The organism is Sphingobacterium sp. UBA5670 (genome assembly GCF_002420705.1).
GTDB lineage: Bacteria > Bacteroidota > Bacteroidia > Sphingobacteriales > Sphingobacteriaceae > Sphingobacterium.
The window spans coordinates 97,982-328,667 of the sequence record NZ_DIIM01000018.1; the positions used below are offsets into that span (position 1 = coordinate 97,982).

The following is a 230,686-nucleotide window of genomic DNA, read 5'->3' on the forward strand; positions in this document are numbered from 1 at the left end:
GCTTTTAATTTATTCTTTAGAATTTAACATCCCGCTCTGTATTCACCTTGGTCTGCCAAACAATCTTGTCTTGCAATGTCGTATACAAAATTTCGTAATCCCCTTTACAGGTTACAAAGGATCCATAAAAATCACCGGGCTTCATCACGCGATAAACAACTAGTTTCCGTTCTCCGCCTACCTCGCCGTAGGCTTTCATTAACATATAGCCAGTTTTATTGACCTTTTCTTCAGGAATTTTATAATCCAAGTGCGAACGGCTACTACCATCATCGGGACATAAAATCTCAGTCCTACTCGGTGTGAATTTATAGCGATCTCGATACATCGCGACATTAGACATCACAACATCCTTCGCCCATGCGATGTCGGTAAAATCCTCAGGCAAAAGAAAGATCAGCGATACCATTTTCTCCTGCCAGAGACGACCATTAAATGGAATTACAAAATGAAGTAGCTTTTGTCCTTTAAAGGTTGTCGCCGTATAGAAATATCGTCCTTCTTTATTTTGCTCACGTTGAAAAGAACTTAAATCAAGTAGATGGTTTTTCTTTCCTTTTACATTTGGCGAGTTGTTGACTACTGCAAGCATGTCATAACGATATTTCCCTTCTAAATGTCCAGAAAATAGCACCTGATAAGCGGTGTCCGAATACTGCAAGTGATGCAGGACTTTCCGGAACTTACGGTTAACCTGATGTGCATTAATAGGGCCCTCGCTACCTTGCCAATTTTTGCTATCCATAATATCATCTCCCAGGAATACGGTCAGCTCTTTGTTGATATTAACAAAATACTCATCTCCTTGTACAGCAAAACCGTTGGGAACCACTTTATAGGACTTACAGGAAGAAAGCATGGCCAAAACCACAATAAAATAGAAAATTTGAATGAATCTGCTCTGCATATTTGTGATCTAATCTTTACTTCTTTAAATTTAAACGAATCGGCAATGTGTAAGCCACGCGCACCGGTTTACCGCTGACTAATCCCGGTTTCCATTTTTTCGCACCTTTTAGGAGCTCCAATGCCGCCTCTTTGGTTCCATAACCAAGATCTTTTTTTACATCAACATGGGATAAACTACCATCCTTTTCGACAATAAAAGCCACTTCAACAATGCCATTAACCTCCCGTTTAATTGCTGCTTCAGGAAAAACGAAATTATCGCCTACCCAGATCATAAAAGATCGCATTCCCCCAATAGGTGTTGGTTGCACCTCAACTTTATCAAAAGTTACTAAATCGGACTGAAAATCCAACGAAAGATTCCAGCGGTCACTCTCATCCTCCGTCCTTATCGATTTTACTTCCTTGAGTTGTTTTTCCGTCTCTTCACTGGATTCAGCGCCCGGGAATGAATGAGATGACATCCGAACCTTTCTGCCCAATGTGTCGGTTTCCTCCCAATAATAAGTTGTTTTTCCGCCAACGGTAACGGGCAAGGAAAGCAGCGATCGAACGACTTTCCCATTGACGATTGCAGGTTTCCATTTCCCACTTGCTTTTATAGCATTTTCCACAGCTGATGCCAGACCATAACCCAAATCATTTTTAGCCTTTATATGGCTCAATTCACCATTTTTCTCCACGATGGCTGTGATGACAATTACGCCGATCACATTATTCTTGATTGCTTCATCACTCACTTGAATTCTACTGCCCAATTCCACGACATACTTTTTCATTCCTCCAACAGGAATAGCCAATACCTCCGGATCTTTGTAGATCTTTCTGTCTTCATTTACCTGTTCGTTTTTTAACTCCGCAGGTTGGTTCGATAATGCCTGGTCATCAATCACAGTTAACCTATTGACGCTTTCTTCAACATCCGCTACCATATCCTTGGCCCTACTCGTATTAAAGACCAACGTAGACCCCGCTACCACCAATAGCATGGGCAACACAATCACATATAACAAGCGTTGTCTTTGTACAGATTTAACTTTAAATAACATCGTGATGCGTTGCTTTAAAAAAGAATGATTGGAAAACTCATGTGAGAAAGCCAATTGATCTGTACGTAATGCATGAGCAACCAGCATTTCTGCATAAGCCACTTTATCTGTCGAGCAAATTTCATCTACAATATACTCGTGTTGAAACCTTATTTCCTTTTGAAAGAAATATACAACAGGATTGAACCAATTGAAAATTTTAAGCAACTCAATCAACACTAAATCGTAGGAATGCCCCTGCGCAGTATGGACCTGCTCATGCCATGCAATATTCTCCTTGTTTTTAATCGATTTTCCAATCACAATCCTATTAAAAAAAGAAAAACTCAGGTATTCGGGAGAAGAGCGCAATACCCGAACAAGTTGCCTGATGCGTACCGCCAGAAAAAAAAAGGCGACTCCCACTCCCATCCAATAGAGCTTGGTAAGAATATCCAATAGAAAAAGAGGTTTTTCTTCGATCGGGCTCCCGATTTCGACCTCCATATATGTTCCTAAATCGACCTGTGGAATATGATTGGAAATCATCTCCGTCTTGGGCAATTCAATAAAAATACCCACGGGAGCTAATAAAGAGAATGCAACCATTCCAATCAGATAGATCCGATTCCATTGAAAAAAAGTAAGTTTTCTAAAAATCAGTTTATAGAGCACAAAACTGATAATCAATGAAATATTGACAATCAATAAGTAAATCATAATCAAAAGTTTATAAAAGAGTATTGGTTGTTATTTATTACGTTCGATGATGGACAAGATGTCATCAAGTTCTTTGATGTCCAACCTGTTCTCTTCCAAAAAATAAGAGAGCATACTTTTGGGTGAATTATCAAAATAATTGGTTAATAACTTACCTGTAATACCTTTCTTATATTCCTCTTTTGAAATCTTCGGTAAATATCGATGGCTTTTACCAAAAGATTCATGCTGCACAAAGCCCTTCGTTTCAAGAATACGAACGATGGTCGAAACCGTATTGTAGGCAGGTTTCGGTTCCGGCAGTCGATCAATGATCTCTTTGACAAAGCCTCGGCCCATTTCCCAGAGCTCTTGCATAATCTGCTCCTCGGCTTTCGTCAACTCTTTAAAGTCTTCCATAACTCGTTAGAAATAAAATAAATAAATAAATACCATTTTGATAAAACATTAAACAAGTTATAACTAAAAAAATAGTTTTACAACTATTTTTTTAGTTATACTATCAATCTACTGATATTCAAAACCTTATTTTTATTTCAACAGATAATCATGTCATATTTATTCATCGAAATTCTTTTTCCGTGAAGCTTTCAACTGAGACTGCTGTTTCTTTCGGTCCAACCTTTTTAGGATGCTGGAATACGGGACTTTTGTTTTTTTCCGTGGTTTTGCAGGCACAAGTGCAGCTTCCAATATCCGCTTAAAGCGATCGATAGCAATTTCCTTATTACGAAGCTGCGAACGGTCGATATCACATTCCAATTGCAGTATTCCTTCTTTATTTATACGGCTTGTCAGCACGGTGAAAATGATCGCTTTTTCTTCTACGGAAACAGCTGTTGAAAGATTAACATCCCACTGCAACAATACTTTGGATGATACCTTGTTCACATGCTGACCGCCTGCCCCGCCCGATCTGGAGAACTTAAATGTAAGTTCACCCACTACTCCTTCTAAATTCATTTATTTTTAAATACTTCTTCTATTTTTTCCATCTTTTTTAATAGAAAGCTCAATTTCTCCACTTGATCCCGCTGTACGTCAACAAGCTCCTGCTCTTTGCGGATAATCAGGTGATCTATTTTTTCGTGCAATTCCCTAATTTCGAGTTCAGCCTTTAAATTGACCATATAATCATTTTTTGCACGTTCACGATCCTTATATTCCTGTCTGTTTTGGCTCATCATAATAACCGGAGCTTGTAAGGCCGCCACACAGGACAAAATCAGGTTAAGTAAAATAAAAGGGTAAGGATCAAAACCTTTGTTATTTAACCAGTAGATATTAGCAGCAATCCAAACGACTAAGAACAAGATAAAAGATATAATAAAGGTCCAGCTTCCACCAAACTCAGCCACTTTATCGGCCACTCGATCTCCTACGCTGATCGGATCATTGTTATCCCCATCTAAACTTGCACTGATTACTTTGTTTTCCTTAAAGCTATCGATTACCTGCAGGTCCAATTGACTCAATTGTCCTGATTCATCTTTCAAAAATTCGGCAATATAAGCTTCTTTAAATTGTGTCAGCTCGGATGCAGCCACGTACTTGTCTTTAGAAAAACTCGGATATTCCTTTTTTATGAGCCTAAAAATGGGCTGGCGAATTGAGGCACCCAAAATACGCTGCTCTAAAGGAAATTGATGTCCTGAAATATCACTTGTAAAGTTATCCATATACCGATTAAATGTCTATTTAAAGATAGTGCTTTTTAACCAATCAAAAAATTCACAAAACTATGGCAATTGGTTTTTGTTATTTTACGCATAAATAGTCGAAATTTGCAACACAAAATTCAGGAATAAATACGTTTAATATTACATTTCAACGTGAAATAACTGAAGAAGGACAATGGTTGGGCTAAACGATCTCCTATATTGGCCATACACATATATAATTGTATTTGATATGTATCTCATGCCTTTGCAAGAATCGCAATACTAACATTTGGTCCCCTTTGGGAACTTTTAAACAGATAAAAAAATTAAATAGGAGTACAACGGTATACCGTTAAAAATATACACTCAGACATAAATACGCAAATGAAAATAGGAATTGTTTGTTATCCCACCTTTGGTGGAAGTGGCGTAGTTGCAACCGAACTAGGAAAGGCTTTGGCCGCTAATGGACATGAGATCCATTTTATCACCTATAGGCAACCCGCACGTCTGGATTTCTTTTCTGAAAATCTATACTACCATGAGGTCGCTGTTTCGCAATACCCTCTTTTTGACTTTCTGCCTTACGAATCCGCGCTAGCCAGCAAACTGGTTGATGTGGTTCGTTTCGAGAAGCTGGATTTAATCCATGTCCATTATGCTATTCCGCATGCATCAGCGGCATTTATGGCGAAACAGATCTTACTTACGACTTATGGTATCAATATACCCGTAGTGACAACCCTGCATGGTACAGACATTACACTGGTCGGTAAAGACAAGAGTTTTAGTCCGGTTGTTACATTTTCAATCAATCAATCTGATGGTGTAACTGCTGTATCACAGAATCTGAAAGATCAGACACTTCAATATTTTGATATCACAAGAGACATCAAAGTAATTCCAAACTTTATTGATTTGGATAGATTCAGTAATAAAGATCGCTCGCATTTCAAGAAAGCCATTGCTCCAGGCAATGAACGTATATTGGTCCATACATCTAACTTTAGAAAAGTCAAAAATACGGAGGATGTCATTCGTATCTTTAAGAAAGTACACGATGTAATCCCCTCCAAATTATTAATGGTTGGTGACGGACCCGAACGTAGAAATGCAGAAGAGCTCTCAAGAGAGCTTGATGTATGTAAAGACGTCCGTTTCTTAGGGAAACAAGATGCTGTTGAAGAAATATTATCAGTATCAGATCTTTTCCTTATGCCTTCGAGTTCGGAAAGCTTCGGTCTTGCGGCTTTAGAAGCTATGGCTTGCCAAGTTCCGGTCATCTCTTCCAATACGGGCGGTTTACCTGAATTGAATGAAAATGGTGTCACTGGATTTCTCAGTGCCGTGGGTGATGTTGATGATATGGCAAAGAATGCGATATATATCCTGGAAGATGGTGATCGTTTAGAGAAATTTAAAGAATCGGCATTAAATCATGCAAAGGAATTCCAATTGTCCAATATCATGCCGCTATATGAACAGTATTACCATGAAGTCATTAATCAAACAATAAAAGCACAATAAATATCACTTTAAGGCTTAAGGGATAAAAAAAATATTTTATCTTTGACCTTTGGAAAATTTCCAAAAAAACAATTATGAAATACAAACGTATCTTATTAAAACTTAGCGGTGAATCCTTAATGGGTGACCAAAGCTATGGTATCGATATTAACCGTGTATCACAATACGCTAATGATATCAAAGAAATTCACGATCAAGGTTTAGAAATTGCAATTGTTATCGGTGGCGGTAATATTTACCGTGGTCTAAGCGCTGAAAAATCAGGCATGGACCGTGTTCAAGCAGACTACATGGGAATGCTTGCCACTGTCATCAACAGCATGGCACTTCAAGACGCTCTTGAAAAAGTTGGGAAAAAGACACGTTTACTTACTGCGATCAAAATGGAGCAAATCTGCGAACCATTTATTCGTAGAAGAGCCGTACGCCACCTGGAAAAAGGCCGTATTGTTATTTTCGGAGCAGGTACAGGAAACCCATATTTCACAACAGATACTGCCGCATCATTACGTGCGATCGAAATCAATGCCGATGCTGTCTTGAAAGGGACACGCGTGGATGGTATCTACACAGCAGATCCTGAAAAAGATCCGAGTGCAACAAAATTTGAAGAAATCTCTTTTACTGAGGTATATGAAAAAGGGTTAAACGTCATGGATATGACAGCTTTTACCCTTTGTCAAGAAAACAAATTACCGATCATCGTATTTGACATGAACAAACCTGGCAATTTATTGAAACTTGCAAATGGTGAACATGTAGGAACAGTGGTTAAATAATTTAAATCTGTAAAAAACGTAATCTTATATGAACGAACTAATTTCAATTGAATTGGACGATTGTAAAGACAAAATGTCCAAAGCAGTTGCTCACACCGAATCAGAATTAACTAAAATTCGTGCCGGTAAAGCTTCTCCATCAATGTTAGATGGAATTTCAGTAGACTATTATGGTAGCGCCACCCCACTTTCGCAAGTGGCCAACATCAATACAACTGACGCACGGACTATTGTTATCCAGCCTTGGGAAAAATCGCTCATCAATGCAATTGAAAAAGCTATCACTGATGCTAACCTAGGAATCAATCCTCAGAATGACGGTATCGTTATTCGCTTGAATGTCCCTCCTTTGACAGAAGAAAGAAGACGTGATTTGGTAAAAAAAGTAAAAGAGGAAACTGAAAGAGGCCGTATTGGTATTCGTAATATTCGTAAAGATGTTAACGAATCGATCAAAAAATTAAAAAATGACGGCGCATCAGAAGATGAAATCAAAACTGCTGAAGGTGAAGTACAGAAATTAACAGATGCATTCATTGTAAAAGTTGATAAATTGGCTGAACTGAAAGAAAAAGATATCATGACTGTTTAAGTTTTACTACTTGAATAGAAAAAAGGTCTGAAAAATATTCAGACCTTTTTTATTGGTATGAAGAACTCCTCACTCTTCCCCAAAAGGTTAGATACTTTTTAGGGACATATTTATGAAAGTCGTTTCTCATTCCCCCCTCAATTAGGCGCTCCCCCACCTACAAGTCAATCTCTTTTCAACTATTTTATCATGGACACCTCACGATAGTCTTCAAAAATTTTCTTTGTTGCATCATTGATTTCTAAACAAATAATTGTACATTGTACACTAACAAGTAATCAATTATATGATAAACAATTCTCGCCGTCAATTTTTAAAGCAAGCTGGAATAGGTCTTTCGGCAGCTTATCTGGTGCCCAACTTTATATCTTGTCAAAATAAAACCGGTGCAATCAGCGACAATCCACTGCAGAATATAGGCGTACAGCTTTATTCCATTCGCGATTTAATGGATAAAGACCCGAAGGGATCTTTGGAACAGATTGCTAAAATTGGATACAAACATGTTGAGCTCTATGGGATAGATCCCACTGCCAAGCAATTCTGGAAATTACCCTACAAAGAGTTGAAGAAAATACTGGATGATAATGGTCTTAAAACACACTCAGGCCATTACGATATGTCCAAATACTTAAGTAAAGCCCATACCGACAAAGAAGATCTGGCGGTTTATTTTGATGCAGCGAAAGAGCTTGGTCAAGAATATGTAATTGCACCTGTAACGCCGATGTTTGATCTAAATGCCTTGAAAAAGGATGATTATCTCTATGCGGCAGAGCAATTAAATAAAGCTGGCGAACAGGCTAAAAAATTAGGACTAAAAATAGCTTACCATAACCATTTCTGGGAATTTAGAGATCTAGGTAACAATACTAGTGGTGAAGAAGTGATGCTTGCATTTACAGAGCCCGATCTAGTTGATTTTGAACTAGATCTATTCTGGGCAGAGAAAGCGGGTAAAAATCCGATAGCTTTATTTGAAAAATTCCCCAACCGTTTTAAACTTTGGCATGTCAAAGATATGGATAAAACAAAATCCAATCCTATTGAATGGCCTAAAGAGGGAAAATTGCCCATTGAGCAGATCTTCAATGATATCAAGTATACCGAAGTGGGGACCGGAAGCATCAACTTCCCTGAAATCGTCAAGGAGAAGAATAAAGCAGGACTCAAATATGCTTTTGTTGAGCAGGATAATATCTATATGCCCAATAAGATGGAAAGTCTTAAAAAGAGTTACGATTATGTCCAGGCAAATCTTACAAAATAAAAAAGGGAGCATTGCTCCCTTTTTTATTTTATAAGATTGTTGATCTAAAACTCAGTTTCCTCCACTTCTACCGCCGTCTCAATTACTTTTCTCGCAAGTTCTTCTTTAAAATCAATAATATTCTTGCTGATCTTTTCGTCGTTTGTCCCAAGGATCTGGGCAGCCAATATGCCGGCATTCTTAGCAGCATTTAACGCGACAGTTGCTACTGGGATACCATTGGGCATCTGAAGAATAGAAAGTACGGAGTCCCATCCATCAATGGAATTTGATGATTTTACAGGCACGCCTATTACAGGTAAATGTGTAATAGAAGCGACCATTCCGGGCAAATGCGCTGCACCACCGGCTCCAGCAATAATAACTTTCAAACCACGAAATGCTGCATTTTTGGCATAATCAAACATACGTTGTGGTGTACGATGTGCAGAGACGATCGTTACCTCAAATTCCACCCCAAGGGCTTTGAGCACATCTATCGCATCCTGCATAACAGGAAGGTCTGATTTGCTTCCCATGATAATGCCGACTTGGGCCTTATTATTGACTGACATAGTATTGTTTAAGCTTTAACTTTTAATATTTCTTGTACTTTTCTTGCATTGGAGATTGCTTTCTCCCGATCATCATTGATGATACAGACATGGCCCATTTTGCGGAATGGTTTTGTATATTTTTTTCCATATAAATGGATATATACGCCTTCCATCGCCAGTACCTCTTCTACTCCTTCGTATTTTGCCAATCCTTCATATCCATCTTCTCCCAAAAGGTTGATCATGACTGCATTCGACCTGCATCGGGTATCTCCCAAAGGCAGGTTAAATATCGCTCTCAAATGCTGTGCAAATTGTGATACATAGTTTCCCTCAATCGTTTGATGGCCGCTATTATGTGGCCGTGGAGCCAATTCATTGACTAAGATATCGCCACTTTTTGTCAGGAACATTTCTACGGCCAATATACCGACAATCTGCAGGTCATCAGCGATTTTTTTAGCAATTGCCTCTGCGCGCTGTTGAATCTCTACACCATACAAGGACGGCGCAATTAAAAATTCCACCAAGTTGACCTGAGGATTGAATTCCATCTCTACCATTGGAAATGTAGACACTTCACCTTTATCATTTCGAGCGACAATGACTGCAATTTCCTTTTCAAAATCTATCCATTCTTCAATTAAGCTAGGCTCTTCGAAAGCATCCTGGATATCCTGCTGCGTGACAATTTTCTTTACCCCTTTTCCATCATATCCATCCTTGCGCAATTTCTGGATATAGGGTAAGTTTAAAGAAGCGTTAATTAAATTATCTTTATTGGATATCAATTGAAATGCCGAAGTTGGTATATCATTTTGCTTAAAAAATTGCTTTTGTAGGCCTTTATCTTGAATCAGACGAATGATACGTGATTGTGGGTATACAATAACCCCCTCTCCTTCCAGTTTCTCCAAAGCATCTACATTCACTTTCTCAATTTCGATCGTGATCATGTCCAAGTCCTTACCGAAATTATAGACCGTTTCAAAATCACCCAATGAACCACATTCAAATCTATTGCACAATTTACGACAAGGAGCATTCTTATCTGGGTCCAATACATGAACATTTACATTGTAATTAATGGCTTCCTGGATTAGCATTCTTCCCAGTTGACCACCGCCAAGAATACCTAATTGTAGTTCACCATAAAAATCTTTTGCCATAATTGATTTAAAATCTTATAAAATTTATCTTTTAAGCTTTTTCCTTGAACAATTGTTCACCTAATAAGCTTTCTTTATCTATCTTTTTTTGCAATTCAATAAAAGCACCGATCAGTGCTTCGGGACGTGGTGGGCATCCCTGGACATAAACATCCACAGGGATAATGCGATCTACCCCTTTGACCACATGATAACCATGCTGCCAATATGGACCACCACAGTTGGAGCAAGAGCCCATCGAAATAACATATTTAGGGTCGGGCATCTGTTCGTATAGTTTCTTGATACGATCGGCCATCTTAAAGGTAACTGTTCCAGCAATAATGATCACATCGGATTGCCTTGGTGAAGGTCTTGGAAATACGCCCATTCGATCCAAATCATAGGTTGAAGCCATTGCTCCCATCATTTCGATGGCACAGCAAGCGATACCAAAGCTCATAGGCCACATCGAAGATAATCTCGCCCAGTTAAGCAAATCATCCAACTTAGCGACAACAACACCATTATTCTGCAATTGACTCTCTAAACTCATGCTTAATCAGGTTTTTTAAATCTTGGTTTAAAAGCTGGCTTTGGTGTAGCAACAGCTTCTTCCGCCATTTTCTCCACGATGGATGCTTCTACAGCATAGCCCTTATAATCGCGTACCTGATAAGTCCTGCTATTCAGGCTTGCATAGGCACTATCCGGGATAGCTACAGGAACTTTAGGCAATGACACATTTGGTTTTACCCATTCCAGATCCCCTTTTTTCCATACAAATATCAATCCCAGAATTAAAACACCAATAAACATGGCCATTTCAATCATGGTAAACCACCCCCATCTTCCATCTGCTGCAATGTATTCCGACTGCCCGAATACGGTAGCCCATGGAAAAATAAAAATAAGCTCGACATCAAAAAGTAAAAATACCAGAGCGATAACATAAAACCGTGGATTAAACTGAACCCAAGAAGAACCGATGGGATCCTCTCCACATTCGTAGGTACCAGATTTAATAGGATTATTCTTTTTTGGAGAGATTAAACGTGCTAAAAAAATGGTGGCACAGACTAACAGTGCCCCTATCAGAAGAATGATAAGGATTTTGCCGTATTCAGATAATTGCGCGGGGTCATCCATAATGATCACAAATTTAACAAATATTTCGTTCACTCGAGTGAGGAACTTGAAATTACGAATTATTTCTTTAAAAAAAGCTCGAATTTTACGGAATCACCGACAGCCCTGTTGCATATATATGTTGGATCAATCTAATGAAGGGCACAGCCGAACGCCGAAATTAATCAGAAGAGCAATACAATAAACAAAACCTTCATGATTGCGCAGACACCAACAGCAATGAAGGGGACGGAAGATTCTTTACTGCAGATAACATCAGACACTTTTAAAAAAAAATAGGGCATCGTATAAAACGATGCCCTTCCTATGATGTAACTATTCTCTAAAAATTACATTTTTCCTGGCATTTTGGGCATATTACGCATCAATTTAGCCGCCATCGCTGGATTGGACATCTGCTTCATGACTTTACGCATATCACCAAATTGTTTCAATAACTTATTCACCTCATTGATATCAGTACCTGATCCTTTGGCAATACGTAAACGACGTTTTTGATCAATAACATCTGGGTTTTCACGTTCGAAAGGAGTCATCGAGTCAATAATTGCTTCAATGGGTTTGAACGCATTATCATCCACTTCAATATCTTTCATCGCCTTACCTACACCGGGGATCATTCCCATGAGATCCTTCATATTCCCCATTTTCTTGATCTGTTGAATCTGGGATTTAAAATCGTTGAAATCGAATTTATTTTTACGAATTTTCTTTTGAAGCTCAGCAGCTTGCTTCTCGTCAAACTGTTGCTGTGCACGCTCCACCAAGGATACAACGTCACCCATACCCAAGATACGGGATGCCATACGATCAGGGTGGAATACATCCAGTGCATCCATCTTTTCGCCTGTACCGATAAACTTAATTGGCTTATTAACGACAGATTTGATGGATAAAGCAGCTCCACCGCGTGTATCACCATCCAATTTCGTTAAGACCACACCTGTAAAGTCTAGACGGTCATTGAACGTTTTAGCTGTATTGACAGCATCTTGACCAGTCATTGAATCCACAACAAATAGGATCTCGTCAGGTTTCGTAGCCTCTTTAACCGCAGTAATCTCCACCATTAAAGGCTCGTCAATTGCCAAACGACCCGCGGTATCGATAATTACGATATTGTTGCCATTACGTTTAGCTTCTTCCACACCGGCTTTAGCAATTGCAATAGGATCAGTAGACTCACGGTTCACATAAACTGGCACGCCAACTTGTTCTGCGAGCACTTCCAATTGATCGATCGCAGCAGGGCGGTATACGTCACCTGCTACCAATAATGGCTTTTTATTCTTCTTATCTTTCAGATACAAGGCCAGCTTACCTGAGAAAGTTGTTTTACCAGCCCCATTCAACCCCGCAATTAGGATGACTGTTGGATTTTTTCCAGTCTCAAGCTCCGTAACAGATCCGCCCATCAAAGCTGTCAACTCATCGTTCATGATCTTCGTCAACAATTGGCCGGGGGAAATACTTGTCAATACATTTTCACCCAAAGCTTTTTGCTTAACATCGTCGGTAAAAGTTTTGGCAGTTTTATAATTCACATCGGCATCCAACAACGCTTTGCGAATTTCTTTCATCGTTTCGGCAACGTTGATCTCGGTAATACTACCCTGTCCTTTTAATACTTTAAAGGCCCTATCTAACTTATCTTGAAGATTTGAAAACATAAAATCTGAATCTTATTCTATATAAACAGCAAAGTTAAAAAAATTGTCTATAGTAACCTCATTAACACGCCATAAAAAATGCGACTATAAAAAATAATCGCATTTTTGCAGGTGAAAGCTACAGTATCTGTAATTAATCCTTACAATATCTGTAATTAATCACTTCTACGGCCGCCAAATAAAATGGACGCATAATATAAAAGTGTCACCAGTGCACTTAGTGCCGCAACAACATAGGTCATTGCTGCCCATTTTAATGCATCTTTCGCTCCCTCATGCTCTTCGCCGTTATACGTCACACCAGCATGGTTCAACCATTCCAAAGCGCGATTTGAGGCGTCAAACTCGACCGGTAATGTGATAAAAGAAAACAACGTTGTGATAGCCAAAGCCCCGACCCCAACAGCCAGAAGCCAAGGATTACCTCCTTTGGAAAAAGCAAATAACATTACCCCAAGCATCAACACCCATGATGTCAACTTGGAAGCTGCATTGACCATCGGTACCATCGCCGAACGGAAACCCAGCCATTTATAAGCTTTAGCGTGCTGTACAGCGTGACCGCATTCGTGCGCTGCCACTGCTGCTGCTGCAACACTCCGGCCGCTGTAAACTTCGGGACTTAAATTAACTGTTTTATCCGAAGGATTATAGTGGTCTCCCAAACGATCTGGGATAGACAATACCTTTACATCATATATACCATTGTCATTTAACATTTTTTGTGCAATCTCAGCTCCAGACATACCGTTACCCAACGGCATCTCGGAGTATTTTTTAAATTTGTTTTTGAATCTTGTTTGGACAATTAGGCTCACCACCATTATTCCAATAAATAAAATCAAGTACATAGCTGTTCAATCGTTTTATAGTTACAATATGACTATCAAACCTTATTCCAATCCCGGAAAAAAGGCGTGTGCATGAATTTCTAAGATAAAAAAAGTCTTTGACCTGACAAAAGGAACAGGTTCTTCTGATCTCCACATGACATAATTGCCAGATCATTTGGACAAATAACTCCGCTTTCAACTTCAATCCAGCAAAACAATTGCGCTGTTTAACAAGATTTCAATACGTATACTCATCGGTCATTTCTGGAGACGTGCAGTTATTTTAAATTCAATCAGGGGATAGATTATTGAAGGAAATAACTTTTGAAGACATCGCCTTATGATAAAACAGAGGATGGGAAAATACAAAAGCGGCGCCCCCCAAGTGGCTCCAATTAAAATTGTAAATAAAGAGGGACGTTTAAAAACGTCCCTCTTTATTATCTATTATAAATAGCCCATTTGCAGGGTCAGATCGGTACCTTCGATCATTTTACGTAAGTTACTTAATGCATAACGCATTCGCCCTAAAGCGGTGTTGATACTTACTTCAGTTATTTCCGCAATATCTTTAAAACTCATATCGCAAAAGTGGCGCATGATGAGCACTTCTTTCTGATCATCCGGAAGTTTTTGAATCATTTTCTTGAGATCAACATCAACCTGTTGTTTGAGCATCTTGGATTCCGCACTTTCATCGCTAAATTCAAGTACCTCAAAAATATCAAAACCATCGGCATTTACAATATTTGGGGCACGTTTTGCCTTTCTAAAAAAGTCAACAATCATATTGTGTGCTATACGAATAGCCCAAGGCAAAAATTTACCTTCTTCATTATACTTACCTGATTTTAATGTGTTGATGATTTTAATGAAAGTCTCCTGGAAAATATCTTCAGCAAGATATTCATCTTTTACTTTCATATATATAGAGGTATAAATTTTCGATTTATATCGATTCAACAATGCCTCTAGGCCGGACTCTTGGCCACCGACATACATTTGGATCAACTCTTGATCGCTTTTACTTTTTAAAAGTCTCATACGTCACTTACTTTTTTAGCAGTTCGCAAATAAATTATCAGTTCTGTGTTAAAATGTAAATGTTTGCCGTATAAACTACCCTTTCTTATTGTAAAACAATTAATTAATCTCAAACCAAATTACCGCAAAATAAATGAGTAATCAAATTATTACAATTTATTTTAAGATTTTTTAACATTTAAAAATAAGTTTTCCTCTCCACATTTCCAAAACGAAGCTCTTACCCAATTACTCCAATACCATCAAACAAGCTACAAACAACAGCAGTACACGAGAAGGACAACACGGTAACAGGGCATTCTATAACCCGGACTTTATAGGGAGCTTACAGGGACCTCATCCGGACCTCATTCGGATGAATCCCTATAAGAACCGTTTAAAGTACGATTCAGATTCGTATAAAATTCCTATGATAAGTTAAGTTGGTAGAGACTTATACCGTAAATGTTACGTTGAAAAATAGCTGTAAGAAAAGAAATAAAAAAGCGGAATCACCTTGTCGGTCATTCCGCTTTATATTCCTACGGGGAATGTCTTATTTATACAACGGGAACTCAGCCATCATTGCTCTAACTTTACCATGGATCAAATCCAGTTGGGCATCATTAGACGCATTTTTCAATGCCTCATCGATCAATTCGCCGATTTGTACAATTTCATTTTCTTTAATACCACGTGTGGTAATAGCCGCTGTACCGAAACGCACACCTGAAGTGACAAAAGGAGAACGTGTATCAAAAGGAACCATGTTTTTATTTGTTGTGATACCTGCTTTGCCCAACACAGCTTCCGCTTCTTTACCAGAAATATCTTTGTTACGAAGATCCACCAACATCAAGTGATTGTCTGTACCGCCAGAGATGATCTTATAATCTCTTTCTACGAAGAATTGTGCCAATGCCGCTGCATTTTTCTTCACCTGAACGATATATTCCATATAATCATCAGATAAAGCCTCGCCATACGCGATCGCTTTCGCAGCAATGGTATGCTCTAAAGGACCACCTTGTGTACCTGGGAATACAGCCAGATCCAATAATTGCGTAATTGTACGGATTTCACCTTTAGGCGTTTTGATACCCCATGGATTTTCAAAATCTTTACCGACCATGATCATACCACCACGTGGACCACGAAGCGTTTTGTGCGTAGTTGTCGTAACGATATGGCAATGTGGAAGTGGATCATTCAATAAACCACGAGCGATTAAACCCGCAGGGTGAGAAATATCTGCCATCACGATAGCACCAATTTCGTCTGCAACTTTACGGATGCGTGCGTAATCCCAATCACGAGAATAAGCAGAAGCACCACAGATGATCATCTTCGGTTTTTCACGAAGCGCTGTTTCTTCCAGTTGCTCGTAGTCAATTAGACCAGTATCTTCTTTTACACCATAAAATAATGGTTGATAGATCTTACCAGATAAGTTAGCTGGTGATCCGTGTGTCAAGTGACCACCGTGAGATAAATCAAGACCTAAAATTTTGTCTCCAGGTTTGATTGTCGCCAAAAAAACAGCCGCATTTGCTTGTGCACCAGAGTGAGGTTGAACGTTTACCCATTCTGCGCCAAATAATTGTTTTGCACGATCAATTGCGATGGTTTCAATCTCATCCACAACTTCGCAACCTCCATAGTAACGTTTTCCTGGGAGGCCTTCTGCATATTTATTTGTCAACACTGAACCAGCAGCTTCCATCACTTGTTTTGAAACAAAGTTTTCTGAAGCAATTAATTCAATACCCTCTTCTTGGCGTTTAAGCTCATCAGCTATTAAATTAAAAATGGCTTGATCTCTTTCCATTGTTTTTAAATGTTGTAAAGTAAATTTTGTAGTTTATTTTAATGCCTCAAAGATAGCATATTCCATAAAGAATATCGACAAAAAGGCATATTTTATTAAATGTTCTTAGCGAAACAGCCTTATTTATGCAAATTACCTAATTAGGCAAGGAACATTTTATTGTACCACGAGCCGAATAAGCCTACGAAAAATTTAATGTTTCGAAAATGTCAAAAAATCCAGGTCAAGCTATTTGCCATTAAAAAAATGTATTTTTGTATTGGATTGGTTAAAACATTATTATAATGAGTACAGAACATACAGCAGTTGCTCCTGTTTCTTTAACAGACGGGGCAATCAAGGAACTAAATAAATTAAAGGATCAACAAGAAATCTCTGATGATTTTGGTTTACGTGTCGGTGTCGAAGGCGGTGGTTGTTCCGGCATGAGTTATATCTTGGGCTTCGACCAGAAAAAGGACGGGGATAACGAATACGAAATTCAAGGAATTCGCATCTTTATGAATAAAGCGCATGGCCTATATCTTGCTGGTATGGAAATCGACTTCAAATCAGGACTCGATGCAAGGGGGTTCACATTCAACAATCCCAATGCAACAAGCACCTGCGGGTGCGGCAGCAGTTTTTCAGCTTAGTTGAATTTCAACACAAATGAAATAACAAAGGGACTGCCAATAGGTAGTCCCTTTTTCGTAGTAGCCATACCGCTATTTCCAGTAATATACTCAAGGAAAGATTTCAAAGAATCTGATCTCTATTTAATGATAATAGGACAACAAAGCCCTCTTTCATTTTCCATCATAAATCACTAAATTAGCGACCTTTAGAAAAGAAGCATACAACAGTCTGATGTACAAAGAATATAAGCAGTTAAATTTACCCGAGATAGGTAAAGAGATTTTGACCCGTTGGGAACAGGAAAAAATATTCGAAAAAAGTATCAATAATCGTCCTGAAAGCAAGACCTATACATTTTTTGAAGGCCCGCCTTCTGCAAATGGAATGCCTGGCATCCATCACGTGATGGCCCGTACGATTAAGGATATTTTCTGTCGTTACAAGACTTTGAAAGGCTACCAAGTGAAACGAAAAGGTGGCTGGGATACCCATGGCCTACCCATTGAACTTGCTGTCGAAAAAGCTCTTGGAATTACAAAAGAGGATATCGGTAAAAAGATCACTGTAGAACAATATAATGACGCTTGCCGTAAGGAGGTGATGAAATATACCGATGTCTGGAATGACCTAACCACAAAAATGGGCTATTGGGTTGACCTCGAACATCCTTACATTACCTATAAGAATGAATACATCGAGACCCTATGGTATTTATTAAAAGAACTTTATAAAAAAGGTCTTTTGTATAAAGGTTATACGATACAGCCATACTCTCCGGCCGCAGGTACTGGATTGAGTTCACATGAACTTAACCAACCGGGCACATACAAAGATGTGAAAGATACGACCATCGTTGCCGAATTTAGATTGATCAAAAGCCAGCTTCATCCAGCAATCGAAAAACTAGTTGACGATGAGGCGGAAGATGTTGCTTTCATTGCCTGGACGACCACACCATGGACTTTACCGTCCAACACAGCATTGGTTGTAGGCAAGAAAATAAATTATGTTAAGATCAGGACTTTCAATAAATATACGGGATCTCCTGTATCCGTCGTATTGGCAAAAGATCTGATCAGCAAGCATTTTAAAGCCGAAGGGGAAAACGCATCTTTCCAAGACTATAAATTGGGCGATAAAGTAATCCCTTGGGAACTTGCAGCAGAATTTGTGGGTGAGGAACTTGTTGGCTTGCGCTATGAACAATTGTTGCCTTATATCACCAACGAGGACTTGCAGGAAAATGCTTTCCGCGTTATTCCAGGGGACTTTGTTACGACTGAAGACGGTACTGGTATCGTCCACGCTGCTCCTACTTATGGTGCAGATGACTTTCGTGTAGCAAAAGAGCATGGGGTACCGGGCATCTTAGTGAAAGATGAAAACGGAAAAGAGGTACCTACTGTTGACCGTACTGGCCGTTTTGTAAGTGAAATCACAGATTTTGCCGGAAGATTTGTCAAAGAGGAATATTACAGTGCTGAAGAACGTTCGAAAGAAGACTTCAAACCTACGGATGTATTGATCTCTATCAAATTAAAAGAGGACAATAAAGCCTTCGATGTTAAAAAATATGAGCACACCTATCCACACTGTTGGCGTACAGACAAACCTGTTCTATACTATCCATTAGATAGCTGGTTTATCCGCACAACCGCAGTGAAGGAAGATTTGGTTGCCTTAAATAAAACCATCAACTGGAAACCTGAAGCAACTGGTACAGGACGTTTTGGTAATTGGCTGGAAAACTTGGTAGACTGGAACCTTTCACGCTCTCGTTATTGGGGAACTCCACTTCCTATCTGGCGCTCAGAAGACGAAAATGAAGAGGTTTGTATCGGTTCGCTTCCTGAATTAAAGTCTTTATTGGAAGCATCTTTGACTTCAGACGTTTTGTCTGACGATGAAAAAGCGAAGAATAAAGCTTACTTAGATAAATTCGACACCGAGCAATTGGATCTTCACCGTCCTTATGTAGACGATATCGTTCTTGTTTCTGATGCCGGACAAAAGTTATTCCGCGAACCTGATCTGATCGACGTTTGGTTTGATTCGGGTGCAATGCCTTATGCACAATGGGGCTTGGATCACGAAAAATTAGCCAAAGGGGAACAGTTTCCTTTTAAAGCTGGATTCGATCATGCATACCCGGCAGACTTTATCGCTGAAGGAGTTGACCAAACACGTGGCTGGTTTTTCACCTTACATGCGATTTCTACGATGATGTACAAATCGATCTCCTTCAAAAATGTTGTTTCCAACGGTTTGGTATTGGATAAAAATGGCAACAAGATGTCCAAACGCTTAGGCAATGGTGTTGACCCATTCTCGACAATCGATCAATATAGTGCCGACGCGACCCGCTGGTACATGATCAGCAATGCTGCGCCTTGGGACAATCTTAAATTCAATATGGAAGGGCTGGATGAAGTCCGTCGTAAATTCTTCGGTACTTTATACAATACATACGCGTTCTTTGCCCTTTATGCCAATATCGATAAGTTCTCTTACGCAGAACCCGATATAGCTTTGGAAAAACGTCCTGAAATTGACCGTTGGATTATCTCTTTGTTAAATTCGTTGACCAAAGAAGTAGACGAATACTTGGCAGATTACGAGCCTACAAAAGCAGCACGTGCTATCCAAAACTTCGTTGATGAACATCTCAGCAACTGGTACGTTCGTCTGTGCCGCCGTCGCTTCTGGAAAGGAGATTACACAGATGATAAGATTTCAGCTTATCAAACACTCTATACATGTCTTGATACGATTGCGAAATTAATGTCTCCGATATCACCATTCTTCTCGGACAGACTATTCCTGGATCTGAATGCAGCCACCAACAAGGAACAAGTTGAATCTGTTCACCTGGCAAATTTCCCAGTGTATAATGAAAGTCTAGTCGATAAAGACCTAGAAGAACGTATGGCATTAGCGCAGGATATTTCGTCGCTGACACTTTCTTTACGGAAGAAAACTTCCATCAATGTACGTCAACCTTTGAACAAAATTTTGGTTCCTGTACTTGATAGTGCTTTCCAGGAGAAGGTAGAAAAAGTAAAAGATCTGATACTTTCCGAGACCAATATCAAAGATATCGAGTTCATCACGGATACCACTGGTATTATTAAGAAAAAAATAAAACCAAATTTTAAAGCTCTTGGCGCGAAAGTTGGTAAGGATATGAAGTTAGTTTCTTCGTCTATCCAATCGTTGACTATAGATCAAATTAGCACGTTGGAATCAACAGGCGAATTGGCCCTAGCAGGCACGCCATATACGATTTTACTGAGCGATGTGGAAATTATAGCAGAAGACGTTGAGGGATGGCAGGTAGCGAATTTAGGTAAATTGACCGTAGCATTAGATGTACATATCACTGAAGAATTGAAAAAAGAAGGTTTGTCAAGAGAATTGATCAACCGCCTACAAAATCTAAGGAAGGATAAAGGATTAGAAGTCACTGATAGAATTAACGTAAAGTTAACAGCTGCTTCAGAAGTGGTCAATGCTGCCAATGAAAATTTATCGTATATTTGCACCGAAATTCTGGCCGATTCATTGGTATTTGAAGATTCACTAACTGAAGGAGAGACCATCGAGATCGATGGCAAAGAACTTAAGGCATTAATCCAAAAAAATTAAATTATGGCAAACAACAACGAGAAAACACGCTATAGCGATTCAGAATTACAAGAATTTAAAGATATTATCTTGGACAAGCTTAGAATAGCAAAAGAAGAGCTTTCCTCGTTGACCGCAACGCTAAACAACAGCAATGCGAATGGTACAGACGATACTGCTGGAACATACAAGACATTGGAAGATGGTTCTGCTACTTTGGAAAAAGAGCAAACAAACCAATTGGCTGCACGTCAAAAGAAGTTTATCGACAACCTAGAAGCAGCGTTGGTGCGCATCGAGAACAAAACGTATGGTATCTGTAGAGAAACAGGAAAACTGATTCAAAAAGAACGTTTGAAAGCTGTTCCACACACGACTTTGAGCATCGAAGCGAAAAACAAACAATATTAATTTTAGGCATTAAATATATGGTCTTTGCTTAGGCAAAGACCATTTTTATAACACAATGAAGGGTTATACTAAACCAATTGCGCTTATTGTCGCAATACTTTTAATAGACCAGTTGTCAAAGATTTGGGTTAAACTCTCGATGACAATTGGACAAAGCCACCATATCTTGGGCAAATTTTTCCAGATTCATTTTATTGAAAATAATGGAATGGCTTACGGCATGGAGTTTGGCGGTGATTATGGAAAACTGTTTTTGACCGTATTTCGAATTCTAGCTGTGGCCGGTATTGGATATGGCCTGCACTACATGATCAAAAATAAGTATAACCGCGGTTTTATCTTAAACGTTGCCTTAATTCTTGCCGGTGCCTTAGGAAATATCATTGATTCCGCTTTTTATGGTGTCATCTTTAGTGATAGTACATGGTATGATAAGGCGACTTTATTCCCAGCTGGCGGAGGTTATTCTTCCTTCCTTCACGGAAAAGTAGTCGATATGCTGTATTTCCCATTAATTCAAGGAAATTTCCCTTCTTGGGTACCGTTCTGGGGCGGTGAAGAATTTCTATTCTTCCGGCCTGTATTCAACATTGCAGACTCTGCCATTTCCGTCGGTGTGGTTTTGATCCTATTATTTCAAAAGAGGTATTTTAAAACAGAAAAAGAAGAAAAATCCAGCATCCACAGTGAAATCGTTGAAGATTAACGAAATATTACCTAAAAGCCTTGTTAATCTCAAGGCTTTTATTTTTTAAGATATTTCAAAATAAAAAGTAAAAAAACTGTAGCGGTTACGAAGCAAAGAATAAAGATTAAAAGGTAAAAACCATATCTAAATACCAAATATCAACATGAAAAACATTAGCTTACTTCTGACATTTTGCTGCCTATTAGGAATACAGGTAGCACGTGCACAGCAGATCGAAGTTTCTAACTTAAAAAAACATATCTATTACCTTGCTGACGACAAAATGCAGGGGCGAGGAACAGGTAGCAAGGAAGTATTTAAAGCAGCAGATTACATTGAAAAGGAATTTAAAAAATATAAACTTGAACCTAAAGGTGACAAAGGGTACCGCCAATCCTTCAAAGCCAAAGTATGGAAAGTAAAAGTTGCAGACAGCATTCGCAATGCGGATAATATCATTGGATTTATTGATAATGGTGCGGACTTGACAGTTGTTATTGGCGCCCATTACGATCATTTGGGAACCGGTCGTCAAGGAAGCTCTAAAGATTCTTTAGGAGTGGGCAAAATCCATAACGGAGCTGACGACAACGCCTCGGGTACTGCGGGCTTATTGGAACTCGCACGCTACTTCAGCGGCAACAATGAAAAAGAACCCTACAACTTATTGTTTATCGCTTTTGGCGCAGAAGAACTGGGCTTAGTTGGTTCCAAATATTTTACAGAACACCCTACCCTCCCCTTAGAAAAGATCACAGCCATGCTCAATATGGATATGATCGGCCGCTACAATCCTAGCAACGGCCTTGCTGTCATCGGCTATGGAACAAGTAGCCAATGGCCTACTATATTCAAAGATGTTCAAGCACCTATAAAATTTAATCTTAGCAAGGATGGCAATGGTGGCTCTGACCAGACCTCATTCTACAAGAAAAATATACCGGTGTTATTTTTCCACACTGGCGGACATCCAGACTACCATATGCCAACGGATGATGCCGATAAAATTGATTACAACGCTTTGAAATCTATTCTAGATCTCGAAAAAACGGTTATTGAAAATATCATGAAACAATCCAGCAAGATGGACTTTATCTGGACCAACTAAAAAACACCCCTCTTCAATGCCATAGGGCTGATGGGAAAGCCAATAGGTAAAACCAAATAAATAAACAGAGCACCTGAATCCGGCTAAAGCAGCCTAGTAAACAGGTGCTCAGCTAATATTTTAATTATTGTTGATGAAAAAAGTTCTAGTGACAGGGTCCAATGGATTCCTCGGTCAAAAAGTCGTCGATTTACTCGCCAAAAATGAACATTATGATGTTATTGCCATTTCAAAGGGACCAAATCGAAACCCGAATCAAGTGAATTATACATTCTTTCAGGTAGACCTATCGGACCGGACAAAGCTGATAGATTTTTTAGCTACACACACTTTGGATGCAATCGTACATACAGCAGCTATGACGAGTGTAGAAGCTTGTGAAGCAGATAAAGTGGCTTGTCAATTACTGAATGTCGACCTTGTAGAATATTTGGCATCCTATTGTACAGCACATCAGACCCAACTGATCCACCTCTCCACGGATTTTGTATTTGACGGCAAAAAAAATGCACCTTATGCTGAAACAGATCTGCCTAATCCACAAAGTGAATATGGGAAGAGTAAGTACACGTCCGAACAAGTGCTTGTGCAATCCAACTGTCATTATGCGATCTTACGTACTATATTGGTCTACGGAATAAATGCTGATCCAAACCGTTCCAACCTTGTATTGTGGGCAAAAAGCAAACTGTCAAAAAATGAACCGATAAAAGTAGTCAATGACCAATGGAGAATGCCTACCTTTGTAGATGATTTGGCCTATGCCTGCCAACTAGCTATCGATCGGAAGGCGGAGGGAATATTTCATATTTCAGGTTCTGAACTGATGTCAATCAGCGAGGCTGTTGATAAAATTGCCGACTACTGGAAGCTAGATAAAGGATTGATCTCAGAGATCAGTGCAGCAAGCATTGGACAGGCGGAAAACCGACCACGTCAGACAGGTTTTGATTTGACAAAATCTAAGGCTGAACTGGGCTATGTTCCGACATCATTTATCGATTCGCTGGCAATCATAGATCAACAATTCAAAACCTTTGGACGATAATGACAAATAATGATATGATGGAGAAATTTGCTAGAGAGTCATACACAGAGATGAACGAATTGGTATTACCCAATGATACCAATACATTTGGGAATTTGATGGGTGGCCGTTTATTATATTGGATGGATATCTGTTCGGCCATTGCTGCACAAAAACACTGTAGCAATGTCGTTGTGACAGTATCTGTTGATAACGTATCTTTTAAACGTTCCATTAAACTGGGCGAGGTCGTTACCATTCAGGCGCAAGTGACTCGTGCTTTTAATAGCTCTTTAGAGGTGCGCATGGAAATTTTTGCGTCCAATCTGCCGGAAGGCACCCGCGTAAAAACCAACGAGGCTTATTATACCTTTGTTGCCGTGGACGCAGATAATAACCCCAAAGCTGTGCCAATTTTAATTCCGGAAACTGATTCAGAACACAAGGCATACGAGGATGCATTGCAACGAAGAGAACTGCGTCTTATTCTTGCCGGGAAGCTGAAGCCTGAAAATGCGAAAAAATTAAAAGCATTGGTCAGCCTTTTTAGCCAAAAGAACTGATACTATATTTTAATCGCCTACATACAGATCAAAAAAGGGAAAACAGCTTGTTTTCCCTTTTTGATTTCACGACCTATCTTATGTTAGGCTTATTCTATCCGAGGCAACTTAAACGTTCCCAAGTGCTAAAATTCGATCAAACTCTTCTGGTTTCAGCGGCATGACAGACAAACGCCCTTGCCTAACCAAAGCGATATCCTGTAACTGCTCGTCTGCTTTAATGGTTTCCAAGGTAACAGGTTTCTTCAGTGTCTCTACAGGCGCCAGATCAACAACGACCCAACGTTCATCATCCGTTGTCGGATCCTGATAAAATTCCTTGACTACTTTGGCTACACCTACGACTTCTTTCCCTTCATTGCTATGGTAGAACAGGACTAAATCTCCTTCTTTCATAGCTTTAATATTATTCCTAGCTTGATAATTGCGAACGCCATCCCAAAATGTACGTCCATCTTTGTTAAATTGTTCCCAACTATATTTAAATGGTTCAGACTTTACCAAGAAGTATTGCATAGTCAAATTTTGTTAAGCGTTATAAACTATTGTTGTGGCATTAAAACTTCCATCTTATCTGCAAAATGTGCACAGTAGTCGCGCAAGTCGCCAATAACTTTTTCCGCCATTGGATCACCGCCAGAAGAACGGATAAAAGAATCGCCCAACGTTTGGAGCGTTTCATAGAAAAAACGCTTCATCTCATCATACGGCATATCTTTGGTCCAAAGGTCAATACGCATTGAATTCTTATAATGTGAATCCCATAAAGCCAAAAACATCGCTTTCGCTGGTAATTCCTCTGCATTATTCCCATCTGTTGATGACCACATGATATTTTCAGGCACATTGTTTTCATCTAACTCTACCTGTAATTTTATTTCAGCTTTTTTCATTTTAATATTATTGAGCTATTTATAGTATTGAGCTATGTATTTTTTGAAACAGATTCTAACTGCCATCGATTCATGACATAGCTTATCTTTTATTTTTAATTTGACCTCTTACGCAAAAGCTACTTTGACAATTAAACTGGTAACACAAACGACTACCAAAAATGCTAATTGAAATAACCACATTTTTTTATTTTGCTTTACAAAGACCCTAAATGCAATATCAACAACTGTCAATATCAGCAACAATAGGATAAATGCCCCCCAAGTAAATAAAGCTTTTTCATCATTGGGGTTTTCCATAACAAACCAAGCCACAAGGCATGCACTAGCGATATTTAGTGGTGTAAAGCGCACAATAAATTAACGTTTTTTAAAATTGCGGTTTGTTCCTCCGGATTTCGCTCCACCAGATTTACTCTTGCTTTTTGCCTTCGGTTTAAATCCCGAAGCACGTTGCGCCTCACGTACCTCTTTCTGTTTGATCACATATTTTTTCTCATGAAAGGCGCCTTGGTAATCGGGATTGTCTTTTCGTTTTTGATTGTCAATCTCACGTGCAATATCCTGTTTTTCCTGAAAAGGCGTTTTCTCAACAAAAACATCTTCAGGAATGGTGTAAACAGGTATGCTCTGTTTAATCAGTTTCTCTATTTTACGCACGTAATACTTCTCGGCATCATTACAGAATGTGATCGCATCCCCTTCATTGAAAGCGCGTCCAGTACGTCCAATACGATGCACATAGTCCTCGATAACGATAGGTACCTCAAAGTTAATCACATGACTCACATTAGAAACATCAAGTCCCCGTGCCGCAACATCCGTTGCAACCAAAATACGGATATTACCCTCCTTGAATGCATTGATCGAGTTTATACGTGTATTCTGGCCTTTATTAGCATGAATGACGCGAACCTCATCTTTGCCATATTTACGTTCTAAAAAATGGAATACATTGTCGGCAACTTGTTTTGTTTTGCAGAAAACGATCAATCGGCTAAAAGCTTCATCATCTTTCAATAGATGCTGTAATAAATTCAACTTTGTCTTTTGATTCGGTACAAAATACAGTGCCTGACTAACCGTTTTTGCTGGTGTGGCCTGTTCTGATACCTCAATAACTGTCGGAAATGCTAAAAAATCACCTGCAATTTTGCGAACGAGTTCACTCATTGTTGCCGAGAACAATAGGTTTTGACGTTTTCTCGGAACAATTTCCAATACGCGATGAATCTTACTAATAAACCCCATGTCCATCATCTTATCAGCTTCATCCAAGACCAAAAATTTGAGTGATTTAACGACAATATGCCCTTCCAAGTACAAGTCCAAGAATCTACCTGGTGTTGCAACGATAATATCTACCCCCTTCTCGAGCGTCTCTATTTGAGTTTTTGGGCCAAGTCCACCGTAGAGTACCACTGAACGCAAATCAAGATAGGTAGAAAACAGTTGAATATTTTCTTCGATCTGCATGGCCAGTTCTCTTGTAGGTGTCAAAATCAAAGCACGCGCATCATTTCCCTGAGCATACTTTAGTTTCATCAGCATGGGCAACACAAATGCCGCCGTTTTTCCAGTTCCAGTCTGAGCGATTCCCATCACATCCTGCCCGGCCAATATTGGAGTAATTGCCTTTTCTTGGATCTCTGTCGGCTGTTCATACCCCGCCTCCGCTATCGCATTTAAGATCTGTTTATTGAATTTAAAATTTTCAAATGATTGCTGCATTTTGCAAAGATAAGGAAAAGAGTCCATTTGACTTTCCTTGACAACCAATACGGTACACATTTACTTTTAATTGACATAAAAATTGGCAAATAGCATATTATAAAGTCTAATATTTTGGTTTTTAAGAGAATTAAAGCATTTTTGTACTGTATAAACAAACTTTTTATCAGGTTGATATGAAAAAATTATGGATGTGTTTGTTGTTCATCACAACAAGCTTTGCTGCATTTGCCGACGAGGGAATGTGGTTTTTAATGTATCTAAAGCGTCTGAATGAGTCAGATATGCAGAAAAAAGGGCTTCGTTTAAGTGCCGAAGAAATCTACAGCATTAACCACTCTAGCTTAAAAGATGCGATCGTACAATTCAATGGTGGCTGTACTGCTGAGATCGTTTCTGATCAAGGCTTAGTATTCACCAACCACCACTGTGGATATGGTGCTATTGCAGAACTTTCCACACCAGAAAATGATCATTTAACAAATGGTTTCTGGGCCAAATCCAAAAATGAAGAACTGAAACCTAAATCGTTGTCGGTTCGCTTTTTTGTGCGTATGGATGATGTTTCAAAACGGATCTTAGGATTGGTTAACAACAAAATGGCAGAAGATGAACGCAAAAAAATCATTGCTGCTGAAATTGCTAAAATCCAACAGGAAAATAGCGAAAATGGCAAGTATGTGGTTGAAGTAAAATCGTTCTACCAAGGCAATGAGTATTATTATTTTGTATACCAAGATTACAACGACGTCCGCTTGGTAGGAACACCTCCAAATAGTATTGGAAAATTTGGTGGTGATACAGATAACTGGGAATGGCCACGTCATACGGGAGATTTCTCAATTTTCCGTGTTTACGCTGATAAAAATGGTAATCCAGCAGAATATGCACAAGACAATGTTCCTTTGAAACCTAAACATTTCTTACCTGTTAGCTTAAAAGGTGTTCAAGAAGGAGATTTCGCGATGATCTTGGGCTATCCCGGTCGTACCAATCGTTGGATGCCTTCTGGAGGAATCAATCAGAACGTTAAATTCGCTTATCCAGCTTGGGTAGAAGCTTCTAAAACAGGTATGGATGCCATGAAAAAATTCATGGATCAGGACCAAGCTGTAAAATTGAACTATGCTTCTAAATACTCTCAAGTAGCCAATTACTGGAAAAACCGTCAAGGAATGATTGATGCATTGACATTACATAAAACGGCAGAGTCGAAAGCAAAAGATGAAGCTAAATTTGACAAATGGGCAAATAAAGGCCCCAACAAAGCAGAATACGGTGATGTCATCAAAACAATCAATGAGTTTTACGCTGCTACAAACGAGAAAGCTCGACATGACAACTATTTAATGGGCATGTTGCGTTCCAGTGCAATTGCAGCCTTACCTTACACAATCGGATCGGGTTTAGAAGTATATGCAGCTGGAGATGAAGCAAGAAGAAGTGCGATCCTTCCACGCTTAAAATCTGCTATCGATGCGGGGTACGAGAAAATGTATATGCCGCTAGAAGAGCAAGTATTAATTGATGAATTGAATCTTTACGCTAAAAAAGCAGGCAATATTGCACCATATATTGCAGAATTGGCAGCTAAAAATAATGGTGACTTTACTGCTTATGTCAAAGAATCTGTGAAGAATAGTATTTTTGCATCTGCTGAACGTCTGAACAATTACTTGGAAACTCCTAACGCTGAAATTTTAGCAAATGATCCATTGTATAAGCTTTCTTCGGCTTTATTGAACAGATACCGTCAAGTAGATCCTAGTTGGAAAGCCCAAGACGATAAATTTGAAGGCGCGTACCGTAAATATGTTGCCGGAGTACTGGCTTCAAATCCAAAAGGTAAGTTCTATCCAGATGCGAACAGTACTTTACGTTTAACGTATGGTTCGATCAAAGGCTTACCACAAGACCCTCGTAACGACGCTGACAGAAACTTTTATACGACGTTAAAAGGTACCATAGCGAAGTACAAAAAAGGTGATGAAGAGTTCGATTTGCCACAGCGTTTGATGGATCTGTACAATAATAAGGACTATGGCCGTTATGCAGATAAAAAAGGACATTTACCAGTAAACTTCCTAAGTGACAACGATATAACAGGCGGAAACTCGGGATCACCAGTAATAAATGGCAACGGAGAATTAATTGGCCTAGCTTTTGATGGTAACATTGAAGCAATGGCTGGTGATGTGATCTTCGACCATAAGCTACAACGTACAATTTCAGTTGACATCCGTTATGTATTATTTATCATCGATAAATTTGCAGGTGCGACCAACATTATTGACGAACTAAAGATTGTTGAATAGTTTTTTTTAAGCTTTTTCGATAAAAAAAAACGAAATTTATTTTCTATTTGATTCGTTTTTGTATATTTAAGGAGTGTTTAGGAAAAACCATAAAAACTAAAATTATAATTATAAAAAAATGGAAAACTACGTAAAATTAAAAGAGTTAGTAGCTTCTATCGAAGCTGATGCAGACAAGTTCTTCAACAATGGTAATTCTGCAGCTGGTACACGTGTACGTAAAGGATTACAAGAGATCAAAACCTTAGCACAAGAAATTCGTAACGAAGTTACTGCTAAGAAAAACGACGGAAAATAGTCTTTTCGGAGTAAACATAAAAAGGGCCTTTCAAATGAAAGGCCTTTTTTTTGAAAGTTCCTGCTGTTATTGGCCAGAAAAACCTTCAGTTCGCTTACATCGTTATTGCCGTCTACGAAATCATGAAGTTTTTTTGATCTTTACAGAAATGTGCAAGCCATCACTAAGTTATAGATCTTTATCCCCAAATAATCCCCGAAAGAGGCTTTCAGTTTATCATAAACCTGCTGCCTGGTTAGGGGCTTATCTTTCTTCTTTAATAACGTTGCCGATGAAGGATTTACAGCGCCCAATTCCACCTTCGTTGCAAACATGTTGTAATGCAGCTCTGGAACGGCCAAACCAAGGATCATTCCCGGTAATCCATTAAAGGCTGAGGGGCCGCCTGAAACAGGGATCTGATCCGTATAAAAAGCGACGGCATAGATGGAATCCAGTACAAGTCCGTTGGCCCGACGGCATGGGTAACCTGCGATTTCACGGTATTCATTCGTAATTTTCCACTTGATCTTTAATGTTGAATCGGTTATGACAACACGCTCGCCACCTAATTCAAAAACAGAATTAAATGCTTTATTTTTCAGATTCTGATAGCCGCTTATCCCCGACTCAAAAATTCCAGAACGCATCAACCCGGTAACAACATCCGAATATTCTTCAGGAATATGCTCATAGAGGACCTCATCATTGGAAAAGGTCAGTTTCTTTTTCAGCACCTGATTTTCTGGAATCTGACCCATCATTTCTCTGATGGAGTTACGCGTATCCTCGTCTTTTGCATATGTTGCATAGCGTTTGAGCAGGTTTTTAAGAAATACAGTCTTGTCATAGGTAATTGTTCCTTGTGTAGGAAAATAAGCATATTGTCCAAAAGCTGTGGCTCCCCAGAATAAGGCCAGCAATAGGACGAGTAAATTTTTGATATCTTTCATTTTATTTCGATTTTACGAGCATTTTATTGATTTCCCAAGTGAGCTTAACCATATAATATCTGCTGATTGTATTGTATCGGCGTTCAGTAAGCAATGTCCCGTTTTGACTTCTGTCAAAACCCACATTCTGTTTGAGGAGGTCATTAACCATAAAGGTCAATTCCAGCTTTTCATCTTTTCGGAACTTTTTTGACAAAGCCGGACTCAATACGAATCGTTCAAACTTTTTACTGTACACCGCCGTAGGAGCCTGATAGCTGTAGCTAAAATCTGCTCGCACAATAAATTTAGCTGGCAGAAAGTACTTTAGATTTCCTTCAGATGAAAACGTAAATCCCTTGCTATCTTCCATCGCGCCTATGGAATTATCTTGGATAAGATAGCCTGGGGACAATTCAATACCAAAGTCTAAACCCTTGGTTGTTGATCGCTGTAGACCATAATTAAGCCCATAACGTTGTACCTTGGCGTTAGCCAATACGGTATTGACGTAGTTATAATTGTTGCTGAAAGATACGGATGGTCCGCCACCATGTCTCAATTGAAATTTTTTCCATAACTTGCCGTAGTACATTGGACTTATACTAATCTGATTGTTGCTACTGTGGTTCAAATTTCCCCAAACAAATGTAGTCTTACCCAATGAATCAATCGTTGTATTTTGCACCAGCGCATTGTTTGTACGTGAAGCGCTTAAAAAGATGCCTATAAACTTATCTTCCAATACGGAATAGGTTCTAAAGCTCAGGTTCAAATTATTGGTGTAAGATGGCTTTAGATTTTCGTTCCCTAAGTACTCATTCAAGGGATCCAAATTCGACCGTAATGGTTGGATCTGATTTAAGGTAGGTAAACCATTCGTACCCTGATACTTCAAACTGATTGATTTATTTTTTTGAATCTCATAATTGACATCAACCACTGGATTATATACAAAAAATGATCGTGAAAGTCTCGTATTCTCCATGCGGTTTAATTGCGACAGATTACTGTTTTCGAACTTATTTGAGACATTAACCACGAGCTTCTCCAGAGGCTTGTAATTAAGTGCGAGATTATAGGTGTTTTTTGTCGTTTTATATAAGAAATCATTGCTATACAGACTATCCAGTCTATCAAAAGTACCAGTATTCTGATTTTTATCGAAAGACTGAACAGCGTTGTTATTTCTGTTGAAATTCAATCCATATTCGAAAGAGAGGATAATCTTTTTTGAAATAGGTTCAGAGTATGCAAATTCTCCACCGGTGGAAAAAGAGCTATTTTTCACAAATTTCTTCTGATTGAGGGTCGAATCTCTTTCAGCAATCCCTTCTTTATAAAATGTAAGTTTAGAAAACAAATCTTGCTCACCGTCTTGTTTATTGCCCGATGTAAAATAGTTGAATGATAACGAGCGGCCTTTCTTTTTAAATCGCCTTACATAGAGCGCTGAGGCATTATACTGTTCTGATCTGGAATCGTTCTTAAAGTTTCGCATGTTATCGTTGATCTTCTGATCAAATTGATTGACAGTGGTTGATTGTGTCTCTGAAGAACTCTTATCATGTCTTTTGTTTGCACCTGCCCAAACCGTTAAATCGGACATGGAATCGACCTTAAATTCATATTTCAAGCCAATATTATGCTTTCTATTTTCGTTGGAGGCCAATGTGCTGCTATTGCTTGTTAATATCGTATCGCGTGCCGCATTGCGCGTGAATACACTTCGATCCAGATCAACATCGGATCGGATATGTTTATAATCGATTCGCCAAGCATGTTTTTTGTTGGCCGTTTTATCCGAATATAAAAATCCTGTATTCAGGGATTTAGGAACACCTTCTCCATTAAAATTATCACCTCCGTCGTAATCTCCCCCCATGCTATTCACTTCCTCATAGCTGAGTCCGCTCTTCCCAGTGTTACTTGCAATCAAATAAGCCGAAGCTTTAAACGATTGATTAAAGTAGTTCAAAAAGCCCTGTCCAGAGTAGAACTTATCACTACCTCCACCCACATCTACTTTTCCAAATATTCCGCGTCTAGCCTCCTCTTTGAGTTTCACGTTGATTGTCTGTGTACGTTCTCCATCATCAATACCTGTTTTCTCAGCCTTATCAGACTTCTTTTCGTAGACCTGAATTTTGTCAACCATGTCAGAACGAATATTCCGGCTTACTAAAATTGGATCGTCACCAAAGAACTCCTCTCCGTCAACCAGCATTTTCTTTACTGTTTTCCCTTGTGCAGTAATTTTACCGGAAGCATCGACTGTAATCCCAGGCAGGACTTTCAACAAATCTTCAACTTTGGCATTTTTTTCCACTTTAAAACTTCCAGCATCATATTCCGTTGTATCGCCCTTGATACTAATGGGTACTCGCCCCATAACGATTACTTCTTCCAATAAGGTTGTGCTGCTGGTCATTCCAATAGATAGGTTATTGTAGTGCTGCCCTGGCAAGATCTCCGTGTAATATTCACCATACTTTGGATAGGTGACAATGATAAAATATTGTCCAGTATCAGGGCGCTCAAGAGAGAACTTACCATTTTCATCCGAACGGGTAAAATTGGTCAAAATAGAATCTTTGGCTGTTAACAACATAATTGTTGCATTATGCAGCTTAAGCTGATCTTTTACATCACTGATTTTTCCTTCAATTCGGGATTGAGCATGAACTATTCCGCAGAAACAGAATAAAATAAGTAAAAGTAGTTGCCCCACTCTTTTCATAACATGGTATTGGATAGTATATAATTATATAAGTAATAAAATTCGTGCACAAAACTAATATTTAGTTTCAGTTAATTTTAGTTTATAGCAAAAAAAATACAAGAAATAAAAAGGTATTAAAAAATTAAAACAAATAACTGATTAACAATCAAATACAAATATAAAATCACAAAAAAAGCTCTTCAAAAGAAGAGCTTTTTTATCTAAACAGTTAGAAATAGACAACATATTGTGTGTAGCGTACACGATGTTTATAAATTTCCGAGTTCCATAATAAATTGAACAGTTTCTTTATTCATATGTTGAGACAGTACACTTGTAATCTGATCCGTCATGGCCTTTCTTGTCATTCGTTTGACCTTGGTATTCTCAAATTTCTTTTTGTCCATCACAACGGTGTTGCTGAGTTCGACTTTTGTTGCAAAATAGGAAACGTGCTGACTAGGTACGACCAATCCCAAAATCATACCGGGAAGACCATTGATGGACTCTGGGCCTCCACTGATCGGAATTTCATTGCAATAGTATCCAATAACATATATGGAATCGGGGGTAATCCCATTAGCTCTCCTGCAGTTATAACCCACGATCTCACGGTACTCGTCTGTGATCTTCCATTTGATACGTTTCATGGAATCCTGAACGATGATTTTTTCACCAACAATATCGTTATATCTTAAAAATGAACGGTTGGTCATATTTGAAAGTGTTGTTGCATCGAAATCTAGTGCCAGCATCATAATGTACTGCTTAATTTCTGCATCCAGACTCTCGTCTTTTACCGATTCAAACAAAGTCTCCGTCGCATTGAATTTCATTGACTTTTTTAACACGGCATTTTCCGGTAACCTCGGTATTATACGCTCAAAAAACTGTTTTGAATTATCATCGGCCTTAGCGATGAATTTTTTACTTACGATATTCTTCATATACATCGTCTTATCGTAAGAAATGGTTCCCGATCGCCCAAATAGCACATATTGTGCTTTAAGAGCTACGGCCGAACAACAGAAAAAGAGAAAAAAGATATATTTTAACATTTTATTTCGCTTAATATTTTATAAAAACATTTTTGTAAAATCCCATGATAGTTTAAGCATATAATATCTGCGTATCGTATCATATCGACGTTGTGTAAAGACAGAAGTCGATGCCGAACGACTAAAGCCCTTATTCTGATTAAGAACATCGTTGATCATAAAATCTAATACCAACGATTCATTTTTCAGGAATTTTTTACTCACACCCGGATGCAATAAAAACTGTTCAAACTTCTCGTCAAAAGCTTTGGTTGCAGCTTCATAGGAATAAGTGTAATTGGTATAAACCTTAAATGTTTTGTTGAAGAAATACTCCACACTTCCATTGGAAGCAAATACAAAACCATTGCTATTGGTATTGCGTTCCAAACTTGATTTCATCAAACGATACTGTGGACTAAAGTTTAGGTCAAAATTTAAACCTGTCTTGGTGTCTCTTTTGAAATTATACGTAAAATTAAAGTTCGTCGTATTGACTTTATTCAATTGGTGATTGAACATATTATAGTTATCACTCATATTCACATAAAACTGTGGCGAGTTGGACAGTCCTAGTTTTTTGCTCAATTTGAAGTAGACTCCGGACCATACATTTAGGGAGGTATTTGTCTTACCCTCCACATTATTCCACGTATATGTATTGATTCCTTTTAGTGTATCGATATTCTGTGTAATTGGGTTCTTTTCGGTAGAAATATTACCACCAACATAAACATAGTTTCCGGTCAACACGCGGAACGAATTATAATTCAGATTTAATGAGTTTCTAAATGACGGTTTTAAGTTTTCATTTCCCAAATAGCGATTAATCTGGTCTGAGTTATCCAAGATTGGTTGGATCTGGCTCAATGAAGGCAATTGATTTTTACCGGTATAATTCATCCATAAACCCTTCGTTTTGGTAAAGGAATAGCCTGCACTTACATTTGGATTGTACGTAAAGTAACTTCTTGTAATCCCCTCACTTGTATAGTTATTGAATTGTTTCAATTTGTCATTATTGAAATTATTAGCCACAGTGAACTTAAATTTTTCAGTTGTGTGAACTATAGCCAATTTGTATCTGCTGCTGCTTCTATCAAAATCATAGTTGTTACTAAAGCGACGGTCCAATTGATCATAATTCCCCTGTCCATCATTATTGAAAGATTCCACAATAGAACTACTGTTACTTTGTTCAATTCCTGTCCCCACAACAAGATTCCAAATTTTAGATAAGGGTTCAGTATAGGAAATCGAAGCGCTTAGCACATCACTTGTATTATTACGTACTTTACTTTGATCCGTAGTTGAATCTGTTTTTAAGCTATAATTTCTCAGGTCAGAATTTAAATGTCCAGTACCTTTCATCTCATTTCTTTTCCATTGACCATCAAATGTAAAAGAACGTCCTTTTTTCTTGAATTTATGGGTAAAATAGCTACTAAAGTTGAACTCGTTGATGTTATTTTGCACCAATTCCCGTGTATTCTCGGCAATGGTTGTATCTGCGTTTTGGCCAAACTGATAAGCTTCACGCTTGTTATCTGACCAAAGATTTTTTCTTGACGCACCACCTCGTATGGTCAAGAGATTTAGCGAATCTAATTTCAGGTCATATTTTAGATTGGCACGATGCTGGTCATTTTCGGAATCGACATTCTTAACCGATTTGTTATTGATCAAACCGGTCATAATCGTTTCATCATTTCCATCACTGCTTAATCTTCCATATTTATAGTTAATGTTGACTGTATGTTTATCCTTATCAAATTTGTCTGAGAAGTTAACCCCCGAATTTATGGCACGAGGTACACCAATAACACCTTGTCCTGAAAAGGGATCCGTAAAATTGGACCAGCTCATCGAACCATCATCACCATACGATACACCTGAATCACCGCCATATTTTTGCGCATCCTGCCAGTTCATGCTCGTAGTACCATTATTACCAAAAAGCCCATAAACTGATATTTTTTGCGAACCCTTAAATTTGTTCAACATCAATTGTCCCATATAATAGTCGTCGGTTCCTCCACCAAGAAGCGCTTTTCCGAACATACCATTTTTAGAGCCTTCTTTTAGCTTCACATTGATCGTTTGCTCACGCTGACCGTCATCCACTCCTGTTCGCTCTGCCTGCTCAGATTTTTTCTCGTAAACCTGAACCTTATCCACCATATCCGATCGGATATTTCGTGTTACCAACGTCGGATCGTCACCGAAAAATTCTTCTCCATCTACCAATACCTTCTTTACTGTTTTACCTTGTGCGGTTATCTTTCCGGATGCGTCGACCGTGATTCCGGGTAAGGCTTTCAACAGGTCTTCAACTTTGGCATTTTTCTCAACCTTAAAACTGCCGGCGTCATATTCTGTGGTATCACCTTTAATTGTGATGGGAATACGTCCCGTAACGATGACTTCTTGTAATAATGTAGCTGTGTTTGTTAGGCCAATAGCCAATTTAGAGTAGTCCACCCCAGGTTGGATCTCCGTATAAAAATCACCATACTTGGGGTAACTCACAATCAGTACGTAAGCTCCTGTATCGGGCTTGGCTAAGGAAAATAGGCCATTTTCATCCGATCGGGTAAAGCCCGTCAATATGGAATCTTTAGCGGTCAACAGCATCACTGTTGCATCTGATAACTTTAGTTGGTCCTTTACATCACTTATTTTCCCAGCAATCTTGGATTGACCTGAAACCAAACCAGGGATAGCAAAAATGAAAAATAAGAGAATTTGTAAAACTCTTTTCATAAAATTGTTGGATAGTAAATTAATATCAATATAACATTAGTAGATAAAACCAATGTTTTGTTACAGTAAATTTAATTTTATTTCTTAAAACACTGATTTTGGCCCATAGTTCCCCATTCGAGCAAAATAGAAGATCCATTTTACAAAAGCTCAGATCCTAAACATTCATCAAGAAACACCTTCGCTATACTTGATAATGCTTCTTCTGTTGCATATTGATGAGTCGCCACAACTGAAGACAGAAGAAGCATATCAAAACAGCAAAAGATAATTGGCAACCTATTGCGCTATAATTTTTAAGATCGGGGGCTATATCTGCAACCTGAATTTTGGCCATCAGATAATTGTTTAGCATCATACCGCAAACTGTTCCAAGAAGAAAAAATGTAATTGCATACTTCTTATTTGACAGCGCTTTCTCTTTATTTTTCTCAAGGGCCGCGATACCGTCTATGATACGTTGTTCAAAATCATCAAATGGCAGTTCTATTTTACTCATTTGCATAACTTTTTTGAATTTTTCCTGTTCCTTATCCATAATACTCCGCTTTTTTTATTAACTGATTCAAGATAATCTGCATATTTTTACGGGCTCGATGCAATATGACTTTTGTATTTGACAGTGTCCAGCCCATAATTTCCTGAATTTCATCCATCGACTGTTCTTCCAAATAGAATAAACGTAATGCAACAGACTCCCGAGCGGGCAATATCGTGAGTGCATCGTTGATCATTTCTTTTCTCTCATGTTCGATTATCTCATCCAATACCGAATCGTCATGTGATATGTCATGGTGGGACAGATCAAAATTGACCAGGTCCAGTTTCTTATGCCGAACGGCATTAAAAGCCACATGCACCACAATCCGGTAAAACCAGGTACTAAATTTAGATTTTCCTTTAAAGGAAGACAGCGATTGATAGCACTTTATAAATGCTTCCTGAACGGCATCTTCTGCCAAATGCTCTTCCTTTACAATAGAAAGAGCGACAGAAAATGCCATATCCTTATACGTTTTTATAAAATAGCGATAGGATTCCACATCACCTGATAGAACTTTTCGAATATAGATTTCATCCATTGGCGGGTTAAATATCGCGTTTTTTATCCAATCGGTTAGCAATTATCATCGCAAGCCCTGCAGAAATAATCAAAATTGCTACGGCAAGTGAATCCGGCAAATCAGTTTTGATGTAATTGTCCAATATACCGACAATGAACAAACCAATTCCGATACCAAGAACCAAGATTCCGGGCTTTTGCCAATCCAAAGACTCCTTTTTCCTACTTTCGCTAGGTAGGTGTACTGTGGCGCTTCGATAACGCATAATAAAATAAACACACAGGGTAATACACGTAAATAATCCGACGCCCAAAATGGCTGCTACTGATTGCTTTTCCATAATTATTTGAATTAGTTTTTACATTAGTCACCACCATTCCCGAAAAGGTTACAACAAATTGAGTTAAATGTGTCGATTTGTGTAAATTTGTTTCAAACACAAACAATATGCAAAACATTAAAGAATATGTAGAAGCAAACAAGCAACGTTTTTTAGATGAGTTGTTTGATTTATTGCGTTTACCTTCAGTAAGTGCTGATCCTAAATTTAAAGGAGATGTGGAGAAGACTGCTGAATTTGTTGCTCAGAAATTGCGTGAGGCAGGAGCCGACAATGTAGAAGTTTGCCCTACTGCTGGTAATCCAATCGTTTATGGAGAAAAAATTATCGATCCAGCGCTACCTACCGTATTAACTTATGGCCATTACGACGTACAGCCTGCTGATCCATATGAATTGTGGGATACCCCTCCTTTCGAACCGACAGTCCGTGATGGCAAAATCTATGCTCGTGGTTCTGCCGATGATAAAGGTCAGTTTTATATGCATGTAAAAGCCTTCGAATACATGATGAAAAATGATGCATTAGCATGTAACATCAAATTTATGATTGAGGGTGAAGAGGAAGTGGGCTCAGTCAATTTGGGTACATTTGTTAAAGAAAATACGGAAAGACTGAAAGCTGATGTTATTGTTATATCTGACACATCAATGATCAGCATGGCACAACCCTCATTAGAAACTGGCTTACGTGGACTATCTTATGTTGAAGTAGAAGTAACTGGTCCTAATAGAGACTTACACTCCGGTGTATATGGTGGAGCTGTAGCCAATCCTGCGACAATATTAGCAAAACTGATCGCCTCATTGCATGATGAAAACAATCATATCGCCATTCCGGGATTTTATGATGATGTTGTCGAATTGACTGCTGAAGAACGCAAAGCATTAAATGAAGCACCGTTCGATATTGAAGAATACAAAACAGATTTAGGTATCCAAAATATCTGGGGCGAAAAAGGGTATACCACCTTGGAACGTACAGGTATTCGACCAACCTTGGAAGTCAACGGTATCTGGGGTGGTTATATCGGCGAAGGAGCCAAGACTGTATTGCCTTCAAAAGCTAATGCAAAAATCTCGATGCGTCTTGTACCAAATCAAAACTCTCATCGTATTACAGAGCTTTTCAAAAAACATTTTGAATCTATTGCTCCTGATTATGTGAAAGTAGAAGTTAAACCTCATCATGGTGGTGAACCTGTAGTAACACCTACGGACAGCGTTGCTTACAAAGCGGCAGAGAAAGCCTTACATGAAACATTTGGTGTGAAACCTATCCCGACACGTGGTGGCGGTTCTATTCCAATTGTTGCTCTTTTCGAAGACGTATTGGGTTTAAAAACAGTACTTCTGGGATTTGGTTTGGATAGCGATAACCTACACTCGCCAAATGAAAAATATGGCATTGAGAATTACCTCATGGGAATTTCAACGATTCCTTTATTTCATAAATATTACGCGGAACTAAGCAAATAATTTAGTTTTTCATTAGATAAAGGGTTATTTTTAAATTTTAGAAATAACCCTTTATCGTTTTATGGATTTTGATTTTCGCTTAATCGTTTTTTACACTGCAGCTCAGCACCTTAATTTCACCAAAACGGCTTCGGCTCTTTTTATCTCGCAACCTGCAGTAAGCAAAAACATCCAGGAATTAGAAAAAAAACTTGGTGTACCACTGTTTGAAAGAAAGGGCAACAACCTCAATCTGACTGATCCAGGTCTCATCCTTTATAAGTATGCGCAACAGATTATCAATCTTTATAATCAGGCGGGCCAGGAAATACAGGAATTACAAAAAGGCCGAAAAGGAAATCTTGTTTTGGGAGCCAGCACAACCATCTCCCAATATATTTTACCTGCTTTGCTTGCCGATTTTCTGTCTCAATATCCCAACAACCGCATCCAGTCTTTTCAATCCAATAGCCGCAGTATTGAGGAACAGCTTGTCGATAAAACACTGGATCTAGGCATTACTGAAGGTTCCACGGATAACCGGGCGCTGAAATACATTCCTTTTATGAAGGATGAGCTGGTCCTCGTTACAAATAGCCAGAATCCACTATTAAATCAATTAAAAAATCCGATCCTATCAGATATTACACGCTTGCCTCTGGTACTTCGCGAGCAAGGATCGGGTACACGAACAATTATTGAGAATGCACTAAAAGATAATCGTATTAATTTATCGGAAGTACAGATAGAAATGATCCTACCTTCGACGGAAAGCATCAAAGGTTACCTGGCCCGTCGTAATAGCTTTGCCTTTTTATCCATTCATACGGTACAGAAAGAAGTACTTAACAATCAATTGGCTATTGTCGATATTCCACAATTGACAATAGAACGTTATTTCTATTTTACTCATTTATATGGAGGACTTGCCGGTACGCCCAACCAGTTTCTGCAATTCTGTCTGCGGCAAAACTTCAAGTTATAACCAAATGTTATGTCTCATAAACAAACTTCGTTTTAATTCCGCATTTAAGGGGGGTAGATTTGTGCAAATGAATTAGCGTAATGGAATATAAAAAACTAACAAATTATTTAAAGGCGCTTAGCTGGATCATTGTCGCATTGGTCATTACGTGTACGACCTTATGTGTATTTCCGCTAAAACATGAGGAAAACAAAAAACAAATAGATTCTCTAGAAATGCACAGCGATTCACTTATAACGCACGTCTCCCAATTTAAAGAAATCTCTTTCAAAGATAATCCAGAGGGTAAAATGGCAAGTTATGGTGAAAAGCTAATCAAAAATACCTACGACTATTTTTATGATGGTGAGGTCAAAATCGGAAATAAGCTTACCTGCAGCAGCTGTCATCTCAATGGAGGCACCAAGGCTTTCGCCGCTCCTTATGTTGGACTCACCAATGTATTTCCAACCTATATTGGCCGGGAAAACAAAGTTGAATCACTCGAAGAGCGTATCAATGGTTGTTTTGAGCGGAGTATGAACGGTCGAGCTATTCCCGAAAATAGTAAGGAAATGAGAGCCATTGTCACCTACATCAAGAACATCAGCATAAATACCGTTAATAAAGGCCGCTTGGCAGGTCAAGGATTTATTAAAATGGCCATTCCCAACCGTGCTGCAGACTTGAAACATGGTCAATTGGTTTTTGAGAACAAATGCACAAGTTGTCATGGAAAGGATGGACAAGGTCTACCACAAACGGCGGGAAAAGGATATCAATATCCGCCCTTATGGGGTAAAGATAGTTACAATGATGGCGCTGGAATGGCTCGGTTGCTTACCGCTACGCGTTTTATCAAAGCAAATATGCCTTTGGGCGCAACTTATGACGCGCCGCAATTAAAAGACGATGAGGCCTATGATGTCGCAGCATATATCAATTCTTTCGATAGACCTCAAAAATCAAATAAGCAACTGGACTATCCCAATCTAAACAAAAAGCCCAAAGACAGCCCATACCCCCCTTATGCCGATAACATTAGCATAGAACAACATAAACTCGGTCCTTATAATTTCTAACTATAGACACCCCATTAAATCAATAATAAATATGAAAAAACAATTTACAATCGCATGTATTCTCTTAGCGATAATGACTATTCAAGCGAAAGCACAAGACAATAAATTGTTGCTCAATAATCATCAATACAGCGGTGCTTTAGCAAAGAAAAAAGCCTATAAAGCGATCTATCAGTTGGACAGTAATGATCCAAAAACTATCGAAAAAGCAATCCGGAATATTAACAATGCCTTGAAAGACACGCGATTAAAGGGGCGCCTACAGATTGAATTAGTTGCATTTTCTGGTGGTACAGAAGCTTATTTAAAAAAGAATAGTCAGTATGAGAAACCATTGAAGGATCTGGTAGAGAAAGGTGTTATCGTAGCCCAATGCCTAAATACGTTGGAAGAGAAACATATTGCCAAAGAAGAACTATTTGATTTTATAGGCTACGTTCCCAGCGGAAATGGTGAATTAATCTTACGAGCAAATGAAGGTTGGGTTATCGTTAAACCATAAGTATTGTGAAAAATTTTCTACTGCTTGGCCTAACAATCGCATTATTGGGAGCCCAGGAAATTAAGGCACAAGAACATCGTTTTGACCCACCCTGGAATAATCCACCAGAATCGGCGCTGAATTTCACTGTACCCGGGATAGATAATATCCCGGATTTATATGGTGATATCGAGAATCCGCAGCTTACAGTATTTTTCGCTGGCAATCAATTTATGGTGGTCGATGATCTACTTGCATCATTCAAAAAAGAATATCCACAATACGAACGCATTTTTGTTGAAACGCTGCCACCGGGTATTTTAGCCAAACAGATTAAAGGTGGATCCATCACAGTAGGCAATCTACGAATTACACATAAACCAGATATTTATACAGCTAGCAAAAGGGCTATTAACGAGATGGCAGATTACTTTAGCCATACACAGGTTTATTGCTACAACAATATCTGCCTGATGATTCCAAAAGGAAATCCCGGTAATATTAGGACATTGAATGATTTAGGAAATGAGAAAGTTCGCATCAGCATGCCTAATCCGCAATGGGAAGGGATTGGTGAGCAGATCAAAGCATCTTATAGAAAAGCAGGTGGAGAGCAACTCGTTAAGAAAATCATGGAAGAAAAGGTGAAGGATGGCAGCACCTATCTAACGAAGATCCACCACCGAGAAAGCCCCATGCGTGTATTGTACGGACAGGCAGATGCGGCTCCGGTTTGGGCTTCTGAAGTCGTTTACCAAAAATTAATCGGTCATCCTGTCGAAGGAATCACCATTCCTGATGCACAGAACACTACCGCGACATACGTTGCTGCAAAGCTAAAAAGTGCGCCGCATACGCAGGCTGCAGATGACTTCTTAAAATTCATGGACTCCCCTTCCGCCAAAAGTATCTACAAAAAATATGGATTTACGGTAGACTAAAAAAGAAAATGGATAATTAATTATCCATTTTCTTTCTTTACTTTAGATCAAAATTAGTTTGACTTGTATGATTTTATTGCTCAAAAAGCTCCATCGGTATTGGTATTTTATCAGCGTTCTACTTGTTTTTCTTCTGTTTTTCCCTTATATCTATTTTTTAGCACGCCGTCCTGAAAAAAACTATGCTAGAATAGCCCGTATGCGTCGCTGGGTATCAGTTGGTGGTTCGGCCTTGGCGGGTGTTTTTTTTAAGGTGAGCTACGAATCAAAAATAGATTGGAACCGCTCCATGGTGCTATGTCCCAATCATACTTCCGTCTTGGATATAACAGCACTCACCTATTTATGTCCGGCTCCATTTTCATTTATCGGGAAAGCTTCATTGCTTAAAAATCCGGTTACACGTATTTTTTTCAAAACAATAGATATCCCGGTCACCAGGAGAAGTAAAGTATCTTCGTTCAAGGCCTTCCAACGTGCCAATGAACTTGTCCGAAGCGGCAGAAGTGTGGTTATCTTTCCAGAAGGAAAAATCGATGATGGTTTCCCGCCGCAGATTCACACATTTAAATCCGGTGCCTTTCGAATCGCTATTCAGAATGACGTTCCCACAGTGCCCATTATCATAGAAAATGCCTGGGATATCTTTTTCGATGACGGTTCGAAAAGAGGATCCCGGCCTGGAATTGTTAAAATACATGTATTCAACCCGATAGAGACGAAAGATTTTAACGACGATAATGCTTCAGAACTGGAGAAAGTTGTCTATGACAAAATGCATTCCTATTGGATTATGAAGAATAAATCGTATTTTCATAACCTAGAGAACCTCCAAAAAATATGTCAGGAAAGATCTTAATCGAAATCAAGGATATTGCTAGAGAATACCAAATTGGTGCAGAGACCATTCACGCCTTAAGCTCCGTTACACTCAATATCCATAAAGGAGAATTTGTTGCCTTAATGGGCCCTTCGGGATCGGGCAAATCTACCTTAATGAACATTCTCGGTTGTTTGGATACCCCAAGCCGAGGCGAATACATCCTCAATGGGATTAACGTAAGTGACATGACTGACGATGAACTCGCCGAAGTAAGAAACAAGGAAATTGGTTTTGTGTTTCAAACTTTTAACCTACTGCCAAAGAATACAGCACTGGAAAATGTTGCACTTCCTCTAATTTATGCCGGTTACAGTAAAGTAAAACGCGAAGAAAAGGCCACGGCAGCACTAGAAAGTGTCGGCTTGGGGCATCGTATGGACCACAGGCCCAATGAACTCTCAGGAGGACAACGGCAACGTGTTGCTGTTGCAAGAGCACTGATCAACGATCCTTCCATTATACTTGCCGATGAGCCAACAGGTAACCTTGACACAAAAACGTCTATTGAGATCATGGGCCTACTTGAAGAAATTCATTCCAAGGGTAATACTATCATTCTCGTGACACATGAAGAGGACATTGCATTACATGCACACCGTATTGTACGTATGCGTGATGGACTGATCGAAAATGATTATCCTAACCCTGACATCAAATCAGTGTCACCGAGATTGAGTGCTTTAAACGAAAAAGGAAGTGATTTTGAGAATATTTAAAAATATTATAACATTAAAAATCAAACACTTATATTATTGACATAAAAATAACACTCGATTTACTTGCTTAAGTTAAATTAAATCATAGTTTTGCGAAAATAGAGAACTTAAATTGTTTTTATATGTATTGGACATTAGAATTAGCTTCGCATCTAGAAGATGCACCATGGCCAGCAACAAAAGATGAATTAATCGATTACGCTATTCGTTCAGGTGCACCTGTTGAGGTGATTGAAAACTTACAATCTCTTGAGGATGATGGCGAGCCATATGAAAATATCGAAGAAATTTGGCCCGACTATCCAACAAAAGACGATTTCTTCTTCAATGAAGATGAATACTAAAAAATAAAAAACGCCTTTTGAATAAAGGCGTTTTTTATTAAAGGCATCTCATTCATTTTAAAGACGACCCATTACAACTTATTCCGATAAGCTCAAAAGGGTTTTTATCCCATAGTTTTAATCCATTTCAATGAAGCTCAGTCTTACAGATATGAAGATAAAATTAAAGCTATTGCTGTTCATTTTTATGAGCTGCATGATCAGCCAAAGCTTATTTGCTCAAGAGCAACAAATCTCCAATGATCATGTTGTCGTTTTAAAAAGGTTTGTCCAGCGCTTGAATGATCCTAATTTAGCGACTGATGTTATTTTAAGCCAAGACCTTATCACGTCTAAAAAACTTGACGAAGATCTTCAGGAATACCTATTGGCGAGCATCGATGAAATTAGGATAAATGTACAGAGCAAGAATATCAACCAACTGGAATACCTTAGCTTTGCACAAGCAGGAAGAAAAGAAACAAATGACATCGATCTTGAAGGTATTGATCCACAACAAGTCTACTTTGTCAAATACCTCAAGCGTTTTGTATTTGCGGCAGTCATCCGTGATAGCAAAATTGCTTCTTTTACATTAGTCTCCAAAGGCAACAATAAAGCTCATTTTGTATTCTATTAGTTTTCATCGCCCTTATTTTATCAGACGCTTGCTCTTAGAATCCTTAAATATCACGCTTAGTCTTACATAATTGCACGCTTATCAGGTTTTATTTTACAGTATATTTGTGAGCAATATTAAGCCAATGATGCTTTCTTAAAAATTTTTCAATAAAAACACTTGCATTTTATAATTCTATCAACCATATTTGTATTAATAAAAATAACAATGATAACAACTGTATCAAATAAAGCTTGGTGGTGGCACAACGAATAACGTTGTGGCAAACTCCTATTGCATTATTTGATTAATACGTCAAGATATGATGGGCTTGCCTAAATAAGGTAAGCCCTTTTTTTATTTAAATTACCATGAAAGAAATTTTAGCGCATTTATTTGAATACAAGACATTTTCTCGGCAAGAGGCCTACGAGATTCTAACCAACATTGCCATGGGCAAATATGACAGTCACCAAATTGCGGCATTTATGACGGCTTATGGTATGCGCAGTATTCGCGTTGAAGAGCTTGGAGGGTTTAGAGATGCGATGTATGATTTATGCCTCAAGCTGGATTTTAACGGTTATGATTTAATTGACCTTTGCGGTACAGGTGGGGATGGTAAAAATACCTTCAATATCTCGACAATAGCATCTTTTGTCACAGCTGGGGCTGGTTACCATGTCGCAAAACACGGTAATATCGGGGTATCTTCGAGCTGTGGTTCATCCAATGTCATGGAATATTTGGGCTATCAATTCAGCAATGACAAGTCTGAACTGCAACGCCAGCTTGATGAAGCCAATATTTGTTTTCTACATGCACCGTTATTTCATCCTGCAATGAAAACTGTTGCCCCGATACGTCGCGCACTGGGTGTTAAAACCTTCTTTAACATGCTCGGACCATTGACCAACCCCGCGAATCCTAGATTTCAGTCTGTTGGTGTATTCAGTTTAGAATTAGCAAGACTGTATGGTTATCTATACCAAAATACCAACAAACAATATTCCATTATTCATGCTTTGGACGGTTATGACGAGATATCCATGACCGGCGATTTTAAGGTAATCAACAATCGAGGAGAGAATTACTACAGTATGGAGGAGCTTGGTTTTACCCCAGTCTCAGCACAGGAGTTGACGGGAGGTGATACAATAGCAGATGCTGCCCATACTTTCTTATCTATACTAAATAATCAAGGTACAGATGTGCAAAACAATGTTGTTTTGACCAATGCCGCATTTGCAATTAAGACTTTTAATCCCGAAAAATCTTTCGGCGACTGTTTTTATGAAGCAGAAAGTTCACTGATGGAAGGCAAGGCATTGCGAAGTTTCCAAAAACTAATCAAAAAATAAGATGGCGATCAAAGTAAAAGTTTGTGGCATGAAATATCCCGATAATATAGCAGCAGCAGCTTCCTTAGGCATCGACTATATGGGGTTTATATTTTATGATCAATCCAGACGTTATGTTGACGAAAGTGCCTCGGTATTCATTAAACAACTTGAGCGTCCAAGCAAGGTCGGGGTTTTCGTCAATGCTAGCCTCTCTGAAATTCTTGTTAAAATAGCGGAATTCCAATTAAATGCGATTCAATTACATGGCAATGAATCGGTGGAATTTTGCGTTGAACTAAAAGAAAAATCAGGGATTACTGTCATTAAAGCCTTCGGAATCGATCAAGACTTTGACTGGGCACAACTAAATCCCTATACCGGAGTTATAGACTATTTTCTATTTGACACGAAAAGTAGTTCCCACGGTGGTACAGGGATACAATTTGACTGGTCCTTATTGGACCAATACAAACTTACTAACCCCTATTTTCTCAGTGGCGGTTTAGATCCCGAAAATATTAAAACAGCGCTAGAAAGGAATGATCCACGGCTATATGCATTGGATTTAAATTCAAAATTTGAAGTAGAACCCGGCTTAAAAGATATTGAGCTATTAAGCCACAGTATAAATAATATTAAAAAATGAGTATATATCAAGTCAATGAAAAAGGATATTATGGCCCATTTGGAGGAGCCTATATCCCTGAGATGCTCTATCCAAATGTGAAAGAGCTACGTGAAGAATATCTCAAAATTATTGAAGAGGAAAGCTTTCAGGCAGAGTTTAATCAATTGCTCAGCGATTATGTCGGACGCCCCTCTCCTTTATATCATGCCAAACGGCTCTCGGAAAAATATGGGACTACAATCTATTTAAAACGTGAAGATCTAAACCATACTGGTGCACATAAAATCAATAATACCATAGGCCAAATTTTGTTGGCGCAACGTTTGGGGAAGAAGCGTATCATTGCGGAGACAGGAGCAGGACAGCATGGCGTTGCTACAGCTACCGTTTGCGCGCTAAAAGGTATACAGTGTGCAGTGTATATGGGAGAAGTCGATATTCAACGTCAAGCTCCAAACGTAGCAAGGATGAAAATGATGGGGGCTGAAGTTATCCCGGCAACCTCAGGCTCCAAAACACTAAAAGATGCTACCAATGAGGCTTTAAGAGATTGGATAAACAATCCTGTCGACACGCATTATATCATTGGGTCTGTTGTGGGACCACACCCCTATCCTGATATGGTTGCACGCTTTCAGTCCATAATTTCAGAAGAAACGAAAAAGCAGCTATTGGCAAAAACAGGGAAAGAAAATCCGGATATGGTCTTGGCCTGTGTAGGAGGAGGCTCCAATGCGGCAGGCATGTTCTATCATTATCTGGATGAAGAATCGGTTCAGTTGTATGCGGTAGAGGCCGCTGGCCATGGTGTTGATTCCGGTGAATCGGCTGCCACTACAGCATTAGGAAAAGAGGGAGTTTTACATGGAAGCCGATCTATTCTCATGCAAACGGCGGATGGGCAGGTGATCGAACCCTACTCCATATCTGCGGGTCTCGATTATCCCGGTATTGGTCCTCAGCATGCCTGGTTATTCAAATCCGGTAGAGGGAACTATGTCAGTGTGACTGATGACGAGGCAATGCGCGCAGGCCTGGAACTGACGAGATTAGAAGGTATCATACCTGCTATTGAGAGCGCACATGCATTGGCTTATTTGGAAAAAATTCCTTTTAAAGGCGATGAGACTGTCGTTGTCTGTCTTTCCGGACGCGGTGATAAGGATCTAGATAATTATATGAAATACTTTGATTTTTAGGAATGAATACAATTGAAAAAAAAGAAGATACTCCTCTTTTATCGATATATTTTACAGCTGGATATCCAACATTGGACAGCACAATAAGTATTGCCAAGAAATTGGAAGAAGCTGGCGCGGACTTTTTGGAAATCGGTTTTCCTTATTCCGATCCTGTCGCAGATGGTCCTGTCATTCAGCACAGTTCGGAAGTTGCTTTGGCGAATGGTATGACTGTAGAAAAGTTGTTCGATCAGTTGGTCGACCTTCGTAAACATGTCAGCATCCCCGTATTTCTGATGGGCTACTTTAATCCTGTCCTTCAATTTGGTGTTGAGAGATTCTGTGAAGAATGTAAAAATGTGGGCGTGAACGGTGTCATTATACCCGACCTACCCATGGATGAATACGAAGAACTTTACAAAGACACGTTCGAGAAAAATGGCATAGCCAATATATTCATAGTAACTCCACAGACTTCGGAAGAACGAGTCAGAAAAATAGACAGCCTTTCTAGAAGCTTTATTTATTTACTTTCTTCCAATGCAACCACGGGTAAAACACTTGATGTTGGAGACAATACCGCAGCTTACTTCAAACGGATACATGATCTTCAATTAAAAAATCCATTGATCGTTGGCTTCGGTATTTCCGATAAATCTACCTTTCAAAAAGCGAGCAAACATACTGCAGGCGCTATTATAGGCACTGCATTTGTCAAAAGGTTAAAAGAACCGGATTATCTTGCACAGATTCCAGCATTTATCTCGTCCATCAAAGATTAACATGCAGGTTAAGAATTAGCAAAGCATTATTTCTTTAATAAGAGTTCGGTCTAAAGTTTTTTTTCTTGGATCGAACTCTTATTTTTAAGGCAGTTTTTGAAAAGGTGTTTTTTTCGAAGATAATAACTTTGCTGCCTTGATTAACCAAACAATAGGCAGTAGATCTATACTGATATAACCATGGATACTCGAAGAGATTTTTTAAAAAAAGCGGCTATGCTTGCTGGGGGAGCTTCTATCGCCCATGTTGTTCCATCCGCTATTGCGAAGGCGATGGCTATTAATCCAGCATTGGGTAGCACGTTTTACGATGCCGAGCATATCGTTTTATTAATGCAGGAAAACCGTTCATTTGACCATGCCTTTGGGACACTGCGTGGTGTAAGAGGTTTTAATGATCCTCGAGCTATCCGGCAACCCAACCGAAATAAAGTTTGGTTTCAGACGCAAAAATCCGGCGAAACATTTGCTCCCTTCCGATTGGATATCAAAGATTCAAAAGTTACCTGGATGGGTTGCCTGCCCCACAACTGGACTGACCAAACCGACGCAAGGAATAATGGTAAAATGGATAAATGGCTAGATGTAAAACATTCTGGATTTAAAGAATTTGCCAATTTACCCTTGACTATGGGACATTATACCCGTGAAGATATTCCTTTCTACTATTCTCTAGCAGACTCTTTCACAATTTGCGATCAGCACTTCTGTTCGAGTATCACCGGTACGAATCCAAATAGACTCTATTTTTGGACGGCCAATATTCGCGAAAATCTTACAGGAAAGGCCTTGGTTTGGAATGGTGATTCCGAGTTTAGTGGCAAGGCAACGTGGACAACCTTTCCCGAACGCCTTTCCGAATTAGGTGTAGACTGGAAGATCTATCAAAATGAAATTTCTTCAAGCAGTGCCGGATATAGTGGTGAAGCAAACAGCTGGTTAGCTAATTTTGGTTGCAACCCAATGGAGTACTTTCCCCAATATCAGGTCAAATATCATCCGCGCTATCGTCAACTCCTGACATTAAAAAAAGAAGATCTCGAGCGTAAAATGAAAGAAACGACAGCTGTCGACGCACTTGAAAAATTAAATATAGATCTTAAGCATATCCAAGAAGAACTACAGTTATATACCGCCGAAAACTTTGAGAAGCTCGACGAGCGGACAAAAGATATTCATCGCCGCGCTTTTGTTAACAACAGTGCTCAGCCTGATTATATGGAATTGGAGACAATGCACTATCAAGAAGGGGGACAACAGCGGGAGCTACAGATCCCAAAAGGAGATGTCCTGTATCAATTCCGAAAAGATGTTGAGGAAGGTAAACTACCAACAGTGTCATGGCTAGCACCGCCACAGCTCTTTTCTGACCATCCTGATTCTCCATGGTTTGGCGCATGGTATGTCAGCGAAATTATGGACATCCTAACACAAAATCCAGAAGTTTGGAAAAAAACGATCTTTATTCTTACATATGATGAAAATGATGGGTATTTTGACCATTTTGCCCCCTTTACTGCTCCAAATCCGAATGAAAGAGACAGTGGAAAAGTATCTGCGGGTATAAACCCTGATTTGGAATTTGTACGCCGCGATGAACAATATTATCCTGAAAGCGGAAGGGAAAGCAATATAGGTCTTGGCTATCGTGTACCGATGATCATTGCTTCTCCATGGACTAGAGGAGGCTGGGTCAATTCACAAGTATTTGACCATACTTCCAGTTTACAATTCCTGGAAAAGTTTATCAACAACAAAATCAAGAAAGATATCAAAGAAACCAACATCAGCAGTTGGCGACGTACGGTATGCGGAGACTTGACTTCAGCATTTCGACCTTATCAGGGTGAAATCATTAACAAACCTCTTGTGTTAGAACGGGAGCCTTTTATCCAAGAAATTCACCAAGCAAAATTCAAAGGGCTTCCTATGGGCTTCAAAGCACTCAGCCTAATGGAGATCAAACAAATCGAGCAAAATCCCGGTAGTTCACCTTATTTCCCCAAACAGGAAAAAGGACTCCGTGATTCGTGTATCCTCCCTTATGAACTCTATGTGCATGGAGAGTACCAATCCAAAGGGGATTATTTGGTCACATTTGAGGCATCAAATAAAATCTTTGGCAAACATTCGGCAGGCTCACCTTTTACGGTCTACCATGCTGCTTCTTATAAAGGAGAAGTTGGTACCTCCAGAAATTATGCAGTTTCACCGGGAGACAGCATAACGGACCGCTGGTCGCTAGACGCCTTCGACAACGGCATATACAACCTGGAAATTCATGGTCCAAATGGATTTTATCGAGAATTTAAAGGCGACAAAAATAACCCGCATTTAAAGATCCGCTGTACTTATGAAAAAAATAAAAATGATTCGGTATTTACCGGCCGTTTGTCTTTTTCTTGTACAAACGAGGGGAAAAGATCCCAACAACTTAACTTTGAGGATGTCAGCTATGGGCAAGAAAAAAAGAGTATCCAACTTAAAGGTGGACAATCCATTAGGATACATTTTGATTTGGCTAAACAAAACTTCTGGTATGACATTCGCATCACCTGTACTGGTTCTCCAAACTTCGAGGAAAAATATGCAGGTCGTCTAGAATTTGGAAATGCAGGAAAAAGCGATCCCTTATTAAGTCGATAAACAAAGAAAATGGGAGCATCAAAAAAAATGCTCCCATTTTTCTGAACTCCTTCCAGTATAATAAAGTTTATGGACGAGCCCATGCCGGCCATCCGAAGCAAAGTCAATACACATCGAACTTATTACAAAGTATCTCAAATGAGATAAAACGTACTATTTTATTCCTGTATACGACGAACGATATGGTAGAATCCCTTATACAATAAAATTGCCCCAACAATCAAAAAGATAGCTAATAAATATGAGCTGACCGAATTGATAAATAATAGATACATAACTCTGGTAATTTTTGGTTTTTCATTTGTTACTACAAGTTATAACATTTATCCAAAATTTTACAAAAAAAAATTATATATTTTCTCTATTTTTGCTTCGATGAAGAAAATTGCACTATTTATCGGCTTGTTTTTCTATTTGCTCGCAGCAAGTGGTGCATCGTTGCATCTTCATTTTTGTCAGGGAGAAACGAAAAGTGTATCATTAACGGAAAGTCATAATGCCGACTGTCCCCTCTGTGCCAAGTCTGCAAAAAAGCAACAAAAACACTGCCATGAAACAGGAAGTTGCAAAGATGTTAAGATCGAAGCACAAAAGGTCGATCACTTCAGCCGAGTGACACAAAATCTTGATTTTAATAATCTGTCTCCTGCGATAATTACGCTTCATTGGATACTTAATTATTATCATTTCTCTGGCGAAGAAGACGGTTTTCTCAAACTAAAGGATACCAATTTTGCGAGCAACAATAGACAGAACCCTCCTGTTTTCATTCTCAATCAAAATTTTAGAATTTAATACCATCGCTTTTCTCTGATTACAGTTCATTTTTTTGAATTGATATAAGACCTGCATAGTTAAAAGAACTAGCTGTCGTTCTATTCATTAATGGCAGACTTTATTCCCAACAAGGATCATTTTACACTTTGTTCCGGAACAAAAACAGCAGACCTTTATATCATTTTGCACAAAATTTAATAAAACTGGAAAAATAGCTCCGTAAACTATCAATGTAGTTACGCGACATTAGAAAGTAAAAATAAATGCTAGTTGAAGCGAAAACTCCTAATTAAACGATGAATCAAATTTTAAAAAAAATATATACAACCACCATTTTATCCTTATTTTTTCTGGCATTTGTACAGGCACAAACCGATAGTACCCGAACACTTACCGTAGCCGGAAACTGTGCGATGTGTAAGAAACGGATTGAAACGGCTGCAAAAATGCCAGGAGTAGAAACGGCTGTTTGGAATGCAGGCGACAACCAATTACAGATCAAATACAATCCGCAGAAAGTTCAATTGGAGTCCATCAAAAAAAGTATTGCCCTTGTAGGCCATGATGTAGATAACCTGGTTGCGAGCGAAGAATCCTATGCTAAACTCCATGAATGTTGTATGTATCCGCGATTGGAAAATGGAAAGATCCCCGAAAAGAAAATTTTGACAACGGATAACCATGATCATCCACATACAGTTACCGGCGTTGTTGTTGAAGAAAACGAAAAGGGAGATCTTAAACCTATTATTGGAGCTAATTTACATTGGGCCAACCTTCCCACTAAAAATACAAGGACAAATGAAAATGGTGTTTTTAAATTGGACCATAAGGAAGGATTTAACAAACTGGTCGTGAGTTATGTCGGCATGAAATCCGATACGATCACCATCAAAGATCTTCATGAAGTCATTATGATTACAGCAAAAGGGAATATTTTGATGGAAGTGGAGGTTAAAGGAACACGACGCTCAAATTACATCGATCGGATGACGCCTGCCCGACTGGAAGTGCTAACCGGAAAAGAGCTTTTCAAAGCGGCATGTTGTGATTTGAGTGAAAGTTTTGAAACAAATGCCTCTGTTGATGTCGTCAGTGCAGATGCAGTAACAGGAAGTAAACAAATTCAAATGTTAGGTCTTAGCGGTATCTATACGCAGTTAACTGTTGAAAATTTACCAGGACCACGCGGATTAGCTTCTCCTTTAGGCTTAAATTCTATTGCAGGAACATGGATAGAATCAATTCAAATCGCAAAAGGAATTGGCTCTGTAGCCAACGGATTCGAAAACATGGCCGGACAGATCAACGTAGAATTGAAAAAACCTCAAAATTCGGAAAGATTGTTTTTTAACGCCTATGCCAATAACATGGGGCGTACTGACGTCAACTTAAACCTTTCCCAAAAAATTGGTCAGCATTGGTCGACAGCGGTTTTGCTGCATGATAATTTTATGTACAATAAATCCATGAATTTTAGCCACAACGGGTTTAGAGATGTGCCTGTTGGTAATCTATTCTCTGGAGTCAACCGCTGGTTTTATGAAAACGGTAAAGGACTTATGGTACAGTTTGGCGTAAAATATCTCAATGACGACCGTACAGGTGGGCAGATTGATTTTAATAAAAAGACCGATAAAGGTACGACCAACCGTTATGGCCTAGGCTTTGATATTGAACGTGTAGAAGGTTTTGCTAAAATTGGCTATGTATTTCCTGAAAACAAGCACCGTAGTATCGGTCTTCAGCTCGCCGGATCAAACTACAATCAAAAAAGCTATTTTGGACTCAACAACTACGATTCGGAGCAACAAAATGGTTATGCTAACCTCCTATTTCAAGATATTATAGGTACTGTTGCTCATAAATATCGCGTCGGAGCCTCGATAAATTACGACAACTACAACGAATGGTATTTAAAAGATCAAAATTTCAAACGCAAAGAAATTGTGTCTGGGGCATTTGCAGAATATACTTATAGTCCTTCGGAAAAATTCGATGCCATCGTTGGTCTCCGTCAAGACTACAACTCGTTGTACGGCTGGTTTACAACACCACGTATACATCTACGTTATGCGCCTATTTCAGGGACCACAATCCGGGCAAGTTCGGGAAGAGGGCAGCGCACAGCAAATATATTTGCTGAAAATACGGCCGTGTTGGCTAGCAGTAGAAAACTGATTATTCAATCACCTGATATATATGATAAAGCTTATGGCCTACAACCAGAAGTATCATGGAATACCGGCCTTGCTGTAGACCAAAGTATGCGGATCTTTGGACGCGATGCTTCGGCATCTGTTGAATTTTTCCATAACAGCTTTTCCAATCAGGTCGTGGTAGATTATGAAAATCCGAGAGAAATTAATTTCTATAACTTGACCGGAAAATCTTTCTCCAATAGTCTACAGACAGAATTTCGTTTTATGCCAGCACCACATTTTGAGACAAGGTTGGCTTATCGTTTACTTGATGTACAGACAGACTTTGAAAACGGGAGAAAGACCAAACCTTTATTGGCCAAACACCGGGGTTTTGTTAATATGGCCTACAATCATCATTCCGGCTGGAGTCTGGATTATACATTGAATGTTGTTGGACAAAAACGTATTCCTTCAACAGCAGAGAATCCTGTCGAATATCAAATGCCGACAACATCGAAAGCTTATGCGACGATGAACGCTCAAATCAGCAAGACATTTGGAAAAGATAAAAACTTCACAGTCTACGTTGGCGGAGAAAACTTATCGAATTATTTTCAGAAAGTGCCCATCCTTGCAGCGGATCAACCCTTTGGAAATTATTTCGACACATCGATGCTTTGGGGACCTTTAACAGGACGCATGTTCTATACGGGTATTCGTTATTTCATCAAGTAATAACCAAGCAAAATAATCAAGTGCAATAAAAAGGTGGCAAAAGCCACCTTTTTATTTTAATTTTTTCAATTCCTGATAAAGCTTTGCCGTTGGCAATCCCACCACGTTATTGTATTCACCCTCTATTCTTTCTATTGCGATCAAGCCGATCCATTCCTGTATTCCATACGAACCTGCTTTATCTAAAGGAGAAAATGTAGCGACATAATGCTCAATTTCTTTTGAATCCAATTCGTAAAAGTAGACTGTTGTCGTTTCGACAAAAGTGGATATCTCACCTTTCCAGGAAATCGCTACTGCTGTCAGAACCGAATGCTTTTTCCCGGACAGATGAGCTAAAGTAAGCTTAGCTTCTCCTTCATCTTTGGGTTTACCCAAAATTTCGCCCTCATCTGATACAACAATCGTGTCAGCACAGATAACCAAACTATCGCTCTTATCCTCAAATGCCTCTGCCTTACAAATAGCAATTTGACGCACAACCTCAGCAGCGGATAAATTTGGATCTACATACTCTGCAGTTTCCCTTACCTCGACTTCGAACGTCAATCCAAGCCCTGCCAATAGCTGTTTTCTTCTTGGGGATTGAGACCCCAATATAATTGTTCTATTTTTTAGATTTTCCAACATCTTTATATACTTTTTACAGTTTCATCCTCATACCAATTATCCTGTACTTTCATGACCTTTTCGATCAATTCACGGACAACACCCTTTCCCCCACCAAAACCAGACACATAATGTGAAATTTTCTTGATTTCTTCCACTGCATCCGCAGGAGAAACAGCCAAGCCGACAGATTTCATGCAACTAAAATCAGGAATATCGTCGCCTATGTACATTAACTGGCTTAGCTCTAGCTTATAATTACGCGCAAGTTCTTTCATTTTCGAAAGTTTATCGGCAACCTTTGAATGTACTTCATTGATGCCCAACCCTTTCATACGCAGCTCTACACCAGTCGATCCTCCACCTGTTATAATAAAAATAGGATAACCTTTCTTTATCGCTAATTGCATGGCATATCCATCTTTTATATTAAATGTACGTAACTGATGCCCCTCTTCATTCACCTGAACGGTACCATCGGTCAATACTCCATCGACATCCAGCACAAATGCCTTTATTGATTTAAATTCGGTCAATACCATAAAAATATATTTTTGTAAAAGTAAGGCATTTCGGGTAATTATCCGACTTACGATATAGATCTATCCGAACTAGATCGTCAGAAAATTATTCAGATTAGCCAAAATATCATTTGCATGTCACAACATAGTTGTATTGGCAACTTATTCTTAAAAATATTTGGATGCTACAGTATATTTACCGTATCTTTGTAGAAGATAATTAAAGGTTATCTAGCTATGAAACACTAACAGCAAGCAATCAAACAATTTATTTGCTTGGAGCTTGCATAAGATTTAAAAAACAATCATTTTAGTTTTCACGGCAAAACACGGCAACTAATTTAGTTTAGAAGCCCTTAAAGAGTCTTTTCATAATTTAGGTTTATAATTGGTTAGTAACGAACCCTGGTGCCCATCATCAGGGTTTTGTTTTTATAAGTATTTTTTCTTCTTCTATTTTATAGATTTGACTTCTTGACAATTATCCTAATTATCTGATTATAAATCATCAAGTCTATCATTGTAACTGATAATTATCTGATTATAAATAATCAAAACTATCATTAGAACTGATACATCTTCATACCAACTTATACCTAATAACAGTTTTTAACCAATGTTTAAACAGTATTTAGTCACTGGTTATTCAGTTTACACTGAGCAAGCACTGAATAATCACCGAACAAGCACTGTGTAAAAGCAGAATTTGATCACTACGTGATCCTAATTTGCTGTAACTAAAAATTAAAAGAGAAAATAGAATATAAGCTACGCGTACGTAACAAAAAATTGCTATGGTGAGGTAATAGGTTGTTTTGCGATGCTTCTGATTGTTATATAGGTTTGTTTCTATGCTGACTTTTGATTATTTTAGGAATAGCAAGTTTTTTTGTTATTTTACATATCTTTTCCCCGTGGTACCATCGAGAAACAATACCTACAGAAAAGTAAACGATAAACTCATTCTCACATGTATCGAAAAAATTATAGAAAGCAAATTACCATAGGAGTGATCATTTCTTTTTCGCTTATCTTTCTTTCAGCCCTATATTTTTTCATATCGCTGCATCATAACTTAAATAACGAGCGAGCTATTGTTCGAATTGCCGAAAATAGATTCAATATTATTAATGAAATTAAATCAAGTGTAGACGAAGTAAACGACACCAAACTTGATTACCTGAATAAGAAAGACGCTTCGCTGTTTATTCCCTATAAATTGGAATTAAGAAAAACGGATGAACTGCTACGGTCTTTAAGTCTAAAGGATGATTTTTATCATGTGCCGCCTAACAGCATTGAAAGTATTCGCAAAGATGTTGCTGCATTTTATGATTTTGACAAAGATATCTCAGATACGCAAGAAATTCAATCCAAATCCCATCATATTCACAAACAAAAGGCTTCCATATTAGGTGAGATTGATCTGATGTCAAGAGACTTATTGGATCAACGTGCAAGGCTCTTAGAAAAGTCTAGAAATGAGCTGCAACTAGCCCAATATATTACCTACCTGTTCATTGCCATTGGACTGAGTGGTTTCTTCTATATCCTCGTTAAAATTTCATCTATCTCTAGATTTTTGAGATCTACTGTAAAAAGCCAGCAAGAATCTAATGATCGGCTCCAACTATTGCAGGACCAGACCAATAATGACAACTGGATTTTGAATGCTATTAATCATATCGATGAGCAGTTACGCGGTGATTATACAGACAAGAAAATTGCGGAGATAAGCCTACATGCTATTGCTTCCTCCACAAAAGCTTTAGGCGGGACTGTATACATTTTCGATGAGAACTATCAGGAATACCAGCTCTGTCATAAAGTTGGCATTTCCTCGACACAACATATCAAACGAACATTTAAGGAAAACGATGGTATTTTAGGAGAAGTTGCAAACAATCATGAAGTTGTTAAAATCAAAGATATCGACCAGGAGCACCTTATTTTAGAAACCTCATTGTCAAACCGGTTAGAAACTGAGATTTATATAGTACCCTTCTCTTATGAAAATCATTGTGTCGGTATCATGGAAATCTGTTGCCCTATTATCAACGAAAAGGACGAGCAATTACGATTTAACTTCTTAGATAAGGCAAAAGATAACATCGCAGTTATCATCAAGGTTGCCCAAACTCACGGAAAACTTGCAGACCTTTATGAGGAACTCCAACAGCAGACCGAAGAATTAGAAGCTCAACAGGAAGAATTGAGAACGACAAATGAGGAGTTGATTCATAAAACACATTTGTTGGAAGCTTCCGAAGAAGAACTTCGTGTACAACAGGAAGAACTTATCCAAACAAATAATGAGCTCGATGAGAAAGCGAAATTGCTCTTTGCACAAAATGAAGATTTAGAAAAAGCCCGTCAAGCCATTGCTCAAAAAATAGATGAAGTAGAGTTATCTAGCAAATACAAATCCGAATTTATGGCAAATATGAGTCATGAATTACGGACACCTCTTAATAGTATTCTTATTCTTGCCAAATTACTTCAGGATAACAAAAAGAAGAACCTCAACGAGGATCAAATAAAATATGCGTCTGTTATTCATAGCGCAGGCTCGGATCTCCTACATTTAATTAACGAATTGTTGGATCTGGCGAAAATTGAATCCGGCAAGGTTGACGTCCAGAAGGAACGTATCCACACGAACTACCTTGTCAATTATATTAAAGATTTTTTCAGTGATACCGCAGCTTCGAAAAGTATCCACTTCCTACTCGATGTCAATGCCAATACACCGCAGGAATTTATTGGTGACGAACATCGCTTACAGCAAGTCCTCAAAAATTTACTATCGAATGCTTTTAAATTCACCGCCGAACATGGTGAAGTTTCATTGAAAATAAAAGCTGAAGCAGAAAATCTTCTTTTTACGGTTAAAGATAACGGCATCGGAATCGCTCCTGAAAAACAAGAGCTTATCTTTGATGCTTTTAAACAGGAAGATGGATCAACTAGCCGTAAATATGGTGGCACTGGATTAGGCTTATCGATATGCCGTGAAATTGCCAGCTTATTAAAAGGAAAAATAACCCTATCCAGTAAGGTTGGCGAAGGAAGCGTCTTTACCTTTAGTATACCGCTAGAACAGGAACTTCAGATTTCACCCCAGAAAGTGACATTTAGCGAAGAAGAAAGCCCCTCTCCAATTCAATTCCCGAAGGAGAATCCGATAATAGAAAAGACGAATTCGATCTACAGCGATGAAAAAAACAATAAACTTCTGATTATTGAGGACGATTTTATTTTTGCAGATATTCTAAAAGACTACGCTGAACAAAATGGCTACGATGTTTACATCAGCTATGATGGGCAAGATGGGTTACAAAAAGCACAAAATCTACTACCTGCTGCAATTATATTAGATATTATGTTACCTAAAATGGATGGTTGGGAAGTGCTACGTAACCTCAAAAAAGGGGACAATACCAAGGAAATTCCTGTGCACATGATGTCTGCAGGAACATTTTTACATGATGAACCTATTTCTGCCGGAGCCATCGGCTTTATGGCGAAACCCGTTTCAGAGGAGTCTTTGGCTGAAACTTTCTTAAAAATAAAAGCATCCACGAGTCATCCATTGAAAAAAATTCTGTTGGTGGAAGATCAAGAAATTCAAAGCGATTTTATCAAACAATCTTTAGAAGAACAGCATACCCAGATATTTCAGGCTTTCAATGCAAAACAGGCACTTGATCTTTTGGATCAAGAAAAGTTGTTTGATTGCATCATTATGGACCTGAACCTTCCGGACAAATCAGGCATTGAACTTCTCAATGAAATCAAATCGAATAATCAATTTAAGGATTTACCCATTATCATCAATACAGCGATGGAGCTCAGTCCTGAACAGACGTCTGAAATTCTCCATCACAGTCAAGCGATGGTTCTTAAGTCCGCCAAATCAAACAACCGTCTAATTGATGAAGTTAATTTATTCTTGAACAAAATTCGTAGTAACAAGCGCGAATACAATATGTTCAACAATACGGGGGGGTCTGTAATTGCTGAAAACAATTTAGCTTCCAAAACGGTGCTATTAGCAGATGACGATATGCGGAATATTTTTGCGCTAAGCACGGCATTTGAAAGCTACGATATGAACATCGAGATTGCCAACAATGGTCAGGAGGCCTTAGATATTCTTGATCGAAATGACCAGATTGATCTTGTTTTAATGGATATCATGATGCCCGTTATGGATGGTTATGAGGCCATCGAAAAAATAAGAGCAAACAAAAAATTTGCAAATCTTCCTATTATTGCCGTGACAGCGAAGGCAATGAAAGGTGATAGAGAAAAAACAATAGCTGTTGGAGCAAACGATTATATTAGTAAACCGGTTGATGTGGACAAATTAATATCCCTAATGCGCGTATGGTTGAGTTAACCGATAAAATAATAGCAATGATAAGTTTTGAAGAGTTGGAAGAAATTATTGATGTAGTCAAAAATCTTCATGGCTATGATGTGTCCGGTTATACAAGAGCTTCCCTAAAAAGACGTGTGACCAGAATATTGGAACTCAACAAGCTCAATCTACAGGAGTTAAAGTCGAATCTAATCAACCAGCCCGGATTCAGCACTTATTTTCTGCAGGAAATCACAGTCAATGTTACTGAAATGTTCAGGGATCCGGAATTCTATAAAGCTGTAAAGACAGATGTGTTTCCCTATTTGGCAACTTATCCGCATATTAAACTTTGGAGTGCTGGCTGTTCAACCGGCGAAGAAGTATATTCTTTGGCAATCTTATTAGAAGAAGCTAATCTCTACCAACGTGCGTTTATTTATGGTACCGATATTAACGGCAAAGTATTAGAAAAAGCAAAACGTGGCATTTATTCTCTCGCAAAGGTAAAGGAATACTCCGAAAATTTCATTAAAACGGAACCCAAAAACTCATTGTCGGAATATTATACAGCGATGTACAATGCCGCCACCATTAATAATAGTCTTAAAAAAAATGTGCTTTTTTCCATGCATAGCCTTGTCTCTGATGGCGTATTTAATGAATTTCAACTGATTACCTGCCGTAACGTACTGATCTATTTTGACACTGAATTGCAAAATAAAGTGCTAGATTTATTCTATCACTCACTTTGCCATCTAGGTTTCTTATGTTTGGGGGCCAAAGAATCTCTGATTAATTATAGAGACGCCGCTAAATTCAAGATCGTAAACAAAAAACAAAATATTTACCAAAAAATTGGGTAGTACGTGATGGCAAGAAAAATTCTTTTGTTGGCGGGATCTGCAGGTGGATTTAGTGTGATTCTAAATATCCTAAAGTCACTGGAGCGACCGATCCTTATACCTGTGATTGTCATTGTACACAGAAATCCCAAATATGCTTCAAGTATTGAAGATACTCTTTCCAAAGCGCTTGTTCAGAAAATAAAAACCGCAGACGATAAGGAAGCGATAGAAGATGGAACGATTTACTTTGCTCCTGCAGGCTATCATCTTTTGGTTGAACCAGACTATAGCTTCTCTTTGGATATCTCGGAACCTGTGCAATATTCAAGACCTTCTATTGATGTGACTTTTGAATCTGTAGCCGAAATATATAAAGAGAATTGCACAGCGATCTTATTTTCCGGGGCGAATCAGGATGGGGCACAAGGATTACTCATGATAAAACGATACGGAGGAAAAACATTCGTACAAGACCCTGCAACTGCTGAAGTTCCCATTATGCCCGAAGCAGCAGTTCAACTCAATGCACAGGAACGCATTTTGAGCATTCAGGAAATAAAAGATTACATCAAGCAATTGACTTAAAATTGTATTTAGATTTGCTATAATGAAGAAGGTAAATATATTGATTGTCGATGATAAAATTGAAAATATTATCAGTCTGACGGCATTGCTGGAAGATATTGAAAATATAAATATAGTAACGAGTACAGATCCTAACGAAGCTTTAAAAATCTGCTGGAAAGAGGATATTGATTTAGCACTTGTTGATGTACAAATGCCAGAAATCAATGGCTTTGAATTTGTTTCCTTCCTAAAGAAGAATCCAAAGACAAATCACATTATCCCCATCATGGTAACAGCGATTTCAAAAGAAGACAAGTACCTCATTCAGGGCCTTAATAGCGGCGCTGTGGATTATTTATATAAACCCCTTAATCCGGAAGCAACCATCGCAAAGGTCAAATCTTTTGTTCAGCAATTACTTATACAACAAGAAATTAAAGAGAAAAATATAGCTTTGGAAGAATCAAAGCAGGCTATTCTCAAGGCGAAGGAAGAAGCCGATCTTGCCAGAAAATCCAAGGAGACCTTCCTGGCCAATATGAGCCATGAGATTCGTACCCCCATTAACGGCATTATGGGGATAACACAGATGCTCAAAAACTCCCAGCTCAGCGTAGAGCAGGAAAACTGGATCAATAAACTGGACTCAGCCTCACAAAACCTGCTGACCATTATCAACGATATACTGGATCTTTCGAAAGTTGATTCGGGAATGATGAAACTTAATATGGAGTCTACCTCCGTACATGATATTACTGATGATTTAAATAATCTCTTTATCGATAAAGCCAACTACAAAGGTCTGGATTTTTCGATCGATGTTGACGAGCGGATCACGAGCTATTTCTTAACAGATCCATTACGGCTGAAACAGATATTGACGAACTTTATTTCCAATAGTTTTAAGTTTACTGCAGAAGGCTCAGTTACCCTAAAAATTCAGCTTATCACAGAAGACAACCAGTCGATCTGTTTACGTTTTCAAGTTATAGATACCGGAATAGGCATTGTTGAAGACGCACTGGAAAAGATATTTATCGCTTTTGAACAAGGAGAGGACAGTATCACCAAAAAATTTGGCGGTACAGGATTGGGTCTTGCAATCGTGAAACGAATTGCAGCATTACTCAACGGTCGGGTCTTTGCGTCGAGTGAATATGGTAAGGGAAGTATATTTTCCTTTGAGTGTACTTTCGACAAAATCAAAGACAAGCCGGTAGAAAAGGAAACGCAGGTACTCTATACGGAATTACCAAAATTCAATTTCCCAATGATCCTTATCGCTGAAGATAATGAATTAAACAGCTTTATGCTGGCAAATATCCTTAAAAGTTGGAACTGTGATATCACTTTGGCGACCAATGGACTCATTGCATTAGAAGAAATTAATAAGAAAAAAATTGATCTGGTGTTTATGGATGCTCATATGCCCCTCATGAGTGGCTTTGAAGCAATCAAAGAAATACGCCGTAACGCAAATCCTATTATTGCTAATATGCCTATTATCTCCATTTCAGCTTCTGTACTGCAAGCTGAACAACAGGAAGCACTGGATGCTGGGGCCAATGAAGTTGTTGGAAAGCCATTCGATCCTATCAAATTATATAAAACAATTGATACTTTATTGTCAAAATTGAAATGATAGTTTCAATTTATCAATGAAATCATTAATTTTAAACCATTAACAAAACATATTGATGTGGTTTGTCATAGAATCGACTCCGAAAAGGAAAAATCTGTAATAACCCCATCCCCCAACCGCTGAGGGCAGCGTAAATGCCTAAAATAAATAAAAGATAAACAAACAATCATTCTAATGAAAAAACTTTTTATGATACCAGCAGTTGCAGTTGCTTTATCAATTGCTTCTTGTGGTGGAAACAGTGACAAGTCTGCAAAATCGACTGGTACAGAAGCAGCGCCTTCAACAGAAAACCAAGCAACAGAAACAGTGCCTGGCATTGAGAACGTAGCAATTTCCAACAGCTTATCTTTAGAAGGTAACGATCAGATGAAATACGATAAGGATTTGTTCCGTGTAAAAGCTGGTGAGCCTGTGGAATTATCTTTCAAAAATGCGGGTACGATGCCAAAAGAATCGATGGGACACAATGTTGTTATCCTAAAACCAGGTGTTGATCTTCCAACTTTCGGTGCTGAGGCTGCAGCAGCAGCGGCAGATGAATATATTCCAAAATCTGCATTATCTTCTATTGTTTCACACACGAAATTATTAGGACCTGGAGAAACTGACAAGATCACTTTTACACTAGAAAAAGGAGTTTATACCTTTATCTGTAGTTTCCCTGGACACTATGGTGTTATGCAAGGAAAAATCGTTGCAGAATAAAAAACAAGCACAAAAGGATATTCAACCCCATGGATATCCTTTTATTATACCGAATATGTCTCTTTAAGTAGCCAATCCATTCCTTCAAATGCTACATATTTCGCGGTCTTTTATCAAAAAAATGTAAAGTAAGACTCTTTGACCATAAATCGTAAGTTTTGATTTCCTATCCCATTAATAATCATTAAATTTGTGGTACAAAAAAATAAAACGTAATCAATGCAATACGACGTAATTGTAATCGGAAGTGGTCCAGGCGGATATGTAGGAGCTATCCGTTGTGCCCAATTAGGATTAAAAACAGCTGTTATTGAAAAATATAGCACATTTGGTGGTACTTGTCTTAACGTTGGATGTATTCCTTCTAAAGCGCTTTTAGATTCATCGGAGCATTACCACAATGCTGCCCACAATTTTGATGCATTCGGCATCAGCCTGAAAGACCTAAAAGTAGACATGGCAAAGATGATTGCTCGTAAAGACGATGTCATTGCCCAAAATACTGCCGGTATCACTTTCTTATTCAAAAAGAATAAAATTGACAGTTTTCAAGGTGTAGGTTCATTTGTAGACAAAAACACCATCAAAATAACAAAAGCTGATGGTTCTACAGAACAGCTAACAGCTAAAAATGTAATTATCGCAACAGGATCAAAACCAACATCTTTACCTTTCTTACCTGTTGATAAAAAAAGAATTATTACTTCTACTGAAGCCCTCAACCTAAAAGAGATCCCTAAACATCTTATTGTTATCGGCGGCGGTGTTATTGGTTTAGAGTTAGGTTCAGTTTATGCTCGACTAGGTTCAAAAGTTTCCGTTGTTGAATTCGCAAAATCTATCATTGGAACAATGGACGGCGGCTTAGGAAAGGAATTGCAACGTGTTTTGAAAAAATCATTGGGTATGGAATTCTATTTAGGGCACAAAGTAACTGGAGCTTCAGCAAAAGGTAAAGTCGTAAAAGTAACTGCAGAGGATCCAAAAGGACAAGAAATCACTTTAGAGGGAGATTATTGTATTGTAGCCGTAGGACGTACAGCGTATTCTGAAGGTCTAGGATTAGAAAACATTGGCATTACTTTAGAAGAAAGAGGTAAGAAAATCCCTGTTAATGCACATCTTGAAACGCCTGTACAAGGTGTTTTTGCAATCGGTGATGTCATCACAGGGGCCATGTTAGCACATAAAGCTGAGGACGAAGGAGTTTACGTAGCAGAATATATTGCAGGCCAAAAACCACATATCGATTACAATTTGATTCCTGGTGTTGTTTATACCTGGCCTGAAGTTGCCTCTGTCGGAAAGACTGAAGAACAACTTAAGGAGGCTGGCGTGAAATACAAAGCTGGATCGTTTTCTTTCAAAGCTTCTGGCCGTGCAAAAGCATCAGGTGATACAGATGGTTTTGTCAAAGTATTAGCTGACGCTACCACTGACGAAGTGTTAGGAGTACATATGATCGGTCCTCGTGCCGCTGACATGATCGGTGAGGCTACAGTAGCCATGGAATACCGCGCATCTGCAGAAGATATCGCGCGTATCTGCCATGCACATCCGACCTATACTGAAGCTATTAAAGAGGCAGCACTCGCAGCTACAGCAAATAGAGCAATACACGCTTAGGCGGTAAACATAACATATTCGAGGGGAAAAGGAAACTTTTCCCCTTTGTCATAACTACCTATACACGATGAATTTTTACACAAGAAAATGGGTCAAACCCGAAGATCTAAATCCCAATGGAACATTATTTGGCGGAACATTATTACGTTGGATCGATGAAGAGGCTGTAATTTATGCGATCGTCCAACTGGGAAACCCCAAAGTGGTTACCAAATTTATTTCAGAAATAAACTTTGTGAGTTCAGCTAAACAGGGTGACATCCTGGAACTGGGCATCGAGGCGATCAACTTTGGAACAACATCCTTAACAATGCGCTGTGAGGTTAGAAATAAAATATCCAGAAAAACAATCCTATCAATCGACAAATTGGTGTTTGTAAACCTCGATGAGGATGGTAATCCGGTTCCACACGGGAAGGATAGCATTACCTATGCTTATATGGGGATCGAGAAGACAGGTAGAAGAGATGATTAAACATCTCTCCCCTGTCTTTATTATTTGATGTCTCCCGTAAAGGATACGGACACATTTATTGGCCCATAAAATGCATACTATTGTTTTACGCTATTCTAGACTTAATTCCGTGCAAAAATTCATGCATTAGAATTCTTATAGAAAAAACTAAGACCCCTGTCTTTTTCCTTCAATTTCTTTTTTCAGATCCAATTCTACCCAAAAGCCTAAAATAGGTACTAAAGAAGCGAGGAAATATTTAATCGCTTTTAAAATTGGCCATTTATATTCAACAGTTGACATAATCAGCATAACCACAAATATAACGACAAAGAAGCCATGGATAGAGCCTGCAATTTTGACGGCTTCTGGGATCCCTGCCAAATATTTCAAAGGCATAGCAATAAAAAACAAGCAAATAGTAGAGATTGCTTCCCACAAGGCGATCTGTCTGAATATTCTTAACATAATGATAAACTGTATATTGTGAGATTCAAAAATAAGACTCTAAATGTGGTTTGTCTATTATTTTTCCCCCTTTTACCAAGATGTGACATTAACCCAAGAACAAGGTCAGTGTTTTATCAGAAACCGCCAATTTTACAATAAATAGTTCAGATTCATCAGAAAAAATGCGTACTTTTGAATGAATATATGCTTCCTATATTTTGATATCTGAAGCTATAACACTCAACTACAGAATATTTATTTATATGAATTACGACATCATTGTAATCGGTAGTGGTCCAGGCGGGTATGTTGCTGCCATTAGAGCCGCTCAGTTAGGGTTCAAAACAGCGATTATTGAACGCGAATCATTAGGCGGAATCTGTCTAAACTGGGGCTGTATCCCTACAAAAGCATTATTGAAAAGTGCTCAGGTATTTGAATATTTAAACCATGCCGCTGATTACGGCATCAATGTTCAAGGTGGTGAGGCTGATTTTGAAGCTATAGTCAAAAGAAGTCGCGGGGTTGCTGAAGGAATGAGTAAAGGTATTCAGTTCTTGATGAAAAAGAATAAAATCGACGTTATCAATGGAACTGCAAAAATTAAAAAAGGTGGTAAAATCGATGTAAAAGGCGCAGACGGTTCTACTAAAGAATATTCGGCAAAACATACCATCCTAGCGACTGGTGCACGTTCTCGTGAATTGCCTAATTTACCTCAGGACGGTAAAAAAATCATCGGTTACCGTCAGGCAATGACACTTCCTAAACAACCAAAATCTCTAGTTGTTGTAGGGTCGGGTGCTATTGGCGTTGAGTTTGCTTATTTCTATAATGCAATCGGAACCAAAGTAACTATCGTTGAATTTATGGATAGAATCGTTCCTGTTGAAGATGAAGAAATCTCAAAACAATTAGAGAAAAGCTTAAAGAAACAGGGCATTAATATCCTTACTAAATCAGAAGTACAATCTGTAGATACATCTGGAGAATTGAGCAAGGTTTCGATCAAAACAGAAAAAGGTGTTGAAGTTATCGAAGCGGAAGTTGTATTATCTGCTGTAGGTATTGCTCCTAATATCGAAAACATCGGCTTGGAAGAGGTTGGTGTAAAGACTGATCGTGGACGTGTCGTTGTAGATGACTTCTACAAAACAAACATCGAAGGTGTATATGCTATCGGTGACATTGTTAAAGGCCAAGCCTTGGCGCACGTTGCTTCGGCAGAAGGTATCACCTGCGTTGAAAAGATCAAAGGTCTACACGTTGAACCTATTGATTACAACAATATCCCTGGTTGTACGTATTGCTCTCCAGAAATTGCTTCTGTAGGTTATACTGAAAAAGCAGCAAAAGAAGCCGGCTATGAAATTAAAGTTGGTAAATTCCCATTCTCAGCCTCAGGAAAAGCTTCAGCTGCTGGCGCGAAAGATGGCTTTGTCAAAGTGATCTTTGACGCTAAATATGGTGAATTCCTAGGTGCACACCTAATTGGTGCTAATGTAACCGAAATGATTGCAGAGGTGGTGGTTGCCCGTAAATTGGAAACAACAGGCCATGAAATGATTAAAACGATACATCCTCACCCAACAATGAGTGAAGCGATTATGGAAGCTTGTGCTGATGCTTACGGTGAGGTAATTCACTTATAGTATTTGTAGCAACTTAATAAACTAAAAAGGGGAAAGTCTAATGATTTTCCCCTTTTTAATTTTATTAAGTAACAGATAAATGTGATTACATAACTAGCCTCGACTTAAAGACGATCTGTTGGTCCACAATTTCTGTATTGTCAATCCGATCAAATAAAATTTCAGCCGCCTTGCGCGCCTGCATCCCCGGAAATTGTTCAATGCGTCCCATCGGTGGATTTTCCATATACTGCCACAGGGGATAGTTGGCATAACTAATAAAGAAAATATCTTGATTTAAGACAAGGCCTTTTTGTCGGGCTGCTTTCATCAGATCAAGTGTGACAAAATCATTAAAAGAGATAATCGCAGAAGGGCGCTCGGACATCGCAAATATACTGTCCATCGCTTTTTCATTTCCCTCTGTACTCAAATCTGTTTCGATGATATTTTTCTCCAAAATGTCCATATCATTCCTTTTCATAGCGGATAGATAAGCTACCTTTCTATCTTCACTTGCAGGTAATGTTTTCGGTCCATTTACAAGTGCGATGACTTTATGCCCGCGTGCTACAAAAGCATCGACAGCTTCGTTCATCCCGGTAGAAAGATCACTCTGCACTTTATTGATATTAGGCAAACTAGGCACACAGTCAAAGAAGACAATCGGAATTCCAGAAGCTTCCAACTTTTCGATAAACTCCAAATTGGTTGTCTTTTTACCTATAGACATTAAAATCCCGTCGACACGGTGGTTTTTAAACGTTTTCAAGATCTGCTCTTCACGATCCGGATCATCCAACGATTGGCCCATCAAAACAGTATATCGATGTTCTGATGCAACATTTTCAATTTCACTGATCGCAAACGAAAAAAATGGCTCCGACAGACTCGGCAAGATCACAGCAATAGTGAATGTCTTACGTTGCTTGAAGAATATAGCTGTTTGATTGGGTTCATAATTCAATTCTTCGGCCATTTTTTTAACTCGCATTGTTGTTACCAATCCAATACTGGGGTGATCATTCAATGCTCTAGAAACTGTCGAAGGACTGATTTTCAGCTTCTTGGCAATTTCTTTAATCGTGGCAGGCTTGTTCACTTTATTCATAAATCCAAGGGCTTTATATAAAAATAGGGCTTTTATATCCCTAATCATAATTTTTTTTCAACAATATTGACGACGATTTTAATGACAATTATTGTTGGTAGATTAAACAAAGATACTTACTGTAGACTTAGTCTACAAATTGAATTTCGGCTTCTCCCACTGCAAACTCCGTGGCAAGGAACTCCAATGGCTCTATTTCCCTAAAAACGAGTTCATCCTTAAAATAAACTTTTATCGTGTCACCATATTCGCCCCAATTCACAAATTTCACTTTGTTGAGCTGTTCAAGTGGATTCCCTTTCGTTAGGATACAGATGTGCTTGTCAGCAGCTTTTAACTGCGAAAATAGCGTCTTAATATGCTCAAATAAATTTAACCTTAGTGGCAAAATAGCATTCACATGAAGCCGCTCAAAATTCTCCTTATATTTTTGATCAAATCCAAAGGTCTGCTGCGCATGTTCAAACAATAAATATTCTCCTTGATGCTCAAGGTGATTTTTCATAAAATGAACTAAATCTGCCTGTGGCGGAACGGTTTCTGTAAATTCTATAAAATTTGCAAAAAGATAATACACTTGCAGTAAGTAATCCTTTTTTGGAAAAACAACATCATCTAATTCAAAAACATACACCTTTTTCTCTTCTGGAAATAGCATGGGTATAAAAGCTTAAAGTTAAGGGCTGTATCAACATCGTCGGAACGATTATCATGTTAGCCCCAAAAGTTATATTTTATTTGGATACACAGATTAGCGCTAGATCCTCACCGGAATCTGATGTGGCAAATAATCCGTCCAATGATCTTTCAAAAGTCCTCGAATCCAGTAAATTGCTACCCTTTACAAGAAGCATATAAGGCAAGTCAGCAGGCGGATTTTCCATAACGGGAATAGTTTCTAGCAGATCCTTATCAGGGACAAGAACCGAGATCTGATACTCTTCAAATAAAACTTTGGCTTCAGAAAGCGGCTCCAGCTCGAAACCACCCAAAGGCAATACATAATTAACCTGCTGATCCAAACTTAATTTAAGCACCTCGTGTGCAAATGTAGGGAGAAGTCCTTTCGGAATCTTGGCATAGTTACCTGATTTTAGCAGTAATTCAGGAATATCTTCTGAACTTGCATAGATGACTTCGAAATCAGGTCCCAATCTTTTAGCGATACGCATTGCCAATGGTCTGGTCCCGAAAGTGATAAGTATTTTATTCATTAAAAATAACGTTAGAACTCCCTTATTTAGGGGTATTTTGATTTTGTTACACGACTAGCCCATCCCGCATATGAATCGTTCGATCAGAAATCCGGGCAAGTTCCTCATTATGGGTAACGATAATAAACGTCTGCTGAAATTTGTTTCTAAGATCAAAAAACAATTGATGTAAAGCGGCTGCATTTTCCGAGTCGAGATTACCAGAAGGTTCATCCGCCAAAATAATGGAAGGATCATTGATCAGGGCACGAGCTACAGAAACACGTTGTTGCTCGCCCCCAGACATTTCTGCAGGCTTGTGGTCAATACGATGTGAAACCCCTAATAGCTCCAGCAGTTCCTTTGCTTTAGTTTCCGCCTCAGATCTCCCCTTTCCCTGTATAAAAGCTGGAATACACACATTTTCGAGTGCTGTAAATTCTGGCAACAGATGGTGGAATTGAAATACAAAACCGATATGTTCATTTCGGAAGGCACTCAACTTTTTGGCGTTCAATTTTTGAACATCCACACCATTGATGAAAACTGATCCACGATCAGGTTTATCTAGGGTGCCGATGATGTGCAACAGCGTACTTTTACCTGCCCCTGAGGCACCGACGATGCTGACGATTTCACCTTTTTCAACGTCGATATCAACACCTTTTAAAATTGGCAATGATCCATAAGCTTTGTGAATTCCTTGAGCATGTAACATCATAGGACAAAGATAAATAAATTTACGATACCTCGTGTTTGAATAAATAAGCTGTTATTTCTCTATTTCAGCCATTTTATTTTACCCAAATGTCAAAAAATAGATAAAAGAGCAATTTATCCCTTGTCTTATCCCCCAAAAAAACATATTTTTACGCCAAATATTTTTGCAAATGAACATTCACGAATATCAAGGAAAACAAATACTAAAGAGCTTTGGTGTGCGCGTACAGGAAGGTATCGTAGCAGATACTCCAGAGCAAGCTGTGGAAGCGGCTAAAAAAATGAAAGAAGACTACAATTCTGATTGGGTTGTTGTCAAAGCTCAAATTCACGCTGGTGGCCGTGGTAAAGGTGGTGGTGTCAAGTTAGCTAAGAACTTAGATGAGGTCAAACAACGAGCTACTGACATCATTGGTATGCAATTAGTAACGCCTCAAACTGGACCTGAAGGTAAAAAAGTAAATAAAGTCTTGGTTGCTCAAGACGTTTATTATCCAGGCGAGAGCGAAACAAAAGAATTCTACATGTCTGTATTACTAGACCGTGCTAAAGGACGTAACATCGTTATGTACTCTACAGAAGGTGGTATGGATATCGAAGAAGTTGCAGAAAAAACACCACACTTGATTTTCAAAGAAGAAATCGATCCAAAAGTAGGCTTACAAGGATTCCAAGCACGTAAAATTGCTTTCAACCTAGGTCTTTCAGGTGCTGCGCACAAAGAAATGGTAAAATTTGTTGCTGCTCTTTACAAAGCATACGATTCTACAGACTCTTCTATGTTTGAGATCAATCCGGTACTGAAAACTTCAGACGATAAGATCTTAGCAGTTGATGCGAAAGTAAATCTTGATGAGAACGCACTATACCGTCACCCTGATTACGCAGCAATGCGTGACGTGACTGAGGAAGATCCAACAGAAGTTGAAGCTGGTGAATCAAACCTTAACTACGTTAAATTAGATGGTAACGTAGGTTGTATGGTAAATGGTGCTGGTTTAGCAATGGCGACAATGGATATCATCAAATTGGCTGGTGGTGAACCTGCGAATTTCTTGGACGTTGGTGGTACTGCAAATGCTGAAACTGTGAAAGCTGGTTTCAATATCATCTTAAAAGACCCTAATGTAAAAGCGATCTTAATTAATATCTTCGGTGGTATTGTTCGTTGTGACCGCGTCGCTCAAGGTGTAATTGATGCTTATAGCGAAATCGGCAACATTCCTGTGCCTATTATCGTTCGTCTTCAAGGTACTAATGCCGAAGAAGCGAAAAAATTAATTGATGAATCGGGCTTACAGGTTTATTCTGCAATCTTATTGAAAGAAGCTGCTGAATTAGTAACAAAAGTATTGAAAGGTTAATTTCCTTTTAATCATCATAGAAAAACGCGGATTAATTTTTAATCCGCGTTTTTTGTTTATTCATCTCAATTTAATTGACTCATCCCCCTAAATGATCGCGTCCCACCAATCGCTGATCATGTCAAAGCAACGTATATCGCTTCTCCAGCTTGCAGTTTTCGCCTATTTTTATTTCATTATCTATTTTCTGCTATCGGTATAGTTAACCGCTATTAAATGAATTAAATCAACATTTATAGCCAATAAACCAACAGAATAGCTTATTTTTGTATTGCTTTTTTAACAAAGCATCTTTTACAAGTCAATCTCCAAAAATTAAGATGGAACACACAAGAATAAAGGAACTATTGAATGCCACAGAATTTGGCAAAGAGGTCGTTGTTAAAGGTTGGGTAAGAACTTTCCGCAACAATCAGTTTATAGCAATCAATGACGGTTCGTCAATCAATAATATTCAAGCAGTTGTCGATTTTGAAAATACACCTGAAGATATCTTAAAACGTATCACCACTGGAGCGGCAGTTCGCGTAAAAGGTCAATTGATAGAATCATTGGGCAAAGGACAGAAAGTAGAGGTTAAAGCTACTGAAGTAAGTATTATTGGCGACTCTGACCCCGAAAAATATCCTTTACAACCCAAAAAGCATAGCTTAGAGTTTTTACGTGAAATCGCACATTTGCGTTTCCGTACCGGGACATTCAATGCTGTATTCAAGGTTCGTAATGCGCTAGCATTTGCTGTGCACAAGTTTTTTCAGGAAAATGACTTCGTCTACATGCATACCCCAATCATTACTGGTTCTGATGCGGAAGGTGCTGGAGAAATGTTTCAGGTTACAACCCTGGATTTAAAGAATCCTCCACGCAAAGAAAATGGAGATATAGATTTCAAAGAAGATTTCTTTGGAAAATCAACCAACCTAACAGTATCAGGCCAATTAGAAGGGGAGCTTGGCGCCATGGCGTTTGGAAACATTTATACCTTCGGTCCGACATTTAGAGCCGAGAATTCAAATACGACACGTCACTTAGCTGAATTCTGGATGATCGAACCTGAAATGGCTTTTTATGAACTAGAGGACAATATGGATCTGGCCGAAGCTTTATTGAAATATGTCATTAAATATGCTTTGGAAAATTGCCCGGAAGAAATTGAGTTCTTGAAAAATCGGTTGCTGGAAGAAGAAAAATCAAAACCAGCCGCAGAACGCTCAGAATTAAATCTTATTGAAAAATTAAACTTCGTTTTAGCTAACGATTTTGAACGTGTTACTTACACCGACGCAGTTGAAATCTTAAAACGTAGCAAGCCAAACCAAAAGAAACAATTCAAATATCTAATTGATGATTGGGGAGCAGATCTACAATCGGAACATGAGCGTTATCTGGTAGAGAAGCACTTCAAAAAACCAGTGATCTTAACAGACTATCCACGGGAGATTAAATCCTTCTACATGAAGCAAAATCAACCTGATGAACAAGGAAGGAACACGGTTAGGGCGATGGATATTCTTTTCCCAGGTATTGGTGAAATGGTAGGCGGTTCCCAACGCGAGGAAAATCTTGAACGTTTATTGGACCGCATGGCCGAAGTGGGTATTCCTGCCGAAGAAATGGAGTGGTTTTTGGATACCCGTCGTTTTGGTTCGGTACCACATTCAGGATTTGGCGTAGGTTTTGAACGTCTAGTGCTGTTCACAACAGGGATGACAAATATCCGCGATGTGATTCCATTCCCGCGCACACCGAAAAACGCAGAATTTTAACATAAAAAACAACAGCCAAAACAAAATATTTTGGCTGTTGTTTTTTTAGATAGAACATGTCAATTCAAAATGGCCTATACTTATTGACCTCCACTTAAAGGTTGGAGATTAGCGCTAGTTTATGGCACCTAAATAAAGAGAAAAATGCTTATTAAGATATATAACGACAATCCCAACCCCAAAGCAATAGAACAGGCAGTTGATATTCTTCGCCGTGGCGGCGTAATCATCTACCCTACAGATACTGTATATGGTATAGGCTGCGATATCACGCAACAAAAAGCAATCGAACGGGTATGTGAAATTAGAGGTTTAAAGCCAGAAAAAGCAAACCTGTCGTTTATTTGTTATGATTTAACAGATATCTCACAGTACACAAAATCCTTCGATACATCGGTATTCCGAGTCCTAAAAAAAGCATTACCGGGTCCCTTCACTTTTATCTTTAATGCGACCACCAAAGTCCCAAAATTACTGAGCTCAAAAAAGAAGACCGTTGGTATCCGTGTCCCCGATAATAATATTGTTCGTGAAATTGTCAAACAGCTGGGCAACCCTATTGTGACTACCTCCATCCACGATGAAGACGAAATCATCGAATATTCTACAGATCCGGAATTAATCCATGAAAAATATGAGGACCTAGTTGATGCAGTAATTGATGGTGGTTATGGCGACAATGTGGCATCAACCGTAGTCGATCTAACAGAAGGAACTTTCGATGTTATTCGTGAAGGTAAAGGTGATCTCGAACAGTATTTGTAATTTCTCAACGTTCTGCACATCTAAAGCACATGCATAAACCAGTCAGATCCTCTGGACAAAGACTGTTGGTATTTTGTGCATAACATACCATTACGCAAAATTCAACAACGACTTATTAACAATAATAACCACTTATCAACACTAATAATGTTGATAAGTGGAATTACCTATATATTCATTTTGTGTAAATGTGAACAAACAAACACTTATCAACATAAAAATGTTTAAAACAAGATAGGCAAAAGCTAAAAACCAGCTGAAAATGTGCAAAACTAGCAGGTTATTAACAACAAAATGTGAATAAACTACCTACCCCCACAAAAGATCACCAACATTATGTGTATAAAAAACCTCAACTAACATCAGCATGTTAAAAGTTAAGAATTCTTCTCAACATGTGTTTTTATCGCCATGTTGAAAAGACCAAATCCACCTCTTGTTTCTATTAACAGTTTTAAATCCGCTTGGTGGTTCTAAAAGGATTTTGCAGCGTTGTCCAACGACCGGCTGCCGTTCAAACTGCTTAATTGCTGGGCGCCATAGGGATTAAGCCTTAAATTCGCTTAACACCCGCCAAACGTCTTCCACTGTTGCATCAATAAGAATGCTTGTTTCAATCTTTTTCATCGCTTTCGTCTTAATAGATAAAATAAACAGACCTCTTTAGCATCCACCCTATATTCTATCCATATGAAGATATCGTATAGACCGTGTCCCACCAGCCGGTAACTGAGGTCCATCTTAAATGACATTTAATTCCAAAAAGAGGCTATTCATAGGATAAGGTATACCTTTCGATCAAACAACTTTATAGCGCATAAAATTATGAGACCTTCTGCTAAGCATCAGCCTCCGCTAATGGAGATAAGACAAAACTTGGATAAGATAGAAAGATGACGTTTGATTTTTATCAAGAATTTATTTTTGCCCGGATACGGCTCAAGGTTTTGGCTCATACCAAATACTGAATCGATAGAAAGCTTTAATGAGTTGGTCAAACATGAAGGAGAGTTTATAAGATGACGACTTCTTCAATAATGACGTGACCTACATATTCATTTACCCGTCCTAGTATTTGTCTTCTCATAAGCGCCAATTCATTTTTAATGACCGCAGACTCTACACGTACAAACAGTTTTTTATCACGTACATAGAGTTGCTGTGTACGATTTGCAATAGCTTTACCGATCAATTGAGGCCAAACAGAAGCGATCGATGTTTCATCAAATTTCCTACGTAGTTTATAAGCCTCAAGGAGACGTTCAACCCCCTCCTTGATTGTCATATCGTCACTTGAACGAATAAACTCGAGACTTTTCTTTGCTTGCTTCTTATACATTAACTTGCCCTCCTTCAATATCAAATATACGAACAGGCCGACTAATTTCGTCAAAGATTCGCTGAATTCTTGTTGAATCCGTATCCGTCAGAAAAATCTGCCCAAAATCATCTTCGGAAACCATCTGCATCAATTTATGTGTTCGGCGATCATCAAGTTTATCAAAGATATCATCCAGCAGAAGCAAAGGTTTAAAACCTTTCTTCTGCTGTAAATAGGAATACTGAGCAAGTTTTAATGCAATTAGAAAAGATTTCTGTTGACCTTGGGAACCAAATTTTTTTAAAGGCATGCCCCCATGGATGGTAAAGATCAGATCATCCTTATGTATACCCTGCGTTGTTCGTTCCAATATACGATCACGCTCCAAATTCTTTTCTAAAATATGGAGGAAAGAATCTAACATTAAAGGGGATTCATATTGCAAGTGAACAGTCTCGGCATCGTCGGTGAGAAACTGATAATGCCGTTCAAATTCAGGTTGAAATTCTTCCATAAAAGACCTTCTTTTCTGGAAAATAATATTTCCTACTTCTTCAAGCTGAAAATTAAGAATTTCAATCAGCCCAAGATCTAATACACTTGTTTGACGCGCTTGTTTAAGAAGACTATTACGTTGGGCTAAAAACTTATTGTAAATAATAAGGGTATCCAGATATTTATTATCTGTTTGGGAAATCACATTGTCCACAAACTTTCTCCGCTCTTCACTACCATCTGTTACGATGATACTATCATTTGGCGATATCATAACCAAGGGGAATAGTCCAATATGATCAGCCAGCCGAGGATAATCCTTTTTATTTTTTTTAAACTGTTTCTTTTGATTCTTTTTTAAGCTACAAGATATAAAATCACTGGATGATTCCTTATCAAATTCTCCCTGTACCATAAACCAGTCATTGCCTGATTTAATATGCTGTGAATCGATCGGATTAAAGTAACTTTTACAGAGCGATAAATAGTGGATTGCATCCAAAAGATTGGTTTTACCAACACCATTATTCCCTGTAAAAGCATTTACCTCGGGGAGAAATTCCAAAGATGATTCCGAGTAATTCTTGAAATTTAGAACAGAAAGTTGCTTGAGCCACATAGCACAAAGATACGCTATTTGGGTCGCTAAAAATTATTTTATTTCCTCAAAATCGACAAACTCACCAGCAGTTTCTGTTCCTTTACGTTCAGGAGTTTCTTTTGGTGGAATGTAATCGACATGGATTTTACCCTCGGGCTGTGATCTTGTGCTTTCTTGCTTATTTTGTCCATTAAATTCATAATAGAAAGTACCGCCCTGTCCCTGGCCATTGTATGCTCCACCTTGCTGTTGCGCCTTTTTCATCAACTTTTCAGCTGCTTTACGCATTGCAAATGGTAAAAATAATCGAAATAAGAATCTTACTACAAAGTAAACAGCGAATGTAATAAGTATAAATTTTAAAAATGCCATAGTTAATTCGTTGCTATTTTCTCAAATTTAACCAATAACTCGATAAACTGTTGTCTTTAAATTGTCAGATAAGAAATTATTAACAAATTTTAAGACTTCCCTAATTTTCCTTTCGTTTCCATAATAACACGATATAACTCTTCCTGCCGCTGCGTCCCCAATACATAGGTAAGGCCATCTTTATCTGTTAAAAAAACAGCATTTTTGCCACCAGCAAAGAATTTAATCTTTCCTTTTGTATGTAAATTGTAAACTGGATTATTGAAAAAGAATGTACTATATGGTGCTTTTTCTATTTTTGTAATGGACGCAAGATCAATTTTCACAACACGGGTAGACCAAAGTCCGCTAATTAGAATATGGTCTTGAAATACCTCTATGCGGAACAATACCATATACATCATAACGATAGAGGTAATAATTATACCTACCCCTACAATAAAGAACAATTGACTCGAGATCAAATGATCTAAATTGAGATAAAATGCAGTAAAACAAAAAAGCACGAGTACCAAACGCACACTGATCCAAACACGGTCACGTCCTAAATATTGATTTTCCGAATAGAGTACACCTTCTTTCATTGACTTGAGATTTAGATTTTACTTTGGAGATCTTAGACACATTACGTGCTTACAGTTCAGCTTCCAAATAACATCATTTTGTTTCTATAGAATTTGCGTCACAACCGCATTATCGAACAAGTTAGTTTAAACACATTGTCCGATTATCCATTATATGTTTTTTCGTCATAGACATAATCAGCATTTTTTCATACTAATCAGTTCTGCAAACTAAAGTAAGGACTTTTTTTGTATTGGAGGTAATTTTATAACGATTGTCCATGCGATAATTGGCGATCCATAGGATATCCCCATTTCCATTTACCACCAGCGGAATATTTTCTTTTTCAAAAAGACTGATCTTTTTATTGATAAAGAAATCACTCAGCTTCTTCCGTCCTTCCATACCTAAAGGATAAAAACTATCTCCGACTTTCCAGGACCGAATTGTCAGTGGGAATACCAATAAATCATAATCCAGTTTAGCAAGATCAGGCGTTCGGACAATAGCTATATCCGTGGAAACCTCGGCGTGAAAACAATACCGCTTCCACTCAACGGTCGAAGTTTCGGAAGTTATCAAAGCCTCATCGGGTGAAATAAATTCTTTCTCCCGAATAAAAAGTTCACTTCGATCCAACAGCATATGGTAACAATCGGATTGAAAAACACGGCCCGATTCTTTCACCCAAGCTTGTTGGAGATCGCTCAGTACAGCTTTCGAAAAATTAAAGGCCGAAAATAATTCATAAAGTAATGGTAAATTATCCAGATAAGGCTCGAGGTCTTCTTTCCGAACTCCCCACCCCTCATCTGTAGGATAGAAAAGCTTTTTCCGAATAGGTTCAACAAATTGCTGTAATAGTTGATAGGACTCTTTAAAGTGATTGATATTCTGTTCGAATATCATTTCAAAGTCGGGTTGAAGTTTTTTGAAATGTGGAATAATATCAATTCTAATTTTATTACGTGCATATTTTGTTGAAAAATTAGATTGGTCATCTCGATAAGCAATACCATACATGTGAACAAAATGTTCGATTTCACTGGCTTTCAAAAAAAGAAGCGGCCGGATAATACGTTCCCGAATCGGAAAAATACCCTGAAGACCCTGAAGACCGGTTCCACGTGAAAGGTTAAGAAGTACTGTTTCGATGTGGTCATTCAGATGCTGAGCCACAGCGATTCGATCAAACTGCAGTTCGTGTCTAAGTTTTTCAAACCAGGCGTAACGTAATTCCCGAGCGGCCATTTGAATTGAAATCTGTTGATCCTTTGCGTAAGCTTTTGTATCAAAGTGCTTCACAAATATTGGAATACCGTTTTCCGCTGCAAATTTTCTCACCAGCGCTTCGTCTTGCTCCGAATCTTCCCCTCTTAATTGAAAATTACAGTGGGCAATAGCAATGTGGTATCCCGCTTTTGCAAACAAATGTGCCATTAACATGGAGTCCTTTCCCCCACTTACTGTAAGCAATATTTTATCATGAGGCATCAACAAATGCTCCTTTTCAATATAGCCCATTAGTCTTTCCAGCACATTCATATAACAAAGTTACGGTATATTTTGACCGAATGATAAATTCAAGTCTTAAAATTTGTGAAATCCAGTAAAGTAGCAATTAAAATCCATATTTTTGCCCTTGTGAAACAATACATTTATACACTTATTGTATTTATTTTAACTGGCTTGTCGGTCCAAGCCCAGAAGAAGGATGAATTAAAGCTTCTGTCATCATCCCATATTATTACTGGAAAAGATGGCAATATGTCGTTTTATCGGCCGGTGTATGAACACGTTGGTTCAACACTGTCCTCAGACAGTGGCTATCTACATAAAGATAACATTGGTCGACAATTTTTTGAAGCCTTTGGAAATGTGATCATCACTCAGCCTGATGGTACCCAAATATTTTCCAATAAATTACACTATGAAGCGGCCATGCAGCTTGCAACACTTACAGGCGCTGTTCGTATGGTCAGCACCAGCGGGTCTATATTGACAACCGATCACCTCGTCTATAATATGCGCAGCAAGATAGGTAATTACTACAGCGGTGGTCGTATTCTATCAGGAAGTGACACAATTACCAGCCAGCGAGCTACTTATTTCGAAAATACAGGCGAATCCTATTTCAATCAAAAAGTTGTCGTTAGATCGACCAATGTGAAAGTCTACACCGACTCCATGAAATACAATGGGAATACACGTATTACCGAATTCTATGGCCCCACGAATATCAAAGGGAATAAGGGTGAAAATTTATATACTGAAAAAGGCCGATACCATATGGCAACAGGCCAAGCCTATTTTTCTAAAAATAATCTCTACACGGAGGGAACAAAGTTTCTCAAGGGCGATAGCCTATTCTACGACAGGCAAGTGGGAATCGGTAAAGCCGTAAAAAATGTGGTCTTTGTGGACACCTTAGACAAATTTTATGCTTATGGCGGATTTGGCTTATACAATGGGAGAAACGAATCCATTACAATGACAGATAAACCGCTGATCATTTCGGTTGTCAAAAAAGATTCAACACAGAAAGATTCCCCATCTTCTTTGTCTCCAGTTCCACAAAAGTCGGAGAAAGAGCTCAAAAAAGAAGCTAAAGAATTAAAGAAGATTGAGAAAGAGGAACAGAAAGACAACCTCAAATCAGACAAAACTGCATCAGAAGGAATTCTCGAAGAAAAGGATCATCTGGGTAAAAACACCAAAAGCAACAAAAAAGAACAACTCAAGGGTGACGCACAAGTAGATTCTGTTTTTATGACCGCCGATACGCTGTTCTCACAAATGATATTCCGCAGAGACTATATTCCCAAAGATTTCAAATTAAATCGTGAAGGTGGCGCAATCGAGGATGATAACGAGATCGATTATGGTGACCAGGATTCGACATCAACACCGATTGATTCTACGGGTACATTAAAAACTGTTGCAGATAGTCTTCAAAAAGACCTCGATAGTTTGCATAAAAACGACACAAAAAAACCATCACTGGAAAAAAACACAAAAAAAGCACCAGATACCCTTACGAATAGAAAGCCGGTTGCTCCGAAGAAAGTACCGGTCATAGTCGGTGATCAAAATAAGATAGAAATTGAGAAAAACCTGAAGGCTGACAGTGTATTGCGCAAAAAAGCGGTCATCCCGCAAGGCGGTGAATCAGAAAAACTGATGGGGGCTGCATTAAAAAATGCCCAAGCGGAAAAACGCGATTCTCTTTCCCAAGATACGGCCAAAACAAGAATTATAAAGGCCTACTATAATGCTCGGTTATTTAAATCTGATTTACAAGCTGTAGCCGATTCCATGTATTACGGGATGCAAGATTCCATGTTCAGACTAATGGGAAAACCAATGATGTGGGCCGAAAACTCACAGATTTCGGGAGACACCATATTTTTGCAAGTAAAGAACCAAAAGCTGGACAATTCACTGCTTGTGGGCAATGCCTTTATGGTAAACGCGACAAGTGACTCTTTAAAATTTAATCAGATTAAGGGACGAAAAATTACAAGCTTTTTCACCAATAATCGCATGGAACGCCTTTTTGTAGATGGTAATGCGGAAAACATATTTTACAATATTGATGAGAAGACCAATGTAACCACAGAGCTTGTCCATGATCGCAGCAGTCGTTTCAAGATCTTGATGGAAGACAATAAGCTGAAAGAATATGTGTCCATCCGGAAAGTAGACGGCAAGGTCTATCCTATTGCTGAAGTCACTGCCGATAAAGAATTCCTTCCGAATTTCACTTGGCGACCTGAAGACCGGCCTAAGTCAAAAGACGATTTATTAAATCGAAAAAGAGATCTTTCGAAAGCTTCATTTACGGTTCCTACTGCACCGGAAGGTGAGGAATCAGGAACAATGAAAGCCATTAACAAAGGTGATAAAACCACAGGGCCTAAAAAGGGTGCTGCAAAGGAAGCGAATACTATTGGAAGTACCGATAAGGTTAAAGATACCGAAGGTGACAAAGCAAGCGCTACAACAAAAACTGCTAAGCCATCGGAAACAACAGATAAAGCTAACAGTACAAAAACTAATGTAAAGACTGCAGCCGACAAAGCAACTGCAAAGTCCGACTCAACAACTAATAAATCGGCGATAACACCGGCGCAAGATAGTACTCAGACAAAGGTAAAAGCTAAATAACCGCCACTACCAGGTCGCACAAAAAAGCAGCGCAAAACAAATTGTTTTGCGCTGCTTTTTTGATTCAAGACTATCTGCTGCTCCTCTCAGATGCGCTCGTTCATTAAATTAAATCAATAGAAATTTCTATTTATAATTCAAATGATCTAGTAACTGACTTACTTCGTTTTTAAATATGCAGCAAGTTTGCCAACAGCAATCGCACGATGGCTTATGCTGTTTTTTTCCTCTGCTGTCATTTCCGCAAAAGTTTTATCATAGCCATTTGGGATAAAGATGGGGTCATAACCAAACCCATCAACACCTCTACGTTGATCTATAATTTTGCCTTCAATACTTCCCTCAAAGAAGTGCTGCTGCTCATTCAGATACAAGGAAATAACTGTTTTGAATCTCGCCGTGCGGTTGAGGGTATCACCTAATTTCTGCAGGACAAGATCAATGTTCTTTTCCATATCCCTTGATCCGGAATAACGTGCCGAATAAACGCCCGGTTCGCCATTTAATGCGTCTATCTCCAATCCAGAATCATCACCAAAGCAGTAAAGGCCATATTTATTAACCAAATAATCTGTTTTCTGTTGTGCATTCTCTTCAAATGTTACGCCTGTTTCTGGAATATCATCCTGACAGTCAATATCGTTCAGACTCTTAATAACAAAAGCGTTCCCCACGATCGCTTGGACCTCTTCCAGTTTATGGGCATTATTGGTTGCAAACACAAGTTCTAGCATCTTCTATTTATTTTGATATCCCATCAAAAATATGCATTCTTATCCATATTAACATTCCTGTACCTACATTTTAGAAATTACTTACTTTTTCATAACTTAATACAAGTTATGAAAAGTGTATTCCAATTACTTCTCACATTAATCTTATTAGGTCTGAATAATGTGAAAGCTCAATATTATCTGGATAAATCAGGAGATCTGACCACAGATATGAAAAAAGCCTATTACTCCAGAAAAGTTACCCCTGAATTTAAAGATGGAAGAAGGCAATATGTTTTCTTAGAAAAATTTGCAAACAATGATCAGGTTAAAACAAAAGGCGTATCATTGACCGATAAAGCGCCATATGCCTTTGTAGGAAAAAAGGAAACCTACTACCCAAATGGAAAACTAAAAAGCACAGAAACTTTTTCAGATAGAGCACTATTGATTGACACGGCTTATTACTACTATCCCTCAGGAACACTCTATTTAAAAACCCATAATAATGGGCGCGAAGAACAGTTTTCCAAATACAACACGTCTACAACGCGGTACATTCTCTATTATGACTCTTTGGGAATAAAAAGATTAGAACATGGAAATGGATTTCTTCGCCTAACTAATCTTGACAATGAAGACTATGAAGAAGGGGCCTTGGTTTCCAATAAACGTGAAGGAGAATGGATTGGAAAATCAAGTGATTCTCCCAAAAAGTCGTATACGTTTAAAGAATATTATGAAAAAGGTCACTTGATACGAGGCGAGAAAACAAAGAACAATGGTAAAATTATCTTTTACGACTCTACCAACTATCAAACCAACCCAATCTATTCAGAGGGAATGGACAGCTTTATGCGCTTCATCGCCGAGAATTATAAATATCCGATTGATGCAATGAAAAATGGTGTGAATGGAATCGTCCACATCAGTTTTATCGTAGAGAAAGATGGTAGCCTATCCAATATTAAGATCCAAAAAGATCTAGGATACGGAACAGGTGCCGCAGGAGTTGAGGTGATCAAAAAGTCAAAAAAATGGATTCCGGGAACACTTCGCGGAGAACCGGTACGTATTGCTTATACTTTACCGATTCGACTAAATCTGAGATAACTTAGTAACAGCGTTCTATTATATTCTATAAAATTAAGAAACAATAAAGGTCTTAAATTCATTCCAGAACAGTTTCTTTTTATTTACATCAACAAACATCTCTTCAAAACTGAACGTATTAAAAACCGTGGCAATACGGCCTTTCATATAGGAATTATGTTCAATAAAAGGTAGTTTCAAAGAGGCCGGTTCCACTCCCAGCAAAATAATCTTAGTCGGCTGAAAAAATTGCATGATACGCTTAAAATCATTTGGATTATGGCTATTCGCCAAATTAAGCACTGCAACGGTCTCTTTTGTCAATTTCAAGGCGCCAATTGTTTTCTCGAAAGCTTCAAGTGCCGCTGGTGAGAAGTAAGGATACTGCTCATATCGCAGAATAAAAAGTATTCCTTGCTCCTTGTTTCCCTGGTAGATAAACTCCCCACCCAATACCTCAAGATGGTTAACAGCATGGCTTCCGCTGACTACCTGACTAGGGACAGCTTGTTGGGCTTCCCCTATCCCCACTGCTACATACGAAGTGTCCTTCGTTGTCAATGATGCTTGTACAATAGCTGCTTGCGCATGAACACTATTCTCCTCCTGTAAAGAATGTCCAGACAGATCGGCTTGAAAATCAAAACCATTTCCAAAGATTGTTTCATCCATTAAGGTCTGAAGTGCAACGGGATTATCTGTTGTAAGATTGCTCATTGGGAAAAAAATATTAGATAGTAAAGATAAAGAAGAAAAAGGGAAAAGAAAAAGGAGCGAAAAATCGCTCCTTTCTATATGTCAAAAAGATTAATGACCTAAGATATACGAGAAGATCAATGGCGCAACGATCGTTGCGTCAGATTCTACAATAAATTTAGGTGTATCAATATCTAACTTACCCCAAGTGATTTTCTCGTTTGGAACAGCGCCTGAGTAAGAACCATACGAAGTTGTTGAATCAGAGATCTGACAGAAATAAGCCCAGAAAGGTACTTCTTCCCATTCAAGATCTTGATACATCATCGGAACTACACAGATTGGAAAGTCACCAGAAATACCACCGGCGATTTGGAAAAATCCAACACCTTTACCTGCTGAGTTGTTACGGTACCATTCTGTTAAGTAAATCATATATTCGATACCAGACTTAACTGTACTCGCTTTCAATTTACCTTTAATCACATTGGATGCGAAGATATTACCTGTGGTTGAATCTTCCCATCCCGGACATACAATCGGTAAATTTTTCTCAGCAGCAGCAACAATCCAGGAATCTTTTGGGTCGATTTCATAATATTGCTCCAATACACCTGAATTAACGACTTGATAAAGGAATTCATGCGGCAAGTAACGCTCACCTTTTGCTTCAGCAGCATGCCAAACATCTTCAAGATGCTTCTGCAAACGACGGAAAGCTTCCTCTTCAGGAATACAAGTATCTGTCACACGATTATAGTGATTATCCAATAGCTCTCTTTCTTGCTCAGCTGTCAAATCTCTATAATTAGGGATTCTTTTGTAGTGTGAGTGTGCCACAAGGTTCATCACATCCTCTTCCAAATTAGCACCAGTACAAGAAATAAAGTGTACTTTATCTTGACGGATCATTTCTGCTAAAGAAACACCCAATTCAGCTGTAGACATTGCACCTCCTAAAGAGATCAACATTTTTCCACCATCCAACAGATGTTCCTCGTAACCTTTTGCAGCATCTACTAATGCCGCTGCGTTAAAGTGACGGTAATTATGCTCAATAAATTGAGAAATAGGTCCTTTTTGAGTACTCATGATATTTTCTAACTTTTATAAAATAATAAGTATCGCAAAGGTACTGAATATAATCTATTTTCGTCCCAACAGAGATCCAAAACGCGTATAGACCACATTTTTTTTAACAAATGTAAAAAGAATGGTATTCCAAATCCGCGATTATAGATTAACGCTTAGTATTCGACACTTTGATCTATAGCATGGGCTAGTTTATTAACGAAGTCAGGTTTCACATTTTTATCAATCGCATTGATGTTATCCAGCTCAAGGAGAAGTGCCGGTATTTTAGCACCTCGTAGAATCGCTAGCTTTGTGTTTACCTCTGGAGCACTCACTGCCAGTCCATTCTGCTGCAGCCTTTGGCCCAGACTAACCGCAAATTTGTGGTTAAGCTCTTCGAGCGGATTATGATTAATCCCAGAATGATATAATATTCGAATAGGAAGAGATTGTTTGTCTTTTACATTGTCGAAATGGATTGATAGCAATAAATCCCCTTCAAAGTTAGACCGGTCTCTGAGTAATTTATATTCATCAGCAGCCCTTGACAACAATACTTTGTACCCCTTGCGCTCCAGCTCCTGTTTCAAAAGTAAACAGGTTTCCCATGTCAATGATTTTTCTGCCAATCCGAAAGAGGAAATCCCCCCTGTGTCTTTCCCACCATGTCCGGGGTCGAGGATGATCGTTTTAGACGGCTTCTTTTTTCCGTTTAAAGAAGCCGAAAACCAAGAGCTCTTCGGCGGATTAATAAACGAATAAAACAGTAGTGAAAAGCCTAATAAAGGAACGGTCAATACGTATTGCCATCTTGCTTTTTTGGAGGAAGGTTTTGACATCATGACCTGCACCCGTTCGACCAGTTCATGCCTATTGTTAAATAAACTGCTCTGCAACCCAGTAGGACATGACTGCTGAGTTAAGTTTAACAGGAAGTGGGCATAGCCACGATTTCCATATCGATTGGCCAGCACCTCATCAACCTGATACTCATGCACCAAATACAGCTGTTTGCGCATCCAATAAACAAATGGATTTAGCCAAAAAAGGCAACGAAAAATTTCAATAAACAATTTATCCCGGCGATGTTTAAAAACAATATGCTGGCTCTCATGTTCAAAAATTAATTTTCCATCAGGCGTAGCAAGCTGATCTTCCGTCATAACAATTACATGCTGAACTGAACAATTTGCATAATGTGCAAAGGGAGCAACCATCGTAAATCCCTCAAATTTATATTTACTCAGCTGTCCAATACGACGGTATAGGCGGATATAGCGTAACGCAAAGCGGCACAACAAAACAATAGAAATAAGCAGATAACCATAAGCAATGCCATATCCGATCGAAAACGAATGCCAGAAAGAATCGACCATATCTGTCTCAGATACGAGATCACCAGCAGTTTCTAGCGAATGAGCGATTGTATTCGATTGTTCAAAAGCGAGTACTGGACTTGTCGGCGAAAGAAATAGCTCGCCCAAACGTACAGTTCCAAACGGCAGAAGCAGACTCAACAAACATAAACCTAGAATAAAATAACGGTTCCATTGAAAAAATGAAAGCTGTCTGAATACCAGAAAATAAAGAACTGCCCCGACTACCAGACTGCAGTTAACTTCAAATAAATAATAAAGTAAACTATTCATGATTTTCGTGTTTTTTGATGAGTTGTTCTATTTTCTGAATATCCTCCGCCGAGAGCTTCTTTTCCTTTACCATAAAAGAAAGTAGATTCTCGACCGAATCATCAAAATAATGATCGAGTACTCTTGAGAATGATAACTTTCGGTATTGCATCTTTGAAATTAAAGGATAATATTGATACGTTTTTCCGAAGGCCCTATAACCCACATACCCTTTCTTTTCCAATATCCGTACAATCGAGGAGATTGTATTATAAGGTATTGAACTACTTGGATCCAGATACTCAATAATATCTTTGACAAAGACCTCTTTGAGCTTCCAAATCACCTGCATGACTTCCTCTTCTTTTTTTGTTAATTCTTCCATAATTTGATACGTTGTTTATAATAACATAAAGCTATAACTTATTTTTCAGTTTTACAACTTAAAAATAAGTTATAAAACTGAAAAATAAGTTTAACAAAGAAGTTCAATCAAAAAAAGAAGACTAAAACCTACTTTTTCAACAGTTTAGAGAAAAACAAATAGGCTGCTACCAAAAAGATAACGATAATAATCAGGACAACAATCTCTTGCATCCCTATTCCCCAATTCATACTATTCATAATTTTTTTTCAACTTAAATGATCCATTTCTCGCATCGATCTAAAAATCTTTGGTCTATATCTGCCCCGATTCCAATTTGGTCTGAGATATGTATTTTATACCCGTCATATTGAGTACCACCGATAACAGGATCTTCCAAATGGCCAACCATACAAGTGTCCAGATCAAAAAACTTGACATTTGGGGCAGCATACGCGAAATGTACCTTAGCAGCCAAAGCCAAGCGAGATTCCAGCATCCCTCCGATCATACAAGTAATACCGTATTCCGCGGCAATATGATTAATTTTTAAGGCCTCTTGAATACCTCCTGATTTCGAAAATTTAATATTGATATAATCGCAGGCATCAGCTTTACAGAGGCGCTCCGCATCATGGTGAGAATAAACCGATTCATCCGCCATCACAGGAACGATAGTTTCTGTGCGCAATTGAGGTAAATATTCATCATCCCAGGTACGCATTGGCTGTTCACAAAATTGTATCTTAAAAGGTTCCAGCCCCTGCAATGCTTCTATTGCCCCTGCATAAGACCAGCCTTGATTTGCATCAACGCGAATAGGCATTTCGAATCCAACAGCCTTACGTATTTCACGAATACGTGCAATATCCGTTTTTGGGTCCTTCCCCAATTTAACTTTCAACATAACCGCACCTCCGTCCTGTAAACGCTTTGCTTTCAGCGCCATCTCTTCCGGAGATGCAATCCCTAAGGTGATATCTGTCGTAATCTCTCGCTTCGTTCCCTTTAGAAACTGATACAGTGGTAATCCAGCATATTTGGCGGCCAGATCATGCAAGGCCATATCAAAGGCCGATTTGATCGTTTTGTTACCGGCAATATACAAGTCCAATTCCTCCAAACGTTCTTCTATAGCCAAAGGATCGCGCCCCTTCCAGATCTTTGCAAAATCTCGTGCCAGCACTAAACAGGTATCTTGTGTTTCTCCTACGATCATCGGAAAAGCAGAACATTCGCCCACACCATAGATATTGGCATCGGTATATATACGTATAAAAGTATTTTGCGCATAATCCATCGTCCCTGTCGCAATGACAAATGGTTCCATTGGAATACTCAATCGATAAATTTCAATTTCAGTTATTTTCATCTTAGTCTCTTTAGTTAAGCCATAGCAATACAGCATAAAGGATATGCAATACTTTGCCTAATTTATATATATTATCGCAATCTTGGGATGCTTTTTCCATATCCCACAAAAAAATATTGCCAAATGATGCATTATTAAGGTGTACTTCAACATATCTTAATAACTACGAATAGTAAATACAATATCAGCAATAAAACACATTAAAAGAAATGATAAAATCAAATTAAATACATTTTTATTAGAATATTTATAATATTTACGTTTTTTATTCCTATATTAGCAATCATAATTATTTGAAAAGGAAAGATGATCGAACAGAGACCGAAAACGGAGGGCCTTTACGACCCTAATTTTGAGCATGACGCCTGTGGGGTAGGTTTTGTCGCCCATATCAAAGGGAATAAATCACACGCACAAGTAAAGGATGCATTGACCATGTTGGAGAATATGGAGCACCGTGGTGCTTGTGGCTGTGACCCTGAAAGTGGTGACGGAGCAGGTATCATGATCCAGCTTCCCCATGAATTTTTATGGGAAGAATGTATCAACTTGGGTATACAATTGGAAGAGCCAGGGTATTATGGCACAGGTATGGTCTTTCTTCCTAAAGAAGAAGACATGAACAAAATATGTCGGGATTTGATTGAGGAAGCGGCAGCAGAAAGGGGTATGAAATTCCTTGGCTACCGTCCAGTACCAGTCAATCGTGAAGGTATTGGACCAACAGCCCTCAGTGCAGAACCTGAAATTGTCCAATTTTTTGTCAGCAGACCGGACGGCGTTTCAAACACTGAAGAATTTGAACGCAAACTTTTTGTACTACGTCGCTTGATCATTCAAAAAGTTAAACAACAACAAGAATATCCTCTCCCACTTTACTTTGCATCGCTTTCTTGCAAAACAATTATTTACAAAGGTCAATTAACAACATACCAAGTCGGAACTTATTATCTTGATTTACGCGATCCTCGTGTGGTATCTGCTTTTGGCTTAGTTCACTCGCGCTTTTCCACAAATACCTTCCCTTCATGGTCCCTCGCTCAGCCATTCCGTATGCTGGCACACAACGGTGAGATCAATACGTTAACAGGTAACCTGAATTGGTTTTATGCAGGTATGCGTGCTTTATCATCGCCTTATTTTACGGAAGAAGAAATGGAAATCTTGCTTCCTATTGTTGACCGTGGCCAGTCCGATTCGGCATGCCTCGATAATGTTGCCGAACTTCTTTTACATAGCGGACGCAGCTTGACGCACGTCATGTTGATGCTGGTTCCCGAGGCTTGGGATGGCAATACGCAAATGGATCCCTTAAAACGTGCTTTCTATGAATATCACGCAACCTTGATGGAACCTTGGGATGGCCCTGCAGCTCTTTGCTTCACCGACGGCAAACATATTGGTGCTACGTTAGACCGCAACGGCTTACGTCCACTACGTTATGCCGTAACCTCAGATGACCGCGTGGTTGTTGCTTCTGAAGCTGGTGCACTTCCAATCGAGGAGTCTACAATCATCAAAAAAGGCCGTCAACAAGCAGGTAAGATTTTTCTTGTCGACATGGAACAAGGCCGCATCCTCACCGATAACGAGGTAAAAGATCAGCTAATCAACCAACAGCCCTACAGTGATTGGTTGGACAATTACAAAATCAAACTGGAAGAATTGGAGGAACCTCGTGTAACCTATACCTATCTTTCCAAGGAATCTGTTTTCAAATATCAAAAAACATTTGGTTTCTCTCGTGAGGACCTGGAAACTATCCTGACCCCAATGGCGCTAACAGGATATGAGCCGACGGGCTCAATGGGTTCCGATGTTCCGCTTGCAATTCTTTCCGATCAACCACAGCATATCTCTAGCTACTTTAAGCAATTCTTTGCCCAGGTAACCAACCCACCAATAGATCCGATTCGCGAACGTCTGGTCATGAGTTTAGCGACTTTCATTGGTAATGCAGGTAATATCTTGATCGAAGACAAGAAATTCTGTCACTGCGTAACCTTACCGCATCCGATCTTGACCTCCAAAGAACTTGAGAAATTACGTTCGATCGATACCGGATTATTTCAGGCGAAAACCATCCAGTCCTATTTTCGCTCAGATGGCAAACCGGGATCATTGGAAGCAGGCTTAGAGCGTTTGTGCCGCTATGCTGATGACGCCGTACGCGATGGTTTTGAAGTATTGATCCTATCAGATCGTGCTATTGATTCCAAACATGCCGCAATTCCATCTCTGTTAGCTGTATCTGCAGTTCACCACCATCTCATAAAAACAGGAAATCGTGGTGCCGTAGGTCTAGTCGTCGAAGCCGGCGATGCATGGGAAGTACACCATTTCGCCTGCCTATTGGCGTTCGGTGCGACAGCGATAAATCCTTATATGGCCTTGGCGAGCATCCGTACGATGAAGGAACAAAATACCTTAGATACAGAGCTTACTTGGCCAGAATTATCCAAAAACTACGTCAAGGCCGTCAATAATGGTTTGTTGAAAATATTCTCCAAAATGGGAATTTCAACATTGCAATCCTACCACGGAGCACAGATCTTCGAGGTACTCGGCATCGACAAATCTGTTGTTGATAAATTTTTCTGTGGCGCAGTTTCACGCATTGGCGGCATGACATTAGATGATCTTGCCAAAGAAGCACTCTCAAAACACTGGCGTGGATTTGAAAAAAGCCGTACACCACAAAATCTATTGCCTGAAGGCGGTATCTACCAATGGAAACGTCGCGGTGAAGGACACCTTTGGAATCCGGACACGATTCACCTATTGCAACAGGCCTGCCGTACCGGAGACTACGCAACCTATAAAAAATACGCGCAGAAAATTAATGAGCAGAAGGAACATATGTTTACCCTCCGCGGCTTACTGGATTTTGCAAAACATCGTAATTCAATCCCTTTGGAGCAAGTAGAGCCTGCAAGTGAAATCCTAAAACGTTTCGCCACCGGTGCCATGTCCTTTGGATCAATTTCACACGAAGCACACAGTACTCTGGCTATAGCAATGAACCGCATCGGAGCAAAATCCAATACTGGTGAAGGTGGAGAAGATGAACTTCGTTATCAACCACTTCCAAATGGAGATTCCATGCGTTCGGCGATTAAACAGGTAGCTTCGGCTCGCTTCGGAGTAACTTCAAACTATCTGACACAAGCGGATGAACTGCAGATCAAAATGGCTCAAGGAGCAAAACCTGGCGAAGGTGGACAATTACCTGGCCCTAAAGTAGATGCCTGGATTGCAAAAACCAGACACTCTACACCGGGTGTCGGTCTGATTTCACCACCACCCCATCACGATATTTACTCCATCGAAGATTTAGCTCAGCTGATCTTTGACCTAAAGAATGCTAACCGTCAAGCAAGAATTAACGTAAAATTGGTCTCCAAAGCAGGTGTTGGTACCATTGCTGCCGGAGTTGCGAAGGCACATGCTGATGTAATTCTTATCGCAGGTTTTGATGGCGGTACGGGTGCATCTCCAATCAGTTCAATCAAACATGCTGGACTGCCTTGGGAATTGGGCCTTGCAGAAGCGCATCAGACACTTGTTAAAAACAAATTGCGCAGTCGTGTCGTGTTACAAGCAGACGGCCAAGTAAAAACAGGTCGTGATATCATCATTGCAACACTATTAGGAGCCGAAGAATGGGGAGTATCTACCGCTGCCTTAGTTGCCGGTGGCTGTATCATGATGCGTAAATGCCACTTGAATACATGTCCTGTAGGTGTTGCAACCCAAGACCCAGAACTACGTAAATTATTCTCTGGAAAACCAGAAGATATTGTCAACTTGTTCACTTTTTTAGCGGAAGAAGTCCGTGAAACAATGGCTTACCTAGGTTTCCGCACCATCAACGAAATGGTAGGAAGAGCTCAATTCTTGAAAAAACGCGAGAATATAGATCATTGGAAAGCAAAGAAAATTGACTTTACCGACATCTTGCACGTGGAACGCAACGAACCTGGACAATCGTTATACAATACCGAAGAGCAGGATCATGGTATGGCCATGATTTTGGATTGGGGCTTATTAAAACAGTCTAAATTGGCGCTAGAAAGCAAAACCCCAGTATTTGGCACATTTAAAGTAAAAAATACAGACCGTACCATTGGAACGATGTTATCGAACGAAATTTCCAAACTTTATGGTTCAGAAGGTCTGCCAGACAATACCATCAACTTCAAATTTGAAGGTTCTGCGGGACAAAGCTTTGGTGCATTTTCTACCAAAGGCCTTTCATTTGAATTACAAGGTGAAGCCAATGATTATGTTGGAAAAGGACTCTCAGGAGCTCAGTTAGCAATTTATCCAGTTGCGGAAAGCACTCTTGTACCGGAAGACAACATCATTATTGGCAACGTTGCACTATTTGGTGCCACATCCGGACATCTATTCGTCAATGGACAGGCAGGCGAACGCTTCGCCGTACGTAACTCAGGAGCAACAGCTGTTGTTGAGGGCGTTGGTGACCATGGCTGTGAGTACATGACAGGGGGCCGTGCACTGATCTTGGGGGCAACCGGACGTAACTTTGCTGCCGGAATGAGCGGTGGTATCGCATGGATCTACGACATCAACGAAGATTTCCGCGAAAACTGTAATCAGGAAATGGTCGACCTAGATCCGTTGGAAAGTGAAGACGAAACCGCAATTATAGCTTTGCTGAAACGTCATATCTTGCTGACCAATAGCCGAAGAGCAGATTTCATCCTACAAAACTGGTCAAGAGAAAAAAATAAATTCATTAAGGTATTCCCTAGAGAATACAAAAATGTCATTCGTCAAAAATTAGTGGAAGCATAATATAGGAAGCACAGATCATGGGAAAAATTACAGGTTTTAAAGAATTTGAGCGCGTGCTTCCAACAAAAGAAGCTGTGGAAGGCCGCGTACAGCACTTTAAAGAATTCAATAAAGGATATTCTGAAAACGAACTCAATAAACAAGCCGCACGCTGTATGGATTGCGGTATTCCATTTTGTCATTCAGGTTGCCCGCTAGGCAATGTTATCCCTGAATTTAATGATGCTGTATACGACGGAAAATGGGAAGAGGCTTATCAGATCCTGTCCTCAACCAATAACTTCCCTGAATTTACAGGGAGGATATGTCCTGCACCTTGCGAATCGGCATGCGTGCTCGGCATACATAGCAGTCCAATTACGATTGAAGAGATCGAGAAACATATTATTGAGATCGCTTTCAAAAAAGGCTATGTCAAAGCACACAAAAGTTATTTAAAAACAGGCAGACGCGTTGCTGTGGTCGGCTCTGGTCCTGCAGGACTTGCCGCTGCCGCACAGCTCAACAAAGCAGGACACGATGTTGTCGTCTTCGAACGTGATGATCAGGTCGGAGGATTACTCCGTTACGGTATCCCAGATTTTAAATTAGAAAAATCGGTCATCGATCGTCGTGTCAATCTAATGAAAGAATCGGGAATAGAATTCAAGGTGAATACAGAAGTTGGCAGAGACATCAGCTTTTATGAGTTAAAAGCTTATGATGCTGTTGTATTGGCAACTGGTTCAACTGTTCCCTGGCATATGCAATTGCCAGGACATGAAGCAAAAGGTATACATTTTGCCATGGAGTTTTTAACCCAGCAGAATAAAGAAGTAAGTGGCATTACCATCGAACAAAACCGCATCCTGGCGACTGACAAACATGTTGTGGTCATCGGGGACGGAGATACAGGTTCAGATTGTATCGGTACTTCCAATCGCCATCGCGCCAAAAGTATTACACAGATTGCACGCAAACCAACACCATCCAAAGAACGTTTAAAGAATAACCCTTGGCCCTTGGATAAGGTAACATTCGGAACCTCATCATCTCAGGAAGAAGGTTGTGAAAGGCTATGGGCTACAGAAACTCAAGAATTTGTCCAAGACGAAAATGGTCATATTAAAGGAGTAAAAATCAAAGAAGTCCAATACGAAGTGGATGAATTTGGAAGAAGAACCCGCTTAGGTGAATCCGAAATTCGTGAAATCCCCGCAGACCTGGTCTTATTAGCCATTGGTTATCAACATACAGAACATACTCTTTTGGAACAGCTGGGCGTTCGTGTAGATGAAAAAGGAAATATACTGGCAAATGACAAAGACTACCAAACGACAATTGATAATATCTTTACTGCAGGAGACTGTCGTAAAGGCCAGTCGCTTGTTGTTTGGGCAATCTCCGAAGGACGCGAATGTGCACGCAAAGTCGATGAGTACTTAATGGGGTATTCTGAACTTGAAAGTAAAGACTCTCTGGCAACAATAAATGCATAAAAGCAGGCCGCTCTCAACGGAGAGGTCATACCGGTGATACTCCAAGCCCGTTTAATTCTTTGTAACAGGGACAAATCTTGGACAGTATAATATCATAAAACGGCCCGTTGAATCCAACGGGCCGTTTTATAATCAGTAGCTAGTCACTATTTCAATGGCGTCTTAAGCTTAACAAAATAAATACTGTTTTTATCCACTGTCTTCACGTAAGGCAAAATTTTCGACTCATAGAAACCTGTTCCAGTTACCCCGAAATCATCATCATTACACACTGCGATCATAGATTGATCAATGATCGCTAGCCCCTCTGCTTTATCATGTGGATACAATTCCTTGATGTCAGTCATTAAATCCGCAACGAGTGTCTTACTTACTGGTTTAATATTATATTTCGCGAGGGTCGACGCATCTTTCAGCTCTTCAACAGTTTTACCATCAAATAATTTTCCATTTGCGGTATTATTTGCATCTGAGATATCTGTTGCGTCTGAAAGATCAATTTTATAAATTTTCTTAAATACAGTCGACCGTGTAGCTTCTGTTGCATATTCGCCATCACGTTCTAAAACAATAAACGTTGAATTGGTCACGGCTGCGATTTCACTGACTGCTTGCAAATCGGTACGCTCCATCATATAGACATATTGTTTCGTAGCACCACTCGCAATATCCAACGTAACAATTCGGATTGCCAATGAATTTTTAATAGCATCTTTGGATGGATTATAAAGCGGGAATTGCATAATACCAACCAAAGTCTTCCCATCCGGCGTAATTGTCAGACCCTCCATTCCTCGATTAGGACGACGTTTAGCAAATACCAAAGGCAACTTCTTACCCGTGGACCAAGGATTAATACGCTCGATTTCTTTTCCCGAAGCGTCAAAATGAACAATATGCGGCCCATATTCATCACTTACCCACCAAGAGCCATCGGCCGCCCGCGCTAGTCCCTCTGAATCGATTCCATCTTCACTTTTCCCTAAATCTTTACCATCAACCCCCAATGCCTTTTCACCAGAACCACCCTTTCCTTCGGGATTTGGCAGACCATTCAATTTCACACCATCTTTATTTTTCAACTCAATAACAGATTCCAATGTTAGCGTGTTATTTTTCATCCTAAATTTACCGATCTGTGGCGCAAATGCTGGCGCAGCAAATACTTTACTATCCTTTTCCGTCCCATCAATATTTGGTCCCCTATCAGTTAAAAGATAAAAGACAGCCTTATCGTTAGGATCTTGAACCATCGATGATCCATAGCCTCCATTATACACCTTTACACCGTTAACATCGCTCAATACTTTTGGATCTGCTGCAACGGCTTTTTCCGGATAAACCCATTCAACAATTGGGTCGATAATCTTCGACACATCATCTTTACTGCATGAAGCACACAACAAGGCCATGCCTAATACACTATATATTTTTTTCATCAGTACAAATTTTTCAAATAATGCTTACTGCTATTCAGGTTCTGTTCAATTAGCCAAATTTTATTCCTGTCACCTTCCATGTGCGATAAAAACAATACGGTTAGTCTAAACACACTATGCTCGGTTGACTGGCCGAATACTGATGCAAACATAATTGCCAGATATTAGCCAATCATTAACATAAGTTTAAATAAACTGTATCTATCGTAAAAAACCACCTATAAAAATTAAATACCCTCGGTTATGGAATTTTATATTTTCCTGCATCACTAGAAAAATAAAAGCTAATTGTGCTGTGAACCATCGATGTATTCGCAGCCCGCACCTACTAAATATAGAAAGATGAAAAAGATCATAGTTGCACTTTTCATAGTTTTGGTATTTTCCAATGTAGACACAAAATCACAGATCAGAACTACACGTGAAATACCCAGTCTAAAAATCAAAAACGACGATGGCCAGCAAAACAAGGTGATGTTGGCAGACCTAAAAGTAGATGTTGCCATCTTCGGAAATATGGCCAAAACGACGATGACAATGGTCTTCGAAAATAAGACCAATCGCGACCTAGAGGGCGAACTAACATTCCCTATGCCGGAAGGCGTCTCCGTGAGTGGCTATGCCTTAGATATAAATGGCAAATTACGCCAAGCAGTTGCAGTCGATAAAAATAAAGGCACCGAAGTTTTTGAAAGTATAGAAACACGCCGTGTCGATCCCGGTCTATTAGAGAAAGTTGAAGGGAATAACTTCCGTACGCGAATTTATCCTTTGCCAGCAAAAGGTAAACGGACTATTCAGATCAGTTATTCAGAAAATCTCGGTATGGAATCCGATCAGGCACATTATTACTATTTGCCGTTAAATTATACAAATGCCATTGAAAACTTCGCCTTGGACATTCATGTTTTTCAGGACAGCCATAAACCAGATTTCACAGAAAAACCAGATGGTTCCCTGGCTTTCTCCCACCAAAACAACAATTACACGGCTTCTTTACGTAAACAACAATTTCAATCCCAACGAAATCTAGTTATTCAACTTCCAATAGACAGCAAAGGGTCATCTGGCTTAATTCAGGCAAATAATGACAAAACCTTTTATTTTCTTGCCAATGCAAGCGTCAATTCTGTAAAACCTACTCAGAAAAAATGGGGCGAAGATATCGGAATTATCTGGGATCGTTCACTGAGCGGTAAAAATAGGGATATAGAAAAGGAACTTGCCCTATTAGATCTCTTTTTTAAACAGAACCCTAACATGCGTGTTGAACTGGGTTTATTGGACATCCAATTTTTAAAAGGACCAACGTTTCACGTTAGACAAGGTAACTGGGATGAGCTTAAAAGTTATATCAAACGAATGGATTACGATGGCGGTACCGATTATAGTCAACTAAAGACCGGTGTAATACATGCCAGCGATTACCTGCTGTTTAGCGATGGCCTTTCTACATTTGGTCAAAGTGAAATTAGCCTTGAAAATCCAGTCTATTGCATCACTTCATCCAATGGATCGGACTATGGTGTCTTAAAACAAATTGCACAGAAACATATTGGAAAGATGATCAATTTAACCAATACTTCAGTAAATCAAGCGTACAATAATCTAAATACGGTGGATCTCCTTTACTTAGGAATAAAAGAGCAGCACGATTTTGAGGAAGTTTATCCTCAAAAAGGTACTGCCATACAAGCTAATTTTTCCATCGCTGGTATCGGGAAACGCCCGGGACTGAAGCAGCTCACGCTGCTTGTAGGAGATGGACAACATACCCCAAAAGAAATTAGCATAACACTCCATCCAGATCATGGTGAAATTGACCTGCAGCAGATCTGGGCACAAAAGAAAATCGAAGCATTGGATCTTCAATACGACAACAATCGTGAGGAAATAGAAACCCTGGGTAAACAGTTCGGCATCGTTACCAGAAATACCAGCCTTATTGTACTGGAAAACGTAGAAGATTACATACGCTATGCAATAACTCCCCCAGCAGAATTACTCCCGCAATTTAATGCACTCCAAAAAGAACATGCAATCGAACGTGAAGAACGTGTAGCTAATCTCTTAGATAAGGCCGAAAATAGTGCAGAACAACTTCGCTCCTGGTGGCAGACCAACTTTCAGCAAAAGAAGAAATATCCACAACGGGACAAGCCGCTTGAGTCCACAGATTATATGGCTGTCGAAGAGATCGCCAACGGAGCTACTTCTGTTACACCTATTCCGTCGCGCCCTTCAGCCAGCCCAGTTGCGGCAGCACGAGCCGAAGAACTCAGATCATCAGATGCCGCCAGTGGAAAAAGAATGTCGGTTGGTGGCAACTCAAATACCGTCAACGCAGCAACCAGCGAATTGGCAATGGCAGCCGCATCTGATGACGCTCTTCAGGAATCTGTTGTTGTTCAATCCCTAGAAGAACGTGTAGCTGGCGTACAAACGGGCAACAGCATCAACAACATACGTGGAAAAATCAGCATTCCCGAAATTAAAGAAGATCAGGCCTATCTACAAGAACTAAATCAATCCAAAGATCCATACAAAAGCTATCTCCAGCTTAGAAACCAGTACATGGGGACACCAACTTTCTATTTTGATGTCGCAAATTTCTTCTATAAAAGAGGAAATAAACAAAAAGCCTTATTAATATTAAGCGCATTGGCTGACTTACAGATCGAAAATGCGGATCTTTATAAAACCATTTCATACAAACTACGCGAATGGGGGGATTATGATAATGCATTATTCATTACGGCAAAAGTATTAAAATGGCGATCAATGGATCCCCAAAGCCACCGGGATTATGCCCTTGTCCTGCAGGACAAAGGGATGTTCAAAGAAGCATTGGAACAATTGTATGGTATATTAACGCAGAGCTACTCGCCTGAGGCGGCCGATCGCGATGAAGGTATTGAAGAAACATTGCTTATGGAAATCAATAATATCATTAAATCAAACAAAGCAGCTAGCTCCAACGTGGACGTGAACAAAAAATTGATTGCTGACCTGCCTGTTGATATGCGCGTCGTTATCAACTGGAATTCACAGAACACAGATATCGACCTTTGGGTTACAGATCCAAATCAAGAAAAGTGCTTTTATAGTAATCCAGCGACAGCGATCGGAGGCCGACTCAGCAATGACTTCACCGGAGGTTATGGCCCAGAACAATTTTTATTAAAAAAAGCATTGAAAGGAAAATATAAAATCGAAGTTGACTTCTTTAATGATGGCTCCCTCACTTTAGCTGGCCCTGCCGCCGTTATGGCCGAAATCTACACCTATTACAGCAGTGGAAAGCAGGAAAGAAAAATCGTTACGATCTATCTTGATCGGGATAAAGAGCGCAATGTAGGGATTGGTGAATTTTCATTCCAATAGATCAACAGAGACAGAAGGTGATCAAAAAGTCAAATAAACCCGTTAAAAATTGAATCTCTGAAACGATGCTGTAGAAGCAGACCTCTAAAGTCACATGAATCAAGTGCTGTCCAAAAAGATTGGATAGCACCTGATTCAATTAATGCAATTTACGGATAACCAAATCCTTTTGTCTATTCTCCAATTTGGTTTTTACATAAGGGTAAGTGAAGACGGCTCCTAACACAATACAAGCGCCGAGATAAAATCCACCACTCATTGTTTCCTTTTGCCCAAAAATCAGCATCGCAAGCAGAATACCATAAACCGGCTCCAAGTTTGTCGTCAGCGCAACAGTAAATGCAGATAATTCCTTCATAACAGCTACGCCCATGACATAAGCCACGGCGGTACAAACCACACCCAACAACAAAAGAAAAATTAAATCCTGTTGCCCCAAACGCATTTCAGCATTAAAATCGTCCGTAAATAACATGAATATGCTGATCCAGAAGCATGCGCCCAGCATCTCGTAAAATGTAATCAATGTTGGACTCGATTTTTTAACCATCCGCGCATTGGCAATTGAAAATATACTCGCACAAAAAGCACAGCCAAGTCCAGCCAGCAGACCGACCAGATAATGCGTTTCAAAAGAAAAGATCGTATAAATACCGACAATAATGACGAGACCAACAACAATATCCAACAACGCTATGCGCTTCTTATTGACAATAGGTTCTAATATTGCCGTAAACAAGGTAACAGATGATAGGGTCACCAAGGTCACCGACACCGTAGACACCTTGATCGAATAAAAAAACAACACCCAATGCAGTCCAACAACCGCTCCTACCAAAAAAAACTGGAGAAACTGTTTCCTTGAAACAACAATCGACTGTTTGGTTACCAGAAAATAGATCAGCAATGCACTCGAAGCTATCGCAACACGGTACCAAACCAAGTGAATGGCGGATACGGAAATTAAACTCCCCAAAATCCCAGTAAATCCCCAAATAAGTATTGTTAAATGCAGAATTAGAATATTCCGATTTAATTGAAAATTAGCCATTTTAAAATAGATTATTTTGGCGCTTTTATCGCCAGGTAAATTGCCACCAAGAAGAAGGTAACATTTGGAATTAATACGGCTATCAATGGTGGTAGCCCCCCTTTCAGAGAGAACATATTAGCAAATTGAATAAATACGATATAGGTAAAACTTAGTGCGATACCGATACCAAGACTTAAACCTATCCCCCCGCGCACTTTCTTGGAAGAAAGTGCCACACCCATCAATGTTAATACAAAGGCGGAAAAGGGATACACATAACGTTTGTATTTCTCAAGCAATAAATCGTTCATGACTCCCGTCCCTCTAATTTCCTCCTTGTGGATTCGAATATTTAATTCACGGGTATCCATAGCCGTAAACATATTATCACGTACCTCAAAATCCGATGGTTTCATATCAAGAGTAGTATCTTTAACAGTACCTTTGTCCATCCGTTCATGCAGCCCATTGATAATACGATTGGTATACCCTTCGATCTTCCACTTTGTCGCCACCGAGTCCCAGGTAATACGATCAGCCATCATTTTCTCCTTAAGCGTATCCCCCTTGAAAATTTCAAGAACAAATCCATAGCCTATTTTGGTTGTATTATCAAAGTTGTCTATATAAACATAGCTGTTTTTGTCCAATTGCATGTGGGTAGAAACCCTCGAATTGTCCTTAGGTGGCTTCACATAGATATTTTCAAAATCAACCTTCATCTTATTCGTATTCGGAATGATAAAGATGTTGAATACCAAAGATACAGCAAAGATCAAAGTCGCTGCAATCATGTATGGACGCAGCAAGCGGTTAAAACTGTACCCTGCACTTAGGATAGGTACTATTTCTGTTTGATCCGCCATCTTCGATGTGAAGAAAATAACGGCAATGAAATTAATCAGCGGGCAAAGAAAATTTAGATAAAACGGAATAAACCCAGCATAGTACTCAAAAATGATCTTATCGAGCGGAGCATGATATTTTAAAAAATCATCCAATCGTTCGGACACGTCAAAAACCACCATGACAACAGTAAATATGGCCATTGTGAATAAAAAAGTAGTCAAATACTTTTTGATGATGTAACGATCGATTAACGACAGCATTTTTTTAAACTTGAACTAATGTTACAAACGTTGATCCAATATTTTTACCATTTTATTTTTCCAGTCGTAGAAAGTTCCATCAATGATTTTCTCTCTCGCCTGGTTAACTAACCAAAGATAAAAATGTAAATTATGCAAAGAAGCAATTTGTGCTCCCAAAATTTCTTGTGATTTAATTAAGTGCCGTAGATACGCTTTGGTATAAAATTGATCAGCGTGCAAGTCGCTTTCTGCTTCTATCGGCGAAAAGTCATCTTTCCACTTTTCATTTTTAATATTAATAATACCGTTTTGCGTAAAAAGCATCCCATTTCTAGCATTACGTGTTGGCATGACACAATCAAACATATCCACACCGAGCGCTATATTTTCAAGAATATTAACCGGTGTCCCTACGCCCATTAAATAACGTGGTTTATCCTGTGGCAGGATGTCACAGACAACTTCAGTCATCGCATACATTTCTTCCGCAGGTTCACCCACCGACAGCCCTCCAATTGCATTTCCTTCACGGTTAAACGAAGCAATTGTCTCTGCAGATTTAATTCTTAAATCCTTATAAACCGATCCTTGGACAATTGGAAATAAGGTCTGGTCATAGCCATAAAGCGGATCTGTACTATCAAAACGATCCACACAACGCTTCAACCAACGATGCGTCATATCCAAAGAACGACGTGCATAGCCATAATCACAAGGATAAGGTGTACACTCATCAAATGCCATAATAATATCCGCACCGATAATACGTTGCGTATCCATTACATTCTCTGGTGTAAATAGATGTTTTGATCCGTCGATATGCGAACGAAAGGTAACTCCCTCCTCCTTAATCTTACGTACTTCTGTCAACGAATACACTTGGTAACCTCCAGAATCCGTTAAAATCGGACGATCCCAACCATTAAATTTATGTAATCCGCCGGCTTTATTTAACACATCCAATCCCGGACGCAGATAGAGATGATACGTATTCCCCAAGATAATCTGTGCTTCAATATCGTTCTTCAACTCATGCTGATGAATTGCTTTCACTGTACCCGCCGTACCAACAGGCATAAATATAGGTGTTTGAATGGGACCGTGTGCAGTTTCGACAACACCTGCACGTGCTTTTGACAACTTATCTTGTGCTTGTAGCGTAAATTTCATTAATATTTTTCCTCTGAGACTATTTCTATTTTAAAGGATGATCAACCATGAACATGGCCCTATCGACTGTTGGACTAAAAATTATAAACCCTTATTTCCAACAACTTGCAGCATAAAAAAGCTTCGTAACTTTCTGAACTACTGCCTAAGCTCGGATTCATCCCTAGAATACGTTGCAAAAATACTATAAAAAGATTTGCAAACAGGATGTTTCAAAAATAAATTATCATTTTTCCCCTATAAAAAAGTTGTGGAAAGCACTTATCTTTGTGAGCTATGCTTGACCTTCACGTATTTTTGGCCAATCTTCCCTATATTGCTTTTGGAGTATTGAGTCTTTTCCTATTGATACAACTATACTATATCTTATTTGTATATAGCAAATTGAGCAGTTATCAAATTAAACCTGCACAAGAAGGAACTGAGTTCCCGCCTTTATCTGTCATTATCTGCGCACACAATGAACAGGACAATATCCCCCAATTCCTCCCGAGTATACTGAATCAAGACTATCCCAATTTTGAAGTAATTGTGGTCAATGACTTCTCGACAGACAATACGCCTTGGATATTACATGAGTTTGAAGCGACATATCCTCATTTAAAGGTTGTCGATATCAAAGAACATATACGCTTAAAACATGGTAAAAAGTTTGCCGTTAGTATGGGAATCAAGGCATCAAAGCATCAGACACTGGTATTTACCGATGCAGATTGTTCACCACAATCCGATCAATGGCTCAAAGAAATTGCAGCAGCTTTCAGGCCGGAAACAGAAATTGTCTTGGGCTATTCCCCTTATTTTAAGAAAAAAAGCCTATTAAACCTCTTGATTCGATTTGAAACCAGCCATACCGCCATGAGTTACCTCGCCTATGCATTAAAGGGTGATGCGTATATGGGCGTAGGGCGAAATATGGCCTACAAAAAGGACCTTTTCTTTCGCAACAAAGGATTTGCAGCACACATGCACATTAAATCTGGCGATGATGATCTTTTTGTCAACCAAAATGCAACCCCCACGAATGTCAACATTGTTCTAGCAACCGAATCTATTGTTTATTCGGCGCCCAAAACAACATGGAGAAGCTATTACAAACAAAAAGCAAGACATTCAGGTGCATCTACTATTTATAAAAAGCGGCATCAACGCATGTTAGGGACCCAGCTGATATCAGCATTCCTTTTTTACCTAGCGGTCATTGCTACTTCAATTGCTTTCCCGATGTATTGGTATGTTCCTTTGAGTGCCTACCTCCTTCGGCTTGTTGCACAATGGATCGTATTCACAAACATCTATAAAAAACTCGAAGTAAAGGAACTGATTTGGTGGCTGCCCTTGGTAGACTTCATCTACTATTTCTATATTTGCATCAATGGTATATTCAGCCGAAAAAAGAAAAAAATAAGCTGGAAATAATTCACTTTTAAAATATGAAGCTTTGAATCCTACAGTCGATATCATCTATAACTATTTTCCCAAATTAACGGATATTCAAAAGGAGCAATTTGCAAAACTTGCTGATTTATATACCTTGTGGAACAGCCAAATCAATGTAATCTCACGTAAAGACATTGATAGCCTATACCTGCACCATGTATTGCACTCACTAGGTATTGCCAAATTTGTTCAAGAGCTAACGCCGGGAACACAGATTTTGGACGTTGGGACCGGAGGCGGTTTTCCGGGTATCCCAATGGCTATTATGTTTCCCGAAGTCAAATTTCATTTGGTCGATTCTATTGGTAAAAAAATTAAAGTCGTGCGCGAAGTCGCTGCTGGACTTGGCCTCCAAAATGTTGAAGCAGATCATATCCGTGCCGAACAACTGGACGACAAATATGATTTCGTAGTATCGCGTGCTGTAACAAGACTTGGAGAATTTACACCTTGGATCCGGAATAAATTTGCAAAAAATGATAAAAACGGAATTCCCAATGGGATTCTTTATCTAAAAGGAGGAGATCTCACCGAAGAAATTAAGGAATCTAAGCTCAAAGCAGAATTACACCCGCTCTCAGATTACTTTAAAGAAGACTTCTTCGATACAAAATATTTGGTATACGTACCGATGTAATTAAAGTTTGGCATTACCCATAGGAAACTGAAGTCGCCTATGGATAATGTCTACAGAATCAAGGTAATTTGTTAAACACCTATGGATATAAGCAATCTTCTCGTATCTGTCATTCGCACGCAGCCACTTTAAGGAAGGCTCATAGTATATCCTAAATTTACGCAGAGAATCTCCCGACAGCTTACTGTATTCCTTTGTCAACGGATACCACTCCTCGCGGATCAGGTCCTGCTGGTATTCTTTTTCAAACTGGCGTTGAAGCTTTCTCGAATTTCGTCCCTTTCGACTGAATTTATTGTACAGCTTGTTCAGATTGACAGCAATCCCCCCCTTATGGGGCAACGTCACCATATTTTTCGTATCACCCCAGAAAAAGATGGATTTATGCTCCTCTTTTTTTTCTTCCCATTTATCCGCTGCTGATTTACGCTTGATCGAAACAGTATCCAAACGTAAAGTATCGTTTTGACGGCCTTTTTTCCCAATGGTATCCTGATGATAAGAATCCGCTGGATTGGCAAAAAGTCCCTGCCGATAAAATGAAAAGTAGACACAGAAAAACAATAAAGATAGAAATCCTAAACGTACCATATTTATAATTGATAAACTAAAATAACCAACTATAAATAATATTAAAAAGGATTTAACTATCTTTAACTTAACAAACTAGAGACCTAATTCTTTTTTAATTTCTAGGCCAATTAGATTGATTTCTTCATCCATACCGAACATAGGAAGCTCCGTTTCTGGATTCAGTTTCAACCAGTTTGTATCATTGTCTTTAATAATCTTTACGTATTCTACACCATCCTTAAAAATAACATACGTATCTTCTTCCTCAGGGAAAACAGAATAAACTACATCCCCCAATTCGATATCAAAAGGTTCTTTCATTTCCATAGTTAAAATATCATTTATCGATCAAAGTTACCAATTCCGCTTCTTTCTTTCCAAAATAGACAAGATTTCTTTGCTGCATAGAGCAACCGTTTTACGAAAATCCCATCCATTGCTCCAAGTTTTCCTTGGAGCAATGACACGGCCGATCACTCCCTAACAATTCCAGCTGATACCCATTACCCCCGAAGCAATTTCTAACAAAAAGCTTAACAGCTAGTTATATTTTTCTTATATTTAAAAAACCCAATTATGAAACTAATTTATCCCATAGCTTTGACAAAAATCAAGGGCATTGGCCCTAGAACTGCTCGTAGCATCATCGAACAGGGGCACAACTTGGCGGACTTGTTCGCTTACCCAAAAAAAGATTTGATGCAAGTCCTTGGGATACGTGAGTCAATCGCCGAAGCAATATCCAACAAAAGCTATATGCCCGCCTGCGAAAGAGAACTTGCTTTTATCGAAAAGCACCAGATACAAGCCTTGTGGCTGGAAGACGAAAATTACCCCGATAGGTTGCGGCAATGTGAAGATGCTCCACTTGTTGTCTACTATAAAGGGAACCAGCCGCTCAACAACACAAAAGTTATTAGTATAGTCGGCACCAGACATGCAACCCATTATGGCCAGAAAATATGCGAAGATCTGCTGGATGCCATGAATGGAAACAAAGACACCTTAATCGTTAGTGGTCTTGCCTATGGTATTGACGCATTGGCACACCGCCATGCACTAAAAAACAATATGCCCACCGTTGCTGTATTGGGGCATGGTCTCGACCGAATTTATCCGGCGTCCCATCGCGAACTTGCCACAAAAATGTTAGATCAAGGCGGTCTGCTGACAGAATTTACATCCGGCACATTGCCCGAACGCAATAACTTTCCTATGCGCAATCGCATTATCGCTGGGATGGCAGATGTCACCATTGTCGTAGAAGCGGCTATTAAAGGAGGCGCATTAATTACTGCCGAAATGGCCAACAGCTACAATCGGGATGTCTGCGCATTTCCGGGCTCCATCTATGAAAAAAGTTCTGAAGGAACCAACTATCTCATCAAGACTAACCGAGCTCACTTGATTAGAGGGCTTCAGGATCTCGAATACCTGATGAACTGGGAGCTCAGCACAAAAACTATTGAAAAGCAACTAAGCCTCCCTTTGTTAACATTAACGAAAGATCAAGAACTCCTATTTACGCTTATTCAGCAACAGGGACAGTTAGCGATTGATCATATGATTGAATTCACAAAATGGCCCCAAAGCAAGCTGGCCTTAATTTTATTGGAACTTGAAATGCAGTCACTCATTCACGCCCTACCCGGCAAACGATATAAAACACTCATACAGGCCGAAATTCGAAAAAATTAAATCATTTCCTATCATGCAACAGATCAACCCACCTCCAGGAAGGTAGCTTGGAAGGCATTAAAAATTTACAATTATACCCAACCAAAACCAAGAATTAATGAACGAAAACAATACAAAAAGTATCTGGAAAGTCATCGGAGCCTCTTCTATGGGGACACTTATCGAATGGTATGACTTTTTTATTTTCGGTAGCTTATCCATTGTAATTTCTACCAAATTTTTCCCCGCAGAAAATCCGACTGCTGCTTTTCTTTCCACCTTAGCTACATTTGCTGCAGGCTTTGTAGTAAGACCCTTTGGCGCACTATTTTTTGGCCGATTAGGAGACATCATCGGTCGTAAATATACCTTCATGGTTACTTTAATGCTCATGGGAGGAGCCACATTTCTAATTGGCTGTATTCCGAGTTATGACAGTATTGGTTTCTGGGCACCGCTGCTTGTGCTGATCCTTCGACTTTTGCAAGGCCTTGCACTTGGAGGCGAATACGGCGGAGCAGCGACCTATGTGGCAGAGCATGCTCCTTTAGGCCAGCGGGGCTATTGGACATCCTGGATTCAGACAACAGCTACATTTGGCCTTTTTATATCACTGGTCGTCATCCTCCTTACAAAAGGCTTCCTCAGCGAATCACAATTTGATACCTGGGGCTGGCGCGTTCCTTTCCTCCTCTCTTTAGTCATGGTATACGTATCCTATCTTATTCGTAAGAAGATGAAGGAATCACCCGAATTTAGTAAGGCCAAAGCGGAAGGAAAGACGAGTACAAATCCGTTAAAAGAAAGTTTTGGCAACCGCTACAACCTCAAATTTGTGCTGCTAGCACTCTTTGGTGCAGCCATGGGGCAAGGTGTTGTTTGGTATACGGGCCAGTTTTACTCCATGAGTTTCATGAAAACGGTCATGCACCTCCAATCTGACCAGGCCGATACCATCCTCGGCATCGCATTACTCTTGGGAACTCCATTTTTTGTTGTATTCGGATGGCTTAGTGACAAAATCGGCCGAAAATGGATTATGCTCGGCGGGATGCTACTTGCCGTATTGACTTATCGTCCTATATACGAATGCATGTACCAACTTTCCAATGCGGCAAAGAAAGTCCAAGTAAACGAAACAACGGAGGTCCCCTCTGGAACGCAAACGACGGAAATCCTTTCGATCACCAAGACGCAATATGAGGACCGGACAGAAATTACTAGAACCAGCATGATACACCAGTCAGGAAAACTCAAAGGACAACCCATGACCAAAACCACAGTCCATCTTGCAGGCGAGAACTATATGCTGCTCATCCTTTTGATCTTTATACAGGTGATTTATATCACAATGGTGTACGGACCCATCGCCGCATTTCTTGTTGAACTCTTCCCTGTAAAGATCCGCTACACATCCATGTCCCTCCCCTATCATGTTGGCAACGGGATTTTTGGAGGTCTTCTACCAGCTGTATCGACATACTTAACGACAAATGCCGAAGTTTCCGATACCCCGCAATTCTATCTTGCTGGTTTATGGTACCCTATTGTCATTGCCATTGTATGTTTTATAATTGGCAGTATTTATATCAACAACAAATCAACTCCCGCAACACATGAATAATCTCAAAAAATTCCTCGGTATACTTTGGATCGTTTTAGCCTTGTTTACTGCCTACTTTTCCATTTTCGAACTGGCCCTGCCAAAGATTTCAACGGGACATCAGGAAGATCTGGTATTTGGAATCATTATCCTGTGCATCTTGACCCCTATCATCTCGATTGGACTCGGCCTATTTGGCTATTATTCCCTATTGGGCGAATACGATCAGAACAAAATGTAGTCTCAAAAACAAGATCGACTTTGAATAGGCTTAATAGTTGAGTTTCGCCCGTTCAAAGTCGATCCAATATCGATCAGATTATTTGCGTTCCGACGCTTTGACGAGAATAATTACAGCCAATCGACCCGGTCAAACACTTATTTTAATCTATTTTTAGCTATTTTACACAGATACGATCTCTTTTCCCCCATTAAATAGCCCCTAAAAGAAGTTACCAAATACAATTTATTACAATGATAATCAGCAGCATAAGATAAAATAGCATTTTTTCTTTCCTAAAACTGATTTTTTTTCTACTTTTGTGGCGGGTAAGTCTTCTACGACCAGCTCCCATTGACTCCCCCAGGTTGGGAACAAAGCAAGGGTATTTGGTTGAGCGGTGCGATAGGAGTAGCTTACCCTTTTTTTATGCCCATTTTTTTGACTTCCTCGGTCCAAAACGCTATTCTAACCTAATAATCAGCTCAATATCGTGTATATCCCAATTGTTACTCACATTTCCTCTATTTATAGAAGCCCTATAACACAAGGAGTTTTAATCGCTTGGTATGTACATTCAACACAATTATAATTGTATATAAAAGCAAATTTATATAAGTTTGTAATCGAATAAGAACTATCGTATGAGTTGGTTTAAAAGAGAAAAAGCTGGTATTAGCACAGCTACCGCTAATAAAAAAGAAGCACCTGATGGTATGTGGAACAAATGTCCTACATGTAAAAAACCATTATTGCATCTTGAACAAGTAGAAAACGACTATGTTTGTCAATATTGTGGCCACCACCTAAGAATTGGCTCCAAAGAATATTTTTCAATTTTATTTGATAATAACGAATTTACCGAACTATTTCCTAATTTAAATTCAGGTGATCCTTTAGAATTCTTCGATTCAAAGCCTTACCCTGAACGTTTAAAAGAAAGTCAAGCCAAAACAGGTCTTAAAGATGCTCTACGTTCTGGCCATGGAAAAATGAATGGTCAAGACATCGTTATTGCTTGTATGGACTTTAGTTTCATCGGCGGATCAATGGGATCTGTTGTCGGTGAGAAAATCGCCCGTTCGATAGATTATTGTATTGAGCATAAAATTCCATTTATGCTAATTTCCAAATCAGGTGGTGCACGTATGATGGAAGCCGCATTTTCGCTTATGCAAATGGCTAAAACTTCGGCTAAATTGGCGCTCTTAGCAAAAGCAGGACTTCCTTACGTTTGTTTATTGACAGACCCTACTACAGGAGGAGTTACAGCATCTTACGCGATGTTAGGTGATGTAAATATCGCAGAACCTGGAGCATTAATCGGATTTGCTGGACCACGTGTTATTAAAGAAACCATCAAAAAAGATCTTCCAAAAGGATTCCAGACTTCAGAATTCGTTCTTGAACATGGATTTTTGGATTTCATTGTCGACCGTAGACAATTAAAAGACAAAGTAGCTACTTATCTAAAATTAGTCGGATAATCATCCAACAGCTATAAAAAAGAAAGCGGTGCCGAGAATCTCTTAGCACCGCTTTCTTTTTTATAAAAGCGTCTGACGTTATTGGCTAGAAAGAGCTCTGCGTTCGCTTTCAATGCTGTTGGTCTACAGAGTCATTAAATTTCCTTCTGCATTGTATGTTTTATCCAAGTAAAGAGTCTTCAATCCGCCTTATAATTGTTGTGCCTTCGACCCCATGACAGTTTTATAGAACCGTTGAATGGGCTTTCCTTAAAGATAGCGCCAAAAAGCCCAGATTTTTCTTTTGGACAGATAATCAGATTCCCTTTCCTTATCATACGCTTCTCTTTCAAAAGAAATACGCAGATAAGCCTTATCAAAATCCCTCAATTGAATAAAGTGCACGGTAAATTCAATCAGGTACCACAGATAAAAAAAAAGAATACCCAGTTCAAGCGCTTGCCGCAAATGAATACGCTCATGACGAATCAAGTCCTCTTTTTGTTTAAAAAATGTACTTTTCAAAAATATAAAAGGATAGATAGTAATTGCGTTGGCTTTTCCAAAAGAAAATAAATTCGTCCAAAATCTGCTAACTATAATCATTATATACTCTCTAGACTTTTTTCAAGCTAGTCAAACTTAGAAAAATTTACTTTTATACACAATTATTATTAAATCCCTCTTGCCTGCTTTACATCGCTTTGTTTCAGTCTTCAATCAGATAAGAGATCGCAAAAATTTCTTTTTGAATTGGAATTTTTATTAAGTTTGCTATAGATTAATCGTGAAGATATGCCGTACAAAGAGCGTGAGATAAATAAATTGTATTATACAATGGGGGAAGTTACAGAAATGTTTGATGTAAATGCGTCCCAAATACGTTTTTATGAGCGTGAATTTGACATTCTACAACCTAAGAAAAATAAAAAGGGTAATCGCTTATTTACGCAGGAAGATATTGCCAATTTAAAGATTATATTCAATTTGGTTAAAGATAAAGGCTATACACTACAGGGGGCACGTGATTACCTACGTGACAACAAATCTGAGGCAAAAGAAAATCAACGTGTAGTAGACTCATTGGAGCGCTTAAAAAGCTTTCTTCTTGAAGTTCGTGATTCACTATAATACCTGCGAAACTTCTTTTTAAAACTCTTGTAATAGAAACCTTTCCGTCGTTTTGACCGACTTCTTCCAGTCTATCCGAAGCGGAAATTCTTTCGATTTATAGAAGAAATAAAATAACGATCTGACAGATTTTACAGCTGACAACCCTATATTTATATAAAGCGCCAGCAAATTCACCTTCACCCAAAGATATTTATCAGCAAGTTAACGTGACTTAACGGCCTTTGAGTTCAATAACCTCCAGGTTTTCAATCTTATCTTTATTGATATCAAAGCGCATTAATGTTCTTACCTTATGCCAGCCCTGCTTACCTGCCGCTCCAGGGTTGAGATGGAGACAATGGATCTTAGGGTCGAAAATAACCTTTAAAATATGTGAGTGTCCTGTAATAAATAATTTAGGCGGATTTCTCATTAGTTCTCCTTTGATTCGAGGAGCATATCTCCCAGGATAGCCACCAATGTGTGTCATGAAGACATCCACATCTTCACAAGTAAACCTTAGATCTTCCGGGAATCGTAAACGGATGTCTTGACCATCGATATTTCCATATACTCCTCGCAATGGCTTAAAAGCTGCTAACCGATCCGCAACATCGCTATCACCAAAATCTCCAACATGCCATATCTCGTCGCAAGCTGCAAAATGAGTAAATACAGCTTCATCTAAAAAAGAATGTGTATCTGAGAGTAATCCGATCTTTGTCATCACTTAAAAAGCTAAAAAATAAGGTGCCAAGGCATTTCGATAAGCATCTGAATAAACACCCTTGGCAGCATAAATAACAAATGCACGTTTAGCGAGGGGTTCAACACGTAAGCGTTCAAATGTAACGATTTTCCGAATCGCCGATTCCCCTTCAAACGAGCTTATTTGTACCTCTCTGGAACAGTATAAACCTCTTTCCGCTGAAATTTTAGTCAACGTTTCCGCTAACGCCGTCGGAACAATCAGCACCAGTTTTCCCTGATTCGATAAGCGTAAAGCAGCGAACTCCAGCAGTTCAGCAAAAAAGTCCAGATCGGTGTGTCGCGCCAACTTCTTCCGGTCATCCGGATTATGCAATGAATCGGTATAAAACGGTGGGTTTGATACGATCAGATCGTAATGCCCATTTACATCCATTTGCTGAAAAGAAGTAGCATGCAACACTAAACGTTCCTGGAAAATGGAGTTACGGAAATTTCTGTCTGCCATCGCAGCAGCCAACGGATCAATTTCGACAGCCTCTATCCTGCTGTCTACGAGCCGTTGAGCCAACATCAATGCAATAACCCCCGTACCCGTACCAATATCCAGTACGCGATCCACAGGTTCTACTTCCAGCAGAGAAGCCAGCAGTACGCCATCTGTGTTAATCTTCATCGCACAGTTAGACTGATCAACCTCAAACTGTTTAAACCGAAATATCGATGCCATAAGCCAAAGATAAAACTTTTACAACCTTTGGCACAAACAAACCAGTGTATCATCCAATTTATTTGCTAATTTAGTCAGCAACAAATCTATATAAGCCATGAATATCCGTCAGCTTGCTCTTATGATATTGATCATCATTGCTGTGCTTCCTACAAAACTACTGCATGCACAAGAGAATTGTGACCAACATACAGCTGAGATACTTCCTTTATTGACAAAGACATTGAACAACAATGACTTTGATCAAATTGATCCTTTACTCAATAGTATGCAAGCAAGCTGTGGTGTCAACGAGTTTGTACAGCGTTTACGTATTCTTGTATACATCATTGAAAAAAAGAATAGCACAACAGAGATCAAACAATATATAGACAACCAATTCGATAAAATTTTCCTACAGCGATTAGACGCGGCAGACCGGGAAGATTTCGCAGCTCAATACGATCAGGACAAAGCAAAATACAATTTCGTACCATTAAGGCATCCCCTGGACGGTCTCATAAAAATAAGAGCGAAAGCTCTTCTCGCTTCGGATAGTTATACATTAAGCGATCAGGAGAAAGATATTTTACAGCTCTTTTCGGATACTGAAGTTGCCAATGCTGTACAAGACCGACAGGCTGACGAGCAAAATAATCAACAGCGATTTCCAACACCCAAAGTGTACAGAGATAGACAGAAAGCTAAAATGGGCTATGTTCCTTCAATCGGCGTAGTCACCCCACTCGGCGGAACCAACAAAATTTTTGGAACCAATATAAGCTTTGGATTTATGCTGATGAGCTCGCTGGAAAGAAAATTTATTTTCGAAGGGGGCTTCAAGGTGCGCATCAACTCAAACGACCGCAATATTGATTACAATTACGAGGGCTCCAATGTTTCGGTCAATTCTTCAGCGACCGCATTTATGGGCGGTGCGGTAGGCTACAAAGTTTTTGATAATGATAAATTTATACTGATTCCAAAAGGTATCCTTGGCATAGATATTACAGATACCGGCATCACAGAAAGTGCCTATTCCTCCGGTTATTATGATCCTGATGGCTATTATTATGATGGTGGATACACGGATCGTATGGTAACCATCAATAATGTGCACTTGGGACTTGGTCTCGCATCGCTATTTCGCATGAAAAACCAAAAGTATATAGGTTTCGAACTCGGCTATCATTACACGCCCTATGATGCAAGCAGTAAGGTATTGAGCCCAATACAGGCAAATTATGGAAGTTTGGAGCTATTCTTCAGATTTTAAGCAATAGCCCTTCAAAAACCTTCATGACTTCGCAGACACAAACAGCAAATGAAAGCGAGCTGAAGGTTCTTTATAGCCCATAAGATCAGACTCTTTCAGTAAAAAATACGCCAGATGATTTCTATTTTAAAAAACATCATCTGGCGTATCTACATCAAAGAAGAAAATCGCACTTGAGATCAGGTGTCCAAATCCAAAGGAAGATCTAATTCTTTAAAAGACGTTGTATCTCATCCAATTTCATTAATGCTTCAACCGGAGTAAGCGAATTAACATCTAAGTTATTCAGCATATCCCTGATCTTATTCAAGACAGGATCGTCAATAGAAAACATCTGCAATTGATAGGCCTGTTTCTGGATTTTGCGCATGCTATCTTTAATCTGCTCTCCTCCAGTGCGCTCCTGCTCCAGCCTTTTCAAGATTTGATTAGCCCGGTTAAGCAACTTTTGCGGCATACCGGCGAGCTTTGCCACATGAATTCCGAAACTGTGTTCTGAGCCTCCTGGAACAAGTTTACGCAAGAAAATAACTTTGTTATTGACTTCCTTCACTGTTACATTATAGTTTTTTATACGATCCAACGAAGTAGTCAGCTCGTTTAATTCATGGTAATGCGTGGCAAACAAGGTTTTTGCCTTAGCAGCAGGATGATTATGTAGAAATTCGGCAATAGCCCAGGCAATAGAAATACCGTCATATGTACTTGTACCACGACCGATTTCATCCAAAAGAATAAGACTACGATCTGATAAATTATTCATGATGCTCGCCGTCTCATTCATCTCTACCATAAACGTAGATTCTCCGGAAGAAAGATTATCCGAAGCGCCCACACGAGTAAAAATTTTGTCAACCAAACCGATCTTTGCTTCTTTTGCCGGTACGAAACAACCAATTTGCGCCATTAACACGATCAGTCCCGTCTGACGGAGTAAAGCCGATTTACCGGCCATATTAGGCCCCGTAATAATAATAATCTGTTGTGTTTTCGGATCTAAAAAGGTATCGTTGGTAATATAGTCCTCGCCTATTGGCAAATTTCTTTCAATGACAGGATGTCTTCCACCTTTAATATCCAAAACCTTGCTCTCGCTGACTTCGGGTTTTACATAATAGTTTTTCTCCGCTACAACAGCAAAGTTAAGCAGCACATCCAACTTAGCTATGAGCTGTGCGTTGATCTGAATAGGCTTGATATATTCAGCAATGGCAATCAACAGTTCAGCATATAATTTATTCTCAAGCGCTTGGATCTTCTCCTCAGCACCGAGAATCTGTTCTTCATATTCTTTAAGTTCCTCCGTAATATAACGTTCAGCATTCACCAGCGTCTGTTTACGTATCCACGTCGTCGGAACCTTATCCTTGTGTGTATTCGTAACTTCCAGATAATAGCCAAATACATTATTGAACGCTATTTTTAAAGAAGGAATTCCAGTGAGCTCCGCTTCCCTTTTTTGGATCTCAAGAAGATAGTCTTTGCCACCAAAAGCGATCTTGCGCAAGCGATCCAATTCGGGGTCCACCCCTTCCGCGATTACACTCCCCTTATTGATCGCGACAGGAGGCTCCGCCTGAACCTGTTGCTCGATTTTTTCACGTATAACAGTACATGCATCTAACTGATCTGAGATTCTCCGAAGAGCATCAGCATCTTTACGATCGGTAAGTTCCTTCAATTTCTCAATAGCATATAACGCGCGCTTCAACTGCACAATTTCCCGCGGATTCGCTTTTTGTAGTCCGATCTTGGAAATTAAACGCTCCAGATCTCCAACCTGCTTGATCTGACCAATCAATTCATCCCGTAAATCACGGTTGATGAAAAAGAAATCTACCACATTCAATCGCTCCTGAATACTTTTTTTGTCTTTCAGTGGCATCACAATCCAGCGCTTGAGCAGGCGCGCTCCCATTGGACTGGACGTATGGTCTAATACATCGGATAAGGTAACCGCATTTTCATTCAGCGAACCGATTAATTCCAAATTGCGAATCGTAAAACGATCCAGCCACATAAAACGATCCTCTTCAATACGGGAAAGTGTAGAAATATGCTGCAGATTACGATGTTCTGTTTCATTGAGGTAATGCAATGCGACACCAGCAGCAACAATCCCGGCAGTCATGCGATCCACGCCGAATCCTTTCATCGACGAGACTTCAAAATGCTTCAACAACGTTTCTGTCGCATAATCACCCGTATAAGGCCATTCATCAAGAAAATAAGTATAATATTGTGCTCCAAACTGCTCAATAAATTCCTTGCTCTGTTTTTTGGAGAGGATAATTTCTGTTGGTTTAAATCCTTGAAGCAATTTATCGATATAGGCTACACTACCTTGAGCAACCAGAAATTCTCCTGTTGAAATATCCAGGAAAGAAATACCGATCCGCTCCTTTTCGATAAAGATTGATGCTAAATAATTATTCGATTTTTGTTGAACAATATTGTCATTGTAAGAGACTCCAGGTGTCACCAGCTCCGTCACACCACGCTTAACAATTGTTTTTGTCGTCTTTGGATCCTCCAGCTGATCACAGATCGCCACCCGTTGGCCTGCACGCACCAGTTTCGGAAGATAGGTTTCCAATGAATGATGAGGAAAACCAGCCAATGCAGTCTCCGATTCCGAGCCATTACCGCGCTTCGTCAAAACGATACCCAAAATTTGGGCCGCTTTGATCGCATCCTCTCCAAATGTCTCGTAAAAATCGCCAACACGGAACAGCAACAACGCTCCAGGATACTTAATCTTGATCGCATTGTACTGTTGCATCAATGGGGTCACTTTCTTTTCTTTTGCCAACTTTTAAAATCAATTTTTATGAAGCGTAAAAATAGGATAATATCGTCGGTTTGGCAAATTACAATATCGAACAAATTTTAACACTAATTAAGAATCTTCGATCAGTCAAATTAATATATTTGATTTTCCATATAAACTATTTATTATGAAAGTCTTTTTCGCCACATTATTGCTTTCACTGATGCTCATCAACATTGCTTACGCACAAATGAAATCAGATCCTATTTCGTTAACCGACGAATCGTATGATAAATTAGGTAAAAAACAGCTTGCTCAAGTATCAGGTCGTGTACTAAACGCAACCCCGGAAGAACTCGCAAATCTCAAAATTAGCTATACATTTGTTAACCTAATCGGTCCCAGTCAAAGCTCGAATGAGACAAAAGTGAATGTCGATGGTCGCTTTGAATTTACCCAAATGTATACACTTCCTTACCAACAGGTATGGTTTAGCTTAGGTGACTACGCTTATACCTGTCTTTACCTTCAAGATGGATTAGAAATCACCTTTGATCTAAACAAACTCAAGAAAAAAAAGATTTATATGATCGGTGACGGTATCACGTTTGCAGGAAAAGATGCCGAAGTAAATCGGCAAATGAACGAATATATTTTATTTGATAAAAAGCATAATCCTGATTTTTACAAGCCACTCCAGCAACTTAAACCAAGCACCCAAGATTTCCAATATAAACTGGATTCTTTATTTACTATTCAGAGAAAGACAAATTTAGATTTCTATCAGACATATGGAAACTCGTGTAAATCGTTGATTGATGCCGCCACTGAAGCCCAGTATACCTATAAAAAATTGGATTACTACCTAACAAATAAAATTAAAGTAGCTAACGATAGTATATTAGTTCCCATTTATTCGATTTCCAATGATGTCAGCGATTATTTTAGGTTTTTACATTATTACGTCAAATATGTCCTATACCCATTCAATGAAACTCGCGGGGACTACGTGAAAGTAGCAGACTACGCCAATCAAACTTTTCCAAAAAATTACGCCGATATTATTAACCTCCGATTTGAAGACAACGATATTGCAGCGCAAAGTAAGATTTATAAGACAATACTGAACAAATTAAACTGCCAATGGGCGAAAAAGAATATTGGAATAGAAATAGATGGGTTAAATGTTAAACAAACAAAATTGGAACAGCTGCTAGTATCGTCAAAGACAGCACCAAAACAGACATCCCTAGGAACAATGATAAAAGAATTTCCATTTGATGCCGAGCTAATCTCAAACCAAAGCAAAGACGGATCCGAGCTTCTGAAAACGATCAAAGCAAAATATCCCAATAAACTTATCGTATTAGATATATGGGCTACCTGGTGTGCACCTTGTATTGGTCAGATGCCCTACAGCAAAAAGCTACATCATAAAGCCAAAGCAACGAAATTGCCGGTTGAGTTTGTATACCTATGCACGGATCAAGGATCCAATCGGGAAAAATGGATCAATAAGGTAGTCGAACTGGAGCAACCGGGCATCCACCTTTTTGTAAATGACAGCTTGATAACGGAGTTGTTCTCTTTATTTAACCGATCCGGTTTTCCAACTTATGCTGTGATAAAACCCAATGGTGAAATAGATACTAAAGGAATATCTTGGATGAGTGATGTCACTTTGGAAAAATTAAAAGAAATGACAAAATAGTATATGGAATATTTGCTTTTTGATGCTTATGTTTGCACAAATTTTGTAATGATATGGCCATCAAAAGATCTGGTAAACAAAATACGTCCAGCAAACAACAAAATACCTTCAAAAAAAAATCCTTCAACCCTTTGAAGTCCATAAAATCGCCTATCCTGCGCATTGTGACACGGGTAGTACTCTATTTTATTGGTATTTCACTCTTCTGGGTTATTAGCCTGCGGTTTATTAATCCTCCCATCACTTGGTTAATGATTCAACGTGGGTTTGAACTGAAGGAACAGGGCAAAGGATTTAAACTGGAAAAAAACTGGCTGGATTACGATGAACTTTCCGACAACTTAAAATTAGCGGCCATTGCGGGGGAAGATGCACACTTCATGACACACTGGGGATTCGACTTGCAGGGGATTCAGAATGCCATCAAAAAAAATGCACAAGGAAAGAAACTACGCGGCGGAAGTACAATTAGTCAGCAGGTGGCCAAAAATGTTTTTCTATGGCCCGGCCGCTCCTGGTTAAGAAAAGGCTTTGAGACTTACTTTACCATTCTTATCGAAACATTCTGGAGTAAGAAACGTATCCTTGAAGTTTATCTCAATGTGATTGAAATGGGACAGGGAGTTTATGGTGCCGATGCAGCTGCTTCGTATTATTTTAGCAAAACAGGCAGCAATCTTTCCAAAAAACAAGCGGCATTGATCATAGCCATATTACCGAACCCAAGAGAATGGGATGCACGTAACCCTTCTGCCTATGTCAATAGACGTGCAAACGCGATAGCAAAATATATGCATCATTACACTATTCCTGAATAAGCGAACCCATCGCCATTCAGCGGATCAATCAGAAGAGAAGCAATACAGATCTATAGATCAAAAAGAAAGGCCATACATAACTATGGCCTTTCTTTGTATAATATGTTGTGCAACTTATTTAAAAAGTCGTTTATGCCAACTTTGATGAAAGGGGACTACCCATGCATTCTCAATTTGATGCTCATGCGTAATGGTGTTATCAAATACCAGCGTATTGTCATTGATTGTACCATCCGCCAATAACTTCTCAAATCCGTCACGGTTAACGACAGCTATTCCCTGATCCACCTTGTAAGCAAATTGCATGCGGTCAAACAATTGAATACCGTATTTAAATTCAATTCCTTTCAAAAACCGAACCGAGCTATCAATGGAGCAGCCAGATGCAGCCGCCACTTCCTCGTCAACTTTAAGAATGATAAAAAGATTATCCCGCAACTCTGCTGAAGCCGAAAGCGGCTTTCCATGTACTTTCCACTGTTCAGCAAAAGCTTGCAGTTCAGTAACAATACCTTCTCCCTCTGCTGCCGATAATATACGATCAGCCTGATAAATCCAGATACGCTTCATATGCAAATATTTTTTTTACAGATTCCTCTAGCCGATACTAATTGGCTGATCAATCCTATACTGTTTATACTCTCGGCTACGTGGAATACATGCTCCATCGCATCCGATTTCATGTCAATTTAATCAAGCTTCATGTTAATGAAACCCATATTAGACCTAATTTTACCCCAATTACTTACCTTGCTTTCCTTTATACCTAACCAATATAATACGGAGAGATCATTAAATAAACGATCACACCTGTAACGGCCACATACAGCCACATCGGATAAGTAATTCGGGCAAGCTTTTTATGACGCTCATAAGAGCCCGATATACCTCTAACAAATGTAAAAAGTACAAAAGGGATGATGATAATGGAAAGCAAAATATGCGTGATCAGGATAAAGAAATAGATCGGTCTCAAAATTCCCTCGCCACCATATTTTGTCTCGATTGAAGTCATGTGATAGGCGACATACATCGCCAAAAAAGCTAAGGAACAAGCAATACACCATTTGATCAAACGCTCGTGTAAAGCCTTATTTCCCTTTTTTATCGCAGCCACAGCCCAAAAAAGCAATACAGCCGTAATCCCATTGATAGCCGCGTAGATAGGAGGCAAAAATGTTAACGGTTTTACATCATAACCCAGCTTTTGTAAATTCACCGTAAAAAGGATAGCAACCACTATCGGTATCACAATCGATAGCAACCAAATCCATTTACTATACTTTTTTTCCTTGTTAAGACTCTCTTCCATGATATAATTACCTCTTTTGTTCTATTGTAGCTGGATGGTTCCGGACTTCCTCGACCAATAATAATTTGATTTCATCCTCAAGGCGATCAACATCCGTTTTGACATTAATGTCATAAATACCTCTTATCCGTCCCTTTGTATCAAGTAAAAGATAATTAGACCCAATAATAAATGGTTTGCTGCCTTCCTTATTGACAAGTGCATCCTGTAATAAACTTTCCTTGGCAAATTTAAAGATATCAACAGAAGGATCTGTCACAAAAAACCAAGATTTGGTCCAAGGTTTGTAAACTTTCGCATATTTAGCCAACACTTCAGGTGTATCATATGCCGTATCCACTGTAATTGAATACAGCCTGACTTTCTTATTCTGAATAAACCGATTAGCAATTTGATCCAATCGCTTAATCATTGTCCTTGATAAGGATGCATCCCTAGAGTACATCAGATGGACCACAGAAAGTGTCGTATCGTTGTCCAATAAATGCACCTTCTTGCCGTCATAATTAACAAAATCAACAGCGGGTACAGTATGGTATATCGTGTCAGGGATATCTCTGCCCCATTTTCTATGGGTTGTCCCCGGTACTTCCTTTTTCCCAAAAATTGGTAAGGAAGCATAGCTATTAGAGCCGCTTTTATTTAGTATAAAATATAAAAATCCTGGCAATAAAAGAATTACTGCCAGGATCAATATAGTTTTAATACCTTTCTTTTGTCCAGTATTATTATTCATTATCCACTTTGTCTATTTATTTGGAAACAATTGATGCTCTTGAAAAGCACCCGCTAAGAAACCTCCTTCAACCAACATCAGGACAATAAAATAAATAATAAAAATAAAGACAATCGCAACGGTAACAATGAAGCTCGACTTCTCGAATTTCAAGTGCATAAAAAATGCAACGATATAATAAGCTTTAACTAAAGTAAGTACGATGTAAATAGTATTTACCAACGCACCTTTAGCCAAAATTTGCCAATGGTGTACAAAGCCCAATGCAATTAAGAACTCTAGACAAGTAAGCGCCAAAAGTACGCCAAATACTCTCCAGATGGCTTTTTTATCCATCCCACCTTCGTGAGCGTGCTCGCCATGAGCGATATTATCTTGATATTGTGACATAGCTATCTAAAATTATTTTTTTCGTAATTAGATTAAGTAGAAGAATGTAAATACGAATACCCACACCAAATCCACAAAGTGCCAATATAAACCTACCTTTTCGATCATAAGATAAGAACCACGGTTTTCGAATGTGTTATTCAATGTCATACATAGAATGATGATATTTAAAATAATACCTACCGTAACGTGGAATCCGTGAAAACCGGTAATAGTAAAGAATAAGTTAGCAAATTGCAAAGCTGAAGTATAGGAAATGTCATGTGTGAAATATGGCATCAATGCTGTTTTAATTGCATCGCCTTCCAAACCAGTTGCAGGATTTTTACCGAACCAGAAACCCATATGGTGTAAGTGAGTCCACTCAATAGCCTGACAACCTACGAAACAGATACCGCCCAGAATTGTCCATAACATCCATTTAACTACTTCATTCTTTTGATTACGGTGACCTGCCTCAACGGCCAAAACCATCGTTACAGAAGACATAATCAAAATAAATGTCATCAAACCGACAAATACCAATGGTTGACCATGCTCTGCGATCCCTGGAATAGATTGGAAGATCTTATCCGGATCAGGCCAAGTTGGATGAGAAAAGCGTTGTGCGCCATAATAAACCAAAAATGCAGAAAATGTGAAGGCATCCCCTACCAAGAAAAACCACATCATGATTTTTCCATACTCTAAGTTCCAAGGTGATTTTCCACCATTCCATGGACCAGTTTTTACCTTATCCAATTGCGATACTGTTGTACTCATTGTTTACTATTATTGATTCAAAAGTAAGAAAACATATATATAAATCCATAAAAGATCGAGAAAATGCCAAAAAATACTGGCAAGATCCATGCGGAAAAGATTGCCGTCCTTAGGAAGTTTATTAATTCCTATAATCGCGCCAATCAAAACGATCAAACCCGCAATAATATGCGCCAAGTGCATCCAGATAAAAACGTATATAAAAGATTGCGATGCGTTGTTATTTACAAAATAAACACCCCTATCGATCAATACATTCCAAGCATGAACTTGCAAAGCAAAAAATACGACTCCCAAAATAAAAGTTGCTATCAAAAACGACCGCTGTTTGGAAGACTCGCCATTTTTAGCCGCTTTATGTGCTAAAAACATCGTCAGACTACTTACCACAATCACTATTGTACTATACAAAAGTGCGTTCGGCAATAAAGTCTTAATTCCTTTGTCCACCCCGCTCGCCGTATATACAATGAAACCACTGGATAACGCAGCAAACATCATGAACATCCCCAACATACCCAACCACAGGTTGAACTTCTGGGCTTTTCTCTGTACTAACTTCTCGTCAGTCTGTACTTGTATATCTAACATTATTTCAACGGAATAAAGTTAAGCAATAATACGAGTTGTGTCACTGGCAAATAGATAAATGAGGTAAACATCACTTTCTTCGCTGAAGGAATATCACAATTCTTAAACAGCAAATAACCGTAATAACCAAACATCAATCCACCCACTACGGATACAATCGTAAACCAAATTCCACCAAAGCCAAAATGATACGGTATAAAACCTGCCGGTATCATAAACAAGCCTGAAATGAATACCATAAAAGCTGATATCTTATCACGTTTTGTCGTCGGTAATAGGCGAAAACCAGCCAGTTTATAGTCATCATCCACCACCCAGGCAATTGCCCAAAAATGCGGAAACTGCCATAAAAACTGAATAGCAAACAACACAAAGGGAATAATAATAATTGCTGCTTCGTTATGTCCACTATAGTAGGCTAAATCGTCTTGCGAAAAGGCTGCATAATATCCAATTAATGGCGGAAATGCACCCGGAAACGCTCCGACAAACACTGCTATTGGCGACTTTCTTTTTAATGGGGTGTAGATAAATGCATAAAGAAGGATACAGAAAACAGATAGCAGACCAGCGACAAAATTTAAACGAACCAGTACCAAGGTTCCTAAGATGCCCATAAAGACACTCAGTACCAAAGCTTGTCCAGTTGTCATTCGGCCGGAAGGTAAAGGCCTGTCCTCTGTACGTTTCATTAGTTTATCCAAATCCTTTTCAATGATCTCATTAAATCCGTTCGCAGAACCTGTAACAAGGAAACCGCCAACGGTCAATAAGAACCAATTGAACCAGAATATATCACCCTGTTGTTTTGATCCTATCAGAAAAGCAATTGACGCAGAAAATACCACGGTCAACGTAAGTCTCAACTTAACAAGCTTTTTAAAATCTGAAATAAATTCTTTCATAACTAAAAGAGACCTCCTACTATCAGTGTAATTAAACACGTACTTTTAAACATAAACATCCCGAATTCCAAGATTAATGCCTTTGCTTGTTTAACAATAACAATAGGTAGAATTGCGCGCCAAATAATAAGGTGGCAACAACCAAATGTGTTGTCTGTGCAAATGCAGGTATTGCAAATCGAGCTAAGATAATTCCTGATAGCATTTGGATACCCACTAGAGTCAATGCGATTAAAGCAAATTTATATTGCTTAGAACCCGTATTAAAACTTGTGCGGACCAAAAAGAATAATACAATAACTAAAATCAAAGAACAATACGCCAACCAGCGATGTAACTCAAACTGTTGGCCAATAGTTGTTATAAAATCAGTCCGGGCAATCGTAGAACCAGTTAATAAATCAACCTCTTCACGAACCCCCGTTCCGACAATTACTTGCGTTAGCATCAGCAAAATAGAAGCGATGGCAAGCCCTTTTAATATACCCAAAGAACGATTGACCAAAATGGTCTTGTTGCGCAAAGTAACCGCTTTGAAATAAGTATAAATACTAATACAAACGATTACGATGGCTAAGAGCATATGTACTGTAATAATCCAAGGCATCAAATTGGTCGATACGACAATCGAGCCGAGCCAAGCCTGGAGTACTACAACAAAAAGATTAATCACTGACCATACAACGATCGAACTTTTTGATTTCAAATATGTGAAAGAATAAATAGCCGTAAATAACAAACAGAATCCCGAAACAACGCCTACCAAACGATTGATATACTCCGTCCAGGTTTTTGCAACATTAAACTCCTCATGCTGTAAAATACTCTTGTCGGTACGAAGCTTGTAAGCCATTTCTTTATCGCCGAAAAATTCGACAATCCGTGCGAAACGTTCGTTCTTTTTTGCTCTTCCTTCAATATAATGCTGTTCATATCCCTGAGGTAATTGAGAAATATCCGTTGGTGGAATAATACGGTTAAAACATCTTGGCCAATCTGGGCATCCCATTCCTGACCCTGTACTCCGAACCACTCCGCCAGCAATAATGACCAAAAACAATACGATGATCGTGATAAAATTGGTCTTTATAAATCGCTTCTCAGCTGCTGGAAACATAATACTACCCCTACCTCTTAAAATACAAACTTGTAAAAATAGAGCAGGAATCCCCTACTCTATTTTATACTATTTTATTAGTCTTTTCTACCATTTTGCGCGTTCCATTCTGCTTGGATACGCTCAGCTTCCTCATCTCCTTCGAAATCATGAGGCAAATTAGAACTCATCGTTTCAGAGAAAGGAACACTTTGAGGAATAAAATCCTCACCATGACCTGGCTTACTATAGTCATATGGCCAACGGTGTACTGTCGGGATCTCTCCTGGCCAGTTACCGTGGATATGCTCTACTGGAGTAGTCCATTCCAATGTATTTGATTGCCAAGGGTTTTGTGGTGCTTTTTTACCAAAGAAAATCGATGTAAAGAAGTTCCATAGGAAAGCTACCTGACCTAAAGCAGCAATAATTGCAGCCCAAGTAACCAATTGATTGACAGAAACCCATTTTGCCATGAAAGCAAATTCTGTAAACGCATAGTAACGACGTGGCACACCATCAATACCCATAAAGTGCATTGGGAAAAATACCATGTAAGCACCAACAAAAGTCAACCAAAAGTGTAAATAACCCAGTTTGGTGTTCATCATACGACCAAACATCTTAGGATACCAGTGGTAAACACCACAAAGCATACCGAAGATTGAAGCTGACCCCATAACCAAGTGGAAGTGGGCAACAACAAAATAAGTATCGTGTAAGTTGATATCTAAAGCCGCGTTACCTAAGAACAATCCTGTCAAACCACCAGAGATAAAGAATGATACCAAACCGATAGCAAACATCATCGCTGGAGTGAAACGGATATTACCTTTCCACAACGTTGCAAGATAGTTAAACGCTTTTACAGCAGAAGGAACCGCGATAATCAATGTTGTTATCATAAATACACCACCTAAGAAAGGATTCATACCCGTTACAAACATGTGGTGACCCCATACGATAAACGATAATACAGTGATACCGATCAACGAATAAACCATCGCATGGTAACCAAAGATTGGTTTACGTGAGTTGGTCGCAATAACTTCAGAAGTTAAACCTAAAGCAGGCATAACAACGATATATACCTCAGGGTGACCTAAGAACCAGAACAAGTGTTGGAACAAGATTGGTGAACCACCTTCATTTGGTAAAATTTGTCCTTGAACAACAAGATCCGACAAATAGAATGATGTACCAGCAGCACGGTCAAAAATCAACAGAACAACCGCTGAAACCAATACCGGGAACGACAACATACCTACGATAGCCGTTAGAAAGAACGCCCAGATTGTCAAAGGCATTTTCCATAAATCCATTCCTTTTGTACGCATGTTCAAAATTGTACTCACATAGTTAATACCACCGATCAACTGTGAAGCTACAAATAGAACCATACTCACTAACCATAAAGTCATACCAGTCGCAGATCCAGCGATTGCGGTAGGTACAGCCGATAATGGCGGGTAGATTGTCCAACCAGCAGAAGCAGGTCCACTTTCTACGAAGAACGATGCAACCATAATTACCGATGCTACGAAGAACAACCAGTAAGATAACATGTTCATAAAAGGAGATGCCATATCGCGTGCTCCGATTTGATATGGAATCAATAAGTTACTAAAAGTACCTGATAGACCAGCCGTTAATACGAAGAATACCATGACGGTACCGTGAATGGTCACCAAGGAAAGGAAAAACTCCGGTTTTATACGACCACCTTCAGCCCATTTACCTAAGAATACTTCTAATATAGGGAACTCTTTATCCGGCCATGCTAATTGGATACGGAATAATACTGATAAAAGCATCGCAAAAACTGCCATGATGATACCAGTGATCAAGAATTGCTTAGCAATCATCTTGTGGTCACCAGAAAAAATATACTTTCTGATGAATGACTCCTCGTGATGATGTCCGTGCGAATCGTGATGTTCAGCGCTATGCGATATTACTGTACTTGACATATTCGATTTTATATTCAAAAATTCTTAATTAGTTCAAAGATGCTGTAACTTGTACGCTATCCTTTTTCACGTTAGCTGTTTTACCACTGAACTCTTTTTGCAAATCTTCAGTAAAATACTTGTTTTGTTTAGCTAACCACTCTTTATATTTCTCTTCCGTTACGACAACCACTTTCTTTTGCATGTTGTAGTGACCAGATCCACAAATCTTGTTACACAACATCACGAAGTCATAGTTATAATCACCCAAACGATCACGCATCTCTTCTGTTGTAACAGTAGGTGTGAACTGGAAGTAGTTGGTCATTCCTGGTACCGCATTGATCTGAACACGGAAATCAGGAATATAGAAAGAGTGAATAATATCTTTTGAAACGATATGGAAACGAACTGGCTTGTTTACAGGCAACCAGATTTCAGATCCTTGAATGTCATCCCAAGAATTTTTATCATTAAAGTCAATACCGTAAGGATTGGTTGGTGTCGTCATTTTATAATTACGTTTACCAATAATCCCATCTGAACCAGCGTAACGGACATTCCATTGGAACTGCTCGCCTAATACCTCAACTTGTAATGCTGATTTTTGAAGATCTTCAGGAATATTTGTGATCGATCTCCATGTAAAGAAACCGAACAATACCAATACTGTCAAAACAACAGCCGGAACAATTGTCCACAATTTCTCGATTGCATTGTTATGTGGATAATAATAAGCCTGACGTTTTGCACGCATGCGGTACAAGAATGTAAATGTCATCAACAAAATGTGCGTGATAACCAATACAAATGTTGTAATTGCTGTCGTAATGATAAACATGGTATCAATACGCTCACCGTGCTCAGTTACTGCCGATCTCCAATAAGCCGCTCCCCAGTGTACATATGACCAATATACACCGTAAAGGAATACAACCAAGAAAATGAATAACAATGCAGATTGAAATGTGTTATTCGCAAACGGATTGTATTTACCGTTCATCTTTCTTGTCAATTCATAGATCGAAAGTACTTTACCGATAACGGCAACAACTGTACATATAACCAAGAATAACAACACATAATATGTGAAGTTTTTATAAACCTGAGGGTCTATTTGCTTCACTTCTTCAACAGCAGGAGCAGCAGCACTAGCTTCAGTAGAAGAGCTAGCAGATGCAACAGCAGCAGTACCTGCTGCCGCTGTTGTATCTTTTGCAACCGAATCCGTCGCCGCAGGGGCAGCTACCGCTGTAGTCGCCACTTTAGCAGAATCAGATGCTACTGTATCTTGTTGACTTGCAAGGATAGGAGTCGCAAAAAGCAATCCTAGTGCAAGCACAAAACCCGAGATGGATTTGAATCTATTATTTAATTTAAAGCTCATTTCTTTTATAACGTTTTTACGTAACCTTCCTTTAAAAGTGAAACTATATCTGGTGATGCAAACTCTCATCCAAGAAAGGATGATTTTTAGGCACCAATGCTTGTTTACTCAATTTACTCATCACTAAGAAGATGAACAAACCTAAGAAACCAAGTGCAGTTCCGATTTCAATGATACCAAATCCTCTGTGTTCCGCTACAGTACCAGGCATAATCATGATGTAATAATCAAGCCAGTGACCAGCTAACAATAGAATGCCGACGAATAACATTACGTTTTGTTTACGTTTCGCATCGCGGTCCACCAATAATAACAATGGTGCCACAAAGTTAATGATAATACTCAACCAAAACCAAGGTTTGTATTCTGGTTCCCAACGTTTGTAGAAATAAACTGTTTCTTCAGGAATGTTTGAATACCAAATCAACATGAATTGTGCAAACCAAACGTAAGTCCAAAAGATCGAGAAACCGAACATCAATTTACCTAAATCGTGCAAATGATTTTCGTTTACCCAGTTCATATATCCAGCTTTCTTCAATACAACAACGATGATCGTGATACATGATATACCGCTAACCCACATTGCTGCAAAGTTATACCAACCAAACATCGTCGAAAACCAGTGTGCTTCTAATGACATTACTGTATCAAAAGACCAGATCGGAGTAGTAAAACCAAAGATAACCAAGAAGATTGCAGACAATTTGAATGACTTTTTATAAGAAGCCAATCCGCCTTCTAAATCCTCCTTATAAGAAAGTTTCGCAAAAATAACAGCAAAAATGCTATATGTACCCATAAATACAACTTGACGGATCAAGAAGAATGGAACATTTAAATAAGCAGATTTACCTGCGATAATAGGGTCAAAATTTGTACTATGCGGATCAGTGATACCGTCTGCATTCCAGTGATGATATAAGTTATGTGTAGTTAAACCTAAACCTACGATAACCAATAAAATCAATGAAGCAATTGGTAAAACACCCGCCATAGCCTGAGGTATACGTACCAAACCTGCAGACCATGCAGATTGTGTTACATATTGCAAGGCAACAAAGAATGTTCCAGCTGCGCATACACATGTAAAGTAATAACCCATCAATAACAAGTTGGCATATGTACGCTCTACAGTAACGTGATCGCCCGAAAGCAACCCGAAAGCTACAGCAGCTACGCCTAGTACAACAGCGACAATACTGAACATTTTAGCTTTGCCAGCAAACTCGTATCGCTCGTTGAAATTATAATCGTGATGATGACTGTGAGTTCCCATTTATATATCTGATGTTAGATTATTTCTTTTGTAATTCGTGAACATACATAACAACTTTCCATCTCTCCTCTGGAGATAATTGAGATGCATGTGATCCCATGGAGTTGTGTCCGTAATAAATTGTATGGTAAATTTTACCATCAGTCAAGTCAGCCATCAAACCACCTCTTGAAGAGCTCGCCGCATCTGTTCTGTGGTAAGATGGTGGCGGAGGAAAGTTCTCTAATTGACGTGTGCCTCTTGAATCAGTCACGCTACGATCCTTAGTGATAGGACCATCACCTTTACCTTCAACTCCATGACATATAGAACAGTAAGTTGTAAACAAAGCTTTACCTTTTTCAAGATTTTCGGCATTTACGACCAAAGGACTTTTTACTTCTCTTCCTGCACGTTCATAATCCTCTAATGTATTCGCATACTCAAAACGAGTAAAGCCAATTGGATCTGTACCTTTAGGAGGTGTTTGTGCTGTTTTTCCATCAGCAAAATTCGCATTAGGTTGATCCGGATTGAAAGCAAGCGGATCGTACATGTTACGAGAAAACTCTAAACCTGTACTACGAGTTGTTTTGTCACCACAAGAAGAAACAAGTGCTGTCAATGCCACAGCTGCGCATAGCGTTCCAAGTAAATTCTTCTTATTCATAGCTAACATATTTTCTATCATTGTACTTAACTTCAACAGCTCCGGCTTCTTTCAATAAGCTATCGATCAAAGCGTGGTCTGTATTTTCTTTGGCATCTACTGCAAGGATGAAACGGTCATCTGTTGCTCTCAAGTCCATTACACGAGGTGCACGTCCTGGGAACAAGTGGTTGCGGAAGAAAAACGTAGCAACCATACCCAAAGCACACAATAAAATCGTAACCTCAAATGTAACTGGAACAAAGTTTGGCATACCAAATGATGGTTTACCACCGATATTCATCGGCCAATCGTACGCCATTGTATAATACAACAAACTAAAACCTAATGTCGTTCCTAATGCTCCAAAGCAAAATGCTGCGATAGGCAAGCGAGAAGGTTTCACACCTAACTTCGCTTCGATGCCGTGGATAGGCATCGGAGTAAAGCAGTCGTAAATACTTATATTGTTTGCTTGCAATTTGTCAATCCCATGCATCATTTCATCGGGATCCGCAAAACTACCTAATATATATTTTGTATTGCTCATTGCTGATTATTTTCTAACTGATAATTCTTTAATCTCTTCTTCTGTCACTGAATCATATTTCTCTAATGATTCTTGGAAGTACTCAACTTGCTCTGCAGGGAATGCGCCTTCCTGAGCCAATTTAGTTTTATGTTGTAATGAAGATGATTTCAACAACAATTTCACTTCGGCAATAGCGATACCTGGCAAGAAACGTAAGAACAACAAGAATAAAGTAAAGAATAATCCAATTGAACCTACAAAGATGCCTACGTCTGTCCAAGTTGGGTAGAACATTGCCCAAGATGAAGGCAAGTAATCACGGTGCAATGAAGTCACGATAATTACAAAACGCTCAAACCACATACCGATGTTCACAACAATCGATAAGATCCATGAGATTGGAATACTTGTACGGATTTTTTTGAACCAGAATAACTGCGGAGAAATTACGTTACAAGTCATCATTGACCAGTAAGCCCAAGCGTATGGACCCAACATACGGTTCTCGAAAGCATACATTTCGTATTCTGAACGAGAGTACATCGCGATAAACAACTCAGTCAAATAAGCCACACCCACGATGGAACCTGTCGTCATGATAATGATATTCATCGACTCAATGTGGAACATCGTGATATAGTTTTCGAAGTTCATTACTTTACGTAAGATCAACAATAAAGTCTGTACCATCGCGAAACCTGAGAAGATCGCACCAGCCACGAAATATGGCGGGAAGATCGTCGTATGCCATCCAGGGATAACCGAAGTTGCAAAGTCCATGGATACGATGGTGTGTACAGATAATACCAGTGGCGTTGAAATACCTGCCAAGATCAATGACACGATTTCAAAACGTTGCCAAGTCTTTACAGATCCATTCCAACCGAATGATAATACCGAATAGATTTTTTGTTTCAATCCAGTAGCACGGTCACGAATTGTCGCGATATCCGGCAACAAACCACAGTACCAGAATACCAAGGATACTGTAAAGTAAGTCGAGATCGCAAACGCATCCCATACCAAAGGAGAGTTGAAGTTTACCCATAGTGATCCAAATTGATTTGGAAGTGGGAAAATCCAATATGCCAACCAAGGACGACCCATGTGAGCCACAACGTATGTAGCCGCACAGATTACCGCAAAGATCGTCATCGCCTCTGCAGAACGGTTGATTGAATTACGCCAGTTCTGGCGGAAGATTAATAATACAGCTGAAATCAACGTACCCGCGTGACCGATACCAACCCACCATACGAAGTCGGTGATATCCCAAGCCCAGCCTACAGTTTTATTCAGACCCCAAGCGCCGATACCTGTCCAAAAGGTATAACTAACGCTAACTACCCATAATAAAGCACCTAATACAGCAACGGTAAAACCAATCCACCATGCTTTATTTGGTTTATTTTCAACCGGTAGTAAGATATCATCCGTAATTTTTGCATACGTAATGTCCTTACCGGTCATTAATGGTTCTCTTAATATTGATTCGTTATGCGATGACATAGTATTTTTATTTCAAATATTGTACAAGATTACGCCTCAAAAGTGTTTCTAACTTTTGTCATATAACCGATACCCGGTTGAACATTGATTTCCTCAAGTACGTAATAAACACGCTCGTTGCGTAATGCTTTAGATACTTCTGATTCTGGATCATTTGCATCTCCAAAAATGATTGCATTGGCAGAACATGCTTGTTGACAAGCCATTTGGATATCGCCATCTTTAACTTTGCGATTTTGAATCTTAGCTTGTAATTTACCTGCTTGAATACGTTGGATACACATTGAACATTTTTCCATTACCCCACGTGAACGAGTAACAACATCTGGATTCAAGACCAATTGTGTGAACTCATTGTTCAAGTAGTTGTCAAAACGTGAATCATTCCAGTATGCAAACCAGTTGAAACGACGAACTTTGAAAGGACAGTTATTCGCACAGTAACGTGTACCGAAACAACGGTTATATGCCATGTGGTTCAAACCTTCTGAAGAGTGTACTGTTGCCAATACTGGACAAACCGTTTCACAAGGTGCGTGACCACAGTGTTGACACAACATCGGTTGGTGAACAACAGTGATATCTTCGAAATCTAAATCAGCCGAAGCTCTCGCAATTTCTTTCTCTTTTGTAAGATCTTGATCTTTTCCTTCGATTGTATAGTAACGGTCAATACGTAACCAATGCATTTCACGACGACGACGAACCTCATCACGACCTACAACAGGAATATTATTTTCAACGTTACAAGCAACGATACAAGCACCACAACCAGTACATGCGTTCAAGTCGATCGCCATCACCCATTTGTGACCAGGTTGCTCATATTTGTTCCACAAATCGTATGTTTTGTGATTATCTGTAAAGCGTCCTGCCTCAGAGTTAGGATCTTTCAAATATTTCGCAAAAGTAGTCTCACGAATAACGTTACGACCTTCGATCGTGTGGTGTGTCTGTGTTTGTGCCAATTGATAAGTACCAGAGGCTTTCGCTACAGTTGCTTTAGCAACACCTTGTACTGTACCATTGATGATAGAAGCAAATGGGAATGCGTTTTTACCAACTTCATTACCTGCTTTACCAACTTTTGTACGACCGTAACCTACAGCAACTGAAACTGTTCCTTGGGCTTGACCCGGTTGTTGTACAACAGGTAATTCCAATTCAACACCATTTGCTTTTACAGTTACTTTACCGTCTTCACCCAAACCTAATTTCTCAGCATCTTTCGGGTTAAGCGCAGCATAGTTATCCCAAGTTACTTTAGAAACCGGGTCAGGCAACTCTTGTAAGTAAGCGTTGTTTGCGTAGCGACCGTCACGAAGACCTGCTGGCTCATAAAGTTTCAATTCAAACTCACCTGTAATCGCTTTGCTTGATGCTTCAATTGCCGAAGCAGCTGCTGCAGCATTTCCTGTAAACGCAGGAGCTGTTGCCACTTTAGCACCTTTATATTCAAAACCAGTTTGCAATACAGCATCCCAGTTTTTCGTAGAACCAGCTAAGATTTGTGTAGTCCACAAGTTCTTAACAAAGTTGTACATATCTGTATCATTTCCTGCCCAAGTCAACAAGCTTTGTTCAACTTGACGTGTTTTGAAAACAGGATTGATTGTTGGTTGAACGATAGAGAACAATCCTTCTTTTGGATTCGCATCACCCCAAGATTCCAAGAAAGTACTTGCCGGAGCGATCGCAGTCAATTCAGAAGCCGTTTCATCCGCACGTTGCGAAAACGATAAGGTGAAAGGAACTTGTTTCAATGCTGCTTTTACATCTTCTGCTTTAAAGTAGTCATATACTGGATTGCTATTCAAGAAGAACGCAACACCTACTTGACCTGATTTCGCAGCAGCTAAGAAAGCTTGGAACGAAGAATCCGAACCTTGGTATTGTTTAGAATAGTTATCCAAATCGATGATTGTACCGTAAGCGCCTAATGCAACGTTAATTGCATTAACCAATACCTGTACATTGACATCGTTAGAACCAGCAACAACAACAGCTGCGCCTTTGCTGTTCACTAATTCTTTCGCCGCTAGAGCGACACCTTTTTGTGCTTTTTTGTTTGCGGTAGCACCAGCCAAAGATTGACCAGTGATTGCATTATATAAAGCAATCACTGTAGCACCTTCTTCCGAAGGTTTAATGGCGATACGTGCATCCGCATTTGTACCCGTCATCGAAAGACCAGACTCAAACTGCACGTGACGTGACATTTTCCCGTTTTTCAACGATTTATAATCACGGTTTTTAGCGTATTGCTGTGTATGCTCCTCACCTGCCAACCAAGTTCCTAAGAAATCAGCTGCAACAGAAACAATCACATTTGCTTTTTCAAAATTGTATGAAGGCACAACTGCTTTACCAAATGAAGCTTTATTCGCCTCGATAATACCGCTGTAAGATACAGCATCGTATTGTACATGGTTAACTGTTGGGAATTTCGTTGCGAAAGCAGCGATAGCCGCCAATGTAGAAGGACTGTTTACAGTGTTAGAAACGATCGTAATTTGTTTACCAGAAGATGCTGCTGCATTCAAAGCTTTAACAACTTCCCCATCCAATTTAGACCACTCCACATCTTGACCTTTCAATTGTGCCTGTTTCAATTTGGACTCATCATATAAATCCAATACAGAAGCAGCAGTTGTTGAATCCAAACCTTGGTTCAAACCAATTGCATTCGGGTTAGGCTCAACATTGATCGGACGACCTTCACGAGTTTTAACTAAGATACTTTGACCGTTGAACGTCGAAGCATAATAGTTAGGGATACCTGGAGTTACCTCTTCAGGTTTAATCAAATAAGGAACTGCCTTATGCACAGGAGTACGGTTACAAGCCGCTAAAGAAACAGCACCCAAACCAAATCCTAATGCTTTCAAAAAGTCACGGCGCGGAGTTTTTGTACTCAGGCCAGCTTCGTTTAATACATCTTCTACAGGAATAGATTCGGCAAACTCACCCTTGCTTCCTTCAACGAAAGCAGGAGTTTGATTTAACTCTTCCAAACCTTTCCAATATTTTTTATTGCTATCCATTTAAGCTGTATATAAGATTGCGTATTTCAAATAATTATTAATAGTGACATTTACCACACTCAAGACCACCGATCATGGCTGCAGTCATTTTCTCACCTTTCTTAATTCTTTCGTGTGCTTTAATCAGATCTTCATAGTATTTGTTATCCGATTTGATATCTGTCTTTTTGTGACAATCAACACACCATTTCATCGTCAATGGAGAATATTGGTATACTTCTTCCATATTTTGAATAGGACCGTGACAAGTCTGACACTCAACACCAGCTACCACAACGTGTTGTGAGTGGTTGAAGTAAGCAAAGTCAGGCAAGTTGTGGATACGAACCCATTGAATTGGTTTTGGATTGTTACCGTAAGTACGCGTATCCGGATTCCAATCCAATGCACGATAGATTTTAGCAATTTCCGGAGAAATCTCACCATCATAATGCTCTGAAGCAGTGATTGTATTGTGACAGTTCATACATACGTTGGCCGATGGAATAGACGCATTTTTAGATTTAAATGCTCCACCGTGACAGTATTGACACTCAATTTTGTTAACACCGGCGTGGATTTGGTGAGAGAACTTAATTGGTTGAACTGGCTGATAGCCTTGGTGAACACCAACGTTCCACATCGTTTTCCAACCACCGACAGCTAATAATGCAACTAACATTAAGACCGTAAAGCCAACCAACTTTTTGTTTTTAACGAATGCTTTCGCAAACTTCACAAAACGTTGGCTATCTTCTGGCTCTTGTTGCGCAGCAATAGCTTCTTGGTTTTTAGCAATAACATTTTCTAAGGTACGGATCACACGATTCAACACCACGATAACCACAACAGCCAAAACAACAATTGCGATCAAGCCCAAAATCATGAACATAGACGCGTTATCATCTTTAGCTCCAGCACCACCAGCAGCAGCCTCTTTTGGTTTCTCCTTAGAAGCATCTGTGATATACGCTAATACCGACTTAATCTGATCGTCAGACAAATCAGTAAAAGAAGTCATCACAAGCTTGTTGTTCTCTTCGAAGATTTTAACAGCTTCAGCATCGCCAGACGCAATTAAAGCCTGAGAGTTCTTGATCCACTTGATTAACCAAGCTTCGTCTTTCGTCTCTGGAATCCCCTTCAAAGCAGGACCAACCACTTTTCTGTCAATGGCGTGACAGGATGTACACTTAGATTTGAAGATTTTTTCACCTTCCTTGACATCTTGCGCATGCAACGTCGTAACGGCAAATAATAGCATCAAACTCGTTGACACCACCCTCGCAAGGCTTCCCAAAACGGATGAGATAGTTCTCATATTTAGCACTTTATACTATTTATTTGTGAATGTAAAAAATTAACTCCCATGGTTAAAGGAGCCACTACCCCCTTAACAATGCCACAAAAGTATGATTTATTAACAAATCGCTGACAATTTTGTGACCTTTAATATCAATTTATAATCATTCTAAACAAATGCGTTTAAACAAGAATAAAAACCGCTTTAAGCTACTAAAGTAGTTCCATCGCTACAACTTTTCATTTGGATAGCTACTCAAATATAAGACAATTCCATGACAATTTAAAATACCCAAAATCGAAGCTCCCGATAGAGACAAAAAACATTTTTCACCTTTATTTCCGTAACTTTATCAAATGAATTCAATCTCGGCTTTGATCAAGCCTTTGTCTATAATGAAGGAATCAGGAAACTGATCTTTTAGTGAAAGGGAATAAATATAATTGCTCTTACCCGGACAGTTCTTATCATGGCCATAATAAAAACTTAATTAAACGACTGCAATGGAAACAAACAAAAAATACAACCCGCTAAGTAAAGAGGAAGAATACATTATTATACATAAGGGAACCGAGCGTCCTTTTACCGGAGAGCTTTTAGACAATAAAGTCAGGGGAACTTATATCTGCCGTCGCTGTGACAGTCCTTTATATCGCTCCGAATCAAAATTTGAATCTGGATGTGGGTGGCCAAGTTTTGATGACGAGATTCCCGGAGCCATTACACGCAGTACAGATGCAGACGGCCGACGTACCGAAATCTTATGCAGCGCATGTGGCGCGCATCTCGGTCATGTATTCCTTGGAGAAGGCTTTACGACAAAAAATACGCGTCACTGCGTCAATTCCATTTCTATGAAATTTGTCGCGGACCCTACACCGTAGCTTTTGCTTTCGTAGACTCACGAACTTTCAGTTCACAAGGCAACACCATTTTACGTGTTGCTTTTATTTTGCCCTGAAGACGAAGCAGGAGAATATTGATCAGGTTGTCAGCAATATCTTTTATCGGCTGCGAAACAACGGTAATAGAAGGTTCTACCAGCTTAAAAACAGTATGGTCATCGAAAGCGATCACCGCAGGCATAGCGAAGTTAAATTTCTTGGAAGCTTTTAAGCCCGAGATAGCCAAATAGTTTGTTGAAAACAAAACGGCATCCAGTCTATTTTCACAGATAAACTCTCGCAAAGATTCCATCGCTTCCTCATCTGAGGCATCCATCTGGATCTTTTGAATAAAACTTTGCTGCTTATTATTATCCATGGCTTTCATATAGCCATCTGAACGTTCTTTCATTTGGGTCTGATCCGAATAGAGCGATACAAATCCGATACGTCTATAGCCTTGTTGACACAAATGATTGCTGGCATCAAGGGCCCCCTGAAAATTGTCTGCGCCAACATAATCTGTTTCGAGGGCAGGAAAATAACGGTCGAAGAGCACCACCGGAATATTGTTCTGCTGTAACTGCTTTACGGTATCCTCTAAACCATCGGAAGGCGTAATAATAAAACCATCTACCTGCCGATCGTAAAACATCTGGATTAACTCCTTCGCCTTTTCCACATCATTGTTGGTACTACAATAAATAATACGATAGCCCTGCTCATAAACCTTACTTTCGATCAGACGTGCTATATTCCCAAAAAAAGGATTGGAAATATCTTCGATAATCAAACCCAGAATCTTCGTCTTTCCGGTACGGAGACTTTTTGCCAATTCATTCGGCTTATACCCTACCTTTTTGACATAATCCAGCACACGCTTAGTCAAAGCCTCACTAATACGCTTTTCTTTTGCCTTATCATTCAAAATAAAGGACACAGTAGTTACAGAAATCCCCAACGCCTTTGCGATATCACTGATCAGAATACGTTTCTTCATGTAGTAGTAGTAGGTTTGTTAAGTTTTTTATTTCGAAGATTACTAAAGTAAAAAATTTAACGACAATTTACTAAAATAATAATAAAATTGCGCTAAAAGGTTTTATTTACTAATTTTAAGCAGTTTTCAAATACCCGAACAAAACCTATGACAGGAAATAAACTACTCAAAACAGTGTTGGGCACAATAATTTTGCCATTTTGTGTGCAAGCCCAGCAAAATCTTACACAATATGTCAACCCCTTCATCGGATCTGCAGACCATGGGCACGTCTTCGTTGGTGCCAATGTACCATTAGGTGCAGTGCAATTAGGTCCTACTCAAATTCCACAGATCTGGGATAAGTTCAATGGATGGGATTGGTGTAGTGGATACAATTACAAAAGCCAGGAAATTCTGGGTTTTACCCATACCCACCTAAGTGGTACAGGTATTGGCGACCTCAACGACCTGATGATCGTTCCTGCTAACGGAAAATTACAATTGACACCTGCAGAATTCAACAAAATGAATACAGGTTATGGTTCTTCCTTCAAAAAGGAAAATGAGGTAGCCAAGCCGGGATTCTATAGTGCTTATTTGGATAACTATCAGGTACAAGCTAATTTGACGGCAACCGAACGTGTTGGCTATCATCAATATCGCTATGAAAAGACAGACAATGCACATATTTTAGTTGACTTAGGTTACCATATCAATTGGGATAAACCGACAGATACCTACATCAAACAGGTAAACGACTCCACTTTTGTTGGTTACCGTTTTTCAACAGGATGGGCCACTGATCAAAAATTATACTTTGCGATCAGAACTTCCCAGCCGATACAAAAAGTAAGATTTTTCGACGGTAAAGAAGAAAAACTAGGCCAAACAACATTTAAAGGACAGGCGATCAAGGCGGCTTTATTCTTCGATGCTGTTAAAAACAAAACCATCGAACTTAAAGTCGGTATTTCTCCCGTAAGCTCGACCAATGCACTAAACAATATCAATGCAGAAATTCCAAACTGGAATTTTGAAAAAGTGAAGCAAGAAGCGGATCAACGTTGGAACAAAACCTTAAATAAGATTCAATTTGAAGCCGACAAAGATACGAAGACCATCTTCTATACGGCATTATACCATACCTACTTCGCTCCTACCATCTTTAACGATGCAAATGGCGATTATTTAGGAACTGACAAACAAGTATACGAGAAACAGGATTTTGTCAACCATACGGTATTTTCGCTTTGGGACACCTACCGTGGGCTTCACCCGTTGATGACCATCTTGGAGGATCGTAAAATCAACCAGGATTTTATCAAGACGATGTTGGCGATCTATCAACAACAAGGTAAATTACCAATGTGGCACTTACAAGGCAATGAAACCAATACCATGGTGGGCCTACCTGCGATTCCAGTGATTGCAGATGCCTTCTTAAAAGGAATTATTGACGAGAAAGATTATCCATTGGTCTGGGAAGCTGTTAAGACCACAGCGATGGGTAATGACCATGGCCTGAAATATGCGCGTGAACTGACCTACATTCCTATCGACAGCATGCCAAATGAGTCTGTAGCATGGGCATTAGAGTATGCGATCGCTGACTTTGGTGCTTATAAAATTGCCGAAAAATTAGGTAAAACAGAAGACGCTGCCTATTTCAAAAAACGCTACAAACTATACGAGCAGTATTTTGACAAAGAAGTAGGTCATTTCGTCGGTAAAAAAGCCAATGGCGAGTTCCGCAGACCTTTCGACCCATTAATGGCCAAACACCGCGAAAATGACTACTGCGAAGGAAATGCATGGCAATATACCTGGTTAGTACCGCAAGATGTCAAAGGTCTGATCAATCTTTTCGGTGGTGAAGATAAATTTTTGAAAAAACTGGATTATTTCACAACCATGTCGTCAGATCTTGGCGGTGAAGCCTCTCCGGATATTTCAGGACTAATCGGCCAATATGCGCAAGGTAACGAACCAAATCACCATATCCCTTACTTATATGCTTACGCTGGACAACCTTGGAAAGGTGCAGCCTTAGTTCGTAAGGCTATGACAGAGTTCTACACAAACAGCCCTGCAGGTCTTTGTGGAAATGACGATGTCGGCCAAATGAGCGCATGGTATGTATTTTCAGCAATGGGCTTCTATCCGTTAAATGCCATGAGCGGCGTTTATGTATTCGGTTCCCCGATGATGCAGCATGCGAACATCAACTTACCAAATGGCAAAACATTGGCAATCGAGGTTAAAAATCAAGGTAAATCAAATCAATACATCAAATCGATCAAATTGAATGGTAAGCCTTATGCTAAAACATTCATTACACATGCGCAACTTTTAGAAGGTGGACAGATGGAAATCGAAATGAGTGCTACGCCGAACAAAAACTTTGGTAAAAATAAAGCCGATTGGCCTTCGAGCATTGACAATAATTAACTGAAAAATTGTCAGTAAAACATTAATGGATTAATATTTGTTAATACCTTATAACATATTTAAGGAGAAACAAAACATGGCAGATTACAAAAACATCAATATACAAGATATCCCTGACGGAGGTGATAATCCAAAAGACTTCTATGAAACTTTTAAAGAGCGCTTAGAAGACTTAGAAACATTTCCAAAGGACTATACGTATAAATTTATCTTACCAAAAGATCAGGACCACTTCAATCAAATCCAGAGCGTATTTGATGACACCGGTGCTCAGTTTGATTTTAAGGATTCCAAAACAGGTAAGTATACTTCAATTACGGTAAACTTGAATGTAAAAGACGCCGATCAGGTAATCTACTTCTACAAGGAAGTAGCGAAGATAAAAGGTGTTATCATGTTATAAAAGAACAAATTAGGCTGTCGAATTGACAGCCTGATTTGTTTTCCGCTTTACATATTACCTTACTACTCCCCTATTTCAGCACTACGACATCCAGCCAATAATCACCACTAAATCTTTTACTAGCATGGTGTAGCTTGAATAGATTAACAGCAGCCTCTTCATTTAAAAAATCCAAAATTCGTTTGACGTCCCGTCGGGCAGCAAACTGTTTCCAGCTATTTTTCCGATCATAAAAAAAATACATTTGTCCATCCAAGCTATTCCAAGTCCCGCCCAGCGCATATAACTTCGTTTCACTAACCAGTATATTAAAATAGTCTTTACATGCGGTGCAATCGAGCGTAATCTCTTTATTTTTATTAGCCATCCAGTCAAATCGATACGAACAATACATTGGATTCCCATAGTAAATACCAGGTTTATGGGGAATTTTGGCCTCCTCAAAAAATTGCTTAAGCAATTCCACTACTTCTGGCTCGCCATCGTATGCTAAAGGCACAGCACTAAGCTCACGATCCATATATAAGGTAAAAGAAGACAGATTGAGGCCCCAGCGTCCTTGATGATCCAATAAAAACTTGGACAAACGCTCCACAAGTGGTGACATCCCGCCTCTGAATGAGCCCTGCACGAAAAGTGCTTCAAATGGTCTCGCCTCGTTAAATTTATAAGGGCTTTCATACACATCCATCACAAAGCGGTTATATTCCCGATCAAAATTAATGTAAAGCTCGTCTGTCATTGAATCTCTGATCGCTTTATCCTTTAAGATTAACCTATTAAGAGGCCAAAATAAATCCTGTTTATAGGGCCACAAAATGGCACGATCCAGTTTATAAAACTCATAACGCCCCTTGGGCAAGATCATATTATTTTTATGTGCATAATGCTGTACAGTGGCAGACAGCTCATGGAATTTATCCCCATAAGACCGCTGACCATAAACTGAAACATGCATGAGGACAAACACCAAAATCTGACCAGGTTTAAACAGAAACAAACGAAGTATACTTTTCATAAAATAAAGATGCACCTAAGTTTTATTTTCCATAAAAAAAGCCCACTTAAAGCGGGCTTTTCATATCATTTAAAGAATAAACTTATTCTTGGCCAGCACCAGCTACAGGAGCTTCGCCAGCAGGTTTATCTTGCTTTGGCTTGTCTTCTTTCGGCGGACGAGGCAATAACGCTTTACGAGAAAGCTTCATTTTACCTTGTTTGTCGATATCCAACAATTTAACTGTTACTTTATCACCCTCTTTGAAGATACCGTCCATTGTTTCTAGACGTTTCCAGTCGATTTCAGAGATGTGCAATAAACCATCTTTACCAGGCATGATTTCAACGAAAGCACCGAATGGCATAATTGATTTCACTTTACCTTCGTAAGTTTCACCAATTTCTGGTTTAGAAGCGATTGCTTTAATACGACCTACTGCATCATCGATAGCGGCTTTATTATCTGCGAATACTTGAACAACACCTTTGTTATCAACTTCTTCGATCGAAATTGTAGCACCGGTCTCACGTTGCATCTCTTGGATAATTTTACCACCTGGTCCGATTACAGCACCAATAAATTCTTTATCGATCAACAATTGAACGATACGAGGTGCGTGTGGTTTGTAGTCTTCACGTGGAGCAGAAATTGTTTTCTTCATCTCACCTAAGATGTGTAAACGCGCTTCTTTAGCTTGATCTAAGGCTTGCGTCAACACTTCCCATTTCAAACCATTGATTTTTAGGTCCATTTGACAAGCAACGATACCTTTTTCAGTACCAGTTACTTTAAAGTCCATATCACCTAAATGATCTTCATCACCTAAGATATCCGATAAGATCGCGTATTTACCTGTTTTCTCATCAGAAATCAATCCCATAGCAATACCTGAAACTGGCGCCTTCAATTTCACCCCAGCGTCTAAAAGTGCTAATGTACCAGCACATACAGTTGCCATAGAAGATGAACCATTTGATTCTAAGATATCAGAAACAACGCGGATTGTATATGGATTTTCGCTGTCTGCAGGAAGTACCTGTTTCAATGAGCGCATAGCCAAGTTACCGTGACCAACTTCACGACGACCTGGACCTCTATTAGGTCTTACCTCACCTGTAGAGAATGCAGGGAAGTTGTAGTGAAGAATAAATTTGTTATAACCGTTGATAAAAGCACCATCGATCATTTGCTCATCATCTTTTGCACCTAAAGTAACCGAAGTCAATGATTGTGTTTCTCCACGTGTAAATACTGCCGAACCGTGTGCTGCAGGCAAGTAATCTACTTCTGACCATATTGGACGAACTGTACGTACGTTACGACCATCTAGACGAATTCCTTCATCCAAGACAAGGTTACGAACAGCATCATACTGAACATCGTGGAAATATTTTTTGAATAAAAATGCCGTATCATCATCCAATTCCTCTGGCATTGTTGCTCTGTATTCTTCTGCAATCTTTGCAAAATTCTGAGAGCGGTCATGTTTGGCAGAAGCTGATTTTGCGATTGCGTATACTTTATCGTAGGTAGCAGCAAAGATTGAATCTCTTAATTCAAGATTTTCAGGCTCATGGTTATACTCACGTTTAACCGTTTTGCCTACTAAGTTGGCCAATTCTACCTGAGCCGCAACTTGTTTTTTGATAGCTTCATGAGCAAAAGCAATTGCTTCGACCATTTCCGCTTCAGAAATTTCTTTCGCTTCACCTTCAACCATACCGATATCTTGCGCTGAACCAGCAACGATAAATTCTAAAGTTGCTTTTTCAAGTTCAGATAATTTTGGATTGATCACCAATTGACCGTCAATCTTCGCAACGCGAACTTCGGAAATTGGTCCATTGAAAGGAATATCAGAAACCGCAATAGCTGCAGAAGCTGCCAAACCTGCTAAAGCGTCAGGCATAATATCTTTATCTGCAGAGATCAAGCTAATTGCCACTTGTGTATCTGCGTGATAGTTTTCAGGGAACAAAGGACGTAATGCACGGTCTACCAAACGGGAGATCAAGACCTCATAATCCGATAGTCTAGCTTCACGACGTAAGAAACCTCCTGGAATACGGCCTGTTGCTGCATATTTTTCTTGATAATCTACTGAAAGAGGTAAAAAATCAACGCCAGATTTAGCTTCTTTAGCTGAAACGACAGTTGCAAGCAACATCGTATCACCTTGTTTTAATACTACAGCGCCATCGGCTTGTTTTGCCAATTTACCTGTAGACAATTCGATCTGGGTGCCATTACCCATATCGATGGTTGTTTTAATTTCGTTGTAATTCATTTAATCTTGTTTGCGACATGCTTTTCATCTTGTTGGCAGCATGCCAATATTTTAAATACATTAGATTTCAGCACAAAGGTAAATTAAAATATTAATATTAATGCAATTAACGGCAGGCTAAATCATCAAACAATCGGAATACAGGAACAGATAGCTTCAGTCTATAAACCAATAACTACCTCAAAGTGCCTTAAAGTCCCTTCGAATCCCTTCAAGTCCCCTCGAGTCCCAACAGTCTTCGGAAATGCTCCGGAAACGGGTCGAGACAGCGTCTGGACAGAGTCGGGGCTGCTTCGCCCCTACTTCGGCTACGCTTCGGCTGTTGCTCGCCTATACGCCGAACAGCAGCCAAAAAACAACCGAACAAGAGGCGACGCTATCCATCCCCTGTCCCAAAGCAAGACCAAAGCAGTTCCGAACAACTGCCGAAGATAAGCCGAACAGCCTATGCCTTTTTAGGCACAAAATCAGACAACGTGCCGGTCTCTGAAAAGCACAACAAAAAAGCCATCCAAAAAATTTGGATGGCTTCTTAACACCTTTGTATTAAAGCTTATTTGATAATATCACGTAAACCTAGACCTTTAATGATCGCACGGTAACGGTTGATATCTTTTTTGTAAAGATAAGCTAATAATGAACGACGTTTACCTACCAACATTTGTAGGGCACGTTGTGTACCGAAATCTTTTCTGTTTTTTTTCAAGTGCTCAGTTAAGTGAGCAATTCTCTTAGTGAATAAAGCAACTTGACCTTCAGTAGATCCTGTGTTTGTAGCTGATCCAGCAAACTCTGCGAAGATATCAGCTTTGTACTCTTTACTTAAATACATTTCCTGAATAATATTAAAGCGTTAAAAATTTTATTAATTGGCTGCAAAGATAGCAAAAATCTTTGAGTGACAAAATAATTTAACAATCAGAGATTCCGACATGTTTTATACCTTTACGTAGATCTTTTTCTTATCCAACCAATAGCAGATTACCCACATCAACGTTAAGAAACATAGTGAATAAACAAAAGAACCTATCTCCGGTATTCCAGGGATTTTCGCACATACGTATTTATAAAACCAGGCAAAAGCGTCGAGGTATTTTTGTGTACCATCTTCTTTTACACCATCAGGAATACGGAACAATCCCAAAAAGCGTGGTAGAATACCGCTCAATACAAAGATGAATAACGGATTTTTACCAAAAACATCAAAAAACTGCGTTAATTTATTTTTGACACCCTGCACTTCAATAAACCAGATCATACCACCTAGCGTCATGGTTGCCAAACCTGTTGTATAGAGCACATAGGAACTCGTCCATATTTTTTTGTTGATCGGAAAACCCAAGGCCCATATCCAAGCCAATACGACCAAAATAAAACCGGTCACAAACATCCCTGCCAATAATTTAAAATGGGGCTCATTAGACGCTGGCACCTTCGTCCACAACCAATCCACCTGGCCTTGTTTTTTAATAAATGCACCAACTAAATAGCCAAAAATCACCTGTACAATCGTTGGCAAGGTACTCATCAGGCCTTCAGGGTCAAACGGTACCCCTTCACCTTTGTAAACATGCGGTAAACCCAAAATGGCAATATCATACTTTGTACCGAACCAGCCTGCTAAGCTATAAGGATCTGCTCCTCCAGCTATTGCACAAATCGCCCAATATAACAACAATATGATTGCCGAGATCCAGATAATCGTTTTTTCTTTAAAATAATAAGCTAAAATCGAAGCAAAACAATAAGCAACTGCAATACGTTGGAGTACACCGAAAATCCGAATTCCTCTGCTCGGATCCGTTCCGTCCACCCATTGCTTAAAAACCAGCTCCGCACCATCCCATTTCACAAAAGGCCACCAATTGATGAAAAGTCCAATCGCAAAAATCAAGATCGTCCGTTTAATTACTTTTTGCCAAAATACTGCAGGTCCCGCCTCCTGTAAACGAGGTATAACAAAAGACATGGCATTACCTACTGCGAAAAGAAAAAAAGGAAAAACCAAGTCTGTAGGTGAACATCCATGCCATTCTGCATGTTTTAGCGGCGCAAACATATGAGCCCATGTGCCCGGATTATTCACCATAATCATCAGTGCCACAGTAGCTCCACGAAAGACATCCAAGGAGTAATAGCGTTGTTTCATAATCAGATACTATAATTAAGAGGTAAATATAAGGTATTTGTTATTCATTTTTATGCCTAATTCACAATATAATGGCACAAACAGGAATAACCAGCAGTAAGATTGTTACAATAACAAACGATTGCATCGAATTATAAGTCAAAAAGGGATACTTTTTAAAATTATTTAAAAAGTATTTGGAACTTACTTTTCTTTTAATATATCTTTAACAAAAGTTTAACCAACTTTATGAATTGTCTCAAATACCAATGGAAAAAGATATACTGAAGAACCTATATTTTGATTCAACACTGTCCATAGCAGAGTTGGTAAAAAAACTTTCGAAAAGTACCCCATCTATTACCAAAGTGATCAATCGTCTTATGGAAGAAAAGATCATTATTGAATGTGGGTTTGCAGAATCTACTGGCGGAAGACGCCCTATCCAATTTGCGCTTAACCCATCCTTGGATTTCTATATATTGACAATCTCTTGTGATCAGCATTTTTCGACATGTACAGTTACAGATTTGAATCAAAAGACAATATTAGAGCATAGGGATATTCCTTTAGACTTAACTTCTGAGGCATCTTCAGAGCTCCTTTTGTCCGAAATTGACCGAATTTTAGTGTCTTCAACGATTTCATTAGATCGGATCATAGGTATCGGAATTAGCATGCCTGGTTTTGTTAATTCAGAATTAGGAGTCAATGAATCCTATCTCAATACGCATCCCTTATATGAGATAAAAAGTAGGATTGAAAAAAAATATAAACTGACAACAATCATAGAGAATGATTCTCGTTGCATAGCAATTGCAGAAAAAGAATTCGGGGCTGCGAAAGACGTTGATCACTCACTCATTATCAATCTAAACTGGGGGGTTGGATTGGGAATTATCATTAATGGAGCTGTTTTTAAGGGAGAATCAGGTTTTGCTGGAGAATTTAGTCATATCCCTCTTTCGGACAATAACACCTTATGCTCCTGTGGTAAACGTGGATGCCTAGAAGTTGAAGCATCATTGGATGCGGCTATCAGAAGTACGGAAAACGATATTCAAAACAACGAATATTCAATTTATAGTACGTTTGTAAAGAGCAACCTAAACAAAATTGATGCACTGATTGAAGCTACTCATGTTGGAGACCAGATCGCAATTAATAACATCGGAAAAATAGGTTACATGCTAGGTAAAGGCATTTCAACGCTCATCCATATTCTTAATCCAAAACAGATCATTGTCAGCGGCCGAGGAGCAGAATTGGGCCGTATTCTGAATCCACAAATACAAATTGCCATAAATGAGTTTTGTATCCCTGAAATTGCAAAAACAACACAGATTCAAATGTCGGAATTAAACAAACACGCCCAAATAAAGGGCACTGCCGCTATTGTCGTGGAAAACCATATCAACAGAATCCTAACTAAATAATTATTTATAAATTAAACACTTAAAAATGAGTCTATTCTACAAAAAAACAGCTGGATTAGCTTTGTGCACACTCTTCAGTGCAACATCGCTATTTGCACAGCAAGGCATTTCTGGAACAGTTTCAGATGCCAAGGGGCCAATTGCAGGTGCTACTATTTCCGTAAAAGGAACAAATAGAGCTACCCAGTCGACTGCAAGTGGGGCATTTAATATACAAGCTGCACAAGGCGAAACATTACGTATCTCCTTAATAGGCTATAAACCTCAGGAAATTGTGGTTGGAACGACTAAAACGATTAATGTAACCTTGACAAACGATGAATCCACGTTAGGAGAAGTTGTTGTAACAGCTATGGGAGTTAAGCGCGAAAAGAGAAGTCTTGGTTATTCATTTCAAGATATACAAGGTACTGCATTGACGGATGCCAGAGAAAATAACATTGCAAATGCACTTGCAGGTAAGGTCTCTAGTCTTCAAGTTGTTAAAGGCTCAAACGGTCCTTCATCATCTTCAAAAATTATTCTTCGCGGATTCAATTCCATTACTGGTGACAACCAACCGTTAATTGTTGTTGATGGAGTACCTATGGACAATTTTGCGGGAGCCAAAAATAATGATTTCTGGAATCCATCAGCTGATATGGGAAGTGGATTAGGCGACTTAAATCCGGAAGATATCGAGAGCATGTCTGTCTTGAAAGGTGGCGCTGCTTCCGCGCTTTATGGATCACGCGCTTCTAACGGTGTTATTTTGATTACAACCAAAAGTGGTAAAGCAAAAGACGGTGTGGGAATTTCCTATTCGACCATTACCGGTATTGAAAACATCTTTATGACGCCAAAGCTACAGAGTGACTTCTCTCAAGGCGATGGCGGAGTATACGGCAAATTAGCCACAGGATCGTGGGGTGAGAAAATAACTGGGCAGGAAGTTGAGTTATGGAATGGTTCGAAAACAAATTTAAAAGCCTACGATAATATCGGTAATTTCTTCAAAACAGGATTCAATACCACCCAAAACATCAATTTTCAACAGGCAGTTTCCGAAAAAGTCAATGTATATTCGTCAGCGACTTATTTGCATGATAACAGCAAATCTCCCGGCCAAAAACTAAACCGCCTAAATTTAATTAATAGAGTAAATGCCAAATTTGGTCAGCGCAATCAGTGGACTACTGACGTAAAGGTACAATACATGCGCAATATGGCCTATAATCGTGCAGTTGGTGGTGTGAATGGTGGTAATTATTATTCACAGTTGTTAACTTTCCCAAGAAGTTTGGACATTACGCAATTTAAACCTGGAATGGATGAATTGGGTGTGAAACAAAGTTGGTATTTGGAAGATTCAGGAATTAACCCATATTGGGCGGCTAACAATAAATTAAGTCGTGATACCCGTGATCGTTATTTGATGAACGCTACTGTAAAATACGATTTTAATGACTGGTTAAGTGCTGATGTACGTGTGGGTTCTGATAACTATTCGACGAAATACGAAGATAAAACATATACAGGGTCTCATATAAACAATTCGTATGGCACAGGTACAGACAAGTTTTATGAGAACAATTATATCGCAAGTTTACAGGCAAGAAAAGACAATCTTTTCGGTAAATGGGGTGGTAGTGCCGCAATTTATGGACAGATCATGGACCGTAGCCGTACTTCCTTAAGCGCTAGTGCGGGCAATTTAAGGGTACCTAATCTATTTACTATTGGTAACAATATTGGCAATCCGGGTATTACTGAAAGTATCAATAGAAAACAGATTAATTCCATTTATGGTAACATTGACATCAATTATGATAATATTTGGTATGTTAGTTTCACAGGAAGAAATGACTGGACATCTACTTTACACCCAAATCATAACAGTTATTTTTACCCATCTGTAAGTACATCATTTGTCCTCTCCGATCTGATCAATAAGTCTGGAAGCATGCCTTCTTGGTTCAACTTTGCAAAGGTGAGAGCATCTTATGCAAGAACAGGTCGCGACATGGACGCATACCAATTATATAATACTTATATTATTGGTAATGATCCTAATAATAATACAACTGCATCCAAACGAGATGTTCTGTATGATGAGAATGTGGTTAATGAACTGCAAAAATCAATTGAAGTAGGTTTAGAGACTAAATTTTTCAACAACCGAGTTGGCTTGGATTTAACCTACTATAAAAACAACTCAACCAATCAATTGATTGATATTCCAATGAACAACCTATCTGGATACAGAGCTTTCAAAGCCAATGCAGGTAATATTCTTAATGAGGGATTTGAAATTACATTAAACGCCGATGTAATCAGAAAAGAGAATTTTAGATGGAATCTGAATGCCAATGTTTCTCGCAATTTCAATAAAATTCTTGAATTACACCCAGAATCCAAACGTATGACATTGGGCGGCTACGACAATTTCGCAATATACGCAGCTGAAAATCAAAGATACGGAGCTATTTTTGGGACAAAATTTCTACGTGTTGAAGATGCAAACAGCCCTTATAATGGACAACTTATCCTAAGCGGTACAGGTTTACCACAAGCGAAATCTAATGAAGCAGAGCTTCTAGGTGATCAGACTGCACGTGCCCTCGCTGGTATCACCAACTCTTTCACTTATAAAAACTTCGGATTAAGCTTTCAAATCGATGGTAGATTTGGCGGAAAATTCTTCTCGGGAACACAACGCGCACTACAAGCCAGCGGTTCTTCTGCAGAAACAGTTGTTAACGGAAATCGGGACAAATTTGTTGTTGACGGGGTAATATTAAAGAATGGTGCTTATGAAAAGAGCTCCGTTGAAGTCACACCACAAGATTACTGGACTACAGTTTCTGGCGCTAGTGGTAACTTAGGTATTACCGAGCAAAACTTATATAATGCAACCAATATTAGAATTAGAAATTTACAATTAAACTATTCCATTCCGAAGAATGTGTTGAAATCATCAATCGTTAAAAATGCGAAAGTAGGTGTATCAGTCAATAACTTAGCCATGCTAAAAAGTTATGCAAATGGCGTAGATCCAGAATCGACCTATGCAATGAGTTCAAATGCGGTAGGTTTTGAAAATTTATCATTTCCAACCTCACGTTCTTATTTCTTAAACCTATCTATTGGCTTCTAATCTGAATCATCATGAAAAATACACTATCAAAAATAGCGCTGGCAATATTATTAGGAAGCACAGCCACCTCCTGTACAAAACTTGAGGATATCAACATCGATCAAACTGCTGCAAATGACCAGCAAGTCAAACCAGAATATTTTTTAAACAACTCCATTATCGGAGCGCAACAAGATCCCGGATTAGCTGAACGTTTATTTATTTACTCCTGGAAAACCGCTGCACACCAGCAATACTTTAATTTTATCAATATAGGACAACAAAGTGATGACTTTAATTCACTCTATTGGTCGAGTATTTCCGGTTGGTTGAATAATGCCAATGCAACCATCGAAATTGCAGATAAGAAAACACAAAATGGTACTGCTGCAGTTTACAATCAAAACATGATCCAAGTGGCCAGAATATGGAGGGCATACTTATTAAGTGAGTTGAGCGACAATTTTGGACCAATACCGACTAAAGGGTTTCAAGGAGTTAATCCACAGTTTGATTCTGTAAAAGACGTTTATTATTATCTATTGACTGAATTAAAAGATGCTCAATCGAAAATCGATCCAGCTGTCAGCAATTCAGGCATTGAAAACTATGATGCCGCTTATGGTTTCAAATGGGACAATTGGATTCGCTATGCGAACTCAATGCGTATGCGTTTGGCAATGCGCTTATCAGAGGTGGATGCAACGAAAGCAAAAACTGAATTTGAAGATGCAGTTAAAACGAATAAATACATTGAAACAGCGGCACAAAATTTCGGCGTACAAGAAAAAGACGGTTGGGATCCATTAACAGGTGTAATGAGTCGTTCATGGAATACGCAACTGTTATCCGCTACATTAAACAATATATTTATCGGATTGGGTGGTATCAAAACTGCTGATCAATTTACGGAAACCGAAGTTTTAAGCAAAATCAAAAACGAAGACGATTATGGTATCCGTTACCTGGATAATTTCTCTACGATGTCAAATGACCCAAGCCAAGGTTATTACTTAGATGGGATTCCAAATAAAATGGATCCAAGAGCGTATAAAGCATTCTTTATTCCAGGTCATACATCCGACCCGCAATATTGGACCGATGCTAACAATCAGGATGCTCAAATCAAAAAGCCAGACGGCACAACCCTAAACTTCAAAACTTCGTACACATGGAATGCATTTACATCAGGTACATGGGGGGCTAAATCGTCGAATATTGTGCTTAGAGCACAAAATGGTCGTATTCCAGGCATGATCAAAAAGTTCAGAACAAGTACCCAAAAACGTTTATTCTTCGCTTCATGGGAAAGTTATTTTTTGATTGCAGAAGCGGCTTTAAGAGGCTGGAACACTCCTATTTCTGACAAAGTTGCCTATGAAAAAGGCATTTCTGAAAACTTTAATTATTGGGAAGTATCATCTTACCTTGGTCAATATCTAGCATCTGAAAACTACAACCGCGTAGGCACTTCAGTAAAATATGACCATACTACAGAACCTGCAGCGACATTTACTGTAAAATACAAAGACGGGTATACCAATGCTACGGGAACGACCACTATCAAGTATCCTGAAAATACAATCTATAAAAATGGAGCAATAAAAAATGATAAGTTAACGAAAATTATCACTCAAAAATATATTGCCTCATTTCCATACTTATGCCTTGAAGCTTGGAATGATCAACGTCGTTTAGGGCTTCCTTTCTTTGAAAATCCAGCTGTCGAAACGGCCATCGCAACAATGCCACAATTGACAAGTGCAAATTACACAAAAAACCAAGTTGATTTCTTCCCACAAAGGACTAGCTACCCTTCGTCATTTAGAAATGCTGACCAAGCAAATTATGATAAAGCGGTTTCTTTATTAGGAGGAGCAGATGGTGTATTTACACCACTATGGTGGGCTAAACAAAAGTAGTCTCAACAGCAATATAAAAAGTCGGCCTAGCGCCGACTTTTTTATTTAAAAATATTTTTCATCGGTATATTTGTTACAATCACACTTATTATAAAATCTAAAAGAACTACCTAATTATCTTAAAAATCAAGTATCCATGAAATTCTTTTTAAAAAATTTAAAAAGAATTTGGTACTTAAAGCAAACTATCTATATCTTTAGCTATAAACTAAAAATACACGATTTAAATTTCATCTACAAACATACCTGAATTAAGTAAACAGATGAACTTGTACCAACTACCAATGATATTAAAAACAGGCAATATCATAAACAAAGCACTAATAAAAACAATAATTACTCAACAACGAAGCTAAAGTAGAAATGGTCATAGAGATTTTAAGAAGTTTGTACTATCGGCCAATGCAACCGATTGCAGACATCGCTAATTCACTTTCCCGAAGTATTCCATCTGTTACTAAACAGATCAACGAACTTCTTTTAAAGAGTATTGTAGTAGAAAACGGCCATGCGGCATCTACAGGGGGAAGAAAGGCTATGCAATATATGCTTAACGAAGATTTAAGCTATATAATAATCAGTCTATCTATCGATCAGTTCTATACAGCAATTACTTTGTCAAACCTTCAAGGCAAAATTTTCTCATCATTAGAAAATCTCCCAATTGATCTCAGAGCGCCTAATGCGGCGAATATAATATTGGAGACCATAGATCATTTTGTTTCTTCAAATAATATTGATTTAAAACAAGTTATCGGTATAGGTATTAGCATGCCAGGATTTGTCAACTCCGAAACGGGGTTAAATGAATCCTATAATAGTGATTCTCAATTATATAACATAAAGGAACATATTGAACGCAAATTTAACGTCCCGGCAGTAATCGACAACGATTCACGCTGTGTTGCCTGGGCTGAAAAAAAATTTGGCAATGCACAGGATTCTTCGCACTCTCTCGTCATTAACCTTAACTGGGGGGTTGGGTTAGGTATTCTTATTAATGACGATATCTTTAAAGGAACTTCGGGGTTTGCGGGTGAATTCAGTCACATTCCTCTTTCGGATGAACTAACCTTATGTTCTTGTGGTAAGAGAGGCTGCTTAGAAGTGGAAGCTTCTATTAGTGCGGCCATCCGGAATATTGAAAAAGACATAAAGAACGGAGAATATTCTATATATGAAAAACTTATAAAGGAATACGATAACAAAGCTGAAGCTCTTATTGAAGCCGTTCAGATTGGCGATCAAGTGGCAATTAACAATATCGGAAAAATTGGATACTTACTCGGAAAGGGCATATCAACTTTAATCCACATTCTCAATCCGAACAAAATTATCATTAGTGGTCGTGGTGCAGAAATAGGTTATATTCTCGCTCCTCATATCCAAGTTGCAGTTAATGAATACAGTATTCCAAAAATATCAAAAAAGACGAGTATTGAAATTTCAGATTTACACAAAAGAGCCCAACAGCTCGGCACGACAGCATTAGTCATAGAAAAATTCATTATAAACATTATTAACTAACGTTTTACACAAATACCTAAAACATGAGTCTATTTTACAAAAAAACTGCGGGATTGGCGTTATGTACACTTTTCGGTGCGACGTCACTCTATGCGCAGCAAAGCATTTCTGGAATAGTTTCAGATGCTAATGGACCAGTCTCCGGAGCAACAGTTTCTGTAAAAGGAACAACACGAGGTACGCAAACAACCGCCAATGGCTCTTTTACAATTCAAGCTTCGCAAGGTGAAGTCTTACGCATATCCATTGTCGGATATAAGTCCCAAGAAATAGTTGTTGGTTCTTCAAAAACGCTTAACATCAAATTAACAGAAGATGCTTCCAATCTGGAAGAGGTTGTGGTTACTGCTATGGGCATTAAAAGAGCTCCAAAGGAACTTGGTTATGCCATGAGTACAGTTGATTCTAAAGAATTAACAAAAACTGGTTCTCCAAACTTCGCGGGAGCATTATATGGAAAGGCACCAGGAGTACGCATTTCCGCAGCACCAGGTGGAGCAACTTCCGGAATTAATATCAATATTCGTGGCACAAACTCTATTACCGGAAATTCACAACCTTTGGTCATTATCGACGGAGTTCCCATGCGGCAAACGTCCTTCAATAATTCCGATTATTGGGGCGACCAACGTGCTAGAGGAAATGGTCTAGAAGACCTTAACCCAGAAGATATCGAAAACATTAGTATTTTAAAAGGTGCATCTGCAGCAGCTTTATATGGCTCTGAAGCAATGAACGGGGTTGTATTGGTAACAACTAAATCCGGAAAAGCTGGAAAGGGATTTACAATTGATTTCAATGCTACATACACGCATGATCAAATAGCTTATTTACCTAATTTTCAAAATGTAAGGGGCCCTGGATATTCAAAAGCTTATCAAGATGACAAGCAGTCCGACGATATGTTTCAATATTATGGAGCTAATCTTGCTGTCAATGGTGTCAATAGGGGTGTCATGAATTCAACGGTCAATTTCGGTCCTTTATTTGATGGTAAAGATATTATCTCTTGGGATGGTAAAGTTCGCCCATACTCTGCTCAAAACTCGTATAATAAATTTTTTAACAATCCTAACAATAGTATTTTCAATTTAGCAATTGGCAATACATCAGAAAACTCGAATATTAGGTTCTCTTTGACTCGTCAAGACAACCAAATGACTGCGTTAGAATCTTATAATAAGAAAAACATCGCAAATTTAAATGCAAGTTTTACATTGTGGAAAAATTTCAAAAATGACGTTGTCGTAAATTTCATTAATCAGCATACACATAATAGACCATTTTTGACTGACCGTCTAATCAACAACTTTGGCGGGATGATTTCCACATTTGACAATCCGGAATGGTACTTTGGCAAATATCAGACTAGCCTAGGATATAAATATGTAATTGATGCAGCAGATGCTCAAAGTCTAACTCCAGCGGAAAATATACGTTATAATGGATACCGTGGCGATGTTTTGGAATATGTCTGGAATTCTAAAGCAAAACAATATGATGAATACTCAAATCGCTTAATTGGATCTTATACTGCAACCTGGAGTGTCACTAATGATCTATCATTACGAGCACGTGTTTCAGCAGATGTCACCTCTTTAAAGACTGAAGATAAGCAACCTAACGAAAAACCGTTATTATTTGGCAACTCTGGATTTTTCTCACTAGGAAACCAAAATGCAAACATCTATTATACCGATTTATTAGCTACTTATAACAAAAAGATAAATAATGACATTAAAATCGGTGTCGTTGGCGGTTATACAGCTACAAGGTCGGAAGATGTATATGTTCAAAATCAAACAGAGGGTGGATTGACGGTGAGAAACTGGTATGATGTCAATGCAACTCTAAATTTAGCAACGAGAAACGACAAGTACAATTATAGAAATCGCATGCTAAGAGATGCATTATTTGGAACTGTCAATTTCAATCTAAAGGAATTTTGGAATGTGGAAGGAACATTACGTAGAGAACGGATTTCAACCATGCGCCCAGATAATAATGTGCTTTATTACCCGTCAGTAAATTCAAGTTTGATTCTTTCTGATGCTTTCCATTTACCAGAGTTTTTCAACTATGCAAAGCTTCGTGGTTCTTGGGGAATTGTAGGTAACTATCCGGATATTTATAAGAGCGCATTGTCTTACACACAAAAGACTTTGGGATCACAAGTTGACGGTGGTGCATCTGTTATCTACACAACAGTGCCGACAACAGAATTTGGAAATGAAAACATCAAACCAGAAACTAAAAATGAGGTAGAATTTGGTCTGGAAACCAGAATGTTGAATGGGCGATTAGGGTTTGACATTACCTATTATAATGGCTTGATCAAAGATCAAATTTTAAATTATACATTACCAATAAGCACAGGTTCCAACTCTATTCTTGCCAATGTGGGTACACTAAGAAATACAGGTTGGGAGTTTGCAATCAATGGAACACCGATTCAAAAAGAGAATTTCAAATGGTCTACTACGTTAAATTTCTCTATGAATAAAAATGTCGTCAAAGAATTGCCAGGCAATACGGGAACATTATTATTGAGAGATTATGATGGTAATGCTGCTCAGCTTGTAGCCAACGTAGGACAATCTATGGGTGATATTATGGTTCGTCCGATTAAAACAGATGAAAACGGCAACAAAATCGTATCTGCTAATGGTATGTATGAAATCGATGGAGACCGTTGGATAAAGGCCGGTAATGCTATGCCAAAAGCAGTAGGTGGGTTCATAAATAACTTCAGCTATAAAAATTTCAATTTAGATGTTTTAATGGATTTTAGACTTGGAGGCAGTGTCATGCCAACTGGTATAAATTGGATGACAAGCCGAGGTCTAACAGAAGAAAGTTTGAATTACATGGATGCGGCACACGGTGGGCTAAGCTACTATCAGACAAAAGATGCAAGTGGCAATATCATCGGAGTCGCTACGAGCGGCAATACTGGACCTAATGGTGAAACTGTTTACCATGATGGTATGTTGATGGACGGAAAACTTGCTGATGGAACAAACAACAGTAATATTATTTCTCAAGCGACCTACTATAACGGCACTTACAATTGGGGAGGTCCTCAATACTCTCAATCGAGATACGAACTCTATGTTCAAAAAAATAATTACATAAAAATGCGTGAGATTTCGCTAGGCTATCGTCTACCTGCTTCTGTCGCTTCCAAATTAAAAGCAAAAAATATACAGCTCTCAGCATTTGGACGGAATCTATTCTTCATTTATAGATCGATCAAAGATATTGATCCTGAACAAATGACAGGTGGTTCTAACTGGATCAATAACGTTTCTAATGCAGGTACATCGCCAGCAACTAGAACCTATGGTTTAATGCTACGTGCTAGCTTCTAAATTTTACGACAATGAAAAAACAACTTTTTATTTGTGGCCTATTGGCAGCATCCATATCGACAATAACATCTTGTAAAAAAGATTCATTTGGAGAATATTATGAAAATCCGGGTAAAGTTTCTGAGTCTACGCCAGAAAAGCAATTTACAGGAATGATCTATGACTTTAGGGCATTAATCATTCCAACATATGGAAATTATTTTATCACATTACGTCCTACAATTAATTTATATATACAGAATCTAGGATCCATAAATCAAGCGAATCAATTAGTTCCAGGTTCTGCGGCAATCGAAGAACGCTGGAATAAATATTACGCAGGCTTAGCTCAATATAAAGAATTTGTTCGCCTATATGATGCTTTGAGTGATGCAGATAAAACTCAAAAACGTTCAATGGCTTTGGCAGCTAAGATTTTATTCTACGACCAAACACAACAAATGGTAGATTTGGTTGGAGACATCCCTTGGACAGAAGCTGGTAAACTAATGGGAAATGGTGGAGATTACACAATTTCTTATCCTAAATATGATAAAGCTGAGGATATCTACACAACTATGCTAGATGACTTAAAAGCGATCAGTACAGAACTTAATTCCATAACTGTTCCACAAACTTTTGCATCTACCTTTAAAACGCAGGATTTAATTAATAATGGTGATCTTACTTTATGGAAAAAATACTGTAATTCACTTCGTTTGAGAATGTTGACGCGCGTATCTGAAAATTCTCAATTTTCTGCCAGGGCGGCGACAGAACTAGCTCAAATTGTAGAAAATCAAACAACTTTTCCACTTATTCTAACAAATAGTGAAAATGCACAATTGGATATTTTCAATACAAGTTCAGACATTAAATCCGAGGATATAAAAGGCGCTTTTGAAACTGATGGCTGGTATTCGAACATTTCAAGTAAGTATATGATCGATGAAATGAATAAGATCAGCGATCCAAGACGCCAGCTATTATTTGAAACGGGATCAACTGCGAACGGTGTATACATCGGTCTCGATCAGAGCGCTTCTTCTGCAGAACAAAATATTTTAGTCAGAGGAACAACGTTAAGCTTCTTACATCGGAACACAATTTCACGTAACAGATTTCTTCCTGGTCTGTTGGTAACCGCATCGGAAGTTAACTTCCTCTTAGCAGAATACTATAGCAGACACAATAACAATGCTGCAGCTAAAACTGTATTCGAAACAGCACTCAAAGAATCTGTTGATCTGTATACGAAAATTAGTCAGAAAAGTGACGACGCTACTATCGCTAAAGCTGCAGTACCTACTGCAAAGCAAATCACTGATTTCGTAGCCGCTGTAAATTGGGATAATGTGTCGAATAAGATCCAATTGATCGCAACGCAAAAATGGCTACATTTCAACCTGTTTCAGGCTGTACAAAATTGGTCAGAGCAACGTCGTTTGGACTACCCGAAGTTTACCATCCCTACTTTTACTACCGATAGACAGAAAACTGTTCCTGTTAGGTTGACTTTGCCACAAGCAGAAGCAACATACAATGCAAAAAATTATGAGGAAGTAAAAAGTAAAGATACGCCAGATACCAAACTTTTCTGGGACGTAAACTAAACATATTAAACTACATCTATCTATAAGAAGGCCACCTAAGGTGGCCTTCTTTTTATCATTTTCATTATCTTTATCCATGCAAAAACTAAAAACCATTATATCCACCGCGCTGATCGCTTCAAGCACAATGCTAGCGTTTGGCCAAGCACATAACGTATCTAATGGCTATCAAAAGCCAACAGATCCCTTAGTGATTGAAAATCTCGAACAATGGCAAGATATGAAGTTTGGCCTTTTTATGCACTGGGGGACCTACAGCCAATGGGGAATCGTGGAGAGCTGGAGCATCTGTCCTGAAGATGAAGGCTGGACCCAGCGCAAACCCGAACATGGTAAAACCTATTTCGAATACCTCAAGAACTACGAAAATCTACAGACAACCTTTAATCCAACAGATTTTAACCCGCAAAAATGGGCCGACGCGGCAAAAGCTGCCGGCATGAAATATGTCGTCTTTACGACTAAACATCACGATGGATTTGCGATGTTCGATACCAAAGAGTCAGATTATAAAATCACCTCTTCCAAAACACCATTTTCGACAAATCCAAAAGCAAACGTGACCAAAGAGATCTTCAACACCTTCCGAAACGATGGATTTAAAATTGGTGCTTATTTCTCCAAACCAGACTGGCACTCTGATTACTACTGGTGGTCATACTTCCCACCAAAAGATAGAAATGTAAATTATGATCCTAAAAAATACCCGGATCGCTGGCAAAAATTCAAAGATTTTACCTACAATCAAATCAATGAATTAACTTCCGAATATGGCAAAGTCGATATCCTTTGGTTGGATGGCGGACAAGTTCGTCCTCTTGAGACAGTCGATAAATCCGTTGATTGGCAACAGACGATCAAAATGGACCAAAATATTGACATGGACCGCATCGGTGGCATGGCAAGAAAAAATCAACCTGGTATTATCGTCGTTGACCGTACTGTTCCCGGAAACTGGGAAAATTATGTCACACCTGAGCAGGCGATTCCTGAACACCCTTTGGATATCCCCTGGGAAAGTTGTATTACAATGGGAAATTCGTTCAGCTACGTTCCTAACGACCAATACAAACCGACCAAAAAGATTGTTGAAACATTGGTAAAGATCATTTCCCGTGGCGGAAACTATCTTTTGAATATAGCGCCCGGTCCTACTGGAGATTACGACCAGGCTGCATACGATCGCTTGAACGAACTAGCTGCTTGGATGAAAATCAATCAAACGGCTGTATTTGCAACACGTACGATTGCACCTTATCACCAAGGAGACTATTATTACACCAGAAGCAAAGATAGTAAAGTGGTCAATGTGTTCCACCTTTCTGAAGGAGATGCTTACCAGCAGCCCAATGAATACGTCTTTCAGGTACCTGATAATTTCAGTGTAAAAAAGATTGCAATCCTAGGCCATAAAGGCAAATTGGACTGGTCCCAACGCGGTAATCAAATTACCTTGAGAAGCCCGAGTACAAGATTTAGCTATGCTACGGCAATTCAATTGCAAAGTAAATAAGACAAATTGCCGTTGGAAATAATCCAACGGCAATCGACTATTCAAACAACCATAGACACTTCTAATAAAAGGTGTCAATCTGCCAACATCCAAGCCGCTATGCTTCTTTCCTAAAAAATAAGAATAAATTCACTATCCGGTTTTTAAAACCTTAAATTCCAATGAAAAAAATTGTCCTATTTTCAACATTACTCACACTAATACTATCTTCATGCGCAACCTATAAACCGCAAATCGTCCAATCAGAACAGATTTTCCAAGCAGGACAGGTTCCCTTCAAACAATGCCATGCATCTACAATCCAACCCATCGGAAAAGACAGCCTATTGGCGGCCTGGTTTGGCGGTACACATGAATCTAACCCCGATGTTGTCATATGGAGTTCACTGTATAGCCATGGACAATGGCAACGTCCTGTACAGATTGCAGATGGTATCCTTGGTGACAACCGCTTTCCAACATGGAATCCTGTCTTCTATCAATACCCGCACAGTGACACCCTCTCTTTGTATTATAAAATAGGGCTCAACCCCAGAGAATGGAAAGGCTATGTCAAACATTCGCTGAATAAAGGAACGACCTGGTCTGCACCGCAGCAATTGCCCGATGGCATACTGGGGCCTATCAAAAATAAACCGCTCACCCTGAAAAAAGGATTGCTGCTCTCCCCCTCCAGTACGGAATCCAAAGAAGAAATCTGGAAAGCACACCTGGAAATCAGCCGAGATCATGGCCGTTCCTGGTCCATCAGCGAGATACGCCCCGACACCAGCATACAGGTCATTCAGCCAAGTGTGATCCAACACGCAGATGGACGCATTCAGGTGCTCTGTCGAAGTAAAGAAAATAAGGTGATGGCCGCTTTTTCGACAGATCAAGGCCTTACCTGGGGCCCCTGGCAAGCAACAAACCTGCTCAATCCCAATTCAGCCACCGACGCTATCCGTTTAAAGAATGGCTTATTGATGATCGTCTTCAATCCAGCCATAGCTGGCAACGACTGGTGGGAAGGACGTACAAAGCTTCACGTAGCCATATCGAAGGATGGCTTACAATGGAAAGATGTCCTGACCTTGGAAGATGGGGTAAAGAACGATGAATATTCATATCCAACAATTATCCAGGATGCAAAAGGCCTAATTCATATTACTTATACTTGGAATAGAAAAAGCATTAAGCATATTGTGCTTAAATAAAATAGCTCCAACTAATACCGTATAAATAGATCTAAAAAAGTGATCTACCTATCAGACTATCCAGAAAAAAGAATCCCAAAAATCAACCTCTAATTCTGTGGATGTCGAGTAATTGAAATGGAACAAGAGGAGATACAGTTGAAATGAAACAAGAAAGGCAGTCCAAATGGACTGCCCTTTTTAAGTATAGTTTGTGGTTTAGGATTAATAGTCCCTCGTTAATTCCATTTCACCCTTGAGGCGGATATCATCGGAAGATGCTCCTACTAAGAATTTAAACTTTCCTTTCTCGGTCTTCCATGCGTTGCTTGTACTCCATAATTTGAGGTCTTCTTTGCTCAATTGAAAAGAATAGCTCGCTGTCGTCCCTGCCGCAATGTTTTTACGTTCAAATCGCTTCAGCTGCATGACCGGCGTTACGACAGAACTTACCTCATCAACAACATATAATTGCGCAACCTCGTCACCAGCCAATTTACCCTTGTTAGCGACATCGAATGACACTGTACAAAGGAAATCATCTCCGTTCTCTTTCAGGTTGACCTGTAAATTACTGTAATCAAAACTACTGTAGCTCAACCCATAACCAAAAGCATATAATGGTTTGGCCGACATTTCCACATAATCGTGGTGTTTGGGTTTTGTATGGTTATAGTGCACAGGAAGTTGCCCTACCGAACGTGGTACCGAAATCGGTAATCTTCCAGCCGGATTGTAATCGCCAAACAAGACATCTGCAATTGCCAAGCCGCCCTCCTGTCCGGGGTACCAGGCATTCACAATTGCCGGTACATGTTCAACTGCCCAATTCAGGTTCAATGGTCTCCCCATAATCGTTACAAGTACAACGGGTTTTCCAGTCGCCTGTATTGCTTTCAGCAACTTGATCTGATCGCCCATCATATCAAGGGAAACACGATCAAAGCCTTCTCCGCTTTCCATATCACTCACGGTATTGGGATCAACATTAGCTGCTCCAGTTGCTTGATACGAGGTTTTAAAATCACGTGCGCTCGAACCCCCAAGCACTAAGACCACTGCATCGGCCTGCTCTGCGGCTGCGACAGCGGCAGCGATATCTGAATTGCTGGTATCACGGATCGCACATCCTTTAACATAATCGATCTTGGTATTTTTATCGACTGCCGCCCGGATTCCCGTCAGCAAGGTCTGCACTTTACCTTCTGCCTGTGGAGCAGTATAGTCGCCCAGCTGATTATAGGTATTATCGGCATTCGGCCCAATGACTGCAATTCGCTTGAGCGATTTACTTAAGGGTAGTATATGCTGATCGTTTTTAAGCAAAACAATAGACTCTCTAGCAACCTGCCGTGCCACCGTTTTATTTTGTACGGTGGCAACTTTTTGAGCAACCAATTTCTCATCTACATAAGGACGATCGAAAAGCCCAAGATTGAACTTCATACGCAATACACGGGCTACTGCTGTATCAAGAACGGCAGGTTCAACAAGCCCTTGCTGCACAGCCTTGAGCAGATTAGGACCATAGCCCGTTCCGCTTAAGTCAACATCCAGTCCAGCATGTATACTCTGTGAAGCCGCTTCTTCAGCGGTAGCAGCAGTGGCATGCCCCCCATTAAGCCCCGATATGCTCAATAGATCGGACACAACAAAACCACTAAATCCCAAGTCTTTACGTAAGATGTCTTTTAATAGCCATGGATTGGCAGAACAAGGAATACCATCAATACTATTATATGCCGTCATCACCGACCCAGCTCCCGATTTTACAGCACGCTCAAAAGGCGGCAGAAAATACTGTCTCAGGCTTCGCTCACCAAAGGATACAGACTCACCATTGTGGCCGCCGTCAGGAGCTGCATAGGCTACAAAGTGTTTCAGGGTACCTATTATTTTATCCCGATCGCCTAATTTATCCCCTTGAAAACCACGGATCATTGCTGTGCCCATTTGTCCGATGAGATAGGGATCCTCTCCATAGGTCTCTTCAGTACGCGACCAACGTGGATCTCGTGCTAAATCTAATACAGGACCGTAGCCGTTTTTACCACCCACGGCATAAGTCTCCATGGCGATTGTTGATGCCATATCCTGAATCAACCGCGGGTTCCATGTACTCGCCTGTCCGATCGCGGTAGGGAACACTGTTGCACCAATCGCCATATGTCCATGTGGCGCCTCCTCAGACAATAACAATGGAATGCCCAGTCGTGTACTATCCACCATATACCGTTGGATTGCATTTGTAGCGCGCGCAGCTTCTACGGGATTTAGACCATTCAGCAGTGTTTTCTGTGTCCAGGGATCGGCACGTAAGGTCGCCCACAATAATCCGATATGTTGTTCTTTTACTGCTTTTCGTAATTTATCACTGATTGTCACCTGCTTTCCGTTCTTGGAATACATATCCCATCCCAGCAGTTTACTCAATTGTCCGACTTTTTCTTCGACAGTCATTCTTCCCAATAGGTCGTTTACGCGTTTTTCAGTAGGCAAAGTACTATTTTTATAAGGGAATTGCTGGGCTTGGAGCTGTGGACAGAGCAATGAGGTCATTGCGGTCAAAAGTAATATACGGACTTTCATATTAGATTATTGTTTTTCTATTTTCTATTCTTTGCCATGATCTGAATATATCACATCAACCGGTTTATGCAACCGGTTTCAAAAACACTAAATTAACGATTTAGCAGAAATAATCAAGTTAAATTTTGATTCCTTGTTCTTTTAATAATCGATATAGCGGCATCATCGATGTAAACTGCATTAACATAAAACAGCACAATCAACGGTATATTTTAAATTACCTGCTGAAATGAAGGAAAACAAATCGCAAAATACACGAAATTCCTTCTCGTACATTGCGAGATCAGCACTACATAAACGAGCAGTAGAAATTGATCCAGTGAGTAGAATGAGATTTTATCCATGCATATCTGAACAAAAAAAGAAAGACGGCAAGCCGTCTCTCTTTTGAATGTTAAAGGAAATATACTACTTATTTTGTTGCCGCTCGCTTACGTTGAAAATAGAATTCAATTGGTAGTACATATGCTAGAGGATTATTATTGCGCGAAATTAATATGAGCTGATCACCATCAATCTGTACCTCATAACTTTGGTATGGATCACTATCAGCAAACTTGATACTTTTCTTCTCTTTATCATAGGTAAATGCGCGATGCTGTTGTTCAGCAAAAATCAAACTTTCAAATGTTAGCTTATCATCCCCACATAGTTCTTTACCACGATTGACAGTGAACTTATTAGCTGATTCAGAAAATGTAAACGTATACACATTATCCTTTTCACAATCTTTCGGTTTATGCTTCAATTGCTCGTTTGTCGTCCCTTTCGCAGACACGATAGTACTCCATTCAAAACTTTCCAGCTGTTTTTGAACATCCATAGATACAGTCACTTCATTTTCCTTACTACAGCCCGTTAGTAAAAAGAGAATAGCAAAACTGCCCGTAAATAATTTATTCATTGCGGTTTCCATTAGTTATATCTTTATGACGATCGTTCTAACAATATCGCTACAATAAAATCAAGCATTTTTAACTAAACAGATAAAAATAGACTATGAGCCGGAAAGCACTTCGCGCCACAAACTAGGATGATCTGTTTGAATAAGACGTACAAAAGGATATTTCTCGAAAAAAGATCGATAAGCTTCCTTTCCCTCCTGTTCTGCTTTGTCGTCATATTCCCCCAAACTATTCATCCAAAAATATATGCCCTGTTTGCGCAATGCATTAAGTTTTTCGGTATCAGTAAATGATTCATCAAGATGGACAATTGAGGTTAATTTCATCTTTAGTATGGCCTCTAGATCCTTCATACTACGTGCCCTCGGAAAAAGCGTTATCGTTGGATTGAATTTGTAAATCTTGGGCATGTCTTTGTAATCGTAAAGAAAAAACAGGACCTGGTCTTCCATCCCCTCCTGTTCAACAAGCGCATAGGTTTTCTTAATAAACTTTTTGCGATCTTCTTTAAAATCGAGATCAACAATAATTTTTCCCTTTGCAACGCGCAAAGCTTCCGATAAGGTTGGTATAACATGATCTGAGGCTTCACCATTTGCCTTTTTGCGTAAGTGGAACTGTTGAAGCTCCGCATACGTTAGTTTAGCAACCTCTCCCTGTCCATTTGAAGTACGGTTCACCGTTTTATCATGCATCAGCACAAGTACACCATCTTTGGTTGCCCTAACATCCACCTCTACCACTGAAGCCCCCAGCCGAATAGCCTCCTCGATAGCAGCAATAGAGTTTTCAGGCTGCTCCAGATGGGCTCCGCGGTGAGCAGCGACATGTAAACTTTTTTCATCGAGCTTTTTTATCAGCGCTATCGACTGGCCATATAAATGGGTAGTAGAACTTACTATCATACTCAACAAGATAGTAGAAAATAAAATCTTTTTCATTGCTGTATCGCTATTTTTTTAAGCAAACTTTTTATTCCGTTATCAGGTAGAAGCTCACTGTTTGGCTTCAATTAATTTACAATCGCCTCATTGGTGCCAATCATTTTTATTTTTTCGACAACTCGAATGAATCAAATAACTGACCATTCAGCTTGTAACTTGAAAAATAAAGTTTATTGGCCGTCAGCCTGATCACTTGATACAATTGTGTCTGTGAGGTCGCAACTTCCATCCAGCGCTCAGAATCTGATTCATACATCTTAGGTCCCGCTACAGACAGGAGATAAATAGGTCTTTTTTTGCCCAGTCCGCCACGAGCATAGGTATGATCGTGGCCCTGAAGAACCAAATCAACCCCATATTTTTCAAAAATCGATTTGAAACGTTCCCTTAAGATCGTGTTATCACGATTTTTTGCTGTTGAATAAACAGGGTGGTGCAGCACAACAATATTCCATTTTTTGGTTGAGGACGCAAGCACCTTTTCCAACCATTTTTCCTGTGTTGCTGCAGCTGCCGAGTCCAGCATAATCAATTGTGAATTTAGAGAGATCATGCGCAGGTCCTGGTAATCCAGGTAATAAACAGCATCCTGCATACCCTCAGGTCCATTCTTCGGCAAGTTAAACTGAACTTTCCAATGCGGATCCAATACAAGTTTGCCAAGTGAATCTCGGCGGTACTCATGATTCCCCGGGGTCGGAACAGCTGGGATCATTTGATGAATAAACCCTGCTGCCTCATGCCATTCGGCCCACTCCTCGTCGGCATTCGAACGATTGATCAAATCCCCGGCATGAACAATAAAACGGGCATTTGCATCCTGCTGAAACGCACGACGAATGGCACGTGACCACCGTGAACGTAAGTCATTCTGCGCATCCCCCAAATAAATAAAGGAAAAAGCGCCCGAAAGCTCTGCTGTCCTGAATTGATTCCAAGGGCTCCAATTCGTACCGTCGCCAACGCGATAAGCATAGGTCGTACCAGGTTTTAAATCACGGAAAGTTACCTGTCCATAGGTATCCTGTTGCTGTTCTCTATCGAGCGAGATTGCTGCCCCCTGTACCATTAATGCCTTTGCTTCAAGTTCAGGACTGCCTTGCTCTTCGGCAATCTGACCGATGATTTTGCCCTCCTTAGCATTTACGCGCCAAGACACAGATTGCGTATGGCTTGGATCATCGGACCAGGTCAGCGTAATCCGATCCGGCTGTTTATACACGGTAGTTGTCTGGCTTTTGCCTTCAAATAAAGTACAGCACAAGCCAATGACAAAAAGAAGATGTTTTATTTTCATTGTAGTATTGATTTTATAAGCGATTTGATTGCTCGTTTTAATGACTTCCTATTTACGTTCAGTAATTACCATGGCTTGTTTGTTCCTTGTAGTAACCAAGGCTTTGACCATGCACTATTTTCATTATCGGCCTGTGAATACGCCGTCTTTTCAATACGTTTCAAGGCCTCTTCAGCATTTTTTTGATTTACACTCATTTCAGTCTGCATATAAGGAACACGCACAGGAAGCTTTGTACGAATGGCCGCAGGTCCTGCTTTTAGTGCAGGGTATCCCGTCCGTCTATAGTCGAACCACGACTGTGCGGCTGTTGACCAGCTTGCGATCCATTTTTGTTCAATAATTTGCGCTTGACTGTTTTCAAAACTCACCCCTTTCTGAAGGATATAATTGGAATATTCGGCCGTCTTTCCCCAACTGGTTAAAGATTCTTGAATCGCACGTTCATAGTAGGTACGGGTTGAAGCGGGCATAGTCCAGCCTTTCCAGGCTGCCTCTGCTAAAATGAAATTTACTTCTGCAGCCGAAAGCAATCTTGCCTTCAACAGATCTCCTTTTGCCGAGCGATAGCTATCATTGAGGTAAGAAACATGTGGATTGATCGATGTCTGTCCGGGCGTCGGATTGAGGTTATAAGCCGAAGGATTTTTAGAACCACTTGGAGGTAATCCAACATATTCCTTATCCGTATCAATTGGAATGCCTTTAACGACATCTGGCGACACGACACGGACTCCATTGACAATTTTATCGGTACCTGCAGGTTCGCTATTGCGGACTTCAATAGGGGTGTCGACCTTTCTTCCCCATACTGCTAAACGCGGATCGCCAAGTTCCTGTAGCCTATCGACCAAGGTCGCACACATTTTCATCCGTCTGTAGTTACTTCCACTGGCATCATATAAGGTATTGGAAGGCCAGGAGTCATTTGCATTATTTCCAACAAAGTCCATCAGTACATCATCGGTCGAACTGGTAATGAGGGGAAATTTATCCACATTGGCCACAATATTTTCAACCCCCTGTTTGGCAAAAGCCGGGGACTTTTCCGAAAGACGCATATAATACCGTAGTGCTAACGAATTGGCAAACTGGCGCCATTTCGAAGCCTTGCCCCCAAAGTACACATCCGCATTAGCCAGCACCTCATAGGAACCATCAGGTCGTGATAGAAGTTCGTTGGCTTCTTTCAATTCGTCGATAATTCCTTTATAGATAACTTCCTGGCTGTCATATTTCGGAAAATTGTATACCGCGTCTCCCAATTCTGCTTTCAACGCATCTGTATACGGTGCGTCCCCCCATAGATCACTAACCAATCCAAAGAGATAAGCTCGCATCACCAGAGAAACTCCTTTATGGAAATCTAGCCCTAATTTCTCAGCACGTTTACGCATAAGCTCATTGTCGCGTAGAAAACCATAATAGGAGTCCCAGCTCAAAATTCCTCCAGTCCATTCATAATCATTATGTGAATCGAACCAAGCATCAAATTGGGTATGCTGCATGACTCCCCCAAGATCTGAAAAGCTCAATTCATTGTATCTTTTTGCTGTTCCTGTCAATATCGTCGGCAATAACAGATTGGGATTTGCATCCTCTTCACTTACCCCATTCGGGTTGATATTAAGTTCAGTCAGATCTTTACAAGCTGAAATATTCCATACGATCCCCAAGCCAATTACCGCCATTGTGAATCTATTCAACTGATTTTTCATGATAATTTCGTGTATTAAAATGTCACATTAACTTTAAATCCAATAGGCATTGACCAGGGTGTAACATTATAACGTTCGATCCCCTGTTTAAATCCAACACCGGTTTCTGGCTGAAAGGCCATTTCCGGATCTATGCCCACTTTCGCTTTGGTCCACAAGATCAGGTTACGGGTATATACCCCTACACTGCCATTTTCTATCCCGAGACGTTTTAGCCATTTTCCCGATAAATCGTAGCTAAATGACAATTCCCGAAGTTTAATAAAAGAAGCGTCAAATGTCGCTGCATTCATAAAATCCCAAGGATAATTGTCTGAGTAAGCGATATATTTTGTTCCTTCGCCGCCAAGATTTTCTGTATATCCGGTAATGTTACCTTTATCGTCATATTGCGCGATAACACCTGGATTAAACACTCCAAAATTGCCAACCATGCCACCTACACTGATCGGATAACCACCATACTCTTCTCCTGGCCCACCAACAATGGGATAACGATTGCCTTGTACACGGACGAGGTTATTATCCACCAAATAATTGCGAAGTGTTTCGCCTGTCATTCCATTGGGATTGATCATCTGATCGAGAAAGCGCTGTGTAGTTAAGTTAGATTCAAAATAGCGGTAAGTCTGCGACATAAATTTCCCGCCAAAACGCATATCTGCAGCAATATTCATCGTCCATTTTTTATAACGGAGACTTGATTGCAACCCCATGGTGAAATCCGGATTGAAGTTGCCAATTTTATTGCGGCTATTGTTGATACGCACAGCCTGCCAGGAACCGTTTTTATCGAGAATGGGAAAACCGTAATAAGGCGATGATTGATCCTCAACTGTCACTAGCTGAGAATCGTATAGATCCCCAATTTCCTCACCAACATAGGTACGTGCTCCACCCCGGCCGTCGGTCCAGAACGTATAAAATTCTACACCCTCAGAAAGTTCATCGATACGTGTACGATTGCGGTGCCAATTGACACCCACATCCCATGACCATTTTTCCTTGGCAATAGGCCGTCCGGATAGAGCTAGTTCAATTCCTCGGCTGCTCAATAATCCAGCATTGATATTTTTTGAATTGAAGCCGCTTGAGCCCGGAAGCGTTGTCGAAATAATTTGGTTTTTGTTCTCCAGTTTATAATAGGTCCCTTCAAACTTCAGCCTGTTATTCCACAGGCCCAGGTCAAAGCCAAACTCGTAAGAGGTGGCGATTTCAGGTTTCAGATTAGGCACCAGCAGTGAACCCGAGCGTGTCAACCGCAACACATCCCCCCAGCTGCCAGGGTTACTCAGTACATTGGAGAGGTTATAGGGATAAGTATCATTCCCGACACGCGCGATACCAGCTCTCAGCTTGGCCAAATTGATACTTTTAGGTAGCGAAAAAACCTGATTGGCCAGCGCACTGAGGGATGCTGACGGATAGAAATAGGATCGATTGTTTACAGGCAGGGTACTGGACCAATCATTGCGGCCCGTTACATCAAGGTAAACCATATCCCGATAACTTAAGTTAATCAGTCCGTAAACGCTATTTATGGCTCTTTCGGAAATTGTGCTGTAGAAATCCAGATTGAGCGGACTAATATTAGCCAATGTATAGAGCCCCGGTGTGATGAGTCCAGCACCATTCTTTGATGTGTTTTGCACAGATTTACCACGGTTATAGCGCAGGTTTCCACCCAATGAGCCTGTGAACTGAAAGGCAGCCAATTTTTTGCTATACGTGGTCAGAAAGTCTATATTCTGTTCCATATTCATCAGATTAACAATCCCATAAGCACCTCTAGGTTCGTTGGTGTAACTATAAGGGATTTTTGTTTCCCTGTTTTCCCAATAGATATCCGTTGCGTACCTCAGCATAGCTGTCCAGTCGCTCTTTATGGTCCAATCTAATCTTAGATTTCCAAAAACGCGATCTCTCGTAAAAGCATTGTTCACACCATAGGCAAGAAAATAAGGGTTATTGTGATTTCCTATTGACTGCGAACGCTGTTGGATCTGCTCCTGTCCCGGCAGCCAATAGTCCTGCAAATCCAGGATATTGATATGAGGTGCAACCTCATAGGCCGCCTGCATAGGATTAGTACCCCGATTGCCTGCAGGTCTGTTGTTGGAGTTATTTCTACTGGCATCAAGTGCAAGTCCCAATGTCAGGCTCTTACGGAGGCGCATGGTCGAATTGATATTCAAGGTATTTCTGAACAGATCCGAATTGGGTATAATTCCCTTATTGGTCATATTGGAATAAGAAAAACGATAATCTAGTTTTTCACTTCTGTTGCTCAAGGAAATTCCATTGGTACTTGTGATCCCTGTTTGAACAAAGTTCTTGATATTATTTGGATAAGATTTTAATTCTGTAGGAATAGGCTTGCCATTCTCATCAAGAGGGCTATTCCATTGGACAGCTTTATAACCCTTATCCAAAGCAGGCCCCACCATCACACTTGATTCCTCTTCAATCACCAGATTACCCGGTAGATCACCCGGTCTCCAGGGCATTGTACCACTTGCAAATTTGTTGTGAAGATCAATAAATTTATAAGGAATATCGAATACTGTATTGCTCGTGACAGCAATCGTCATCTTCTCTGCATTTTTACCAGTTTTGGTCGTAATCAGCACCACACCATTTCCTGCTCGTGAACCGTAAAGAGCTGCCGCACTTGGCCCTTTTAAGATAGAGATATTGTCAATATCTTCGGGGTTGATATTGGCGATTGCGTTGCCATAATCGACTTTGTTATCATCGCCAATCTGACCAATATTATTTAAGCTATTCATCAGCGGCACACCGTCAACCACAAACAACGGCTGATTATCTGTACTCAACGACGATGCTCCCCGGATTACCATATTTACACTGGAGCCAGTCGGTCCAGTAGCGCTGATTGAAACCCCGGGTACCTTGCCAGCCATCCCCACCAGGAAATTATCATTGTTGACCCGATTGATGTCCTCACCCTTGATTTTACCGACGGCATAGCCGAGTGAACGATCCTGACGTTTGATGCCCAGCGCGGTTACAACCACCTCATCCAATTCATTGTCATCTTCGGTCAAGGTTACCGGATATACTTTCACATTGCTGGCATCGACTCTCAGACTGTTCAGCTCTTTTTTAGCATAGCCAACGTGGGTCACTGTGACATCATATACACCTGGTGCTAATTTAATGGCCACCTCACCTTGCGCATTAGACGACGCACTTTGTCCAGTCAGCGGAATTCGAACGGAAGCTCCGCTGATGGGTTGGTTTTTACGGTCGACAAGCTGTAATTTCAGGTCATACAGCTCTTGTTTATTGCCGTTTTTCACAAGGACGATGCCACCTGCAACTTTTTTCGACTTAATATTAGTCCCATTTAGAATATAATTGAGCACCTCTTCGAAACTTGCATTCCGGAATGTTTTTTCTGCAATTGAAATCCGCTCCAATTGGAGCATGTTCCTGTCGTAGCCGATAGCTTGGCCTGTTTGTTTTGATAACTGCAGTATTGCCTGAGCGGCGTTACCATTCAAGAGATGGATATTGATATTATCCCAATGTGCCGTGCTGATCCTATCCAGTCCCTTGGCCTGGCTACTGGTTACAGCACCGGAGACCATAGAACAAAGAGCAAGCTTGGTCGCAAGGCTGGTAAGCTTAATTATTTTATACATATATTTGTATGAATGTTTTAAACATGAATATTCAGGTGCTCACTGGTCGATTTAGCGGTTTGCCAGGTGAGCACTTTTCTTGAGCAGATAAAAGATGCTGATCTACCCCTACAGCTTATTTGTATAAGATTATTTCATTTTTCTCCCTCCTAAATTTGATTTGATGAATGCTGCAAACGATATTCAGCACTTGATCTAACGACTGTACCTGAGGTATCATCAGCGAATAATTGAATGTATCTGTAGCCAGATTATTGGCAACCAGTACAACAGCATAACGGTTATAAATAATTTCTTTCAGCTCCTCGAAACCGACATTATTCAGCAGCATTCCGCCATGTGTCCAAAGATTGATGGATGCGGGATCCTTATCGAAGGTTTCAAAGTGATTTTTAGCCAAGTTATACCGCACAGCCTTACCTGGCGTGAGAATATGATTCTCCCCATTTTTTTCACTTGAAACACTTACGCGTCCAGTTTTAACCTCGACAGTCACCTGTTTAGCAGTCATCGAATTGTTTACGTTGAATGACGTTCCAAGAACTTCTACGGAAACACTGCCTGTTTCTATCTTAAATGGATGTAAAGCATCCCTTTTGACCCGGAAGAAGGCTTCGCCCCGATCTAAGAAGAATTTTCTATTTGACACAAAGCTTTTACGATCATAGTGAATACGTGCGTTTCCATTCAAAAAAATAGATGTTCCATCAGGCAGTTGGATTTCTTTCAATTCACCTGCTTTGGTCACCATTTCCGTGAGCGCTGTGGCGCTCTCCATTCGCTTCGGAGAAAGAAACAAGGGGTTATGCTGCAACAATAACAGACTGCCAGCAGCCAGTATCAGAATAGCTGCTGCTGCAGATCGCCGAATAAGTTTTCTAACCGGCATCTTTTTGGTCTTGACAGATGGAGCGGTTACTCCAACACGAAGAAATAGTTCATGCCTGATGCTATCCCGATGATTTGCATCTGTGAAAGGATCAATATCTTCATTTGAAATGGACTCATACCAGCCGTCGACACGATCTTTCTCCTCGTCGGTCAACTTTCCGCCAAGGTAATCTGCTATGATAAGTTTAAAGCGCTCTAAATTCACTTGTATTAATTTTTATACTAATACAGGTCAGAACACAGAAAGTACTTTAATTAAATATGTTTTTTATATTAAATAATAATGAAGTAAATAACTGCCGGCCAACGCTAAAAAGATAGAATCGTGGTTTGCAAATCGCTGTGTTAAGTCGTTACGCATCATCTTCTTGGCTTCGGACAAGTAGTTTTTGACTGTTTGTTCCGCAAGATTAAGTTCTTTCGCAATTTGTGCGATGGAACAATTATCGGAACGCATCAAATAGACAGACTGCATCAATTGAGGTAATTTGCTGATCGAGTCCTCCACAATAGCTTCCAGTGCCTGATATCTGGCGAATGCCTGCGTGTCCAAATTTGAAAAAGACTCCATGCGTTCCACTGATTTCTCCAGCACCTGTTTCCGTACACGTTCGGTGGCGTAGTAATTCAGTATCCTGTTTTTAAGTGCTTTATGGAAATAAAATTTTATGGAATCGTATTCACTGTTGATCAGTGATCGTTTTTCCCAGATATGGATAAAAACTTCCTGCACAAGATCCTTAGCCTGTGCCTCTTCCTGAAGATGGCGAAAAGCAACAATGTATAGATCCTCCCAATACAGCTCAAAGAAATAGGTAAAGGCGGTAGGGTCACCGTCTTTAAAACGCAATACATAGCGGTTATCTACATTGGCTTCGGTAGTTTTCACTTGACAAAGATAGGCTCGCTAGATTATCAAAATGTTAATTTTTGAGGAAACTTTTACTTGAATATACTATGTAGTCCAATTTGTATAAAAGCATCTGCCTAATTGTTAATAAACATGTTAACTTTCTAATACAGAGAAGATATTTTGTTAAAAACATTTGCAATGTTTTATTTTTTCAAGTTTAGACAATAGCGCTAACGTCAAAACAAAAAAATGTTGACAACTATGTTAATTCACTTATAATCAATAGTATCTTTGTTAATAACTATTCATCGAAAAAGCACCTAAAATTTCCCCTGGAGCTTTTGAACCAAAGCTGGATCAGTCAGCTCAGCGGAGCGAGAAACAAAAATGGAAGAGAGCTAAGGGTAAACAGAAACTCAGCTGTCATAAAGATAAAACTAATCTTTTATGAAACTATCGCCAATCTTACTCATTGCGCTATCGCTTCAGGCAGGACTTACATTAGCCCAGCATCCAGCATCACCGAAGATCAAAAATCAGACAGTGACCGAAACTGTCAAAGGAACAGTTATAGATAAGGACACCAGACTACCTCTTGCAGGTGCGACCATTGTTATCTCATCCAATGATGGCACAAAATCGGCAAGTACAGACACACAGGGTATATTCCGACTACAGAAAGTTCCCGTCGGGCGTCAACAGCTTCAAGTTCGCATGGCCGGTTACAAACCAGAAGAATTCTCCGAATTACTCATTACCAGCGGCCGGGAGAATACGATCAACGTAGAAATGGAGTCGCAAATAAATTCATTGAACGAAGCTGTTGTCTATGCCGATGCCGGAAAACAGCCGCTCAATCAAATGGCGATGACTAGTGGGCGCTCATTTTCGCCCGAAGAGACAAATCGTTATGCAGGAGCTTTTTTTGATCCTGCCCGTATGGCACAGAGCTTTCCCGGTGTTGCTGCAGGAGGCGATGATAATGAAATTATCGTTCGAGGGAATTCCCCTAAAAGCTTACAATGGCGGCTGGAAGGTATCGAAATTATCAACCCCAATCATTTCGGAGCCGAAGGCGCTGCAGGGGGCGGGATCAGTATGCTCAATACCATGGTATTGGGAAAATCTGATTTCTACACAGGCGGACTTGCTGCGGAGTATAACAATGCAACGGCAGGTGTTTTTGACCTCAGGTTTCGCAGAGGAAATACCGATAAACGTGAATATACTTTCAATGTCGGCGTTTTGGGCGTAGGAGCAACTTTGGAAGGGCCTTTCAAAAAAGGAAGTGACGCCTCCTATTTGATTAGTTATCGCTATTCTTCGTTGAGCCTTTTGGAAAAAGTAGGAGTAAAAGTTTCGGACACAGGCGTCCCCAAATATCAGGATCTCTCTTTCAATTTTGTATTTCCGACAAAAAAGGCCGGAACTTTTTCCTTATTCGGTATAGGCGGATTAGGAAAGCTCAAACAGACTGCAGAGCGCAATTACGAAAAATGGGAAGAACGAACAGATGCCCAGGATCTGGACTTAAAATTCAACGCCGGAAGTGCAGGACTAAAACATCAATATATTGCGAACGACAGATTGTATTTTACCAATATCGCTTCTATGTCCATTAGCCGGAACGCCAACACGACCGATACCTTAACACGAGACTATGTTTCAAGCCTCTATCACAAAGACAAATTCACGAATACAGCCATTCGCTATGCGGGTACGTTAAATTATCGTGCCAACAGTAAAAACACTCTTAGAGCAGGTTTAAATGCAAGCTTATTACGTTATGACCTCTACGCGCTAACCTACGACACCGAACTTGCCACCTTGCGGGAGCGCATTAAAGAAAATGGAAATACAAGTACATATGATGCTTTTGCACAGTTAAAAACAGTTTTGAACGATAAACTAACGCTAAACACAGGAGTACATGCCAATTACTTTGCCTTGAGCAAAACTTGGGCTTTCGAGCCAAGGCTCGGCCTAAACTGGCGCGTTGCAGCAGATCAAACCATTTCCTTTGGAACAGGTCTTTATAACCGATTGGAGCCTTTGGCTTACTATTTTGCCAAAAGTGGCAATCAGACAAGCGCTGAGCCAAACAAGCTCCTTTCTCCTACTCGGTCTGCTCAAGCCGTTATCGGCTATGAAAAGAACCTGAGCAGAACGCTCCGATTTAAAACAGAAATATATTACCAGCACCTCTATGATGTTCCGGTATCGACTGACCCTGAGGTAAACTTCTCCTTACTCAATGTATCGGATATTGCAGCTATTGGCACCTCAAGCTACCGGCAGCTTGTCAATAAAGGAACCGGGAAAAATTACGGTATTGAGCTCACGCTAGAGAAGTCATTAAGCCAGGGCTATTACTTTATAGCAACTACCTCCCTGTTTGATTCCAAGTTCAAAGCGCTCAATGGAAAGGAATACAATACGACATTTAATACACGTTATATTGGTAATTTGCTTTTGGGAAAAGAATGGGCGGTTGGAAAGAATAAAAGTAATCTGTTCGGTCTTAATACCAAATTAATCTATGCAGGTGGAAGAAAATATTCACCAGTTCTAGCGGAAGAATCGCTCCGTCTGGATGAAGAAATTATTGACCAAGATCGCATCAATACACTAACCGCAGCTCCTTATGTAAGGGTTGATTTTTCCTCGAGTTATCGTATTAACCGGAGAAAGGTGAGCCACTTGTTTATATTAGACATTCAGAATCTCCTCAACAGAGAAAATACGGTTGGAATGCATTATAATTTCAGTAAACGTATCATTGAACCGCAAAAATGGACCGGTATTATTCCAACAATTAACTACCGCATTGAATTCTAATACAGATTGCAACAAACCTAATCAAAAGAGCTACATCCAATCGTCTGTTTCCAAATAATAAGCTTTGGAGACAGACGATTGGATTGATCAAACGGGACCAATTCTTCGAACGGCAACAGCAAATTCTTGCTTTAGCACCCTGCTAGAAACGATAACCTATCGAAATACCTAAGGAGCGGTTGCGTATAGAACCTCCGGATTCATAATCGCCCCATTTTGCAACCAAATTGGCTATACCTTTCTGGAACTCCATATCAACAAGATAGTGTCCCTAAAATGAAAATCCTTTAAGTACGCTACATCAACCTTCGGATTATTGATCCGAGTACGCCCTGAAGTTTTACATTGTTAAACTAATATTATCCATAAATTTTGAGGTTTTTAGGCCAGCTTTTACGAAAACGATTGCGAAAAAACACCGTTTTTGTTCCCTACCAATACTGTAAATTCACTTTATAGAAAATTCAATTTTCAGACCAATTAAATCTAAAAGCCTATGATCAAGATCAAGAACGCATCCGTTTCGAAAAATCGTTGGATGTATCCGGCAATACCATTATCCTGCCTGTTGGTCGTATCCAATCTGGCAACACAAGCCACACCATTTGCACCTGTTATAACTAGCAGCAAACTTTCCATGGCCATCCAGCAGACAACCTTTCGGGGTAAGGTTGTAGACAAAGATGGCAAAGGCATTGCCAATGTCACCGTTCAGGTTAAAGGAACCAATACCGCGACTTCTACCAGTGCAAGCGGTTCATTTGAAATCAAGAGTCAGCAGATCGAAGCAACATTGATGTTCACCAGCATCGGTTATAAAAGTATCGAAAGCAGGGCGCAAGCTGGAAGTCTGCTTACCATTACCCTGGATAGTGAATCTAAGGGACTTGACGAAGTTGTTGTTGTCGGTTTCGGTACACAGAAAAAAGAAAATGTAACCGGTTCCGTTTCTTCTATCCAGATGTCCGAAGTTGTGGAAAGCAGACCGGTCACGTCCTTATCTGCGGGCTTGGCTGGACAAGCACCGGGATTATATGTTAATCAGGGGTCTGGTAGACCGGGCAGCGATGGGGGTACACTTCGTGTTCGTGGACAAGGAACGCTCAATAATGCTAATCCGCTTGTCGTGATCGACGGTGTTATTGGCGACATGAACCTAATCAACCCACAAGATGTAGAAAGCATATCAGTTTTGAAAGATGCTGCTTCTGCTTCGATTTATGGTTCGAGGGCTGCCAATGGTGTTATCCTTATTACAACGAAAAAAGGTAAATCAGAGCAGTTTAAGGTTATTTATAATAATTATTTCTCAAGCCAGAAACCATCCAATACCATTGGAATGGTTTCCAACTATGCCAATTACATGGAACTGATCAATGAAGGTTACCGTAATGGCGATCCGAATGCCAAGCCTATATTTTCCCAGGAGAAAATCGATCTTTGGCGGCAAAACGCAGGACAGGACCCATTGAAATATCCAAATACAGACTGGGTTTCGGACCTTTTCCAGAACAAAATCAGCCAAAACCATAACCTTTCCTTTACCGGAGGTAGTGACAAAATCAAGTTCTTTGGCTCCTATGGTCTCCTCAACAACCCTGGAATCATCGAACAGGCAACCTATAAACGTCATACCGGACGTATTAATCTAGAAGCTGATGTAAAACCCTGGTTAACTTTGGGAGCCAATATCAATGCTGTCGTTTCCAAAACAGATATTGGTACCAACATCATCGATGATGTATTTACTTTTGCTGCAGCAAGTACCCCAGGAATGGTACTTCGTGCGCCGGATGGACGGTTTGGTTCACCAAACAATCCGGAAGATGACCCACAGTCCAACAATGTGCTCCACCGCCTTTATGCGCAGAAAGGTAACATCAACAAAAACCGTTTCGTGTCACGCTTTTACGGAAAACTGAAACCTATCGAAGGACTCTCTATTGAGGGATCATACACCTATACATATGATGACGATTTCGTTTATTCCCAACCGGTATTCAATGACCGCTGGAACTTTTTGACCAATACAATTGCCTCGGCGGGTACGGGCCGTTCTTCGGTTACCAACGAATCCATCAAATCCTACCGTTACTACATGGATGGAATTGCCAAATATAAAAACAAGCTGTTTGAGAAATTGAACTATGAGGTCATGGTCGGTGCCAGCCAGGAGTATTTTAAAGATGGCTGGTTTGCGGCCTCCAAATTGGATCTTGTAGATCCTTCGCTAACGGTGCTGAATGCGGCAACGATGGATGCCTCGGCATCTGGAAACATCACCGATTGGGCGATGCGTTCCTTTTTCGGTCGAATCAACCTGTCTTGGGATGACAAATATCTTTTGGAAGCAAACTTACGTACGGACGGTTCATCACGTTTCATGACTGGAAAAAGTAGATGGGGAACATTCCCCTCAGCGTCCTTTGGCTGGAAAGTTTCTTCAGAAGACTTCTACGATATCAAATGGATGCCCAGCTTGAAATTCCGTGCTTCCTATGGTGCCTTGGGTAACAACGGAACCACCGATGAGTCTTTCCGTAAAAACGCGACAATAAATAACTATGAATATCAGGCTCTTTATAATCCAGCAAACTATGTATTAAATAACCAGCTCTATGTGGGATTTGCGCAGACGGTATTGAGCAATCCCTTCCTAACTTGGGAAAATACCTATATCCTCAATGCAGGTTTGGATTTTGATCTCTTCAACTACAAACTCGGCGGTTCCATTGACGTCTTCAATAAAGTAACGGATAATATCTTAATTAATCTTCCGGCTCCGCTGGTCGTTGGGAATGCAACAATACCGCGCACCAATGCAGCGAAAGTACGTAATAATGGGATCGAGCTGAATTTGACTTACCGTGATAAAATTGGTGACAACTTTAAATTCAATATTGGCGGCAACTTTACTTTCATCGACAATAAAGTGGTCAAGTTTAAAGGCAATGACAAGTCTATCTCAGGATCCAATCTACTTCAGGAAGGCTATGCCATCAATACCCAGTATATCCTGTTGACCGATCGCATTTTACAGACGGATGCGGATATGCAGCTGGTACAGCAGATGATCGACAATGCGCCAATCGATCCGACTACCAATCAAAAAGTCAATCCATTTGCATCTTATGGCACCCCAAAAAAAGGAGATCTTTTATATAGAGACACCAACGGTGACGGTATCATCAACGACAATGACCGGGTCCCTGTTGGGCATGGCACAGCTCCCCGTATGACCTATGGTTTTAACATGGGATTCGATTATAAAGGATTTGATTTCTCCGTCTTCCTACAGGGAAATGCGGGCAACAAAGTGGTCTGGACAGATGGCTATTACACACCTACAGTTCGCTGGGGTTACCAGATCAATCAGGAGATTGCTGATGGCCGATGGACCGAAGGTGCAACAGATGCCAAGTTTCCGCGATTGCTGCCGTATACGGATACAAGAAATACCAAAAACAGTGATTTCTGGCTGCAGAACAAAGCCTTTATCCGTGTAAAAAATATCCAGTTGGGTTATACCATTCCAAACGATATCACCAAACGGATACAGCTACAAAACCTACGTGTATTTGCGTCGTTGGAAAATTTCTGGACGATTACCAAATATAAAGGTTTTGATCCGGAGATCAGCGGCACTAATTATCCGACAATGAAACAAGCCGTCTTTGGAGTTAGCTTATCTTTTTGATAAAGCAACGGGGTATCCCTGCAATAGATAAATTATGAACAATAGTTGAAAAGGCCGTTTGAATGCCTTTAAACATAAAACATATCATGAATAATTAATTAAATCTCATGAAAAAGATTTCACTACTCATAGCCGGATGCATTGCATTATCATCTTGTTATAAGCTTGATACCAACCCTTATAGCCAGGTAAGTGCTAGCACATTCTGGCAAAACGAAGACCAGGCCTTAGCCGGCGTATTAGGTTGTTATAATGACTTAAAGAAAGAAGCCACCTTTGGCTTGCAGTTTTCCTACGATGGGCTCACCGATATCGGTCTGGGCTATGATCCTCCCGGTTTGGGCGAAGTAATCAGCGGTACATTTACGGACCGCTCGTCAATTATTGTAGATAGATGGCAGGCAGGTTATGATCTCATCCAGCGGTGTAATCATGCGATCGCACACATTCAGCCTATGACCATCGATAAAGCAAAACAGGAAGGTTTTATCGCCGAAGCGAAGTTCTTACGGGCACTGATGTATTTCCAGCTCACCAATCTGTATGGTGCCCTGCCGATATACGATGAAACTGTCGACTTAAACAAAGACTTTGCAGATCTTAAAAACAGTCGTTCATCTGTAGAAGATGTCAATAAGTTTATCCTCAATGACCTGAATTATGCGATTGAGAAATTGCCGGTAAACTACGATGCAAAATATTACGGGCGGATCACCAAAGGTGCAGCCTATGCGTTAAGAGGGAAAGTAGCCCTTTACAATAAAGATTGGGCCGGAGCGATCCGGGATTTTGAAGAGATTGTTTACAACAAGACCAATACCTATGGCTATAGTTTAAGTACAAGCTACTCCGCTTTATTCACCATGGATGGCGATCAATCGGCAGAGATGATTTTTGCGATTCAGAATATGGGCGGCACCGGATTCCCCTATGGGATGCCCATGGCCTTCTATATGGGAACACGTTCGACCTTTGGTAGCGACTGGAACAACTGTATGCCGAGCACACGCCTTGCAGACCGTTACGAAAACCGCGATGGAAGCCCCTTTAACTGGAATGATTATTTCCCCAACTATACCACCGATAATGCGGTCAAAAAACAAGCGATGGAGTCTACGCAATCAGGTGGCTCGCTGACCAAGGTACCCGATACAGCGAAATTGCGCCAGATCTATGCAAACCGCGACCCGCGGATGAATCAGACACTTATCGTTCCTTATTCGCATTACCTGGGGTGGAATGCCAATAAAGAACGAGATATGCAGCTGATTTTGGCAACCGGTGTGAACGAAAACTTTGGTCAGATTCGCAACAACCGAGGCTGGTATACCTATCTATGGCGGAAATTTGTTCCTGAAGGGAACCTAAAAGGCGCTATTACCGATCGTGCACATACACCAATCAATTTCCCGATCATTCGTCTGGGCGATGTGCTGCTAATGCTTTCGGAAGCGTACAACGAATCCAATCAACTGGATAAAGCGATTACCGAACTTAACAAAGTACGTACACGCTCTAAAATGCCAGCACTAAATAGTGGCAGCTCATTTTTGGTTGTCGGCAGCAAAGCAGATATGAGTAAACGTATCCAGCACGAACGGGCCGTAGAACTAGCAGGTGAAGGATGGCGTTATTTTGATCTTAAGCGCTGGAACCTCTTAGAAAGCGTTTCCAAAGATTACATCGAAAAAAGTATTACTGGAGACAATCTCGTCACCCGGGGTTACCAAAGCCGTCATAAGCTTTGGCCAATACCAGGGCAAGAGATTGAAATGAACCCGGCATTACTGCCGCAAAATCAAGATTGGTAATTATGAGAATTTACTTAATCCTACTATTTTTCCTGAGCAGTTTTTCTTTCCAAAGACTGCTAGGGAAAGATCTGAACCTCCTAACAGGAGCTTTTAAACAAGAGAACCTGAAAGCCAGTCTAGGCAATGACAAATCTTGGGTTCCCTACCCGGCTTATTCCGACCGTTTAGCCTGGGATAAGCTGATGGCTCCCTTTAAAGACCGCGTGATCAAAAAGGGAAATGAAGCCCTGAATTACCAATGGCAGGTCGTCAAAGCGACTGACTACCTCGAATATGAGCGTTCGGGCAACCGTACCATGATGGAAAAGCCAATGAATGAAAACTGCACTGCGCTAACTAATCTCCTTTTAGCTGAGCTTGCTGAAGGACAGGGACGCTATGTGGACCAGATCCTAAATGGTAGCTGGCAGTTGACAGAAATGGCCACATGGTCTCTCTCGGCACACCTTGGGGCCTTTCAGTCCAGTAAGCGATCATTGCCGCAAGAGCGCACACAAGTAGTCGATCTGATGGCCGGTGATGTCGGTTCCCTCCTCTCTTGGATTCATTATTTCTTCCGCGATACGTTCAATAAAATCAATCCCGAAATCAGTATTCGTCTAAAACAACAGATCCAACAACGTATCATACAACCCTACCTGGACCGCAACGATATGTGGTGGCAGGCATTTGAACTCAAAGAAGGGCAACTGGTCAATAACTGGAACCCCTGGTGCAACTTCAATGTCCTTACGGCACTACTTTTAGTAGAGGATAATCCAGATATACAGCTTGCAGGAATTTATAAAACCATGTCTTCTGTAGATCGCTTTATCAATTATGTCAAAACAGATGGTGCCTGCGAAGAAGGCCCTTCGTACTGGGGCCATGCTGCGGGCAAGCTGTACGATTATCTAAAAATACTTTCATTGGCAACTCAGGGCAAAATTAATATTTTTGATAAACCGATTATTCGGGATATGGGTGAGTATATCGCACAATCCTATATTGGTGGCGATAAATGGGTGGTGAATTTTGCTGATGCTTCGGCAAAAGGTGGTGGCGATCCACTATTGATCTTTCGTTATGGACAGGATGTTAACAGCAGTGAAATGATGCAATTTGCCCGATATATGGAAAATCTCGGTGACAAAAATGCCAATTTCAAACCTTCACGGGATATTTTCCGCGCCTTCGAAGATCTGAGGTGTTATCCACAGCTGGAAAACGTGACAGCTGCACTTCCGCAAAACAGTTATAAATGGTATCCAGAAACACAGTTTATTTACCTGAAAAAGGGGGCATTCTTCTTTGCCGCAAAGGGAGGTTTCAATAACGAAAGTCATAACCATAACGATGTAGGGAGTTTTATCTTATATCAGAACCAACAACCACTGTTCATTGACGCCGGTGTCGGCACCTATACCAAAAAGACCTTTAGCGATGACAGATACAGTATCTGGACGATGCAGAGTGCTTACCATAATGTTCCGATGATCAATGGAGTAGACCAATCTTTTGGAAAGGAATATAAAGCTGAAAATGTAGCATTTCTGCCTGCACAAAATAGATTCCAACTTGATATTGGAAAAGCATATCCGAAGTCAGCGAATGTTGAACACTGGAATAGAAGTTACACCCTCGTACAAAATGGACTGGACATTCAGGATGAGTTTAAAATCACAGGTCCTAAGCAAGCCAATATCATCCATTTTCTGGTTGCTCAGGAACCAAAAATTGGCAAAGGGGAAATCCTCCTCAATAATGGGCACGCAACCCTACACTTTGATGCCGGACAGTTCACGGCGAGCTACGATGTCATTCCTCAGGATGACCCACGTTTGAGTCAGGTATGGGGTAAGGAACTCTATCGCATCACACTTACTGCCAAGAGCATCAAACCCACGGGAAAATATACGTTTACGATCCGACAAGAGGCGATAAAATAAGAAAGAGTTAAGAATATTAGGTAACTTACTAAGAATATAAGCCGTTATGAATAAAAGAAAACCTGGTCTAAGAACCTTATTTGTGGTCGCTTCCAGTCTGATCACATTGAGTTTTACGAATCAAAACCCAAACTTTATTGATGCAAGTTTTAAAGCCGCTGAAAAGCAATATCAATTTTTAGAACAAGCAGCAGAAAAGCAGCACAAATTTCCACGCACATTGAGTCCTGCAGGAAAACTGGTAGGGACAGACGAATGGGATTGGACCGGCGGTTTCTTCCCAGGGTCACTGTGGTATATCTACAACCATACCCATAACAAAGAGACCGAAGCTGCGGCCGTCAAATGGACAGAGGCACTTGAAAAAGCCAAAGACCTTGATCAACATCATGATATTGGTTTTGTGATGTATTGTTCTTATGGCAATGCCATTAAATACCTCAAAGATCCCAAAAAAGTTGCCGCTTATAAGGACATCCTCATCCATTCGGCCAATACTGCACTCAAGCGTTATAATCCGCAGGTAGGTGTCATCAAGTCATGGAATGAGAAGAAGTCCTGGGACGGGAAGACCTTATGGAAATATCCGGTCATTATCGACAACATGATGAACCTGGAAATGTTGTGTTATGTGTCCGACCTGACTGGAGATGCCAAATATAAGGATGTAGCCATCAGCCATGCCACCCAAACCATGAAAAACCATTTTCGTAAAGATTATAGTACCTATCATGTGGTCGATTACGACGCCAATGGCCATGCGCTCCATCAACAAACGAACCAGGGCTATGCCGACAATTCAACCTGGGCACGCGGTCAAGCCTGGGCTATTTATGGATTTACCATGATGTACCGGGAGACCAAAAAACCAGAATTTCTCAAAACAGCAAAAGCGGCGGCAAAGTTTTACATGACCCATCCGAATCTTCCAAAAGATAAAATTCCGTATTGGGATTTTAATGCCGGAAAACCAGGTTATAAATCGGATGCTGATTTTTCTTCGTTAAAATTGAATTTCGTACCTCGCGATGCCTCAGCTGCAGCCATTGTTGCGTCTGCACTGATTGAACTCTCGACAATGACCACTGGCACCGAAAGCAAATCCTATTTGACATTTGCTCAGGAAAGCCTGAAAACACTATCAGGAAACACCTATTTTGCCAAATATGCAAGCAATGGCGGTTTCTTACTGCAGCATAGTGTCGGTAGCTTACCCCATCATTCGGAAATCGATGTTCCGCTGATCTATGCAGATTATTATTATCTGGAAGGTTTGACACGGTTGGAGCAGTTCAAAAAATAAAAATACAAAGGAGAGATACCTAACATCTCCCCTTTGTATTTTTATAAGCTTTCCAATTGAATCTGAATTATTTCTTCCCGATCGCGATTCGGTTACTTACAGTACTCCCGGCGTATTCGCCCTGTGGAAACGAAACCTCCAACGATTGATTTACACGAAGCTGTTTATTGACCAGCTGAACATGCACAGTTTTAGCCTGCTGCAACGGATCTGCCACATCAAGTTGCATGTTTGCGGTTGGCTTTGAACTCAATTGTAAAATAACAGGTTGATCTAACGTGATGGACCAATCTCCAATCTGATAAGTCCCCGGCTGATGACAACTGAGCTGGAGAATTCCATTCCCGGTATGCTCTACCGCCTGTATATCCGATGTATTCTGCCAGATTTTTATACGCTGCATTTCTTTCGTATCGATGACCTTTGTCCCCGGCACAACGATATACGCATAGCTCGCATTGTTTGGCGCTACGCCGTGGCTAAGCCAAAGCTTGAAGACCTTTCCATGGACAAGATCTTTGGAGCTGGAACGGTTAATACGATACCAAGAACCAGCCTGATCCTTGGTTGTCAATCCAACACTCATGGCTACCGGAAAGTAATACAGCACGTTGTTATGCGTTATAAATTCCCCTTGTTTCATGTCTCGTTGTACCGAATCGAGCGTCGACGTTTCCTTTCCATTCCAGATAACCGGTCCATTCAGCCAGGTCTGGTTTAACGTTGTTACCACAGGTTCTTGCGCTTCACAATGAATACCAGCACCTAGGCAAACGACCTCCCGATCGAAAAAGAACCAGGATTTTTGAGCGGTGACCCCGTCATACTGGACCGACATCGCTGAGGCCCCTGTCTTCCCGTTGCTCACGCCGCCTGCAAAGTTATTGGCTGCACGTGCCCCCCACTGTTCTTTCAATTCCACATCACCCAGATAATCTCTTGTGGTCGTCCCCGGAATTTTATCCCATTCCCATACAGGCATGATATTATAATATTCCGGTCCAAATACCTGAATATTGGTCACGCCATCAGACATATTGCGTCCAAGAACATTTTCGCCATTGCCAGACTCCGATTTATTGGTACGGCTACTAGCCAGACGCACATTAAAATGGAATTGCTTACGAAGATGCGTTGTGTAGTCACCTTTCCAGTAATGACGATGCATATCAACATCATCTGCATCAAAAGCCTGAAGACTGTCCAATTTTGCAAGTGCTTTGTTCCAAACGGCATTTTTTGCTGGATCGATCAGCTTCATTTGCTTTAATATGGCTGTCTCCTGCATCTTTTCCAAGATATCAGGGCGCGAGATGCCTCGGCCATGTACATTAAAATCGATGTAGCGCGAGCGGATTATCGGCAGATATGTTTCCGTCAGAAAGCGCTCAAAAAGATCCAATCGCTTGTTATCAACGGCATAAGCTGTCTCACGCACGTAAGCCATAACTTTTGAAATCCCTTTCAGAAACTCTTCCCCATAGCCTGCAATATACAATTGTGGACCATGTTGTAAGTAGGAAAAATCGTGTTGAAGCCCCTCTTTGCTATCCACGAGCTGTATCGGAAAAAGCAGCTGCTCCATCGCTGAGGCCAATAGATTAGCATCTTCCAAAATCAATGCGCGATAAAAATAGTGCATGGCAATATCACTTTTATTCGCTCCTGTTTTTGTGTAAGGATCGCCACGCTTCATTAGCGCAACCAGTGGTGCCTCTACTTCTGGGGGAATCTTTTCTTTACCGAATTTCATCAGGATAAGACATACTCCAATGGCTTTTGGCGAAGCGATTTCATTGTGCCACCAATTGGAAGATTCAAAACGATTATTTGCCCAATATTGTGCTGCGAGCAGAATCTTATCGTAAATTGATTTCTGCTGGTAAGATGTGCTTTGTGGCGATACATAGGCAATAATAAGTGTCCTTAGCCGATCCAAATGCTCCCCCGGAGGCCAAAGTGATATAGACTTGCTGCGGTAATCGATATCCGCCCAGGTACCATCCGCACGAAGCTGGTTACACAAGCTTATTGTTTTACCTGCATTTGGTAAGGGTCCACTCAACTCATCATCATATACATGCTTTTTGATAAGTTCAAAAGTTTCCCGGTTCTGCGCCTTTGCCATAACCAGGGCAAAAGACAATAAAAATATAATTAATCCTTTCATCTGTTTTTAATATTCCTTGCTTAGGGGTATTGACGTTCCGCAGCACGTCCGACAACATCCATGCGATGTTTCATCAGCTGGTTTTGATCATTGTCCGATACAGAACTCAACCATTTTGGATTTTCCATATCCTTTTCCCATGCTGTTAGTTTGAGCATCATCTCTTTTACACGTGCGGGATATTTGGTGGCCAGATTGTGTTGCTCCCGAAGATCATCTTTGAGATTGAATAGTAATATTGGATTATCCTTGACGGCAATTAATTTCCACTCTTTGTGCCGCACAGCGCGTGCAATCCCTCGGCGCCAAAATAGATAATCATGTCCATTTTTTTCAGCGGTATACGAAGTGAGCAAACTGATACCATCGATTTGCTGGCCAGGGATTTTGTTACCTTTTATTGCGTCGATGCTGGTGGGTAAAATATCCATTCCTGATACCATGGCATCTGATATTATCCCTTTCGGAAGCTTGGCTGGCCATTGCATGATGAGGGGGACCCGAATTCCTCCCTCCCATTTCGATCCTTTTAAACCACGCAGCTGCCCATTGTCTGCTCCATTATTTGTCGCAGCACCATTATCATTCATAAAAATAATCAATGTGTTGTCATAAAGTCCCTCCTGCTTTAACTGCTGGACCAAGCGCCCAATATTTTCATCCATATTATCGAGCATTGCCAGATAAGCACGCCGAAGGGGATCAGCTATATGTTTATACTTATCACCAGTTTCCAGAGGCGCTTCAACGGGAGTATGTACAGCATTGAAAGCCAAATACATAAAAAAAGGTTTGCTTCGGTATTGCTGAATATATGAAATCGCTTTATCAGTCAATGTTTCCGTTAAATAATGAATAGAGTCTTCAGGGACGGCAATCCGGTCATTGTAAAGTACCTGTGTCGGTTTCACTGTGCCATGAATAGGAAAATAAGGACGGTCCCCGCCAATAAAACCATAGAAATGATCGAAGCCACGTTTAAGAGGATTAAATTGTGGCCCATCACCCTGATGCCACTTTCCGATTGCGACGGTTTTATAACCATTATACTTCATAAAATCTCCAATTGTGGCTACCTGTGTATCCATACCAATATTTTCCGGAGCGACACCAGCTGTGGGGCGTTTGGAAATATTATGTTCGAAACCAAAACGCTGTTGATATCGACCAGACAGCAAGCCGGCACGAGAAGGAGCACATACCGATGCGGAAGCATAGGCCGACTGAAAACGTATACCATTTTTTGCCAGTGCGTCAATATTCGGTGTGTGGACCTCCTTACCGCCGTAACAGCCGAAATCATCATACCCGCCATCGTCACTCAAGATGACAATAACGTTAGGATGTTGCTGTCCGAATACGGGAATCCCAAACTGAAAGAGTATATTCACAAGAGCTAATAGACTATAGCGCGCAAATCGGTAGATCATAACATTAGATTTATCCTTAAATGTAGCGTTAAAAGTATAGGATTTTTTATTAAAAAACCGCAAACGATTTCGTTAGGCTATATTTAAAGATGAAAACCAGAGGTCAGAGATGAAAACAGATGAAAGAAAAATTGTAGGTACACTTGCTCATTTTTTGGTAAACGATTCCGATCCTGTTGAGTTTACTGCATTTTTACATTCACTGAATGATAATCGCCCCACAATTCGAACTGCCCTTGCTCAAATTGTGGCCAAATGGCAAGATCAAGAAGAGCCTTTTATCTTTCCGAATGAAAATCTTTGGAACGATTTTAAGCAACTCACACAAAGGAATCCCGATCTTGGCCTGGCATTGATCGACGGTAGTAAAATCGAAAGTATTGCGAGTTTTTATGACGAAATCAATGCCGTCTACATGTCTCATGAAAGCTGGAAAATAGGAAGTCTGGACGGTCTGGACGACTTATTTTACGGTGGATTTGGCACCTTTAAAGATGCTGCTTCACATGCTATTGTCTGGAAAGATATTGCCCATAGCATCGCATCGTTGGGCATCGAAACCACTTTGGCGTATTATCAGGGAAAACTTGGTACACAATCGCCATTTAATCAAACACATTTTCAAAAAAAAATAGAGGAACTAAAAGCGGGACAGGGAGAAACCTATTTTGACATAGTTGCCGAAATCATCCGGTCTCACCACAAGATCACCTGGATCTACAAAGGACATCCTCATCACAAATCGGTATATTTATAATCACTAAACTTAACATGATGAAGCATCTGATCAAAATGACTTTCCTGCTTATCCTATTATCCCATCAGGTTGCACAGGCTAGTGAACGCCTTAAAGTAGCTGTTGCGGGACTCAACCATGACCATGTATTTTTGCTCCTAAATTTATATAAGGATAAGAAAGTTGATATTATAGGTATTGCTGAATCAAATGAAATCCTATCCAATAAAATACGGACGCAGTATAATCTGCCAAAGACTATCTTCTATCCGGATTTGCCAAGTTTATTGAAGCATGTCAAGCCAGATGCTGTGCTGGCCTACAATCCAACCAATGAGCACATCCATGTGGCAGAGGCCTGTCTTCCGCTTAAAATCCCAGTGATGGTCGAGAAGCCTCTTGCAACGACCTTATCGGATGCAAAACGTATTGCATCTCTGTCCAAACAGTTTGAAACTCCCTTTTTGGTGAATTATGAAACCACCTGGTATAAAAGCAATCAACAACTGAAACAACTGGTCGACAACAATGAAATTGGAAAAATCACACGCATACTTGTAAAAGACGGGCATGAGGGACCGAAAGAAATTGGCTGTAGCAATTACTTCCTCGCCTGGCTAACGGATCCAACGAAAAATGGTGGCGGTGCAGTTATGGATTTTGGATGTTATGGCGCCAATCTAATAACTTGGCTCAAAAATGGCGAAAGACCAATTTCGGTCACGGCATTCACACAGCAGTTAAAACCCGAAATCTATCCGAAGGTAGATGACAATGCCACCATTATTCTGAGCTATCGGGATGGCAGCACAGGCATTATTCAAGCTTCCTGGGCTTGGCCATATAGTGTTAAAGATTTGCAGGTTTTTGGCACAAAAGCTCAGCTCTACGCTAAAAATGATAAAGAGCTTCTAAAATACAACCAACAGAATGAACCACCGGTGGCGGTACCGACTACTGTTCCTTACTTTGAGCATCATATTGCTTACCTTGAACAGGTCTTGAAACAAAAAATGATTCCGGAAAATGATCTTGGATCGATCAACAATAATCTCACTGTGGTTGAAATCCTGGAAGCGGCAAAACGATCCGCAAAAGAAGGAAGGACCATTGTCCTAAAATAAAAAATGTCCGTAGCTTGCTCCGCTACGGACATTTTTTTCATGCCCTGCCAATAAGCGATAGACAAAGCCGATCTGCTCAGTTAATAGACCAGCAGCCAGCCAAATTTGTTGACTAGGGATCTAAAGGTTCATCCGGATCGATGGTATAAGCTTCTTCCTTCGCTTTAAATTCGATGATCACATCTGAAATTCGTTTACCTAGTGAATATGGTACATACCCCAGTTCACGCATACAACGATCGCCCATTTTTTCAACCGCATCGATATGGGCTTTACTGCTGTTTACAATAGCCCATTTATCTTTAGGAAAGCCATAATTCAAAAGAATACGCGCCGTATTGCGCAAGTTTGTTGTGGTATGTCTTGCATGCGGATCAATCAATATGGCCTTTTCAGGAACACCCATTACCTCAATCAGATATTTTTTCATCTCTATTGCTTCAATGAAACGAGTCTTGTAGGGATGTACTTTACCGCCAGACAGTACAATAAAAGGAGCAAGTTTCTCAAAATAACTCCGGGCGGCCATACGCGCACGCAACATGCCACCGGGGCTAATTGGCTGCCCATAAACTTCAGGACCTGCACCTAAAGTAAGTAACAGGCTATAAGGATAGCTTGCAAAGTCTATACTTTTGACCGCTTCGTAAGCTTTCTTATTTTCGAGCTCGATGAGTGGCTCCAACTGGGCAGCATCCCATCGCTCATTCACCTCAAGCAAGCGTACAGCAGTCATCATTGTCATAAAAAAGGCTGTTTTGCTTGTTGGAATGTCTTTGAGGATGTCTTGGCGCACATCATCCAGGAGATGGAGGTAGGCTGGACGTTTTACATCAAAAGAGATCGAATCTATCTGGGGATAATTAGGCTTTTTACCACCGGCATACACATCCACCACATAGTTCATGGCCTTTAAATCCTGCTGCAAAGCTTTTTTGAAGTAGGATTTCGCAGTTTCATGTTGCAACAGACCATAAGTCATCGATGGGATAAGAGTAGACTGCACAAGCTGTTCCAATTTTTTGTCATGACCAAGTTGCTCCGCCAATTGCTCTGCCAAGAGGTCGATTTCCCCATCCTGCCATTTGAAAGCATTTAAGTAACAGCTGAGATCGCGACAATCAGTACTCATCGCAAAACGTTCGAACCTTTTTTCTAATACTTTTGCTATCGGTTTGGAGTCGACGAGCTCTTGGGTAAGTACAGGATCTTTTAAGAGCAAATAGGATGCATAATAATTCTTCTTGATCAGCCACTCCTGCGGACCAGTAGGCCTAACGTGTACCTGGCCTTTGGAAATATGCAGACAACATATTCCCAAAGCAAGTAAAAAGATCTTTCTGATATTTTTTATCATAGCCGTTCAATTGCAGATTAATAACCCGGGTTTTGATACATGCGTTCCGGATCCAATTTATATTCATCAAAAGGAATTGGATAGTATCTATCTTTTGTCGATATATTGGAGATTTTGGCATTGCCGTAGTCAGCCTGGCTTTTTGTTTTGAAATAAGTAACCAGTTCCTGTGCATTATAATTACGGATCAAATCAAACCAACGCTGGTTTTCAAATGCCAGTTCCACACGGCGTTCATGCAATATCGCCTCTTTTAAGGTCGGATATTTGCTGCTATAGGCAGTATTTAACATAGAGGCCGCATACGAAGGCAATCCTGCACGCTCACGTACCTGATCCAAAAGCGCAATAGCTTCCGCATCTTTGCCCAGGTGAAATTTTGCTTCAGCCAGCAACAGCATCACATCCGCATAACGGATCAAGATCCAGTCGTTTCCACCCCAGCCGTTTGTTCCGGCAGCATCACTATTATCCCTAAATTTGGTTACAAACCAATCGTTAACCTGTGTATTTGTGGCAAACTTCACAGAGAAATCTTTCCGAATGTCGCTTTGTTCGTAATCCTTGACCAGATCTAGTTTTGCGACTTCACCAACACCTGTCGAATTGTAGCGGGAGTTGATGGTCTCCCCCCGTGCCTGGTAGTTACGGGCAACACTTGAACTATAATTCTGGTCACCCTGTTTGTACTGAATCTGGAAAACTAGTTCTTTACAACTATTTTTCTTGGTCACATCAAAAACATCGGCATAAGGGATTTCGTTCAGCTTACCGAAAGTACGCATCTGATAAGCCGCATTGAGGTACTGTTCTGCTTTCGCAAAATTCTCCGCACTTCCGGATGACTGCGTTGCGCCCAAAGTTAAGTATACTTGTCCCAAAATTGCATTGATGGCCGCTTTAGACGCTCTGCCGATGACGTAATCTTTCTGTGTATTGGGAAGATTGCTGGACAAAGCCTCCGTCAGATCTTTAATGATTTGTTCGTACACAATCGACTCTTTTTGCCGAAAAGCTAATTCATTTGCTTGTTCTTTACTGGTCACCTGTACCGTAGATAATGGAATATCTCCGAATTTACGCACCATGTGGAAATATAATAATGCACGTACAAATTTCGCTTCCGCAATATAACGTCCTTTTAACTCTGCACTTGTAAAGGTCACATCGTCGACATGTGAAAGAACCACATTACAACGGCTGATTGCCGCGTACATAGCAGACCAATGTGTCTTTAGATAGGTATTACTTGGCAACAACGAAAAGTCATTGAATTGGAAAGGCTCCCCGGCATTGGATTGGTTATCATTGCGTCCACTATTATCAGAACGTTCCTCATTATACAATGTGCTGGATTCACCAAGCGTGCTTCCCGAACGAAGTGACTGGTAGAGCCCATTGACAGCCAATAGAACATCATTTTCCGACTTGAAGTAATCATCGATCGTGACGGCATTGGGATTTTTCTGATTTAAGAAATCTTTGGTACATGAAGACAATGCCAACAAAACAAAGGGTAATATATATCTCTTTTTCATCCTGTTATTTTTTTATATTTCATCAGCCTACGCAACCGCAAAGAGCAATCCGTAGGATTAATTTATCCTGCTATTAGAAAGTTACTTTCACACCAAGGTTATACGACCGCACCAATGGATAAAGCCCATAATCCACACCTGGAGTCAGGTTGCCGCGTTGATTATAATCCGGTTCCGGATTGTAGCCTTTGTATTTAGAAATCGTAAATGGATTGTCCACCGTAGCGTAGACCCTTACGCCAGAAAGTGTTAACTTTTCTGCTAGGCTTTTGGGGAGATTGTAACCCAAAGCAATATTTGTCATACGCAAAAATGAACCATCCTGCAGATAAAAATCGGAAAGGCGTGTACTGTTACTTTGCGTACCACCACGCGATGCACGGTATACTTTACCATTTCCCGGATTTTGAGCTGAACGGTAACGTTGTGCCACATCCGCATATTGATTGCCGGAACCTTCCATATTGTAGAGGTAATAGTCATAGCCGTCCAATACTTTATTCCCTTGGGAGCCGTTAAATGATGCGCGTAGATCGAATGCCTTATAACGTGCGTTGACGGCAAAACCATAGGTGAAATTAGGATGCGGATTGCCGATCACACGTTTATCGGCATCATTGACGATACCATTGCCATCTACATCTTCAAAATAAAGATCTCCAGGTTGTAGCGGAGTTGTTGAAGCCGCTGAAGGTGCGACAGTTTTATAATTCTCTTCAGTTGCGACGCCCAGAACTTTAAAACCATAGAACATACCGATTGGACTTCCTTCTTGTGTAATATGCGTTAAGTAAGAGCGTTCGGCACCATTGGTCAGGATAGTAGAAGCTCCTCCTAGATCAAGTACTTTATTTCTATTGACATTGATATTTCCGCTCAATCCCAATTCAAATTCATTTTTACGAATCAGTGTTGCATCAATCTGTAGATCAAAACCTTTATTCTGCACCTTTGAATTAGGAAGATTCGTCAAGATCGTTGTTGATCCAGATACAGCGGAGAGCGGCTGGTTGAATAATAAATTGAAGGAACGGCTCAGGTAGAAGTTGGTCATAATGTTGAGGCGACCTTTCAACAAGCCAAGATCGAGACCAGCGTTGTATTGCGAAGTTGATTCCCAGCCCAATTTTGGATCGAACAAATCACCTGCAGTATAGGAAGTCTCCACTTTATCGCCAAGAATAACTCCCGCTGGCGAGTTGATAACGGATAAAGCGCGATAATCACCAATATTATTATTTCCACTACGTCCCCAGCTCGCTCTTAGTTTGACCGTGGACTGCTCTCCTAACCAATCCGTATAAAATTCCTCCTTGGAGAGGGTCCAACCACCTGAAACCGATGGGAAGGTTCCCCATTTGTTATTTGGCCCGAAGCGCGATGAACCATCGGTACGAATGGAAGCTGAAAGGAAATATTTAGAATCAAAACTATAGTTTACACGGCTAAAATAAGACTGGAGCGTTGTAATGCGTTTGAATGTATCTCCAGGGATCAATTGGAAGTTAGAAGGATCAGCCCCCTTATCTGTAATTTCACCGATGGCATTATTATTAAAACCATTGGCCTTTACACCCTGATAATCATAATCTGTACGTTGAACCGAATAGCCCAGTAAAGCGGAGACCTGATGTTTGCCACCAAAGGTCTTATTATAGTTTAGTGTTGCCTCCATCAGTTTATCCAATTCACTTTTTGTTTTGGCTTCTGCGTAGGCCGCAGATACCGCTTGCGGTGAAAATGGTTTGTTATTCCCATCAGAAAGACTTGTGGGGCGAAAATAATCATATTTCTCGTCATAAGTAGACAATCCACCGTTTACTTTAAGATTTAAGCCATCAATAATGGAGAAATCAGCAAAAGCATTGTATAAACCCCTCTTTCCACGACGGTTATTTTTAATCTCAGTGACATAAGCCAATGGATTTTCTGGATTCTGGATACCATAGTTATTTGCAGAAAGATCGGCCATCAGGTATTTGGCATAGGTCCCATCTTCGTTATAAACAGGGAGAGTCGGCAGATAGATTAATGCCGCCATGGACGGACTTCTGTCGTAACGGCCGGTAGTTACCTCGTTATTGTCGTTATACGTAAAGGACACATTGGCGCCAACGGTCAGCCTTTTACTCACTTTGCTATCGATATTGGCTCGGAAATTAAAGACTTTCTGATCTGTACCAAGCATGATACCTTGTTGATTCTGATAAGACCCACTTAGGAAATAGCGATTTTTTTCGTTACCGCCATACGTAGATAGGTTATGACGTTGGAAAGGAGCATTACGGTATAAGGCATCCTGCCAATCCGTATCATATTTCGCTTTTTTTGCTGTACCGGACGCAAAGTCATAGTAGTCTTCAGGAATACTTACTGAACCGGCATTTCCAACATTGGCGATACGAGTTTTATTATCGTCAAAGCGTCTACTGTCGCTCCAAGCGATCCCTTTCGTAGCAAGCAGGTCTCTATAGGAATTGTTACGACCATCAATTAAGAGATCAATAAACTGTTCTGAATTTAAAACATCGATTTTCTTGGAAAGCTGACCAAAGCCACCCAATACTTCGTAGTCCACATTACTTTTACCTTCCTTGCCACGCTTGGTTGTAATCAATACAACACCACCAGCACCACGGGACCCATAGATCGCAGCAGAAGCGGCATCCTTTAAAACATCGATAGACTCAATATCATTGGGATTGATATTGAGATTGTTCCCTGCTGGATAACCATCAATAACGTACAATGGATCCGAACCGGCATTGATCGATCCCATTCCGCGAACACGCATTTTGGTCCCATCGTATGGAGCACCACTTGTCTGCATCACCTGTACGCCCGCTACTTTACCAACCAATGCCTGGGATAATTTTGGTGCGCTCAAATTAAGTTCCTCCGCCTTAACGCTGGCGATCGCCCCAGTGACATCCGACTTTCTGATTCGCTGATAACCGATAGAGATGGTCACCTCTTCCAGCGTATTCTCGTCTGCCTGTAAGGAAAAGATCTGCCCATTGGATTGGGAGACAGACTGCACGAGCCTGCTATACCCAATAAAGGAAATACCTAGGCTATCACCCATTTCGGCTTCGATCTGGAAATTTCCTTTTTCGTCAGACTGAACAGATTTTTTACTTTTCAAATTTTGGACGGTTGCTCCTGCGACAGCATTTCCCTGGGCGTCGACGACACGACCTTTGACGATTCCCTGTACATGCGTAATGTGCGATGAGGTTAGAATGAGCGGTTTGGCTTGAACAGCTGGTAAGCTCGCTGCAATGGCACATAACAACCAAAAGACATTGTTGGCTTTAAATTTCATAAGTAGCGCATTTGATTTATGGGTACAAGATTACAAATGCTATATGAAGGCAGGGTCAATAAAACATTAACAGTTTTTAACTAAACCGAGTTAGCAAGCTACAAAAGCTTAACAAAAGGATAACAAAAAAACTAAGATTTATTTCTTAAGCTTCCTGCTAAAAAACCTATAAATCCATAAAATTAGAAGATATAAGATAGCAGCAAAAAGAATATCGCCGATCAATTTTAGAAGTTCAAATTCTTGATAGCCGACATGTTCCTTTAGATCGAGACTATAGCCGCTTCCCTCCCTATAGAATATCCAGGGAAATCCTAGGGTTAAATTGCCGTCGATGTTCAGTTCGTTGTGATAGAAACAAACTGTCAAAATAGCAAAAACACCAATAGTACCAACAAGCACTTTGAATAATGCTGGCACTATTGATGTCTTACGTTGTTCAGGTTTTGCGTACATGCTTAAATATAAAGATTCTTTTTGATTGCTCCCGATAGACATAATTGTTATCTAACAAACTAATTATAAGCCGGTCGAAAATGCAGATCAGAAAAACTATGTCTGGTAAGATTTATCCTTAATTCGCCATACGCTCCTTCAAAGGTGGTGGGTTTTAAAAATGATCTTTATTCGCATATATCCCACCTTGATTAATTAAATTTTGCATGCGCCTCTCTTCTATTAACCGGATAAAAAGAAAAACGTCCCTCCATATTTCTGACGACCAATCTATTTTGCTGAATGAGTCCATACAGCACATTTTTCAAGTGTCTTGGATAAATCTGAAGATGTACCTGACCTGTTTCCTTAACTTTCCGAAAAAGTTGCCAAGGAGCTGCACCGTAGGCAAAGAAATCCTCATCCAGTAGTCCGTCAATCTTTTGCCGTACATGTAACATTGCATCCGATTCAATTTGAATGTCTTTTTCAGATTTCCATTCCTCAAATTGCAATTTTGGGACAGCAGGCTTCTTCTCTCCTTTCACAAACTGCCAAGACAGTTCAATCTGGTAGTTCCATTTCACCTCATCCTCTTCAATATGAAGACGGACGAGACGTTCTTCGGAAACTTCATATTGTTCACGGTGAAATTTCATCGGTTCAATGCATGAACTCGTGTATATTCGATCCAGTAAGATCGATTCCTGGGCCAAAAAACTTCGCGCCTGATACATTTTTTCAAAGTCTAAATACGCGTGATCAGGCCTACCAAGCAGGAACGAAAGTTCTTCAGGTCTCCAACCCTTTTCTATCCTCCGTTTTAGGTAGGTGTACCATAGTTGAAAATCGTGCGAATACATCATTCCCCCATGGGATGTTTTTAGTGCAGATACTTTTTTGATCATTATAGTGTACAATTGGTTATTCAAATAATTTAAGCAGCTCCTCTTTACTGATCGATTTCATCAGATTCGTTTCATCTAAAATGAGTCCTTCGGATATTCGTTTTTTACTTTCCTGAAGTGCTAAGATGTATTCTTCAACGGAATCCCGACAAACAATCTTGTAAGCCATGACATGTTTGTCCTGACCAATGCGGTAGCATCGATCTATGGCCTGTGCTTCGGCAGCAGGATTCCACCAAGGGTCCAAAACATAAACATAATCAGCCGCGGTCAGATTCAAGCCCGTTCCTCCCGCTTTAAGACTGATTAAAAATACACGGCATTCGTCCTCGTTCTGAAATCTTTCAACCGCATTTTGACGCTGATCCTGATTCATTTTACCATCAAGGTAGGTATAAGCTATTCCCTTATTTTCGATTCGTTGACCCGCGAGCTTAAGCATGGAAGTATATGCTGAGAATAGTAAGATCTTATGATTTGGAGCTACTTCGTCCATGATCTCATCAATAAAATCCAATTTGATCGAATCCTGGCTGAAGCCACCATCTTTCATTAGAACAGGCGAGTTACAAAGCTGCCGCAATTTTTGCAATGCCTCAATGGCCAGAAATTTGGATTTTGTAGCATCAGTGCTATTCAGATTACTCTCGATCTCCCCCTTGAATATTTTTCTGACTTTATCGTATATCTTTCTCTGCTCCGGGAGCATATCCATATAAAGAACTGTTTCGGTTTTTTCAGGGAGGTCCAAAGCAACCTGCTTTTTTGTACGCCGAAGTATAAAAGGCTGGATCATCTTTTGGAGGTTAATAACCGTTTCCTGTGCTATATCTTCTCCCTTAATCCCTGAATAGGTTTTGTTGAAACTACTGTAACTACCGAAAAATCCCGGGTTGACCATACTCATTTGCGCGTAGATATCCTCCACTCCATTTTCGATAGGTGTTCCCGTCATCGCTATGCGATAGCAAGATTGTAGCTCAATGAGCGATTTAAATCTTTTTGAATGACGATTTTTAACCGCCTGCGACTCATCTAAAATCATGTAACTAAAGGATTGCGACGTCAGAAAATCTAGTTCCATCATCACAGTTCCGTAAGTTGTAATCAGAATTGATTCATTTGCTAATTCACTAATTTCTTTCCTTTTTTGTCCATGATAAATAAGCGTAGCCCGATTAGGTGCAAATTTTTTGAATTCGGATTGCCAATTGAAGAGTAAGGAATTAGGGACAATAATAATTGAGGGCGCTGCCTGTGGATTATTTTGATAGAAATATTCCAAAAGTGTTATTGCCTGTAAGGTTTTCCCTAATCCCATATCGTCAGCCAGGATACCTCCCCATTGAAATTCATTTAGGAATGCCATCCAGCTGAATCCTGTCTGCTGGTAAGGACGCAACTCCGCCTGAATCTCTTTCGGAATACCTAACAAAGTTATTTCGTCCGTATTCATCAGTTTCTTTCGACGTTCTGCTAAGCTATTTTGGATAATACGGGGGTCAACTCGATCCAATTTTGTCTGGAAAGACAGCAATTGGGCCGAAGTGAATTTAAGACAGTCGTTTTCAACCACAGCATAATTAAACAGCGTCTCAAACAATTCTTTATCCGAAGATTTGATATAGCCGAAGGATTTATCCACTAATTGAATACTGCTATAGTCATTTACTATCTTTTCTTTAAACTCTCCAGGTAAATAGGTATTAGTTCCAAATTTGAAAATTATATAAATGGAAAATATATTGTTCTCCTGATGAATATTCAATACTTGCCATGTTAGTTGGTGTGGATACAGGTTAGTTCCTTTTGAAATATTATTCAGCGCAATTTTATACCCTTTGCTCCGACATTTCTTTATAAATTCGTAAAGTCTATTCCGATGATAATACTCATGCAGCTTTGAGCGCTTAGTCATTCTATTGGTACTGATTTCAAACCTTGGCAGGTGCTTTTCAGTAAAGTCATTAAACTCATTCTCGCCTACAAGATCCCTCTCGATATACATGCAACTTCCATTCTCAGATTTTAAAATCAGGTTTCCGCCATTTGAAATTACATATTCTTCATTTTCACTCAGTACACCTTTCAATTCAAAATTTAAATAGCCATCTCCATCTTTCTCCACTGCGACCTTAAATTCATGTAAACGATGAGCTTCATCGGAAACAAAAACAGTATCTTCATCTAAAGGTTCAAGTTCTATGTAAAACGATGTTGACAGTGGTATCAGAATATGCGTAAAGAAATCCTCATAGTCCTTCTTTAACACCGTGATTTTATTTGAGATTTGTGAAAAGGAACGTAACAGAAACTCCTTTTGTAGATTATCAACAAAAAGACATTCATTTTCATTCAGATTGACAAAGAAGAAATTGGACCGACATTCGGATCTGTAGTCTTTTAATTCTTCGCCTTTATAAGCAACAATTAAGGACAAAAGCAGGTAATCATTATCCTCTTTCAAGTGAAATTTCAAGCTAAGATCATTATCAGCTAAAATCACATTTTTATAGATCGTACGATATCTGGACGGATACTTGAAGTTTTCAATCTCAGTCCTCAGATTACTCCTCTCGACAAAGGCGACACGCAGTTCGGGATCTGAACCTCCTCGCAGAATTTTACGCCACGCATTAATGATATATTCCTTTCCAACACTATTACGTTCATCTTTCACTACATCTTCCCCTTCATGCTTCGAATGTTTTTGGGCACTTTTTGAAAACGCCAAGATCTTACGGCATAAAGTAATTTTCAAAACATCACGATCAGCAATATCGGGCATTTCATTACCAAATTCTTCCAGACAATTTATTCTCTTTTCCGTGTCAAAGGGGATTAGGAAGGGTAGACCTTCCACTTGACGCTCTCTAGGAACGACATATATAAGATCCGAAAAACGGGATTCAAGATTTCCCAACCATCGGTTTTCCGCTGCTACATATTGCAATTCCGATTCAAGCTCCTGATGATCGAAATAAGTATACACCTGACCAAATTGATTATGATTTTCAATACAAAATCTATCATTACGGTAGTACAATGTTGAAATAGCCAGTTGAAAGAACTTATGCTGACTTTCAGGCAGGGCAGCAACGTCTTTCGCATATAAATCTTTCAAAAAGTCGTTACTTACCAGAAACTTACGATAAAGTCCAATAATTACATAATCACACAGATGATCATGTCGCTTTTTACAATCACACTTAACTTTTAATCCTGTTTCCAAGATTTCTAAATCAATTTTTACATCCTTACCCTTTTGATTGCCATTTCTTAGAAAAAAGGGCCAAGTGAACTTGTTGACTTTGATTAGCTTAACTCTATAACTGTAAAGGTGGAAATCTTCCAGTGGTTTGTCTCCTTTATAGAGTTTAACAAAGTAATCTGGCGAAATATATAGATCCTCTTGGTTTTCCCAGGGAATAATAAAGGCATTCTTTTCTTTAATCGGTATGACTGGAGCTACATCAACAGCCATTCCATTCTGATGTTCGGCATTAATTTCCATAAATCCTACTTATTGTTTATTGAACTTAACCTCCGATTTCAACTCCATATACCGTATGCTCTGATCGCACAGGTCAATAAAGAAAGCAGCAATTTCCTTTGCTTTTGATCTGAAATAATCCATATCCAGCTGCTCCAGCTTTAACGGAAGCTCATACACTCGCCCTTTCATTTGTTTTAATAGCTCTGCATTCAATATTTCCTCGACCTCAGTCCCTGCTGTAAAAAATTCTTTCACCTTTTTATCACAGATACAGGTCCAATCCACCAGATCCGCGATGGTGACATTCATTGGCGCATAACCGATTCGGAGGTACAGATAGCTGTATAGTCCAATAGAAGTCAGCTGATTTAAAAATAATACAGCCATTTGCGGGCTAGAAAGACCATCAAAAGAAAAGACTGCTGTAAGATCCTGCATGAGTGTTGAATTTCGAGTCCATGAAACCGAGGTCTTAAATAAGGTACTATGCCAATCGACAGGCACAACCGAATAAGTTGGTTTATAACGCGAATGGCGATAGAGGACAACGGATTCATTCCAGATGGTATGAGAGAAACGGCTACCTTGGTTTAGTTTTATCTCCAGAAAGTCCGTACTCAAAAAAGCGACAACTGCAGTCACTTGACCGTAAGCGACTTTTCGAAAGTGACAGTGCCCCAATTTCTTTTTTATCACAACGAGGTAGATTTCAGCTTTTCCATTGTTCTGCTGCGGAAAATCAAACAACCCTTTTCCATGGGCATCGCTGACGTAATAATTGAGCAACATCATTTGTTCGGGATTATTTTCCTGACGGATCTGATGCAACAACTCCTGTACATCGCCCTGATACTGCGCTGGCCAGGGGAAACTATGAAAGTCTGCTCCAACGTCGACTTGCTCTTGTTCCTTCATTTTAGCCAACTTGCTCTTTTCTAACGCTGCTTGAGCAACGGCTTCTGCTGTCACAAGCGCATCGTATTCGATCTGTAAGGCTTCCGTAAAGTAGCGGAACAACTTTTCTATCGCAGCCTGCAATACGATGCAATGATCATATAGTTGCGAAGCATCGACGGCCGAAATATCCAAGTCTCTATTTTGATTAACAGCATTAAAAGAATTATCCAGTAATGCAAAACGCATCTTATCTTCGTCTGTCTCTCCCATAAAGAAAGATTTGAACATCGGAAAATGCGAATGCAGACTCCGAATTCGACTGTCAAGACTATGTACGTTGTTTCCCTTCCCCTCTACCATTACCTGAAGCAGTTTCAAATGACTTTCCAAACTTTGGTGAACCATAAATAAGGCGCGCGGATAATTGGATATTTCTGCAAATGTTTGTGCTCCCTGTAAAAACTCCGCGGATACAGCAATCGCCTTTTCATAATACCTTTCCGAGAGATCCAATATGCTACGTATTTCCTTTCTTTTACTGATGAGAGAACTACTTCGTGCACAACTAAAAATCTCATACTGAGGCAAGATCGCATAACAATAAAATAAGCTCCCAAGCTTTATTTTATTCTTCAATTCTGGTGCAAAAATCAATTCAAATGAAATGTTCTCCTGATCCATCAAGCACAACTCCACAATAGGTTTTAGCACTTTGTGTGAAAGCCCACTCACGGGTTTAAGCGCTAAAACTAAATGATAGGATTCCTGATCGAGAAATTGATATTTAACGACATAGGCTCGATCGAGATCCATACGCTGGGAAAGCCGATCAATAATTAATTGGCTATTAATTTCCATACTAAATGATTTAAGGTTAAAAAATTGGCGCAATAAAATATCCCAACAGATCAAACTGTTACAGACCATTATTGCAAATAATCAATACTTAATTTGTAAAAAAGATAGTATAATATCCAAGGAGACTACATAGGGTTCAACACGTTTTAATACATAGACGTTCGCCCCTTGGCTTTTTAGGAAATACCAGCACCACAATTAAAAATGTATCGAAACTTTCATTTCGTGAAAAAGTGATGAGCTACCGCTGGTAATTTGATAACTAAAGCACTTTGTAATTCTATCACAAGAAAAACAATAACAATACAATCATATAGTTAATATATACAAATATATAAATTAACAATTTTAAAACAAAATATTTTTTCAAATTAATTTGGCAAACTTGGTACGAGAGACTGTACAGGCAGATTATGATAGAGCTCTTAAATTCACGAATTATAAATAGGAAGAGACGAATTGTAAATAACTAGCAGATTAATTGTTTAGTTCTGCTATTTTTAGCTAGATTTAACTTATTCATTTTTTTAATTATATCCAATTTTGACGAACACTAACCATGACCTATAAAAAAATATTTCTCGTTTTCCCCTTTCTACTATTTGTACTTCCTATGTACAGTCAGACAGACTGTAACTGTTCGCGGGCACTTAAACAGTTGATTGCAAAAATTGAAAGCGAGTACCCTGGTTTTCCAGAAAAGACCAAGCAGAATAAAGACCTGTATCAAGCCAAAAAAAATATATTGACTAAGAAAAGCTTGCTGATTTCAAACGAGACCTGTACACAACTTTTACAGGAATATCTAGACTTCTTCCATGATGAGCACATTGTCTTAGATGACCTTTCGAAAAAGAAAAACCCTCCTCACACAAGTACCGGAAATCCTACCGGAGCATCTGACGAGGAAATTAGTTCGAAATCCATTAGTTCCGATATATTTTATATCAAGATTTCAAGCTTCGCCTATGAGAACATTGCTCCCTTCAAAGAACTTATTGAAAAGAATAGCGAAAAGATTGAAAACAGTAAAGCCCTTATTATTGATGTGCGCAACAACGGTGGCGGAACGGATGATGTATATCAGCCACTATTACCTTATATCTTAACCAACCCCATCCGGATTATGAGCGTTGAGTTTTTTGCCACACATACCTTGGTCAATGGATTAAGAGATTATGCCATCAAAAATATCACGCAGGATTCGATCAATGAAGTAAAAAGAATAGATGAAGATCTTAGAGAATATAGGGAAAACATCGGAAAGTTTGTGCTTTATGGCGATAAAAAGGTTATGATAGACAGCATTGCCATAAATCCAAAAGGCCCAAAACAGGTCATTATTCTAGCCAATAGAAATGTAGCCAGTTCAGCCGAGAATTTTCTATTCAGTTCGCGCCAGAGCAAGAAGGTAAAAATTATGGGTACCCCCAGTATGGGCGCACTTGACTATGGTTCGATACGCGAATTCAAATTTGGCTGCGACAACTACCAGCTTCTCTTACCCACCTACCGGTCAGCCCGATTACCGCAATATCCGATTGACAATATAGGTATCCAGCCCGATATCTATCTTGATGAATCCATTCCAGACTGGATAGATTTTGCAGTCCGTTACATCAATGAATAATTAATTATAGCGATCAGGCATAGCGTTGACAGTTATGAACAGTATCTTAAAAATGGGAATAATAAGCGCTTTGATAAGCCTCCTCTTTTCCTGCAAGGAACAAGTCAGTCCTTTATCTGAAGACTACTACAAAAAGAGCGGTGCAATTTATTTTATACCGGGCGGCAATGGTTTTGAAAGAGGGTCGAGAAAGACCGTTGCCGATGTAGCTAGTTTTTCAGTGATTAGAGATGTATATGCCCGCGATAAAGATCACCTCTATTTCATGGGCTGCCCCCAACAACTCGTCGACGTAAAGACCTTTCAACTGAAAAACAGGATTCCTGTCGATCAACAACACGTATTCAAGTTTGAAGGTTTTGCTTCGGCTACTTCCGATTGCAGCCAAAACCAGCTCAACATTATTGATGGAGCCGATCCGGCAACTTATACTACGTTATATGATCAACTGCCGGCACTAACTAAAGACAAAGCACATTACTTTTATAAGTATCAACCTCTTCACGTCGACTATGCGACTTTCAGCGTTGTCAACAGCAACTTTGTAAAAGATAAAAATCAGCTTTATGTTGTTACGGACAAAGGTATTCTTTCTATCCACAATAAAACAGATAAGATTGAGGCGCTCAATGCAGCATATATCCTACTGGATGGTAAAAAGTTGCTTTATTATGAACCTTATCAACATATCGGCCTGTTGGAAATCGATATTCCTTCGTCAAATAAAATCAAATTCCTTAATGAGAAAACAGTAATCATTGACCAATTGGTTGTTATTTCGGGAAAGAAATTTGGATACCCTGAGGTCGATGCGGGCAGCTTTGAATTATTAGAAGGATCAAACGGAAACGCCCTTTGGTCACGCGACAAAAATCATGTCTATTATAAGCAACAGATATTTTCAGAAGCAGATCCAAAGACGTTTGAGGTCCTCAAGTTTGCCGTTGCCAAGGATGCCAAACATATTTTCATTGGCAATAAAATATTCAACGGACCGGATGTAAAAAGTTTCAAAAAGGTTGATAAATCCCGGGTGAACCATGATTTCGAAGATGACCTTGGCAACAAGTATTGGTACCAGACCAACAAAGGACAGGTCCTGTTGGTTCCGGTTACAAAGAAGTGACCGACGGACTGAAGACCTTAAGCCCCTGGTTTAAGAAAGTATGAGTTGGTACCGTACAGATCTCCCATGTCCCAACTGTTCAACTATCCCCAGTTCCTGCAACCTTTGCAGATCTCTAGTCGCAGTAGCTTTTGAGGTCCTTGTAATAGACATATATTTTTTTGCAGTCATCCCGCCAATAAAACCTTCTATTCCCTGCTCGAGCATCCGATTGATAGCCTTCATTTGCCTATCATTCAATAGATCACGGTTTTTATCAAAAAATTTTGCTTTTCTTACAGTAAACTCAATGAGCTCTCTAGTTTCCTTTTGTGCCTCAAAAATTACTTTGGTAAAGTAGTTAATCCACCCTGTAATATCTAAACTAGCCTGCGCAATTTTTAAATTATCGTAATAAACTTGTTTGTTTTTCTCAATAGTTTTTGATATCGACAACAGGACGGGGGACTTTAATGTATGCGACAGCGTATATTCCGCCAATGCTCTTCCAATTCGCCCATTGCCATCCTCAAAAGGATGAATTGATTCAAAGTAAAGATGAATGATAGCCGTCTTGATCAATGCTGCAATTATATATTCTGACTCCTTAACTTCGTATGATTTAAACCAGTTAATCATTTGTTCCATTTCTTTTGGAACGACAGCAGACGGGGGAGCTTCATAATGAATGGTTTCTTTGCCATATGAACCCGAAATTATCTGCATAGGCTCCTCGCCCGTACGCCACTTCCCAGCATTAATTCGAGGAAATCCCTCCATTAATATAGCATGCCATCTCATTATAACCTCGACTGTCAGTTCAATACTGGCACTATCTCTTATTGTTGTCATTAATTCTGCGACCCCCGCAACTCTTCGATCACGAACAACAACATCACCCTGGATACCAAGATTTTTCTTAATTGAAGACATCACATCTTCACGGCTCATATACTCTCCCTCAATTTCCGAGGTTTTCATAGCTTCAGATATAAGTACCTCTACAAATGCTTCCTGTTTTAGCGCTGAATTCAGTCCTGTTAACAGACCATTTAATGCCCCCATTTCTTGCGCAAATGCAATCGCTATGGATTGCACCTCTTCGAGCCTATAGATGAAATTAGGCCACTCTTTATATTGCCAGTTATACATATTGAGCCGATTTAAAAATCTAATCGGCTCAAATATAAGCAAAATTTGAGCCGATTAACCCAATTAATCGGCTCAAAGGAAAAAGCATATTTTTTATTGACCTATCTTGACGATAATTTACGAATCCAGCAAGGGAAAAATTCCCTTCCTTTTGAATCTTCAAGATAATCACTGAAATCGGCTATTTTTCCAACGATTGTTTTCCACTACTTTAGCTTCGAAACCAACGCGTTTCAGAGCGTGTACGATTCGCATTCGGGCTCGATCAACGAGAGAAATTGCAATAACATGCGACCTGCAAACAACCAGGTTCAATTTATAGAAAAAAGATGATCAAATCATTATTGGTAAGTATAACAGCTATGCTCTGCATGAATGCATGTGCACAAGAACTCACAATTATCAAAAAAAATGCCGCCGTTAAATGGATTCCCTTTCAGACTAAAAATAGGCAGTTTGTCTATGTTGACAGTGCTTTCAACAAGAAGCTGCCCCAACAGTTCCATTGGGCCCAGCCTTTCACGTCCACAGGCTATGCCCTTGTAGCCAATGAAAAGGATCAAATGGGTATCATTAATAGCCAAGGTGAATTCATCGAAAATTATTCCGAAGCACAGGTAGAACTTTTAGACCTCGGACAGCTGACTCTTGCCATGAAACGTCAGGAATATGACAAGAATTTACCCTTTTGGAAGTGGGACTGGAATATCCTAAGCAGCTATATCAAAAAAACAGGCACCTATGTAAAACTAGAAATACGGGTATTGGAAAGTAATCAGGTTCTGTTAAAGAAAGACATTCCTTACGATAAAAACGAATACAACCTCGTAACTTATCCGCTCGATGCGAAGCATCTGGTCCTGAATGGAAATCTATATCTGATAAAAGATCAGCGGCTTAAAAAAATAGAAGGAAACATTGAAGTGCCCCTGGAAAACGGGCGCTATATCCCAGCATCGACAGACCGATTTACTGTTCATGATATCCAAAGCAAAAAACCTCTCTTATCCAATTTGACAGGTTTGGACAAAATAGATCTGCTTTGGAAAAATGAGACCATACTGCTCGACTCCGTCAATCAGGAACGCTTTAGTCCCACAATATCCAAATTATTAAAAGATCATAAAACAGGCAGCATATATGCCTTTCCACAATACGATAAAGCTTTTCCAAAACAAATTAAGCAGGCTACCGCTGCACAAATTGCCTTTCTAAAAGAAATATCTCTAGTCTATTCAGTGACTAATTCACCCTACTTTATTCTGGGTAGATTTAACTACGATCATGCAGTCTGGGCTTATGATTGGCTGTATATTGATAAAGATGGCAACTTACTGAATAGCATTAAAGCTCCGAATTTCTATATTCTTGATCAAGTGGGTAATTTAGTCTGGCCAGACAAACTTATGCTGCTCCCTGCGAATGCCATAGAAAAGAATTGGAAAACGGGAAAAATAAAATACGTTTATTCATCGGAAGATCTCTATTTAATTGACGTAAAACGAGGTGATCTGAACCCTACTAAAGGCCTATGGAATGCAGCGGCAAAAGCATGGGATATAAAACCCGATTTAGAACATATTGAAATCCTAGATGGCGAACGACAGATATTTGCATTACAGGAGCATAAAGATGGCCGCTATACTTTATACAACAATAAGACAAAACAACGGATCGGCGATAAAAGCTATATCGTCATCAATCCAAATGGCTGGGTACGGTGTAAAAATGAATTCAATCAGGATGATAGCTATTTTATAGATATCGCTACGGGGAAGGAATATATAGAATAAAAAAACACCCCTCAATTTCAGCAGAAATTCGCAAGATCAATTTTTAGCAGGCAAAATATACTCTTTAAGATTTATTAACTTTAAAGGAATACTGAGTTGTTAGCTTTGTCCAATTAAAAATGATCTTGTGAGCGAATTATTGATAGCATCATTAAAGCAGGGTGACCACTTTGCCATGGAACAGATTTTTAATCTGTACTGGGAAGCCATATTTGATGCCGCTTTTAAGAAAATAGGCGACGAGAATGTTGCTCAGGACATCACTCAGGAGATTTTTATCTCCCTGTGGGAAAACCGTGAACAAGTCATCATATCCGGCGGTTTGGCAGCCTATCTGCATGGCGCAGTAAAATTTAAAGTGATCAACCATTTTCGGAACACAACGGTTAAAGATGGCCATAAAGCCGAATTAGCGACTTTAATGAACCTGCAATATGCAGATTCAGCCGATGACCTCCTGATACTAAAAGATGCACAGCAGAAAGTTGAAGAAGCATTAATGCAACTTCCCGAACGTATGCGGTTGGTCGTCACCATGAGCCGAAAGCAAGAAAAATCGATCAAAGAAATTGCCACCGAGCTGAATGTCTCCGTACAAACTGTTAAAAACCAGATTACCTCAGCGATGAAACTGCTCAAAAAAAGTCTTTCTTAGCTGTCCCCTCTATCATTTTTTATTAGTTAACAATAAATTAATATACTCCTAACATTTTCGACTAGTACCATTTCCGATTTGAAGTGACATGTATTCAAATGACGGAAGAAAAAGCAAAGCAATTACTGCAAAAGTATCTAAACGGGGAGGCTAACTCCGCTGAAATAAAACAAGTTGAAGACTGGTATGCCCAACTGGATAATGCTGACAAAAAAGTTCCTCAGGATCGCAAAACTGCACTGCGTGAACAATTGCTGAGCAATATCCAGTCAGCCATTTCAGAAAAGAAAAATAAATGGCCTTCGCTGCTATATTCTCCCCTATTCAAAATTGCCGCTACTTTTTTAATGATTGTTTCGGCAGGACTGGTTTATTGGATAGTGAACAATCAACCGATTGCTGCTTCCATGCAGATCGTGACAACGACAAATGCTGCCGAGCATAAAAAGATCCTATTGGCCGATGGCTCTGAAATTATCCTGGAACCATCTTCAAAAATCAGCTATCCCAGTAAATTCAACGGAAAAATTCGCGAAATAACACTTACTGAGGGAGAAGCCTTCTTTGACATTGCCCACGACGAAAACCATCCTTTCCAGATAAAACTTGCTTCAAAACTGGCTGTCAAAGTATTGGGTACTTCCTTCCGCATCAAGGCCTATCAGGCCTCAAAAAAGGTTGAAGTCACCGTTGCTACGGGTAAGGTCGCTGTACAGCAACAAGATAAGATCTTAGGCATATTAACCAAAAATCAACGCCTACTTTACAATGAGGAAACCAAACAGTCATCGCGTAAACGCATCGAAAAAAATACAGCTGTAGCCATCGTGTTCGAAGGAGCAAGCCTCAAAGAGGTGGCAAAAAGACTGGAATATATCTACAACGTTGAAATCATCTTAAAAGACACATCGCTTTCGACATTAAAAACCACAGCGACTTTCAATAGTACCCAAAGTCCAGCAGAAATACTGGATATCATCTGTAGTCTACACCACCTTAAATACAGTACGATAGAGAAAGATAAAATATTTAAAGTCTACAAATAATGTCTAAAAATTTACCTAAAACATCTTAGTCACCATGCGTAATTCATTACCTAATTATTACAAAAAAATGAAAACACCTGCATTCAAGAGAGAATTCTCTTTTTATCGGATCATGAAGTATCCCTGCATCGCATTTTCGATTACTTCAGTATTCTGCAGTTCATTGATGGCCTCCCCAAGCATGGCTCAACGTCTGGACAAAAGCAGCGTAAACATCAAAATAAGCAAGGGCGAAAAACTCGATGTGATCCTCCACAAAATCGAAAGTCTTTCCGGTCTTCATTTTGTTTACAACCCTGATCTATTGCAAGAACGGAATACGGTCTTAAGCGGTAATTTTAAAACCGAGCCGGTTCGATCCCTCCTGAATAAACTTGGAATCAGTGCGGTGGAAAAAGAGGATTATGTGATCCTGAACACGCAAGGAAACATCAAAGCAGATCGGATCGTCACAGGTTTTGTAAGAGATACACTGGGAGCTGCAATAGCAGGCGTATCAGTAAAAGTAGTAGGTACGCAGACTGGGACCACAACAGATGCAAAAGGGGCGTTCCGTATTGAAGCGGCTTCCCAAACGACACTTTCTTTTTCGATGGTCGGATTCCATACCAAAGAAGTAACAGTCGGTGAAAATGATGTCATTAACGTAACACTCAGCGAAGAGCGTTCGACCTTATCAGAAGTTGTCGTAGTGGGATATGGAACCCAGAAAAAAGAAACATTAACAGGTGCTGTCAGCTTGGTATCACTTGACAAATTATCGTCTAGATCTGTCAACAGTGTTGGCGAAGTATTGGCCGGTAAATCACCAGGTGTCATTGTGACAAACGAAGGTGGTGACCCAACAGCTACGCCACGTATCAATATCAGAGGTGCTGGTGGTATCAACGGCGAGAGTGTACTCTACGTTATTGATGGTTCAATTTTCCTAGGCACGCCACAGCTTAATCCGAACGATATCGAATCCATTTCGGTCCTTAAAGATGCATCGGCAGCAATCTATGGAGCGAGAGCTTCTGGTGGTGTGGTATTGATTACCACTAAAAAAGGAAAAAAAGGACAGATGCAAATTAGCGTTGATGCCAAGTTAGGTCAACAAAGTGCATGGCGAAAATTACAGCCGCTAAATGCCGAACAACGTGCACAAGTAGCTGCAACTGCTGCTAAAAATGGCGAAACTACTCTCCTACCTGCTTTTGATCCAACTAAATACCCAGAGGGTTTAGTGACCAAAACAAACTGGATGGATGAAGTTTTTAGAAATGCTACACTACAAGATTACAATGCTGCAATTAACGGAGGTAGCGAAAAATCTAATTTTTATCTGAGTTTCAACTATCGTAACGCCGAAGGTATTGTCCTGAATACTAAAACCAAGCGCTATAATTTCCGGATAAATTCAGAACACCAACTTACCCCTTGGTTGAAAGTTGGCGAAAACTTATCTTACAGCAATACCAATGGCAATGGTGCCAATACCAGTAGTGACTATACAGGCGCACTACTTTCTGCCATTTATTACCCAACAAATGGAACGCCTTACAATGCAGATGGAAGCTTTGCGGGTTTACCCGGTCCATTCCCTGGCGATTACGGTGATATCATTAACCCTGTTGCTGAACTGATGCGTATTGACATCAACAATCCAGTCAATGTCCTTGTTGTCAATCCTTATGCTAGCATCCAATTGGCAAAAGGCTTAACATTCAGATCCAACTTAAGTATCACTAAATCGAATGCTCGATATAAAAGTTTTACACCAAGACGCCCTGAAATAGGTAAACCTGTTTTGAGTAACAGCTTGGTCGAACGTGCTGATGATGCAAACGACATCCTTACTGAACAAGTTTTAAATTACAAAACTTCTTTCGACAAACACCAACTTGACCTAACAGGAGGTTACACGTATCAAAAAACAAAAAACACCTACCTCTATACCTCAGGAGCAGGTTTTGACGACGAATCCAAACAATATCGTTATCTGACTAATGCAAATACCATTCAACCTTCGGAAAGCGGCTATGCTGAAACAGCAATATCTTCGCTATTCTTAAGAGCAAATTACAGCTACAATGAAAAGTATTTACTATCGTTGATTGGTAGACGAGATGGATCATCCATGTTGACAAAAGAAAATAGATTTAAAAATTACGCTTCTGCATCAGCAGGTTGGGTGATCAGTAAAGAAGAATTCTTAAAGTCAGCCACATGGTTAGACCAGCTAAAACTAAGAGGAAGTTATGGTATTTTAGGTAATCTCGGCAGTTTATCAGCCGCCGCCGTAAATCCGTTACTTGCATCAACTCAAAGTTATTTCGGTCAAACACCAACCTTACAAAAAGGATATGTACAAACGATTCTGGCCAACAAAAACCTGACTTGGGCAGAAAGTAAACAGACTAATTTAGGTTTAGATCTGGGAATTTTCAACCATTTTAACTTAGTCGCCGATTATTTTATTAAGGAAACAAATAAAATGATCCTGACCAGATCACTTCCGGGCACTGCAGGTCTCAATAGCCAAACAATCAACGCCGGTTTAGTCAAAGACAGGGGTATTGAGCTAGGATTAACGTATAATAGTTCAAGAAACTCTGACTTTACTTATTCTATCAATGCAACCTTAACCAAGTTAAATAACAAGGTTGAAGAATTAGCACCCGGCTTGAACACCATTGCTGTGGGTACTAATTTCAGAAATGAGTTAGCTCCACTCTCTATTACTGTTGGTCAACCGCTCTACAGCTATTATGTTCTAAAAACAGACGGCATCTTCCAAAGTCAATCCGAAGCAGATAATTACAAAAATGCCAATGGACAAAAAATTCAGCCCAATGCAAAAGCGGGAGATTTCAAATTTGTAGACATCGATGGCAATGGTTCAATCGGACCTGAAGACCGTTATTTTGCAGGCAGCGCCTATCCAGATTTTTCTTATGGCTTGAGCTTCAATGCAAATTACAAAGATTTTGACTTTAATATTTTTGCGCAAGGTGTTCAAGGCAACAAACTCTTCAATGCCATTAAAAGAACAACCTATAGTGCGAGTGGGCCTTCGTACAACAAGTTAACCGGAATTTTGGATGCCTGGTCTCCAGAAAATCCAAATGGTAAAGTGCCGATCATCTCTACTTCAGATGCAAATGGTAATTTCAATGCATCCGATTTTTACATCGAAAACGGTTCTTACCTCCGCATTCGTAACGTTACATTAGGCTACACTTTACCAAAATCAATTGCAAGCAAATTTAAAATGGGTACCGTACGTGTTTACGCAACAGCCAATAACCTATTCACTATTACGAAATATACAGGTTTTGATCCTGAAATTGGGATGGATAATAATGGACTTGATGTGGGACGTTATCCACAAGCTAGAAGCTTTATTGTTGGTTTAAATGTCAATTTTTAGTCTTGAAACAATGCCGATGAGATGTACTCATCAGCCCTAAAAAATAAAATAATGAAAACGAATATAAAATACCTTGCAATAGCTGCACTAGCATTTTTTGCATCGTGCAATAAACAGTTAGATATAACACCAGAGGGCTCACCCTCCGCACAGAATTTTTGGAAAACGGAACAAGATGCGATCAAAGCAGAAGCCGGTATGTACGAAAAATATAATGAAGAAGATTATTACGGCCGTGGAATGTTTTGGTTTATTAACGCCAGTGACGACATGGTAACAGGACGTAATAAGCCCGAAGCCGACAATATCAAAAATTTCAACCGCAATTATATTGGTGGTGGCTATACAGAAACCCAATGGAGCATGCGCTATGCGATTATTAAAAGAGCCAACGATATCATCATCAATGTTCCCAATATCTCCATGGATGAGAGCCTGAAAAAACAGATCATTGGTGATGCTTATTTTAATGCAGGCCTGGTTTATTTTCAGCTGGCAGCAAACTATGGCAACGACAAAGCGGGGGTGCCTATTGTTACACCTGAAACAGATGCTTCCGTTCCGGTAGCCAGAGCCAACAACGTTAACGAAAACTACGATTACATTATCTCATTACTATTAAAAGCTGCCGACAACCTGCCTTATTTTTCTGAAATGAAGGATACCGATTATGGTAAGGCGCACAAAACTGCTGCCTGGGCTTATTTGTCAAAAGTATATCTGTACAAAAAAGATTATACCAATGCAGCCAAATATGCGGATATGGTGATCAGTTCGGGCAAGCATGATTTATTAACTAATTTTGTGGATGTATTTAAGGCCGCTAACAACTGGTCGAAAGAGTATATCTGGTCGGTCGTATGTACACCGAATGGTGGCGGTACTGGCTGGGGAAGCAAACTTCCGGGTGTGATGTTAACCAACAAAGCTTGGGGAATATATAATGGCTGGGGTTACTATCTGCCGACAAAAGAACTTTACGATTCCTTTGAAACAGGAGATTTGCGTCGTGAAGCGACAATATTGAAACCAGGGGACAAATTCCAGTTTTTTGGTACTGAACGTACATTTACAAAAGATGGCGGCGCGACTTCAAACTATCAGTTCAAAAAGTATATGGAACCATTTTCATATGCCAACCCAATTCCAACACATGTTAATCCAAATGGCGACAACGGAACAACAGATCTAAATGTACCCTTGATGCGTTATGCTGAAGTATTATTGATTAAAGCTGAGGCTGCCATTAATTTAAATGGTGCCGGTGCTGGTGATACTGAATTAAATAAAATTAGGACGAGAGCTGGTTTAATAGCAAAAAGCGGAATGGGACTTACGGATCTAAAACGCGAACGCCGAAATGAGCTTGCTGGTGAATGGGCAGATCGTCACCGTGATTTGGTCAGATGGGGCGATGCACAGGCAGCTTATGCTAAACCTCTACACGATTTTGATGGTGCTGTAATTTGGCCAGCTAGAAATTTCAATCCTCAAGTACATGATGTTTGGGCTGTTCCACAACGCGAGATCGACAACAGTTCCGGTGTCATTAAACAAAATGCGGGATGGTAAAAAACAATAAATTAATGTGGCTGCTATTTGCCAGCCTAAGCATTCAGTCAGTTTCTGCCCAGCAGAAACTGACTGCCAATGCAGGACATAGCCACAATGATTACAAACAGCAAATCCCACTATTGGAGGCTTATTATGCAGGAATGGGATCAATAGAAGCAGACGTCTTCTATCGCAATGGAGAGCTTTACGTTGCCCATGAAAGCAGTGAAATAAAGCCAGGGAAAACATTAAAAAAATTATACATTGATCCCTTAGTTGCTTTCTTCAAGGAAAATGGCAATAGGCCCTATGCGAAACCTGAACAAACGCTACAACTCGTCATCGATATTAAGGAAAATTACGAGCAAGTATTGCCTAAATTGCTGGAGGATCTGAAAGGCAATGAATCGGTATTTGATCAGCAGAAAAATCCGGCAGCCATAAAGATCGTCGTCAGCGGAGAAATTCCTCCGGCAGAGCAATTCGACAATTATCCGCCAATGATCTATTTTGATGGTAGACCGGAAAAAGACTATACGCCTGCACAACTCAAACATATCGGGATGATCAGTCAGGATATTACACGATATTCTGTCTGGAATGGCAAAGGAACTCCTACCCCGCCCGATCTCGAAAAAATGAAATCGGTGATAGATAAGGTGCATAAATTGGGGAAACCTTTTCGTTTCTGGGCTACCAAAGATAGTCCCAACAGCTGGAAGGAGCTTGGCCACATGGGGGTAGACTGGATCAATACAGACCATCCTACGGCACTAAAGAATTTCTATCTGAATAATGCCAAAGTCGAATACACAAATCCAAAAGCCTACGTTCCCTATCAGCCAAACTATAAAAATGATGGGGTTGGGGCAAAAGTCAAAAATGTGATCTTGCTTATTGGCGATGGTATGGGCCTGGCTCAAATCCAAGCGGGCCTAAGTGCCAATTTCGGTCAGTCCAATATCATCAATTTTAAACATATTGGTCTTTCACGCACCGAAGCGTCAAATTCAGATTTCACCGACTCAGCTGCCGGCGGGACAGCCCTGGCTACGGGACACAAAACCAATAACCGTTACATCGGTGTGGATGCCAATGGTCAATTGTTGAGCTCCATTCCCGATACATTGGCTAAGCATGGGATCAAAAGCGGCATCATCAGTGCTGGAGATATTACAGATGCCACTCCTGCTGCTTTTTATGCACACCAGATCGAACGGACCATGTCGCAGGAAATCGCAGCAGACTTCAAAAATAGTCATGTAGATATTCTCGTAGGGTCCCGTCGTGAAAGTTTCCTCAACAATAAGGATAATACATTGATGAAGCAACTGACTGAAAAAGGTTATCAGCTTCAGCAAAATTTAGATGATTTTGAAAAAGCAACATCGGCCAAACAGCTGGTACTGCTAGCTGATTCTGCGACAAGAAGAATACTCGATGGACGGGGAGAGATGTTAAAAACTTCCCTCTCGAAAACAATTCAGCTTTTGTCAAAGAATAAAAATGGCTTTTTTATCATGGCCGAGGGGGCACAAATTGACTATGGAGCCCATGCCAATGATCTCCCCTATGTTGTTACCGAACAGCATGACTTTGATAGGCTTGTAGGAGAAGCCTTAAAATTTGCGGACCAAGATGGCGAAACACTGGTCATTGTCACTGCAGATCACGAAACTGGCGGATTATCCCTATTGGATGCCAATTATAAAAAGGGAACTGTTAGGGGTAATTTCAGCAGCGATGACCATACCAATATTATGGTACCTGTCTTTGCTTATGGACCGGGTGCGCAGAATTTTATTGGCATCTACAACAATACTGCAATTTTTAAGAAGATTATCCAGGCCTATAACTTGAAATAATCGCCTTAAACTTTTCATACAAAACGAAAACCCTTAGTCTAAATACGAAGGGTTTTCATTTTTCTACAGACTACATTCCATACTTCACTGCCACTTCAAAATCCAATTTAAGAATCGATGTTCGATTTTTTGCCTATCTTGTAAATCAAAACACAGAACAACCTTTATGATACCATCAATCAAGCGACTACTGATTTTGTCATTATTGCTATTCAGTATTTCTGCCAGACTATTTGCACAAACTTCTGAAAAAGCCTCTTGGTTTAAAGATGCCCGTTTTGGCATGTTTATTCATTGGGGGCTATACAGTGCAGCTGAGGGCATGTGGAAGGGTGAACCTTTACGTTATATCAATAATTATGCCGAATGGTTAAGATATCGCAACCGTGTCTCCAAGGAAGAATACGGCACCTTGGCCAAACGCTTCGACTGGAGTAAAATAGATCCCGAACAATGGGTACTTCTTGCAAAAGAGGCCGGCATGAAATATATCATCATCACTGCCAAACATCATGACGGTGTTGCTCTTTGGGATACGAAAGTTGGGAATTATAGCCTTCCAAAATTGAGTGGTTCTAATCGGGATGTCATCAAAGACATTGCAGCAGCTTGTAGGAAGCATGGAATGAAATTGGGTTTCTATTATTCACATTGGATTGATTGGGAGCATCCCTATGGCTGGAACCATCAACAGGAGCTTTCGGGACATGTGACCGATGCCCAGTACAATCAATATTGGCAGGAGAAGGTCATCCCTCAGCTTCGCGAGCTGATGACCAACTATGGTGATATTGCACTGGTATGGTTTGATATGTGGATCCCCTATCAAAAATCCATCATTAAAAAGGAACAATTACTTCAAGTCGTCAAATTAATCCGCGAACTACAGCCCAATTGTCTGATCAACTCGCGTTTGGGCCTTCCTACTGATGCAGAGAATGTGGACTTTGAAACACTTGGTGACAACCAATTTGCCAGCAGCTACATTAGCCACCCTTGGGAAACCCCCGGGACGATTGCCCATTCATGGGGTTATAATGGACAAGAAAACGAATGGAAATCAACCAGTCAAATTTTCCAATCCTTAATTTCCAATGTAAGTCTCAACGGCGGGTTTACCTTAAATATCGGTCCGCGTGCCGACGGAACCGTTCCTTATGAGAGTGTCAGCCGTCTGCGCGAGGTCGGGAAGTGGTTAAATACATACGGAGAAGGTATTTATGGCAGCACAGGGCTTGATTTAAAAAACAACCATTTCGATTGGGGATATCTGACAACCAAAAAAGAAGGTCAAAAAACGGTGGTATATGCACACATCTTTAATTGGCCTTTGGATCACACGCTTCGGATTACAGGAATCAAATCGACACCAGAACAAATTACCCTAAGGAACGCAAATACGTCTACCCCAGTAAAATTTGATCAAAACCTCAGTTTGATTCACATCCAGCTACCAGACGCACAACCGGATCATTACGTTTCGGAGGTTAAATTGACTTTTAACGGTCCCCTGGAACTGGACAAAAACACCATCCCAGAATCTACCTTTGGTGGCTTCTCCTTGAAATCGACCAATAGTCTCAACCAGGGACTCAAAATTGTACGCTATAATGGCAAGAACCCAACACATGCGGTACTTACAGGCGATACTAAAATCGATTGGGAAGTAACCATCCCTGAAGCTGGCGTCTACTCCCTTGATTTCTCAGCACATAATCCCAATAAAGAAAATAGCATTTTTGAAATCAGTACAGCCAATCAGCGGTTGGAAGGAAGTTTTGCTCCGACAAACAAAATGGTGGTCGAGCCCAATGAAAACAACTACACAGAAGAATTTGTCGAAAATCGCATCGGCAAATTTAAATTCGATAAGCCCGGAAAATATATCGTAACCTTTAAAAGTAAACAGGTACATCCACTTTGGTTTAATTGGATATGGCTCGAAAAAACTAAAGATTAAGCAACAGTTCTCCCTAACGAAAGACATAAAAATTAGCAGGCAGATTGCTATGCATACATAAAAATCTGCCTACTAGTAATTTATATAAAAAGTTACATATTTTAATATTTATTTATTATTTTGGGGTAAAAGTTACCAATTTTGCAAACAGGGGCTTACATGCCGCTTATGCTTATAAATGAGAAAATTAATCCTAAACATTGTTGGATAATGCATCTGCAACGGGACTCTTTATCAGTGCTTTCGGACCAAGCCTTTAACACAAGGTTGGAAGGATTAATCACGACCACAGAAGATGGTACTATTCTACAGTTTAACAACCGTGCGAAGGAGCTTTTAGCACTCGAAAACACCAAAGATACCAACAAGATACATGAGTTAATTACGTTTTACGCAGCAGATGATCTTTCTATACTACCCCCTACAGAAACTCCTTTTTTCATCGCCCTTTCAAAAAACCAAAACCAAAATGAAATTATCCTAGGACGAAAAGAAGACGAACAATTTAGATGGTATCAATTTACCATTCATCTTATGGATGAAGACAACAATAAGGGTCTTTTGATTTCGTTTATCGATGTCTCGAAATTGGTCAATAAAAACCGTGTACTAGAAGATAAACAGCACCAGCTACAGTTGCTTGTTGCTTCATTGAATGATCTCGTATTTGAAGTAACAGATACAGGGGTGTTTAAAAATTATTGGACCAACAATCCGGATCTATTGTTCTACACCCCGGAAGAGTTTTTAAATAAGAGTGTCACGGAACTTTTCCCGCCCGATCTTGCGGTACCCGCTCTTCAATTAATACAAAATTCATTAAAATTGGATCGCGAACTTAAGATGGATTTTCAATCCAATTTAAAAGATCACAAGGATAAATGGTATCGCTTACAGATTAAACCGATACATCGAGCCCAGAACAGGGTAGCCCTAGTTATATCTGACATTACAAAACAAGTGGAGTCCAATGAGAAGAGTAAATTCAATGAACATAAGTTTAACCAAGCATTTCATTTATCGGGTTTGGGAATCTCTTTGACAAGTCTCGAAGGTTACTGTATAGAATCCAACAACATGTTGACCAAAATTCTTGGTTATTCTCATGAAGAAATGTCGACAACCAAGTTTACTGAAAGGACACACCCAGACGATATACATAAGGATGTTGAACTTCGGAAGAAACTTGTCAGGGGTGAAATAGACGCATTCACGCTTCAAAAACGCTATCTACATAAATTAGGTCATTTTGTATGGTGTTCTGTAACGGTTGCGGCAGTTTTTGATAATGCCAATACAGCACAATTTCTGATCGTTCAGGTTCAGGATATTTCCGAATCAAAGAAGAATATCGAAATCCTAAAAAGACAAAAAATTGAATCGGATTTAGTCAAAATAGATCTTGAAACCAAAATACGACAACTGGAAGAATTTGCCAACATCCTCGCTCATGATCTAAAAGGCCCGCTAAGTAATATCCAAATGCTTATTGACGAAATCAAAGCTACCAACGATGAAAAGATAAAAAATGATTTTTTAGATCTTTTACGTATCAGCGGCAACGATCTCACGGAGACACTTCATGACCTGGGCGACATACTCGAACTCCGGTCCAACAATTCACTAGTCTACGAAACCTGTAACTTTCTAACTATTTTTAAAAAAGTACAACAGCAATTTATCGCCGAAATACAACATAAAAACGCAATAATTTCTATAGACTTCAACGTAAAGGATATTTATTATCCCAAAATTTACCTCGAAAGTATTTTGAGCAACCTGATGAGTAACGCACTGCGATTTACGCCTTCCAATAGAGCTCCTCAGATTGAAATTCGAACTTTTGCTGAAAACGACGGTATCCTTTTGACCATCAAGGACAATGGCCTTGGTATTAATCTCCCCAAATATAAATCGGAACTCTTCATGTTCAAAAAAGTGTTTCACCGTGGATTTGAGAGTCGGGGCCTTGGCTTATTTCTGACCCGATATCAAGTTGAATCTTTGGGTGGAAAGATAGATGTACAAAGTGAACTAGATGAAGGGAGCATTTTTTCGATTAAGTTTTCAACGAAAAACTCGCCCGAATCTGCGTCGGAACAGCAATAAAAATCAGTCTAAACTACCATGAACCAGGAAAACAAAAGAAAGATAATTCTTATCGATGACAACGCCATCTTGCGTACAATATTCGGCTACATGCTGCAGGGATTTTCACAATACAGAATTGAATTCCATTCTTTTAAAAATGCGCTGGATGCATTGGATTTTCTGGACAACAACGACATTACTGAATCTTCAATACCGCCAATACTTTTTGTTGATATCAATATGCCATTTATGACTGGCTGGGAGTTAATGGATACCTTGGAGGATCGAACAGATTTTATCAAAAAAACCAAGATATATATTGTTAGCTCCTCGACAAGCAAAAGTGACCAGGAGCAACTTGCAAATTATCCCTTTATAAGCGGCTTCATTCTGAAACCCTTTGGAAAAGAATCCATCTATAGCATTCTAAAAGAGCCTTATTAGAACATCATAATTCACAAAAATACCCCCCAATAGTTTTCAAGCTAACAATTGAGGGGTAATTTAATTCTTTCTTTATTAGATGGCTTGGCATTTTTCGGCCAACCAATTCTTTTCCTCTGCGGTAAGATGTGTTGACAATTGATCAAAGACCCACTGATTATAATTATTCAACCAAGCGATATGTTTTTTATCCAGCAGGGATTTTTCGATCAAATCCGTTGCGATATAACATATAGTCAACGTCTCAAAATCTAAAAAGTCTCCAAATTCAGAAGAACCTGCTTTACGGGTCAATACTAAGTTCTCAATACGGATACCATGCTTACCAACGCGATACAATCCAGGCTCTATCGAAGTAATCATGCCGGGTTCAACAGCCACATCAATCGCTGCTGGATTGAACACTTGCGGACCTTCGTGTACGTTCAGGAAGAAGCCTACACCATGTCCGGTACCATGTCCATAATTACGCAGTGTTTCCCACAGTGGACGACGCGTGATTGCATCGATCTGATAACCGCGCGTACCAGTAGGGAAAATCGCTTGTGAGCCTTCTATGGTTCCCTTGAGTACCAGTGTATAATCTTCTTTTTCCTCCTGCGTAAGAGCTCCAAGCGTTACCACTCTTGTAATATCTGTTGTACCCGTATTATATTGCCCACCAGAATCTACTAATAACAAACCTTTAGGTTGCAATGTATAATTTGATTTTTCATTTGCCGAATAATGCGGCAGGGCACCGTGATCCAAATACCCCGCAATTGTCGTAAACGATACATCAACAAAGCCTTCCTGACTTTCGCGAAATCCGCGTAATTTGGCGGCGATGGATAATTCCGAAAGTTCCCCAGAGGAAACATTCTCTTCCAGCCATTTGAAGAAGCGAGTCAATGCGACGCCGTCTTTGACAAAAGTATGGCGGTTATTTTCAACTTCGACCTTATTCTTAATCGCTTTTAAACTCGTCGAAGGATTTATTTTCTCAACAATTTTAACCTGTTTAGGTACGCTGTCAAAAACAGCGAAACAGGTACGTTTCGGATCGATAAGAATGGATGTCACCTCCAATGTCGGAATTGTTTCAAAGATCTCTTCATAATCCGCAACATCCACTCCGTAGCCTTTGAGTTCCTCAGTTGCCTGTGCTGTCAGCTTTGAAGGTTCGATATACAGTGTTGCCTTATCGGCAGTGATCAGCACAAAACCCAAAACAACAGGATTACACGGGACATCCTGACCACGGATATTTAATAACCAGGCTAAGTCATCCAGCGATGAAATCAGATGCGCCTCGGTCCTATTCTTTTTCATCTCCGCACGGACAGCCTCAATTTTAGAGACCGTTGACTGTCCCGTAATATTTTCGCTCAACAGGTAGGCCTGTGCCTTAGGCAGCTCTGGTCTCCCCTCCCATAATGATGACAACAGATCAACGTGACCATCCACTTTGATCTCCAATGGCTCCAAAGTATGCTGAACAGACTGGGCCACCAATAAAGAAGCAAGATTGCCGTCAAAAGCAACTTTAGCGCCAGCACTCAACTGCTCTCCCAACCAATCAGCGTACTCCGCAGCTCCTTGTGCTTTCAATTTCACCAATTCAAAACCTGTTCCAGCCAATTGTTCTGCCGCTTGGACAAAATAGCGAGAATCAGTCCAAAGGCCCGCAAAATCCTGCGTGATTGCCAATGTGCCTGCTGATCCTGTAAAACCCGATGCCCAGGCGATGCATTTATAACGTTCTGGTAGATATTCACTAATATGAGGATCCGATGATGGGATGATATATCCATCGATTCCCTGAACCTTCATCGCCTCACGAATGGCAGCTAATTTTTCGATATGCTTCATGTCGTTTATACAATTTTACGCAAGTTAGGATTTTTTAGGGGCGAATGCCTAACTTTAAGCCAAATAAAACAAACGAAACACAGCGAACGCTATTGCCTTAAAATAGGCTGCGTTCAAGTCATCATGATAAATCCGATGAAATATCCATGACTGCCAGCACGACTATAGATACCCGTGTTTGGTCGAAAATAAATCAGGGTATAAGGATATACCATAGGACGATAAAAAATATGATATATGAACCAATTTGTGCTAAGTACCATTGCTTTTTCTACTTACGCGTTAACGACCGTTACCACTCCGCTATTTGCACAGGATCTTCGCAGTAAAATCCAGGATGCTTTTACACAGTTTCAAAATCAGGAAAGCCTCAGGAATGGTTTAAGCTCATTGATAGTTTTCGACGGAAAAACAGGCCAAACTGTATTCGCAGCGAATGAGAATATCGGACTGGCGACCGCCTCCACCATGAAGGTAATCACTTCGGCTACAGCGCTGGATTTCCTGGGCAAAAATTATCAGTTCAAAACAACCTTGTATTATACTGGGGAGATTGACGAGAATGGTGTGTTAAACGGAAATATTATTGTGACAGGTACGGGGGATCCCACCCTTGGCAGTACCCGCTATCCGGAGACCCAGGCAACAACGATACTGAACAAGTGGCTTACAGCGATACAAAATACCGGTATCAAAAGTATTAATGGGGCGATCATCGCCGATGACAGACTTTATAATGGAAACCAGCTTCCGGGCGGGTGGATCTGGACCGACATGGGCAACTATTACGGCGCGGGGATTTCTTCGCTCAATTGGTGTGAGAACGCTTTTGGTATAAATTTCAGCCCAAGCAATAAGGTGGGCGCCAAAGCGGAGGTCCTTAACTATACAACCCATGTTCCCTATCTGGAAATTATCAATGAAACAACCACGGGTAAATCGGGAAGCGGCGACAATGTGTACGCCTATGCTGCCCCCTATTCAACCAAGATATTTGTTCGCGGTTCTTATGGCCAAGATCTCAAGAAAACAATTGAGCTCGCCTCTCCAGACCCAGCTTACGATCTCGCTTATCAATTACACGAAGTCTTAAACAACAACGGTATTGTTGCAAGTGAGCTGCCTGCCACCGGAACAAAGATGGATTCAGTCGATGTTTCAAAGAAACAAACCCTGGATATCCACCTATCCCCGACCTTAGACAAAATTGTCTACTGGTTTAACCAAAAGAGCATCAACCTCTATGGAGAAGCCTTGTTGAAAGCGATCGCCTATACGACAGCGGGTAAAACGGGGACCGACGATGGCGCCTATTATATACAGAAATATTGGAATGCAAAATTAGGCATAAAATCCAGTGAACTCAATAGTATGGATGGTTCTGGTCTATCTCCTCAAAATAGGGTGACCACATCAGCCATGAATAAGATTATGCAGTATGCTCAAAAACAAAGTTGGTACCCTGCCTTCTACGAAAGTCTTCCTACGTATAACAATATGAAGATGAAAAGTGGTACAATTGGTGGCGTACTTGGTTATACAGGTGTACATACCAGTAAAACAGGACAGTCTTTTACCTATACTTTGCTGGTCAATAACTATTCTGGGTCGGCGTCCAGCATGCGTCAGCAAATGTTTAAACTGTTGGATGTCCTGAAGTAACATATTATTGTCTAATTATAATAAGATATTGGCAAATATTTCCAATTATCAAAAAGAATGATAGATTTGTAGCCTTAAATTAATAAAATCGTAATGAGTAACACTAATCGTAAACAGGCAGCGTTAAACTACCACGCAAT

178 protein-coding genes and 1 other RNA gene (1 of these 179 only partly in view) are annotated in these 230,686 nt (G+C 39.8%); 87 read left to right on the top strand and 92 right to left on the bottom strand.

The window, feature by feature from the left end; translation table 11 throughout:
• Window positions 1–16: 16 nt before the first annotated feature.
• From B3C94_RS14745 to B3C94_RS14765, 5 genes are all read right to left on the bottom strand, one after another.
• Window positions 17–907, bottom strand: a complete 891-nt coding sequence (locus B3C94_RS14745; protein WP_293904939.1) for a hypothetical protein — start codon at window positions 905–907, stop codon at window positions 17–19.
• Window positions 908–923: 16 nt separating this feature from the next.
• Entirely contained in the window at window positions 924–2,657 is a 1,734-nt protein-coding gene (locus tag B3C94_RS14750) for an energy transducer TonB (RefSeq protein WP_293904940.1), read from the bottom strand.
• Window positions 2,658–2,687: 30 nt separating this feature from the next.
• Window positions 2,688–3,056 (bottom strand): BlaI/MecI/CopY family transcriptional regulator, encoded by a 369-nt coding sequence (locus B3C94_RS14755; RefSeq protein ID WP_293904941.1) that lies wholly within the window; start codon window positions 3,054–3,056, stop codon window positions 2,688–2,690.
• A gap of 159 nt (window positions 3,057–3,215) precedes the next feature.
• The gene (gene arfB, locus B3C94_RS14760; protein WP_293904942.1) at window positions 3,216–3,620 is read right to left on the bottom strand and encodes an alternative ribosome rescue aminoacyl-tRNA hydrolase ArfB; all 405 of its coding nucleotides are present in this window, start codon (window positions 3,618–3,620) and stop codon (window positions 3,216–3,218) included.
• Window positions 3,617–4,336: a DUF1003 domain-containing protein gene (locus B3C94_RS14765; protein WP_293904943.1), complete on the bottom strand. Its 720-nt coding sequence runs from the start codon at window positions 4,334–4,336 to the stop codon at window positions 3,617–3,619. The genes arfB and B3C94_RS14765 overlap by 4 nt, the downstream gene beginning before the upstream one ends.
• A gap of 366 nt (window positions 4,337–4,702) precedes the next feature.
• Between B3C94_RS14765 and bshA the strand changes: the two genes are divergently transcribed.
• From bshA to B3C94_RS14785, 4 genes are all read left to right on the top strand, one after another.
• On the top strand, window positions 4,703–5,845 hold the full coding sequence (bshA, locus tag B3C94_RS14770; protein WP_293904945.1) for an N-acetyl-alpha-D-glucosaminyl L-malate synthase BshA: 1,143 nt from the start codon (window positions 4,703–4,705) through the stop codon (window positions 5,843–5,845).
• A gap of 74 nt (window positions 5,846–5,919) precedes the next feature.
• Window positions 5,920–6,624 carry a UMP kinase gene (gene pyrH / locus B3C94_RS14775; protein ID WP_075991132.1) on the top strand — a complete coding sequence of 235 codons (705 nt, stop codon included), beginning with the start codon at window positions 5,920–5,922 and terminating at the stop codon, window positions 6,622–6,624.
• 28 nt (window positions 6,625–6,652) lie between these two features.
• A complete protein-coding gene (gene frr, locus B3C94_RS14780) occupies window positions 6,653–7,216 on the top strand; it encodes a ribosome recycling factor (protein WP_293904947.1) in 564 nt (187 codons plus the stop codon).
• A gap of 286 nt (window positions 7,217–7,502) precedes the next feature.
• On the top strand, window positions 7,503–8,486 hold the full coding sequence (locus B3C94_RS14785; RefSeq protein WP_293904949.1) for a sugar phosphate isomerase/epimerase family protein: 984 nt from the start codon (window positions 7,503–7,505) through the stop codon (window positions 8,484–8,486).
• Between the two features lie 44 nt (window positions 8,487–8,530).
• Here the strand turns inward: B3C94_RS14785 and purE are convergent, their stop codons facing one another.
• The 8 genes from purE to glyA all read right to left on the bottom strand — a co-directional run bounded on the left by purE (window position 8,531) and on the right by glyA (window position 16,673).
• The gene (gene purE / locus B3C94_RS14790; RefSeq protein ID WP_293904951.1) at window positions 8,531–9,040 is read right to left on the bottom strand and encodes a 5-(carboxyamino)imidazole ribonucleotide mutase; all 510 of its coding nucleotides are present in this window, start codon (window positions 9,038–9,040) and stop codon (window positions 8,531–8,533) included.
• Window positions 9,041–9,048: 8 nt separating this feature from the next.
• Window positions 9,049–10,191, bottom strand: coding sequence for a 5-(carboxyamino)imidazole ribonucleotide synthase (locus B3C94_RS14795; protein ID WP_293904953.1), 1,143 nt, complete (start codon window positions 10,189–10,191; stop codon window positions 9,049–9,051).
• 31 nt (window positions 10,192–10,222) lie between these two features.
• Window positions 10,223–10,726 carry an NADH-quinone oxidoreductase subunit B family protein gene (locus B3C94_RS14800; protein ID WP_343556728.1) on the bottom strand — a complete coding sequence of 168 codons (504 nt, stop codon included), beginning with the start codon at window positions 10,724–10,726 and terminating at the stop codon, window positions 10,223–10,225.
• Between the two features lie 2 nt (window positions 10,727–10,728).
• A complete protein-coding gene (locus tag B3C94_RS14805) occupies window positions 10,729–11,319 on the bottom strand; it encodes an NADH-quinone oxidoreductase subunit A (protein WP_293904955.1) in 591 nt (196 codons plus the stop codon).
• Between the two features lie 329 nt (window positions 11,320–11,648).
• Window positions 11,649–12,989: a signal recognition particle protein gene (ffh, locus tag B3C94_RS14810; protein WP_293904957.1), complete on the bottom strand. Its 1,341-nt coding sequence runs from the start codon at window positions 12,987–12,989 to the stop codon at window positions 11,649–11,651.
• A gap of 155 nt (window positions 12,990–13,144) precedes the next feature.
• The gene (locus B3C94_RS14815; RefSeq protein WP_293904959.1) at window positions 13,145–13,840 is read right to left on the bottom strand and encodes a zinc metallopeptidase; all 696 of its coding nucleotides are present in this window, start codon (window positions 13,838–13,840) and stop codon (window positions 13,145–13,147) included.
• Between the two features lie 429 nt (window positions 13,841–14,269).
• Entirely contained in the window at window positions 14,270–14,866 is a 597-nt protein-coding gene (locus tag B3C94_RS14820) for an RNA polymerase sigma factor (protein WP_046674045.1), read from the bottom strand.
• Between the two features lie 535 nt (window positions 14,867–15,401).
• Window positions 15,402–16,673 (bottom strand): serine hydroxymethyltransferase, encoded by a 1,272-nt coding sequence (gene glyA, locus B3C94_RS14825; RefSeq protein WP_293904963.1) that lies wholly within the window; start codon window positions 16,671–16,673, stop codon window positions 15,402–15,404.
• Window positions 16,674–16,957: 284 nt separating this feature from the next.
• Between glyA and B3C94_RS14830 the strand changes: the two genes are divergently transcribed.
• The 7 genes from B3C94_RS14830 to B3C94_RS14860 all read left to right on the top strand — a co-directional run bounded on the left by B3C94_RS14830 (window position 16,958) and on the right by B3C94_RS14860 (window position 24,712).
• Window positions 16,958–17,308: a HesB/IscA family protein gene (locus B3C94_RS14830; protein WP_293904965.1), complete on the top strand. Its 351-nt coding sequence runs from the start codon at window positions 16,958–16,960 to the stop codon at window positions 17,306–17,308.
• 214 nt (window positions 17,309–17,522) lie between these two features.
• Entirely contained in the window at window positions 17,523–20,936 is a 3,414-nt protein-coding gene (ileS, locus tag B3C94_RS14835) for an isoleucine--tRNA ligase (RefSeq protein ID WP_293904967.1), read from the top strand.
• Window positions 20,937–20,939: 3 nt separating this feature from the next.
• Window positions 20,940–21,326, top strand: a complete 387-nt coding sequence (locus B3C94_RS14840; protein WP_046674049.1) for a TraR/DksA family transcriptional regulator — start codon at window positions 20,940–20,942, stop codon at window positions 21,324–21,326.
• A gap of 55 nt (window positions 21,327–21,381) precedes the next feature.
• A complete protein-coding gene (locus B3C94_RS14845) occupies window positions 21,382–22,032 on the top strand; it encodes a lipoprotein signal peptidase (RefSeq protein WP_293904969.1) in 651 nt (216 codons plus the stop codon).
• 145 nt (window positions 22,033–22,177) lie between these two features.
• Window positions 22,178–23,122, top strand: a complete 945-nt coding sequence (locus B3C94_RS14850; protein WP_293904971.1) for a M20/M25/M40 family metallo-hydrolase — start codon at window positions 22,178–22,180, stop codon at window positions 23,120–23,122.
• Between the two features lie 133 nt (window positions 23,123–23,255).
• Window positions 23,256–24,170, top strand: coding sequence for an SDR family oxidoreductase (locus B3C94_RS14855; protein WP_293904973.1), 915 nt, complete (start codon window positions 23,256–23,258; stop codon window positions 24,168–24,170).
• 14 nt (window positions 24,171–24,184) lie between these two features.
• Complete coding sequence (locus B3C94_RS14860; RefSeq protein ID WP_293904975.1) at window positions 24,185–24,712, top strand: acyl-CoA thioesterase; 528 nt, start codon at window positions 24,185–24,187, stop codon at window positions 24,710–24,712.
• A 108-nt stretch (window positions 24,713–24,820) separates the two neighbouring features.
• On the opposite strand, the gene B3C94_RS14865 is transcribed toward B3C94_RS14860, so the two are convergent.
• The 4 genes from B3C94_RS14865 to B3C94_RS14880 all read right to left on the bottom strand — a co-directional run bounded on the left by B3C94_RS14865 (window position 24,821) and on the right by B3C94_RS14880 (window position 27,336).
• On the bottom strand, window positions 24,821–25,228 hold the full coding sequence (locus tag B3C94_RS14865) for an EVE domain-containing protein (RefSeq protein ID WP_293904977.1): 408 nt from the start codon (window positions 25,226–25,228) through the stop codon (window positions 24,821–24,823).
• Window positions 25,229–25,254: 26 nt separating this feature from the next.
• Window positions 25,255–25,605, bottom strand: a complete 351-nt coding sequence (gene gldC / locus B3C94_RS14870) for a gliding motility protein GldC (RefSeq protein ID WP_088160288.1) — start codon at window positions 25,603–25,605, stop codon at window positions 25,255–25,257.
• Window positions 25,606–25,713: 108 nt separating this feature from the next.
• A complete protein-coding gene (locus tag B3C94_RS14875; RefSeq protein ID WP_293904982.1) occupies window positions 25,714–25,959 on the bottom strand; it encodes a hypothetical protein in 246 nt (81 codons plus the stop codon).
• 6 nt (window positions 25,960–25,965) lie between these two features.
• Window positions 25,966–27,336, bottom strand: a complete 1,371-nt coding sequence (locus B3C94_RS14880) for a DEAD/DEAH box helicase (protein ID WP_293905399.1) — start codon at window positions 27,334–27,336, stop codon at window positions 25,966–25,968.
• Window positions 27,337–27,512: 176 nt separating this feature from the next.
• Here B3C94_RS14880 and B3C94_RS14885 point away from each other — a divergent pair, with 176 nt between their 5' ends.
• Together B3C94_RS14885 and B3C94_RS14890 are read left to right on the top strand one after the other, a co-directional pair.
• A complete protein-coding gene (locus B3C94_RS14885; protein WP_293904984.1) occupies window positions 27,513–29,651 on the top strand; it encodes a S46 family peptidase in 2,139 nt (712 codons plus the stop codon).
• 118 nt (window positions 29,652–29,769) lie between these two features.
• Window positions 29,770–29,949, top strand: coding sequence for a hypothetical protein (locus B3C94_RS14890; RefSeq protein ID WP_046674057.1), 180 nt, complete (start codon window positions 29,770–29,772; stop codon window positions 29,947–29,949).
• 140 nt (window positions 29,950–30,089) lie between these two features.
• On the opposite strand, the gene B3C94_RS14895 is transcribed toward B3C94_RS14890, so the two are convergent.
• The 7 genes from B3C94_RS14895 to B3C94_RS14925 form a co-directional block, all read right to left on the bottom strand.
• Window positions 30,090–30,881: a GLPGLI family protein gene (locus B3C94_RS14895; RefSeq protein WP_293904986.1), complete on the bottom strand. Its 792-nt coding sequence runs from the start codon at window positions 30,879–30,881 to the stop codon at window positions 30,090–30,092.
• Window position 30,882: 1 nt separating this feature from the next.
• Window positions 30,883–33,600, bottom strand: a complete 2,718-nt coding sequence (locus B3C94_RS14900) for an outer membrane beta-barrel protein (protein ID WP_293904988.1) — start codon at window positions 33,598–33,600, stop codon at window positions 30,883–30,885.
• 251 nt (window positions 33,601–33,851) lie between these two features.
• On the bottom strand, window positions 33,852–34,640 hold the full coding sequence (locus B3C94_RS14905) for a GLPGLI family protein (RefSeq protein ID WP_293904990.1): 789 nt from the start codon (window positions 34,638–34,640) through the stop codon (window positions 33,852–33,854).
• A gap of 18 nt (window positions 34,641–34,658) precedes the next feature.
• Entirely contained in the window at window positions 34,659–37,382 is a 2,724-nt protein-coding gene (locus tag B3C94_RS14910) for an outer membrane beta-barrel protein (RefSeq protein ID WP_293904992.1), read from the bottom strand.
• Window positions 37,383–37,566: 184 nt separating this feature from the next.
• Window positions 37,567–37,881, bottom strand: a complete 315-nt coding sequence (locus tag B3C94_RS14915) for a hypothetical protein (protein WP_293904994.1) — start codon at window positions 37,879–37,881, stop codon at window positions 37,567–37,569.
• Between the two features lie 31 nt (window positions 37,882–37,912).
• A complete protein-coding gene (locus B3C94_RS14920; RefSeq protein ID WP_293904996.1) occupies window positions 37,913–38,464 on the bottom strand; it encodes an RNA polymerase sigma factor in 552 nt (183 codons plus the stop codon).
• 7 nt (window positions 38,465–38,471) lie between these two features.
• The gene (locus tag B3C94_RS14925) at window positions 38,472–38,786 is read right to left on the bottom strand and encodes a hypothetical protein (RefSeq protein WP_293904998.1); all 315 of its coding nucleotides are present in this window, start codon (window positions 38,784–38,786) and stop codon (window positions 38,472–38,474) included.
• Window positions 38,787–38,893: 107 nt separating this feature from the next.
• On the opposite strand from B3C94_RS14925, the gene B3C94_RS14930 reads away from it, so the two are divergent.
• From B3C94_RS14930 to B3C94_RS15005, 16 genes are all read left to right on the top strand, one after another.
• Complete coding sequence (locus B3C94_RS14930) at window positions 38,894–40,264, top strand: dipeptidase (protein WP_293905001.1); 1,371 nt, start codon at window positions 38,894–38,896, stop codon at window positions 40,262–40,264.
• 61 nt (window positions 40,265–40,325) lie between these two features.
• A complete protein-coding gene (locus tag B3C94_RS14935) occupies window positions 40,326–41,228 on the top strand; it encodes a LysR family transcriptional regulator (protein ID WP_293905003.1) in 903 nt (300 codons plus the stop codon).
• 80 nt (window positions 41,229–41,308) lie between these two features.
• Window positions 41,309–42,289 (top strand): c-type cytochrome, encoded by a 981-nt coding sequence (locus tag B3C94_RS14940; RefSeq protein WP_293905005.1) that lies wholly within the window; start codon window positions 41,309–41,311, stop codon window positions 42,287–42,289.
• 31 nt (window positions 42,290–42,320) lie between these two features.
• Window positions 42,321–42,791 (top strand): DsrE family protein, encoded by a 471-nt coding sequence (locus B3C94_RS14945; RefSeq protein ID WP_293905007.1) that lies wholly within the window; start codon window positions 42,321–42,323, stop codon window positions 42,789–42,791.
• Between the two features lie 5 nt (window positions 42,792–42,796).
• Window positions 42,797–43,711 (top strand): substrate-binding domain-containing protein, encoded by a 915-nt coding sequence (locus B3C94_RS14950; protein WP_293905009.1) that lies wholly within the window; start codon window positions 42,797–42,799, stop codon window positions 43,709–43,711.
• Window positions 43,712–43,778: 67 nt separating this feature from the next.
• The gene (locus B3C94_RS14955) at window positions 43,779–44,570 is read left to right on the top strand and encodes a lysophospholipid acyltransferase family protein (protein ID WP_293905010.1); all 792 of its coding nucleotides are present in this window, start codon (window positions 43,779–43,781) and stop codon (window positions 44,568–44,570) included.
• Window positions 44,552–45,310, top strand: a complete 759-nt coding sequence (locus B3C94_RS14960; protein ID WP_293905012.1) for an ABC transporter ATP-binding protein — start codon at window positions 44,552–44,554, stop codon at window positions 45,308–45,310. The genes B3C94_RS14955 and B3C94_RS14960 overlap by 19 nt, the downstream gene beginning before the upstream one ends.
• 122 nt (window positions 45,311–45,432) lie before the next feature.
• The gene (locus B3C94_RS14965) at window positions 45,433–45,654 is read left to right on the top strand and encodes a DUF2795 domain-containing protein (RefSeq protein ID WP_028072584.1); all 222 of its coding nucleotides are present in this window, start codon (window positions 45,433–45,435) and stop codon (window positions 45,652–45,654) included.
• A 151-nt stretch (window positions 45,655–45,805) separates the two neighbouring features.
• A complete protein-coding gene (locus B3C94_RS14970; RefSeq protein WP_293905014.1) occupies window positions 45,806–46,273 on the top strand; it encodes a hypothetical protein in 468 nt (155 codons plus the stop codon).
• 350 nt (window positions 46,274–46,623) lie between these two features.
• Complete coding sequence (gene trpD, locus B3C94_RS14975; RefSeq protein WP_293905016.1) at window positions 46,624–47,613, top strand: anthranilate phosphoribosyltransferase; 990 nt, start codon at window positions 46,624–46,626, stop codon at window positions 47,611–47,613.
• A 1-nt stretch (window position 47,614) separates the two neighbouring features.
• Window positions 47,615–48,241 (top strand): phosphoribosylanthranilate isomerase, encoded by a 627-nt coding sequence (locus tag B3C94_RS14980; protein WP_293905018.1) that lies wholly within the window; start codon window positions 47,615–47,617, stop codon window positions 48,239–48,241.
• Window positions 48,238–49,422, top strand: coding sequence for a tryptophan synthase subunit beta (gene trpB, locus B3C94_RS14985; protein ID WP_293905020.1), 1,185 nt, complete (start codon window positions 48,238–48,240; stop codon window positions 49,420–49,422). The genes B3C94_RS14980 and trpB overlap by 4 nt, the downstream gene beginning before the upstream one ends.
• A gap of 2 nt (window positions 49,423–49,424) precedes the next feature.
• Window positions 49,425–50,186, top strand: coding sequence for a tryptophan synthase subunit alpha (gene trpA / locus B3C94_RS14990; protein ID WP_293905022.1), 762 nt, complete (start codon window positions 49,425–49,427; stop codon window positions 50,184–50,186).
• A 180-nt stretch (window positions 50,187–50,366) separates the two neighbouring features.
• Entirely contained in the window at window positions 50,367–52,832 is a 2,466-nt protein-coding gene (locus B3C94_RS14995) for a phosphocholine-specific phospholipase C (RefSeq protein ID WP_293905024.1), read from the top strand.
• A 375-nt stretch (window positions 52,833–53,207) separates the two neighbouring features.
• A complete protein-coding gene (locus tag B3C94_RS15000) occupies window positions 53,208–53,627 on the top strand; it encodes an HYC_CC_PP family protein (RefSeq protein WP_293905026.1) in 420 nt (139 codons plus the stop codon).
• A 278-nt stretch (window positions 53,628–53,905) separates the two neighbouring features.
• Window positions 53,906–56,488, top strand: a complete 2,583-nt coding sequence (locus tag B3C94_RS15005; RefSeq protein ID WP_293905028.1) for a TonB-dependent receptor domain-containing protein — start codon at window positions 53,906–53,908, stop codon at window positions 56,486–56,488.
• Between the two features lie 51 nt (window positions 56,489–56,539).
• Here the strand turns inward: B3C94_RS15005 and B3C94_RS15010 are convergent, their stop codons facing one another.
• Both B3C94_RS15010 and B3C94_RS15015 read right to left on the bottom strand, forming a co-directional pair.
• Window positions 56,540–57,118, bottom strand: coding sequence for a Maf family protein (locus B3C94_RS15010; RefSeq protein ID WP_293905030.1), 579 nt, complete (start codon window positions 57,116–57,118; stop codon window positions 56,540–56,542).
• Between the two features lie 2 nt (window positions 57,119–57,120).
• Window positions 57,121–57,639 (bottom strand): KdsC family phosphatase, encoded by a 519-nt coding sequence (locus B3C94_RS15015; RefSeq protein WP_293905032.1) that lies wholly within the window; start codon window positions 57,637–57,639, stop codon window positions 57,121–57,123.
• 949 nt (window positions 57,640–58,588) lie between these two features.
• On the opposite strand from B3C94_RS15015, the gene B3C94_RS15020 reads away from it, so the two are divergent.
• The 7 genes from B3C94_RS15020 (at window position 58,589) to B3C94_RS15050 (ending at window position 67,847) form a co-directional block, all read left to right on the top strand.
• Window positions 58,589–62,020 (top strand): response regulator, encoded by a 3,432-nt coding sequence (locus B3C94_RS15020; RefSeq protein ID WP_293905034.1) that lies wholly within the window; start codon window positions 58,589–58,591, stop codon window positions 62,018–62,020.
• A gap of 17 nt (window positions 62,021–62,037) precedes the next feature.
• On the top strand, window positions 62,038–62,847 hold the full coding sequence (locus B3C94_RS15025) for a CheR family methyltransferase (protein WP_293905036.1): 810 nt from the start codon (window positions 62,038–62,040) through the stop codon (window positions 62,845–62,847).
• A 6-nt stretch (window positions 62,848–62,853) separates the two neighbouring features.
• The gene (locus tag B3C94_RS15030) at window positions 62,854–63,414 is read left to right on the top strand and encodes a chemotaxis protein CheB (protein WP_293905038.1); all 561 of its coding nucleotides are present in this window, start codon (window positions 62,854–62,856) and stop codon (window positions 63,412–63,414) included.
• A 22-nt stretch (window positions 63,415–63,436) separates the two neighbouring features.
• Complete coding sequence (locus B3C94_RS15035) at window positions 63,437–65,038, top strand: response regulator (RefSeq protein ID WP_293905040.1); 1,602 nt, start codon at window positions 63,437–63,439, stop codon at window positions 65,036–65,038.
• A 174-nt stretch (window positions 65,039–65,212) separates the two neighbouring features.
• A complete protein-coding gene (locus B3C94_RS15040) occupies window positions 65,213–65,746 on the top strand; it encodes a plastocyanin/azurin family copper-binding protein (RefSeq protein ID WP_293905042.1) in 534 nt (177 codons plus the stop codon).
• A 219-nt stretch (window positions 65,747–65,965) separates the two neighbouring features.
• On the top strand, window positions 65,966–67,372 hold the full coding sequence (lpdA, locus tag B3C94_RS15045; RefSeq protein WP_293905044.1) for a dihydrolipoyl dehydrogenase: 1,407 nt from the start codon (window positions 65,966–65,968) through the stop codon (window positions 67,370–67,372).
• Window positions 67,373–67,439: 67 nt separating this feature from the next.
• Window positions 67,440–67,847 (top strand): acyl-CoA thioesterase, encoded by a 408-nt coding sequence (locus B3C94_RS15050; RefSeq protein WP_293905046.1) that lies wholly within the window; start codon window positions 67,440–67,442, stop codon window positions 67,845–67,847.
• Window positions 67,848–67,994: 147 nt separating this feature from the next.
• Here the strand turns inward: B3C94_RS15050 and B3C94_RS15055 are convergent, their stop codons facing one another.
• The gene (locus B3C94_RS15055; protein WP_293905048.1) at window positions 67,995–68,294 is read right to left on the bottom strand and encodes a DUF3817 domain-containing protein; all 300 of its coding nucleotides are present in this window, start codon (window positions 68,292–68,294) and stop codon (window positions 67,995–67,997) included.
• Window positions 68,295–68,539: 245 nt separating this feature from the next.
• Here B3C94_RS15055 and lpdA (B3C94_RS15060) point away from each other — a divergent pair, with 245 nt between their 5' ends.
• Window positions 68,540–69,928 (top strand): dihydrolipoyl dehydrogenase, encoded by a 1,389-nt coding sequence (gene lpdA, locus B3C94_RS15060; protein WP_293905050.1) that lies wholly within the window; start codon window positions 68,540–68,542, stop codon window positions 69,926–69,928.
• 85 nt (window positions 69,929–70,013) lie between these two features.
• Here the strand turns inward: lpdA (B3C94_RS15060) and B3C94_RS15065 are convergent, their stop codons facing one another.
• The 4 genes from B3C94_RS15065 to B3C94_RS15080 all read right to left on the bottom strand — a co-directional run bounded on the left by B3C94_RS15065 (window position 70,014) and on the right by B3C94_RS15080 (window position 72,929).
• A complete protein-coding gene (locus B3C94_RS15065; protein ID WP_293905052.1) occupies window positions 70,014–71,018 on the bottom strand; it encodes a LacI family DNA-binding transcriptional regulator in 1,005 nt (334 codons plus the stop codon).
• A 127-nt stretch (window positions 71,019–71,145) separates the two neighbouring features.
• Window positions 71,146–71,676, bottom strand: a complete 531-nt coding sequence (locus B3C94_RS15070) for an HAD hydrolase-like protein (protein WP_293905054.1) — start codon at window positions 71,674–71,676, stop codon at window positions 71,146–71,148.
• 76 nt (window positions 71,677–71,752) lie between these two features.
• Window positions 71,753–72,232 carry a hypothetical protein gene (locus tag B3C94_RS15075; protein WP_293905056.1) on the bottom strand — a complete coding sequence of 160 codons (480 nt, stop codon included), beginning with the start codon at window positions 72,230–72,232 and terminating at the stop codon, window positions 71,753–71,755.
• A gap of 46 nt (window positions 72,233–72,278) precedes the next feature.
• Window positions 72,279–72,929, bottom strand: a complete 651-nt coding sequence (locus B3C94_RS15080; RefSeq protein ID WP_293905401.1) for an ABC transporter ATP-binding protein — start codon at window positions 72,927–72,929, stop codon at window positions 72,279–72,281.
• A 172-nt stretch (window positions 72,930–73,101) separates the two neighbouring features.
• Here B3C94_RS15080 and sucC point away from each other — a divergent pair, with 172 nt between their 5' ends.
• The 3 genes from sucC (at window position 73,102) to B3C94_RS15095 (ending at window position 76,826) form a co-directional block, all read left to right on the top strand.
• Window positions 73,102–74,295 carry an ADP-forming succinate--CoA ligase subunit beta gene (gene sucC, locus B3C94_RS15085; protein ID WP_046674091.1) on the top strand — a complete coding sequence of 398 codons (1,194 nt, stop codon included), beginning with the start codon at window positions 73,102–73,104 and terminating at the stop codon, window positions 74,293–74,295.
• A gap of 320 nt (window positions 74,296–74,615) precedes the next feature.
• Complete coding sequence (asnS, locus tag B3C94_RS15090) at window positions 74,616–76,061, top strand: asparagine--tRNA ligase (RefSeq protein ID WP_293905060.1); 1,446 nt, start codon at window positions 74,616–74,618, stop codon at window positions 76,059–76,061.
• 144 nt (window positions 76,062–76,205) lie between these two features.
• Window positions 76,206–76,826, top strand: a complete 621-nt coding sequence (locus tag B3C94_RS15095) for an L-threonylcarbamoyladenylate synthase (RefSeq protein ID WP_293905062.1) — start codon at window positions 76,206–76,208, stop codon at window positions 76,824–76,826.
• Window positions 76,827–77,838: 1,012 nt separating this feature from the next.
• Here B3C94_RS15095 and B3C94_RS15100 read toward each other — a convergent pair.
• The 5 genes from B3C94_RS15100 to tilS form a co-directional block, all read right to left on the bottom strand.
• Window positions 77,839–78,165: a DUF721 domain-containing protein gene (locus B3C94_RS15100; RefSeq protein ID WP_228280047.1), complete on the bottom strand. Its 327-nt coding sequence runs from the start codon at window positions 78,163–78,165 to the stop codon at window positions 77,839–77,841.
• Window positions 78,158–79,261 (bottom strand): DNA replication/repair protein RecF, encoded by a 1,104-nt coding sequence (gene recF, locus B3C94_RS15105; protein ID WP_293905067.1) that lies wholly within the window; start codon window positions 79,259–79,261, stop codon window positions 78,158–78,160. Before recF ends, B3C94_RS15100 begins: the two co-directional genes overlap by 8 nt.
• 33 nt (window positions 79,262–79,294) lie before the next feature.
• Complete coding sequence (locus B3C94_RS15110) at window positions 79,295–79,615, bottom strand: DUF4834 family protein (RefSeq protein ID WP_293905069.1); 321 nt, start codon at window positions 79,613–79,615, stop codon at window positions 79,295–79,297.
• Between the two features lie 89 nt (window positions 79,616–79,704).
• The gene (locus tag B3C94_RS15115) at window positions 79,705–80,199 is read right to left on the bottom strand and encodes a hypothetical protein (RefSeq protein WP_293905071.1); all 495 of its coding nucleotides are present in this window, start codon (window positions 80,197–80,199) and stop codon (window positions 79,705–79,707) included.
• Window positions 80,200–80,392: 193 nt separating this feature from the next.
• Complete coding sequence (gene tilS, locus B3C94_RS15120) at window positions 80,393–81,724, bottom strand: tRNA lysidine(34) synthetase TilS (RefSeq protein ID WP_293905073.1); 1,332 nt, start codon at window positions 81,722–81,724, stop codon at window positions 80,393–80,395.
• A 54-nt stretch (window positions 81,725–81,778) separates the two neighbouring features.
• Between tilS and B3C94_RS15125 the strand changes: the two genes are divergently transcribed.
• Complete coding sequence (locus B3C94_RS15125) at window positions 81,779–84,346, top strand: OstA-like protein (protein ID WP_293905075.1); 2,568 nt, start codon at window positions 81,779–81,781, stop codon at window positions 84,344–84,346.
• A gap of 158 nt (window positions 84,347–84,504) precedes the next feature.
• Here the strand turns inward: B3C94_RS15125 and B3C94_RS15130 are convergent, their stop codons facing one another.
• Window positions 84,505–85,080: a non-canonical purine NTP diphosphatase gene (locus B3C94_RS15130; RefSeq protein WP_293905077.1), complete on the bottom strand. Its 576-nt coding sequence runs from the start codon at window positions 85,078–85,080 to the stop codon at window positions 84,505–84,507.
• A 108-nt stretch (window positions 85,081–85,188) separates the two neighbouring features.
• On the opposite strand from B3C94_RS15130, the gene B3C94_RS15135 reads away from it, so the two are divergent.
• A complete protein-coding gene (locus tag B3C94_RS15135; protein WP_293905079.1) occupies window positions 85,189–86,172 on the top strand; it encodes an energy transducer TonB in 984 nt (327 codons plus the stop codon).
• Window positions 86,173–86,205: 33 nt separating this feature from the next.
• Here B3C94_RS15135 and B3C94_RS15140 read toward each other — a convergent pair whose 3' ends face one another.
• The 5 genes from B3C94_RS15140 to B3C94_RS15160 form a co-directional block, all read right to left on the bottom strand.
• A complete protein-coding gene (locus B3C94_RS15140) occupies window positions 86,206–86,868 on the bottom strand; it encodes a hypothetical protein (protein WP_293905081.1) in 663 nt (220 codons plus the stop codon).
• 90 nt (window positions 86,869–86,958) lie between these two features.
• Window positions 86,959–87,939, bottom strand: coding sequence for a deoxyhypusine synthase family protein (locus B3C94_RS15145; protein ID WP_046674101.1), 981 nt, complete (start codon window positions 87,937–87,939; stop codon window positions 86,959–86,961).
• A gap of 155 nt (window positions 87,940–88,094) precedes the next feature.
• Window positions 88,095–89,570, bottom strand: coding sequence for a M56/M15 family metallopeptidase (locus B3C94_RS15150; RefSeq protein ID WP_293905084.1), 1,476 nt, complete (start codon window positions 89,568–89,570; stop codon window positions 88,095–88,097).
• Window positions 89,563–89,934: a BlaI/MecI/CopY family transcriptional regulator gene (locus B3C94_RS15155; protein ID WP_293905086.1), complete on the bottom strand. Its 372-nt coding sequence runs from the start codon at window positions 89,932–89,934 to the stop codon at window positions 89,563–89,565. Before B3C94_RS15155 ends, B3C94_RS15150 begins: the two co-directional genes overlap by 8 nt.
• Before the next feature lie 253 nt (window positions 89,935–90,187).
• Window positions 90,188–91,285 carry a mandelate racemase/muconate lactonizing enzyme family protein gene (locus B3C94_RS15160; protein WP_293905088.1) on the bottom strand — a complete coding sequence of 366 codons (1,098 nt, stop codon included), beginning with the start codon at window positions 91,283–91,285 and terminating at the stop codon, window positions 90,188–90,190.
• Window positions 91,286–91,591: 306 nt separating this feature from the next.
• Between B3C94_RS15160 and gltB the strand changes: the two genes are divergently transcribed.
• Window positions 91,592–96,106 carry a glutamate synthase large subunit gene (gene gltB, locus B3C94_RS15165; protein ID WP_293905090.1) on the top strand — a complete coding sequence of 1,505 codons (4,515 nt, stop codon included), beginning with the start codon at window positions 91,592–91,594 and terminating at the stop codon, window positions 96,104–96,106.
• Window positions 96,107–96,123: 17 nt separating this feature from the next.
• On the top strand, window positions 96,124–97,584 hold the full coding sequence (locus tag B3C94_RS15170) for a glutamate synthase subunit beta (protein WP_293905092.1): 1,461 nt from the start codon (window positions 96,124–96,126) through the stop codon (window positions 97,582–97,584).
• A gap of 146 nt (window positions 97,585–97,730) precedes the next feature.
• Here B3C94_RS15170 and B3C94_RS15175 read toward each other — a convergent pair whose 3' ends face one another.
• Window positions 97,731–99,023, bottom strand: coding sequence for an esterase-like activity of phytase family protein (locus tag B3C94_RS15175; protein WP_293905094.1), 1,293 nt, complete (start codon window positions 99,021–99,023; stop codon window positions 97,731–97,733).
• Between the two features lie 342 nt (window positions 99,024–99,365).
• On the opposite strand from B3C94_RS15175, the gene B3C94_RS15180 reads away from it, so the two are divergent.
• Window positions 99,366–102,407 (top strand): VIT domain-containing protein, encoded by a 3,042-nt coding sequence (locus B3C94_RS15180; protein ID WP_293905096.1) that lies wholly within the window; start codon window positions 99,366–99,368, stop codon window positions 102,405–102,407.
• Window positions 102,408–102,546: 139 nt separating this feature from the next.
• Here B3C94_RS15180 and B3C94_RS15185 read toward each other — a convergent pair whose 3' ends face one another.
• Genes B3C94_RS15185 through tgt form a run of 3 tightly spaced genes read right to left on the bottom strand, consistent with a single transcriptional unit; the run spans window position 102,547 to window position 105,701 of the window.
• The gene (locus B3C94_RS15185) at window positions 102,547–103,458 is read right to left on the bottom strand and encodes a DMT family transporter (RefSeq protein WP_293905098.1); all 912 of its coding nucleotides are present in this window, start codon (window positions 103,456–103,458) and stop codon (window positions 102,547–102,549) included.
• Between the two features lie 11 nt (window positions 103,459–103,469).
• Window positions 103,470–104,546 (bottom strand): LptF/LptG family permease, encoded by a 1,077-nt coding sequence (locus B3C94_RS15190; RefSeq protein WP_293905403.1) that lies wholly within the window; start codon window positions 104,544–104,546, stop codon window positions 103,470–103,472.
• A gap of 24 nt (window positions 104,547–104,570) precedes the next feature.
• On the bottom strand, window positions 104,571–105,701 hold the full coding sequence (gene tgt, locus B3C94_RS15195; RefSeq protein ID WP_293905100.1) for a tRNA guanosine(34) transglycosylase Tgt: 1,131 nt from the start codon (window positions 105,699–105,701) through the stop codon (window positions 104,571–104,573).
• A gap of 276 nt (window positions 105,702–105,977) precedes the next feature.
• Here tgt and B3C94_RS15200 point away from each other — a divergent pair, with 276 nt between their 5' ends.
• Together B3C94_RS15200 and rsmG are read left to right on the top strand one after the other, a co-directional pair.
• Window positions 105,978–107,120 carry a glycosyltransferase gene (locus B3C94_RS15200; protein WP_293905102.1) on the top strand — a complete coding sequence of 381 codons (1,143 nt, stop codon included), beginning with the start codon at window positions 105,978–105,980 and terminating at the stop codon, window positions 107,118–107,120.
• A 22-nt stretch (window positions 107,121–107,142) separates the two neighbouring features.
• Window positions 107,143–107,778 carry a 16S rRNA (guanine(527)-N(7))-methyltransferase RsmG gene (gene rsmG, locus B3C94_RS15205; protein ID WP_293905104.1) on the top strand — a complete coding sequence of 212 codons (636 nt, stop codon included), beginning with the start codon at window positions 107,143–107,145 and terminating at the stop codon, window positions 107,776–107,778.
• On the opposite strand, the gene B3C94_RS15210 is transcribed toward rsmG, so the two are convergent.
• Window positions 107,779–108,369: a hypothetical protein gene (locus B3C94_RS15210; protein ID WP_293905106.1), complete on the bottom strand. Its 591-nt coding sequence runs from the start codon at window positions 108,367–108,369 to the stop codon at window positions 107,779–107,781. It abuts the gene before it with no gap.
• Window positions 108,370–108,444: 75 nt separating this feature from the next.
• Window positions 108,445–108,678, bottom strand: coding sequence for a hypothetical protein (locus tag B3C94_RS15215; protein WP_293905108.1), 234 nt, complete (start codon window positions 108,676–108,678; stop codon window positions 108,445–108,447).
• 249 nt (window positions 108,679–108,927) lie between these two features.
• Between B3C94_RS15215 and dprA the strand changes: the two genes are divergently transcribed.
• The 5 genes from dprA (at window position 108,928) to accD (ending at window position 113,338) form a co-directional block, all read left to right on the top strand.
• Complete coding sequence (gene dprA, locus B3C94_RS15220; protein WP_293905110.1) at window positions 108,928–110,049, top strand: DNA-processing protein DprA; 1,122 nt, start codon at window positions 108,928–108,930, stop codon at window positions 110,047–110,049.
• A gap of 97 nt (window positions 110,050–110,146) precedes the next feature.
• Window positions 110,147–111,652, top strand: a complete 1,506-nt coding sequence (locus tag B3C94_RS15225) for an MFS transporter (protein WP_293905112.1) — start codon at window positions 110,147–110,149, stop codon at window positions 111,650–111,652.
• A complete protein-coding gene (locus B3C94_RS15230) occupies window positions 111,645–111,872 on the top strand; it encodes a DUF6814 family protein (RefSeq protein WP_293905114.1) in 228 nt (75 codons plus the stop codon). Before B3C94_RS15225 ends, B3C94_RS15230 begins: the two co-directional genes overlap by 8 nt.
• Before the next feature lie 306 nt (window positions 111,873–112,178).
• An RNA gene (gene ffs, locus B3C94_RS15235) (signal recognition particle sRNA small type) lies at window positions 112,179–112,276 on the top strand.
• Window positions 112,277–112,495: 219 nt separating this feature from the next.
• On the top strand, window positions 112,496–113,338 hold the full coding sequence (gene accD, locus B3C94_RS15240; RefSeq protein WP_159730536.1) for an acetyl-CoA carboxylase, carboxyltransferase subunit beta: 843 nt from the start codon (window positions 112,496–112,498) through the stop codon (window positions 113,336–113,338).
• A gap of 249 nt (window positions 113,339–113,587) precedes the next feature.
• On the opposite strand, the gene B3C94_RS15245 is transcribed toward accD, so the two are convergent.
• Window positions 113,588–113,842, bottom strand: coding sequence for a hypothetical protein (locus B3C94_RS15245; RefSeq protein ID WP_293905120.1), 255 nt, complete (start codon window positions 113,840–113,842; stop codon window positions 113,588–113,590).
• Between the two features lie 270 nt (window positions 113,843–114,112).
• On the opposite strand from B3C94_RS15245, the gene B3C94_RS15250 reads away from it, so the two are divergent.
• Window positions 114,113–114,448 carry a MerR family transcriptional regulator gene (locus B3C94_RS15250; protein WP_293905122.1) on the top strand — a complete coding sequence of 112 codons (336 nt, stop codon included), beginning with the start codon at window positions 114,113–114,115 and terminating at the stop codon, window positions 114,446–114,448.
• Window positions 114,449–114,662: 214 nt separating this feature from the next.
• Here B3C94_RS15250 and B3C94_RS15255 read toward each other — a convergent pair whose 3' ends face one another.
• Window positions 114,663–115,157 (bottom strand): metallophosphoesterase family protein, encoded by a 495-nt coding sequence (locus B3C94_RS15255; RefSeq protein WP_293905124.1) that lies wholly within the window; start codon window positions 115,155–115,157, stop codon window positions 114,663–114,665.
• Window positions 115,158–115,160: 3 nt separating this feature from the next.
• Complete coding sequence (locus B3C94_RS15260) at window positions 115,161–115,868, bottom strand: tRNA1(Val) (adenine(37)-N6)-methyltransferase (RefSeq protein WP_293905126.1); 708 nt, start codon at window positions 115,866–115,868, stop codon at window positions 115,161–115,163.
• A gap of 97 nt (window positions 115,869–115,965) precedes the next feature.
• Here B3C94_RS15260 and B3C94_RS15265 point away from each other — a divergent pair, with 97 nt between their 5' ends.
• Window positions 115,966–117,123: a hypothetical protein gene (locus B3C94_RS15265; protein WP_293905128.1), complete on the top strand. Its 1,158-nt coding sequence runs from the start codon at window positions 115,966–115,968 to the stop codon at window positions 117,121–117,123.
• 205 nt (window positions 117,124–117,328) lie between these two features.
• On the opposite strand, the gene mutS is transcribed toward B3C94_RS15265, so the two are convergent.
• Window positions 117,329–119,935, bottom strand: coding sequence for a DNA mismatch repair protein MutS (mutS, locus tag B3C94_RS15270; protein ID WP_293905130.1), 2,607 nt, complete (start codon window positions 119,933–119,935; stop codon window positions 117,329–117,331).
• Between the two features lie 145 nt (window positions 119,936–120,080).
• On the opposite strand from mutS, the gene B3C94_RS15275 reads away from it, so the two are divergent.
• Both B3C94_RS15275 and mtgA read left to right on the top strand, forming a co-directional pair.
• The gene (locus B3C94_RS15275) at window positions 120,081–121,604 is read left to right on the top strand and encodes a TlpA family protein disulfide reductase (protein ID WP_293905132.1); all 1,524 of its coding nucleotides are present in this window, start codon (window positions 120,081–120,083) and stop codon (window positions 121,602–121,604) included.
• A gap of 53 nt (window positions 121,605–121,657) precedes the next feature.
• Window positions 121,658–122,422: a monofunctional biosynthetic peptidoglycan transglycosylase gene (gene mtgA / locus B3C94_RS15280; protein WP_293905134.1), complete on the top strand. Its 765-nt coding sequence runs from the start codon at window positions 121,658–121,660 to the stop codon at window positions 122,420–122,422.
• Between the two features lie 114 nt (window positions 122,423–122,536).
• On the opposite strand, the gene B3C94_RS15285 is transcribed toward mtgA, so the two are convergent.
• From B3C94_RS15285 to B3C94_RS15360, 16 genes are all read right to left on the bottom strand, one after another.
• On the bottom strand, window positions 122,537–122,992 hold the full coding sequence (locus B3C94_RS15285; protein ID WP_293905136.1) for an ABC transporter ATPase: 456 nt from the start codon (window positions 122,990–122,992) through the stop codon (window positions 122,537–122,539).
• A gap of 196 nt (window positions 122,993–123,188) precedes the next feature.
• On the bottom strand, window positions 123,189–123,734 hold the full coding sequence (locus B3C94_RS15290; protein ID WP_145327838.1) for a DUF420 domain-containing protein: 546 nt from the start codon (window positions 123,732–123,734) through the stop codon (window positions 123,189–123,191).
• A gap of 7 nt (window positions 123,735–123,741) precedes the next feature.
• The gene (locus B3C94_RS15295; RefSeq protein WP_293905139.1) at window positions 123,742–124,470 is read right to left on the bottom strand and encodes an SCO family protein; all 729 of its coding nucleotides are present in this window, start codon (window positions 124,468–124,470) and stop codon (window positions 123,742–123,744) included.
• A 12-nt stretch (window positions 124,471–124,482) separates the two neighbouring features.
• A complete protein-coding gene (locus tag B3C94_RS15300; protein ID WP_120261492.1) occupies window positions 124,483–124,860 on the bottom strand; it encodes a cytochrome C oxidase subunit IV family protein in 378 nt (125 codons plus the stop codon).
• A gap of 27 nt (window positions 124,861–124,887) precedes the next feature.
• Window positions 124,888–125,622, bottom strand: a complete 735-nt coding sequence (locus tag B3C94_RS15305) for a cytochrome c oxidase subunit 3 (RefSeq protein ID WP_046674128.1) — start codon at window positions 125,620–125,622, stop codon at window positions 124,888–124,890.
• A gap of 9 nt (window positions 125,623–125,631) precedes the next feature.
• On the bottom strand, window positions 125,632–126,213 hold the full coding sequence (locus tag B3C94_RS15310) for a cytochrome c oxidase subunit 3 (protein WP_293905145.1): 582 nt from the start codon (window positions 126,211–126,213) through the stop codon (window positions 125,632–125,634).
• Window positions 126,213–127,118 carry a heme o synthase gene (cyoE, locus tag B3C94_RS15315; RefSeq protein ID WP_293905147.1) on the bottom strand — a complete coding sequence of 302 codons (906 nt, stop codon included), beginning with the start codon at window positions 127,116–127,118 and terminating at the stop codon, window positions 126,213–126,215. Before cyoE ends, B3C94_RS15310 begins: the two co-directional genes overlap by 1 nt.
• 73 nt (window positions 127,119–127,191) lie before the next feature.
• Window positions 127,192–128,235, bottom strand: a complete 1,044-nt coding sequence (locus B3C94_RS15320; RefSeq protein WP_293905149.1) for a COX15/CtaA family protein — start codon at window positions 128,233–128,235, stop codon at window positions 127,192–127,194.
• Window positions 128,236–128,312: 77 nt separating this feature from the next.
• Entirely contained in the window at window positions 128,313–130,079 is a 1,767-nt protein-coding gene (locus tag B3C94_RS15325; RefSeq protein ID WP_414712688.1) for a cytochrome c oxidase subunit I, read from the bottom strand.
• Window positions 130,080–130,212: 133 nt separating this feature from the next.
• Window positions 130,213–131,550 carry a cytochrome c oxidase subunit II gene (locus B3C94_RS15330; protein WP_293905153.1) on the bottom strand — a complete coding sequence of 446 codons (1,338 nt, stop codon included), beginning with the start codon at window positions 131,548–131,550 and terminating at the stop codon, window positions 130,213–130,215.
• Between the two features lie 43 nt (window positions 131,551–131,593).
• Window positions 131,594–132,829: a quinol:cytochrome C oxidoreductase gene (locus tag B3C94_RS15335; protein ID WP_293905155.1), complete on the bottom strand. Its 1,236-nt coding sequence runs from the start codon at window positions 132,827–132,829 to the stop codon at window positions 131,594–131,596.
• Between the two features lie 19 nt (window positions 132,830–132,848).
• A complete protein-coding gene (locus tag B3C94_RS15340; RefSeq protein WP_286833372.1) occupies window positions 132,849–133,487 on the bottom strand; it encodes a c-type cytochrome in 639 nt (212 codons plus the stop codon).
• A complete protein-coding gene (locus B3C94_RS15345) occupies window positions 133,471–134,007 on the bottom strand; it encodes a DUF3341 domain-containing protein (RefSeq protein ID WP_075991040.1) in 537 nt (178 codons plus the stop codon). The genes B3C94_RS15340 and B3C94_RS15345 overlap by 17 nt, the downstream gene beginning before the upstream one ends.
• Before the next feature lie 6 nt (window positions 134,008–134,013).
• The gene (gene nrfD, locus B3C94_RS15350) at window positions 134,014–135,498 is read right to left on the bottom strand and encodes an NrfD/PsrC family molybdoenzyme membrane anchor subunit (protein WP_077437920.1); all 1,485 of its coding nucleotides are present in this window, start codon (window positions 135,496–135,498) and stop codon (window positions 134,014–134,016) included.
• Window positions 135,499–135,527: 29 nt separating this feature from the next.
• Window positions 135,528–138,542: a TAT-variant-translocated molybdopterin oxidoreductase gene (locus B3C94_RS15355; RefSeq protein ID WP_293905163.1), complete on the bottom strand. Its 3,015-nt coding sequence runs from the start codon at window positions 138,540–138,542 to the stop codon at window positions 135,528–135,530.
• Between the two features lie 37 nt (window positions 138,543–138,579).
• On the bottom strand, window positions 138,580–139,842 hold the full coding sequence (locus B3C94_RS15360) for a cytochrome c3 family protein (RefSeq protein ID WP_293905165.1): 1,263 nt from the start codon (window positions 139,840–139,842) through the stop codon (window positions 138,580–138,582).
• Between the two features lie 485 nt (window positions 139,843–140,327).
• On the opposite strand from B3C94_RS15360, the gene B3C94_RS15365 reads away from it, so the two are divergent.
• Window positions 140,328–140,708, top strand: a complete 381-nt coding sequence (locus tag B3C94_RS15365; RefSeq protein ID WP_293905167.1) for a methionine-R-sulfoxide reductase — start codon at window positions 140,328–140,330, stop codon at window positions 140,706–140,708.
• Here the strand turns inward: B3C94_RS15365 and B3C94_RS15370 are convergent.
• On the bottom strand, window positions 140,698–141,708 hold the full coding sequence (locus B3C94_RS15370; RefSeq protein WP_293905169.1) for a LacI family DNA-binding transcriptional regulator: 1,011 nt from the start codon (window positions 141,706–141,708) through the stop codon (window positions 140,698–140,700). The two genes, B3C94_RS15365 and B3C94_RS15370, sit on opposite strands and share 11 nt — an antisense overlap.
• A gap of 147 nt (window positions 141,709–141,855) precedes the next feature.
• Between B3C94_RS15370 and B3C94_RS15375 the strand changes: the two genes are divergently transcribed.
• Complete coding sequence (locus B3C94_RS15375; RefSeq protein WP_293905171.1) at window positions 141,856–144,138, top strand: GH92 family glycosyl hydrolase; 2,283 nt, start codon at window positions 141,856–141,858, stop codon at window positions 144,136–144,138.
• A 76-nt stretch (window positions 144,139–144,214) separates the two neighbouring features.
• Window positions 144,215–144,541: a DUF493 domain-containing protein gene (locus B3C94_RS15380; protein WP_070563528.1), complete on the top strand. Its 327-nt coding sequence runs from the start codon at window positions 144,215–144,217 to the stop codon at window positions 144,539–144,541.
• A gap of 70 nt (window positions 144,542–144,611) precedes the next feature.
• Here B3C94_RS15380 and B3C94_RS15385 read toward each other — a convergent pair whose 3' ends face one another.
• From B3C94_RS15385 to B3C94_RS15400, 4 genes are all read right to left on the bottom strand, one after another.
• Window positions 144,612–145,559, bottom strand: coding sequence for a hypothetical protein (locus tag B3C94_RS15385; protein WP_293905175.1), 948 nt, complete (start codon window positions 145,557–145,559; stop codon window positions 144,612–144,614).
• Window positions 145,560–145,641: 82 nt separating this feature from the next.
• Window positions 145,642–147,828, bottom strand: coding sequence for a polyribonucleotide nucleotidyltransferase (gene pnp / locus B3C94_RS15390; RefSeq protein ID WP_293905177.1), 2,187 nt, complete (start codon window positions 147,826–147,828; stop codon window positions 145,642–145,644).
• Window positions 147,829–148,381: 553 nt separating this feature from the next.
• Window positions 148,382–148,660, bottom strand: a complete 279-nt coding sequence (gene rpsO, locus B3C94_RS15395; protein ID WP_046674145.1) for a 30S ribosomal protein S15 — start codon at window positions 148,658–148,660, stop codon at window positions 148,382–148,384.
• A 105-nt stretch (window positions 148,661–148,765) separates the two neighbouring features.
• Window positions 148,766–149,977 carry an acyltransferase family protein gene (locus tag B3C94_RS15400; protein ID WP_293905180.1) on the bottom strand — a complete coding sequence of 404 codons (1,212 nt, stop codon included), beginning with the start codon at window positions 149,975–149,977 and terminating at the stop codon, window positions 148,766–148,768.
• A gap of 248 nt (window positions 149,978–150,225) precedes the next feature.
• Here B3C94_RS15400 and B3C94_RS15405 point away from each other — a divergent pair, with 248 nt between their 5' ends.
• The 8 genes from B3C94_RS15405 to B3C94_RS15440 all read left to right on the top strand — a co-directional run bounded on the left by B3C94_RS15405 (window position 150,226) and on the right by B3C94_RS15440 (window position 165,628).
• Entirely contained in the window at window positions 150,226–151,392 is a 1,167-nt protein-coding gene (locus tag B3C94_RS15405) for an ROK family protein (protein WP_293905182.1), read from the top strand.
• A 25-nt stretch (window positions 151,393–151,417) separates the two neighbouring features.
• Complete coding sequence (locus B3C94_RS15410) at window positions 151,418–154,528, top strand: SusC/RagA family TonB-linked outer membrane protein (RefSeq protein WP_293905184.1); 3,111 nt, start codon at window positions 151,418–151,420, stop codon at window positions 154,526–154,528.
• An 11-nt stretch (window positions 154,529–154,539) separates the two neighbouring features.
• Entirely contained in the window at window positions 154,540–156,429 is a 1,890-nt protein-coding gene (locus tag B3C94_RS15415; protein WP_293905186.1) for a SusD/RagB family nutrient-binding outer membrane lipoprotein, read from the top strand.
• 402 nt (window positions 156,430–156,831) lie between these two features.
• Window positions 156,832–157,956 (top strand): ROK family protein, encoded by a 1,125-nt coding sequence (locus B3C94_RS15420; protein WP_293905188.1) that lies wholly within the window; start codon window positions 156,832–156,834, stop codon window positions 157,954–157,956.
• Between the two features lie 23 nt (window positions 157,957–157,979).
• Entirely contained in the window at window positions 157,980–161,327 is a 3,348-nt protein-coding gene (locus tag B3C94_RS15425; protein ID WP_293905190.1) for a SusC/RagA family TonB-linked outer membrane protein, read from the top strand.
• Between the two features lie 11 nt (window positions 161,328–161,338).
• The gene (locus B3C94_RS15430; protein WP_293905192.1) at window positions 161,339–162,919 is read left to right on the top strand and encodes a SusD/RagB family nutrient-binding outer membrane lipoprotein; all 1,581 of its coding nucleotides are present in this window, start codon (window positions 161,339–161,341) and stop codon (window positions 162,917–162,919) included.
• Window positions 162,920–162,995: 76 nt separating this feature from the next.
• Window positions 162,996–164,432, top strand: a complete 1,437-nt coding sequence (locus B3C94_RS15435; protein WP_293905194.1) for an alpha-L-fucosidase — start codon at window positions 162,996–162,998, stop codon at window positions 164,430–164,432.
• A gap of 161 nt (window positions 164,433–164,593) precedes the next feature.
• Complete coding sequence (locus tag B3C94_RS15440) at window positions 164,594–165,628, top strand: sialidase family protein (protein ID WP_293905196.1); 1,035 nt, start codon at window positions 164,594–164,596, stop codon at window positions 165,626–165,628.
• A 204-nt stretch (window positions 165,629–165,832) separates the two neighbouring features.
• Here B3C94_RS15440 and B3C94_RS15445 read toward each other — a convergent pair whose 3' ends face one another.
• The 8 genes from B3C94_RS15445 to B3C94_RS15480 all read right to left on the bottom strand — a co-directional run bounded on the left by B3C94_RS15445 (window position 165,833) and on the right by B3C94_RS15480 (window position 178,508).
• Window positions 165,833–168,196 carry a glycoside hydrolase family 3 N-terminal domain-containing protein gene (locus B3C94_RS15445; protein ID WP_293905198.1) on the bottom strand — a complete coding sequence of 788 codons (2,364 nt, stop codon included), beginning with the start codon at window positions 168,194–168,196 and terminating at the stop codon, window positions 165,833–165,835.
• Between the two features lie 412 nt (window positions 168,197–168,608).
• Complete coding sequence (locus tag B3C94_RS15450; RefSeq protein ID WP_293905200.1) at window positions 168,609–169,112, bottom strand: hypothetical protein; 504 nt, start codon at window positions 169,110–169,112, stop codon at window positions 168,609–168,611.
• Between the two features lie 81 nt (window positions 169,113–169,193).
• Window positions 169,194–170,042, bottom strand: a complete 849-nt coding sequence (locus tag B3C94_RS15455) for a glycerophosphodiester phosphodiesterase family protein (protein WP_293905202.1) — start codon at window positions 170,040–170,042, stop codon at window positions 169,194–169,196.
• A 106-nt stretch (window positions 170,043–170,148) separates the two neighbouring features.
• Complete coding sequence (locus B3C94_RS15460; protein ID WP_293905204.1) at window positions 170,149–171,342, bottom strand: purple acid phosphatase family protein; 1,194 nt, start codon at window positions 171,340–171,342, stop codon at window positions 170,149–170,151.
• A 65-nt stretch (window positions 171,343–171,407) separates the two neighbouring features.
• On the bottom strand, window positions 171,408–173,060 hold the full coding sequence (locus B3C94_RS15465) for a SusD/RagB family nutrient-binding outer membrane lipoprotein (protein ID WP_293905206.1): 1,653 nt from the start codon (window positions 173,058–173,060) through the stop codon (window positions 171,408–171,410).
• Window positions 173,061–173,074: 14 nt separating this feature from the next.
• Window positions 173,075–176,728 carry a SusC/RagA family TonB-linked outer membrane protein gene (locus tag B3C94_RS15470; protein ID WP_293905208.1) on the bottom strand — a complete coding sequence of 1,218 codons (3,654 nt, stop codon included), beginning with the start codon at window positions 176,726–176,728 and terminating at the stop codon, window positions 173,075–173,077.
• Window positions 176,729–176,843: 115 nt separating this feature from the next.
• The gene (locus B3C94_RS15475) at window positions 176,844–177,824 is read right to left on the bottom strand and encodes a FecR family protein (protein ID WP_293905210.1); all 981 of its coding nucleotides are present in this window, start codon (window positions 177,822–177,824) and stop codon (window positions 176,844–176,846) included.
• A gap of 63 nt (window positions 177,825–177,887) precedes the next feature.
• A complete protein-coding gene (locus B3C94_RS15480; RefSeq protein WP_293905212.1) occupies window positions 177,888–178,508 on the bottom strand; it encodes an RNA polymerase sigma factor in 621 nt (206 codons plus the stop codon).
• Between the two features lie 411 nt (window positions 178,509–178,919).
• Here B3C94_RS15480 and B3C94_RS15485 point away from each other — a divergent pair, with 411 nt between their 5' ends.
• From B3C94_RS15485 to B3C94_RS15505, 5 genes are all read left to right on the top strand, one after another.
• Window positions 178,920–181,310 carry a TonB-dependent receptor gene (locus B3C94_RS15485; RefSeq protein WP_293905214.1) on the top strand — a complete coding sequence of 797 codons (2,391 nt, stop codon included), beginning with the start codon at window positions 178,920–178,922 and terminating at the stop codon, window positions 181,308–181,310.
• A gap of 496 nt (window positions 181,311–181,806) precedes the next feature.
• Window positions 181,807–185,007, top strand: coding sequence for a SusC/RagA family TonB-linked outer membrane protein (locus B3C94_RS15490; protein ID WP_293905216.1), 3,201 nt, complete (start codon window positions 181,807–181,809; stop codon window positions 185,005–185,007).
• A 107-nt stretch (window positions 185,008–185,114) separates the two neighbouring features.
• On the top strand, window positions 185,115–186,818 hold the full coding sequence (locus B3C94_RS15495) for a RagB/SusD family nutrient uptake outer membrane protein (protein WP_293905218.1): 1,704 nt from the start codon (window positions 185,115–185,117) through the stop codon (window positions 186,816–186,818).
• Window positions 186,819–186,820: 2 nt separating this feature from the next.
• Complete coding sequence (locus B3C94_RS15500) at window positions 186,821–188,749, top strand: heparinase II/III family protein (RefSeq protein WP_293905220.1); 1,929 nt, start codon at window positions 186,821–186,823, stop codon at window positions 188,747–188,749.
• 46 nt (window positions 188,750–188,795) lie between these two features.
• Window positions 188,796–190,052: a glycoside hydrolase family 88 protein gene (locus B3C94_RS15505; RefSeq protein ID WP_293905222.1), complete on the top strand. Its 1,257-nt coding sequence runs from the start codon at window positions 188,796–188,798 to the stop codon at window positions 190,050–190,052.
• Window positions 190,053–190,119: 67 nt separating this feature from the next.
• Here the strand turns inward: B3C94_RS15505 and B3C94_RS15510 are convergent, their stop codons facing one another.
• Together B3C94_RS15510 and B3C94_RS15515 are read right to left on the bottom strand one after the other, a co-directional pair.
• The gene (locus B3C94_RS15510) at window positions 190,120–192,222 is read right to left on the bottom strand and encodes a polysaccharide lyase 8 family protein (protein WP_293905224.1); all 2,103 of its coding nucleotides are present in this window, start codon (window positions 192,220–192,222) and stop codon (window positions 190,120–190,122) included.
• 20 nt (window positions 192,223–192,242) lie between these two features.
• Entirely contained in the window at window positions 192,243–193,652 is a 1,410-nt protein-coding gene (locus B3C94_RS15515; RefSeq protein ID WP_293905226.1) for a sulfatase-like hydrolase/transferase, read from the bottom strand.
• A gap of 109 nt (window positions 193,653–193,761) precedes the next feature.
• Between B3C94_RS15515 and B3C94_RS15520 the strand changes: the two genes are divergently transcribed.
• Together B3C94_RS15520 and B3C94_RS15525 are read left to right on the top strand one after the other, a co-directional pair.
• Window positions 193,762–194,409 carry a hypothetical protein gene (locus tag B3C94_RS15520; protein ID WP_293905228.1) on the top strand — a complete coding sequence of 216 codons (648 nt, stop codon included), beginning with the start codon at window positions 193,762–193,764 and terminating at the stop codon, window positions 194,407–194,409.
• Window positions 194,410–194,423: 14 nt separating this feature from the next.
• Complete coding sequence (locus tag B3C94_RS15525) at window positions 194,424–195,512, top strand: Gfo/Idh/MocA family protein (protein ID WP_293905230.1); 1,089 nt, start codon at window positions 194,424–194,426, stop codon at window positions 195,510–195,512.
• A gap of 112 nt (window positions 195,513–195,624) precedes the next feature.
• Here the strand turns inward: B3C94_RS15525 and B3C94_RS15530 are convergent, their stop codons facing one another.
• The 7 genes from B3C94_RS15530 to B3C94_RS15560 all read right to left on the bottom strand — a co-directional run bounded on the left by B3C94_RS15530 (window position 195,625) and on the right by B3C94_RS15560 (window position 208,326).
• Window positions 195,625–196,869, bottom strand: coding sequence for a YdcF family protein (locus B3C94_RS15530; protein WP_293905232.1), 1,245 nt, complete (start codon window positions 196,867–196,869; stop codon window positions 195,625–195,627).
• 17 nt (window positions 196,870–196,886) lie between these two features.
• On the bottom strand, window positions 196,887–198,407 hold the full coding sequence (locus B3C94_RS15535; protein ID WP_293905234.1) for a RagB/SusD family nutrient uptake outer membrane protein: 1,521 nt from the start codon (window positions 198,405–198,407) through the stop codon (window positions 196,887–196,889).
• 73 nt (window positions 198,408–198,480) lie between these two features.
• Window positions 198,481–201,732: a SusC/RagA family TonB-linked outer membrane protein gene (locus B3C94_RS15540; RefSeq protein WP_293905236.1), complete on the bottom strand. Its 3,252-nt coding sequence runs from the start codon at window positions 201,730–201,732 to the stop codon at window positions 198,481–198,483.
• Between the two features lie 138 nt (window positions 201,733–201,870).
• Window positions 201,871–202,188, bottom strand: a complete 318-nt coding sequence (locus tag B3C94_RS15545) for a hypothetical protein (protein WP_293905238.1) — start codon at window positions 202,186–202,188, stop codon at window positions 201,871–201,873.
• Between the two features lie 191 nt (window positions 202,189–202,379).
• Window positions 202,380–203,075 (bottom strand): hypothetical protein, encoded by a 696-nt coding sequence (locus tag B3C94_RS15550; RefSeq protein WP_293905240.1) that lies wholly within the window; start codon window positions 203,073–203,075, stop codon window positions 202,380–202,382.
• Window positions 203,076–203,091: 16 nt separating this feature from the next.
• The gene (locus B3C94_RS15555; RefSeq protein WP_293905242.1) at window positions 203,092–206,589 is read right to left on the bottom strand and encodes a DEAD/DEAH box helicase; all 3,498 of its coding nucleotides are present in this window, start codon (window positions 206,587–206,589) and stop codon (window positions 203,092–203,094) included.
• Window positions 206,590–206,598: 9 nt separating this feature from the next.
• A complete protein-coding gene (locus B3C94_RS15560) occupies window positions 206,599–208,326 on the bottom strand; it encodes a hypothetical protein (protein ID WP_293905244.1) in 1,728 nt (575 codons plus the stop codon).
• 613 nt (window positions 208,327–208,939) lie between these two features.
• On the opposite strand from B3C94_RS15560, the gene B3C94_RS15565 reads away from it, so the two are divergent.
• Together B3C94_RS15565 and B3C94_RS15570 are read left to right on the top strand one after the other, a co-directional pair.
• The gene (locus B3C94_RS15565; protein WP_293905246.1) at window positions 208,940–209,956 is read left to right on the top strand and encodes a S41 family peptidase; all 1,017 of its coding nucleotides are present in this window, start codon (window positions 208,940–208,942) and stop codon (window positions 209,954–209,956) included.
• 34 nt (window positions 209,957–209,990) lie between these two features.
• Window positions 209,991–211,082, top strand: coding sequence for a DKNYY domain-containing protein (locus tag B3C94_RS15570; RefSeq protein WP_293905248.1), 1,092 nt, complete (start codon window positions 209,991–209,993; stop codon window positions 211,080–211,082).
• A gap of 30 nt (window positions 211,083–211,112) precedes the next feature.
• Here B3C94_RS15570 and B3C94_RS15575 read toward each other — a convergent pair whose 3' ends face one another.
• The gene (locus B3C94_RS15575) at window positions 211,113–212,213 is read right to left on the bottom strand and encodes a Fic family protein (protein ID WP_293905250.1); all 1,101 of its coding nucleotides are present in this window, start codon (window positions 212,211–212,213) and stop codon (window positions 211,113–211,115) included.
• Between the two features lie 329 nt (window positions 212,214–212,542).
• Between B3C94_RS15575 and B3C94_RS15580 the strand changes: the two genes are divergently transcribed.
• The 9 genes from B3C94_RS15580 to B3C94_RS15620 all read left to right on the top strand — a co-directional run bounded on the left by B3C94_RS15580 (window position 212,543) and on the right by B3C94_RS15620 (window position 227,033).
• The gene (locus B3C94_RS15580) at window positions 212,543–214,006 is read left to right on the top strand and encodes a hypothetical protein (RefSeq protein WP_293905252.1); all 1,464 of its coding nucleotides are present in this window, start codon (window positions 212,543–212,545) and stop codon (window positions 214,004–214,006) included.
• A gap of 127 nt (window positions 214,007–214,133) precedes the next feature.
• Window positions 214,134–214,661 carry an RNA polymerase sigma-70 factor gene (locus tag B3C94_RS15585; protein ID WP_293905254.1) on the top strand — a complete coding sequence of 176 codons (528 nt, stop codon included), beginning with the start codon at window positions 214,134–214,136 and terminating at the stop codon, window positions 214,659–214,661.
• A 98-nt stretch (window positions 214,662–214,759) separates the two neighbouring features.
• A complete protein-coding gene (locus B3C94_RS15590; protein ID WP_293905256.1) occupies window positions 214,760–215,707 on the top strand; it encodes a FecR family protein in 948 nt (315 codons plus the stop codon).
• 67 nt (window positions 215,708–215,774) lie between these two features.
• The gene (locus B3C94_RS15595; protein ID WP_293905258.1) at window positions 215,775–219,119 is read left to right on the top strand and encodes a SusC/RagA family TonB-linked outer membrane protein; all 3,345 of its coding nucleotides are present in this window, start codon (window positions 215,775–215,777) and stop codon (window positions 219,117–219,119) included.
• Window positions 219,120–219,170: 51 nt separating this feature from the next.
• Entirely contained in the window at window positions 219,171–220,691 is a 1,521-nt protein-coding gene (locus B3C94_RS15600; RefSeq protein WP_293905260.1) for a RagB/SusD family nutrient uptake outer membrane protein, read from the top strand.
• The gene (locus B3C94_RS15605) at window positions 220,685–222,538 is read left to right on the top strand and encodes an alkaline phosphatase (RefSeq protein WP_293905262.1); all 1,854 of its coding nucleotides are present in this window, start codon (window positions 220,685–220,687) and stop codon (window positions 222,536–222,538) included. The genes B3C94_RS15600 and B3C94_RS15605 overlap by 7 nt, the downstream gene beginning before the upstream one ends.
• A 166-nt stretch (window positions 222,539–222,704) precedes the next feature.
• Window positions 222,705–224,498, top strand: coding sequence for an alpha-L-fucosidase (locus B3C94_RS15610; protein WP_293905264.1), 1,794 nt, complete (start codon window positions 222,705–222,707; stop codon window positions 224,496–224,498).
• Between the two features lie 210 nt (window positions 224,499–224,708).
• Window positions 224,709–226,607: a PAS domain-containing sensor histidine kinase gene (locus tag B3C94_RS15615; RefSeq protein WP_293905266.1), complete on the top strand. Its 1,899-nt coding sequence runs from the start codon at window positions 224,709–224,711 to the stop codon at window positions 226,605–226,607.
• 18 nt (window positions 226,608–226,625) lie between these two features.
• Entirely contained in the window at window positions 226,626–227,033 is a 408-nt protein-coding gene (locus tag B3C94_RS15620; RefSeq protein WP_293905268.1) for a response regulator, read from the top strand.
• 75 nt (window positions 227,034–227,108) lie between these two features.
• Here B3C94_RS15620 and B3C94_RS15625 read toward each other — a convergent pair whose 3' ends face one another.
• Window positions 227,109–228,884 (bottom strand): aminopeptidase P family protein, encoded by a 1,776-nt coding sequence (locus B3C94_RS15625; protein WP_293905270.1) that lies wholly within the window; start codon window positions 228,882–228,884, stop codon window positions 227,109–227,111.
• 237 nt (window positions 228,885–229,121) lie between these two features.
• On the opposite strand from B3C94_RS15625, the gene dacB reads away from it, so the two are divergent.
• Together dacB and B3C94_RS15635 are read left to right on the top strand one after the other, a co-directional pair.
• Window positions 229,122–230,546, top strand: a complete 1,425-nt coding sequence (gene dacB, locus B3C94_RS15630) for a D-alanyl-D-alanine carboxypeptidase/D-alanyl-D-alanine endopeptidase (RefSeq protein WP_293905272.1) — start codon at window positions 229,122–229,124, stop codon at window positions 230,544–230,546.
• A gap of 93 nt (window positions 230,547–230,639) precedes the next feature.
• A protein-coding gene (locus B3C94_RS15635; RefSeq protein ID WP_293905274.1) for an NADP-dependent malic enzyme crosses the window boundary here: on the top strand, window positions 230,640–230,686 show its beginning. Its footprint extends 2,236 nt past the window's final position; 47 of the gene's 2,283 nt are visible here — the first part of the coding sequence; its start codon is at window positions 230,640–230,642; its stop codon lies off the right edge, out of view.

What these genes read in the sequence shown, in the direction of transcription:
- B3C94_RS15155 (WP_293905086.1), bottom strand. Translation starts at nt 89,934, where the DNA reads ATGGAAGAATTAACAAAAAAAGAAGAGGAAGTCATGCAGGTGATTTGG.
- rpsO (WP_046674145.1), bottom strand. Translation starts at nt 148,660, where the DNA reads ATGTATTTAAGTAAAGAGTACAAAGCTGATATCTTCGCAGAGTTTGCT.
- B3C94_RS15380 (WP_070563528.1), top strand. Translation starts at nt 144,215, where the DNA reads ATGGCAGATTACAAAAACATCAATATACAAGATATCCCTGACGGAGGT.
- B3C94_RS15260 (WP_293905126.1), bottom strand. Translation starts at nt 115,868, where the DNA reads ATGGCATCGATATTTCGGTTTAAACAGTTTGAGGTTGATCAGTCTAAC.
- mtgA (WP_293905134.1), top strand. Translation starts at nt 121,658, where the DNA reads ATGGCCATCAAAAGATCTGGTAAACAAAATACGTCCAGCAAACAACAA.
- tilS (WP_293905073.1), bottom strand. Translation starts at nt 81,724, where the DNA reads ATGAATGTGCTGGAAAGACTAATGGGCTATATTGAAAAGGAGCATTTG.
- dacB (WP_293905272.1), top strand. Translation starts at nt 229,122, where the DNA reads ATGAACCAATTTGTGCTAAGTACCATTGCTTTTTCTACTTACGCGTTA.
- B3C94_RS15170 (WP_293905092.1), top strand. Translation starts at nt 96,124, where the DNA reads ATGGGAAAAATTACAGGTTTTAAAGAATTTGAGCGCGTGCTTCCAACA.
- B3C94_RS14940 (WP_293905005.1), top strand. Translation starts at nt 41,309, where the DNA reads ATGGAATATAAAAAACTAACAAATTATTTAAAGGCGCTTAGCTGGATC.
- B3C94_RS15200 (WP_293905102.1), top strand. Translation starts at nt 105,978, where the DNA reads ATGCTTGACCTTCACGTATTTTTGGCCAATCTTCCCTATATTGCTTTT.
- B3C94_RS15030 (WP_293905038.1), top strand. Translation starts at nt 62,854, where the DNA reads ATGGCAAGAAAAATTCTTTTGTTGGCGGGATCTGCAGGTGGATTTAGT.
- B3C94_RS15415 (WP_293905186.1), top strand. Translation starts at nt 154,540, where the DNA reads ATGAAAAATACACTATCAAAAATAGCGCTGGCAATATTATTAGGAAGC.
- B3C94_RS15435 (WP_293905194.1), top strand. Translation starts at nt 162,996, where the DNA reads ATGCAAAAACTAAAAACCATTATATCCACCGCGCTGATCGCTTCAAGC.
- B3C94_RS14905 (WP_293904990.1), bottom strand. Translation starts at nt 34,640, where the DNA reads ATGTTAAAATATATCTTTTTTCTCTTTTTCTGTTGTTCGGCCGTAGCT.
- recF (WP_293905067.1), bottom strand. Translation starts at nt 79,261, where the DNA reads ATGTGGCTCAAGCAACTTTCTGTTCTAAATTTCAAGAATTACTCGGAA.
- B3C94_RS14995 (WP_293905024.1), top strand. Translation starts at nt 50,367, where the DNA reads ATGGATACTCGAAGAGATTTTTTAAAAAAAGCGGCTATGCTTGCTGGG.
- B3C94_RS15445 (WP_293905198.1), bottom strand. Translation starts at nt 168,196, where the DNA reads ATGAAAGTCCGTATATTACTTTTGACCGCAATGACCTCATTGCTCTGT.
- B3C94_RS15620 (WP_293905268.1), top strand. Translation starts at nt 226,626, where the DNA reads ATGAACCAGGAAAACAAAAGAAAGATAATTCTTATCGATGACAACGCC.
- B3C94_RS15255 (WP_293905124.1), bottom strand. Translation starts at nt 115,157, where the DNA reads ATGACAAAGATCGGATTACTCTCAGATACACATTCTTTTTTAGATGAA.
- B3C94_RS15615 (WP_293905266.1), top strand. Translation starts at nt 224,709, where the DNA reads ATGCATCTGCAACGGGACTCTTTATCAGTGCTTTCGGACCAAGCCTTT.
- ffh (WP_293904957.1), bottom strand. Translation starts at nt 12,989, where the DNA reads ATGTTTTCAAATCTTCAAGATAAGTTAGATAGGGCCTTTAAAGTATTA.
- B3C94_RS15325 (WP_414712688.1), bottom strand. Translation starts at nt 130,079, where the DNA reads ATGATTGCTAAGCAATTCTTGATCACTGGTATCATCATGGCAGTTTTT.
- B3C94_RS14930 (WP_293905001.1), top strand. Translation starts at nt 38,894, where the DNA reads ATGCAAAACATTAAAGAATATGTAGAAGCAAACAAGCAACGTTTTTTA.
- B3C94_RS14890 (WP_046674057.1), top strand. Translation starts at nt 29,770, where the DNA reads ATGGAAAACTACGTAAAATTAAAAGAGTTAGTAGCTTCTATCGAAGCT.
- B3C94_RS14805 (WP_293904955.1), bottom strand. Translation starts at nt 11,319, where the DNA reads ATGGATGACCCCGCGCAATTATCTGAATACGGCAAAATCCTTATCATT.
- B3C94_RS15150 (WP_293905084.1), bottom strand. Translation starts at nt 89,570, where the DNA reads ATGAATAGTTTACTTTATTATTTATTTGAAGTTAACTGCAGTCTGGTA.
- B3C94_RS15095 (WP_293905062.1), top strand. Translation starts at nt 76,206, where the DNA reads ATGCTTATTAAGATATATAACGACAATCCCAACCCCAAAGCAATAGAA.
- B3C94_RS15560 (WP_293905244.1), bottom strand. Translation starts at nt 208,326, where the DNA reads ATGGAAATTAATAGCCAATTAATTATTGATCGGCTTTCCCAGCGTATG.
- B3C94_RS15180 (WP_293905096.1), top strand. Translation starts at nt 99,366, where the DNA reads ATGAAAAAGATCATAGTTGCACTTTTCATAGTTTTGGTATTTTCCAAT.
- asnS (WP_293905060.1), top strand. Translation starts at nt 74,616, where the DNA reads ATGGAACACACAAGAATAAAGGAACTATTGAATGCCACAGAATTTGGC.
- B3C94_RS15370 (WP_293905169.1), bottom strand. Translation starts at nt 141,708, where the DNA reads ATGAAGAAACGTATTCTGATCAGTGATATCGCAAAGGCGTTGGGGATT.
- purE (WP_293904951.1), bottom strand. Translation starts at nt 9,040, where the DNA reads ATGTCAGTCAATAATAAGGCCCAAGTCGGCATTATCATGGGAAGCAAA.
- B3C94_RS15525 (WP_293905230.1), top strand. Translation starts at nt 194,424, where the DNA reads ATGATGAAGCATCTGATCAAAATGACTTTCCTGCTTATCCTATTATCC.
- B3C94_RS14755 (WP_293904941.1), bottom strand. Translation starts at nt 3,056, where the DNA reads ATGGAAGACTTTAAAGAGTTGACGAAAGCCGAGGAGCAGATTATGCAA.
- B3C94_RS14970 (WP_293905014.1), top strand. Translation starts at nt 45,806, where the DNA reads ATGAAGATAAAATTAAAGCTATTGCTGTTCATTTTTATGAGCTGCATG.
- lpdA (WP_293905044.1), top strand. Translation starts at nt 65,966, where the DNA reads ATGCAATACGACGTAATTGTAATCGGAAGTGGTCCAGGCGGATATGTA.
- B3C94_RS15385 (WP_293905175.1), bottom strand. Translation starts at nt 145,559, where the DNA reads ATGAAAAGTATACTTCGTTTGTTTCTGTTTAAACCTGGTCAGATTTTG.
- B3C94_RS15320 (WP_293905149.1), bottom strand. Translation starts at nt 128,235, where the DNA reads ATGTTTCCAGCAGCTGAGAAGCGATTTATAAAGACCAATTTTATCACG.
- B3C94_RS15420 (WP_293905188.1), top strand. Translation starts at nt 156,832, where the DNA reads ATGCAACCGATTGCAGACATCGCTAATTCACTTTCCCGAAGTATTCCA.
- B3C94_RS15100 (WP_228280047.1), bottom strand. Translation starts at nt 78,165, where the DNA reads ATGTATAAGAAGCAAGCAAAGAAAAGTCTCGAGTTTATTCGTTCAAGT.
- B3C94_RS15025 (WP_293905036.1), top strand. Translation starts at nt 62,038, where the DNA reads ATGATAAGTTTTGAAGAGTTGGAAGAAATTATTGATGTAGTCAAAAAT.
- B3C94_RS15215 (WP_293905108.1), bottom strand. Translation starts at nt 108,678, where the DNA reads ATGGAAATGAAAGAACCTTTTGATATCGAATTGGGGGATGTAGTTTAT.
- B3C94_RS14960 (WP_293905012.1), top strand. Translation starts at nt 44,552, where the DNA reads ATGTCAGGAAAGATCTTAATCGAAATCAAGGATATTGCTAGAGAATAC.
- B3C94_RS14845 (WP_293904969.1), top strand. Translation starts at nt 21,382, where the DNA reads ATGAAGGGTTATACTAAACCAATTGCGCTTATTGTCGCAATACTTTTA.
- B3C94_RS15300 (WP_120261492.1), bottom strand. Translation starts at nt 124,860, where the DNA reads ATGTCACAATATCAAGATAATATCGCTCATGGCGAGCACGCTCACGAA.
- B3C94_RS15000 (WP_293905026.1), top strand. Translation starts at nt 53,208, where the DNA reads ATGAAGAAAATTGCACTATTTATCGGCTTGTTTTTCTATTTGCTCGCA.
- B3C94_RS14830 (WP_293904965.1), top strand. Translation starts at nt 16,958, where the DNA reads ATGAGTACAGAACATACAGCAGTTGCTCCTGTTTCTTTAACAGACGGG.
- sucC (WP_046674091.1), top strand. Translation starts at nt 73,102, where the DNA reads ATGAACATTCACGAATATCAAGGAAAACAAATACTAAAGAGCTTTGGT.
- B3C94_RS15375 (WP_293905171.1), top strand. Translation starts at nt 141,856, where the DNA reads ATGACAGGAAATAAACTACTCAAAACAGTGTTGGGCACAATAATTTTG.
- B3C94_RS15530 (WP_293905232.1), bottom strand. Translation starts at nt 196,869, where the DNA reads ATGATAAAAAATATCAGAAAGATCTTTTTACTTGCTTTGGGAATATGT.
- B3C94_RS15290 (WP_145327838.1), bottom strand. Translation starts at nt 123,734, where the DNA reads ATGGAAGAGAGTCTTAACAAGGAAAAAAAGTATAGTAAATGGATTTGG.
- B3C94_RS15450 (WP_293905200.1), bottom strand. Translation starts at nt 169,112, where the DNA reads ATGGAAACCGCAATGAATAAATTATTTACGGGCAGTTTTGCTATTCTC.
- B3C94_RS15580 (WP_293905252.1), top strand. Translation starts at nt 212,543, where the DNA reads ATGATCAAATCATTATTGGTAAGTATAACAGCTATGCTCTGCATGAAT.
- B3C94_RS14910 (WP_293904992.1), bottom strand. Translation starts at nt 37,382, where the DNA reads ATGAAAAGAGTTTTACAAATTCTCTTATTTTTCATTTTTGCTATCCCT.
- B3C94_RS14795 (WP_293904953.1), bottom strand. Translation starts at nt 10,191, where the DNA reads ATGGCAAAAGATTTTTATGGTGAACTACAATTAGGTATTCTTGGCGGT.
- B3C94_RS14980 (WP_293905018.1), top strand. Translation starts at nt 47,615, where the DNA reads ATGGCGATCAAAGTAAAAGTTTGTGGCATGAAATATCCCGATAATATA.
- B3C94_RS15540 (WP_293905236.1), bottom strand. Translation starts at nt 201,732, where the DNA reads ATGAAATTTAAAGCCAACAATGTCTTTTGGTTGTTATGTGCCATTGCA.
- B3C94_RS15545 (WP_293905238.1), bottom strand. Translation starts at nt 202,188, where the DNA reads ATGTACGCAAAACCTGAACAACGTAAGACATCAATAGTGCCAGCATTA.
- B3C94_RS15160 (WP_293905088.1), bottom strand. Translation starts at nt 91,285, where the DNA reads ATGAAAATAACTGAAATTGAAATTTATCGATTGAGTATTCCAATGGAA.
- gltB (WP_293905090.1), top strand. Translation starts at nt 91,592, where the DNA reads ATGATCGAACAGAGACCGAAAACGGAGGGCCTTTACGACCCTAATTTT.
- B3C94_RS14745 (WP_293904939.1), bottom strand. Translation starts at nt 907, where the DNA reads ATGCAGAGCAGATTCATTCAAATTTTCTATTTTATTGTGGTTTTGGCC.
- trpA (WP_293905022.1), top strand. Translation starts at nt 49,425, where the DNA reads ATGAATACAATTGAAAAAAAAGAAGATACTCCTCTTTTATCGATATAT.
- B3C94_RS14885 (WP_293904984.1), top strand. Translation starts at nt 27,513, where the DNA reads ATGAAAAAATTATGGATGTGTTTGTTGTTCATCACAACAAGCTTTGCT.
- B3C94_RS14765 (WP_293904943.1), bottom strand. Translation starts at nt 4,336, where the DNA reads ATGGATAACTTTACAAGTGATATTTCAGGACATCAATTTCCTTTAGAG.
- B3C94_RS15265 (WP_293905128.1), top strand. Translation starts at nt 115,966, where the DNA reads ATGAATATCCGTCAGCTTGCTCTTATGATATTGATCATCATTGCTGTG.
- B3C94_RS15510 (WP_293905224.1), bottom strand. Translation starts at nt 192,222, where the DNA reads ATGAAAGGATTAATTATATTTTTATTGTCTTTTGCCCTGGTTATGGCA.
- B3C94_RS14855 (WP_293904973.1), top strand. Translation starts at nt 23,256, where the DNA reads ATGAAAAAAGTTCTAGTGACAGGGTCCAATGGATTCCTCGGTCAAAAA.
- B3C94_RS15295 (WP_293905139.1), bottom strand. Translation starts at nt 124,470, where the DNA reads ATGAATAATAATACTGGACAAAAGAAAGGTATTAAAACTATATTGATC.
- lpdA (WP_293905050.1), top strand. Translation starts at nt 68,540, where the DNA reads ATGAATTACGACATCATTGTAATCGGTAGTGGTCCAGGCGGGTATGTT.
- B3C94_RS15330 (WP_293905153.1), bottom strand. Translation starts at nt 131,550, where the DNA reads ATGAGCTTTAAATTAAATAATAGATTCAAATCCATCTCGGGTTTTGTG.
- dprA (WP_293905110.1), top strand. Translation starts at nt 108,928, where the DNA reads ATGAAACTAATTTATCCCATAGCTTTGACAAAAATCAAGGGCATTGGC.
- B3C94_RS15610 (WP_293905264.1), top strand. Translation starts at nt 222,705, where the DNA reads ATGATACCATCAATCAAGCGACTACTGATTTTGTCATTATTGCTATTC.
- B3C94_RS14955 (WP_293905010.1), top strand. Translation starts at nt 43,779, where the DNA reads ATGATTTTATTGCTCAAAAAGCTCCATCGGTATTGGTATTTTATCAGC.
- B3C94_RS15210 (WP_293905106.1), bottom strand. Translation starts at nt 108,369, where the DNA reads ATGGTACGTTTAGGATTTCTATCTTTATTGTTTTTCTGTGTCTACTTT.
- B3C94_RS15075 (WP_293905056.1), bottom strand. Translation starts at nt 72,232, where the DNA reads ATGAATAAAATACTTATCACTTTCGGGACCAGACCATTGGCAATGCGT.
- B3C94_RS15360 (WP_293905165.1), bottom strand. Translation starts at nt 139,842, where the DNA reads ATGAGAACTATCTCATCCGTTTTGGGAAGCCTTGCGAGGGTGGTGTCA.
- B3C94_RS14860 (WP_293904975.1), top strand. Translation starts at nt 24,185, where the DNA reads ATGATGGAGAAATTTGCTAGAGAGTCATACACAGAGATGAACGAATTG.
- gldC (WP_088160288.1), bottom strand. Translation starts at nt 25,605, where the DNA reads ATGAAAAAAGCTGAAATAAAATTACAGGTAGAGTTAGATGAAAACAAT.
- trpB (WP_293905020.1), top strand. Translation starts at nt 48,238, where the DNA reads ATGAGTATATATCAAGTCAATGAAAAAGGATATTATGGCCCATTTGGA.
- B3C94_RS15285 (WP_293905136.1), bottom strand. Translation starts at nt 122,992, where the DNA reads ATGAAGCGTATCTGGATTTATCAGGCTGATCGTATATTATCGGCAGCA.
- B3C94_RS15410 (WP_293905184.1), top strand. Translation starts at nt 151,418, where the DNA reads ATGAGTCTATTCTACAAAAAAACAGCTGGATTAGCTTTGTGCACACTC.
- B3C94_RS14965 (WP_028072584.1), top strand. Translation starts at nt 45,433, where the DNA reads ATGTATTGGACATTAGAATTAGCTTCGCATCTAGAAGATGCACCATGG.
- B3C94_RS14935 (WP_293905003.1), top strand. Translation starts at nt 40,326, where the DNA reads ATGGATTTTGATTTTCGCTTAATCGTTTTTTACACTGCAGCTCAGCAC.
- B3C94_RS15340 (WP_286833372.1), bottom strand. Translation starts at nt 133,487, where the DNA reads ATGTTAGCTATGAATAAGAAGAATTTACTTGGAACGCTATGCGCAGCT.
- B3C94_RS15520 (WP_293905228.1), top strand. Translation starts at nt 193,762, where the DNA reads ATGAAAACAGATGAAAGAAAAATTGTAGGTACACTTGCTCATTTTTTG.
- B3C94_RS15230 (WP_293905114.1), top strand. Translation starts at nt 111,645, where the DNA reads ATGAATAATCTCAAAAAATTCCTCGGTATACTTTGGATCGTTTTAGCC.
- B3C94_RS15345 (WP_075991040.1), bottom strand. Translation starts at nt 134,007, where the DNA reads ATGAGCAATACAAAATATATATTAGGTAGTTTTGCGGATCCCGATGAA.
- B3C94_RS14895 (WP_293904986.1), bottom strand. Translation starts at nt 30,881, where the DNA reads ATGAAAGATATCAAAAATTTACTCGTCCTATTGCTGGCCTTATTCTGG.
- B3C94_RS14850 (WP_293904971.1), top strand. Translation starts at nt 22,178, where the DNA reads ATGAAAAACATTAGCTTACTTCTGACATTTTGCTGCCTATTAGGAATA.
- B3C94_RS15550 (WP_293905240.1), bottom strand. Translation starts at nt 203,075, where the DNA reads ATGATCAAAAAAGTATCTGCACTAAAAACATCCCATGGGGGAATGATG.
- B3C94_RS14900 (WP_293904988.1), bottom strand. Translation starts at nt 33,600, where the DNA reads ATGAAAAGAGTGGGGCAACTACTTTTACTTATTTTATTCTGTTTCTGC.
- B3C94_RS15400 (WP_293905180.1), bottom strand. Translation starts at nt 149,977, where the DNA reads ATGAAACAACGCTATTACTCCTTGGATGTCTTTCGTGGAGCTACTGTG.
- B3C94_RS15140 (WP_293905081.1), bottom strand. Translation starts at nt 86,868, where the DNA reads ATGAGCAATCTTACAACAGATAATCCCGTTGCACTTCAGACCTTAATG.
- B3C94_RS15495 (WP_293905218.1), top strand. Translation starts at nt 185,115, where the DNA reads ATGAAAAAGATTTCACTACTCATAGCCGGATGCATTGCATTATCATCT.
- tgt (WP_293905100.1), bottom strand. Translation starts at nt 105,701, where the DNA reads ATGAAATTTACGCTACAAGCACAAGATAAGTTGTCAAAAGCACGTGCA.
- B3C94_RS15225 (WP_293905112.1), top strand. Translation starts at nt 110,147, where the DNA reads ATGAACGAAAACAATACAAAAAGTATCTGGAAAGTCATCGGAGCCTCT.
- B3C94_RS15335 (WP_293905155.1), bottom strand. Translation starts at nt 132,829, where the DNA reads ATGGGAACTCACAGTCATCATCACGATTATAATTTCAACGAGCGATAC.
- B3C94_RS15115 (WP_293905071.1), bottom strand. Translation starts at nt 80,199, where the DNA reads ATGAAAGAAGGTGTACTCTATTCGGAAAATCAATATTTAGGACGTGAC.
- B3C94_RS14920 (WP_293904996.1), bottom strand. Translation starts at nt 38,464, where the DNA reads ATGGATGAAATCTATATTCGAAAAGTTCTATCAGGTGATGTGGAATCC.
- B3C94_RS15485 (WP_293905214.1), top strand. Translation starts at nt 178,920, where the DNA reads ATGAAACTATCGCCAATCTTACTCATTGCGCTATCGCTTCAGGCAGGA.
- frr (WP_293904947.1), top strand. Translation starts at nt 6,653, where the DNA reads ATGAACGAACTAATTTCAATTGAATTGGACGATTGTAAAGACAAAATG.
- B3C94_RS15440 (WP_293905196.1), top strand. Translation starts at nt 164,594, where the DNA reads ATGAAAAAAATTGTCCTATTTTCAACATTACTCACACTAATACTATCT.
- B3C94_RS14800 (WP_343556728.1), bottom strand. Translation starts at nt 10,726, where the DNA reads ATGAGTTTAGAGAGTCAATTGCAGAATAATGGTGTTGTTGTCGCTAAG.
- nrfD (WP_077437920.1), bottom strand. Translation starts at nt 135,498, where the DNA reads ATGTCATCGCATAACGAATCAATATTAAGAGAACCATTAATGACCGGT.
- B3C94_RS15535 (WP_293905234.1), bottom strand. Translation starts at nt 198,407, where the DNA reads ATGAAAAAGAGATATATATTACCCTTTGTTTTGTTGGCATTGTCTTCA.
- pyrH (WP_075991132.1), top strand. Translation starts at nt 5,920, where the DNA reads ATGAAATACAAACGTATCTTATTAAAACTTAGCGGTGAATCCTTAATG.
- B3C94_RS14750 (WP_293904940.1), bottom strand. Translation starts at nt 2,657, where the DNA reads ATGATTTACTTATTGATTGTCAATATTTCATTGATTATCAGTTTTGTG.
- B3C94_RS15605 (WP_293905262.1), top strand. Translation starts at nt 220,685, where the DNA reads ATGGTAAAAAACAATAAATTAATGTGGCTGCTATTTGCCAGCCTAAGC.
- B3C94_RS15425 (WP_293905190.1), top strand. Translation starts at nt 157,980, where the DNA reads ATGAGTCTATTTTACAAAAAAACTGCGGGATTGGCGTTATGTACACTT.
- B3C94_RS14915 (WP_293904994.1), bottom strand. Translation starts at nt 37,881, where the DNA reads ATGAGTAAAATAGAACTGCCATTTGATGATTTTGAACAACGTATCATA.
- B3C94_RS15460 (WP_293905204.1), bottom strand. Translation starts at nt 171,342, where the DNA reads ATGAAAATAAAACATCTTCTTTTTGTCATTGGCTTGTGCTGTACTTTA.
- B3C94_RS15020 (WP_293905034.1), top strand. Translation starts at nt 58,589, where the DNA reads ATGTATCGAAAAAATTATAGAAAGCAAATTACCATAGGAGTGATCATT.
- B3C94_RS15145 (WP_046674101.1), bottom strand. Translation starts at nt 87,939, where the DNA reads ATGAGTACTCAAAAAGGACCTATTTCTCAATTTATTGAGCATAATTAC.
- B3C94_RS15430 (WP_293905192.1), top strand. Translation starts at nt 161,339, where the DNA reads ATGAAAAAACAACTTTTTATTTGTGGCCTATTGGCAGCATCCATATCG.
- B3C94_RS15470 (WP_293905208.1), bottom strand. Translation starts at nt 176,728, where the DNA reads ATGTATAAAATAATTAAGCTTACCAGCCTTGCGACCAAGCTTGCTCTT.
- B3C94_RS15405 (WP_293905182.1), top strand. Translation starts at nt 150,226, where the DNA reads ATGGAAAAAGATATACTGAAGAACCTATATTTTGATTCAACACTGTCC.
- B3C94_RS15310 (WP_293905145.1), bottom strand. Translation starts at nt 126,213, where the DNA reads ATGTTAGATATACAAGTACAGACTGACGAGAAGTTAGTACAGAGAAAA.
- B3C94_RS15040 (WP_293905042.1), top strand. Translation starts at nt 65,213, where the DNA reads ATGAAAAAACTTTTTATGATACCAGCAGTTGCAGTTGCTTTATCAATT.
- trpD (WP_293905016.1), top strand. Translation starts at nt 46,624, where the DNA reads ATGAAAGAAATTTTAGCGCATTTATTTGAATACAAGACATTTTCTCGG.
- B3C94_RS14945 (WP_293905007.1), top strand. Translation starts at nt 42,321, where the DNA reads ATGAAAAAACAATTTACAATCGCATGTATTCTCTTAGCGATAATGACT.
- bshA (WP_293904945.1), top strand. Translation starts at nt 4,703, where the DNA reads ATGAAAATAGGAATTGTTTGTTATCCCACCTTTGGTGGAAGTGGCGTA.
- B3C94_RS15250 (WP_293905122.1), top strand. Translation starts at nt 114,113, where the DNA reads ATGCCGTACAAAGAGCGTGAGATAAATAAATTGTATTATACAATGGGG.
- B3C94_RS14865 (WP_293904977.1), bottom strand. Translation starts at nt 25,228, where the DNA reads ATGCAATACTTCTTGGTAAAGTCTGAACCATTTAAATATAGTTGGGAA.
- B3C94_RS15070 (WP_293905054.1), bottom strand. Translation starts at nt 71,676, where the DNA reads ATGCTATTTCCAGAAGAGAAAAAGGTGTATGTTTTTGAATTAGATGAT.
- B3C94_RS15355 (WP_293905163.1), bottom strand. Translation starts at nt 138,542, where the DNA reads ATGGATAGCAATAAAAAATATTGGAAAGGTTTGGAAGAGTTAAATCAA.
- B3C94_RS15595 (WP_293905258.1), top strand. Translation starts at nt 215,775, where the DNA reads ATGAAAACACCTGCATTCAAGAGAGAATTCTCTTTTTATCGGATCATG.
- B3C94_RS15130 (WP_293905077.1), bottom strand. Translation starts at nt 85,080, where the DNA reads ATGCTAGAACTTGTGTTTGCAACCAATAATGCCCATAAACTGGAAGAG.
- B3C94_RS15500 (WP_293905220.1), top strand. Translation starts at nt 186,821, where the DNA reads ATGAGAATTTACTTAATCCTACTATTTTTCCTGAGCAGTTTTTCTTTC.
- B3C94_RS14820 (WP_046674045.1), bottom strand. Translation starts at nt 14,866, where the DNA reads ATGAGACTTTTAAAAAGTAAAAGCGATCAAGAGTTGATCCAAATGTAT.
- B3C94_RS15365 (WP_293905167.1), top strand. Translation starts at nt 140,328, where the DNA reads ATGGAAACAAACAAAAAATACAACCCGCTAAGTAAAGAGGAAGAATAC.
- accD (WP_159730536.1), top strand. Translation starts at nt 112,496, where the DNA reads ATGAGTTGGTTTAAAAGAGAAAAAGCTGGTATTAGCACAGCTACCGCT.
- B3C94_RS15110 (WP_293905069.1), bottom strand. Translation starts at nt 79,615, where the DNA reads ATGGCATTTTTAAAATTTATACTTATTACATTCGCTGTTTACTTTGTA.
- B3C94_RS15625 (WP_293905270.1), bottom strand. Translation starts at nt 228,884, where the DNA reads ATGAAGCATATCGAAAAATTAGCTGCCATTCGTGAGGCGATGAAGGTT.
- B3C94_RS15490 (WP_293905216.1), top strand. Translation starts at nt 181,807, where the DNA reads ATGATCAAGATCAAGAACGCATCCGTTTCGAAAAATCGTTGGATGTAT.
- B3C94_RS15505 (WP_293905222.1), top strand. Translation starts at nt 188,796, where the DNA reads ATGAATAAAAGAAAACCTGGTCTAAGAACCTTATTTGTGGTCGCTTCC.
- B3C94_RS15465 (WP_293905206.1), bottom strand. Translation starts at nt 173,060, where the DNA reads ATGAAAAATCAGTTGAATAGATTCACAATGGCGGTAATTGGCTTGGGG.
- B3C94_RS15555 (WP_293905242.1), bottom strand. Translation starts at nt 206,589, where the DNA reads ATGGAAATTAATGCCGAACATCAGAATGGAATGGCTGTTGATGTAGCT.
- B3C94_RS15035 (WP_293905040.1), top strand. Translation starts at nt 63,437, where the DNA reads ATGAAGAAGGTAAATATATTGATTGTCGATGATAAAATTGAAAATATT.
- B3C94_RS15185 (WP_293905098.1), bottom strand. Translation starts at nt 103,458, where the DNA reads ATGGCTAATTTTCAATTAAATCGGAATATTCTAATTCTGCATTTAACA.
- B3C94_RS15050 (WP_293905046.1), top strand. Translation starts at nt 67,440, where the DNA reads ATGAATTTTTACACAAGAAAATGGGTCAAACCCGAAGATCTAAATCCC.
- B3C94_RS15565 (WP_293905246.1), top strand. Translation starts at nt 208,940, where the DNA reads ATGTACAGTCAGACAGACTGTAACTGTTCGCGGGCACTTAAACAGTTG.
- B3C94_RS15135 (WP_293905079.1), top strand. Translation starts at nt 85,189, where the DNA reads ATGAAAAGTGTATTCCAATTACTTCTCACATTAATCTTATTAGGTCTG.
- B3C94_RS15010 (WP_293905030.1), bottom strand. Translation starts at nt 57,118, where the DNA reads ATGTTGGAAAATCTAAAAAATAGAACAATTATATTGGGGTCTCAATCC.
- B3C94_RS15515 (WP_293905226.1), bottom strand. Translation starts at nt 193,652, where the DNA reads ATGATCTACCGATTTGCGCGCTATAGTCTATTAGCTCTTGTGAATATA.
- B3C94_RS14840 (WP_046674049.1), top strand. Translation starts at nt 20,940, where the DNA reads ATGGCAAACAACAACGAGAAAACACGCTATAGCGATTCAGAATTACAA.
- glyA (WP_293904963.1), bottom strand. Translation starts at nt 16,673, where the DNA reads ATGGAAAGAGATCAAGCCATTTTTAATTTAATAGCTGATGAGCTTAAA.
- B3C94_RS15065 (WP_293905052.1), bottom strand. Translation starts at nt 71,018, where the DNA reads ATGAATAAAGTGAACAAGCCTGCCACGATTAAAGAAATTGCCAAGAAG.
- B3C94_RS14925 (WP_293904998.1), bottom strand. Translation starts at nt 38,786, where the DNA reads ATGGAAAAGCAATCAGTAGCAGCCATTTTGGGCGTCGGATTATTTACG.
- B3C94_RS15175 (WP_293905094.1), bottom strand. Translation starts at nt 99,023, where the DNA reads ATGAAAAAAATATATAGTGTATTAGGCATGGCCTTGTTGTGTGCTTCA.
- B3C94_RS15600 (WP_293905260.1), top strand. Translation starts at nt 219,171, where the DNA reads ATGAAAACGAATATAAAATACCTTGCAATAGCTGCACTAGCATTTTTT.
- B3C94_RS14785 (WP_293904949.1), top strand. Translation starts at nt 7,503, where the DNA reads ATGATAAACAATTCTCGCCGTCAATTTTTAAAGCAAGCTGGAATAGGT.
- cyoE (WP_293905147.1), bottom strand. Translation starts at nt 127,118, where the DNA reads ATGAAAGAATTTATTTCAGATTTTAAAAAGCTTGTTAAGTTGAGACTT.
- B3C94_RS15455 (WP_293905202.1), bottom strand. Translation starts at nt 170,042, where the DNA reads ATGAAAAAGATTTTATTTTCTACTATCTTGTTGAGTATGATAGTAAGT.
- B3C94_RS15575 (WP_293905250.1), bottom strand. Translation starts at nt 212,213, where the DNA reads ATGTATAACTGGCAATATAAAGAGTGGCCTAATTTCATCTATAGGCTC.
- ileS (WP_293904967.1), top strand. Translation starts at nt 17,523, where the DNA reads ATGTACAAAGAATATAAGCAGTTAAATTTACCCGAGATAGGTAAAGAG.
- B3C94_RS15005 (WP_293905028.1), top strand. Translation starts at nt 53,906, where the DNA reads ATGAATCAAATTTTAAAAAAAATATATACAACCACCATTTTATCCTTA.
- B3C94_RS15080 (WP_293905401.1), bottom strand. Translation starts at nt 72,929, where the DNA reads ATGTTACATGCTCAAGGAATTCACAAAGCTTATGGATCATTGCCAATT.
- arfB (WP_293904942.1), bottom strand. Translation starts at nt 3,620, where the DNA reads ATGAATTTAGAAGGAGTAGTGGGTGAACTTACATTTAAGTTCTCCAGA.
- B3C94_RS14815 (WP_293904959.1), bottom strand. Translation starts at nt 13,840, where the DNA reads ATGTACTTGATTTTATTTATTGGAATAATGGTGGTGAGCCTAATTGTC.
- B3C94_RS15015 (WP_293905032.1), bottom strand. Translation starts at nt 57,639, where the DNA reads ATGGTATTGACCGAATTTAAATCAATAAAGGCATTTGTGCTGGATGTC.
- pnp (WP_293905177.1), bottom strand. Translation starts at nt 147,828, where the DNA reads ATGAATTACAACGAAATTAAAACAACCATCGATATGGGTAATGGCACC.
- B3C94_RS15305 (WP_046674128.1), bottom strand. Translation starts at nt 125,622, where the DNA reads ATGAGTACAACAGTATCGCAATTGGATAAGGTAAAAACTGGTCCATGG.
- B3C94_RS15055 (WP_293905048.1), bottom strand. Translation starts at nt 68,294, where the DNA reads ATGTTAAGAATATTCAGACAGATCGCCTTGTGGGAAGCAATCTCTACT.
- B3C94_RS15570 (WP_293905248.1), top strand. Translation starts at nt 209,991, where the DNA reads ATGAACAGTATCTTAAAAATGGGAATAATAAGCGCTTTGATAAGCCTC.
- B3C94_RS15590 (WP_293905256.1), top strand. Translation starts at nt 214,760, where the DNA reads ATGACGGAAGAAAAAGCAAAGCAATTACTGCAAAAGTATCTAAACGGG.
- B3C94_RS14880 (WP_293905399.1), bottom strand. Translation starts at nt 27,336, where the DNA reads ATGCAGCAATCATTTGAAAATTTTAAATTCAATAAACAGATCTTAAAT.
- B3C94_RS15275 (WP_293905132.1), top strand. Translation starts at nt 120,081, where the DNA reads ATGAAAGTCTTTTTCGCCACATTATTGCTTTCACTGATGCTCATCAAC.